Annotated in this window: 197 protein-coding genes, 1 other RNA gene, 8 pseudogenes and 2 riboswitches (2 of these 208 only partly in view); of the genes and pseudogenes, 115 read left to right on the top strand and 91 right to left on the bottom strand. The window is 47.0% G+C overall.

Features of this window, described 5'->3' with window-relative positions:
- The 4 genes from katG to FJD32_RS19425 all read left to right on the top strand — a co-directional run.
- Nucleotides 1-599, top strand: the end of a protein-coding gene (gene katG, locus FJD32_RS19440; protein ID WP_037429981.1) for a catalase/peroxidase HPI. It extends 1624 nt beyond the left edge of the window; the window shows 599 of its 2223 coding nt (coding positions 1625-2223); its start codon lies beyond the left edge, outside the window; it ends in the stop codon at nucleotides 597-599.
- A gap of 197 nt (nucleotides 600-796) precedes the next feature.
- Nucleotides 797-2290: an ATP-binding cassette domain-containing protein gene (locus FJD32_RS19435; RefSeq protein WP_140907369.1), complete on the top strand. Its 1494-nt coding sequence runs from the start codon at nucleotides 797-799 to the stop codon at nucleotides 2288-2290.
- A gap of 175 nt (nucleotides 2291-2465) precedes the next feature.
- Nucleotides 2466-2762 carry a DUF134 domain-containing protein gene (locus tag FJD32_RS19430; RefSeq protein WP_037429976.1) on the top strand — a complete coding sequence of 99 codons (297 nt, stop codon included), beginning with the start codon at nucleotides 2466-2468 and terminating at the stop codon, nucleotides 2760-2762.
- Nucleotides 2759-3262 (top strand): NifB/NifX family molybdenum-iron cluster-binding protein, encoded by a 504-nt coding sequence (locus FJD32_RS19425; protein WP_037429974.1) that lies wholly within the window; start codon nucleotides 2759-2761, stop codon nucleotides 3260-3262. Before FJD32_RS19430 ends, FJD32_RS19425 begins: the two co-directional genes overlap by 4 nt.
- A gap of 446 nt (nucleotides 3263-3708) precedes the next feature.
- On the opposite strand, the gene FJD32_RS19420 is transcribed toward FJD32_RS19425, so the two are convergent.
- From FJD32_RS19420 to FJD32_RS19405, 4 genes are all read right to left on the bottom strand, one after another.
- Nucleotides 3709-4371, bottom strand: coding sequence for a hypothetical protein (locus FJD32_RS19420; RefSeq protein ID WP_037429972.1), 663 nt, complete (start codon nucleotides 4369-4371; stop codon nucleotides 3709-3711).
- Nucleotides 4372-4673: 302 nt separating this feature from the next.
- Nucleotides 4674-5651, bottom strand: a complete 978-nt coding sequence (locus FJD32_RS19415; protein WP_088586145.1) for a transposase — start codon at nucleotides 5649-5651, stop codon at nucleotides 4674-4676.
- A 188-nt stretch (nucleotides 5652-5839) separates the two neighbouring features.
- Entirely contained in the window at nucleotides 5840-6187 is a 348-nt protein-coding gene (locus tag FJD32_RS19410) for a thioredoxin family protein (protein WP_037431766.1), read from the bottom strand.
- Between the two features lie 207 nt (nucleotides 6188-6394).
- Nucleotides 6395-7003, bottom strand: coding sequence for an excalibur calcium-binding domain-containing protein (locus tag FJD32_RS19405; RefSeq protein WP_109277530.1), 609 nt, complete (start codon nucleotides 7001-7003; stop codon nucleotides 6395-6397).
- A gap of 304 nt (nucleotides 7004-7307) precedes the next feature.
- Between FJD32_RS19405 and FJD32_RS19400 the strand changes: the two genes are divergently transcribed.
- Both FJD32_RS19400 and FJD32_RS19395 read left to right on the top strand, forming a co-directional pair.
- Nucleotides 7308-7664, top strand: a complete 357-nt coding sequence (locus FJD32_RS19400; protein WP_037414271.1) for a helix-turn-helix transcriptional regulator — start codon at nucleotides 7308-7310, stop codon at nucleotides 7662-7664.
- A gap of 1 nt (nucleotide 7665) precedes the next feature.
- On the top strand, nucleotides 7666-8616 hold the full coding sequence (locus tag FJD32_RS19395) for a hypothetical protein (RefSeq protein WP_140907368.1): 951 nt from the start codon (nucleotides 7666-7668) through the stop codon (nucleotides 8614-8616).
- A gap of 34 nt (nucleotides 8617-8650) precedes the next feature.
- Here FJD32_RS19395 and FJD32_RS19390 read toward each other — a convergent pair whose 3' ends face one another.
- Nucleotides 8651-9451, bottom strand: coding sequence for a hypothetical protein (locus FJD32_RS19390; RefSeq protein ID WP_140907367.1), 801 nt, complete (start codon nucleotides 9449-9451; stop codon nucleotides 8651-8653).
- Between the two features lie 455 nt (nucleotides 9452-9906).
- Between FJD32_RS19390 and FJD32_RS19385 the strand changes: the two genes are divergently transcribed.
- The 6 genes from FJD32_RS19385 (at nucleotide 9907) to FJD32_RS19360 (ending at nucleotide 16278) form a co-directional block, all read left to right on the top strand.
- Complete coding sequence (locus FJD32_RS19385; protein WP_140907366.1) at nucleotides 9907-11988, top strand: TonB-dependent receptor; 2082 nt, start codon at nucleotides 9907-9909, stop codon at nucleotides 11986-11988.
- A gap of 268 nt (nucleotides 11989-12256) precedes the next feature.
- Nucleotides 12257-12409 (top strand): hypothetical protein, encoded by a 153-nt coding sequence (locus FJD32_RS19380; protein ID WP_156143201.1) that lies wholly within the window; start codon nucleotides 12257-12259, stop codon nucleotides 12407-12409.
- Between the two features lie 445 nt (nucleotides 12410-12854).
- Nucleotides 12855-13685, top strand: a complete 831-nt coding sequence (locus FJD32_RS19375; protein ID WP_140907365.1) for an AraC family transcriptional regulator — start codon at nucleotides 12855-12857, stop codon at nucleotides 13683-13685.
- A gap of 112 nt (nucleotides 13686-13797) precedes the next feature.
- The gene (locus FJD32_RS19370; RefSeq protein ID WP_055647985.1) at nucleotides 13798-14502 is read left to right on the top strand and encodes a LysE family transporter; all 705 of its coding nucleotides are present in this window, start codon (nucleotides 13798-13800) and stop codon (nucleotides 14500-14502) included.
- A gap of 134 nt (nucleotides 14503-14636) precedes the next feature.
- Nucleotides 14637-15446: a hypothetical protein gene (locus tag FJD32_RS19365; RefSeq protein WP_055647984.1), complete on the top strand. Its 810-nt coding sequence runs from the start codon at nucleotides 14637-14639 to the stop codon at nucleotides 15444-15446.
- 97 nt (nucleotides 15447-15543) lie between these two features.
- Nucleotides 15544-16278 (top strand): DUF1566 domain-containing protein, encoded by a 735-nt coding sequence (locus FJD32_RS19360; protein ID WP_055647983.1) that lies wholly within the window; start codon nucleotides 15544-15546, stop codon nucleotides 16276-16278.
- A gap of 37 nt (nucleotides 16279-16315) precedes the next feature.
- Here FJD32_RS19360 and FJD32_RS19355 read toward each other — a convergent pair whose 3' ends face one another.
- On the bottom strand, nucleotides 16316-16858 hold the full coding sequence (locus tag FJD32_RS19355; RefSeq protein WP_099457013.1) for a hydrolase: 543 nt from the start codon (nucleotides 16856-16858) through the stop codon (nucleotides 16316-16318).
- Nucleotides 16859-17183: 325 nt separating this feature from the next.
- Between FJD32_RS19355 and FJD32_RS19350 the strand changes: the two genes are divergently transcribed.
- The 5 genes from FJD32_RS19350 (at nucleotide 17184) to aroG (ending at nucleotide 21918) form a co-directional block, all read left to right on the top strand.
- Nucleotides 17184-17522: a P-II family nitrogen regulator gene (locus FJD32_RS19350; protein WP_140907364.1), complete on the top strand. Its 339-nt coding sequence runs from the start codon at nucleotides 17184-17186 to the stop codon at nucleotides 17520-17522.
- 10 nt (nucleotides 17523-17532) lie between these two features.
- Nucleotides 17533-18783 carry an ammonium transporter gene (locus FJD32_RS19345; RefSeq protein ID WP_037414289.1) on the top strand — a complete coding sequence of 417 codons (1251 nt, stop codon included), beginning with the start codon at nucleotides 17533-17535 and terminating at the stop codon, nucleotides 18781-18783.
- A gap of 115 nt (nucleotides 18784-18898) precedes the next feature.
- Nucleotides 18899-19246 (top strand): hypothetical protein, encoded by a 348-nt coding sequence (locus FJD32_RS19340; RefSeq protein ID WP_037428501.1) that lies wholly within the window; start codon nucleotides 18899-18901, stop codon nucleotides 19244-19246.
- Between the two features lie 118 nt (nucleotides 19247-19364).
- On the top strand, nucleotides 19365-20552 hold the full coding sequence (locus FJD32_RS19335) for a hypothetical protein (RefSeq protein WP_037428499.1): 1188 nt from the start codon (nucleotides 19365-19367) through the stop codon (nucleotides 20550-20552).
- A 307-nt stretch (nucleotides 20553-20859) separates the two neighbouring features.
- Nucleotides 20860-21918 carry a 3-deoxy-7-phosphoheptulonate synthase AroG gene (gene aroG, locus FJD32_RS19330; protein ID WP_037414295.1) on the top strand — a complete coding sequence of 353 codons (1059 nt, stop codon included), beginning with the start codon at nucleotides 20860-20862 and terminating at the stop codon, nucleotides 21916-21918.
- Between the two features lie 50 nt (nucleotides 21919-21968).
- Here the strand turns inward: aroG and FJD32_RS19325 are convergent, their stop codons facing one another.
- A complete protein-coding gene (locus FJD32_RS19325; RefSeq protein ID WP_011624090.1) occupies nucleotides 21969-22145 on the bottom strand; it encodes a hypothetical protein in 177 nt (58 codons plus the stop codon).
- A gap of 503 nt (nucleotides 22146-22648) precedes the next feature.
- On the opposite strand from FJD32_RS19325, the gene FJD32_RS19320 reads away from it, so the two are divergent.
- A complete protein-coding gene (locus tag FJD32_RS19320) occupies nucleotides 22649-24439 on the top strand; it encodes an ABC transporter ATP-binding protein/permease (RefSeq protein ID WP_140907363.1) in 1791 nt (596 codons plus the stop codon).
- Nucleotides 24440-24549: 110 nt separating this feature from the next.
- Nucleotides 24550-24807, top strand: a complete 258-nt coding sequence (locus tag FJD32_RS19315; protein ID WP_037414299.1) for a hypothetical protein — start codon at nucleotides 24550-24552, stop codon at nucleotides 24805-24807.
- A gap of 23 nt (nucleotides 24808-24830) precedes the next feature.
- Here FJD32_RS19315 and FJD32_RS19310 read toward each other — a convergent pair whose 3' ends face one another.
- From FJD32_RS19310 to FJD32_RS19300, 3 genes are all read right to left on the bottom strand, one after another.
- Nucleotides 24831-25037, bottom strand: coding sequence for a hypothetical protein (locus FJD32_RS19310; RefSeq protein WP_037414301.1), 207 nt, complete (start codon nucleotides 25035-25037; stop codon nucleotides 24831-24833).
- A gap of 145 nt (nucleotides 25038-25182) precedes the next feature.
- Nucleotides 25183-26673: an FMN-binding glutamate synthase family protein gene (locus FJD32_RS19305; RefSeq protein WP_037428495.1), complete on the bottom strand. Its 1491-nt coding sequence runs from the start codon at nucleotides 26671-26673 to the stop codon at nucleotides 25183-25185.
- Between the two features lie 11 nt (nucleotides 26674-26684).
- The gene (locus tag FJD32_RS19300) at nucleotides 26685-27278 is read right to left on the bottom strand and encodes a phosphoglycerate mutase family protein (RefSeq protein ID WP_088586140.1); all 594 of its coding nucleotides are present in this window, start codon (nucleotides 27276-27278) and stop codon (nucleotides 26685-26687) included.
- A 184-nt stretch (nucleotides 27279-27462) separates the two neighbouring features.
- On the opposite strand from FJD32_RS19300, the gene FJD32_RS19295 reads away from it, so the two are divergent.
- The 3 genes from FJD32_RS19295 to FJD32_RS19285 all read left to right on the top strand — a co-directional run bounded on the left by FJD32_RS19295 (nucleotide 27463) and on the right by FJD32_RS19285 (nucleotide 29595).
- Nucleotides 27463-28068, top strand: a complete 606-nt coding sequence (locus tag FJD32_RS19295; protein ID WP_037414307.1) for a DUF5610 domain-containing protein — start codon at nucleotides 27463-27465, stop codon at nucleotides 28066-28068.
- A 109-nt stretch (nucleotides 28069-28177) separates the two neighbouring features.
- Nucleotides 28178-28927 carry a ferredoxin--NADP reductase gene (locus tag FJD32_RS19290; RefSeq protein WP_037428492.1) on the top strand — a complete coding sequence of 250 codons (750 nt, stop codon included), beginning with the start codon at nucleotides 28178-28180 and terminating at the stop codon, nucleotides 28925-28927.
- Nucleotides 28928-28998: 71 nt separating this feature from the next.
- Nucleotides 28999-29595 (top strand): glutathione S-transferase N-terminal domain-containing protein, encoded by a 597-nt coding sequence (locus FJD32_RS19285; RefSeq protein ID WP_037428490.1) that lies wholly within the window; start codon nucleotides 28999-29001, stop codon nucleotides 29593-29595.
- A gap of 6 nt (nucleotides 29596-29601) precedes the next feature.
- Here FJD32_RS19285 and FJD32_RS19280 read toward each other — a convergent pair whose 3' ends face one another.
- Nucleotides 29602-30021, bottom strand: a complete 420-nt coding sequence (locus FJD32_RS19280) for a hypothetical protein (protein WP_037428488.1) — start codon at nucleotides 30019-30021, stop codon at nucleotides 29602-29604.
- A 215-nt stretch (nucleotides 30022-30236) separates the two neighbouring features.
- Here FJD32_RS19280 and FJD32_RS19275 point away from each other — a divergent pair, with 215 nt between their 5' ends.
- The 5 genes from FJD32_RS19275 to FJD32_RS19255 all read left to right on the top strand — a co-directional run bounded on the left by FJD32_RS19275 (nucleotide 30237) and on the right by FJD32_RS19255 (nucleotide 36983).
- Nucleotides 30237-31244 carry a Fe(3+) ABC transporter substrate-binding protein gene (locus FJD32_RS19275; protein ID WP_088586139.1) on the top strand — a complete coding sequence of 336 codons (1008 nt, stop codon included), beginning with the start codon at nucleotides 30237-30239 and terminating at the stop codon, nucleotides 31242-31244.
- A gap of 58 nt (nucleotides 31245-31302) precedes the next feature.
- Complete coding sequence (locus FJD32_RS19270; protein ID WP_037428484.1) at nucleotides 31303-32937, top strand: iron ABC transporter permease; 1635 nt, start codon at nucleotides 31303-31305, stop codon at nucleotides 32935-32937.
- Nucleotides 32934-33983: an ABC transporter ATP-binding protein gene (locus FJD32_RS19265; RefSeq protein ID WP_037428482.1), complete on the top strand. Its 1050-nt coding sequence runs from the start codon at nucleotides 32934-32936 to the stop codon at nucleotides 33981-33983. Before FJD32_RS19270 ends, FJD32_RS19265 begins: the two co-directional genes overlap by 4 nt.
- Before the next feature lie 142 nt (nucleotides 33984-34125).
- The gene (ggt, locus tag FJD32_RS19260) at nucleotides 34126-35838 is read left to right on the top strand and encodes a gamma-glutamyltransferase (RefSeq protein WP_037428480.1); all 1713 of its coding nucleotides are present in this window, start codon (nucleotides 34126-34128) and stop codon (nucleotides 35836-35838) included.
- A gap of 203 nt (nucleotides 35839-36041) precedes the next feature.
- On the top strand, nucleotides 36042-36983 hold the full coding sequence (locus tag FJD32_RS19255; RefSeq protein ID WP_037414323.1) for a Dyp-type peroxidase: 942 nt from the start codon (nucleotides 36042-36044) through the stop codon (nucleotides 36981-36983).
- Nucleotides 36984-37047: 64 nt separating this feature from the next.
- On the opposite strand, the gene FJD32_RS19250 is transcribed toward FJD32_RS19255, so the two are convergent.
- Nucleotides 37048-37950 (bottom strand): LysR family transcriptional regulator, encoded by a 903-nt coding sequence (locus FJD32_RS19250; protein ID WP_088586138.1) that lies wholly within the window; start codon nucleotides 37948-37950, stop codon nucleotides 37048-37050.
- Nucleotides 37951-38069: 119 nt separating this feature from the next.
- Here FJD32_RS19250 and FJD32_RS19245 point away from each other — a divergent pair, with 119 nt between their 5' ends.
- Nucleotides 38070-38702, top strand: coding sequence for an NAD(P)-dependent oxidoreductase (locus FJD32_RS19245; RefSeq protein ID WP_037428474.1), 633 nt, complete (start codon nucleotides 38070-38072; stop codon nucleotides 38700-38702).
- Nucleotides 38703-38823: 121 nt separating this feature from the next.
- Here FJD32_RS19245 and argR read toward each other — a convergent pair whose 3' ends face one another.
- Nucleotides 38824-39294, bottom strand: a complete 471-nt coding sequence (gene argR, locus FJD32_RS19240; RefSeq protein ID WP_011071072.1) for a transcriptional regulator ArgR — start codon at nucleotides 39292-39294, stop codon at nucleotides 38824-38826.
- A gap of 289 nt (nucleotides 39295-39583) precedes the next feature.
- On the opposite strand from argR, the gene mdh reads away from it, so the two are divergent.
- Nucleotides 39584-40519 carry a malate dehydrogenase gene (gene mdh / locus FJD32_RS19235; RefSeq protein WP_037414331.1) on the top strand — a complete coding sequence of 312 codons (936 nt, stop codon included), beginning with the start codon at nucleotides 39584-39586 and terminating at the stop codon, nucleotides 40517-40519.
- A 95-nt stretch (nucleotides 40520-40614) separates the two neighbouring features.
- On the opposite strand, the gene FJD32_RS19230 is transcribed toward mdh, so the two are convergent.
- Nucleotides 40615-41004 carry a DUF393 domain-containing protein gene (locus FJD32_RS19230; RefSeq protein WP_037428472.1) on the bottom strand — a complete coding sequence of 130 codons (390 nt, stop codon included), beginning with the start codon at nucleotides 41002-41004 and terminating at the stop codon, nucleotides 40615-40617.
- Between the two features lie 211 nt (nucleotides 41005-41215).
- Here FJD32_RS19230 and folM point away from each other — a divergent pair, with 211 nt between their 5' ends.
- On the top strand, nucleotides 41216-41935 hold the full coding sequence (folM, locus tag FJD32_RS19225; protein ID WP_088586991.1) for a dihydromonapterin reductase: 720 nt from the start codon (nucleotides 41216-41218) through the stop codon (nucleotides 41933-41935).
- A gap of 139 nt (nucleotides 41936-42074) precedes the next feature.
- Here folM and FJD32_RS19220 read toward each other — a convergent pair whose 3' ends face one another.
- From FJD32_RS19220 to zapA, 3 genes are all read right to left on the bottom strand, one after another.
- Complete coding sequence (locus tag FJD32_RS19220; RefSeq protein WP_088586137.1) at nucleotides 42075-42761, bottom strand: 5-formyltetrahydrofolate cyclo-ligase; 687 nt, start codon at nucleotides 42759-42761, stop codon at nucleotides 42075-42077.
- A 7-nt stretch (nucleotides 42762-42768) separates the two neighbouring features.
- Nucleotides 42769-42949: non-coding RNA, 6S RNA (gene ssrS, locus FJD32_RS19215), on the bottom strand.
- Between the two features lie 114 nt (nucleotides 42950-43063).
- Nucleotides 43064-43366 carry a cell division protein ZapA gene (zapA, locus tag FJD32_RS19210; RefSeq protein ID WP_037414335.1) on the bottom strand — a complete coding sequence of 101 codons (303 nt, stop codon included), beginning with the start codon at nucleotides 43364-43366 and terminating at the stop codon, nucleotides 43064-43066.
- Nucleotides 43367-43591: 225 nt separating this feature from the next.
- Between zapA and FJD32_RS19205 the strand changes: the two genes are divergently transcribed.
- The 8 genes and pseudogenes from FJD32_RS19205 to FJD32_RS19170 all read left to right on the top strand — a co-directional run.
- Nucleotides 43592-44167 carry a UPF0149 family protein gene (locus tag FJD32_RS19205; protein WP_037414338.1) on the top strand — a complete coding sequence of 192 codons (576 nt, stop codon included), beginning with the start codon at nucleotides 43592-43594 and terminating at the stop codon, nucleotides 44165-44167.
- Nucleotides 44168-44273: 106 nt separating this feature from the next.
- Nucleotides 44274-45497, top strand: coding sequence for a 2-octaprenyl-6-methoxyphenyl hydroxylase (ubiH, locus tag FJD32_RS19200; RefSeq protein ID WP_088586136.1), 1224 nt, complete (start codon nucleotides 44274-44276; stop codon nucleotides 45495-45497).
- Between the two features lie 33 nt (nucleotides 45498-45530).
- Nucleotides 45531-46748, top strand: coding sequence for an FAD-dependent oxidoreductase (locus FJD32_RS19195; RefSeq protein ID WP_088586135.1), 1218 nt, complete (start codon nucleotides 45531-45533; stop codon nucleotides 46746-46748).
- A 398-nt stretch (nucleotides 46749-47146) separates the two neighbouring features.
- Complete coding sequence (gene gcvT, locus FJD32_RS19190; protein ID WP_037428462.1) at nucleotides 47147-48241, top strand: glycine cleavage system aminomethyltransferase GcvT; 1095 nt, start codon at nucleotides 47147-47149, stop codon at nucleotides 48239-48241.
- 25 nt (nucleotides 48242-48266) lie between these two features.
- Complete coding sequence (gcvH, locus tag FJD32_RS19185; RefSeq protein WP_140907362.1) at nucleotides 48267-48656, top strand: glycine cleavage system protein GcvH; 390 nt, start codon at nucleotides 48267-48269, stop codon at nucleotides 48654-48656.
- A 122-nt stretch (nucleotides 48657-48778) separates the two neighbouring features.
- A complete protein-coding gene (gene gcvP / locus FJD32_RS19180) occupies nucleotides 48779-51667 on the top strand; it encodes an aminomethyl-transferring glycine dehydrogenase (protein WP_088586134.1) in 2889 nt (962 codons plus the stop codon).
- 335 nt (nucleotides 51668-52002) lie between these two features.
- A pseudogene (locus FJD32_RS19175) lies at nucleotides 52003-53220 on the top strand (IS1634-like element ISSpu7 family transposase); the annotation flags it as partial.
- A gap of 83 nt (nucleotides 53221-53303) precedes the next feature.
- Nucleotides 53304-54611: pseudogene (locus tag FJD32_RS19170) on the top strand (IS1634-like element ISShes12 family transposase); the annotation flags it as partial.
- Nucleotides 54612-54629: 18 nt separating this feature from the next.
- Here the strand turns inward: FJD32_RS19170 and FJD32_RS19165 are convergent.
- Nucleotides 54630-56240, bottom strand: coding sequence for an IS1634-like element ISSpu7 family transposase (locus FJD32_RS19165; RefSeq protein WP_011787758.1), 1611 nt, complete (start codon nucleotides 56238-56240; stop codon nucleotides 54630-54632).
- 176 nt (nucleotides 56241-56416) lie between these two features.
- On the opposite strand from FJD32_RS19165, the gene FJD32_RS19160 reads away from it, so the two are divergent.
- From FJD32_RS19160 to FJD32_RS19140, 5 genes are all read left to right on the top strand, one after another.
- Nucleotides 56417-56716, top strand: a complete 300-nt coding sequence (locus FJD32_RS19160) for a hypothetical protein (protein WP_088585869.1) — start codon at nucleotides 56417-56419, stop codon at nucleotides 56714-56716.
- Nucleotides 56713-57057 carry an IS66 family insertion sequence element accessory protein TnpB gene (gene tnpB, locus FJD32_RS19155; RefSeq protein ID WP_088585868.1) on the top strand — a complete coding sequence of 115 codons (345 nt, stop codon included), beginning with the start codon at nucleotides 56713-56715 and terminating at the stop codon, nucleotides 57055-57057. The genes FJD32_RS19160 and tnpB overlap by 4 nt, the downstream gene beginning before the upstream one ends.
- Nucleotides 57058-57143: 86 nt before the next feature.
- Entirely contained in the window at nucleotides 57144-58646 is a 1503-nt protein-coding gene (locus FJD32_RS19150) for an IS66 family transposase (RefSeq protein WP_088585867.1), read from the top strand.
- Between the two features lie 57 nt (nucleotides 58647-58703).
- Nucleotides 58704-58946, top strand: coding sequence for a hypothetical protein (locus FJD32_RS19145; protein ID WP_088586131.1), 243 nt, complete (start codon nucleotides 58704-58706; stop codon nucleotides 58944-58946).
- Nucleotides 58947-59163: 217 nt separating this feature from the next.
- Complete coding sequence (locus FJD32_RS19140) at nucleotides 59164-61350, top strand: OsmC domain/YcaO domain-containing protein (protein ID WP_088586130.1); 2187 nt, start codon at nucleotides 59164-59166, stop codon at nucleotides 61348-61350.
- Between the two features lie 83 nt (nucleotides 61351-61433).
- Here the strand turns inward: FJD32_RS19140 and FJD32_RS19135 are convergent, their stop codons facing one another.
- A complete protein-coding gene (locus FJD32_RS19135) occupies nucleotides 61434-62342 on the bottom strand; it encodes a GGDEF domain-containing protein (protein WP_069453549.1) in 909 nt (302 codons plus the stop codon).
- Between the two features lie 277 nt (nucleotides 62343-62619).
- On the opposite strand from FJD32_RS19135, the gene FJD32_RS19130 reads away from it, so the two are divergent.
- Entirely contained in the window at nucleotides 62620-63102 is a 483-nt protein-coding gene (locus FJD32_RS19130; RefSeq protein WP_088586129.1) for a cupin domain-containing protein, read from the top strand.
- 95 nt (nucleotides 63103-63197) lie between these two features.
- Here the strand turns inward: FJD32_RS19130 and FJD32_RS19125 are convergent, their stop codons facing one another.
- Complete coding sequence (locus FJD32_RS19125) at nucleotides 63198-64112, bottom strand: alpha/beta hydrolase (protein ID WP_088586128.1); 915 nt, start codon at nucleotides 64110-64112, stop codon at nucleotides 63198-63200.
- A gap of 340 nt (nucleotides 64113-64452) precedes the next feature.
- Between FJD32_RS19125 and FJD32_RS19120 the strand changes: the two genes are divergently transcribed.
- Entirely contained in the window at nucleotides 64453-65814 is a 1362-nt protein-coding gene (locus tag FJD32_RS19120; protein WP_088586127.1) for an MATE family efflux transporter, read from the top strand.
- Nucleotides 65815-65831: 17 nt separating this feature from the next.
- Here FJD32_RS19120 and FJD32_RS19115 read toward each other — a convergent pair whose 3' ends face one another.
- Nucleotides 65832-66437: a DUF4274 domain-containing protein gene (locus FJD32_RS19115; RefSeq protein WP_088586126.1), complete on the bottom strand. Its 606-nt coding sequence runs from the start codon at nucleotides 66435-66437 to the stop codon at nucleotides 65832-65834.
- A 79-nt stretch (nucleotides 66438-66516) separates the two neighbouring features.
- A complete protein-coding gene (locus tag FJD32_RS19110) occupies nucleotides 66517-66942 on the bottom strand; it encodes a CBS domain-containing protein (RefSeq protein WP_069453544.1) in 426 nt (141 codons plus the stop codon).
- Nucleotides 66943-67210: 268 nt separating this feature from the next.
- Between FJD32_RS19110 and FJD32_RS19105 the strand changes: the two genes are divergently transcribed.
- Together FJD32_RS19105 and FJD32_RS19100 are read left to right on the top strand one after the other, a co-directional pair.
- Nucleotides 67211-68977: an alkaline phosphatase D family protein gene (locus tag FJD32_RS19105; protein WP_140907305.1), complete on the top strand. Its 1767-nt coding sequence runs from the start codon at nucleotides 67211-67213 to the stop codon at nucleotides 68975-68977.
- A 333-nt stretch (nucleotides 68978-69310) separates the two neighbouring features.
- Nucleotides 69311-69877, top strand: a complete 567-nt coding sequence (locus tag FJD32_RS19100; protein ID WP_011624046.1) for a phosphoribosyltransferase family protein — start codon at nucleotides 69311-69313, stop codon at nucleotides 69875-69877.
- Nucleotides 69878-69962: 85 nt separating this feature from the next.
- On the opposite strand, the gene FJD32_RS19095 is transcribed toward FJD32_RS19100, so the two are convergent.
- Nucleotides 69963-71231, bottom strand: coding sequence for a glycerophosphodiester phosphodiesterase family protein (locus FJD32_RS19095; protein ID WP_088586124.1), 1269 nt, complete (start codon nucleotides 71229-71231; stop codon nucleotides 69963-69965).
- Between the two features lie 352 nt (nucleotides 71232-71583).
- Between FJD32_RS19095 and FJD32_RS19090 the strand changes: the two genes are divergently transcribed.
- On the top strand, nucleotides 71584-71889 hold the full coding sequence (locus FJD32_RS19090; RefSeq protein ID WP_037414426.1) for a DUF3622 domain-containing protein: 306 nt from the start codon (nucleotides 71584-71586) through the stop codon (nucleotides 71887-71889).
- A 143-nt stretch (nucleotides 71890-72032) separates the two neighbouring features.
- On the opposite strand, the gene azu is transcribed toward FJD32_RS19090, so the two are convergent.
- The 3 genes from azu to rihA form a co-directional block, all read right to left on the bottom strand.
- A complete protein-coding gene (azu, locus tag FJD32_RS19085; protein ID WP_055648145.1) occupies nucleotides 72033-72509 on the bottom strand; it encodes an azurin in 477 nt (158 codons plus the stop codon).
- 170 nt (nucleotides 72510-72679) lie between these two features.
- Nucleotides 72680-73591, bottom strand: a complete 912-nt coding sequence (gene rbsK, locus FJD32_RS19080; protein WP_088586123.1) for a ribokinase — start codon at nucleotides 73589-73591, stop codon at nucleotides 72680-72682.
- Nucleotides 73592-73609: 18 nt separating this feature from the next.
- A complete protein-coding gene (rihA, locus tag FJD32_RS19075; protein ID WP_037414420.1) occupies nucleotides 73610-74566 on the bottom strand; it encodes a pyrimidine-specific ribonucleoside hydrolase RihA in 957 nt (318 codons plus the stop codon).
- Between the two features lie 204 nt (nucleotides 74567-74770).
- On the opposite strand from rihA, the gene FJD32_RS19070 reads away from it, so the two are divergent.
- From FJD32_RS19070 to FJD32_RS19055, 4 genes are all read left to right on the top strand, one after another.
- Entirely contained in the window at nucleotides 74771-76102 is a 1332-nt protein-coding gene (locus FJD32_RS19070; protein WP_088586122.1) for a DUF3592 domain-containing protein, read from the top strand.
- Nucleotides 76103-76105: 3 nt separating this feature from the next.
- Nucleotides 76106-77548, top strand: a complete 1443-nt coding sequence (locus FJD32_RS19065; RefSeq protein WP_088586121.1) for a hypothetical protein — start codon at nucleotides 76106-76108, stop codon at nucleotides 77546-77548.
- Nucleotides 77549-77682: 134 nt separating this feature from the next.
- Nucleotides 77683-77912, top strand: a riboswitch (cobalamin riboswitch).
- A gap of 108 nt (nucleotides 77913-78020) precedes the next feature.
- Nucleotides 78021-79982: a TonB-dependent receptor gene (locus FJD32_RS19060; protein ID WP_088586120.1), complete on the top strand. Its 1962-nt coding sequence runs from the start codon at nucleotides 78021-78023 to the stop codon at nucleotides 79980-79982.
- Between the two features lie 261 nt (nucleotides 79983-80243).
- Nucleotides 80244-80972: an HDOD domain-containing protein gene (locus FJD32_RS19055; protein WP_037414412.1), complete on the top strand. Its 729-nt coding sequence runs from the start codon at nucleotides 80244-80246 to the stop codon at nucleotides 80970-80972.
- Between the two features lie 59 nt (nucleotides 80973-81031).
- Here the strand turns inward: FJD32_RS19055 and FJD32_RS19050 are convergent, their stop codons facing one another.
- A complete protein-coding gene (locus FJD32_RS19050) occupies nucleotides 81032-81937 on the bottom strand; it encodes a LysR family transcriptional regulator (protein ID WP_088586119.1) in 906 nt (301 codons plus the stop codon).
- 200 nt (nucleotides 81938-82137) lie between these two features.
- Between FJD32_RS19050 and metE the strand changes: the two genes are divergently transcribed.
- The 4 genes from metE (at nucleotide 82138) to FJD32_RS19030 (ending at nucleotide 89414) form a co-directional block, all read left to right on the top strand.
- Nucleotides 82138-84408, top strand: a complete 2271-nt coding sequence (gene metE / locus FJD32_RS19045; RefSeq protein ID WP_088586118.1) for a 5-methyltetrahydropteroyltriglutamate--homocysteine S-methyltransferase — start codon at nucleotides 82138-82140, stop codon at nucleotides 84406-84408.
- Between the two features lie 371 nt (nucleotides 84409-84779).
- Nucleotides 84780-85991, top strand: coding sequence for an efflux RND transporter periplasmic adaptor subunit (locus tag FJD32_RS19040; protein ID WP_088586117.1), 1212 nt, complete (start codon nucleotides 84780-84782; stop codon nucleotides 85989-85991).
- A gap of 2 nt (nucleotides 85992-85993) precedes the next feature.
- Entirely contained in the window at nucleotides 85994-87964 is a 1971-nt protein-coding gene (locus FJD32_RS19035; protein WP_088586116.1) for a MacB family efflux pump subunit, read from the top strand.
- Nucleotides 87965-87968: 4 nt separating this feature from the next.
- The gene (locus FJD32_RS19030; RefSeq protein WP_088586115.1) at nucleotides 87969-89414 is read left to right on the top strand and encodes an efflux transporter outer membrane subunit; all 1446 of its coding nucleotides are present in this window, start codon (nucleotides 87969-87971) and stop codon (nucleotides 89412-89414) included.
- 78 nt (nucleotides 89415-89492) lie between these two features.
- Here FJD32_RS19030 and FJD32_RS19025 read toward each other — a convergent pair whose 3' ends face one another.
- The 3 genes from FJD32_RS19025 to FJD32_RS19015 all read right to left on the bottom strand — a co-directional run bounded on the left by FJD32_RS19025 (nucleotide 89493) and on the right by FJD32_RS19015 (nucleotide 93140).
- A complete protein-coding gene (locus tag FJD32_RS19025) occupies nucleotides 89493-90617 on the bottom strand; it encodes a site-2 protease family protein (protein ID WP_047534546.1) in 1125 nt (374 codons plus the stop codon).
- A 205-nt stretch (nucleotides 90618-90822) separates the two neighbouring features.
- The gene (locus FJD32_RS19020) at nucleotides 90823-91200 is read right to left on the bottom strand and encodes a DUF4144 domain-containing protein (protein WP_037414404.1); all 378 of its coding nucleotides are present in this window, start codon (nucleotides 91198-91200) and stop codon (nucleotides 90823-90825) included.
- 248 nt (nucleotides 91201-91448) lie between these two features.
- Nucleotides 91449-93140 (bottom strand): FapA family protein, encoded by a 1692-nt coding sequence (locus FJD32_RS19015; protein ID WP_088586114.1) that lies wholly within the window; start codon nucleotides 93138-93140, stop codon nucleotides 91449-91451.
- A gap of 1088 nt (nucleotides 93141-94228) precedes the next feature.
- On the opposite strand from FJD32_RS19015, the gene FJD32_RS19010 reads away from it, so the two are divergent.
- Both FJD32_RS19010 and FJD32_RS19005 read left to right on the top strand, forming a co-directional pair.
- Nucleotides 94229-94855, top strand: coding sequence for a hypothetical protein (locus FJD32_RS19010; protein ID WP_088586113.1), 627 nt, complete (start codon nucleotides 94229-94231; stop codon nucleotides 94853-94855).
- 432 nt (nucleotides 94856-95287) lie between these two features.
- Complete coding sequence (locus tag FJD32_RS19005) at nucleotides 95288-95632, top strand: hypothetical protein (protein ID WP_140916682.1); 345 nt, start codon at nucleotides 95288-95290, stop codon at nucleotides 95630-95632.
- A 465-nt stretch (nucleotides 95633-96097) separates the two neighbouring features.
- On the opposite strand, the gene FJD32_RS19000 is transcribed toward FJD32_RS19005, so the two are convergent.
- The 9 genes from FJD32_RS19000 to FJD32_RS18960 form a co-directional block, all read right to left on the bottom strand.
- Nucleotides 96098-96496: a hypothetical protein gene (locus FJD32_RS19000; protein WP_088586111.1), complete on the bottom strand. Its 399-nt coding sequence runs from the start codon at nucleotides 96494-96496 to the stop codon at nucleotides 96098-96100.
- Between the two features lie 81 nt (nucleotides 96497-96577).
- On the bottom strand, nucleotides 96578-97312 hold the full coding sequence (locus tag FJD32_RS18995; RefSeq protein WP_140907304.1) for a hypothetical protein: 735 nt from the start codon (nucleotides 97310-97312) through the stop codon (nucleotides 96578-96580).
- A 622-nt stretch (nucleotides 97313-97934) separates the two neighbouring features.
- On the bottom strand, nucleotides 97935-98963 hold the full coding sequence (locus FJD32_RS18990; RefSeq protein ID WP_088586990.1) for a methyltransferase: 1029 nt from the start codon (nucleotides 98961-98963) through the stop codon (nucleotides 97935-97937).
- Between the two features lie 218 nt (nucleotides 98964-99181).
- A complete protein-coding gene (locus FJD32_RS18985; protein WP_088586108.1) occupies nucleotides 99182-100564 on the bottom strand; it encodes an alkaline phosphatase in 1383 nt (460 codons plus the stop codon).
- Nucleotides 100565-100637: 73 nt separating this feature from the next.
- Nucleotides 100638-101585, bottom strand: coding sequence for a glutathione synthase (gene gshB, locus FJD32_RS18980; protein WP_088586107.1), 948 nt, complete (start codon nucleotides 101583-101585; stop codon nucleotides 100638-100640).
- 92 nt (nucleotides 101586-101677) lie between these two features.
- A complete protein-coding gene (gene rsmE / locus FJD32_RS18975) occupies nucleotides 101678-102409 on the bottom strand; it encodes a 16S rRNA (uracil(1498)-N(3))-methyltransferase (protein WP_088586106.1) in 732 nt (243 codons plus the stop codon).
- Nucleotides 102410-102417: 8 nt separating this feature from the next.
- Entirely contained in the window at nucleotides 102418-103194 is a 777-nt protein-coding gene (gene endA, locus FJD32_RS18970; protein ID WP_088586105.1) for an endonuclease EndA, read from the bottom strand.
- A gap of 126 nt (nucleotides 103195-103320) precedes the next feature.
- The gene (locus FJD32_RS18965; protein ID WP_088586104.1) at nucleotides 103321-103935 is read right to left on the bottom strand and encodes a SprT family zinc-dependent metalloprotease; all 615 of its coding nucleotides are present in this window, start codon (nucleotides 103933-103935) and stop codon (nucleotides 103321-103323) included.
- A 145-nt stretch (nucleotides 103936-104080) separates the two neighbouring features.
- Nucleotides 104081-105238, bottom strand: a complete 1158-nt coding sequence (locus FJD32_RS18960; protein ID WP_088586103.1) for a hypothetical protein — start codon at nucleotides 105236-105238, stop codon at nucleotides 104081-104083.
- A gap of 369 nt (nucleotides 105239-105607) precedes the next feature.
- Between FJD32_RS18960 and FJD32_RS18955 the strand changes: the two genes are divergently transcribed.
- The gene (locus FJD32_RS18955) at nucleotides 105608-106405 is read left to right on the top strand and encodes an OXA-48 family carbapenem-hydrolyzing class D beta-lactamase OXA-252 (RefSeq protein ID WP_037428895.1); all 798 of its coding nucleotides are present in this window, start codon (nucleotides 105608-105610) and stop codon (nucleotides 106403-106405) included.
- Nucleotides 106406-106706: 301 nt separating this feature from the next.
- On the opposite strand, the gene FJD32_RS18950 is transcribed toward FJD32_RS18955, so the two are convergent.
- On the bottom strand, nucleotides 106707-107618 hold the full coding sequence (locus tag FJD32_RS18950) for a LysR family transcriptional regulator (protein ID WP_015586033.1): 912 nt from the start codon (nucleotides 107616-107618) through the stop codon (nucleotides 106707-106709).
- 122 nt (nucleotides 107619-107740) lie between these two features.
- Between FJD32_RS18950 and FJD32_RS18945 the strand changes: the two genes are divergently transcribed.
- The 3 genes from FJD32_RS18945 to fusA all read left to right on the top strand — a co-directional run bounded on the left by FJD32_RS18945 (nucleotide 107741) and on the right by fusA (nucleotide 116467).
- A complete protein-coding gene (locus FJD32_RS18945; protein ID WP_047535014.1) occupies nucleotides 107741-112294 on the top strand; it encodes a biotin carboxylase N-terminal domain-containing protein in 4554 nt (1517 codons plus the stop codon).
- A gap of 189 nt (nucleotides 112295-112483) precedes the next feature.
- Nucleotides 112484-113935 (top strand): diguanylate cyclase, encoded by a 1452-nt coding sequence (locus tag FJD32_RS18940; RefSeq protein WP_181159849.1) that lies wholly within the window; start codon nucleotides 112484-112486, stop codon nucleotides 113933-113935.
- Between the two features lie 438 nt (nucleotides 113936-114373).
- Complete coding sequence (fusA, locus tag FJD32_RS18935; RefSeq protein ID WP_037414509.1) at nucleotides 114374-116467, top strand: elongation factor G; 2094 nt, start codon at nucleotides 114374-114376, stop codon at nucleotides 116465-116467.
- Between the two features lie 100 nt (nucleotides 116468-116567).
- Here fusA and FJD32_RS18930 read toward each other — a convergent pair whose 3' ends face one another.
- Nucleotides 116568-117449 (bottom strand): LysR family transcriptional regulator, encoded by an 882-nt coding sequence (locus tag FJD32_RS18930; RefSeq protein ID WP_037414510.1) that lies wholly within the window; start codon nucleotides 117447-117449, stop codon nucleotides 116568-116570.
- A 94-nt stretch (nucleotides 117450-117543) separates the two neighbouring features.
- Between FJD32_RS18930 and FJD32_RS18925 the strand changes: the two genes are divergently transcribed.
- A complete protein-coding gene (locus FJD32_RS18925; RefSeq protein WP_037414512.1) occupies nucleotides 117544-117696 on the top strand; it encodes a hypothetical protein in 153 nt (50 codons plus the stop codon).
- 164 nt (nucleotides 117697-117860) lie between these two features.
- On the opposite strand, the gene napB is transcribed toward FJD32_RS18925, so the two are convergent.
- From napB to FJD32_RS18885, 8 genes are all read right to left on the bottom strand, one after another.
- Nucleotides 117861-118292 carry a nitrate reductase cytochrome c-type subunit NapB gene (gene napB / locus FJD32_RS18920; RefSeq protein ID WP_088586102.1) on the bottom strand — a complete coding sequence of 144 codons (432 nt, stop codon included), beginning with the start codon at nucleotides 118290-118292 and terminating at the stop codon, nucleotides 117861-117863.
- A complete protein-coding gene (napH, locus tag FJD32_RS18915) occupies nucleotides 118289-119272 on the bottom strand; it encodes a quinol dehydrogenase ferredoxin subunit NapH (protein WP_088586101.1) in 984 nt (327 codons plus the stop codon). Before napH ends, napB begins: the two co-directional genes overlap by 4 nt.
- Nucleotides 119269-120003, bottom strand: coding sequence for a ferredoxin-type protein NapG (gene napG, locus FJD32_RS18910; RefSeq protein ID WP_037414518.1), 735 nt, complete (start codon nucleotides 120001-120003; stop codon nucleotides 119269-119271). The genes napH and napG overlap by 4 nt, the downstream gene beginning before the upstream one ends.
- Before the next feature lie 51 nt (nucleotides 120004-120054).
- Entirely contained in the window at nucleotides 120055-122535 is a 2481-nt protein-coding gene (gene napA, locus FJD32_RS18905; RefSeq protein ID WP_088586100.1) for a nitrate reductase catalytic subunit NapA, read from the bottom strand.
- Nucleotides 122532-122816, bottom strand: a complete 285-nt coding sequence (locus tag FJD32_RS18900) for a chaperone NapD (RefSeq protein ID WP_037414522.1) — start codon at nucleotides 122814-122816, stop codon at nucleotides 122532-122534. Before FJD32_RS18900 ends, napA begins: the two co-directional genes overlap by 4 nt.
- A gap of 268 nt (nucleotides 122817-123084) precedes the next feature.
- Nucleotides 123085-124308 (bottom strand): lipocalin-like domain-containing protein, encoded by a 1224-nt coding sequence (locus FJD32_RS18895; RefSeq protein ID WP_181159848.1) that lies wholly within the window; start codon nucleotides 124306-124308, stop codon nucleotides 123085-123087.
- Between the two features lie 50 nt (nucleotides 124309-124358).
- Nucleotides 124359-127049, bottom strand: coding sequence for an ABC transporter permease (locus FJD32_RS18890; RefSeq protein ID WP_181159846.1), 2691 nt, complete (start codon nucleotides 127047-127049; stop codon nucleotides 124359-124361).
- 4 nt (nucleotides 127050-127053) lie between these two features.
- Nucleotides 127054-127725, bottom strand: a complete 672-nt coding sequence (locus tag FJD32_RS18885; RefSeq protein ID WP_088586097.1) for an ABC transporter ATP-binding protein — start codon at nucleotides 127723-127725, stop codon at nucleotides 127054-127056.
- Nucleotides 127726-128103: 378 nt separating this feature from the next.
- A riboswitch (glycine riboswitch) is annotated at nucleotides 128104-128226 on the top strand.
- Nucleotides 128227-128379: 153 nt separating this feature from the next.
- On the opposite strand from FJD32_RS18885, the gene FJD32_RS18880 reads away from it, so the two are divergent.
- Nucleotides 128380-129738 (top strand): sodium:alanine symporter family protein, encoded by a 1359-nt coding sequence (locus FJD32_RS18880; protein ID WP_122040763.1) that lies wholly within the window; start codon nucleotides 128380-128382, stop codon nucleotides 129736-129738.
- A gap of 129 nt (nucleotides 129739-129867) precedes the next feature.
- Nucleotides 129868-132840, top strand: a pseudogene (locus FJD32_RS18875) (PAS domain S-box protein); the annotation flags it as partial.
- Between the two features lie 9 nt (nucleotides 132841-132849).
- Here FJD32_RS18875 and FJD32_RS18870 read toward each other — a convergent pair.
- A complete protein-coding gene (locus FJD32_RS18870) occupies nucleotides 132850-133971 on the bottom strand; it encodes an ISAs1 family transposase (RefSeq protein WP_088585462.1) in 1122 nt (373 codons plus the stop codon).
- Nucleotides 133972-134067: 96 nt separating this feature from the next.
- Between FJD32_RS18870 and FJD32_RS18865 the strand changes: the two are divergent.
- A pseudogene (locus tag FJD32_RS18865) lies at nucleotides 134068-136401 on the top strand (response regulator); the annotation flags it as partial.
- 60 nt (nucleotides 136402-136461) lie between these two features.
- Nucleotides 136462-137478 carry a two-component system response regulator gene (locus FJD32_RS18860; RefSeq protein ID WP_037414530.1) on the top strand — a complete coding sequence of 339 codons (1017 nt, stop codon included), beginning with the start codon at nucleotides 136462-136464 and terminating at the stop codon, nucleotides 137476-137478.
- Nucleotides 137479-137533: 55 nt separating this feature from the next.
- Here the strand turns inward: FJD32_RS18860 and ygfZ are convergent, their stop codons facing one another.
- Entirely contained in the window at nucleotides 137534-138487 is a 954-nt protein-coding gene (gene ygfZ, locus FJD32_RS18855) for a tRNA-modifying protein YgfZ (RefSeq protein WP_088586096.1), read from the bottom strand.
- Between the two features lie 135 nt (nucleotides 138488-138622).
- Complete coding sequence (gene serA, locus FJD32_RS18850; RefSeq protein ID WP_037414534.1) at nucleotides 138623-139852, bottom strand: phosphoglycerate dehydrogenase; 1230 nt, start codon at nucleotides 139850-139852, stop codon at nucleotides 138623-138625.
- 156 nt (nucleotides 139853-140008) lie between these two features.
- Here serA and FJD32_RS18845 point away from each other — a divergent pair, with 156 nt between their 5' ends.
- Nucleotides 140009-140617 carry a DUF2238 domain-containing protein gene (locus FJD32_RS18845; RefSeq protein ID WP_055648172.1) on the top strand — a complete coding sequence of 203 codons (609 nt, stop codon included), beginning with the start codon at nucleotides 140009-140011 and terminating at the stop codon, nucleotides 140615-140617.
- Nucleotides 140618-140981: 364 nt separating this feature from the next.
- On the top strand, nucleotides 140982-141602 hold the full coding sequence (locus tag FJD32_RS18840) for a LuxR C-terminal-related transcriptional regulator (protein ID WP_055648173.1): 621 nt from the start codon (nucleotides 140982-140984) through the stop codon (nucleotides 141600-141602).
- Here FJD32_RS18840 and FJD32_RS18835 read toward each other — a convergent pair.
- Nucleotides 141599-143212 (bottom strand): IS1634-like element ISShes12 family transposase, encoded by a 1614-nt coding sequence (locus tag FJD32_RS18835; protein WP_011715680.1) that lies wholly within the window; start codon nucleotides 143210-143212, stop codon nucleotides 141599-141601. The two genes, FJD32_RS18840 and FJD32_RS18835, sit on opposite strands and share 4 nt — an antisense overlap.
- A gap of 90 nt (nucleotides 143213-143302) precedes the next feature.
- Between FJD32_RS18835 and FJD32_RS18830 the strand changes: the two are divergent.
- Nucleotides 143303-143380, top strand: a pseudogene (locus tag FJD32_RS18830) (DNA-binding response regulator); the annotation flags it as partial.
- A gap of 176 nt (nucleotides 143381-143556) precedes the next feature.
- Here FJD32_RS18830 and FJD32_RS18825 read toward each other — a convergent pair.
- Nucleotides 143557-145062, bottom strand: a complete 1506-nt coding sequence (locus FJD32_RS18825) for a curlin (RefSeq protein ID WP_055648263.1) — start codon at nucleotides 145060-145062, stop codon at nucleotides 143557-143559.
- Nucleotides 145063-145076: 14 nt separating this feature from the next.
- Nucleotides 145077-145496 carry a curlin gene (locus tag FJD32_RS18820; RefSeq protein ID WP_037414543.1) on the bottom strand — a complete coding sequence of 140 codons (420 nt, stop codon included), beginning with the start codon at nucleotides 145494-145496 and terminating at the stop codon, nucleotides 145077-145079.
- Nucleotides 145497-145895: 399 nt separating this feature from the next.
- On the opposite strand from FJD32_RS18820, the gene FJD32_RS18815 reads away from it, so the two are divergent.
- Nucleotides 145896-148403, top strand: a complete 2508-nt coding sequence (locus FJD32_RS18815) for a S8 family serine peptidase (protein ID WP_205403013.1) — start codon at nucleotides 145896-145898, stop codon at nucleotides 148401-148403.
- 111 nt (nucleotides 148404-148514) lie between these two features.
- Here the strand turns inward: FJD32_RS18815 and FJD32_RS18810 are convergent, their stop codons facing one another.
- The 8 genes from FJD32_RS18810 to sfsA all read right to left on the bottom strand — a co-directional run bounded on the left by FJD32_RS18810 (nucleotide 148515) and on the right by sfsA (nucleotide 155526).
- The gene (locus FJD32_RS18810) at nucleotides 148515-149033 is read right to left on the bottom strand and encodes a hypothetical protein (protein WP_055648265.1); all 519 of its coding nucleotides are present in this window, start codon (nucleotides 149031-149033) and stop codon (nucleotides 148515-148517) included.
- A 299-nt stretch (nucleotides 149034-149332) separates the two neighbouring features.
- The gene (gene panC, locus FJD32_RS18805) at nucleotides 149333-150178 is read right to left on the bottom strand and encodes a pantoate--beta-alanine ligase (RefSeq protein WP_055648266.1); all 846 of its coding nucleotides are present in this window, start codon (nucleotides 150176-150178) and stop codon (nucleotides 149333-149335) included.
- A 77-nt stretch (nucleotides 150179-150255) separates the two neighbouring features.
- On the bottom strand, nucleotides 150256-151050 hold the full coding sequence (panB, locus tag FJD32_RS18800) for a 3-methyl-2-oxobutanoate hydroxymethyltransferase (protein WP_037429053.1): 795 nt from the start codon (nucleotides 151048-151050) through the stop codon (nucleotides 150256-150258).
- Nucleotides 151051-151106: 56 nt separating this feature from the next.
- On the bottom strand, nucleotides 151107-151595 hold the full coding sequence (gene folK, locus FJD32_RS18795) for a 2-amino-4-hydroxy-6-hydroxymethyldihydropteridine diphosphokinase (protein WP_088586095.1): 489 nt from the start codon (nucleotides 151593-151595) through the stop codon (nucleotides 151107-151109).
- Nucleotides 151595-152896 carry a polynucleotide adenylyltransferase PcnB gene (locus tag FJD32_RS18790; protein ID WP_037414638.1) on the bottom strand — a complete coding sequence of 434 codons (1302 nt, stop codon included), beginning with the start codon at nucleotides 152894-152896 and terminating at the stop codon, nucleotides 151595-151597. The genes folK and FJD32_RS18790 overlap by 1 nt, the downstream gene beginning before the upstream one ends.
- A gap of 282 nt (nucleotides 152897-153178) precedes the next feature.
- Nucleotides 153179-154075: a tRNA glutamyl-Q(34) synthetase GluQRS gene (gluQRS, locus tag FJD32_RS18785; protein WP_088586988.1), complete on the bottom strand. Its 897-nt coding sequence runs from the start codon at nucleotides 154073-154075 to the stop codon at nucleotides 153179-153181.
- A gap of 139 nt (nucleotides 154076-154214) precedes the next feature.
- Nucleotides 154215-154658 carry an RNA polymerase-binding protein DksA gene (gene dksA, locus FJD32_RS18780; RefSeq protein ID WP_037414555.1) on the bottom strand — a complete coding sequence of 148 codons (444 nt, stop codon included), beginning with the start codon at nucleotides 154656-154658 and terminating at the stop codon, nucleotides 154215-154217.
- A gap of 163 nt (nucleotides 154659-154821) precedes the next feature.
- Nucleotides 154822-155526, bottom strand: a complete 705-nt coding sequence (sfsA, locus tag FJD32_RS18775) for a DNA/RNA nuclease SfsA (RefSeq protein ID WP_088586094.1) — start codon at nucleotides 155524-155526, stop codon at nucleotides 154822-154824.
- 230 nt (nucleotides 155527-155756) lie between these two features.
- Here sfsA and pepB point away from each other — a divergent pair, with 230 nt between their 5' ends.
- From pepB to FJD32_RS18760, 3 genes and pseudogenes are all read left to right on the top strand, one after another.
- On the top strand, nucleotides 155757-157049 hold the full coding sequence (gene pepB, locus FJD32_RS18770; RefSeq protein ID WP_088586093.1) for an aminopeptidase PepB: 1293 nt from the start codon (nucleotides 155757-155759) through the stop codon (nucleotides 157047-157049).
- Between the two features lie 190 nt (nucleotides 157050-157239).
- A pseudogene (locus FJD32_RS18765) lies at nucleotides 157240-157527 on the top strand (N-acetyltransferase); the annotation flags it as partial.
- Nucleotides 157528-157790: 263 nt separating this feature from the next.
- A pseudogene (locus FJD32_RS18760) lies at nucleotides 157791-158003 on the top strand (GNAT family N-acetyltransferase); the annotation flags it as partial.
- A gap of 374 nt (nucleotides 158004-158377) precedes the next feature.
- Here FJD32_RS18760 and FJD32_RS18755 read toward each other — a convergent pair.
- The 3 genes from FJD32_RS18755 to FJD32_RS18745 form a co-directional block, all read right to left on the bottom strand.
- A complete protein-coding gene (locus FJD32_RS18755) occupies nucleotides 158378-159265 on the bottom strand; it encodes a phosphoribulokinase (RefSeq protein ID WP_011071167.1) in 888 nt (295 codons plus the stop codon).
- A gap of 85 nt (nucleotides 159266-159350) precedes the next feature.
- On the bottom strand, nucleotides 159351-159596 hold the full coding sequence (locus FJD32_RS18750; RefSeq protein WP_037429042.1) for a YheU family protein: 246 nt from the start codon (nucleotides 159594-159596) through the stop codon (nucleotides 159351-159353).
- Nucleotides 159597-159605: 9 nt separating this feature from the next.
- Nucleotides 159606-160589 carry a hydrolase gene (locus tag FJD32_RS18745; protein ID WP_088586091.1) on the bottom strand — a complete coding sequence of 328 codons (984 nt, stop codon included), beginning with the start codon at nucleotides 160587-160589 and terminating at the stop codon, nucleotides 159606-159608.
- Between the two features lie 111 nt (nucleotides 160590-160700).
- Between FJD32_RS18745 and FJD32_RS18740 the strand changes: the two genes are divergently transcribed.
- Together FJD32_RS18740 and FJD32_RS18735 are read left to right on the top strand one after the other, a co-directional pair.
- Entirely contained in the window at nucleotides 160701-161207 is a 507-nt protein-coding gene (locus tag FJD32_RS18740; RefSeq protein WP_047539290.1) for a hypothetical protein, read from the top strand.
- 46 nt (nucleotides 161208-161253) lie between these two features.
- Nucleotides 161254-162849 (top strand): GMC family oxidoreductase, encoded by a 1596-nt coding sequence (locus FJD32_RS18735; RefSeq protein ID WP_055648273.1) that lies wholly within the window; start codon nucleotides 161254-161256, stop codon nucleotides 162847-162849.
- A 70-nt stretch (nucleotides 162850-162919) separates the two neighbouring features.
- On the opposite strand, the gene FJD32_RS18730 is transcribed toward FJD32_RS18735, so the two are convergent.
- Nucleotides 162920-163579, bottom strand: a complete 660-nt coding sequence (locus FJD32_RS18730) for a cupin domain-containing protein (RefSeq protein ID WP_088586090.1) — start codon at nucleotides 163577-163579, stop codon at nucleotides 162920-162922.
- Between the two features lie 70 nt (nucleotides 163580-163649).
- Complete coding sequence (locus FJD32_RS18725; RefSeq protein WP_088586089.1) at nucleotides 163650-164432, bottom strand: SDR family oxidoreductase; 783 nt, start codon at nucleotides 164430-164432, stop codon at nucleotides 163650-163652.
- 102 nt (nucleotides 164433-164534) lie between these two features.
- Here FJD32_RS18725 and FJD32_RS18720 point away from each other — a divergent pair, with 102 nt between their 5' ends.
- Nucleotides 164535-164870: a helix-turn-helix domain-containing protein gene (locus tag FJD32_RS18720; protein WP_088586088.1), complete on the top strand. Its 336-nt coding sequence runs from the start codon at nucleotides 164535-164537 to the stop codon at nucleotides 164868-164870.
- 88 nt (nucleotides 164871-164958) lie between these two features.
- Nucleotides 164959-165366 carry a GFA family protein gene (locus FJD32_RS18715; protein WP_088586987.1) on the top strand — a complete coding sequence of 136 codons (408 nt, stop codon included), beginning with the start codon at nucleotides 164959-164961 and terminating at the stop codon, nucleotides 165364-165366.
- 253 nt (nucleotides 165367-165619) lie between these two features.
- Here the strand turns inward: FJD32_RS18715 and FJD32_RS18710 are convergent, their stop codons facing one another.
- Nucleotides 165620-166081 carry a DUF2390 domain-containing protein gene (locus FJD32_RS18710; RefSeq protein WP_055648275.1) on the bottom strand — a complete coding sequence of 154 codons (462 nt, stop codon included), beginning with the start codon at nucleotides 166079-166081 and terminating at the stop codon, nucleotides 165620-165622.
- 35 nt (nucleotides 166082-166116) lie between these two features.
- Nucleotides 166117-168030, bottom strand: coding sequence for an ABC transporter ATP-binding protein (locus FJD32_RS18705; RefSeq protein WP_088586087.1), 1914 nt, complete (start codon nucleotides 168028-168030; stop codon nucleotides 166117-166119).
- A gap of 276 nt (nucleotides 168031-168306) precedes the next feature.
- On the opposite strand from FJD32_RS18705, the gene FJD32_RS18700 reads away from it, so the two are divergent.
- The 4 genes and pseudogenes from FJD32_RS18700 to FJD32_RS18685 all read left to right on the top strand — a co-directional run bounded on the left by FJD32_RS18700 (nucleotide 168307) and on the right by FJD32_RS18685 (nucleotide 173011).
- Complete coding sequence (locus FJD32_RS18700) at nucleotides 168307-168507, top strand: YheV family putative zinc ribbon protein (protein WP_011071175.1); 201 nt, start codon at nucleotides 168307-168309, stop codon at nucleotides 168505-168507.
- Between the two features lie 168 nt (nucleotides 168508-168675).
- Entirely contained in the window at nucleotides 168676-169788 is a 1113-nt protein-coding gene (aguA, locus tag FJD32_RS18695; RefSeq protein ID WP_055648277.1) for an agmatine deiminase, read from the top strand.
- A gap of 73 nt (nucleotides 169789-169861) precedes the next feature.
- Nucleotides 169862-171568, top strand: coding sequence for an amidase (locus FJD32_RS18690; RefSeq protein ID WP_088586086.1), 1707 nt, complete (start codon nucleotides 169862-169864; stop codon nucleotides 171566-171568).
- Between the two features lie 515 nt (nucleotides 171569-172083).
- Nucleotides 172084-173011: pseudogene (locus FJD32_RS18685) on the top strand (transposase).
- 34 nt (nucleotides 173012-173045) lie between these two features.
- On the opposite strand, the gene FJD32_RS18680 reads toward FJD32_RS18685, so the two are convergent.
- The gene (locus FJD32_RS18680) at nucleotides 173046-174659 is read right to left on the bottom strand and encodes an IS1634 family transposase (RefSeq protein WP_037431746.1); all 1614 of its coding nucleotides are present in this window, start codon (nucleotides 174657-174659) and stop codon (nucleotides 173046-173048) included.
- Nucleotides 174660-174821: 162 nt separating this feature from the next.
- On the opposite strand from FJD32_RS18680, the gene FJD32_RS18675 reads away from it, so the two are divergent.
- The gene (locus FJD32_RS18675; protein ID WP_011787758.1) at nucleotides 174822-176432 is read left to right on the top strand and encodes an IS1634-like element ISSpu7 family transposase; all 1611 of its coding nucleotides are present in this window, start codon (nucleotides 174822-174824) and stop codon (nucleotides 176430-176432) included.
- Between the two features lie 807 nt (nucleotides 176433-177239).
- Here the strand turns inward: FJD32_RS18675 and FJD32_RS18670 are convergent.
- Nucleotides 177240-177401 carry a hypothetical protein gene (locus tag FJD32_RS18670; protein ID WP_181159860.1) on the bottom strand — a complete coding sequence of 54 codons (162 nt, stop codon included), beginning with the start codon at nucleotides 177399-177401 and terminating at the stop codon, nucleotides 177240-177242.
- 418 nt (nucleotides 177402-177819) lie between these two features.
- On the opposite strand from FJD32_RS18670, the gene FJD32_RS18665 reads away from it, so the two are divergent.
- Both FJD32_RS18665 and dbpA read left to right on the top strand, forming a co-directional pair.
- Nucleotides 177820-178677 carry a pirin family protein gene (locus tag FJD32_RS18665; protein WP_088586085.1) on the top strand — a complete coding sequence of 286 codons (858 nt, stop codon included), beginning with the start codon at nucleotides 177820-177822 and terminating at the stop codon, nucleotides 178675-178677.
- 285 nt (nucleotides 178678-178962) lie between these two features.
- A complete protein-coding gene (dbpA, locus tag FJD32_RS18660; RefSeq protein ID WP_169547368.1) occupies nucleotides 178963-180372 on the top strand; it encodes an ATP-dependent RNA helicase DbpA in 1410 nt (469 codons plus the stop codon).
- A gap of 199 nt (nucleotides 180373-180571) precedes the next feature.
- Here the strand turns inward: dbpA and FJD32_RS18655 are convergent, their stop codons facing one another.
- Nucleotides 180572-180982 carry a VOC family protein gene (locus tag FJD32_RS18655; RefSeq protein WP_088586985.1) on the bottom strand — a complete coding sequence of 137 codons (411 nt, stop codon included), beginning with the start codon at nucleotides 180980-180982 and terminating at the stop codon, nucleotides 180572-180574.
- 157 nt (nucleotides 180983-181139) lie between these two features.
- Nucleotides 181140-182180, bottom strand: coding sequence for an NADP(H)-dependent aldo-keto reductase (locus FJD32_RS18650; protein WP_069453455.1), 1041 nt, complete (start codon nucleotides 182178-182180; stop codon nucleotides 181140-181142).
- 453 nt (nucleotides 182181-182633) lie between these two features.
- Here FJD32_RS18650 and FJD32_RS18645 point away from each other — a divergent pair, with 453 nt between their 5' ends.
- The 6 genes from FJD32_RS18645 to nqrF are packed head-to-tail and all read left to right on the top strand — an operon-like array spanning nucleotide 182634 to nucleotide 188524.
- On the top strand, nucleotides 182634-184004 hold the full coding sequence (locus tag FJD32_RS18645; protein WP_088586083.1) for a Na(+)-translocating NADH-quinone reductase subunit A: 1371 nt from the start codon (nucleotides 182634-182636) through the stop codon (nucleotides 184002-184004).
- Nucleotides 184004-185236, top strand: a complete 1233-nt coding sequence (locus FJD32_RS18640; RefSeq protein WP_088586082.1) for an NADH:ubiquinone reductase (Na(+)-transporting) subunit B — start codon at nucleotides 184004-184006, stop codon at nucleotides 185234-185236. Before FJD32_RS18645 ends, FJD32_RS18640 begins: the two co-directional genes overlap by 1 nt.
- Nucleotides 185226-186020: a Na(+)-translocating NADH-quinone reductase subunit C gene (locus tag FJD32_RS18635; RefSeq protein ID WP_037414594.1), complete on the top strand. Its 795-nt coding sequence runs from the start codon at nucleotides 185226-185228 to the stop codon at nucleotides 186018-186020. The genes FJD32_RS18640 and FJD32_RS18635 overlap by 11 nt, the downstream gene beginning before the upstream one ends.
- The gene (locus tag FJD32_RS18630) at nucleotides 186017-186637 is read left to right on the top strand and encodes an NADH:ubiquinone reductase (Na(+)-transporting) subunit D (protein WP_011621547.1); all 621 of its coding nucleotides are present in this window, start codon (nucleotides 186017-186019) and stop codon (nucleotides 186635-186637) included. Before FJD32_RS18635 ends, FJD32_RS18630 begins: the two co-directional genes overlap by 4 nt.
- A 9-nt stretch (nucleotides 186638-186646) precedes the next feature.
- The gene (gene nqrE, locus FJD32_RS18625) at nucleotides 186647-187255 is read left to right on the top strand and encodes an NADH:ubiquinone reductase (Na(+)-transporting) subunit E (protein ID WP_037429000.1); all 609 of its coding nucleotides are present in this window, start codon (nucleotides 186647-186649) and stop codon (nucleotides 187253-187255) included.
- A gap of 51 nt (nucleotides 187256-187306) precedes the next feature.
- Nucleotides 187307-188524, top strand: a complete 1218-nt coding sequence (nqrF, locus tag FJD32_RS18620; RefSeq protein ID WP_037429485.1) for an NADH:ubiquinone reductase (Na(+)-transporting) subunit F — start codon at nucleotides 187307-187309, stop codon at nucleotides 188522-188524.
- A gap of 101 nt (nucleotides 188525-188625) precedes the next feature.
- Here the strand turns inward: nqrF and FJD32_RS18615 are convergent, their stop codons facing one another.
- Genes FJD32_RS18615 through FJD32_RS18605 form a run of 3 tightly spaced genes read right to left on the bottom strand, consistent with a single transcriptional unit; the run spans nucleotide 188626 to nucleotide 189715 of the window.
- Complete coding sequence (locus tag FJD32_RS18615; RefSeq protein WP_086024056.1) at nucleotides 188626-188943, bottom strand: ankyrin repeat domain-containing protein; 318 nt, start codon at nucleotides 188941-188943, stop codon at nucleotides 188626-188628.
- Nucleotides 188944-188964: 21 nt separating this feature from the next.
- A complete protein-coding gene (locus FJD32_RS18610; protein ID WP_037429481.1) occupies nucleotides 188965-189315 on the bottom strand; it encodes a hypothetical protein in 351 nt (116 codons plus the stop codon).
- Nucleotide 189316: 1 nt separating this feature from the next.
- Nucleotides 189317-189715 carry a hypothetical protein gene (locus FJD32_RS18605; protein WP_037429479.1) on the bottom strand — a complete coding sequence of 133 codons (399 nt, stop codon included), beginning with the start codon at nucleotides 189713-189715 and terminating at the stop codon, nucleotides 189317-189319.
- Between the two features lie 235 nt (nucleotides 189716-189950).
- Here FJD32_RS18605 and FJD32_RS18600 point away from each other — a divergent pair, with 235 nt between their 5' ends.
- Together FJD32_RS18600 and FJD32_RS18595 are read left to right on the top strand one after the other, a co-directional pair.
- Nucleotides 189951-191159, top strand: a complete 1209-nt coding sequence (locus FJD32_RS18600) for an IS4-like element IS10A family transposase (RefSeq protein ID WP_001206290.1) — start codon at nucleotides 189951-189953, stop codon at nucleotides 191157-191159.
- Nucleotides 191160-191328: 169 nt separating this feature from the next.
- A complete protein-coding gene (locus FJD32_RS18595) occupies nucleotides 191329-192522 on the top strand; it encodes a serine hydrolase domain-containing protein (RefSeq protein WP_037429477.1) in 1194 nt (397 codons plus the stop codon).
- Between the two features lie 139 nt (nucleotides 192523-192661).
- On the opposite strand, the gene FJD32_RS18590 is transcribed toward FJD32_RS18595, so the two are convergent.
- Entirely contained in the window at nucleotides 192662-193834 is a 1173-nt protein-coding gene (locus FJD32_RS18590; protein WP_226871823.1) for an ankyrin repeat domain-containing protein, read from the bottom strand.
- Between FJD32_RS18590 and FJD32_RS18585 the strand changes: the two genes are divergently transcribed.
- Complete coding sequence (locus tag FJD32_RS18585) at nucleotides 193833-194732, top strand: IS982 family transposase (RefSeq protein WP_088585327.1); 900 nt, start codon at nucleotides 193833-193835, stop codon at nucleotides 194730-194732. The two genes, FJD32_RS18590 and FJD32_RS18585, sit on opposite strands and share 2 nt — an antisense overlap.
- On the opposite strand, the gene FJD32_RS18580 is transcribed toward FJD32_RS18585, so the two are convergent.
- The 3 genes from FJD32_RS18580 to yjjX all read right to left on the bottom strand — a co-directional run bounded on the left by FJD32_RS18580 (nucleotide 194729) and on the right by yjjX (nucleotide 198018).
- Nucleotides 194729-196129, bottom strand: coding sequence for an ankyrin repeat domain-containing protein (locus FJD32_RS18580; RefSeq protein WP_240199972.1), 1401 nt, complete (start codon nucleotides 196127-196129; stop codon nucleotides 194729-194731). The two genes, FJD32_RS18585 and FJD32_RS18580, sit on opposite strands and share 4 nt — an antisense overlap.
- Before the next feature lie 268 nt (nucleotides 196130-196397).
- The gene (locus FJD32_RS18575; RefSeq protein ID WP_037429474.1) at nucleotides 196398-197327 is read right to left on the bottom strand and encodes a bifunctional helix-turn-helix transcriptional regulator/GNAT family N-acetyltransferase; all 930 of its coding nucleotides are present in this window, start codon (nucleotides 197325-197327) and stop codon (nucleotides 196398-196400) included.
- Between the two features lie 151 nt (nucleotides 197328-197478).
- The gene (gene yjjX / locus FJD32_RS18570; RefSeq protein ID WP_037414615.1) at nucleotides 197479-198018 is read right to left on the bottom strand and encodes an inosine/xanthosine triphosphatase; all 540 of its coding nucleotides are present in this window, start codon (nucleotides 198016-198018) and stop codon (nucleotides 197479-197481) included.
- Nucleotides 198019-198286: 268 nt separating this feature from the next.
- Here yjjX and FJD32_RS18565 point away from each other — a divergent pair, with 268 nt between their 5' ends.
- Together FJD32_RS18565 and FJD32_RS18560 are read left to right on the top strand one after the other, a co-directional pair.
- Nucleotides 198287-200854 carry an acylase gene (locus FJD32_RS18565; protein ID WP_088586080.1) on the top strand — a complete coding sequence of 856 codons (2568 nt, stop codon included), beginning with the start codon at nucleotides 198287-198289 and terminating at the stop codon, nucleotides 200852-200854.
- Between the two features lie 448 nt (nucleotides 200855-201302).
- Nucleotides 201303-202595, top strand: coding sequence for an HAAAP family serine/threonine permease (locus tag FJD32_RS18560; RefSeq protein ID WP_037414617.1), 1293 nt, complete (start codon nucleotides 201303-201305; stop codon nucleotides 202593-202595).
- 58 nt (nucleotides 202596-202653) lie between these two features.
- On the opposite strand, the gene FJD32_RS18555 is transcribed toward FJD32_RS18560, so the two are convergent.
- Entirely contained in the window at nucleotides 202654-203097 is a 444-nt protein-coding gene (locus tag FJD32_RS18555) for a GNAT family N-acetyltransferase (protein ID WP_037414619.1), read from the bottom strand.
- Nucleotides 203098-203315: 218 nt separating this feature from the next.
- Between FJD32_RS18555 and FJD32_RS18550 the strand changes: the two genes are divergently transcribed.
- The gene (locus FJD32_RS18550) at nucleotides 203316-203612 is read left to right on the top strand and encodes a DUF4234 domain-containing protein (protein ID WP_037429472.1); all 297 of its coding nucleotides are present in this window, start codon (nucleotides 203316-203318) and stop codon (nucleotides 203610-203612) included.
- 162 nt (nucleotides 203613-203774) lie between these two features.
- On the top strand, nucleotides 203775-205097 hold the full coding sequence (locus FJD32_RS18545; RefSeq protein WP_037429470.1) for a dicarboxylate/amino acid:cation symporter: 1323 nt from the start codon (nucleotides 203775-203777) through the stop codon (nucleotides 205095-205097).
- A gap of 68 nt (nucleotides 205098-205165) precedes the next feature.
- Here the strand turns inward: FJD32_RS18545 and FJD32_RS18540 are convergent, their stop codons facing one another.
- Nucleotides 205166-205582, bottom strand: coding sequence for an META domain-containing protein (locus FJD32_RS18540; protein ID WP_037429466.1), 417 nt, complete (start codon nucleotides 205580-205582; stop codon nucleotides 205166-205168).
- 70 nt (nucleotides 205583-205652) lie between these two features.
- Between FJD32_RS18540 and FJD32_RS18535 the strand changes: the two genes are divergently transcribed.
- The gene (locus tag FJD32_RS18535; RefSeq protein ID WP_037414628.1) at nucleotides 205653-205883 is read left to right on the top strand and encodes a hypothetical protein; all 231 of its coding nucleotides are present in this window, start codon (nucleotides 205653-205655) and stop codon (nucleotides 205881-205883) included.
- Between the two features lie 15 nt (nucleotides 205884-205898).
- Here the strand turns inward: FJD32_RS18535 and FJD32_RS18530 are convergent, their stop codons facing one another.
- Complete coding sequence (locus tag FJD32_RS18530; protein WP_037429465.1) at nucleotides 205899-206912, bottom strand: deoxycytidine triphosphate deaminase; 1014 nt, start codon at nucleotides 206910-206912, stop codon at nucleotides 205899-205901.
- Between the two features lie 153 nt (nucleotides 206913-207065).
- On the opposite strand from FJD32_RS18530, the gene FJD32_RS18525 reads away from it, so the two are divergent.
- The 3 genes from FJD32_RS18525 (at nucleotide 207066) to FJD32_RS18520 (ending at nucleotide 209532) form a co-directional block, all read left to right on the top strand.
- Nucleotides 207066-207626 (top strand): GNAT family N-acetyltransferase, encoded by a 561-nt coding sequence (locus FJD32_RS18525; RefSeq protein WP_109277532.1) that lies wholly within the window; start codon nucleotides 207066-207068, stop codon nucleotides 207624-207626.
- 125 nt (nucleotides 207627-207751) lie between these two features.
- Complete coding sequence (locus tag FJD32_RS25155) at nucleotides 207752-208324, top strand: hypothetical protein (RefSeq protein WP_226871821.1); 573 nt, start codon at nucleotides 207752-207754, stop codon at nucleotides 208322-208324.
- Between the two features lie 35 nt (nucleotides 208325-208359).
- A complete protein-coding gene (locus FJD32_RS18520; RefSeq protein ID WP_240199971.1) occupies nucleotides 208360-209532 on the top strand; it encodes an EAL domain-containing protein in 1173 nt (390 codons plus the stop codon).
- Nucleotides 209533-209573: 41 nt separating this feature from the next.
- Here FJD32_RS18520 and FJD32_RS18515 read toward each other — a convergent pair whose 3' ends face one another.
- Both FJD32_RS18515 and FJD32_RS18510 read right to left on the bottom strand, forming a co-directional pair.
- Nucleotides 209574-210782: an IS4-like element IS10A family transposase gene (locus tag FJD32_RS18515; protein ID WP_001206290.1), complete on the bottom strand. Its 1209-nt coding sequence runs from the start codon at nucleotides 210780-210782 to the stop codon at nucleotides 209574-209576.
- A gap of 102 nt (nucleotides 210783-210884) precedes the next feature.
- Complete coding sequence (locus tag FJD32_RS18510; protein WP_205403012.1) at nucleotides 210885-212087, bottom strand: IS4-like element IS10A family transposase; 1203 nt, start codon at nucleotides 212085-212087, stop codon at nucleotides 210885-210887.
- Between the two features lie 86 nt (nucleotides 212088-212173).
- Between FJD32_RS18510 and FJD32_RS18505 the strand changes: the two genes are divergently transcribed.
- Both FJD32_RS18505 and FJD32_RS18500 read left to right on the top strand, forming a co-directional pair.
- Nucleotides 212174-212437: an EAL domain-containing protein gene (locus tag FJD32_RS18505; protein WP_088586079.1), complete on the top strand. Its 264-nt coding sequence runs from the start codon at nucleotides 212174-212176 to the stop codon at nucleotides 212435-212437.
- Nucleotides 212427-212771 (top strand): hypothetical protein, encoded by a 345-nt coding sequence (locus FJD32_RS18500; RefSeq protein WP_037429464.1) that lies wholly within the window; start codon nucleotides 212427-212429, stop codon nucleotides 212769-212771. Before FJD32_RS18505 ends, FJD32_RS18500 begins: the two co-directional genes overlap by 11 nt.
- 6 nt (nucleotides 212772-212777) lie before the next feature.
- On the opposite strand, the gene FJD32_RS18495 is transcribed toward FJD32_RS18500, so the two are convergent.
- Both FJD32_RS18495 and metK read right to left on the bottom strand, forming a co-directional pair.
- The gene (locus FJD32_RS18495; RefSeq protein WP_140907418.1) at nucleotides 212778-213227 is read right to left on the bottom strand and encodes a hypothetical protein; all 450 of its coding nucleotides are present in this window, start codon (nucleotides 213225-213227) and stop codon (nucleotides 212778-212780) included.
- Between the two features lie 129 nt (nucleotides 213228-213356).
- Complete coding sequence (gene metK / locus FJD32_RS18490; RefSeq protein WP_037414745.1) at nucleotides 213357-214508, bottom strand: methionine adenosyltransferase; 1152 nt, start codon at nucleotides 214506-214508, stop codon at nucleotides 213357-213359.
- Nucleotides 214509-214984: 476 nt separating this feature from the next.
- Here metK and tkt point away from each other — a divergent pair, with 476 nt between their 5' ends.
- The 8 genes from tkt (at nucleotide 214985) to FJD32_RS18450 (ending at nucleotide 224736) form a co-directional block, all read left to right on the top strand.
- On the top strand, nucleotides 214985-216979 hold the full coding sequence (tkt, locus tag FJD32_RS18485; protein WP_037429460.1) for a transketolase: 1995 nt from the start codon (nucleotides 214985-214987) through the stop codon (nucleotides 216977-216979).
- A 128-nt stretch (nucleotides 216980-217107) separates the two neighbouring features.
- Nucleotides 217108-218124, top strand: coding sequence for an erythrose-4-phosphate dehydrogenase (epd, locus tag FJD32_RS18480; protein WP_037429458.1), 1017 nt, complete (start codon nucleotides 217108-217110; stop codon nucleotides 218122-218124).
- 132 nt (nucleotides 218125-218256) lie between these two features.
- Nucleotides 218257-219432: a phosphoglycerate kinase gene (locus FJD32_RS18475; protein WP_037429457.1), complete on the top strand. Its 1176-nt coding sequence runs from the start codon at nucleotides 218257-218259 to the stop codon at nucleotides 219430-219432.
- A gap of 199 nt (nucleotides 219433-219631) precedes the next feature.
- Nucleotides 219632-220699, top strand: a complete 1068-nt coding sequence (fba, locus tag FJD32_RS18470) for a class II fructose-bisphosphate aldolase (RefSeq protein ID WP_011071213.1) — start codon at nucleotides 219632-219634, stop codon at nucleotides 220697-220699.
- A 136-nt stretch (nucleotides 220700-220835) separates the two neighbouring features.
- On the top strand, nucleotides 220836-221573 hold the full coding sequence (locus tag FJD32_RS18465) for a DUF481 domain-containing protein (protein ID WP_037414718.1): 738 nt from the start codon (nucleotides 220836-220838) through the stop codon (nucleotides 221571-221573).
- Nucleotides 221574-221813: 240 nt separating this feature from the next.
- Nucleotides 221814-223283 (top strand): sodium:proton antiporter NhaD, encoded by a 1470-nt coding sequence (nhaD, locus tag FJD32_RS18460; protein WP_047539845.1) that lies wholly within the window; start codon nucleotides 221814-221816, stop codon nucleotides 223281-223283.
- Between the two features lie 165 nt (nucleotides 223284-223448).
- The gene (locus FJD32_RS18455) at nucleotides 223449-224195 is read left to right on the top strand and encodes a winged helix-turn-helix domain-containing protein (protein ID WP_037430314.1); all 747 of its coding nucleotides are present in this window, start codon (nucleotides 223449-223451) and stop codon (nucleotides 224193-224195) included.
- 1 nt (nucleotide 224196) lies between these two features.
- Nucleotides 224197-224736 carry a hypothetical protein gene (locus FJD32_RS18450; RefSeq protein WP_037430316.1) on the top strand — a complete coding sequence of 180 codons (540 nt, stop codon included), beginning with the start codon at nucleotides 224197-224199 and terminating at the stop codon, nucleotides 224734-224736.
- Nucleotides 224737-224799: 63 nt separating this feature from the next.
- On the opposite strand, the gene FJD32_RS18445 is transcribed toward FJD32_RS18450, so the two are convergent.
- Nucleotides 224800-225324: a hypothetical protein gene (locus FJD32_RS18445; protein WP_088586078.1), complete on the bottom strand. Its 525-nt coding sequence runs from the start codon at nucleotides 225322-225324 to the stop codon at nucleotides 224800-224802.
- Between the two features lie 10 nt (nucleotides 225325-225334).
- Nucleotides 225335-226156 (bottom strand): cytochrome C, encoded by an 822-nt coding sequence (locus tag FJD32_RS18440; protein ID WP_181159861.1) that lies wholly within the window; start codon nucleotides 226154-226156, stop codon nucleotides 225335-225337.
- Between the two features lie 443 nt (nucleotides 226157-226599).
- Here FJD32_RS18440 and FJD32_RS18435 point away from each other — a divergent pair, with 443 nt between their 5' ends.
- The 3 genes from FJD32_RS18435 to FJD32_RS18425 all read left to right on the top strand — a co-directional run bounded on the left by FJD32_RS18435 (nucleotide 226600) and on the right by FJD32_RS18425 (nucleotide 229352).
- A complete protein-coding gene (locus FJD32_RS18435; protein WP_088586076.1) occupies nucleotides 226600-227343 on the top strand; it encodes a helix-turn-helix domain-containing protein in 744 nt (247 codons plus the stop codon).
- On the top strand, nucleotides 227336-227866 hold the full coding sequence (locus FJD32_RS18430; protein ID WP_037414709.1) for a hypothetical protein: 531 nt from the start codon (nucleotides 227336-227338) through the stop codon (nucleotides 227864-227866). Before FJD32_RS18435 ends, FJD32_RS18430 begins: the two co-directional genes overlap by 8 nt.
- Nucleotides 227867-227951: 85 nt before the next feature.
- Nucleotides 227952-229352: a hypothetical protein gene (locus FJD32_RS18425; protein WP_037414753.1), complete on the top strand. Its 1401-nt coding sequence runs from the start codon at nucleotides 227952-227954 to the stop codon at nucleotides 229350-229352.
- Here the strand turns inward: FJD32_RS18425 and FJD32_RS18420 are convergent.
- Nucleotides 229333-230686, bottom strand: the 3' portion of a protein-coding gene (locus tag FJD32_RS18420; RefSeq protein WP_088586075.1) for a PAS domain-containing protein. Its footprint extends 884 nt past the window's final position; the window shows 1354 of its 2238 coding nt (coding positions 885-2238); its start codon lies off the right edge, out of view; the stop codon is at nucleotides 229333-229335. The two genes, FJD32_RS18425 and FJD32_RS18420, sit on opposite strands and share 20 nt — an antisense overlap.

The following is a 230686-nucleotide window of genomic DNA, read 5'->3' as shown; positions in this document are numbered from 1 at the left end:
ATGTGATTGTGCTTGGCGGTAGCGTCGCGGTTGAGAAAGCCGCCAAAGAGGCGGGAGTGATGATTTCGGTGCCATTTACCCCAGGTCGAATGGACGCCACACAGGCGCAAACTGATGTGAACTCCTTTGCGGTGCTTGAACCTGCGGCTGATGGTTTCCGTAACTATTACTCAAAAGACAACAGCTTGTCTCCCGCTGAGATGCTGATTGAGCGGGCCAATATGCTCAACCTGACCGTGCCCGAAATGACGGTGCTGGTGGGTGGTTTGCGTGCGTTGGATGCCAATAGTGCTGGCGTTAAGCACGGTGTATTTACCGATAAGCCAGGTGTGCTGAGCAATGACTTCTTCGTTAACTTACTCGATATGTCGACTAAGTGGAGCAAGTCGGCCAAGCAAGAGGGCATCTACGAGGGGCAAGACCGTAAGAGCGGTAAGCTTAAGTGGACAGCAACCCCAGTCGATCTTATCTTCGGCTCTCACTCTGAATTGCGCGCCGTGGCTGAAGTGTATGGCGCACAGGATGGTCAAGACAGATTCGTGCAAGACTTTGTTAAAGCGTGGAATAAAGTCATGAATGCCGATCGCTTCGACATCTAAAGTGAGCGGTTAACCTCAAGCCCATCCGCGCGTTTTCGTCGGGTGGGCTTTTTTATTTTTGTGGGTAATCAGTGTTTGAGCGATTGCTGGCTGGCATTCCATTCTGCTTATTTACTCAGTAGTATCAATGCCATGACAAATTTTACGCATATTCAGTCGAGTCAATGTTAATCGGGTTGAATACCTAAGGAAGTGGGATGGGTAATAGTGCTACGTACGGGGATAAAACGCTTGTTGTAAAAGGGTTGCGCTACGGTCGTGGCAATGAGCTGCTAGTCGTTGAAGATTGGCAGTTAATGCCGATGCAACATTGGGCCATTTTTGCGACCGACAGCTATAGCGGCTCACTCCTTGGGCGAATATTAGCGGGTGATATACAGCCTGATGAAGGCGAGATATCTGGATTACCGTCGCGAATTGGTTGGGTGTCACTCGGTTTACAGCAGGCATTACTTGAACGTGAGCTAGCAAAGGATGAACTCGACTATGGTTCAACGGTTGAATCATTAGTGCTGGAATCTTGTCTGCATACTGAACGTTTGAGCACCTTTTTACAAAAAGTGGAACTCGAACACTTAGCGCAAAGAGGATTTAGACAGTTATCGACTGGTGAAACCCGGCGGGTGATGTTAGCGAGGGCACTGGCAACTGAACCTGAGTTATTGATTTTAGATGACCCTTACGCTGGGTTGGATAGCGAGCATCAACTCAGCCTATCACGGCTGTTAGTTGAAATTGCCGAATATACTCAGTTGCTTATTATCACCTCCCGCCAAGAAGAGTTACCACCCTGTGTTAGCCATGTGGCACTGTTTAATAGCGATATGCTCAAATCGGGTCAGCATGTGCATCAACTCAGTGCACCTATGTCGATTGAGCAGTGGCATAGTCACCCTGTGATGGCGCATCTAAATGCACTTTCGGCCAGCCGCAGTGCCGAGCTTTTAGCGCTGATGGAGCGTCAACGTCACAATGCTGAAGCCTTTGATCCCTTAGTTGAGATTAAAAATGGCAAGGTGGAATATGTTAGCGGCTTGATTTTTAAAGGTGTGAATTGGCGGATTAATGCGGGCCAACATTGGCAAGTGCGCGGGCCAAATGGTTGCGGTAAGAGTACCTTACTCGGGCTGATTTTGGGCGATCATCCCCAATGCTACAGTAACGATATCACCCTCTTTGGGCGTCCACGAGGCAGTGGTGAGAGTATTTGGCAAATAAAACAACGGATTGGCATAGTGTCATCGGCCTTGCATTTGCAATACCGAGTGAGTTGTTCGGCGCTCGATGTCTTGTTATCGGGTTTTTACGATTCTATCGGCCTGTACCATAAGCCCACTAAACCTCAGGTCGATTTGGCGAAGGAATGGCTAGCGATACTGCATATGAGTGAGTTTGCCAGCACGGGTTTTAAGCAATTGGATTACGGCCAGCAGCGGCTATTGCTTATAGGCAGGGCCTTGATTAAACAGCCGTTATTGTTGATTTTGGATGAACCCTACCAAGGGCTCGACTTTATCAATCGCACTTTGGTAATGCGGGCGCTGAATATGATTGCCGAGCACCATCTTAGCCAATTGCTTTATGTCTCCCACCATAGGGAAGATGCCTTGCCAGCCATTAAAAACTTTGTCGATTTTATCAAACAGGAAGAAGGTTATTCGGTCGAGATTAGTGAGGGTGCCGATGTGTAACTCGAATTAGCTATCGAGCCGAACCTTATCATCATGGTGAGTAAAACTGTGATAACAACCTCGGTTTAAAAGTGATAAATGACCATAATAGTTTTTGGCGTACGCCAAAAACTATTCAAAGGGAGCGTCAATACTCGATTGCTTTCTAACATTTGCCCCTGAGGTGCAATTACAAATGCCCAGACCCAAAAAGTGCCGTCAATTATCGAGTTGTGTGCCCTGTAGTCTGTTTAAACCTAATGGCATACCAGCGGCTAACTTATCCCAAATCCTTTTAGCTGCCGACGAGTTTGAAGCCTTGGAGCTTGGTGATGTGCAGCGCTTAAGCCAGCTTGAGGCCGCAGCGCAAATGGGGATCTCGCGGCAAACCTTTGGTTATCTGCTCGCCAGTGCTCGCCAAAAAGTGGCGACCGCCATCACCCAAGGGCTGGTGCTGAAATTACCTATTTCAAACGATAAGGACCCAATATGATTATCGCCCTGCCTATTAGCCGTGGACGGCTTGCCAGCCATTTTACTAAGGCGCAGCAAGTCCATTTTTATGATGAAAATCATCAGCTTTTACTTTCTATCCCGAACCCCGCCCTTGGCGGCAATTGCCAAGATAAAAAAGCCTTGTTAGATGCCATTCGCGCCCAGCACACCAGCATTGTGGTGGTGCAACATATTGGTGAGCGTATGCTTGGTAAGTTACTCGATGCAGGGATCAGTGTGAGCCGAGGGGATAATCAACTATCGATTGCCACGCTGCTTGCTCAGAGTAAAGAGGTGAATTTGCGCTTAACCGAGGCATCACAGGGGCGTGCATCCCTAAAACATTTAGCCAAGGGCGGATGCTGTGGTGCTAAAGGAAGTTGTGGCTGCGGCGGTAAGGCAAAGACAACTCAAACCTTGTTGAGCATGACTCAAGCGCAGCCAAGCTTAACCTTAGCTAAACCCATCGCATACAGTGGTTTTAGATTATCAAAATAGTCATGGCGTTATTGTAGGTGCGGAATAAAATTTGATACTAAACAATCAATTACCCCTGTGAGTACCGTTTAGATTAAACATGACCCAAAATAAAGATTTATACTAATTGCTACTACTCAGTCCGAATCGAGCTACAACCGAGTATTAAAGTATCATACTCGTTGTAGCTCACTTCGGGACAAAAGCGAAATAGCCTTTTATCTACTCAGGAAGTTTATTGCCATTGTTTCCAAAGTGACACGCCGCCTCTTTATTTAACATGAAGTATCCCTATAGGCTCGACGGCGACATCTGCGGTACAGGATGTACTAATGCAGCGATCACATGGATGTGAATGAGCTGCCATGTCGCCGACGGTCACTGTAGACCCAATGCTAATTTTAACTATCCATTTGCTATATGTACGTAAAAAGCACCAGCTGTATGCCTGCAAGTGATTGTTATACCTATATTTGCTTAAGATCATTACGCATTTGTTCTCGCAGTTCTTTCGCCTTGCTTTTGGCTAGCTCACCAACTCTCATAAGCTCAGCTTGATTCTCCGCCGCCAAGTCTTGGTTATTCTCTATCGTTATTTTGACCAAATCTGACATCATCTTTCCAGATATCGAAAAAAGCTGATCGTATAACTCCTTGATTTCGTCAAGCAACACTGCCACTTCGTCACTTGCCGTTAAACGAAGGCTATTAGTCTCGGACTCAATAACTCGAAGCTCTAGGAATCCGTCTCGAGTTATTTTTGATATTTCCTCAGAAAATCTAATAGTTGCAGTTGTTGCCTCAGCTTCATCGTTACGATCACAAGCATGCAAATACGATGACATAAACTGATTCATTATCGGGAGGAATACATTTTGATAATCAGTTTGGTGCCTATTGTGTATGGCATCAATGTGTCTGAAATATGATTCATATTGCGCTGCCTTCATTTCGAAGACTTTTTTTCTCCGTTCTAGATCAAGATCAAACGATTGCTTAACTGCAATAAGCTCTCGTTCGTGACGCTTCTTATTAAAATATAGAAAAGCTAACCAGAGTGCATTTACTACCCCAAATGCCCACGCAGCATATTCAGGTTTCTCTGAAATTATTTTGAATAATTCTTCCATTCTCGAAAATCTACTTTAGGTATAACGTCTTAGTATTTATGCGCTGCGCTGTTCCAAATAAATCGAGCAAATAAATCGAGCCACCCATTTTAAATCAATAACATAATGCACTTTCCGTTTACCTACAACTTGTAAAGTTAATATTGTTCAAAAAAGAACCATCAAAAGTCACAGGGATAGCATCTGAGGTAATAAATTGAGCTAATTCCTTAAAAAATAGTGTATTTCAGACGAGGTAAGTCATCCCATAGTGCTTGGGAAGTTTTAGGCAATGATTGTTGTCGAAGGGATATAAGCAGTTGTCAGTCACTGTAAAAGTGCTGGCAGCTTGCGACAAAGTGCCGTCGTCGCTTTTCTAAGTGTTCGCAGTAATGAGTCAGTTCTTGTAATGTGCCTACTGGACCATGAAATAGCTTACCAAACTCGGTAGTCAATTTGAGCCAATTGTCATGGGGGATATTTAATCTGGTCAGTAACTTACCACTATTTTCACTGATGCTTCCACGTTTATCATTGCGAATGATTCGGCCTGTATCTTCCACCAATTGAAGGTAATCGGTTAAGGAAAACGCAATGCCATTGGGTTGGTTGTCACACTCGTTACCAATAAACGGTAATAGATTACTCGGCTGCTCACCTTTTAATGCGGCCCGAATACGTAGTTGGATACTGGTATGGTCGGATTGTTCTAGTGTATCAGCAAGTTGCGCTCGAATCGGATTCAAATCAACATAGGTCATACAGGCTAATACCGCAGCTTCATCGAGTAGGGCTTGCGATTTAAATCGCCCCTCCCAGAAACGACCTGTACAGTTATCCTCTTGATTTGCTTGCCTTGCTATTGGTTCGTTAAGGCAGCGCATAAACCATGAGATATCACACAAACGACTACGATAAAGGGCGATTGAGTGCTTTAATCGGTTGACCTGATGGGCTTCGACTAACTCACCTTTAGCGAATTTTTGCGTTAACTCATCGCCTTTAAACAACTTATGCCACTGCTCAAGCACTTCGCGGTCAGTCCAACGATTTGCCGTCTCGATATCGACTCGCAACACCAGATGCAGATGATTAGACATCACGGCAAAGGCTGCGATATCAATAGCAAAAACAGCTTCAAGTTCAAACATTAGCGATTCTACCCAACCTCGACGATGGTCATAATTTTTACCCGAGTAACTGTCATCACCACATAAAAATGCCCGCCGCACCACGCGGCTACAGCAATGGTAATAGGGCGTGTCTTCAAGACTTATCTGAGTTCTGCGAGGGCGCGGCATACAAACCTCCATGTTTAATGCTTAACCAAAGCATAGTCGGAGGTTAGCTACCTCGCTATTAAGGTTGGGTGTCCATGTTTTGATGTTTTGCATGTTTTGATGTTTTGGGGGCATAAATGCTTTAGAAAAGGCTGTACACCGATGTGTTAGCTGCCTTTTCAGTATGATTCTTTATTACTTGGTGACAGTTATTCTGCATTCAGTAATTTATAGGGGCGGGCAATCGCTCCTTTGAGATCGCCGAGGGAAAACACCTTCGAAAAGCGCGCAAAGCTTTTGCCATAAAATATTGTTTCTACCACGGGCAGGCTAAAAACCTGGTATCTCGCGGCAAGCTCAAGGTGAGCTTCACAGTCGATATAGACTAGCTGCATTTTGGGAAAATCTTTGGCTAGCATAGCGGCGATTTGTGGTTTAAGCGCTTGGCACACGCCACAGCTTGGTGCACCAAATAGCAGTAATACCGCTGGATATTGCTTTAGTATGGCATCCAGTTGCTCGGGTGTTTCAAGGGTGTGGATAACGGCAGTCGGCATGGACAATCCTATCGAATTTGGGGTTTTACAGGCAGAGTATCACGGAATTAATCCCCTTTTTACGGCACTGCTGCCGATAAATGAGCCTACGAAAAATAGACCCACCGTCAGTATGATAATGCCGAATACTATTAGTCCTGCTATTTGTGCTCCGCTGAGCTTATCGATCCAATGCGAAAGCGTATTTATCATTTTTGTTTTACCTCGTTACAACATGGATGAGCTGCACCATTGGCTTTCACAGGGAATACCATCGCCATCACCATCCATTTGCGTGTTGGGACAATTTTGAATGTAAAAGGTCGCTTCAGCACAGGAGCGCATATGGCTGCAATGGGTTTTACCTGCTTCACAGTGAAATTGAGGTTCGACTGTTCTTTGTGGCTGTTCGGAATAAGTGGCTGGTTTTTCCTCAATAATAGTTTCTTGCCTTTGTTGAAATGCCTTATAGCCAATTCCCGCTATGGCAACAAGTAATAATATTGAAATCAAACGGTTGAGTGAGGTCTGGGGTCTCTTGGTATTGGCGCTTTTGTTGCCTCGATTGACCTGCGGCGTTCGGCTTGCGGCTGTTGATGTGGGGGTTGCTGCCAGTACCGCAACGCCCTCTATTGAAGCGATTACAGCTTTAATTTTGCCGTCATTCTGGACTTCTGTTTGGTATAAAATGCTATCGCCGACTTTCGGTTTTCGCGCCATCTTCTTAAGTACTGAGATATGGATAAACACATCGCGATCACCACTTTTATCGGGCTGAATAAAACCAAATCCCTTTTCATCGTTCCAGCGTACTAAAACGCCTCTCTCCATGAGCATTGATAGTTTCCTTATGAGTTGATTCTGCGCCTAATTGGATTTACTTGCATAAAAGGCTGCCAGCTAAGTTACTCAAGTTACAGCCTTTTGGCAATTTGTATCTGGGTTGCATCGCGATTGATGCACTTTGCTTTGTGCGGGCGATGGCCTCAGTACCTTGTGGTTTATTTGATTTGAAAAACAACTCACCAAACCGTTTTGACTAAATTTTGCGCTAAAAACTTGCCATATTACTGTGTGTCGCATAGTATTTGCTGTGTGCCACATAGTATGTACGGCACAGTGTTAATTATAGGAATTGAGTATGACAAGTTCACAGCTAGTCAAAATGCGGCTCGAGTTACGCCGTGGCGTATTAGTGTTGGCGGTATTGGGATTGTTAAAACAACCCCATTATGGTTATTCGCTTCGCAAACAGTTGCAGGACGGCGGTATCGATATCGACGAGGGAACGCTGTATCCCTTAGTGCGCCGTTTAGCCGAGCAGGGATTGTTAGAAAGTGAGTGGCGACAGGCCGAAGGGCGCGAACGCCGTTACTATCAATTGTCATCATCGGGGGCTGAGCTACTTAGCCAACTAACCGAGGAATGGCAGCAACTTAATGGTGCCTTGGCATTTTTGCTAGGGCAGGTTACCGATGAGAATACAGAGGAAAACTGATATGGAATTAGTTGACCGTTATATTGCCGCTGTGCAACGGGAATTGCCCGAAGATAAACGTCAGGAAATTAGTCGTGAACTCAAAGCCAATATCTGTGATCAATTGGATGCCCTTGCTGAACAAGGTGAGCTGTCGGAATCACAAATCGCCGCAGTGTTAAAGCAAATGGGACATCCGGCACAGGTCGCCTGGCAATTTGTGCCACCAAGCCCCATAGTGGCTAATGAAGATATCTCTTTGTTTAAGTACACCTTGTATATGGTGCTGGGCGTCTTATTTGTATTGCAGGTGATTGGCGGTGCGACCCAATGGCTTGGTGCGACTGAAGGGAGTTTATTAGGATTTCTGCTGCATATTGTCCACGGCTTTATCGGTGATGCTTGCTTTGCATTTACCGTAATTGTGTTGTCATTTTGGAGTTTTTCAATTCAGGGAAAATCATTTTCCGCTGGCTGTAATAAAGACTGGCAACCGCAACAACTGCCCAAAGTGGTGCCTTCTTGGCAGCAAATCCGCTTTAGTGATGTGTTTTTCGATCTAGCGACTTATCTTTTTTTACTCATGGTAATTTGGAGTAGTGTCTGGATGAGTGCCGAGCAACTAGCGGCACGTTCAGTTATCTTCAGTGTTAATGTGCAGCAATTGCTGCAATGGTTTAGCCCCATTATCTTGCTGTCTATTTTCAATAGTCTTTGGCAACTGCGCCGTCAGGTGTGGACGGCAACATTATTGCTAACGAATATGGGGATGAATCTAGCCTATGCGTTATTGCTTGTCTTTCTGGCGTTTAACTCGCCATTGTTACAGGTTCAAGGATCTGACTTAAATGGTCTTTTTACAGTAGAACAGTTAGATAAATGGTTAAGCCATGTCCTGTTGATTACCGCATTATTCCCCAGTTATGAATGTATCCGTGATCTGTTGAGGTGGCGAAAGTTAACTGCAAGCTAGAGGCTTAAATCGTGGCGTGATTCGTGGTGAGGGATTATTTGTTTTGCTTACTGCTAATACTTGCTTGCGCTTGTTGCTTGTACAGTTCAAATAAACCCTGCTGCTTCATTTTTTTGAGTTGTGCAGCAAGGTTTATGGCCAGTTGGCTATGGCGCTCGTTTAAATACCCATAGCTTGTGATTGCCTCTAATGTCGCTATCGGTTTTATTAGGCCGTCTTTAAACTCAGGAGTTTGCTGAAGGAGTTGTGAACTTATTTCTGAATCGATGTAGATATCAATCCGGCCATGAAGTAATTTTCGAAATGAGTTAATGGGTGAAGATGATTCACTAAGCCGTGCTTCTGGTATAAGCGCTGTAAGGATTTGTTCAACCCGCAATATGCCTCGATAATATTCAACCTTATAGTCTGCTGTGGTTAGTGATTGCCAATCAGCAAGCTTGATATTCGGATTATTACTAAAGGCGATTAAATGTGTTTCGATAATGGGTTCTTCAACCCTAATCACATGTTGTACTTTATCGCCATAGGTGAACACTCTACCGGGTTCGCCATCGACTTTACCTGACTCCAGCATTTTGCTGGCTCGAATTGCGGGTACGAGTTCATAACTAAATTGATAACCCAGTTGGTCTAAGGCGTGGCTGTAAATGAGTTCGGCCCATTTAAAGTAAAAGCTATGCTCAGGATCCTCATAAAACGCCATAGTAAATATGGGCTTATCCGTTACAGTCGCCGCTGTTGGCGAAGGTGTGGTTTCACTCGCTTGGGCGCTTAAGCAAAAGACGATTCCAATTAATATATTGGATATACCCGCAAGGTTCCTAAACGGCATACTCACTCCCTTTAATATTGACTATATAACCTGAACTCGGGGTAACGAGTGTCGAAAAATCTAAACTCAACAAACTAAATCAATGCTATAAATGATTATTTTTAAAAGAAAAGTTTTTCTGACTGAATGCGCAGATTTTTGCGCATATCAAGGCGCTCTGTCGTACGCATAGTGAGCTCAGGTTATATAGAGTATAGCCATCCTAATTCACTGGCTTAGCTTTATTCTCCCTTGTTCTTCGAACGGTGAAAAACCTCAATATCGGCAATAAAATGTGATCTGGTTGCGGACAAATTGTCCTTTTGTCAGTAAAAATGTGCGACTTAGCACATAAATTTGACAGATAAATGTTGTTGGCGATTTTTCTCTCACTGGAGTTTGAGCTAGATCCGCTTTTGTGCTGTGAAGACAGTGTTAAATCCGCGTCATCAACTCGTTGACTCGGGAAACACTCAATGAAACTAAAACAACACGTTTTAAAAACACGGTCAGCTAAAGCCTATTTAACTGGCCTATGTTTATTGCCACTTAGCGGCTTATCGGCCACAGCACTTGCTGATGATCTGGATAAAATCGAGCGTTTAGAAGTGCGTGGCAGGCAAATTAATACCTTAGGCCATAGTACTTCGGCGTCTGAAGGGATTGTGGGGGCGGCGGAGATCGAGAGTCGCCCGCTGCTGCGCACGGGGGAGATCCTTGAGTTTGTCCCCGGGATGATAGTCACTCAGCACAGTGGTTCGGGTAAGGCGAATCAGTATTTTCTACGAGGTTTTAACTTAGACCATGGCACAGATTTTAATACTCGCGTCGAAGGTATGCCGGTCAATATGCGGACTCACGGGCATGGGCAAGGGTATACGGATCTTAACTTTTTAATCCCCGAGCTGTTAGGGGAAATACGTTATGCCAAAGGAGCTTATTATCCTGAAGTGGCAGACTTTTCTGGCGCGGGTGCGGCGCAAATTCTGCTCGCCGATGAACTCGCTTATCGCCAAGTTGGGGTGACCTTAGGGGAATACGGTTATCAACGGCTGGTGGCGACTCAGGATATGAAGACCGAGGCCGGTCGATTTATTTTAGGAACAGAATTACAGGCTTACGATGGTCCTTGGAGTGATATTAAGGAGGATGTCAGCAAGATCAATGTGGTAGGTCGCTATCTTACCAAGCTTAATGGCGGGGACTTTAGCCTCACTATGATGGCCTACGACAATAGCTGGAATTCGGCGGATCAAATTCCGGCGCGGGCGGTGGAGTCTGGGCTGATTGATTTTTACGGTTCACTCGATACCGATGTGGGCGGTGAGGCCAGTCGTTACAGCATTTCGGCGAATTATGACGCTGGCAACTGGCAGGCCAATGCCTATGCCATCCGCTCAACCATGGATCTGTTTTCAAACTTTACTTACTTCTTAAACGATCCCATCAATGGCGATGAATTTGAGCAGGTCGATGAGCGCACCATTTGGGGCGGCGATATTAAACGCGACTGGCAAATGAGTCTGGCGGGGACACAAATCAATTACAGTCTAGGTGCCGATGTGCGCTACGACGATATTGGTGCCGTGGGTTTATATAACACCAAAGCACGGGAACGCCTCAGCACTGTGAGACTCGATGAAGTGCAGGAACTCTCTACGGGATTGTTTGGCAAGCTGGAGTGGTTGCCTGCTGACCAATGGCGTTTGAATTTAGGCTTGAGATACGACTATTTCGATGTGCAGGTCGATAGTGATAATCCCCTCAACAGCGGCGATGCTTCCGATGGTATGTTGAGCTTAAAGGCGGGCGCTTCCTACCTAGTAAACGATAATCTGGAACTCTATATGAATGCGGGGCAAGGATTGCATTCTAACGATGCCCGCGGCGCAACCATTAAGGTCGACCCAGTCACGGGCGATCCGGTTGAAAAGGTCGATTTGTTAGTGCGCTCCAATGGTGGCGAGTTTGGGGTCAAATACTATGATCGCGACTTTATTAACTTCTCGGCGGCGCTTTGGTATTTGGAACTCGACTCTGAACTACTCTTCGTTGGCGATGCGGGCAATACCGAACCAAGCCGCGCCTCTGAGCGTTACGGCGCTGAAATCACGGCCTATTATTGGCTTAACGATGATGTGAGCTTAGATATGGAACTGGCCTGGACCCGTGCCCGTTTTACCGAAAATGAACTCGATGAAGGCAAATATGTCGATGGTGCCGTGCCCTTTGTTGGCAGTGCGGGCATTACCTATCGTCCCGATGGCGATGGTTGGTATACCAGTGTCAGGCTGAGATATTTAGGTGAGCGGATCCTCGATAGTTTTGATGAGCATAAAGCCGATGACACGACTTTAGTTAACCTTGCCTTGGGTTATCAGTTATCGGGCTTCGATACTAAGCTGGAGCTATTGAATATATTTGATAGCAAAGACCACGATATCGATTATTTCTACGAGTCTCGTCTAGCGGGTGAGCCAGCTGAAGGCGTGGAAGACTTGCATTATCATCCCGTTGAGCCGCGTATGGTGCGGGTGAGTGTCAGTTATCGTTTCTAACTTGAGTGACCATTCTTGAGTGACCATTGCTAGCGCCAACCGATACGCTAAGTTTGTTCCGCACCTAGGATAAACTTAGCGTTTCTATTCTGTTTAACATCATCATTTCGATATTTAGCTCAAATAAAATATTTTTAAATCAAGATATTTAGTCATGTTAGGCATTGAGGCTGTCGGTGCCTCTTAAGGGAATACCCTCAAACACTCAATACTAAAATTGGTGATGAATATTAAACGGATCGCTGCCGTTATCTCCTGAAGTTTAATCATGGCATTAGCCACTCCCGTTACCGCTTCTTCTACCAACGAGGTGAATGCCCAATGTGCAACCTTTAAGGCAAGCCACTTAACAGCCCAATACCAAGTGAACAATGCTAATAAGGGGCAACGTTGGCAGATGACGCGACTCAGAGTTATTTAAAGGGATAACACCACCTTTGAACAATAGGCTCCCAATGGCGAGTATTTGCATTATTTCTCCGTTGAAAGTGCTCTGTCACTTAGCGCAAGGGTGACTTTCGGGCGTTAAACATCAAGCACGATCGTGAACCCTTATACCATGTGATCTCACTGGCATTGCCCGCTGATATAACTAACATTGGCCTAAAACAACTACTTTATTGAACTAACACAATTACTTTGCTTTGTGGTTTAAAGCGTTATCGAACACGGTCGCAGTGGCTTCTATAAATAGCGAAGGCCATGCCATTGAGGCGTAAGACGGCCACGGCAGTTATTCGCACTCATCCGCCATTTGGCATTTTTTGGGAGGGCGCTGCAATAATTTACTATTCCGACCAAGAGCTCGGCGGCTAGAATGGGTAGTATCTAAAGTTATGTTTGCCCTGTGAGATTAAGCTTGCCCTATGAGCCGTGTGACTCCCGTTGAAAATATCAATTACTGGCGCCATCCCAGTCTCTCGGGCATTGAACTGAGTCAGGCGGAATTTACCCATTTCAGTTTTGATAAACACGTGCATCTGGATTATCACTTAGGTGTGGTGACTCAAGGGGCACAGCAATTTATCAATAAGGGCTGTCATTATCAGCTAGGACAACATGGGCTATCGACCCTCAATCCCGATGAAACCCATGATGGACAAAGCCGCGACGCCGAAGGTTATCGGGTTAAGGTGATGTCGATCCCCGTGGAATATATGAATGATATCAGCCTAGAGTTAGGGCTGAAGGCACATTTTTTTAATGCGCCTATGGTGGATGACCCCGCGTTATATCAGTACTTTATCCAGTTGCATGATTTGCTTATCCAAGGTCAATGTTCTGAGCTTGCGGCCGAGTCCCATCTGCTGAATTTTATGCAGCTGTTATTAACGCGCCATCCGGCAGGAGTGCTTAAACTTGAGCAGGATAGGGGGCTATCATGGCAGCAGTTAAATCGAATCAAACAGAAAATCCACGATGAACCTTGGCAAAACACTCAGCTTGAAGGTCTAGCCAATGAGGTCAACCTGAGTAAGTTTCAATTTTTAAGGCAGTTTAAACAGGCAACGGGGATGACGCCCCATGCCTACGTTAAGCGGGTGCGATTAGAGTTAGCGAAAAAGTCCTTAACCGATGGCGCACTGGTGGTAGATGTGGCACAGCAGTTAGGCTTTTTCGACCAGAGTCATCTAAATAAGGCGTTTAAGCAGGCTTTTTTACTCTCTCCCGTCCAATTCCAGCGACGCATGCTTTAATACGATTGGTATAATTTGTCTCGGTAAATTAACCGCGTGCAATTTCTTACAATGCAGGTGCTACAGGCTTGGGCATACTGACGTTCTTATCTGTTTTTGCGGAGCCCTATTGATGGATGTATCCCTGTTAGTCACTTTAGCCGTTATTCATTGTGTTGCCTTAGTCAGCCCCGGGCCGGACTTTGCCATTATGGTGAAGATTGCCACCTCACAGCCGCGAAACACCGCAATCGCAACGGCGGTCGGGATATCGGCGGCGATTTTAGCCCATACCATTTTGAGTTTAACCGGCGTTAGTTTAGTGATTAAAAGCTCTCATACCTTGTATCTCTTAGTGCAATTGCTGGGCGCTTCGTATTTGGCGTGGATGGGATTTGGCGCACTAAAGGCCGCGGTGGCTTTTTTCAGTAAACCCAAAACCGTATTGAACGGTGAGGGCGCCGATCCTTCTGGATTCACTACGACATCAGAAAACAGCCTTGATATGCCCACGGCGGGTGCGGTCAACGCTTTGTCAGCTAAACAGGGTTTTATGAGAGGGCTTTATACCAATTTATTGAATCCTAAAGCCTTAGTGTTTTTCATAACCTTATTCTCCGCACTGATCACTCCCAGCGTGACGCCCGTGACTAAAGTCGCCGCCGCGCTGTTGTTATTTGTGTTGTCACTGCTGTGGTTTGGCTTTTTGGCGCTGATGCTCTCTAAGGCCAAGGTGCAGCAAAAGCTGCAACGACTGACGCCTATCATCGATGCGGTGATTGGGGTGATCTTTATGTCGGTCGCAGTGGCGATAGTGTCTAGTTTGCTGTTGGCTTAATGAGAACTGAGCGAGGCTGTGATTCGGCTTTTAACACATAGTCTTGGATGGGATTGTTTATGTTTATCCCATCTTAGCTATGCTATCCTTGCCAAGTCTTAATTTGGATGTTTTTGACTTTAAAGGAATAAGCCATGCCTCATGCTCTGTCTTCTCGAACATATTCAGCTATTCATCGACTTTCGCGCTTAGGGCTTTTTGCAGGCTTGCTGCTGGGGAGTCTAAGCCTTGCGCCACAGGCTTTGGCTGCACTAGAAGCGGAATATGTGCCGCAGGTGCAAGCTTTGATTGATGCGGCCAAGGCGGGTGATCCTCAGGCGATTGCTAAGCAGATTGCTTATCCTCTCAAGCGGGAATATCCGCTCCCCGATATACAAAATCCACAGCAAATGCTGACGAGATTCCAGCAAGTCTTTGATAGCAAGTTGCTGAGTCAAATCGCCCATTCGACCACAGAGAACAACTGGGAGACTATGGGCTGGCGCGGCATTATGCTCGATCACGGCAGTGTCTGGTTGGACTTTGATGGCAAAATCTCGGGCATTAATTATCAAAGCCCAGAGGAAGCCAAATTAAGAGACGAGCTAATCGCGCAGCAAAAATTGATGCTACACGAGAGTGTGCGCGAATTTGCTAGCCCAGTACTCGCGTGGGAAACCGCGCGATTTACCATACGTGTCGATGCCATCGATAATAACCAATACCGTTATGCTGCTTGGGCAAAGGGTAAATCCCTGAGCGAGAAACCTGATTTAGTCCTCAAAAAGGGTCAATTGGTGCGTGAGGGGACTGGTGGTAATCATTCTTTCCAGTTTAAAAGCGGTCCCTATCGCTATGTTTGCGATGTGATAGTGCTCAGCGCCGAAGAGAGTCCTGTGGGTAGACTTTATGTCTACAAAAACGATCAATTGCTGGTGCAGGAGCCTGTGATTAAGGCGCTATAGCTTAATTGGTCATTCACTTAAGGCAATTCCCTGATGCGAATGCCATCGAGGTTGCCTGTAGCTGTCTTTTATCAACACCGGATTTAGGTTTGTTGTGATGATTAATCCCGCCAAAATCGCCGTTTTCGGCACTGCCATAGTGCTGTTGTTTTTACTAACTGAATGTCGCCAAAAAGAGCAAATTCCCCTGTGCGGCCATGTCGAAGGTACGCCAATCGATACTAGCTTTGATGGCGGCCTAGACAATAACGACCGCACTCTGGCATCAACCAACTGCTTAAAAATCAAAGCACTTTACGATAAAAGTGATCGCCAAACTAAATGGTTTAGCAGTTCGCCTTCTATCGCTGTGATGAACGCCTTGGGTTACTTAAAACAAGATGATGCCGACAACAGTGGCGATTCCTATGCGATGACATTTAATGTACAGGAGGAATTTGTGTTTGGACCAAGCCGAGGAGAATATGCGCAGTTTCGTCAGGACGGTAAGGGCGTTATCTTACCCGGCACCGAAGCGGCCAAGGGCAATGAGGCCAAGGTTGGTGTTAACGGTCAGTTTGACCGCTGGTGCCAAAAATTGGCCTCAATCGAGTTTGCTGGTAAAGACAATTGGCGCAGGCCAACGGAGCTGGAGTTAAATACCCTCTATGGGGATGGCGAGAGTCGCGCAGCCTACCAACGTGCGCAGTGGAGCTCAACAATCCCTTCTTGGTCTAGCACAGTGTATGAGACCGAATTCGAGGTCGGCATTATCTCGGTCGCCTCCAGCGGTTATAGCTTTCGCAGTTATGCCAATAGTGCCAAATTTGCTGTTTGTGTCGCCGCGTTTTGACCCGCTAAAGAGAGCTTGAACAAGCTCTTTTTTCGCCTTATTTAATCAACTTAATCAGCGCTTTAAATCGATCGCCTTGGGCCTCGTGTTGCAGTTCAAATAACAGTGACTCCACATTGGTCAACGTGGCTCCCTTGGCGGTCATCATTTGAATGCCCAGTTGTTTATTGTCAACGCTGCGGGAAGAAACGGCATCGGCGACGACATGCACTGAGTAGTGCTGATCGAGCAGATCACGGCAAGTCTGGTATACGCAAACATGGGTTTCTATCCCCGCGAGCAACACCTGTTTCCGCCGAGTTTGGGTTAACGCATTAGCAAATTCATCACAATACCAACCACTAAAGTGTTGCTTGGCAATGGGTGAGTCGGTTTTTTCGAGTAAGGTTTTTAACTCTTCAGTGGTCGAGCCTAGTTTGGCGGGTAATTGTTCGAGCCAAAGGATAGGAATTTCAAACAGCTGCGCGCCTTGGATGAGTGTACTCAACTGCTGATGAAGCTTGGCTGAGTTATCCATGATCTGAGCGAGCTTTCCCTGCACATCGACGATAACGAGTACACATTCTTCGGGTTTTAACATCGGGTATTCCTTCTGCGCGGGTGGAATAAAGGCATCGTTTAGCGATTGCTCTGCTTATTTTGTGAATTGTGTGTTTTTACACTGTTAGTAAACCCTAATTGAGCAGCCTCACCAATAGGGCAAAAGTCGAATATGCCGTGCACTTAAATTGCTCACTAAAAGAGTGCGCTGCCCCAACGCTTGCACAAGTCTGGTGCATTTTTAATCGGTTAATTCAAGTGTATTCTTTATTATTTCTTTTAAATCAATTGATTAAAATTCTGGCCTAATGATTGAATTATCTTAGCTACAAGTTAATAACAATCGCGTTTTTTTGGAGGTCAGGATGAAACTAGTCAGCGCTATCATCAAGCCATTTAAATTGGATGATGTCCGTGAAGCTATCGCCGGAATTGGTATTGAGGGGATGACGGTGACCGAGGTTAAAGGTTTTGGCCGTCAAAAGGGGCACACAGAGTTGTACCGTGGCGCTGAGTATCAGGTGGATTTTTTGCCAAAAGTAAAACTAGAAATTGCCACTAAAGCAGAAAATCTCGACGTGCTGATTGAGGCGATTACCACTGCGGCTCATACGGGAAAAATTGGTGACGGCAAGATTTTCGTTATCGACTTAGAACATGCCATCCGTATTCGTACGGGTGAACTCGACACTGAAGCGCTATAGGGGGCGGAAGATGGAAGAACTAACAAAATTAGGCGTGACAGTCTCTGAACTGCGCTTTGCACTCGACACCTTTTATTTTTTGATTTCTGGCGCCTTAGTTATGTGGATGGCAGCGGGTTTTGCCATGCTCGAAGCCGGCCTAGTACGCTCTAAAAATACCACCGAAATTTTAACTAAAAACGTGGTGTTATATGCGATTGCCTGTGTGATGTACCTATTGGTTGGCTACAACATTATGTATGTCGACAATGCTGAAGGTGGCTGGTTGCCTTCACTCGGTACGCTGATTGGCTCACAAGCTAGTGATGCAAACCATGCCTTAGAATCAGACTTCTTCTTCCAAGTGGTGTTTGTGGCAACGGCGATGTCGATTGTCTCTGGCGCCGTCGCTGAACGGATGAAGTTATGGGCTTTCCTGTTCTTCTCCGTGGTGATGACAGGCATTATCTACCCTGTAGAAGGCTACTGGACTTGGGGTAAAGGCTTTATCTCTAGCTTAGGCTTTGTGGACTTTGCGGGTAGCGGGATTGTGCACATGACAGGTGCTGCGGCGGCTATCGCTGGGGTGTTACTGCTCGGTGCTCGTAAGGGCAAATATGGCCCTAACGGCCAAGTCAACCCAATCCCAGGCTCTAACCTGCCAATGGCGACCTTAGGGATGTTTATTCTATGGATGGGCTGGTTTGGTTTCAACGGTGGCTCACAGTTGATGGTTTCAGATGCGGCTAACGCTAGCTCTGTCGCTAAAGTCTTTGTGAACACCAACACTGCGGCCGCTTTTGGTGCTATTTCTGCCCTCGTTGTGTGCAAAATGATTTGGGGTAAAGCTGATTTGACCATGATCCTCAACGGTATTCTGGCGGGCTTAGTGGCAATTACCGCCGATCCGCTGTCGCCTTCACTGCTGATGGCGGGTGTGATTGGCCTTGTTGCCGGTGGCTTAGTGGTGTTCTCTATCGTGGGTTTGGACAGAATTAAGATTGATGACCCAGTCGGCGCAATCTCTGTACACGGCGTAGCGGGTTTCCTCGGTTTAATGTGTGTGCCGTTATCAAATGCCGACGCTACTATCACGGCGCAATTAACGGGTGCAGCGATTATCTTCGCATGGGTATTTAGCGCGTCGTTTGCGGTGTGGTTTGTACTGAAGATGACCATGGGTATCCGTGTTTCTGAGGAAGAAGAATATAACGGTATGGATGCATCTGACTGTGGTATCGATGCTTACCCAGAGTTTGTAACTGTAAAAAGTGCGGGCTAACTCGCGCTGATACACTTGATGCCTCTAAGGGATAAGAGGATAGTAAAGCAGAGCCAAGTGCTCTGCTTTTTTTATGGGTCTTCGACTGTCATGCTGATACCACAAGGAGCGAATGATGCGCTTAATCTTTGATTCCACTGGACAACTCAGACGCACCTGTTTGTTTGGGGGTATTCTGAGTGCTCTCTTAGCCTTGCCCACTTTTGCGGGGCAAGTTGTGGTGACTCGCTCGGATAAGCCTTTCGATGCTTTTGCTGTTCGCGACCAAGTGCTGAAAGATAATGAATGGCAGGAGTCTTTGAGAAGACAGGAGCAAATTCAAATTCTGCAAGCCTTGCCCCTTGGGTGTATCGTGCAGATGCAGCCATACCGTTACTTTCGCTGTGGCCAAGATAACTATCGTCCTTACCGTTATCAGCAGCAGGATGTGTATATCAAGGTTGACCCTCCGGCGCAGCGTTAACTCTCAAACTGCCGCAATCCTATGCGACAGGTCGTTATTTTTTGTAACCATTTAATGACGTCTTTTTGGCCAAGTGTAATAAGCTCAAATAGGAGCCTTATGGTCTGGGGGACGTATCATGATACAACTGCGCACCATCTCTAGCGGTATATTCTACTCATTATTACTTTTACTATTATTGGGTTGCAGCTCGACAGCTCCCAAACCTAGTGATAATGAGATAGATGCCCTGTTTGCCGATTCGTTGTTTACACCGGTTAATAATATTCCTCGCGTCGAGGATATTTTTAGTCTTCCGCCCTCTGTGATAGCCGATGTCCGGCGTGCCTACGATCGCTATAGCTTCTCGACGAAAAATCCCGTCGCGGTGCACGAATGGTTAGCCAGTTATATCAATGCTAACCAAGATGGTGGCCACAGCGACTTTCACTATCAAGATAATCTGACTCAAACAGCCAGCGAAACCTTCGCCCAGCGTGCGGGAAATTGTATGTCGTTGGTGGTCATGACATCGGCGCTAGCGGATATTTTTAAGATTGGCACTGAGTTTCAGGATATTGCGATTGAACCCGTTTGGGATAAACAGGGAGAGTTTTATCTGATCAATGGCCATGTCAATCTACGCTTGCTACCCGCTTCAAGCGTGCATGCAGTTTATGTGTCGACCCATGCCATTTTGGTCGACTTTATGCCCGAGCGCGCCCTGCGAGGCTACAACAAAGTGCAAATCAATCGCCAGACCTTAACGACTATGTTTTACAACAATATGGCCGCCGAATCTTTAGTCGAAGGCGATTTAGACCGCGCCTATGCGCTGATTAAAGCGGGTTTAAAATCTGGACACTTTATCCCTGCACTCAACACTTTAGCCGTGATTTATCGCCACAAGGGCGATGAGCAACGTGCAGAGCAAGTTTATCGCTACGCCCTTAAGTTTGATGCTAGCGATATGACGACCCTCTATAACTTAGCGGTGATCTTAGGTGAACAGGGGCGTTTAGATGAGTGGGCACAGATCCATAAAGTGCTTGAATTAGCGCGCATTCGTAACCCTTATTACTACTATGATATGGGCGAGCAGGCCTACGATGAGCATCAATACCGTGAGGCGCTCGCTTGGTATCAAAGGGCGGTCGATAAGGCCGATTATCGCCATGAGTTTTTCTTTGGTCTGTCACGCACCTATTGGGCGCTGGGTGATGAAAAACGCGCTAAACAGAATATGGAAAAGGCGGTGGCATTGAGCCGCGAAGCCACAGATAAGCATCGTTATCAGGCCAAGTTACAGGCCATGCAGCAACACTAAATTCTTAACTCAACCTCCTTTGTTTGTGCTTAATACCTGATAAAGGAGGTTTTTTATTTCCGCTTTCATCACCGCTTGCTTCCAACCCCAACACTTGCTTGGCTTTAGTTTGCATATCACATTGAAATATTTGGATTTGTACTTTTTAAAAATATGTTAAAACAAGATGTTATAGCTGATTTTTTGAAATGGAGACAACTTGGTTGCATTAGCGGCTCAGACTGGATAAATTGAATTCAGTATTGCAGTCGAGATCCCTATTGCAGCGATAAAAATAGCCTAAACACGAGAGTTGGAGCAGTAAATTATGTATTACCAAAATGATGACGTTCGCATTAATGAAGTCAAAGAGTTACTTCCACCGATTGCGATTCTTGAACGATTTCCTGCTTCCGAAAACGCTGCTGCAACTGTGTTTAACGCCCGCCAAAGCATCCATAACATTCTTGCTCGTCAAGATGATCGTTTGTTAGTCGTTATTGGCCCTTGCTCTATTCATGATCCTAAAGCCGCATTGGAATATGGCCAGCGACTGGTTGCGCTAAGAGAACGTTATCAAGATCAGCTCGAAGTGGTGATGCGTGTGTATTTTGAAAAACCGCGTACCACAGTGGGTTGGAAGGGCCTCATTAACGATCCTTATATGGATAACAGCTTCAAACTGAACGATGGTTTGCGTACTGCGCGTAAACTTTTAGTCGATTTGAATGACTCTGGCATGCCGACCGCGGGTGAGTTTCTCGATATGATTACCCCGCAGTATGTGGCGGATATGATGTGTTGGGGCGCCATTGGTGCACGCACTACGGAATCACAAGTACATCGCGAGTTGGCCTCGGGGTTATCTTGTCCAGTAGGCTTTAAAAATGGTACCGACGGCACGATTAAGGTGGCGATTGATGCCATTGGCGCCGCGAATGCGCCGCACCACTTTTTATCAGTAACTAAATTTGGCCATTCGGCGATTGTGTCGACCAAAGGTAATCCTGATTGTCATATCATTTTGCGTGGCGGCCGTGAGCCAAATTATAGCGCAGGCCATGTGGCGCAAATCAGCGAGCAGTTGAAAAAGGCTAAGCTAGTCGACAACATCATGATCGACTTTAGCCACGCCAACAGCAGTAAACAATATCAACGTCAAATGCAGGTTGCGAACGAGGTTGCTGAGCAAATAGCGGCGGGTAATAAGGCAATTTTCGGTGTGATGGTTGAAAGTCACTTAGTCGAGGGACGCCAAGATCTGATCGAAGGTCAAGCCTTATGTTATGGTCAGAGTGTCACCGATGCTTGTATTGGCTGGGAAGATACGGAACGTTTGTTAGCGGTGTTAAATCAGAGTGTAATTGAGCGTCGTCAGCGCGATTAATACGCATAAAGATCAAAAACAAAGGCGCTATCCCAGCGCCTTTATTTTTATTATTTTTTGCTCATTTCGGCTAAATATTCGTTCGCTTTGGCTAAGCTACCAAAAGCGGCAATCAGGTTATTTCGGCCTTTGTCCTGAATTTCTGGATTCCCTGACTCGATCATCATCCACACCCAAGTTTGGATCAGTGGTAACGGCGGGTATTGAACTTTGGCTGAATCCAACATAAAGCATCCTTCGATCTTGATTTATTTGAGTTATCTTAGTGTTATCGCAAAACGAGTACAGAGCATATTGCTTCGCTCGCTGCTGCGGCCAGAGGTTTGCAAATCCTGCTGCTAGTGAACTTAAGTCCATGGGGCATTTTGGGTAAAACCGACAAAATAATCAACACTCCAATCCATGTTATCGCAGCCTATTTTAGCGTTCATTATTCGGATAAAACCTTGCAACTATGGCATTTCTTATCGTTAATAAGCCCTTAGTGATTTCTCCTAGGGTAAGTCGTTAGTGTGACATTTTTATATCGAGGCACTTCTATGCGGATATCTAATTAAAGACGTCTCATTACTTCAGTACTGGCAGCTGGTATAAGTGGTAATTGTGCCAAGTGATAAGTGGTTTGTCTGTCAGAAAAATCTGATTGATTTTATTAAAACTTTATCCTTTGATTCACTTTATTATTCGCCATGCTGTTACAATTGACCGACTTAGGCAAAGGTTTAGATATATGCGTCCAACACTGTACTTTGAAGGTCCCATCGATAAGCTCAATTGGCATGTGATTAAATTGCTCTGGCCCTATTTGCTTGAATATAAGGGGCGTGTGGCATTGGCGATGTCTTGCCTTATTGTTGCTAAGCTTGCTAGTGTCGGTTTGCCGTTTATTCTCAAAGATATAGTCGATACTTTAGATGTTAATAAAACAGCGCAGGCCTTGAGTGTGCCTATCGGCTTAGTATTGGCCTATGGCGCAGTACGACTGTTAACTGCCATTACGGGGGAAATCCGCGATACCTTATTTGGTCGAGTAACAGAGCGGGCTATTCGGCGTTTAGGCCTTGCGGTGTTTGTTCACCTACATCGACTCGATTTGGATTTTCACCTAGAGCGACGCACGGGCGGTTTATCGCGAGACATTGAACGTGGCACCAGTGGTGTGAGCTTTTTGATGCGTTTTATGGTGTTTAACATAGTGCCGACGCTGTTAGAAATTGCCATGGTCATTGGCATTTTCTTTTTTAATTATGGACTTGCCTTTGCAGCTATCACTTTTACCTCCGTGATGGCCTACATTTGGTTTTCGGTCATTGCTACCGAGTGGCGTACCGAATATGTGCGCGATGCCGCCAAGGCCGACTCCCTCTCGAATACCCGCGCTATCGACAGTCTGCTGAATTATGAAACCGTGAAGTATTTTAATAACGAGAAATATGAATCGGATAGATACGATCAGGCCCTAGAACAATGGGAAGTCGCTAAGCGTAAGAATCGTTTATCGCTTTTTGCCCTCAACGGCGGGCAGGCGCTGATTATTGCCTTAGCGATGACGGCGATGATGGCGTTAGCGGCTTATAAAGTGACCAACAATGAAATGACCATAGGTGACTTTGTGCTGATCAATGCTTTTATGATGCAGCTCTTTATGCCGCTAAACTTCTTGGGATTTGTCTACCGTGAAATCCGTGGCGCTTTAGCCAATATCGAGCGGATGTTCAGTTTGCTGGATAAACACCCTAGTATTATAGATAAACCTGATGCATTAGATTTTCACCCTTCCCGTGGCGAGCTCAGTTTTGAGCAGGTCAGTTTTAACTATGATGACAGACCCATACTGCGTAATGTTAGTTTTAAAGTTGCAGCGGGTAAAAAGGTCGCTGTGGTTGGGGATAGCGGTGCGGGAAAATCCACATTAATCAAACTATTGTTCCGCTTTTACGATGTAGAGCAAGGACGTATTTTGATTGATGGACACGACATTCGCCAGTTAACACAAGATGCGCTTCGCAGAGCGATTGCGATAGTGCCACAAGATACAGTGTTATTTAATGATTCTTTAGTTGAGAACATTCGTTATGGTCGCCCTGATGCGAGTGATGACGAAGTGCGCGATGCTATTAAACTCGCTCATTTAGAAGATTTTATTGCTTCACTTTCACAGGGTTGGGATACCAAAGTGGGTGAGCGGGGATTAAAACTTTCAGGTGGCGAGAAACAACGAGTTGCGATTGCTCGCGCGATCTTAAAAGGATCGCCAGTGTTAGTATTTGATGAGGCGACTTCATCCCTCGATAGTCGCTCCGAGCAGGCTATTTTAACGGCCCTTCGCGAGGTGGCCAAAGGACACACCAGCTTAGTGGTTGCACATCGATTATCGACTATTGTTGATGCTGATCAGATTGTTGTTTTAAGCAAAGGCGAAATTGTTGAGCAGGGACATCATACAGCATTATTAGCCCAGGACGGCCTTTACGCTAAGTTGTGGCGGATACAAAATGAACAACAACAGCTCTTGGTGTAATTATCAAAAGCGTTTGCTGTAAGTCTAATAGCGTTGCGACAATTCAGTTTTTATTCAGCTAAGGCTCTCTATACTCGAATCCAAGCAAATAATCATAAGAGGTGCTTGGCATGGAAAATATGGCATTAAGAGTCAATATTGAAGGCAGAGAAGAGAAAGTCAGCACAGACTGGTTTGCGATTATGGCAACGCTTCAAAAGCGCGGTGTAGATTATGATTCGCTACAACGAATTCATGCTGAGCTCAATGCAGGTCTGAAAGTGACAACAAGACGGTTAACGCTGGCCAAACTGAATCTAGATATGGGACTGGCTGGGATTATTCGTGGAACGAATGAATATAACGCTGATATTCATGGTGTTTGTTAAGCAGAATAATAGGATATATAAAATTATATCCCCTTGGGTTTTCCAGCCTTCCAACCTTCACACAGCAGATTGAATTTATTGGTCGAGTCGTCAATTCGTTTCAGACGAATGACTTGACCTTCACGAAAACACAACAGCTCGCCTTCGATCTCTGTTAAGCGATTACAGCTCTTACAGCTTGTGCTGGCAGTTTTGCTGTCAGACATTTGGCTTACAAAGCTAGATTTCACAGTGTTTCCTTAACAATAAATATGAAATGGTTTAATTCAATGCGTGTATCACGGATTTTACTCCTTTTGTGATACACATTCAAATTAGTTATTGCTGAATTAACTTTAGATGAAAGTCGTATGTTATGCGCTGGAAATTTATTAATTATTGATTGATATGGGAATAATATTTATCCAGTGAAACCGACAAGCCACTTTCAAGTACAATCCGCACATGGGAAGGTTTGAGCTGCCTTGGTTCTGTTACCCCACATGCATGGGCTATTAGCGCCAAGTCGTGGTGTAGATTATGGTTATAATTGGCAACTCGGTTAGATTTATCTTTTGGATCAAGTCCTTGCTGAAGTTTTTTATTGTGTGTGGTAATTCCAGTGGGACAAGTGTCCTTGTTGCATTGCAATGCTTGAATACAGCCTAAGGCGAACATATTCCCACGGGCTGAGGCGATAAAGTCGGCGCCTAAGGCGAGTGCCCAAGCAACCCGTGAAGGGACGATGAGTTTACCAGAGGCGATCACTTTGATACGTTTACGCAGTCCACGTTGAATCAATATATTGACCAAAATAGGTAGACTTTCTTTTAGCGGTAGGCCAACACAATCCATTAAAGGTTGCGGCGCGGCACCTGTTCCACCATCGGCGCTATCTAAGGTGAAAAAGTCTGGAGCAGATGCTTCTCCACGACGTTCAATTTCATCGCAAAAATCTTCAAGCCATGTTATGTCGCCGAGTACGGCTTTTATTCCTGTGGGTTTACCCGTTACTTCGCGCACTCTGGCAATCATATCCAGAATATCGCCAACATTTTTAAACTCGATATGACCGTTGGGACTGATGGAATCTTGTCCCTGTGGAATACCGCGAATATGGGCGATTTCCTCTGTCACTTTTACGCCAGGTAGGATGCCACCTTTACCGGGTTTTGCACCTTGACTCATTTTGATTTCAAACATTTTGACTTGAGGGTGCGCTGCAATTGTTTTGAGTTTGTTATCGTCTAAATGGCCGTGCTCGTTACGAACGCCATATTTGGCGGTGCCGATTTGAAAGACTAAATCACAGCCGCCCTTTAAATGATAAGGGCTTAAACCGCCTTCACCTGTATTTAACCAACAACCTGCCTGCGCCGCACCATGGGATAAGGCGGTGATAGCGGGGCGGGACAGAGCGCCAAAGCTCATGGCAGAGATGTGGCAAATGGTATTTGTGGTGTAAGGTTCGCGGCAATCGGCGCCAATAGTTAGCGGATGAATGGGTGTAATGTCCTCATCTTGGGTCGGAAAGGCGGTATTCATAAACATAATCGTACCTGTCGTGTCCAAGGGCCGGGTCGAGCCAAATGCTATCGTTCTATCGACATTTTTAGCCGCTCTATATACCCAGCTTCGTTCTGCGCGGTTAAAGGGGAGTTCTTCCCTGTCCTGGGCAAAAAAGTATTGTCTGAAAAATTCACCTTGTTTCTCAAATAAATATCTAAAACGACCAATCACAGGATAGTTATGGCGTACTGCCTGTTTGGTTTGCAATTTGTCAGCAAAGTACATGTAGACAATGGCTAGAGCGCCAAAACCGATAATGATTAAAAACAGCCCAGATAAGAGATCTAGTCCCCACATAAACCAATTCAATTCGTGCATCTTGTTATCCTCTATTCATTGCCGTAGCGGGTGGAGATCAAGCTGGCAGCTTGTCCATCATTAATAGAAAGTAAAAACAACTGGCTGTAATCATCTTCACTGATGTTGGGAATGTCTGGTCCACCGAGAGCCTTGATGATAAGTGGCACGGTGTTGGAGTGCCCTGCAATTAAGCTGTTACCTTTAACCGCATGTACTTGTTCAACAATATGTTGGATATGGGTTTCGAGAGGTTTTTTTGCCTCGAGCACAGTAATCGGTAAATGCCGTTCCGTTGAAATCGGTAATAAGGTTTGCTGAGTTCTTTGATATTGAGTCGCAATCAGCTGTGAAATGGGGGTACGTTTTAAGGCGCTGATAAGCGCCTGAGCACGTATATTGCCACTGGCTGAAAGGGGAGGATCGCCTGCGGGCTCATCAGCTTTTTCTGCATGTCTTACGATAATGATTAATCGATTATCGGCAATAGCTTGATTGATCGGACTAAGTCCAATGCTGGCGAAGAATAGCAGACTTATCAGTAATGATTGTATTAGCGTTCCTGAATTGAAACCGATTCTTCGATTATGCCGCAAAAAACCATGTACATACTGGGCGATTGCCATGCCTTATATCCTTATTTTATGGGCGTGTGCAAGAGTGGGGTTAGGATGGTATTGAATAAACAAACCTATTCTCTATTTGTATCATCGCATTAAGTATGAATGGTACTGCAATTTATAAAATTGCTAAAGTTGCTCAAATTTTGGTCGATAATTAAGTCTCCCCCAAGTTGAGTGGACTAGCATCATGGAAATCAATAACCCTGCACAGGTACAGAGCACTTCTTCGACCCACAGTAAATATGCTGAAAACGCGGCAAATAGTGATAAGACGAAAAATGTGGATGCCACCTCTAAACAGACGGCGCAGCAAACTAGTAAGCAGTTAATGAATCAAGCAATTCTATCGGCGCAGGAAGATGTAAGCCTAAAGTCGGGTGATCAATCTATGACCTTGCTTTATCGCGCAGCAATCGAAGCGATAAACAAAGAGTTAGCTCCTTCTATGGGCGAGAACGCGATTCAAACCGCCTATGATAACGGTGTCGATACGTCCCCCGAGGCCACTGCCGATCGTATTGTGAGTTTCGCGACGCAATTTTTTAGTGTTCATCAGCAGCAAAATTCGAATATGAGTTTTGACGAACAGCTCGACAGCTTTATGACCATCATTGGTGGCGCTATCGATAATGGCTTTAAAGAGGCGAGGGATATTTTATCTGGTCTTAAAGTGTTGCAGGGCGATATTGCCGATGGTGTGGATAAAACCTATGGGCTCGTTCAAGAAGGATTACAGGCCTTTAGGGACAGTTTTAATAAAAAATCAAATGAGACTCAAGCGACTAACACTTAATTTAATCCTGCATATCTTAACTCTTAAGCCCCTTACAATAAGGGGTTTTTGTTGTGTGAATAACCGTCTATGCTAGGAGCCTATTTAACGTTTTGCTTGAGGGCGAGTTATGTGGACTAGGGGACGCGTTATTGAACGTATTGATTGGAACGACAAGTTATTTTCACTGCGGATAGCGGTCGAGTTAGCTCCCTTTATTCCCGGTCAATTTATTAAACTCAGTCAACTGCAAGATGATAAGCGTATCGCTAGAGCTTATTCCCTTGTTAATTCTCCCGATAAACCCTATGCCGAGATTTTGGCTGTTGCTGTAGAGGATGGCCAGTTATCCCCACAATTACAGAATCTTACCATCGGTGATGAAATAGAAATCACTCCAACGGCAACGGGTTTTATGACCTTAGATGAGATCCCAAAGGGAGAATTACAAGGTCGGCATTTATGGTTTTTAGCCACAGGTACGGCCATCGGGCCATTCTTATCCATGCTGGATACCGCCGAACCTTGGCAGCGTTTTGAGAAAATTGTGCTTGTCTATGGTGTGCGCGAAGCTAAAGATTTAGCCTACCTCGATAAACTAAAGGCTTATTCGATGCAATATCCAGATCAGTTTATCCTGTGTTTAACTGTGACCCGTGAAAAGCTTGATGACGCATTGCAATGTCGTATCCCCGATGGCTTAGTCTCGGGTGAAATCGAGCGGAAAGTCGGATTAACCTTAAGTGCTGCGGATTCCCAGGTGATGATTTGCGGTAATCCTGGGATGATTAGCGGCGCCCAAGCGGCATTGCTTGATAAGGGGCTCTCGAAAAATTTACGCCGTGCTCCTGGGCAAATTACCGTAGAAAAATATTGGTAATAATGAGAGTGTTTAGCATCCGTTACCAACGTATTCGTTGCTTTATAGTTGTCGTTTAGAAGGATTTTTTGATGAAGTTGCTCTGCTCCCTTGCGTCACCCTATGCTCGCTGTGTTCGTAGCTTAATCCGTTATTTAGGGATTAAAGATATTGAAGAAGTTCTCGTTAATCCAATGGAAAATACGGCACAGTTGCTTGATGTTAATCCGTTAGGTCAGATTCCTTGCCTGATCACGAATGATGGCGTGCCTATTTTCGATAGCGAAGTGATTATGCGTTATCTGGACGCAGAATTAGGTTCACAGGAAATGTTTGGCGGTCAACCTTATAACTGGGTATTGCAGTGCCAGTACTCGATGATCAAGGGATTAATTGATAGCGCGGTGAAGTTGCGCCAAGAGCAAATGCGTGAAGATGAGGGGGTGAGATCAGCTTTTTGGACATCACGTTTTGAGCAGGCTCTGCTGCGTGGGTTGATGCAGATGGAGCATCAGAGCGTGATTACTCAAGCAACCATACAAGCACCACAGTTAGCGTTAATCTGTTTGTTGGATTATATGGATTTCAGACACCCTGAACTCGATTGGCGTAAAGTTGCTCCAGCGACTGCGATCTGGTTTAGCGAAATGCGTGATTTACCTGCGTTTGTAGATACTCGCCCACAATAAATATTGTCAATGGTCGGTTAAGCGCCGGCCTTTAGGCTTATCTCGGCGATTATGTTCACCAAATGCGCCGAAGAGCTCTTTAGTCATGCCGTAGTCAACTCGGCGATCGTTACCAGCTTGGCGCCTATCGTCATAGTGTTTATAGTGGCACTGACATTGGCTTTGGGTGCAGCCTTTGATTGGAATTTCAGGCGCTTCTTTTGACAGGAAGCGTTTTCCTTTAATTGCATCGACCTGTTTGCAGCAATTTGCTTCATTTTCAATACTCACGCAGTGGAAGGCATTCAATATCGTCGTTCCGTGCTTTGCTCGTTTTGCCAAACTCGTGGTTTTGGCAAACGACTTGTGCTGCTTTTGACTATTTTGGTAGGTCATAAATATCACTAGTCCAAGAATAGTAATGAAGAGTAGTAGCATGCTAAACATAATACCTCCCAACTATTTTTAAAAATTAAGATTCAGTTTAGTTTGGTTTGAGATAATTTGCCTTTTTATATCTTAAATTCATTAAAAACAAAAAGTTATACTAACTATTGCTCTCCTCAAGTCGATCAATTACTCTTGCGAAACTGATAACTATTATCATTTTTAATCTAAGAACGACTCACGTTTGACGTCATCATTTTGAGGAGAAATCGCGAATGAAATGGGTAACTTGTGCCGCTTTAATTGGGTTAATATCGGTTGCACAGTCTGCACATGCGGATGAAAAATTAACGGTTTATTCCTATCGTCAAGCATTTTTGGTTGAGCCCATCTTGAAGCGCTTTACTGAAGAAACAGGCATTGGCGTGAATGTGGTGTTTGCCAAAGACGGGATTGCCGAACGTATCGCCCGTGAAGGTCGCTTATCGCCCGCCGATCTAGTGTTAACTTCAGATTTTTCTCGTTTGGTCGAATTAGTCGAAAAAGATCTGACTTCTCCCGTGAAAAGTGAGCAGCTCAATAGCAATATTCCTGCGCAATACCGCGATCCGGATGGGCAATGGTATGCCTTGACGATGCGTGTTCGTAACCTCTATACGGCAAAAGATCGCTTAGGCCCACAAGCGATTAGTTATGAAGAACTCGCCGATCCTAAATACAAAGGTAAGATTTGTACTCGCAGCGGTAAGCATCCTTACAACATCGCCTTGGTGGCTTCGATGATTGCTCATCACGGTGAGGCGGACACGAAAACGTGGCTACAGGGCGTGAAAACTAACTTAGCCCGCAAGCCTCAAGGTAACGATCGCGGACAGGTTCAAGCGGTAAAAGAAGGCCTATGTGATATCGCGATTGGTAACAGCTACTACTATGGCAATATGCTGCAAGATCCGGAGCAAAAGAGCTGGGCTGAAGCCGTGGTGATTAATTTCCCGAATCAGGCTGACCGCGGTGCCCATGTCAATGTTTCAGGTATGGTGCTTACTCGCCACGCGCCGAATAAAGACAATGCTATCAAGTTGATGGAATTCCTCTCTGGCGATGTGGCGCAAAAAGCCTATGCCGAAGTGAATATGGAATATCCAGTAAAAGCCGATGTTGCACCTTCAACCTTAGTGGCCTCTTGGGGCGAGTTTAAATCTGATAAGTTGCCGATTTTCAAGCTGGCCGAATATCACCAAGCAGCAGTGAAATTGTTAGATGAAGTGCAGTTTGACCTCTAGTTAGGCAGTTAAATCGATAAGTGCGCCATTAATTGGCGCACTTGTTTAAAGGAGCCACATGATTTTAGGATTAGCCAGAAGCTGGTCGCTTACTGGTTATGCCATAGCTGTGCTACTGGTGTTACCCCTCGTTGCGTTACTTCTTCAAGCGGCTCAGCCCGATGAGGCCGTTTTTGGTCATCTACTTTCTACTGTATTACCGACATACATCACTAATAGCTTATGGTTGATCCTGTGGGTGAGTACTGGCTCACTCTTGCTAGCGTTGCCCTGCGCTTGGTTAATGGCGCGCTGTGAATTTGTCGGTAGACGGTATTTGCAATGGGCTTTGTTATTGCCCTTGGCCATGCCAGCCTACATTGTTGCCTACGTGTATACGGATTTATTTGATTACGCCGGCCCAGTACAAAGGAGTTTGCGCGCGCTCTTTGGTTGGAGCTCACCGCAGGATTACTTTTTCCCTGATATTCGCACCTTAGGTGGTGCAGCGTGTGTGTTATCGCTGGTGTTATTTCCCTATATTTATCTGTTAGCGCGTACCGCGTTTATGGAGCAATCCTTAAGTTTGGCGCATGCATCAAGGATCATGGGCTGCTCGCCTTGGCAGAGTTTTTGGCGTTTATCTTTGCCAATGGCAAGGCCCGCCTTGGCCGTGGGTGTGGCATTAGTGGCGATGGAAACCGCAGCGGATTTTGCCACAGTTAACTACTTTGCCGTGCCAACCTTAACGACAGCCGTATATGACACTTGGTTGGGCTATGGCAATTTAACCGCCGCGGCAAAGCTCTCGGCCATTATCCTGCTGGTGGTGTTTAGCTTGATTGGCGTTGAGCGTTTTGCCCGCCGTAAGCAGCAGTTATTCCAAAAACAGTCCCGCATTCAAGCGAGCGATTTATATCGGCTCTCACCAATGCAAACCCTGTTTGCCCTCGGTTATTGCATCACCTTGTTACTGCTGGCCTTTGTGCTGCCAAGCGGAATTTTACTCTCCTACGCTATCGGTTATTTTGAGCAGAGCTGGGATTCGATTTTCTGGCAATTGAGCGTGAATAGCTTGAGCCTCGCGCTCATTACTAGCCTAGTGTGCTGCGCGATTGCATTGATATTGATGTTTATTCGCCGTGTGAGCCCAAGGACGAGTGATGCATTGCCATCGCGCTTGGCTTCAACTGGCTATGCTTTACCCGGAACGGTACTTGCCATTGGTGTATTGGTGCCATTAACCCTGCTCGATTTTGCGATTAACGACGTCGCCGATTGGTTGGGGATGGCAGGCCCTGGGCTCTTGCTCACTGGCAGTACGGCTGCGCTGGTTTTTGCTTTTTGTGTGCGCTTTGTGGCCATTGCGATTGGCAGTGTTGAGACTAGCTATAAACGCATCTCGCCCTCATTAGACATGGTGAGTCTAACACTTGGGCAAAGCCCTCGACGTTTGCTCCAAAGAGTGCATCTGCCGCTGCTCACTAAGGGATTATTTGCCGGGGCGCTGCTGGTGTTTATCGAAAGTATGAAAGAATTACCGGCGGCATTGTTGCTGCGTCCCATAGGTTTTGAGAATCTTGCGACCTATGTCTTCCAGTTTGTCTCAGACGAAAAGCTTGAATATGGCGCCTTGCCCGCCATTGTGATTGTGCTCGTGGGTTTAGTCCCGCTGATTTATTTAAACCGTTCTTTGGAGCAAGATAGCCGATGACCAGTACGCTCAATCTTCATCAAGTTCATAGCGATTATCAGGGCCAACAGGTACTCAAAGGCTTAGATTTAACCCTGGCACAAGGGGAAATCCTTGCGCTGCTCGGCCCAAGTGGCTGCGGCAAAACCACCTTGCTGAGGGCGGTGGCAGGATTGCAGGCGATTAGCCAAGGTGAGATCCAAATCAATGGCAAGACGGTCAGCGGCGCAGGGCAATTTGTGCCGAGTGAGCAACGGGGCATAGGGATGATTTTCCAAGACTATGCTTTGTTCCCCCATTTGACCGTCGCCGAGAATATTCTCTTTGGTGTGGCAAAATTAACGCCAGCGCAGCGCAAGGCGCGGTTAGATGACATGCTCGCCCTAGTAAAACTTGAAGGCTTAGCCAAGCGTTATCCCCATGAGTTGTCAGGTGGTCAGCAGCAGCGGGTGTCGATTGCCCGCGCATTAGCCTATGAGCCGCAATTACTGTTACTCGACGAGCCTTTTTCGAATATCGATGCACAGGTGCGCCACAGTATGATGGCGGAGATCCGCAGCATTCTAAAGCAGCGTAATGTTAGTGCGGTTTTTGTTACCCATAGCAAAGATGAGGCCTTTGTGTTTGCCGATACCTTGGCCATTTTTAATCAAGGTGTGATAGTACAACATGGCCGAGCGGAAGACTTATATGCCGCACCAAATAGCCGCTATGTGGCTGATTTTCTGGGAAGTGGCAACTATTTACCCGCCGAGGTCGTTGATGGCCACCGTGTTGTCACTCCTATTGGTGAGCTGCGAAGCCTCACGCCCTTGTCAAAGTCTAATGCATTTAATGGCCAAGTGTTTTTGCGGCCACAGCAATTGGCGCTCAGTGCCGATGATGCGGGCGTAGGGACAATTACCGAGCGGCGCTTCCTCGGCGCATTTTGCCATTATTGGGTAAAAGTCGAGGCGGCATCCCACGCCCATTATGTTGAAGTGCGTAGCCAAATTATGCAGTTCAATGTTGGTCAGCGAGTGGGCTTAAATACTGAGCCACATTCCCTAGTGCTATTTGAGTCTTAATGCCTAGGCCGAACTCGATATGCCAGTGTCTCAGCAGAAAGCATGACATTTTTGCTTACGTTTAACTTGGGTAAAAAACACCTAGATTGCTGATATTTTCAGCCTTCCTTGTTACCTTAATTCCTCCAGAGTGGGAGGAATTATGATAAAAACAATAAAATCAATTTGTACCTTAGTCACAGTGGCGACAGCAATGTCGTCATCGGGAGTGTTAGCCATGGATAGGATCACGGGTAAAGCCTTTGCGACGCGCTCAGAAGTGTATGCCACCCACGGAATGGCGGCGACCAGTCAACCGCTGGCGACACAGGTCGCGATTGATGTATTAAAACAGGGCGGCAGCGCTGTGGATGCAGCCATTGCAGCGAATGCCATGCTGGGCTTAGTCGAGCCGACTGGCTCGGGTGTTGGTGGTGATTTATTTGCCATCGTCTGGAGTGCTAAAGATAAAAAGCTCTATGGCCTTAATGCCTCTGGTCGCAGCCCCAAATCCTTAACGCTAGAGAAGCTAAAATCCCTCGGATTAGATTACTTGCCTCCTTTGGGGCCGCTACCCGTATCCGTTCCTGGTGCGGTGGATGGATGGTTCGAACTGCACGATAAGTTCGGCAAGTTACCAATGGCCGATAATTTAGCCCCAGCGATTCGTTATGCCCGCGAAGGTTTCCCTGTCTCCGAGTTGATTGCCTATTACCTTGAGGGCAGCGGTAAAAAGCTCGCTCAATTCCCCGGTTTTAAAGAAACCTATATGCCCAATGGCAAGATGCCTGCGGTGGGCGAAATCTTCAAAAATCCTGCACTGGCAAACACCTATGAGAAAATTGCTAAAGGCGGCCGCGATGCCTTTTACAAGGGGGACATTGCCAAAAGTATTGATAAGTACATCAAGGCTCAAGGGGGCTATTTAAGTTATGAAGACTTAGCCAGCCATACCAGTGACTGGATTGAACCCGTATCGGTCAATTACCGTGGTTACGATGTGTGGGAGCTACCGCCAAATGGTCAGGGGATTGCCGCGCTACAGATCTTAAAAACTATGGAACCCTTCGATGTCGCCGCCATGGGCTTTAATAGTCCCGAATATGTGCACTTATTTGTAGAGGCCAAAAAACTCGCCTTTGCCGATCGCGCGAAATTCTATGCCGATATGGCCTTTAACAAAGTGCCTGTAAAAGAGTTGATCTCGCAGCAATATAATTACGATCGCGCCAAGTTAATTGATTTAAACAAGGCGGCTAAGAGTGTCGATGCGGGCAATCCTGCGCTGCAACATGGGGATACTGTGTACCTCACTACCGCGGATAAAGACGGCAACATGGTGTCGCTGATCCAGAGTAACTACCGCGGCATGGGCTCAGGTATGACGCCGCCGGATCTCGGCTTTGTGCTGCAAGATCGCGGGCAGATGTTCGATCTCACCGAAGGTCGATTTAACACCTATGCGCCGGGTAAGCGGCCCTTCCATACCATTATTCCCGCCTTTGTGACCAAAGACGGTAAACCTTGGCTCAGTTTTGGGGTGATGGGCGGAGCGACGCAGCCGCAAATGCATGCGCAGATTATTATCAATCTGATTGATTTTAAAATGAACTTGCAAGAAGCGGGTGATGCCCCCAGAATTTTACACTCAGGTTCGACTGAGCCTACGGGGGAGATAATGAATGACGGTGGCTATGTGAGCCTTGAATCAGGCTTCCCCGTCGAAACTCGCCGTGAGCTGATGAAGAAAGGCCATGTGCTTCGCGATGTTCTCGGTGATTTCGGTGGCTATCAAGCCATTGGCTTTAATGCTGAAACTGGCGTTTACCGCGGTGCATCCGAAAGTCGAAAGGATGGTTATGCCGCAGGATATTAACGCATCACTCGTTTTGCTCTACTGAAGCGAATGCAGGATAGTCAACATTGACGAGGCGTAATGGCCTCGTCAATTTTTATATTTCAGCCTCAAAAGGCCTTTACATCACAAAGACGGACAAACTGTGCGTTACTTAATGTCATTTCCAGGTAAAGTTGCGGATAATATTGCCGAAAATGAATCGACAACAGGGTGATAACCAGATGGATATTCAAAATATGCCGCGTGAACAGTTAGGTGTGTGTGCAGAGGGAAACTTACATAGCGTCTATTTGATGTTTAATGCGAGCGACAACGATAACGTTGAATCGCAATTGCGTCCCTGTATTGCCAACGTTGCGCAGTATATTTATGAGTTGACGGATCAGTATTCCGACAGTGCATTCAATGGTTTTGTGGCCATAGGCGCCAACTATTGGGACAGTCTCTATCCCGATGCTCGCCCCGAAATGCTTAAGCCTTTCCCGGCGATGCAGGCGGGTAACCGCGAGGCGCCTGCGATCGAATACGATCTGTTTGTGCATCTTCGTTGCGATCGTTACGACATTTTGCATTTAGTCGCCAACGAAATCAGCCAAATGTTCGAAGACTTAGTCGAGCTAGTGGAAGAAGAGCGCGGCTTTAGATTTATGGATAGTCGCGACTTAACGGGCTTTGTCGATGGCACCGAAAACCCGAAAGGGCGTCATCGCCAAGAGGTTGCCTTGGTTGGGGATGAAGACCCTGAATTTAAGGGCGGCAGCTATATTCACGTACAAAAGTACGCCCACAACTTGAGTAAGTGGCATAGATTACCGCTTAAAAAGCAAGAAGATATTATCGGTCGTACCAAGCAAGACAACATCGAATACGAGTCGGAAGATAAGCCATTAACCAGCCATATCAAGCGGGTAAACCTCAAGGATGAAAACGGCAAGTCCATCGAGATTTTGCGCCAGAGCATGCCTTACGGCTCGCTCAAAGAACAAGGCTTGATGTTTATTTCAACCTGCCGCACGCCGGATCACTTCGAGAAGATGCTCCATAGCATGGTGTTTGGTGATGGTGCGGGTAATCATGATCACTTGATGCACTTCACCAGTGCGTTAACTGGCTCGTCGTTTTTCGCCCCAAGCTTAGATTTTTTGATGCAATTCGATAATTAACCCTTCGCAAATCGCGACTAAACGCACTGAGCCTTAAAGCCTCAGTGCGTTTTTGTTTGTGGGCTTAACTCGCCGCTGTCCACTTATTGATATCGAGTTGCCATTGCTGAGCGGTAAAATCGATAAAGGCGCGTACTAGCGCTTGTTGGTAACTGCGAGATAAGTACACGGCCCACAGGGTTTGCCCAGGCGCCGTGTATTCTGGGAGCACTTCTTGCAGTTGACCGCTGGCCAGATATTGATTAGCTAAGTCACAGGGCAAGTAGGCAATGCCATGCCCACGCAATGCGGCGCTGACCAGCACTCCCATTTCATTGGCCATCAGATTCCCCATAGGTTTTATCAGCTCACTCTGTTGCTCCTTGAGTAGCTGCCAATGTTGCTGCGAACTATGGATAAGGCAATTATGGCTGAGCAGATCGTTAGGGACGGTTAACGGCTCGGCTTGAGACAAGTAACTGGGCGCGGCGCACAGCACAGCATCTATGCTCATCAATTTACGGGCAATCAAATTCTCATCGGGCTGCTCGGTATAGCGCAGTGCCACGTCCACCCGCTCATCCACTAATTGAGCAAAACTATCCGACATTAACAGCTGAATATTGACCTTAGGGTGCAATTTTATAAAGCGATCGACCACATCAAACAGACTGTGCTGCCCAAGTCCGACGGGTGTGGCAATACGAATACTGCCGACTAATTCAGTGTTATGACTATGGGCGCGGCTTTCCATTGCGGCGACTTCACTCAGCACCCGTTGACAATATTGCAGGGCTTCTTCACCCTGCAAGGTCAGGCTAACGCTGCGGGTGGTGCGGTGTAGCAGGCGTAAACTGAGCCACTGCTCAATTTCTTGAATATGGCGAGAAACCTGTAAACGACTGAGATCGAGGTGTTCTGCGGCCTTAGTAAAGCTGCCACAGTTGGCCACTTCGATAAAGCTACGCATGGCGGCGATTTTATCCATATATAATTACACCCATTAGTATCTCAATCTGAAACAATCCTGCTCATTTATCGATATTTATCACGCTAAGTATCGCAAGTAAACTGGTCTCAATTTAAATCAGCAGTGAGACTTATCAAATGAAAATTGCAGTATTAGGTGCATCGGGTTGGATTGGCGGAACCATTTTAAATGAAGCCTTAAGCCGTGGTCATGACGTCGTCGCCTTAGTGCGTGACCCAAGCAAGCTTGGTGAAACGGCGGCAGAAGTGCGTAGTGTTGACCTGACTCAGCCATTAACCGCTGAAACCTTTGCAGGCGTGGATGTGTTAATTGCTTCAGTGGGCGGCCGCGCCGAGCAGAATCACGGCTTAGTGGCGAAAACAGTTAATAATCTATTAGCCGTATTGCCACAGGCTAAAGTGCCACGTTTATTGTGGGTTGGTGGGGCAGGTAGTCTAGAAGTGGCACCGGGAGTAACTTTGGTTTCAAGCCCAGATTTCCCGCCTGCCTATAAGGATGAAGCTCTGGCTCAAGGTGAAGCATTAAAGGCATTTCGCGCCGCCAACACCACTGTTAACTGGACTTTTGTCAGCCCAGCGGCAGAGATCTACCCTGGTGCAAGCGAAGGCTCTTACCGTTTAGGTGGCGATAGCTTCTTTACCGATGCAAATGGCCGTAGCCGGATTTCGGTGAGTGATTACGCCAAAGCCATGCTCGATGAAGCAGAAAAAGCGGCGCATCCCAATCAAAGGATCAGTGTGGCTTACTAAAGCTGAGGAGATTCGGCTAAATACTGTAACGTAAGCGGGACACAAGCCCTGAAATTAGGGTAATGCTGGACTGAAAAGCGTACAGTGGAAATAGAACAGGTCAGCAAGCTGACCTGTTTTTTTATTCTGCGTAGTTGAATAAAGATTTGATGGTTTCCAAGGTATCGGCGATATCTTGAATGCTAGATGGACAAATAAAGATCGTATCGTCACCCGCAATGGTTCCCAAAATCCCTTCAGGTTTACCGATGGAGTCTAACAAACGAGCAATTAATTGTGCGGCGCCTGGGCTAGTGCGGACAACAATCATCGCTTGGTTATGGTCAACATCGAGTACTAAATTCTTTAACGGGCTGCCCGCAGTGGGCACGCCTAATTCGGCAGGTAAGCAATAAACCATCTCCTGCTTAGCGTTGCGAGTGCGCACGGCACCGAACTTGCTGAGCATACGAGACACTTTAGATTGGTTTATATTAGTAAAGCCTTCTGCTTGTAAGGCGGTGACGATTTCACTCTGGGAGCCAAAGCGCTCCTCTTTTAAAATCGCCTTAAAAATTCTAACAAGGTCATCCTGATTCTTGGTCGTTTGCATAGTCTTATTCTTTATTCAAAAAAACAGGCTTATTCTGAATAGTTTTGGTTAAACTGTCAACAAATAACCATAATGACTGAATAAAAATGCAATTAACTCACTTCGTGCTAATTCATTTATAAATGTATTTGTTGAACTAGAGTAAATATTCAACATTGCAACGCGCTGTTTTAGTAAATCTTTGAATCAACGACTAAGGGATAATTGAAATTAGCGTGACATTCCAGTAATGTGACGCCAACGCAAAATAGATCCATGTCACAATATCCGAGAAATAACGGAGATAACTATGAAAGTTGCTGTACTTGGTGCTGCTGGTGGTATCGGCCAGGCTCTTGCCCTACTGTTAAAAACTCAATTACCTGCGGGTTCTCAACTGTCTCTATACGATATCGCACCGGTAACTCCGGGTGTTGCGGTTGACTTGAGCCATATCCCAACTGCGGTTGAAATCAAAGGTTTTGCTGGTGAAGATCCAACGCCTGCCCTCGTGGGTGCTGACGTTGTGCTTATCTCTGCTGGTGTTGCACGTAAGCCTGGTATGGATCGTTCAGATCTGTTCAATATCAACGCGGGTATCGTTCGCAACCTGATCGAGAAAGTGGCTGTTACTTGCCCTAAAGCGCTCGTGGGTATTATCACTAACCCAGTAAACACTACAGTTGCTATTGCTGCTGAAGTGCTGAAAAAAGCAGGTGTTTACGATAAGAACCGTTTATTCGGCGTGACCACTCTGGACGTTATCCGTTCTGAGACTTTCATCGCTGAATTAAAAGGCTTAAACGTTGCTGACGTTAAAATCAACGTGATCGGCGGCCACAGTGGCGTGACTATTCTGCCATTACTGTCTCAAGTTGAAGGCGTGACTTTCTCTGATGAAGAAGTGGCTTCTTTAACTAAACGTATCCAAAACGCGGGTACTGAAGTGGTTGAAGCTAAAGCCGGTGGCGGCAGCGCGACCCTGTCTATGGGTCAAGCGGCATGCCGTTTCGGTATGTCTCTGGTTCGTGGTCTGCAAGGCGAAGCTAACATCGTTGAATGTGCTTACGTTGACGGCGGCAGCGAACACGCTGAATTCTTCGCTCAACCAGTATTGTTAGGCAAAAACGGTATCGAAAAAGTACTGCCTTACGGTGAAGTGAGCGCATTCGAAGCTAACGCCCGTGATTCTATGTTAGATACGCTGAAAGGCGATATCAAACTAGGCGTTGATTTCGTTAAGTAATTCTTCTGAATTATGAGAAGACGGAGCCGAATGGCTCCGTTTTTTTATGCTTTAAACTTTGTTCTCTAAACAGGGGTTCTTAATCTTGAGTCTCGCTATTTGGGGAGTTGGCATTGGCTGTCACAGCGGGCTTTACCCGTCAGTAGATAGGAAATACGGTATCTGTGCTTGGCGAATCTCAGGTAGCACCAATCCGCGATAGGTTTGATAAGCGGTAAGCGTAGCGCTTGTACCCAAGGGCGAGTGCCTGTTAGCGCCCATGCTTTGCAGGTGACATCCAGCCCGAGCAGCACTTGGCCGGAGGCGGTTTCGCCATGGAGAATGGTATTGGCGTAGTCTTTATCGATATAGCTGAATCTTGAGCTGAAATTGTCAGCATTAAGATCCACCAGTTCAATTCTATCGTCGGGATCGCGCGCTTTGAGTTGGCGCATTTCGGCGCTACATAATGGGCAATTGCCATCGAAAAAAATCCGCAGTTCCATTAGGTCTACCTCTTACAGTGTGTCCCTGAGTATACGCAGTTGCCAGGCATTTAGATCGACATGTTTACGGTTTTAATTATTATACACTCTTGGCTAGAGGCATTAAGCAATTGCGATGAGTGACGTGATTGTGTGATTACGTGATTGTGCGATTAACAATCTGCCAAATGCGTTTGCTTTTAATCAGTGCTTGGCAAATAACAGGATGGATATGACAGCTCCCATTATTATCACTGGCGTGGGTAAACGTATTGGTTACGCCCTCGCGAAACACTTGCTCGCCCAAGGGCACAAGGTGATTGGCACCTATCGCAGCCATTATCCCAGCATCGATGAGTTGCAGTCTTTGGGCGCGACCTTAATGCAATGCGACTTTTACGATAATGCGCAGCTCCAAACCCTGATTGAGCAATTGAGCCAATACCCCAAAATCCGCGCTATTATCCATAATGCCTCTGACTGGTTGCCAGACAACAGCCCAAGCCTTGCCCCCCATGAGGTGATGCAGCGCATGATGCAGGTGCATGTGAGCGTACCCTATCAAATAAACCTAGCCTTAGCCTCGCAATTACGTGCGGGAGCCGAGGGTGAGATTGGCGCCAGCGATATTATCCATTTCACCGACTATGTGGCCGAAAAGGGCAGTGCCAAGCACATGGCTTATGCGGCCAGTAAAGCGGCGCTAGATAATTTAACCTTATCCTTTGCGGCTAAATTAGCGCCCGAGGTCAAAGTGAATGCGATTGCGCCGGCGATGATCCTTTTTAATCCAAGTGATGATGAAGCCTATCGACAAAAGACCTTAGCCAAGGCCATCTTGCCAAAAGAAGCTGGAAATCAGGAGATTATTGCCTTAGTGGATTATCTATTGGCGAGCCGCTATGTCACTGGGCGCAGCCACAATGTCGATGGTGGGCGGCATTTAAAATAAAGAAAATCTAGAACGGCCTATGACCTCTAGAACGCCATTGCATGGCTCTAGAATCTAGATTCAATCAAGAAGAAGTCGTTATGGAGCGATGCTCTGCTTTTTCTAGCAGCGAAGCGCTCTAGCTTCTAGCTCCTACTTTTCAAAACTCCCATACTCGACTTGGGGTGATGATAGCGGGTAAGGGCACATCCCAATGTTCGCATGGCAGGCTCGGTACTTGTTGGCAATCATGGGCATACCCCATAGGAAGTGGTCTGCCTTTGCTGTGCCAATTAGCTAGCGTTCTGTCGTAATAGCCGCCGCCCATGCCCATACGATTACCTTGGATATCAAAGGCAACCAACGGGGTGATCACCACATCGAGTCGCTCAATCGGCATAACGTTACGCACATCTAGCCGTGGCTCTAAAATACCGAATTGATTCGGCTGCATTGGCGAGTCGGCGTGGTAATGCAAAAACAATAATTGCCCAGCATTAAAGGGGTGCAGCCGTGGCAGATAGGTTTGAATCCCCTGTTGCCAAAGCGCTGCGATAAGCGGAGCAGTTGCCAGTTCGCCATCGTGGGTGAGGTAAAGTGCGACATGCATGGCCTTCAGCGCGCTGAGCTTTTCGAGCATTCGCTGACCTGCGGCAAGGCTTGCCTCGGTTTGCACCTCTGTCGAAAGCGAGCGGCGCGCTAAACGTATTTGTTTGCGTAACTCGGCGCGGCTTAGCGTTGGGCTTAGATTTGGGCTTAGCGACTTGGCGTCAATTTCAGGCTGAGTGCCGTGTGGCCCATTGACTGCTTGGGCCGAAGTGTTTGAGACAGGTGAAGTGATAGACATAAATAAGATGCTCCCCAGAATGCCGCTACCGGTGTAGCCCTTGAACCGTAGGTTCAAGGCGGGTAAATGATTACCTCCTAAGGCTTCTCGGTACGAGCCGAGCATGCTCAATGTCAGTAAAGCATTCACCCTGAGATCAAAATTATCGGCACAGGGACATTACCAGTTGGCCTGCATCCCAGGGAGCAAAAACGGTATTGAATCGCTAATCGTTTGGCTTAAAAAAGTATAGGCCAGTTAGCCATTCACTGTGCAACTCTTCTCAGATAGATGGTGCTTGGCACCGAGTGCACAGTCTAAAACTATTTGGTTGAACGCTCAACTAAGGCGTTTTCCAAGGTTGACTGCAACAGGCTGATGCGGTCATCCATTTGTTTCATATAATGCTTATTCTTTTGCTTTTCTTGGTACAACTCGTGGCCAATATTCAGCGCCGCCATAATGGCAATTTCTTCGCGGCTTAAGCTATTAGTGCGATTTTTTAGGGTGGTGAGTTGCTGCTCAACCCCTTGAGCCACAATACGTAGGGCATCTTCCTGACCTTTCGGACAGGCGATAGAGTAGGTGCGCCCCAGCAGGGTGATTTCAACTGCACTGTTACTCATTCGAAGATGATCCTTTCGTTGGCATCGATAGGGCGGACTATATAGGGCTGATATTAAAAGTGCAAGGTAAGCCGCTGATGGATTGCACATTCGCCGTTTTGTTTGCTGCTTGTGTGAGCAGTTGCCGGAATTTTTATCTTCAACCCTAAGAATGCCGGATCAGAGTTGGTTCAAGTCTTTAACTCTGCTAGCATTGCTGCTGGAAAATTCTGATTGGAATCTGATATGGCGACCCCTCCTTCGTTACGTATCGAAAGCTTAAAAATAGCCCTCGATGCGGCTGAAATTGGTCAGCATCCCGTGGAAGTTCACGGTGCTCTTGTGGGTTTAATCTGCGGTGGTGTAGATCAAACCGGTGATTTGTGGATTAAACCGTTATTTGACCTGATGAACGATGGTCAGCCTTTGCCCGCACCTTTACATCAATTGGTGTGTGAGTTGTTCCAAGACTCGGTTGCTCGTTTGAGTGACTTTGATTTTGGTTTTATGCCATTGCTTCCCGAAGAGGAAGAATCCCTCAGTCACCGAGTTGAGGCGCTATCGCTTTGGACGCAAAGCTTTTTAACGGGCATTGCGATTATCCAGCCTAAGCTCAATAAAGCCTCCGCCGAAGTGCGTGAAGTGATTAAAGATCTGGCCGATATCGCCCAAGTGGAATTCGATGTGACCGACGATGAAGAGTCGGAAACCGCCTATATTGAATTGCTGGAATTTGTGCGCATTGCTGCGATTTTGTGTTACTCCGAGTTTGGCCCAGAGCCGAGCCACGAAGAGAGTGACGATGCCGCGGTGATCCATTAATCCCTAAAAGAGAAAGGCGGAGCGATTCCGCCTTTTATTGTTTTTCAAATCTAACATCCTGATGGCGAAACGCTTTTAGCCATGCCATAGCTTGAATGAGAACCCCATGACGGTAGCAGAGCACATGGATAATTCAGTTCAAAATGTCGATATTGCCATTGTCGGTGGCGCCATGGCGGGTGCGACCCTCGCGTTAGCTTTGGCTCGTTTGTCTGGTACTGAAAAACCGTTATCAATTGCCTTAATCGAGGCGCATCTTCCCGATAACAATCACCCCGGTTTTGACGCCCGTTCTATCGCCATTGCCCATGGTTCTATCTTCGAGTTATCCCGTTTAGGTTTATGGCCAAAATTGGCGCATTTAGGCACAGCAATCAAAGATATCCATGTGTCCGATCGTGGTCATTTTGGCATGACGGAACTCAATGCTAGTCAGTTCCATTTAGATGCGCTGGGGCAAGTGGTCGAGCTGGAAAGGGTCGGCCAAGTGCTGTTTAGCGAGCTTAACAAAACTCAGGTTAAGCGCTATTGCCCTGCCAAACTGTCAGCGTTAATTCCCGATATCGACAGCCACACGCTGGTGCTGGATTCCGGCGAGCGGATTTGCGCCAAGCTGGTGGTCGCCGCCGATGGCTTGCAGTCTAAAGTGCGCAGCAGTTTTAATCTGCCCATTACCCAAGTGGCGTTTGAACAAACCGCGATTGTCGCCAATCTACAAACCGATAAGCCGCATCAACATTGGGCCTATGAACGATTTACCGAGACTGGCCCACTGGCGTTATTGCCGATGGCAGATAGCCAAGGTCAACCGCGTTTGTCCCTCGTCTGGGCGCTCGATAATCACCGCGCCCAAACGATGCTCAATGCCCCAAAAGCCGAGTTTTTAGCTGAGTTGCAGCAGGCCTTTGGTTATCGCGCCGGCCAGTTTATCGATGTCAGCGAGCGCCATGCTTATCCGCTAAATCTGTCCTACATGCCAAGGCCAATCCACCATAGATGCGTGTTTATCGGCAATGCGGCGCAGACGCTACACCCGATTGCGGGGCAGGGATTTAACTTAGGCCTTCGGGATGTGGTGAGCTTGCTTGAAGTGCTGCAACGCGCGCTGGCGCAGGGTGAGGATATCGGCGGTGTCGCCGTCACCCATGGCTATTTGCAGGCCCGTGAGGCGGATAGAAACAGCACTATTCGCAATATTGAATTTTTAGTCCGTGGCTTCTCTAACCAATATTGGCCCTTGGCCCTTGGGCGTAATCTAGGATTGCGGCTGTTGTCTTGGTTCCCGCCACTGAAAACCCCCGTCGCTCAAAAAGCGATGGGCTGGAAATAATTACTGGTATCGCAACGCGAAAAGGATGTATCCATGTTAAGTTCACAAGCCTATGACATTGCCATTGTGGGTGGCGGCATGGTGGGACTCGCCACCGCGATAGGATTGGCACAGGCCAACTTGAATGTCGTCGTGATCGATGCCCAAAGTACCCAAGCCGTGAGCGGCGAGCCAAGGCTTAGGGTCAGCGCCATCAACAAGGCGAGCCAACGTTTGCTGGAGCACCTCGGCGCTTGGCACTATGTCGATGCCAGCCGCGCGACGCCCTATCAAAAAATGGCGGTATGGGATAAAGACGGCTTTGGCAAAATCGCCTTCGATGCCAGTAGCATCAGTGAAACGAGCCTTGGTGCGATTATCGAAAACGACGCCATCAGCTATGCCCTCGCCAAGCGTGCCAGTGAATTTGACAATATCACCCATATCGAAAACCAACGCATAGAGCGTATCGCCTTTGGCGAGCGTGAAGCTTGGTTGACTCTCGCCAATGGTGCTGAAATAGAAAGTGTGAGCGCCGCACTTGTGATTGCCGCCGATGGCGCCAATTCTTGGGTGCGTGAACAATGTAAGATCCCGTTAACCTTCTGGGATTATGGTCACCATGCGATCGTGGCGACCATTCGTAGCGAGATGCCGCACCTTGCCACCGCTCGCCAAGTGTTTTTGCAGGACGGCCCGCTGGCCTTCTTGCCGTTATATGAAGAAAACCTCTGCTCCATCGTCTGGTCAGTGCCGCCCGAGCGCGCCACTGAATTACTGGCAATGGATAAAGTGCAATTTGAGCGTAATCTTACCGCCGCCTTCGACGGTCGCCTTGGCATTTGCAAGCTGGAGAGTGAACGCCAAGCCTTCCCGCTGCGGATGCGCTACGCCCGCCATTTTGCCCGCCACCGTTTAGTGCTCGCGGGGGACGCGGCCCATACCATTCATCCATTAGCGGGCCAAGGGGTTAACCTTGGCTTCCTCGATGCCGCCAGCATTATCGAAGTCATCGGCGAGTTACACGATGCGGGTAAGGATATCGGTGATTATGCCGAGCTGCGTGCGTTAGAGCGTTGGCGCAAGGCCGATGCGATGGAGATGATCGCGGCGATGGAAGGCTTTAAGCGCCTGTTCGAGGGTTCAAACCCAGTTAAAAAGGCCATTCGCGATCTGGGACTCAACCTCGTTGATAATATCGCTGGGCTGAAAACAGTGTTCATGCAACAGGCCATGGGTAATAAGTCGTCGCTGCCCAAGTTATGTCGCTAGCCTCGGTTGCGCTAATGTGATCAGAATTGCCGCAATTATCAGCGATTTGATTGCAAGCTGCGCAAATCTCGCTTTCGCATGTAAAAAAATTACATGTTGAAGATGAGAAAATCTAATGACACTGGCTTCGGATTAGAAAAATCTCCTGTATACAAATTTGTGACGCAAGGTATAATTTCGCCGCATTTTAGACCCTAGTACTTATACCAATCACGATAAATATCTGATTAATTCAGAGCGAATCAGGCGTTGCAGTGACAGACGCATTGAGACCGAAAGAACCCCTTTCAAATTGATGCATCGTGGAAGTGAAATGCCGATTAGCCAGATATTTAGCCGGATTTGTATCACCCTACGCTAGGCAGAGACCTGAAGAAGGCCGCAAAAAAGGGATAACAATGGCTAATAAAACTGTTCTGTTTAACAAGCACTTAGAATCAAACGCTAAGATGGTCGACTTCCACGGTTGGGATATGCCCCTCAACTATGGTTCACAAATCGAAGAACACCACGCCGTGCGTCAAGACGCAGGTATGTTCGACGTGTCCCACATGACTGTGGTTGATGTGACCGGAACCGACGCTTGTGCATTCCTCCGTAAGTTGCTCGCCAACGATGTGGCCAAACTTAAAGTTCCTGGTAAAGCCTTATACGGCGGCATGTTAGATGACAATGCCGGCATCATCGACGACCTAATCACTTACTACCTCACCGACACTTTCTACCGTGTTGTTGTTAACAGCGCGACCCGCGAAAAAGACTTAGCCTGGATCGCCAAACAATCCCAAGGTTTTGATGTCACAGTGACCGAGCGTCCTGAGCTGGCGATGATCGCCGTTCAAGGGCCTAACGCTAAGGCCAAAGCCGCCGCCGTATTCAGTAGCGAGCAAAATGCCGCCATCGAAGGCATGAAACCTTTCTTCGGTAAGCAAGCGGGTTCTCTGTTTATTGCGACCACAGGTTACACAGGTGAAGCGGGCTACGAGATCATCGTGCCAGAAGCGGAAGCCGAAGCCCTGTGGCAAGCTCTGTTAGATCAAGGCGTTAAGCCCTGTGGTTTAGGCGCCCGCGATACATTACGTCTCGAAGCCGGTATGAACCTCTACGGCTTAGATATGGACGAAACCATCAACCCGCTGGCCGCCAACATGGGCTGGACCATTGCATGGGAGCCAACCGACCGTGACTTTATCGGTCGTAAGGCGCTTGAAGCCCTGCGCGATGCGGGAACCGACAAATTAGTCGGTCTAGTGATGGAAGAAAAAGGCGTGTTACGCCATGATATGCCAGTATTTTTCACCGATGCAGCGGGTGTTGAGCAGCAAGGCGTGATCACTAGCGGTACTTTCTCACCTACATTGGGCTATTCTATTGCGATGGCGCGTGTTCCTAGTTCAATTGGGGATACGGCGGAAGTCGAGATGCGTAAAAAGCGCGTGGCTGTTAGAGTAGTAGCGCCAAACTTTGTGCGCAACGGTAAACAAGCATTTTAAAAAAACGGAACAAGGAACAAGAACAATGAGCAATATTCCGACAGAACTGAAATACGCCTCTTCACACGAATGGATCCGCAAGGAAGAAGACGGTAGCTACACTGTGGGTATCACTGAGCACGCTCAAGAGCTGTTAGGTGACATGGTTTTCGTTGAGCTGCCAGAAGTGGGTGACACTGTCACGGCGGGCGACGACTGTGCAGTGGCGGAATCAGTGAAAGCGGCTTCTGACATCTACGCGCCAATCTCTGGTGAAGTGATTGCCGTCAACGAAGCACTGGAAGATTCTCCAGAGCTGGTAAACAGCGACGCTTTCGGCGAAGGCTGGTTCTTCCGCGTTATGCCTTCTGATGAATCAGAAGTTGACGCTCTGCTCGATGCAGAAGGTTACCAAGCTGTAATCGACGAAGAATAATCGTCGACGCTAACGAAGCCCTCAGGGGCTTCGTTTGTTTTAGCGCAAGTTTGACATAACAATAGCCCGTTTATCAGTACCCTACAGTCCTGAGCGACGGCAAATCTGGAACAAGGTTTATCATGACCAAGCAAACCCTCACTCAGTTAGAACAGCACGATTTATTCTTACGTCGCCATATCGGCCCAGATAGCAGCCAACAACAAGAAATGTTGAACTACGTTGGTGCTGAGTCTTTGGACGATCTGACCGCGCAAATCGTGCCTGAGTCGATCCGTTTAAGCCAAGAGTTGAGCATTGGTGATTCCTGCGGCGAAGCCGAAGGTTTGGCCTACATTCGTGGTTTAGCCAAGCAAAACCAAGTCTTCAAAAGCTACATTGGTATGGGCTACTACGGTACCCAAGTGCCTAATGTGATTTTGCGTAACGTCTTAGAAAATCCAGGTTGGTACACGGCGTACACGCCATATCAGCCAGAGATCGCCCAAGGCCGTTTAGAAGCCATTCTAAACTTCCAACAAGTGTCTATGGATTTAACCGGTTTAGATTTAGCCTCTGCTTCGCTGCTGGACGAAGCGACTGCCGCTGCCGAAGCGATGGCGCTGGCTAAGCGTGTGTCTAAAGCTAAAAAAGCGAACATCTTCTTCGTAGCCGATGACGTATTCCCACAAACCTTAGACGTAGTGAAGACTCGCGCTGAGTGTTTTGGTTTTGAAGTGGTGGTAGGTCCTGCCCATGAAGCAGTAAACCACGAACTGTTTGGTGCCCTGTTCCAGTATTCAAACCGTTTCGGTCAAATCACTGACTTCACTGACTTATTCGCCGAATTACGTGCGAAAAACGTGATTGTGACTGTGGCTGCCGACATCATGGCATTAGTGTTACTCAAGTCACCGGGTGCCATGGGCGCCGACGTGGTCTTCGGTAGCGCGCAGCGTTTCGGTGTGCCGATGGGCTTTGGTGGTCCACACGCGGCCTTCTTCGTGGCCCGTGACGAGCACAAACGCTCTATGCCTGGCCGTATCATCGGTGTGTCAAAGGACACCCGTGGTAACCGCGCACTGCGTATGGCGATGCAAACTCGTGAGCAACATATCCGCCGCGAAAAAGCCAACTCAAACATTTGTACCGCGCAAATTCTGTTAGCGAACATGGCGTCTTTCTACGCCGTATTCCACGGCCCACAAGGCCTGAAAACCATCGCATCACGCATCAACCGCTTCACCGATATCTTAGCCGCTGGCTTACAAGCTAAAGGCGTGAACTTAGTGAACAACACTTGGTTCGATACCATCAGCATCAAAGGCTTAGACGTTGCAGCAGTCAATGCTCGCGCGCTGGCCGCTGAAATGAACCTGCGTTTCGATGCTGACGGCATCGTCGGCGTGAGCTTAGATGAAACCACTATCCGCACCGATATCGACGCCCTGTTCGATGTGATTTTAGGTGCTGGCCATGGCTTAGACGTTGCCGCATTAGATGCGCAAATCGTGGCGCAAGGTAGCCAATCGATTCCTGCTTCTTTAGTGCGTGAAGATGCCATCCTGAGCCACCCAACCTTCAATCGCTACCAAAGCGAAACCGAGATGATGCGTTATATCAAGCGTCTCGAAAGCAAAGACTTAGCACTGAACTACTCAATGATTTCATTGGGTTCATGTACCATGAAGTTAAACGCTGCGGTTGAAATGATCCCAGTCAGCTGGCCAGAATTTGCTAACATGCACCCATTCTGCCCACTGGATCAAGCCAAGGGTTACACTCAACTGATTGAAGAACTGTCTTCATGGTTAGTGAATGTCACAGGTTACGATGCCGTGTGTATCCAACCTAACTCTGGCGCACAGGGTGAATACGCGGGTCTGCTGGCGATTCGTAAATACCACGAGTCTCGTGGGCAGGCCCACAGAAACATCTGCTTAATCCCACAATCTGCCCACGGTACTAACCCCGCATCGGCGCAATTAGCCGGTATGCAAGTGGTTGTGACTGCCTGTGACAAGCAAGGTAACGTAGATTTAGAAGATCTGAAGGCCAAAGCGGCTGAAGTGGCAGAAAACCTGTCATGTATCATGATCACTTACCCATCGACCCACGGTGTGTACGAAGAATCTATCCGCGAAATCTGCAACATAGTGCATCAGCACGGTGGTCAAGTGTACTTGGACGGCGCCAACATGAACGCCCAAGTTGGCTTAACCTCACCAGGCTTTATCGGTGCCGACGTATCGCACCTTAACCTGCACAAAACCTTCGCCATTCCACACGGCGGCGGTGGTCCAGGTATGGGCCCAATCGGTGTGAAAGCGCACTTAGCGCCGTTCGTTGCGGGTCACGTAGTAGTGAAACCAGGCCGCGAAAGCGATAACAACGGTGCGGTATCAGCAGCGCCATACGGCAGTGCTGGCATTCTGCCAATCAGCTGGATGTACATTAAGCTGCTCGGTTCAAACGGCCTGAAAAAGTCGACTCAAACCGCACTGTTAAACGCTAACTACGTGATGAAGAAGCTGTCTGAACACTACCCAGTACTGTTCCGCGGCCGTAACGATCGCGTCGCGCACGAATGTATTATCGACCTGCGTCCAATTAAAGAAGCCTCTGGCGTGACCGAAATGGATATCGCTAAGCGTCTGAACGACTACGGTTTCCACGCACCAACCATGAGCTTCCCTGTTGCGGGCACGCTGATGATTGAGCCAACCGAATCTGAGTCTAAGGTTGAACTGGACCGCTTTATCGACGCTATGGTGTCAATCCGCGCCGAAATCGCGAAAGTTGAAGCGGGCGAGTGGCCAGCGGACAACAACCCGCTGCACAACGCACCACACACTATGGCCGATATTATGGACCCAGCGTTCGATTCACGCCCATACAGCCGTGAAGTGGCCGTGTTCCCAAGTGCCGCAGTGCGTACTAACAAGTTCTGGCCAACCGTGAATCGTATTGATGACGTGTACGGCGACCGTAATTTGTTCTGTGCTTGTGTGCCGATGGAAGACTACGAGTAATTGCTGAAATAGAGGCTGAATAGTACGTTATTCAGTTCTAACGTTTGATGAAAGCGAACCCTTAGCGGTTCGCTTTTTTATTGGTTAGTTATTCATTCTGCCGAGATTGAGCTGCTAATTAGCTTTATAAGTCGCTGATAATGCGGTGTTGCTAATTGCCTGCCGCAGGCTCTCGCACTGTTACACCAGTGACTCGCTGTAAATCCGTCATTCCGCAGCTAATTCCAGAATTTAAATAGTGTGATCTGGCGATCAGCTTTTCATAAAAACTACGACACCATCTTGACCGCGATCGACAGTTTTGATCTATTACTGCTATTTGACGGTCTCAAAATATGTCTACCCATCCTGTTATTAAACGCTTAGATCACCTTGGTCTCATTGCCGCCTTTTGTCACGAAATTGGCCTGCCACGGATGATAGATGCCGTTATCCCAAAATATTCTGACCACAATGTTTCTCATGGTGACGCGGTATTGGCCATGCTCCTAAATGGACTTGGCTTTCATAGCAGAACACTGCACATGTTCTCGGACTTTTTTAAGACCAAGCCTGTATCTAAGCTACTCGCCAAAGACATTGAAGCACACCACCTGACTGATGATGTACTAGGCCGCACATTAGATGCTCTATACGAAGCCGATGTCTCAGCGCTCTATCAGGTTATTGCTGAGCGTGTTGTTGATAAACTGGGCTTGACGACCGATTCTGTTCATCTTGATATCACTAGCTTCCACGTTGATGGTGAGTATGCACAAGATGAAAACACCAACGTGATTAAGCTTGTAAGAGGTTATAGTCGGGATCATAGGCCAGAGCTTAACCAAGTCGTGCTTGAACTCATCTGTGAAAACCAAGCAGGTATTCCTGTTTACATGCAAGCACTGAGTGGTAACACCAATGATGCCAAGGCATTCGCTGAAGTCACTAAAAGACACATACATTGCCTAAAAGCCGCGCAAAATAGTCGTTACTTTATCGCTGATGCCGCTTTGTACACCGAAGAAAGCATCTCCTCGCTAGATGAGCAAAATCAAAAATTCATTACCCGTGTCCCCATGACCATCAAGCTCGCAAAACAAGCACTACTTGCGCTAGAGCCAGAGCAATTAAGCACTATCGGTCATGGCTACTCAGGATGTTGGATAGACTCGGATTACGGAAAGGTCAATCAACGTTGGTTGCTCGTTCACAGTGAACAGGCCACCAAGCGGGAAGAAATCACTTTCTTCAAGAACTTAGAGAAAAACATAGCAAAAGAAATCAAAGCGTTGGAAAAGCTAAGTAAAAAACCATTCGCTTGTGAAGTTGACGCAGAATTAGCGTTTAACGATTTCAAGAAACAATGTGACTTACTTGGGTTTGAACAAGGCACTCTCATCAAACAGCCGACTTACTCTCATTCGGGCCGCCCAAAGACAGATGAAGCACCGACAGGATACCAATACTTTATCGAAGCCGCCCCCTTCACCGACCTAGAAAAAGTAAAACTGGCTAAGCTCAAAGTAGGCATGTTTATCCTCGCGACGAATGACACCGACAATGAAGCCGTCATTCCGCACCTAATTTTCGATTTAAAAAACTTGACGGCGATCGGTCATTCTGATCTATTACTCTCTTTTGCAGGTAATTCATCATGGCCGCTCCCGCTATCTCTATCCGTAACCTCGACCACCTTGGTTTGGTCGCTGCACTTTGCCAAGAACTCGGCATTGCTCGCATGATTGATGCGGTGCTACCCAAAACGCCGCCCTACAAAGTCTCACATGGTGAAGCGTTGGTGGCGATGATACTGAACGGTCTTGGCTTTCATAGTTCGACCTTGCACATGTTCCCGCAATTCTTTGCCAACAAGCCTGTAGAACGCCTGATTGGCCCGGGGATCTGTGCCGATGACCTCAATGATGATGTGCTCGGCCGCTGCCTTGATGCCCTCTTTGAGGCCGATGTCAGCACGCTTTATCAGGTGATGGCGGAGCAGGTCGTTGAACGATTGGGGCTCAAAAGTACTGCAGTACACCTCGATATCACCAGCTTCCACGTCGATGGCGCCTATGACCAAGCCGATGGCGAGCAGCTCGGTAAGTTGCAATTGGTACGGGGCTATAGCCGCGACCATCGGCCAGAGCTAAACCAGGTTATCCTGGAGCTTATCTGTGAAAATCAGGCCGGCCTGCCCATCTACATGCAAGCCTTGAGTGGTAATATTAATGATACCAAGGCCTTTGCCCAGACGGTACGGCGCCACTTGAGCAGTCTCAAGGCCGCGCAGGAGAGTCGTTATCTGGTCGGCGATGCGGCGCTGTATTGCGCCGACACCTTGCAACTACTGGCACAACAGCAACAGTTGTTCGTGACTCGTGTGCCTGTCACCCTCAATGAAGCCAAGCGAGCCGTGGCAACCATTGGCACCCAGTCGCTGGTTGCGCTGGGCAATGGCTATCATGGCTGTTGGCAAAGCGCCAATTATGCCGACGTCGCGCAGCGTTGGTTGCTGGTGCGCAGCGAACAGGCCAGCCACCGTGAGCAGCAAACATTAGCCAAAAACCTACTGAAAGACAGCACGCGTGAACTGAAAGCCTTCAACAAATTATGTGCCCAGCGTTTTGCCTGCGAGACCGATGCGCAGGCTGAATTAGCCCGTTTTGCTGTCAGCTTAAATCTGCTGCAACTAGAAGCAGAAGTCGTGAGTGAACCTATCTATGCAGGGCGCGGAAGGCCCCAAAAGGGTGAAATGCCGGTGAACTACCAATTTCACATCAAGGGGTTAGCCGCAAGTAGCTTGGCGCGGGTGGCTGAGGCGCGCAACCAGACAGGGGTGTTCATCCTCGCGACCAATGATCACAGTGAAACGCTCACCATGGCTGAGCTGTTGGCTACCTATAAAGCCCAGCAGAATGTCGAGCGTGGTTTTAGGTTTCTGAAAAGTCCCGAATTTTTAACCCGACATTCCGCAGCTAATTTAGGAATAAACTACCTCATAGAATCTACCGAGTAATTTGAGTAGTTGTGTTTGGTGATCTTGAAGTCCAGTGATGAACCTTTGGCCGTTAATCTCTAGCGTATCTATGCCTTCGAATTGCAAGAAGACCCAACGTGCCGTCGGTCTGGAGGTCGTCTTGTTCTTTACCATACTTGGGAAGAACGCTTCGGTTTGTGCGAGTTGTTCTCTGATTTTGTGTTCTAAACTAGCGTAAACAAGCAAGCTCAACGTCATTATCATTAGCAACGCTTCAATGCGCTCAGGCTTTTTCAAGAAGATGGAAGAGGTTAAAAACTCAGGGCTTTTTAGAAAACGGAAGCCGCGCTCGACTTTTTGTTGCGATTTGTAATGTGCTAGAAGAGCCGCCATGGTGAGTGCTTCATTGTCGGTGTCATTCGTCGCGAGGATAAACATGCCTACTTTGAGCTTAGCCAGTTTTACTTTTTCTAGGTCGGTGAAGGGGGCGGCTTCGATAAAGTATTGGTATCCTGTCGGTGCTTCATCTGTCTTTGGGCGGCCCGAATGAGAGTAAGTCGGCTGTTTGATGAGAGTGCCTTGTTCAAACCCAAGTAAGTCACATTGTTTCTTGAAATCGTTAAACGCTAATTCTGCGTCAACTTCACAAGCGAATGGTTTTTTACTTAGCTTTTCCAACGCTTTGATTTCTTTTGCTATGTTTTTCTCTAAGTTCTTGAAGAAAGTGATTTCTTCCCGCTTGGTGGCCTGTTCACTGTGAACGAGCAACCAACGTTGATTGACCTTTCCGTAATCCGAGTCTATCCAACATCCTGAGTAGCCATGACCGATAGTGCTTAATTGCTCTGGCTCTAGCGCAAGTAGTGCTTGTTTTGCGAGCTTGATGGTCATGGGGACACGGGTAATGAATTTTTGATTTTGCTCATCTAGCGAGGAGATGCTTTCTTCGGTGTACAAAGCGGCATCAGCGATAAAGTAACGACTATTTTGCGCGGCTTTTAGGCAATGTATGTGTCTTTTAGTGACTTCAGCGAATGCCTTGGCATCATTGGTGTTACCACTCAGTGCTTGCATGTAAACAGGAATACCTGCTTGGTTTTCACAGATGAGTTCAAGCACGACTTGGTTAAGCTCTGGCCTATGATCCCGACTATAACCTCTTACAAGCTTAATCACGTTGGTGTTTTCATCTTGTGCATACTCACCATCAACGTGGAAGCTAGTGATATCAAGATGAACAGAATCGGTCGTCAAGCCCAGTTTATCAACAACACGCTCAGCAATAACCTGATAGAGCGCTGAGACATCGGCTTCGTATAGAGCATCTAATGTGCGGCCTAGTACATCATCAGTCAGGTGGTGTGCTTCAATGTCTTTGGCGAGTAGCTTAGATACAGGCTTGGTCTTAAAAAAGTCCGAGAACATGTGCAGTGTTCTGCTATGAAAGCCAAGTCCATTTAGGAGCATGGCCAATACCGCGTCACCATGAGAAACATTGTGGTCAGAATATTTTGGGATAACGGCATCTATCATCCGTGGCAGGCCAATTTCGTGACAAAAGGCGGCAATGAGACCAAGGTGATCTAAGCGTTTAATAACAGGATGGGTAGACATATTTTGAGACCGTCAAATAGCAGTAATAGATCAAAACTGTCGATCGCGGTCAAGATGGTGTCGTAGTTTTTATGAAAAGCTGATCGCCAGATCACACTATTTAAATTCTGGAATTAGCTGCGGAATGACGGATAATACCAATACTTTGACATAGTGCCTTTTTCATCGGAGGCACTATGAACCAAGAGCAAAAGCGCGCCCATTGGGCAACAGTTGTTGAGCAACAAAAACAAAGCACGCTTTCCATCAAGCAATTCTGTGCAGACAGCGGCATCAGTTATCAAACCTTCTACTATTGGTCTAAGCGATTGCGTTCTCCTGACGCAACGCAAACACTTCAGCCTATTATTTTCAATGAATATGAAGAGACGAAGGCTGAGTCGGTGATCATTACTTTTGCCAATGGTATTCGCGCTGAATTACCAACAACACTGAGTACCGCTCAGATCAAACACTGGGTGGATGCCTTGCAATGACTCCCTCCGGCAAGGTCTTTCTGGTCTCCGGTGTCACCGACATGCGAAAGTCTATCGATGGTCTGTCGCTCATTGTCGCCGAACAACTCGACATGGACCCGTTCAGCGAGGCCTGGTTTATATTCTGTAATCGCGGACGCGATAAACTCAAAATCTTGTTTTGGGATACCAACGGGTTTTGGCTTTACTATCGCCGTTTGGAGAACGGTACCTTCAAATGGCCTCGCCCGAATTCCCAGGGCGTGATTGTCATCAGCAAACCGCAACTTCACTGGTTGCTCTCTGGGCTGTCACTCGAGAACAACAAAGCCCATCGGCCTTTAAATGGGCTAGAAGTGTGATGCTAGACACTGATCGTAATTTTGCACTTGAACGATCCTTTTTAACCGTCACACTGGGCACCATACAATGCTGTAGATGATGCCCAGTGACCGACTACCCCGATGATATAGAACAACTCAAGGCCATGCTTCTTGCCAAGGATGCATTGTTGCAGGCCAAAGAGGAGGAAGTCGCCGCCCTCAAAACGCAGGTGCAATTGCTCGTTGAGCAGCTCAACCTCAGCAAATCCAAACGCTTCGCTGCCCAAAGCGAAAAAGTCGCCAAAGGAACGTTCAACGAAGCTGAACAGCAAAACGCGTTGCCTTCCTCACCTAAAGAGCGCAGAAAAACGGGTCGTAAACCGCTGCCTGCTGACCTTGAACGCGAGGTGCAAACCCATACCTTAAATGCGCCGTATTGCGACTGCTGTGATGCGCCTTTACATGAATGCGGTAAGGAAATCAGCGAAACCCTGAAAATCCTACCTCAGCGAGTGAGTGTCATTCGCCATGAGCGCACCAAATATGCTTGTCGCCACTGCGAGCAAACAGCCGAAACCAGCAAAGTGGTCACAGCTCCAAAACCGGCGAGTATGCTCCCTAAAAGCCTTGGCAGTGCCGAGGCCTTCGCCGCCGTGGTCACCGCCAAATACGTCGATGCACTGCCGCTCTACCGTCAGGTAGATATCCTGAACCGCTCGGGTATAGATATTAGTCGCGCCACCTTGGCCAACTGGTGTGTGCAGCTTGGCAGTAAAGTGCAGGTCATTATCGATGCAATGAAAGCGCAGCTCCTAAAAGAATCCCTCATCTGCGCCGATGAAACCACGGTGCAAGTGCTCAGAGAAGAAGACAGACAGGCCCAGTCCAAATCCTATATGTGGGTTTATCGCAGCGGCGAGTTCACCCCCAATCCCGTCGTCATCTACGACTATCACCCCAGCCGAGCAGGCGCTTGTGTGCGCGAATTCCTTGGTGATTACCATGGTTATCTGTTGTCAGATGGTTACAGTGCGTATGACACGGTAGACGGTGTCACTCAAGCCGCGTGCATGGCGCATGTGCGCCGCAAGTTCACCGATGCTCAAAAGGCATCCCCTTCGAAAAAGGCAGGGAAACCCGAAAAGGCCCTGGCCTTTATCGCCAAACTGTATGGGATAGAAAAGCGAGCCAAAACGCTGTCGGCCGAAGCCCGCCAACAGCTGAGGATGCAAGAAAGCCTCCCCATATTGAATGACTTCAAAGCGTGGCTCGATAGCCTGAATGTGCTGCCCAAAGGAGCATTAGGCCAGGCCATCACCTACACCAAGAATCAGTGGCCTAAGCTGCTGACCTACCTGGAAGATGGACATATCAGCATCGACAACAATGTGACAGAGCGGGATATCCGGCCGTTCACGACGGGGCGAAAAAACTGGATGTTCTCAACGTCAGTCGGTGGTGCGAAAGCCAGTGCCAATCTGTATAGCTTGGTCATGACGTGTCGGGCGAATGACATCAACCCCTATTATTACTTCCGGCACCTGTTCACGGAGTTGCCAAAGCGTTCAATCGCCGATGATATGTCGGATCTGATGCCATGGAATGTTGATCTCAGTGGAATTGAGTAGGGCTTCACTGGTTCATTAACCGCTTACAGCCAAATTTTATAAATGGCGGCGTAAACCATGACGGATGCTAGGCTGATCACCCTCTTAAAAATCTGTATTAGCATAGGGCTGTGCCTGATTGCGCTCGGCATTTATCTGCATAACTTTAATGAAAGTGTCGAAGCCATGGGTGTTAAGGGGATTATTATCAGCGCCGTATGCGTTGCCGTTGGCATGGCGTTATCCCTGCCGACCAAGATGTATTTAACCTTTCTACTGGTTAAGCGCGAGGCGGATAAGCAAGGCGACGCTGAGCATTAATCCTTAGCCAAACCACAGTCAATGCCGCAATAAATCCCACTGTTCTACTTGCTGCTCACTGCATAAAACTCCCGCTGGTGTTTTTTTAACATAATTAACCCAAGACTAATGGTCGAAAAACACCGATAATTCCCCCCAGATGATAGCGCCCAAGGGCAATGCTGTGCGGTAACGGATGCGATTACCGCGTTTGAGCATATTGAGTGGAAAAATTCTAATGGAAATCAAAGTTAATTTTCTCGACAACCTGAGACTCGAAGCCAAGTTCGACGATTTTACGGTAACGGCCGATCAGCCCATTCGTTATAAGGGCGACGGCTCGGCGCCGAGTCCCTTCGACTACTTCTTAGCTTCTTCGGCGCTGTGTGCGGCCTACTTTGTGAAGGTATATTGTAAATCCCGCGATATTCCGACGGACAATATCCGCCTGTCGCAAAACAATATTGTCGACCCAGAAGATCGCTATAACCAGATTTTCCAGATCAATGTCGAATTGCCCGATGATATTTCGGATAAAGACCGCGAAGGTATTCTGCGCTCTATCGACCGCTGCACAGTGAAAAAAGTAGTGCAGACTGGCCCAGAATTTAGAATCGAAACCGTTGAAAACCTCGATGCCGATGCCAATGCCATGTTGATGGGTCATCCCGCGGGAGAGAGCAGCACCTATATTTTGGGCAAAGATTTACCGCTGGAGCAGACCATTGCCAATATGACGGCGATGCTCGCCGATTTGGGGATGAAGATTGAGATCTCCTCATGGCGCAATATTGTGCCCAATGTGTGGTCACTGCATATCCGTGATGCCGCATCGCCCATGTGTTTTACCAATGGTAAAGGCGCAACCAAAGAGAGCGCGCTGTGCTCGGCCCTCGGCGAGTTTATCGAGCGTTTAAACAATAACTTCTTCTATAACGATCAATTCTTTGGGGTTGAGATCGCGAGTAGCGAGTTTGTGCATTACCCGAATGAAAAATGGTTTGCTTTAGAAGAGGACGATTCGCTGCCAGCGGGATTGTTAGATGATTATTGCCTCGAGATTTACAATCCCGATGAGGAGCTGTGTGGCTCGCATCTTATCGACACTAACTCGGGCAATCGTGAACGTGGTATTTGTGCGATTCCTTATACCCGTAAATCCGATGGCGAGACTGTGTACTTTCCATCAAACCTGATTGAAAACCTGTTCTTAAGCAACGGCATGAGCGCGGGTAATAACCTGAAAGAAGCCGAAGTGCAGTGTCTCTCTGAGATATTCGAGCGCGCGGTGAAACGCCAAATCATCGAGCAGGAAATCGTCCTGCCAGACGTGCCTATGTCGGTGTTAGAAAAATACCCAAGCATTCTTGCGGGCATTAAGGGTTTAGAAGAACAAGGCTTCCAAGTGGTGGTGAAAGACGCCTCCTTAGGCGGCCAGTTCCCTGTGATGTGCGTGACGCTGATGAACCCGAAAACCGGCGGCGTATTTGCCTCCTTCGGCGCCCACCCAAGCTTTGAAGTGGCATTGGAGCGCAGCCTAACCGAATTACTTCAAGGTCGCAGCTTCGAAGGCTTAAACGATGTGCCAAAACCGACCTTTAACAGCATGGCGGTGAGCGAGCCAGAAAACTTTGTCGAGCACTTTATCGACTCAACAGGGGTGATCTCTTGGCGCTTCTTTAGCAGCAAGCATGACTATGAGTTCTGCGAATGGGATTTCTCCGGCACCAACGAAGAGGAAGCGGACCGCTTATTCGGCATTTTAGAAGAGCTGGGTAAAGAGGTGTATGTTGCCGAATTTACCCAGTTAGGCGCATCGGCTTGCCGTATTTTAGTCCCTGATTACTCTGAGGTTTATCCAGTTGAAGACCTGATTTGGGATAACACCAACAAAGCGCTGGATTACCGTGAAGATATTCTGAATCTGCATTCTCTAAGCACTAAGCAATTGGTTAACCTAGTCAATCGTTTAGAGGAAAGTCAGCTCGATAACTACACCGATATTCGTACCCTGATTGGTATCGTCTTCGATGAAAATACCGTCTGGGGCAAGTTAACGATTATCGAACTTAAGATCCTGATTTATCTAGCACTCGGCGCGCATGAAGAGGCGCTCGAATTAGTCGGTGAGTTCCTGCAATTTAACGACAATACTGTGAAGCGCAATCTGTTCTTCCAAGCAATGAGCGCGGTACTGGAAGTGACACTGGATGAAGACCTTGAACTCGAAGACTTTAGCCATAACTTTACCCGCATGTTTGGCGCGGAAGTGATGGAACAAGTGGTCGGCAGCGTTACTGGTAAAGTCCGTTTCAGCGGCTTGACTAAGACCAGCATGCAGCTCGAAGGGATTGAGCCACATTTACGCTTAATTGAAAGCTATAAGAAACTGCACGCCGCCCGCAAGGCCAAAGCAGCGAACTAATAGTAAATATTAAGTATTTGATATGATTAAAAAAGCGAACCTAGGTTCGCTTTTTTAATGGCCGTTGCCACGGATATACAGCCTTAAGCACTATTGGCGATAACGCGATTCTTACCATTCCGCTTGGCTTGATAGAGCGCGGCATCGGCGCGTTTTAAGGTGTCTTCATAGGATTTATCGCTCGCCTCTATGGTGGCGACACCAATACTGACGGTGGCGAAGAGCCCTTTTACGGCGTGTTTTTGTAGTGCTTTGAAGCAGCAATCGCAGAGAAATTCTGCAAACACTATGGCTTGATCGTATTCAACGCCGGGCAGGGCGACGACAAACTCATCCCCACCAAAACGGTAGGCACTGTCGGTTTTGCGAAATTGCTGCTTGCAAGTGTCGGCCACAGCCATGATGACGTTATCACCCGCATGGTGCCCAAGTTGATCGTTGATCAATTTTAGATTGTCCAGATCGAGCACTAAGATCGAGGCGGGAATGCGGTGCCTACTATAGGTATCGAACAGCAGGTTTAAGTCGCGCTCTAATCGGCGACGGTTAAATAGTCCTGTGAGTTGGTCTGTATCGCTTAATTGCCGAAGCTGGACTTCAAGCTGATGGCGTTTGGAGATATTGCTGGCGACCCATAGCACCACGGGTTCATTATCGACGAGAAAATCTAATGCCTGAATGCGCCCTTCAAACCAAATAGGTTCGGTGGGGCCTTGTTCAGGTAAGCCTTTGATATCTTTGTTACTGAGCTCATATTCTTCGATGAGCAATTTACGGCTTATTAAAGCTTGTTCAATAATGCTGAGGTAATAATTGGCTTTTTCTTCGTTTAATACGTCACTGATATATAGGCCGACTAATCCACTACCATCATGGTAATAACGATCATCTTTACCGCCAAACACCGCAATATAACGGCCACTTTGGGAAAGGATAAACGCTGGATCGGGTAGGGCGTCCAGCACTAAAGCGATTTGCTCAACATTGATCATCAAATCTACTCCCTGACACATTTTATGTGTTCATTATCCTTGCTACTGCAAATGTCATTATTGGCAGTCATTTGGTTTTGAATTTAGCTTTTTTTTGTGGATATTCAAACCTTAAACTTGGGTTCAGCATTGTTAACAATATGATGAATAGTCGACTAGCTTTATCAGTTTAGGTGGTTTTTGTGGTCAAATCCTCGATCTGCAAATAATTAGGGTTAATCCCATTTAGGTGAGAGTGTAAACTTTGGCGCATTAACATTTAAAACGAGGAAATGCCATGCACACGGCAGATGATTTTATTCAGTATTTAGCGCTTGAGCAGCATGTAGAAGGCGGATATTACCGTTCGTCTTATCGCTCCGATTCGGCCTTCGATTCGAGTCGTCAGCTGTGGAGCAGTATTTATTTCTTACTGCGAACGGGTGAAGTGTCGCATTTTCATCGACTTACGGCCGATGAGATGTGGTATTTCCATGCGGGGCAATCATTGACGATTTATATGATTTCCCCCGAAGGCGAGCTGACCACGGCGCAGTTAGGACTTGATTTAGCTGCGGGCGAAAGACCACAGTTTTTAGTGCCTAAGGGCTGCATTTTTGGCTCGGCGATGAATCAAGATGGATTCTCGCTGGTGGGCTGTATGGTATCACCCGGTTTTACCTTCGATGACTTTGAGTTGTTTAGCCAAGAAGCTTTGCTGGCGATGTATCCGCAGCATAAAGAAGTGATCTACAAGCTGAGTCGACCAGAGGCGAAATAGCGCCGTTAGATCATTGCGTTATCATGCAATAGGTTATTCGTTGAATGGATTCAATCGCCGCATGGCTTTTATCTAGACATGCGGCTTAGTGAGGATTAAGTGCGAATAATGTGGGTTACTTGCACCATGGCATCACGTGCCGATTGGCTGACGCCAGCGAGTTGGAAGAAGCCGTGGATCACCCCTAAATAGCGGCGGCAATGGGCATCGACGCCTGCATCTAATAGGTTACGGAATAGCTGTTCGCCCTCATCTAACAGGGGATCGAACTCGGCGGTAATAATGTGAGTTTCGGGTAAACCTGCTAAATCCTGGCTACGCAGTGGGCTGGCTTCAACGTCGGTTCTGGGATGCCAGTCGAGGTACATATCAAAGCCTGTGAGCAGTGTGTCGCGGGTGATAATGTACTTGTCGCCATTGTCGATATAACTCTGGCTTTTGGCGGTCGCATCCAACATCGGATAGATAAGCACTTGTTTTTTAGGCAACCATTGCCCTTTGGCTTTTAACCGCAGGCAAGTGACTAAGGCTAAATGGCCGCCGGCACTGTCGCCCATCAGAGTGATATTGGTGTTATCGCCGCCCCATTGCTGGCAATGTTGCTGTACGAGATTGGCAGCATTGAAGGCATCGTCATGGGCTGCTGGGTACACATGCTCAGGGGCGAGACGATAGCTAACCGCCACCACTAATGCGCCGGAATCATTGGCGATTTTACGCAGTTGCTGATTATGAGTAGCGATGCCGCCGCTAACAAAACAGCCGCCGTGATAGTAAATGACCACGGGTAAGTTGTTATCCGCCGAGGGCTTAAAAAGGGTTAATTCTATACCCTCAAGGGATAAGGTTTTGACCTCAAATACGGCTTCCGGCTCGCCAGCCAATACTGTGCTGGCGATATAGCCTTGGCGACGCTCCTCAAGGCTTTGCTCGCGCACCGAAGGGCAACCTGCGGCGATAAACTCGCTCACCAATTGTTTAATTCCGTCTTCTAAATAGCGTTGGCTCATGTGCAGTTTCCCTGAATATATTCGGTGAGCGTTTATCGCCCCTTGTGGTCGGCAAAGTGTATCGACTCAATCACGAAAAGGGTAGTGTGTCATGGGGGATTTGCAATTAACGCCATCTATTTCAGTTGATTAGCAGTTATTGATTAACGCTTATTGATTTGTCATTGCTGATGTATTGCGACTCCTATGTATTGAGCTTCGCCCAATGAATACGGTTGCAGGGGCAGGTTTTAGGTTTGATGAAGGATTGAGCACAATCTAAAAATGTAAGAAAATTACCGCTCGCCAGCCTTGGCGTGTTATTGCTATTTCACTTGTCTTCCAGCGGTAAGGATTGGACGTGGCCACATCAGCTAAAACCCTGCAACAACGCATGGGCATTGTCGCCCTCACTTGGCCGATTTTTATCGAAACCTTGCTGCAATCCTTACTCGGGATCAGCGATATTTTTATGCTGAGCCATTATTCCGATAATGCGGTTGCGGCGGTCGGACTCACCACCCAATTGATGTTTTTTATGATGGTGATGTCCATGATGGTCAGCACGGGTGCCAGTATTCTGATCAGCCAAAATAACGGTGCGGGGCGAACCCAACAGGCGACCGATATTGGTGTCGCCAGCGTGGCCTTAAGTTTAGGTTTAGCAGTGGTGATGGGCGCTGCGATGTTTTTCAGTGCCCACGGCATTATCGGTTTATTTGCGCTAGAGCCTAAGGTTGCGGGCTATGGTTACGATTATCTGCTGATCTGCGGCAGTTTAAGTATCGGACTGGTGATGAACATCGCCTTTGCTGCCATCTTACGTAGTTACGGTTTTACCCGCTCGGCTATGTTGGTCACATTGAGCACGGGATTGATGAACGTGCTCGGTAACTATATTGCCCTCTATTCTCCCTTTGGTTTGCCGGTTTATGGGGTAACTGGGGTGGCGATTTCGACTGTGACCAGCCAGATGATTGGTGCCTTGATTATGCTGGCGGTGATCCGCAGTAAGCATATTCCGCTGCCAATGCAACGACTTAAATTATTGCCGCGCAGCACCTATTGGAGCGTGATGCGCATAGGTTTGCTTAATGCGGGCGAAATGCTGTCCTACAATGTGGCGCAGATGACCATCATCTATTTTATCAGCCAGATGGGCACCTTATCGTTAACGGCTTATACCTATGGCTTGAATATCAGTCGCTTTATTTACTGTTTTTCGGTGGCATTGGGGCAGGCGGCGCAAATCCAAACCGGTTACTACGTCGGTAAACAATGGTTTGATGAGATCACTGTGCGGGTGCAAAAGTATTGCTTAGTAGGCTTTATAGTCTCCCTTGCCATAGTGTTAACCTTTTATTGGCAGCGTTTTACCATTGTGGGTTGGTTGAGTGAAAATCCTAAAGTGATTGAACTTACTGCACTTCTGCTATTGGGCTCTATCGCGCTGGAAACCGGCCGAGTCTTCAATCTGGTGATTATTTCGGCATTAAAAGGCGCGGGGGATGTGGCGTTTCCGGTGCGGGTTGGCCTGTTTAGCATGTGGGGAATTGGCGTGTTATTGGCTTGGTTCTTTGGGCTGCATTTAGGTTATGGCGTGCTGGCCGCTTGGCTTGCTGTTGCGGCCGATGAATGGGTGCGAGGCTTGATTATGGTGCACCGTTGGCGCTCGGGTCGCTGGCAGCGTTTTACCCGTATTCCGCCAGCAACCTCAGCTTAAACCTAAAAGGTCACCCCTTATTGGTTGCCCCATTTACCCGATTTCAGCAGTTCATTTTTAAATTGTAGATACCTTGGGTGCCCTGCATCGGTTTCGATTTCCATCGTGCTGTAGGGGGCAAAAAGCGCACCGGGAATTTGGTATCCTCGCGTCAATACATCCTCTAGTGAGGGCATAAAACATTCTTTAATCGGGTCAAAATGGATTTTATAACTGGCATAGCTGCGCTCAACAAATCTATTGGTTATGGTTTTGAATAGCTGTCCAAAAGGCGTGTCGAGCCTCTGTGGCGTGGAGTAATAAAAGCCTTGTCCGTACCAGTAGAGCAATAAGGCGGTACCCGCATCGCAGAGTGGATGTTCGATAATTGCCCTGACCATATCGGGATCATGGTCATCCCAATTCAGGTTGCCCGCGACAAAATGCAATTCCTCAATACTTTGTAAGTCACTGATACAGGTGATTTGTGTCGCCACTTTACCAAAGTAGACGCTGTATTCATGTAAAGCGTCATAATCGGGATCGGCGAGCAATTGGGCGAGGCGGTCATGGTTGGTGATACAGCCTAATTCGGCGCATTCATAGGCGCGGATAAATTGCTCTTGGGTTAATAACTTGGCCACAGGCGTCCTTGGGAGTGTTGAAATAAGCACACTCGCCAGCTCTGCGAGAGCTGGCGAGGAATTGGGCGAGTATTAGAGGTTAAGCTTGCTGTTGCAGCAGGGTACGACAGAGCTTGATAAAGTCGGACGAGGTGACTATTCCCAATACTTTCTTATTGTTATCCACTACGGGTAAACAGCCGAGTTTATTACCGATAAAGTATTCGACTACCACGGTTAAAGGTTCATCAGGGGTGAGAGATTGGCAATCTTTATCCATCACAGTGGCGATGGGGGTGTAACGTTCCTTGCGATCCAATGCGCCTTGGCCGTATTTATTCAACATAGATAATACGCTGGCGATCATCTTTTTGTGGGTAAGAATACCGACTAAGGTGCCGTCGGTTTCAGAAATAACAGGTAAATGGCGCACGCCGCGGGTTTGCATTAAATGGTGGGCATCTTTAAGGCTCGCACCATCGCTGATGCAGATGACCTCTGTGCTCATAATATCGCTGACTTTCATCCTAAATTCCTTTTTTAACAATGCTCTGGTTTGACTCAGCATGAGCCAAAATCTGAGCGATTTGCCTCTTATTCGATGTTAGCAGCTTCATTGCGCCTTATGCCAGTATTGTACAAATAAAGTACGCTATTCAGTATAAGGCTATGAATTAAAAGAAATCATAAAAGGCTGACAAAGATGTCACAAATGTGTAACAGTGATGTCTCACAATCGGGGCCTCATTAGACCTCATACCAGTGAACCCTCATCTTAGAAAGGAATAATAATAATGAAACGAACCGTGACTCGTCGTGATTTTTTAGCCATGTCAGCCAAAGGTATTGGTGCCGCAGTGATTTCCTACGGCCTAATGGGGTGTAGTGACAGTAATGATGATAACTCTGTGCCCGCACAGTTTTTACATGGGGTTGCCAGTGGTGACCCAGCGCAGGATGCGGTGATCCTTTGGACCCGTGTGACGCCGGATTCTGTGGGGGATGTAAAAGTCAGCTGGCAAGTCGCCAGTGATGCAGCGTTCTCCCAATTAGTGACCACGGGGGAGATGGTCACTAATGCTAATCGTGATTACACCGTTAAAGTTGATGCCCGCGGTTTACGTGCGGGACAAACCTATTTCTACCGCTTTATGACGGCGGATAAAACCTCTGTCGTGGGCAAAACGCGCACTTTACCCGAGGGAGAGGTGAGTTCAGTCAAGTTAGCCGTGATGTCCTGCGCTAACTTTCCTGCGGGTTATTTTAACGTGTATGAATTGGCAGCGGCACAGGATGATCTCGATGCCGTGGTGCATCTTGGGGATTATATTTACGAATATGCCCGTGGTGGTTATGCCAGCGAACATGCGGCAGAGCTTGGCCGAGAAGTGTTACCCGCCAATGAGCTACTAACACTTAGCGATTATCGTACCCGTTACGCCCAATACCATACCGATGCCAGCCTGCAAAAACTGCATGCTAAAGTGCCTTTTATTACGGTATGGGACGACCACGAAGTAGCAAACGATACTTGGCGTGATGGCGCTGAGAATCATAACGAAGGCGAAGGGACTTTTGCGGCACGCAAAGAAGCGGCGTTGCAAGCTTACTTCGAGTGGCTGCCAATCCGTCCATGGCGCGAGGGCAACCATGAGGAGATTTACCGTAGCTTTAGTTACGGTAATCTAGTCGACTTACATATGCTCGATACGCGTGTGTTAGCCCGTGATAAGCAGCTCGACTATGCCGACTATATGGATGCCAGCACGGGCGCCTTCGATGGCGAGCGTTTCCGCGCCGATGTGATATCGACCTCTCGCACCATGTTGGGTTTAACCCAGTTGCTCTGGTTACAGGGCACCTTATTGCAAGCCACGGGTACTTGGCAGGTGTTGGGTCAGCAGATCCTCATGGGCAAAATGTCTCTACCTGCCGCGATTGCCACCCAGCAAATGAGCATTCCACAATACGCCATGCTTGGTGCGCTGGCGAAGTTAGCGGCCCGCGCAGCGGCAAATGATCCAACCTTAACGGCGGCAGAATTACAGTATTTACAGGCCAACCAAGCCTTGTTAACGCCAGAGGTGATTGCCCTGCTGCAACTGCCATCTATTCCTTATAATTTGGATGCATGGGACGGTTATGCCTATGAAAGAGAAGTGATTTTAGGCACGGCTAAATCGAAAAATCACAACCTAGTGGTGATCGCGGGTGACACCCATAACGCCTGGGCGAATGAGCTTAAAGACGTCAACGGTAATAGTGTTGGGGTGGAGTTTGCCACAAGCTCAGTATCATCCCCTGGATTGGAATACTATTTAAATCTGCCTGTGGAGCAGATCCCCGCAACCGAGGCGGCAATTGTCGAGTTGGTGCCGGATCTTAAATACACCAACCTCAAAGATCGCGGTTTTATGACCTTAACCTTCACTAAGGAAGCGGTGCGTAGCGACTGGCATTATGTCAGCACGATTCTGGCGAAGGAGTTTGAAGAGTCGACCAGCCGTAGCTACAGCGCCATGACTAAGGTCGGTGAACATATTATCAACCCAGTGAGCTAACTTAAGCGCCAAACTTAAGCTCCATCCTTTGCGTTGAGCTTGTACTCGTTCCTTGTTGGCCACCTTTGGGTGGCCTTTTTTTGCGCGTTTTTGTTAGTTCTGTCCTAAAAATGCAAAATAAACCGCAGTTAATCTACAACTTATTACTATTACTGCAGCACGGTGGTTTTTTTTGGTATAAAATTCGCTCCCAAAATTCGGCGGCTGCCTACACTTGCTAGGACTCTTATAAAGAGAATGCTGTTCTCGTGTTTTGGACGCCGAACAGACCTTACTAGGTAAAAAGCTACGCTTTGTCGCCTAAAATCAATAATTAAGATGGGGATCGGTGTCATGTCAGAAAAATATTTCGTTACCGCACAGCAACTGCTCGAAGATTCATTTCTATTAGCTTCACAGGTTTATGAGAGTGGATTTCGTCCGCAGTTTATCGTGGGTATTTGGCGTGGCGGTGCTCCAATCGGGATCGCGGTACAAGAGTTTTTCGACTTTAAAAAGGTTGAAACCGACCATATCGCCGTGCGTACCTCGTCTTACTACGGTATTGGTACCGACAAGCAAAGCAAAGAAATCAAAGTACATGGTCTGCATTACATTGTTGAAAATGCCAATGCCAGCGATAGCTTACTGATTGTGGATGATGTGTTTGACTCTGGCCGCAGTATCCATGCGCTGAAGGAAAAGTTAAGCCAACTGATGCGCTTAAATATGCCGCAGGACATTCGTATCGCTTGCCCTTATTACAAGCCAAAGAATACCGCTGTGCCTTTAAAGCCTGATTACTATATCCATGCCTCTGAAGACTGGTTAGTGTTCCCACATGAAGTGACGGGTTTAACGCCGGAAGAAATTGCCGAAGGTAAGGGCGATTTAAAAAATATTCAGCATCTTTTTAAGTAAAAAGAATCTGTTAATAAAAAGCGTTAGCAGTTTTTGCTAACGCTTTTTTGTTTCTCGGTTTTGAAATAGCGCCTATTGTTTTGGCCTATAAATCCATGCAGTTGGCATAGTAAGTCACAGTCGCTGGCCAGTCCGAAAACACGCCAATCACGCCCACATCTTTAGCTAACACATCGAGTAGTTCGTAGGTATCGCCCTCATTATCAATGGCATCGGTAATACTTTGATAATAAAAGCCGCCACCATTTTTTAATAAACCAGAACGTTCCAGCGACCATGTGGTGATCTTAAGTCCCGAGGCTTTCGCAGCCTTAGCGTATTCCGATGGAATGATTTTTTTATCCGCATCTAAGGCGACTAAAACCCAGAGTGGCGGCGCGATAATTTCGACGCCTTGGGTCTTTAAATCCGCCATTGAGGGTGACCAAGTCGCTGGATTTTGCGGATCGAAGGCGTTGTTATAATCGTACCTGTCATCGAGAAATACTGCCTGTTTAGCAAATTCAGGCGCGTTGGCGACCCAATATTTAATGTCATCCAAAATAAAGGATTGAGGAAAAACCTGTGAGGCATCGACGCCTGCTGCTGTATATTCATCGAGCATTTTCTGGGCGTACTGCTGCTGAGTAAAACCATCGAAGGGCATAGCTACGCTCGCGGCTTTTAGCTCGGGCGTCATTTTTACACCAGCTTTTTTAAACATCTCAATGCTTTCGGCGTGGGTCATTAGGGTGCCATTGCCAGCATATAAATCCGTGCGCCACTTAGGCGTACCATTCATAAACTCCTCGACAGTGGTGGCCTTGGGATTCTCGCCCTCCATCTTACCCTTTAAGGTTTTAAACTCGGCAAGGGTGATATCACTGGTACAGCAGGTTGCTGTGGCGGCAATGCCATTGGACGGATCGGCGGGCGTAAAAGGCACAGAGCATTTATTGGCAAGTTCGGGAATGGCCAAAATATTGGTCGTGCTGGCGAGATCGCACTGAGAGTGGCGGCAGACTAAGGCTTTATCGGCGGTAAAGGTCACATCACACTCGACGATACCCGCGCCGGAATCAATAGCCGCTTGGTAGGATTCTTTGGTGTGTTCAGGAAACTGCATCGCCGCGCCGCGATGACCGATGGAAAAATCACTACGGTAGAAATGATCGGTTTCGCACTGGGCTAAGCGGGTTTTAAGTGTGCTGTCTTGCATCTGGCGCACCAGAAACAGCGGCCGCTCACCCACTTGGGCCGCAACCATTTGAGTGGTGGGTGCTGTGGTCTCGTTATCTTTAGTATCACTGTTGCAGCCAGCAAGCAGAGCTGTTGTGGCAAATAGCATGTAGCGTGTTATTGGAGAGGTTTTCATCATCTTTCCTAGATTGAGTTTTTGTGAATGGATTCACCTCACACTCTAAAATGGCTAGATGACTAAATATGTTCAGTTTTATGATCAAAACAAGAAAAGTTACCGTTTGCCCGCCGCTTTTACGCTAGCTTGATACTGAGCTTAGGACTAAGATTAGGGCGAAAAATCATCTAGCATGTCGCGTTACTTTTGGGATTATTACGGCTATTTGAAAGTGCTAAGCATGAAAATTTTCTCGCAAGCGATCTTTCTGTGCCGAAATCAAGTAAACTGCGCTCCTTTTGTTTTATGATGGCGTTTGTATCGCTTGATAAGACAAACGTGGCAAGCATCATTTAGGAAATAGAGCAGAATGAGCAAGGGTAAAAAATACGATTTTCGCGTCACTCAAGCTGAAAATGGTTGGAAGACGGAAATCACTCGTCGTATGACGTCGACTAAGACGGTTGTGTCGAAAAGCCATGATGGTTTTGCGACTGAGGCCGAGGCACAAGCTTGGGGTCAAGCCGAGCTGCAAGTGTTTTTAGGCACACTGGTTGAGCGTAATAAGCGTCGCTCAGAGAAACAAGCTAAGGCTAAATTAGCGGCTGCATTAGCAGCGGAAGCGGCAACTGACGCCGATGATTTTGATGATGAAGACGAGTTCGGCGAAGAATAAATCGCAGAAGAAATCTCGGAACAAAAGTCTCGAAGGCAAGCTGGCTTGTGAGCCAATCTGCATTCAACAAAAAGCGGACCCAAGGTCCGCTTTTTGTTATGCCATCTTAAGGTGTTCCCCTAAGTAGCTGTTAGGCAATGGAATTATCCTTGAATTTTAAAGCTACCTTGCATAATCGCCCAGTGACCTGGGAAGCTGCAAAAGAATTGGTAAGCTTCAGTTGGGCTCATGCCCGCAGTACTAAATTTTATCGAAGTAGATTCACCGCCACCCACTAACGCAGTGTGAGCAATAACACGGGTATCACCGGCTTTAACATAAGCTGCATCGGCACCAGCACTCATTCCATCGGTCGCAACGGCAGACATATCTGCGGCTTTAGTTAATACCCAGTTGTGGCCCATAGCGGCTTTGGGCAGGGTACCAGTGTGCGTTAGGGTCAGTGTGACTTCTTTACAGGTAGCAGGAACAGATAGCTCTTTAGTGTCAAATTGCATTGCGTCAGTCGCAGCAATCTTGAGTTCACATTCGTTAGCACTCGCTTGGCTGGCGACGAATAATCCTAGACCGAGTAGGCTTGCGCTAGTCATGTTACGGAAAGTGGTGCTTTTCGCTTTCATCTGGTACTTCCTTATTCTGAACAAGGTGGATCGAGCCGTTTGACTCGAGTATGCGCTGCTCAGCATAGGTTGAATTCATTAAATGGGAATGAATTCGGTATGTAAATTATGTATATACAACTTTTGATTGAAAGAGATTGAGTGCGACAATTTGCCGCACTCATCAGGCATTAACGCGGCACTTCGTTGCGGTAGGGAATGGCGCGTTGTGCGCCTTCACGGGTAACCGTAATCGCCGATGCCGCATTGGCAAAGCCGACGGCGGCGGCAATCGACATACCTTCACTTAAGCCGACAACCAGTGCACCGTTGAAGGTATCACCAGCGGCGACTGTATCTATGGCTTGTACTTCAAGTGCCGGAATTAGCCCGGTAAAGCCTGCGCTACTGATAAATGCACCTTTGCTGCCTAAGGTGATCACTACCGTCGCAATCCCCTGTTGATGTAGCCATTGGGCGGCGAGTTTGGCATCTTCCTCATGCTTGACCTCTATACCCGTTAAGGCTTCGGCCTCGGTTTCATTGGGAGTAATAATGTCGACCCATTTGAGGTAGTCCAGCTCCTGAGTGGCCGCTGGCGCAGGATTAAGCACAGTGGTGATACCAAGACGTTTGGCCATTTGCAGTGCATTACTCACCGTCTCAGTGGGTGTTTCGAGTTGGATCAGTAGGTATTGCGCATTGGCAAACAGGGCGTAATGTTTTTCTAACTCGGCAGGGCTGAGGTGGGCATTAGCCCCAGCGGCAATCCCAATAGTGTTTTCGCCATTTTCAGCGATAAAAATCATCGCTGTACCTGTACTCATATTGGCAACTTGAGTGATGCCATCAGCTTGTATACCGTCCTTGAGCCAACTATTGCGCATTTCATTACCGATACCGTCTTGGCCTACATAGCAAATAAAATCCACACGAGAATCGGGCAGACACAGGCGAGCGCAAGCGACGGCCTGATTTGCGCCCTTGCCACCATGTTCTAGCCGATAACTTCGGCTTTTTAGGGTTTGTCCGGGAGCGGGCAAATACTCAAAATTCATGACATGATCGGCGTTGGCACTGCCGATAACAAGAATATGGCTCATGGAAGGTTCACCTTAGTGTCATCTGCGGTTGAGATACGTTGGAGTGTAGGCCGCTAAGCTGTCAACTAACAAGTCAACAAAGCCTTGTCTGTCGAGTCCAAACAGTACTGTGGCATTCGCAGGTTTAGCCGTAAGCTGATAGCGGTCGACTACCGTCATCCCCAGCGTTAATTCGCTCTGGGTTTCAATCTCTACTCGACAGTCTTGGGCATCAAACAGTTCAGGTTTGAGTAGCCAAGCAATAGTGCAGGGATCGTGCAGCGGCGCACCCACAAATCCCCATTTTGGATCCCTATGATAAATCATAAAGAAATCCAGTAACTCGGCGACACATTTAGCCACAGGGTTGGGAATCGCACGAATACGTTCGATATCTTCATCCATGATCTGTGCTTGATGTGTTACATCGAGGCCGCACATGGTAATGGGAATGCCGGATTTAAACACGATATCGGCGGCTTCTGGGTCGACAAAAATATTAAACTCGGCGGCAGGTGTCCAATTGCCGACACCCGCTGCACCACCCATCAATACAATGCGTTCGATCTTGGCGTGTAACTCGGCGTGGCTTGCAAGTAATAGCGCGATATTGGTAAGTGGCCCTGTGGGAACCAATGTCACGGGCTTATCACTTTGACGCAGCTGCTGCGCCATCAACTCAACGGCATTGATGCTTTGTGGCGTAAAGCTGGGTTCTGGTAATACTGGGCCGTCAAGTCCGGTTTCGCCGTGGACATTATCGGCAATGATTAACTCACGGCTTAAGGGTTTAACCGCACCGCCCGCGACCGGAATATCACTGCGATTTAATAAGGTTAAGATCCGCAGGGCGTTATTAAGCGTTTTATCGGGGGTTTGGTTACCCGCGCTGGTGGTGACGGCGAGTGGAACGAGCTCTGGATGGGCGAGGGCTAAAATGAGCGCAATGGCGTCATCATGGCCAGGATCGCAATCCAGAATAATAGGACGAGTCATACTGTTACTCCTTTAAACAGCGCAATGGAGGCTTAGAATAGCACGCTAAAGCTTGAAGACAGTGAGTCTCATAGTGTCTTTACAATAAACTGTGAGCATTTTCTGATTTCTCTTCATAAGCTGCTACAATAGCGCCCGCTTTAGGCACAATAAAGATAGATATTCAATGCCTTAAATATCATGGAATGATAAGGACGTTCTGGCGTGTTGGTGAATCCTAGTCAATTAACCTCGAGTACCTCCACTCGTTTTTTGGGGTGGTTAGAAATACTCTTAATCTGTATCCCTCTGCTGCTTTTTAGTTTTGCCGCCTTATTTCTGTGGGAAGGCGTGCAAAAGTGGTCGTTGGTCAATCAACTTGAAGAACGTGGTGCTGTCGCCATTGGCCGAGTGATTGACACTGAGTATCGGAGTGAACGAGGTTCGAACGGCATGTCTCGCCAAAGATTGATGTGTTTGGTGGAGTATCACACCGCCGAGGGCGAGGAAATTCGTCAGTGGGATCTCGATGGTGTGGATTGCCGTGCAACTTATCAATTAGTCTCGCCGCAGGATGATACGCCGGGGGCATTAGTGCCCAACTATGCGCAAAGTGCTGTGAGCTACTTGCCTGATGCACCAACACGGGCGAGCGCCAATCTTGAATTAACCCGCGATCGCGCCAAACTGGACGTTGGCTTTGGCGTCGCAGGCTTATTATTTGGCTTGTTTGTCGGTTATTTCTGTTTGAACTTATTTAGAATTCGTTGGGCTGAGTGTCGTTATGTGCCAATGCTCAAGCGTTTAGGACAGCAGCAGGATTACGCTGGGATTATCAATCTGCTTGAAACCTACAGGTGTCACCCCGCCGCGAATATTCTGGTATGGGAAGCAGCCGATCATATCGGCCATTGCAGTGAGTTATACCCGCGTTTTGTTGCCTTATTTGCCCAAATGCAATCTGTGCCAAGCAAAAAACAGTTGGAACCGATAGATGAAACCATTGTGATGATTAGCTTTTATCGCTTGAGTTCCTTAGGGTTTCACGACTTGGCGCTCGCGATGTTAGCCCGTAGCAATCAAGCTTTGTCGGCAAGAACCTTGGCAACCTTTGTACTGATAACTCGCACTTATCAGCTCCCTTTGGCACTGACATTATCCACAGAAAAGCTCAAGGCATTGGAGGCACTTTGTTATGCCAAAGAGCTCAGTTTTGGTTTGGAGGATGAAAAACAATGCTGTGTCGACTTTGCTGCCCGCATCGAATATTTACTTTGGTTAGTTAGATGGGTACTCGATAATACGCATGGTGCGCCGGAGCAAATGGTTAGCCCCGTGCAAGCGCGGATCTTGGCGGCGTTTGGCCAGACAATGGCGCTGCAAACACTCAGCCTCGATAGCGCGCAGGTGATTGATAAAAATACACAAGTATTATTATCTCGGTTAGATACGAGTCATGGTTTTCAGTGCGCATTGAGGCCGATAATCGAGTCATTATCGGATAACGTAGCGCAACATATTCAACAACTCACGTTTTCAGCAACGACAAGGAAATAAGTTATGCAGTCTTATTCAATTCCTCGCCCTTTGGCATTGGTAGCAGCCTTAATCGCCCTACAATTAACGGCTTGTAGTCAGCCGAAACCCGTAACCGTATTCGAAAATGATAAGGAAGCCTTATTGCAGTTTGATAACGGCAAACTGCTCCAATTTAAGGAAAATCCGAGTCCACAGTACCGCCATATTCCCTGTGATTTACCCGCTGTCGAGACTGTGGTCACCAATAGTTCGGCCTTTGCGGCGTTAACACAATCCGGTGAGGTGATCACTTGGGGTGATAGCTATGCTGGTGGCGATAGCCGCGAGGTGACTGAGCAGCTTAAGCAAGTTAAGCAAATCGTCTCGATTAAAGATGGGTTTGCCGCGTTACGTCAAGATGGCACTGTGGTGTTCTGGGGCAATGTGGGTAAATATCGCCTCGACAAAGCCCTACAAAACCGCATGACTAATATTACTAAATTATTCGCCAACCAAGAGGCCATTGCCGCGCTAGATGCCACAGGCAAGGTACACACTTGGGGTTATGGCCCTTACGGTGGCAATAGCTTGCATGTGCAGGATCAATTAGTTGATGTCATTGATATCTTTGCTAAGGGACGCAGTTTTGTCGCCCTCAAAAAACAGGGTAGTGCAGTGATTTGGGGCCAGGTTGAAGAGTCGACCAATATGAAAAAGTTGCTCCCTCAGCTTACGGATGTGGCGAAGATCGAATATTTTCAACACACCTATGCCGCCTTGAAAAAGGACGGCTCAGTAGTGAGTTGGGGCTGGCGCAGTGATACTTATCCTATCCGCAGTGCCTTAAAAGACGTGGCGAGTATGACGGCAAACAATTGCGCATTTGCGGTGTTAAGTCCTACGGGGGATGCGCATTTTTGGGGCGATGGCATTAACTGTGGCGTCGATTGGATTAAAAAAACCGACATTACAGGCGTGAAGGAGATTATCAGCGTCGGCTCAGGTTTTTTATTACTGCGGGATAAGGCGGTGCCGCAAATTGTGGCCGACGACACTGACTACGCGTATATGTTTGGGTTTCACTATGCCCAAGAGATTCTTGATAAATATTGGCAGGAAGGCAGTGTTATTACGCAAGGACCATCTTCCTTTGTGTTTACTCGTCCCGATGGCAAAGTGGTGCCCGTTGGATATCGCGCTAACCGTGATAATGTGGAAAAGTTAATGGCACGTATTCCGCGCCTCACGTGGTTAGATGGCGCAAATGACGGTTATGTTGGCATTAGCGACAAGGGGGAGCTGGTCTCTTGGTCGATGAATTTGCCCATGTTCGACAAGTCGCCTGTGCAACCTGCTGACTCGTTAGTGATTAAGCCGCTGGATTTAAGCCCGGTTGCCCAATGCGAAACCCCTGAGCAACGTCAGGCGATTTTGAGCAAAGACAGACCCCAACCTGCGGCAAAAAACTGGGATGGCGTTTTCTAACTCATCTGAGCTTTCTCGCCAATCTGAGATTAATGGACTTTCATCCGTATAGACGTCTATAATGCGCGCGCTTAGGTCTTTAATATTCTGAGCCTTGTTGGGCGTTAACAGGTTTGACGCCCTTTGAACCTAATTTTGAGTCAACCTTCTGTGGTGCTTGCGATGATGAAGTCGCGAGATAATCGGGAAGCCAGTGAAATTCTGGCACTGCCCCCGCAACGGTAAAAGGTGAGAGACGACCGCATTTGATAGGCGTTCACGATGAGCCCTGTAATCGAGTGTGTAAAGGTCAGTTTCGCGTTCATCTCAAGTTGAGATGGATATAGCCTAAGTCCGGAGACCGGCCCTAAAGGTGTTTTTGAGATTTCGGTGGGCAGATCTCAAAATGCGATAGTGACTATCAGTGTTTTCTACTGAATCAACGGTATCGTGGCGCTAATGCCCCGTTTTCCTTGTAGGAGTTAAAGGTAAAATGGGAACACATCCAACCAAAATTGCGCTGCTGATTGGCAGCCTTTGCAGTGTATCAATTATCGCGCCCGCTGTGGCTGCCGATGAAACTCATGCCGCCAACGTCGATGAGCATATCGTGGTGATTGGCCGTGCTGATAAGACCCCGTTAAATATTGCCGCTAATGTGAATGTGATTGATGCTGCGGCGATTGAAATGAGTGGCGCAACCAGCTTGACCGAAGTGTTACGTGGTCAAAGTGGTATTCAACTGTCCGACAATAACATTGGCACTAGCTTTGCGATGCGTGGCTTTAGCGCCAGCTCTGCGGTTAACAACACGCTGATTTTGCTCGATGGTCGCCGCTTAAATAATATTGATATCGCCGCGCCTAGCCTGAATGCGATTCCACTCAATTTAATTGAGCGGGTCGAGATTTTATCGGGCAGTGCGGGCGTGCTCTATGGCGACCAAGCGGTAGGCGGGGTGATCAATATTGTGACTAAGTCGCCTGAGAATTCGGGCGGCAGCGTGCAATTATCCGGCGGCAGCTTTAATACCTACGAAGGTCGCGGCGATGTGTCGGGCGCCATCAATAAAGATTGGCACTATTTCCTGACTGGTAGCTACAACCAAGGCGATAACTATCGTAAGCATAATGCCAATGAAACGGGTTCTATCCTTGGCCGTATTCAATATAAAACCGCCACAGATTCTTTCTTCGTTGAAACCAGCTATTACGATGATGACCGCGAGAATCCTGGGGCGTTGACCCCTAAGCAGTTCAAAGAAAACCCACGTCAGTCTTCTAATAGCAGCGAATATGTTCATGAGATGACCACGGCGGCGCGCAGCGGTTATCAGCATCAGCTTAACCAAAACTGGGCCTTGGTGGCGGATCTGGATTACAGCGATACCTTAGTGAGCTCATTAAACTGGGGGGCGGGTAGCCAAAATACTCGCTCGTTGCTGATGTTTAGCCCTAAAGCGCTCGCCAACTACAGCACCCGTCAAGGTGAGCTCAACCTAGTCACAGGTTTGGATATCAGCCGCGGTAAAGCCGAGTTTGACTCTATGGCGCGCAGTAACGTGCAGGAAATGCAAAGTGCTTACCTGCAAGCCACTGTGCCGTTAAGTCACACCTTAAGCTATGTGGTGGGCGGACGTTACGCGCGGGTGACTGACGATCTGGTCGATGGCAATGTCTATCCAAACGGTATTGATTTAGATGAAGATGCCACTGCATTCGAGTTCGGTTTAAATTACCGCCCGAGCGCCGAGCACAGATTCTATCTACGTGGCGATGAAAACTTCCGTTTCGCTAAGGTGGATGAGCAAGCCTACACCCCGAAAGATGTGTATGGCTTAAAGCCGCAGACCGGCCGCTCCTATGAAGCGGGTTGGGATTGGGCTGTTGCCAGCCAAACTTTGCGAGTGAGCTTATACCGCCTCGATTTAGAAGATGAAATTGTCTTCGACCCGAGTGCGGAAAAACCTGTTGGTGGCAGCTTCCAAGGCGCTAACGTTAATGCCGATGCTTCACGCCGTTATGGCGCGAGTGCCGATTGGGATTGGCAGGTGACTAAAGCGTTGCAACTAGGTCTTGAGTACAACTATATCGATGCCGAATTTACCGACGGGGTGAATGATGGCAAGCAATTGTCTTGGGTGGCCGAGCATTCGGGACGCGGTTATGTCAGTATGGATTTTGCCGAACATTTTCAAGTCTTTGCCGAGGCCATTTATACGGGCGATCGCTTTATCGAAGGCGATAATGCTAACCAAGGCGATAAATTGGCTAGTTATGTCTTAGGTAACTTGGCACTTAACTATACCCGTGACGCCTGGTTAGCGAGCCTGCGTATCGATAACCTGTTCGATAAAGACTATGTCAGTGCTGGTTATTATGCTGGTGGAACCTATGACGGCTATTACTCAGGCCGAGGCCGTGATATTCGCTTTACTGTCGGCTACCGTTTCTAAGCTGAACCCTGATAATTAAGTGATTTAGTACCTTTTTAAGCCAGACTCTGTCTGGCTTTGTTATTTCTGCTGTTGGGTGCAGAGAAAAATAATCTCTACGGGTGTAATATAGGCTAAGTCGTTGCTTATACTATAAAGCACATCATCTTTACGGTTAACGCAATTATTCTACGACTTAGTGCTGAAATTCTTTGTAGTTTGGGTATGATGTGAGCGGTATTCGAATCATCTTATAGCTAATTAACAGGTGTAAAGTGTCCTATGACAGATCTTGAGCAACAGGTTTTTACTCAAGTGAGAGCCATCATAGCGAATGAAGAGCAAGTCATTGGCCGCCGTGGGATCTTAATTCCACTGAAAAAGGCCATTCTTGCCGAAGGCGATATTCGTAATGTGATCGATATTATTTCGAGTGATCCCGCGTTAGCGGCCCATATGTTGATGCGCAGTAATTCGGCGCAAGCTTCTGGTGTGGTTAGCCCTAAGTCTCGCTCTTTAAAAGATGCCTTAATTCGTTTGGGCCAAGTTAATATTTACCGTTATGCCTTTACATTTTATTTGAAAGAACGCCTCGATGAATTGCCTCAACCCTATAAGAAGTTGGTTCAAGGTTATTGGAAACTCACGGAAAATATAGCAACTGATGCGGTTGACAGCTTAGTTGATATGCCGGATGTCGATATCGACCCCGATGAGGTGCAAACTTTGGCGCTGTTTAGTGTGTTCGGCCAGATTATTGCTTTAACCGCATTTGCTTATTTGAATGCCAGCTCTGAGCAATCTTTCCCGCTAAGTGTGATTAAGTCTTTGATCGATAATCAGCAACAAACTTTAACCATCGAAGCCTTTGAAGCCTTAGATCTTGACCAAGATCTGCGCCAAGAGTTTATGATCGCCCACAATCTGCGCCAGACCCGTAATCAAAATTCCCCCGGGTTAATTCTGCGCCGAGTATTGTCAATGCGTGGTTTATTGCTTAATCCGCTCTAAGCACCGCTCATAAAAACAAAGCCTGCAATAGCAGGCTTTTTTGTTAAACATTTCAACGCTTAATTGGTTTTTTGCTGGCGGGCTAAGCCTTCGCTTGCTACTAGTTGCAGCCAGTTTTGCACTAAGGCCGAGTTCGCGCTGTGGCGGCGATAAGCCCCAAATAGCGGGCGTTTTAAGCCTTCTTGACCCAGTTTGACTGAAGCTAAACTCAAACCATGTCCCTCATTGATAGACCAATTTGGTAAGGCGGCGATACCGTCCTTACAGGCGATGCGCTGCAATAACATCATGGTCAAATCGCAGGTCTTTTGCTCGCCGGCTTCTATACCCGCGGGTTCTAAAAAGTGACGGTAAATATCTAAACGCGCCAGTGGCACCGGATAACTGATTATCGGCAAGCGCGCCAATTGCTTGGGCGTAACATAGGCTTCTTTCGCTAAGGGATGATCCTTAGAAACCACTAACTTCACTTCAAAATCAAACAAATGCTGATAGGCGAGCGAGTGACCTGGCACGGGATCTGAGGTCAGCACTATATCCAGTTCGCCCATTTCTAGGGCATTGAGCGAGTCGAATAGATGACGGCTGGAAAGATCTAACTCGGCTTGGGGATGATCTTGCCTAAACTGCTCCATCACCGGCATTAGCCAGCGAAAACAGCTGTGGCATTCAATGCCGACTCTGAGCTGATTGGTTTCAGTTTCCAGCCCATTTTTGAGATCGGTTTCCGTCTCCAATACCTTAGGCAGGATCTCTTCGGCGAGGTGCAACAGGCGTGCACCTTCCTGAGTAAAGGAGAGCGGTTTGCTCTTACGCACAAAAATGGGCGAGTTAATTCGTTGCTCTAACTCCTTAATTTGATGGGAGAGAGCCGATTGAGTGACAAAACGTTTTTTGGCTGCGCCCGCCAAGCTGCCACTTTCCTTCAGGGCCATTAAGGTTCGCAGATGTCTTAGTTCGATCATGATCACTCCAAGTGAATTTCGCTCATGTTGTGCTTGAAATCAATTCGGTTGCTGGCATAGAGACTATCACAATAAACTTCTAGACGTCCAGACGCCCATTGTGATTTATCTTGGCTTAAGTGCGAAAAGTTGCCAAGAAAACACCATCAGCTGGGTGCAAGTGCCGAATATGGCTTATCTCAAATAAAGGAAGATATGGTATGCAATTAAACAGTCTAGGTTTTCCCCGTATCGGGCGTCGTCGTGAATTAAAGTTTGCCCTTGAAAAATACTGGCGTGGTGAGAGCACTCAAGCCGAGCTGCATGAGGTGGCTAGGGAGTTACGCCGCACCCATTGGCAATGGCAAGTGGCCGCAGGGATAGAGCAAGTACCTGTAGGGGATTTTGCCTTTTACGATCAAGTGTTAACCCTGAGTGCGACCTTAAACGCTATCCCCGATCGCCACCGTGGTGAGGGTGCTATCGATCTTGATACCTTATTCCGCGTTGCCCGTGGCCGTGCGCCAACTGGCACCGATGCGCCAGCCTCGGAAATGACTAAGTATTTCAACACTAACTATCACTACTTAGTGCCAGAGCTTAAGCAAGACCAAGAGTTCTCTATCGCCTATGAGCAGTTTTTTGATGAAGTGGCCGAGGCGCAGTCCTTAGGTTATCAAGCCAAGCCGGTGCTGTTAGGCCCCGTGAGTTACTTGTATCTGGCAAAAACTGTGGGTCAGGATTTCGATAAACTCAGCCTATTGCCAAATCTGTTAAAGGCCTATGCCGACATTCTTGCGCGTTTTGCTGCGCAGGGCGTGACTTGGGTGCAACTTGAAGAGCCGATTCTAGCACTCGAATTAACTCATGATTGGCAAGCAGCGATTAGCCAAGCTTATCAAGCGCTTAAAACGGCTCAAGTGAAGATTTTACTCACCAGCTACTATGGCAGTATCAGTCATCATCAGACGCTGGTTTCCGCGCTGCCAGTGGCGGGTTTGCACTTCGATTTAGTGACTGCCCCTGAACAATTGGCCTTGTTTGCCAATGCCTTAAGACCAGATCAAATTCTGTCAGCTGGCGTAGTTAATGGCCGTAACGTGTGGGCGGCAGAGGTTGACCTGATTGTTGAGCGTATCGGCGGTGTTGCCCGAGACTTAGGCCAGCGTTTATGGATTGGCACCTCCTGTTCACTGCTGCACAGCCCTGTGGATTTAGAGGTAGAGACAACGCTCACGCCGGCGCTACGTCAGCAGCTCGCATTTGCTAAGCAAAAGCTGTTGGAACTGGCTAATGTGCGCCAATTGTTGCAGGCCCCTGAGTCTGTCGCGGCCAAAGAGATAGTTAACACCTGTTTGGCACGCCGTGAGGCTAAAGCACAGGCGGCGGATGCTAAAGTGATCGCCCGTGTTGCTGCGCTGACCCCAGCCGACTATGAACGTGTGAGCGAATTTACTGAGCGCCAAGCGGTGCAGCAGCGTAAGTACCGTTTGCCATTGTTGCCAACGACCACGATTGGCTCGTTCCCACAAACACCAGCAATCCGCGGACTACGTAGTCGCTGGCGCAAGGGTGAGCTAAGCGATGCCCAATATACTGAGCAGTTGCAGCAAGTAACCCGCGATACCATCGACCGCCAGCTTAAACTCGGTATCGATGTGCTGGTACACGGTGAGGCCGAGCGTAACGACATGGTCGAATACTTCGGTGAGCAGCTCGAAGGTGTGGGCTTTACCAAAAATGGTTGGGTACAGAGTTATGGTTCTCGCTGCGTTAAGCCGCCATTGATTTATGGTGATGTGAGTCGCCCGAAAGCCATGACGGTTGATTGGGCTGTATTTGCCCAAAGCCTGACGGACAAACCCGTCAAAGGCATGCTAACGGGCCCGGTGACGATTCTACATTGGTCGTTTGCCCGTGAAGATATCAGCCGCGATACCATTGCCACCCAATTGGCGCTGGCAATTCGTGATGAAGTGGTGGATTTACAAAATGCAGGTATTGGCATTATTCAAATTGATGAGCCAGCCTTCCGCGAAGGTCTGCCATTAAAGCAAAGCGAGTGGCAGGCTTACTTAGATTGGGCGGTGAATGCCTTTAAACTAAGTGCGGCGGGTGTGGTGGATGAAACCCAAATCCACACCCATATGTGCTACAGCGAGTTTAATGACACGATTGCGGCCATTGCCGCCATGGATGCGGACGTCATCACCATCGAGACCTCGCGTTCACGCATGGAGCTGCTCAACGCCTTTGAAGATTTTGAATATCCAAATGAAATTGGCCCAGGCGTTTACGATATCCACTCGCCAAATACGCCAAGTGTTGAGGCCATGGTGCACCTTATCGAAAAAGCGGCGCAAAAAGTGCCAGTGCGCCAACTCTGGGTTAACCCCGACTGCGGCCTTAAGACACGCACTTGGGCTGAAGTAGAACCCGCGCTGAAAAACATGGTCGATGCGACCCGTGAACTACGTCGCCGCCTTGGCTAAGCACTGTAAAATCTGCAATGAATGCCTCTTTGGCATAGCGTAAACAACAGGGATACCTAAGGTATCCCTGTTTTGCTATTGGTTGTTTGAACAGACCTTCGCTTATAAAAATCAGCGTTTCACGCCATGACCCTTTAGTTTGAGGTATGCAGATAATCTCAAGTAACATGGATTTATATGGTTCAACGTTTTATCCGTATATTTAAAGGTCTAGGGCGCAAACTTCTACACAGATATTTGCAAATCTTTACCTGATATCGACACTTCCTTCGTCTACTGTGCTTAGCTAACTCTATATACTGACAGCACTATTTTTCTTCCCGCAAGATACACGCTTGCGCCCATTGGCATTGATGGACACCTAGATTCAGATGAAAAAATCCTCAAAGCGTAAATTGATATTGATCCTAAGCGGCCTCATCCTCCTTGGGGGCGGCGCTTATTTTCTGCTACATAAACCCGAGGCGGCTCCAAGCTATGTGACTGAACCCGTTAGACGCGGCGATATTGAAAACTCGGTGCTCGCCAACGGCATGTTGCAGGCCTCCAAGCTGGTGAGTGTGGGCGCGCAGGTCTCAGGGCAAATTCTGAGTTTGCCTGTGGAGCTAGGCCAAGAGGTGAAAAAGGGCGATCTTATCGCGCAAATCGACAGTCTTGCCCAGCAAAACAACCTGCAAAATGCGCTGGCATCCCTTAAAAACATCAATGCCCAGTATCGTGCTAAGCAGGCGCAAATTCGTCAGGCAAAACTCGAATATACCCGTCAGCAGCAAATGCTCGCCGATAAGGCCAGCTCCCGCGCAGACTTTGAAGCCGCCGAAGCCACGCTCACGGTGTATCAAGCCGAGCTTGAGCAGTTAGAAGCGCAAAAACAACAGGCTGAGATTAATGTCGACAGTGCCAGAATCGATTTAGGTTATACCAAGATCACTGCGCCTATGGATGGCACCGTCGTTTACTCTGCGGTCGAAGTGGGTCAAACCGTTAACGCCAATCAAACCACACCAACCATAGTCGAGATGGCGCAGCTCGATACCATGACGGTCAAGGCGCAGATCTCCGAAGCCGATATCGTCAATGTGCGCCCCGGACAGCCAGTGTATTTCACTATTCTTGGCAGACCTAACCATCCCTATCGCGGCACCTTAAGGGCGATTGAGCCTGGCCCGACCTCAATGGATGGTGACGATAGCAATATGAGCTCGAGCGATTCAGACGCCATTTATTACCATGGCCTGTTCGATGTCGAAAACCCCGACCGTACCCTACGCATTGGCATGACGGCGCAGATTTCGATTGTGCTTGCCAAGTCTGATGATGCGCTGTTAGTACCATCGCAAGTGCTGAGGGTAAAACCAAGGGATAAAGCGGCTCCGCCAGCGGAAGGCAAGTCCCGTGGGCCGCAATATCAAGTGCCTGTATTGGTGAATAACCAAGTGCAATATGTGGATGTAACTGTTGGTATTAATAACAAAATCAATGCCGAAATCCTGTCTGGCCTGAACGAAGGCGACCAAGTGGTGCTCGGAATGCCCGCCGATGGTTCGACCATGAAGTTCCGTGGCCCACCAATGAGGTTTTAAGCGTGACTAAGCCATTACTGGAAGTGTCAGCTTGCTACCGCAGTTTTCAGGCGGGTGAGCAACAACTGACTGTACTCAAAGATGTTAATCTTTCCATCGCCCGGGGTGAGATGGTGGCGATTGTCGGCGCCTCGGGTTCGGGTAAGTCGACCTTGATGAATATCTTGGGCTGTTTAGATAAACCCTCAAAGGGCGCGTACTTTATCGATGGCCAAGATACCTCGCAGATGGATGTGGATGAACTCGCAAAGCTGAGACGTGAGCATTTTGGCTTTATTTTTCAGCGATATCATTTGCTTGGCGATCTTAATGCCGTCGGTAACGTCGAAGTGCCCGCCGTGTATGCGGGTAAAGATCGCCTTGAACGTAGACAGCGCGCTGAGCACTTATTGTCGCGCTTGGGTTTAGGTGAGCGTCTCGATCATAAGCCGAATCAGCTCAGTGGTGGCCAACAGCAGAGGGTGAGTGTTGCGCGGGCGCTGATGAATGGCGGTGATGTGATCCTTGCCGACGAACCGACGGGCGCTTTAGATAGTCACAGCGGCGAAGAAATGATGCGGTTATTACAGGAACTGCACCGCGAAGGACACACTATTATCATCGTCACCCACGATATGCATGTGGCGCAGCATGCCGACCGTATTATTGAGATTAAGGACGGGGTGATTATCAGCGATGAGCCTAATCCCGCCTCAAACGTTGCTGCTGCGCCTAAGACTGAAGTGATCCCCGCCAAGACGAAGGTGCGCGCCCGCGTGGCGGCATGGGACAGATATGCCGAAGCCCTGAAAATGGCGCTGCTGGCGATGTCGACCCATAGATTGCGCACCTTTTTAACTATGCTCGGCATTATTATCGGTATCGCTTCAGTCGTGTCTGTGGTGGCGCTGGGTGAAGGCTCGCAGCGGGAAATCTTAAAGAGCATTAGTTCGATGGGCACCAATACCATAGACATTCGCCCCGGCTCAGGCTTTGGTGATAGGCGCTCGGCAAAGGTACGAACTTTGACTGCAAGCGATGCTAATGCACTGAAAAACTTACCCTATGTCGATAGCGTCACCCCGAGCATTGGTTCGAGTGCGACGGTGCGTTATGGCAATAAGGCGGTGACGGCGACTGTGAATGGTGTGGGTCCAGAGTTCTTCCGGGTTAGAGGCTATGAGCTCGCCCAAGGGCAGTTTTGGGATGATGACAGTGTTAATGCGTTAGCGCAGGATGCGGTGATCGACGAGAACACCCGTAAACAGCTGTTCCCTAACAGTAGCGGCGTCATGGGCTCTGCCATCGGGGAAGTCATCTTCCTCGGGGATTTGCCGGTGCGGATTATTGGTGTCACTCAGCCTAAGGAAAGCGCCTTTGGTAACAGTGATGCCCTCAATGTGTGGGTGCCTTATACCACGGTATCAGGCCGGATGGTGGGCAAGAAATACCTTGATGGCATTACTGTTAGGCTCGATGAATCCGTACCGAGCAATGCGGCGGAGCAGGGCATTATTAGCCTGCTGAAGATGCGCCACGGCACCCAAGATTTCTTTACCATTAACACGGATACCATTCGCCAGAATATCGAGAAAACCACCGCGACCATGACGCTATTAATCTCGGCCATTGCGGTGATTTCCCTCGTGGTGGGTGGTATTGGGGTGATGAATATCATGTTGGTGTCGGTGACCGAACGTACCCGCGAGATTGGCGTGCGCATGGCGGTTGGGGCGCGCCAGAGCGATATTCTGCGGCAGTTTTTAATTGAGGCCGTGTTGGTTTGTCTGTGCGGCGGCGCGCTTGGGGTGGCCTTGGCCTATTTGATTGGCGTGGTGTTTGCCCAAGCGGGAGGCAGTTTCCAGATGATTTATTCGACGACTTCTATTGTTGCCGCCTTCGCCTGCTCCACCTTAATCGGGGTGTTGTTTGGCTTCCTCCCCGCTCGCAATGCGGCGCGTTTAGACCCAGTTGATGCACTAGCAAGAGAGTAACGCAATGAATGATCAAGTTTTAACGCATCAAAACAAATTAAACTGCCGTGTCGGTTTATCGCTCAAGGTCAGTGTGATTGCCATCAGCATCGCACTGCTGTCAGGCTGTGGCGCGCTGATGCGCTCCGACTTTGAGCCGCCTGCTTTGCAGGTGCCAGAGCAGTGGCAGCATACCCAAGTGAATGACCCTGTGAATGGCCAAGTGAGTCTCGACCCTTGGTGGCATAAGTTTAATCAACCCGAATTAAATCAGTTGATTAGCCAAGTGCTTAGCAGCAATAATGATTTGACTCTTGCGACTTTGACCTTGCAAAAGGCGCGTTTACAGGCGGGGTTAGCGCGGGATGATTTGTATCCACAGCTCAGCTCCAATAATACGGCGTCTGTGAATAAACCACTGGATGGCGGTAGTTCGAGCAAGGCATTTCAGGCGAACCTGTCGGTAAGCTATGAGGTGGATCTCTGGGGCAAAGTGTCGGCCAATATCGACCAAGCCCAATGGACGGCGCTGGCAAGTCTCGAAGATAGGGAGAGCACGGCGCAGAGTCTCGTCGCGACGACGGCTTCGCTCTATTGGCAGATTGGTTATCTGCATCAACGGATTGAACTGAGCAATAAGAGTATTGAACACAGTCGGCAAACGTTGGCGTTAACCCAGCGCCAATATGCCTCGGGTGCCGTCACAGAGCTGAATGTGCTCGAATCCCAACGCAGTTTAGCGGGGCAAGAGGCCTCCCACAGTCAACTGCTGCAACAGTTGGTTGAAGCTGAAAATGCTCTGGCAATCTTACTCAATCGCGCCCCGGGGCAAGTGGCGGTTGAGATCAAGCAATTGCCGGACAATGCGGTGCCTGAGGTTGGTGTCGGTATTCCCGCCGACTTGGTTGGCCGTCGTCCCGATGTGAAGGCGGCCCTGTATCAATTGCGCTCGGCGCTGGCCAGTAAGGATGCGACCTACGCCAGTTACTTCCCAAGCTTGAGTTTGACTGGCAGCGTAGGGGAGTCGACCTCAGAGCTAAAAGAGCTATTGCGTAATCCCGTGGGGAGTTTAGGTGCGGGCTTAGTGCTGCCTTTTTTGCAATGGAATCAAATGCAAATCAACAATGATATTGCCGATATCGACTATCAATCTGCCATCGTCAGCTATCGTAAAACCCTCTACAGCGCCTTCGAGGATGTGGATAACGCCATCTCGGCCAAGCAGCAATACGCTTACCAAGGTGAGAAGCTTGAGCTGCAATTTAGCGCCGCCGCCCAGGCCGAAGCCATTTATGAGAGCCAATATCGCCATGGTGCTATCGGCATTCAAAATTGGATCGATGCGCAGGAGAATCGCCGCAGCGCCGAGGCCGCATTGCTGGAGAATCGCTATAACCAATTAACGGCCCAAGCGACACTCTACCAAGCCTTAGGTGGGAGCGATATCGCGCCGCCATTAGCGGATAACTAATTGAATCATTCATAAATAAAAAAACCGCGATGCCTTAAGCAATCGCGGTTTTTTATTATGTGGATCAGACGATTGCGTTTAGCTGCGCAGGATCTGGAGTGGCAGGCTTAACATATCATCGCCCGTGCCTGCTAAGTGCCAGATAATCCCAACGAGGGCGGCAACGGTCACTAAGTACCAAATGGTTGAGAATATCTGCCCATATCTGTCTAGCGGCAACAGGTGGCTTTGATGACGAGTACGCCACTCGAACACTATCTCTAAGCTACCGATAAGCAATAGGAAACCGAGCAGGGCAAGGCCCAAGGTGTAGCTGATATACACCCCAAAGGCGGCGCCAATCACACAGGCAATTAACCCCATAATGCTGTTCATCGAGAAGCTAATGCTTTTTAAAATATGGCCACCATCGAGGGGTAAAATTGGCAATAAATTAAACAGGTTAAGTAGCGCGTTAAAGGCCGCAAGCCCTGCAAAGAAGACATTGTCCGTCATGTGGTAAGCGATAAGTGAGCCTACCGACATCAATAGGCCGAAGGTTGGCCCCATAATCGAGATGACCACATCCTGCCAGCGGGTGTTAATCTTTTCATCGCTGAGGGCGAGTCCCCCCATAAAGGGGATGAGGTAAATTCCTTTGGTTTTCATCCCAAAATACTTCATCGCGCGAATATGGCCGTACTCGTGGAATACCAAACAGGCGATAAGTGCCAAGGCAAATTGGAATGAAAACAACCAAGAGTAGGCCGCCACACTCGCGCCCGCGAGTACCACTTTGATGACCTTAGCGCTTTTGAGTAGCTTAAATCCAAGGGACGCTAAACCAACAAAGCTAAATTTTTGTGGTGTAGTCACTGGGATTTCAGGGGTTTGGCGTTCGATATCTTTTTCGGTACGAGTGCCTTGGGCAATCACTTCTTCATCAATAAGCAGTCGATAGTCGAATCTAAAGGGCTGCCAAACCACATCAGTTTCAAGTCGCACAAGGATTTTATGCTCAAGAACTTGCGCTTCGCCATGCTCGCTGGCCAATTGGCTATGCTGTTGAGTGAGTTCAAATTCATGGACTTTAAGGCCGCCATTATCCACTGAAGCGGCTTTTTGTGAGACTAAGGTATTGTCCCAAAAGAGTTGTTGCCAACCTGCGAGGGAGCCTTCCAAACGCAGTGATTTGCCTAAGCAGTCAATCTTAAGTAGTTCCAATTTAGGTTCCGTTTGTTGGTGTATCCGAATGATGTCCAGCGTTGATTTGGCACTTTAAGGCAAAGTATGCAGACCAATCGCTTTGGACATAACGGGCTGGGCCGTTCGTGATAAATTATGCCTGCTAAATGTGGTTGAGGATATTAGCTTTTTGGATCATCTCGTTGAAGACTGTGAATCCTATCAGATTTTACTTTGCTTCTGCTTAGTCATCTAAGCTATGGACGATTTCCATCCCTTGGGCGAATGTTGTAAACGCTAATTTGGCCACACAGCATTGGCCTACGGCATTGGCATGTTTTTGTACCCATTTAATAAAATCGGTGAGGGGCAATTTGTGCTCTTGTTTTAGCAGGTTAGGTAGCTCACCAATAGGATCTTCATGAATAGTGGTTGGGGTGGCGCGGATCAAATATTGGTTACCTAAGCTGTCGAGTAACAGGTCCGTATCGATAAATTGATGCTGGTAAAGGCAGGCGAGTTCTAACCAATCACGTTGATGGCCAAGATAAAGGAGTTCATCATTTTGAGTCAGCTTAACTACTGCAGGCCATTGAATATCAGCCATTTTTACTTGAGTCATGTGTATTCCTGGGGCCATGTTCTACTTCAACCTATCACATTTATCCTTATCCCCCAACGCTGGCGTTTACATGGGGAATCGTAGGCAGTATGCCACCGACTAGGTCAAAGAAGAAAGCCATTGAAATGTTCTTGGGTGAGGATTCACTCGTGGATAACAATGAGGGGGCTATGATTGAGGCAGTAGCCCTAAGGGGCGCGCCACGTTGAATGACATGTGCGCCCTTAGTAAAACGCTTTGAACGTTATTTAACTGGCTGCCGCTTGTGCTTTAGGTTTGGCATTGTAATCAAAGTTAATCTCTTGATTAAGATTGGTGATGGAGCAAGTGCCATGTTCGCGGGTCGTTCTATGATTAGCTTGGCCAATATGAAATTCGACATTGAGGAATACATGCTTAATCACATCGATGTGATACTTATCGAAATAACTTTCCACTTCCTGTTTTAGGCTATCAAATTCGAGCTCTTCACGGGTGCGCTCGTTTAAAATTCGGTTCTTCTCATCGAGCATCATCTTAATCTGCTCAATCATCACGGGATCATTTTGCCATTCGGATTTTGGGGGAAGTCTTTTTAGGCGAGCTTCAATATCGAGGGTGGCTATTACCATTGATTGGACACTTTCCTCCAGCTGTTTGAGGTTTTGCTTGAGCTCGCCTTGCTCCATTGCACAAAAGACTTCTGTTTTTGTCCCCGCAGTGGCACCAATGGCAACGGCAATGAGTCCTTTTTCAGCATGGGCGACGCCACCAGTTAAATCGCCGCGGCGACCGCTAGTGTCACTTATTGTCAGGGTTCCTGCTGTTTTGGTATGACTATGAAGTAATTGCTTAGTGATCAGAATATTCCCCTTTGCAGTTAATTGGGAATATTGCACAAACTGGGCGCTGATTTGCCCTTGAGCAGTGAGGTTAGTCGAAAACTCATTGACGCGAATTTGCCGACCAATGACGCCTTTACTAACGGTAATATCGCCTTCTGCCTCAAGGGTCGCTGAATCGACAAAGCCCATCACAGTAATATCACCGGAGCTTTTCACTATCATGCCTTCGTGTACATCACCTGTGATTAAAATACTGCCTTTAAAGGTGACATGGCCCGTGCTGATATCGACATCTTTTAGCTGTAAAACATCATCAACATTCATGCCTGTGCGGGTTTCAACGGGTTGCCCTGCTACAGTGGCGATGAGTTTGTTGGGATCATTCGGATGGATGCTGGTACCTGTTCCTGCGAGTAAAGGCAGATCCTTGCCAGGCTTTTGCTTAAGGACTTCTCCTTTAATGTTATAACCGGGAGAGCCTTCGGTCCCTGGGTGTTTGATCATCAAAATATCGTTAGGCTTGACCATTATCATGGAGCCAAGATTACGCATATCCACAGTACCATCTTCGCGCTCCTGCGGCTGGAGTAAGCGCTCACGGGCCAGCGAAACCTTACGCTCTAGCACGGCATTTTGGCCGTTTACTGGGTGCTTGCCTTGGGCGATTTCACTTTGACAGCTATCGCCGGGTTTGAGCTTGGTGATTTTTTGCAGCAAGGTTTGGATTTTAAGTTTGCTTAAGCCCATGCAAACATTATTTTTTTTAAGTTCAGTAAGAATTTCAGGTAAGTCGACCGCTTTACCTCCACAAGGGGCGGTTAGGGTCATGGTGGCGAGCATTTTATCTGGGCTGATTTCAATCTTAACGCTACCATCTCGGCGTTCAGCCAGTACGGAAAACAGTTCAAATTTACCATCTTCTTGATGGTACAGAGAGTTAGTTTGCGCCACCACTTTATCGATGGCCTGATCAAGTGGATACAGTGAGCAAAACTCTGGGAGCGATAACAGGCGCATCACATCATCACGGGTGATGGGGCCATGCTCTTTGGGGATCAGGCGTAATTCCGCCTTGCTTTTGTCACTGCTTAACTCGAGGAGTTCAGGGGCCAACATAGAGCGCTTCCTTACTCGTTTGTTTTATTATTGTTTTATCGGCTAACGCGAGTATAACAGTAGAAACTTTGCGCAAAGAAGCCTTTTCGGCGCGAAAAAATGTAAATGTTGTGTTTTTGTTGTCATGGTCTATTGGTTGATTTATCAATAGATTTTTTATTTGATTAACGATAGTTAATCTAGTGTAATCTCTGGTTTTTTAGCCAAAGAATAGCACGAGTATTAATCGGCTTGGTTATGATGTTAACAAAAAAATAAACTTTACAACGCCCTAGGATATGTTAGGGATGAAGCCGATGTAGCAAAACCCTTAATAATTTAGCGCTTACTGCATTTGATAGCGTTCACAAAACGATGAAATTGTTCTTTGAAAGCTAAGCAAATTAAGTGACTGCAGAACTTGTTCACCGCCCTATTTGTCTCTGTTAACAGATACTCCCCTATATGGCTGTATGCAAAAGGTGTTCAGAGAGTTGAGCCTTTTTGATGTTTGCAATATTTTGATTAAATTTATTTTTTTGTGTGGATAAATAAGATGTGGCTTGTTGTTACTTCTTACTGTATTTCTCCAGTAAGAAGATTGAAACCGTAAAATAATGATGTTAATGTTTTGTGATTGCTGAATTACTTATCCGCAACACACTCATAAATACGAGCAAGACGGTGCTTTACTGAGGGTGACTTGTACGCGAAAAGATAGAGAGTATTGCTCTCATATCGAATATCTCGCACTAACTTACGATTTTTTCTGCTTGGAGTTGCGATTAATCGACAGTAACTTACAAATTAAGAACGAATTTAAAGCTTTCCCTGTATTTAGTGCAGGCTCCACGAATTAATGTGACATAGTTGAAGTCTGATGACTTTGGGATTTTGGATGTAAAAAGAAGAACTAATTGGAAACTATAGGTAAAAAATGCAGTGTCCAATTCGAAGTGTAATTAATAAATTTATACTTATTGAAGATATATGCGCAGGTTAACAGATAGCTGACTAGGAATAAATTGAATAATTTAGTTGCATTTTTAGAGTTTAGTTTATTCAATTTTTCTTATTAGCTTAGTATTTCATCTATTGGGAGAGTTCAATTGAATTTTAAAGTTATTGTACCGTTGATTGTTCTGATCGTTACAGGTTGCTCGTCAGTGCCAACTGTAAAGTTAAAGCCAGAAGTGTTTAATAGTCTTAAGACTGTAAACCTGGAGTCTTATCCAGATAATAATTTGATGTTGTATTCTGTTAGTACTGTTGATGTGCAGTTTGTTGGAGTTGGTATTGCAACTTCGGCTGGGGATGGGAAAGGTGTTAAAGAGTTCGCTCTTGAATACATGGAACGGAATAATATTAGTCTTAATGAGTTGGTTCGCAGCCAGTTCAAAAGTAAAGTTCAATCGGATAAATTACCAATAGTTTTCAAACAAGACTCACCTAATAAGCTTGTGCTTACACTTAATGTAGTTGTTCTAGGTATGAAGCACGGATTTTCTGATGAGTTCAACGCTTTATTCAACATTTCCGGCCAATTATTAAACGAAAAAGGTGAAATTGTTTGGTCTTATAACGCAATACCTATGCCTCCCGCGCCCGGTTACTCAGCAACCTTGGACGAAATGTTTTCCTCACCCGAGGCTTTTATTAAATATTTATCAGCAGCCTCTGATCCAATGGTGCAAAAGCTATATAATCACTTTAAAAGTGGGTTAAAGGAGATATAACCACCATCGTTATTGGGGATTGGTGGAGTGTACCCATTGACGCTATTTCAAATTTTCATTGGGCATCATTTTAAGGTGGGTTTTAGCTACTTTGGTAATGTTTAGTTTTGATTTTTTACTTGTATTCAAGGCCCGAAGCGATTCGGAAGATAAAGTGTAAAATCAAAGGGGTTTTTATTAACAAGTTTTATTCTGAATGTTAAAATTTGAAAGAGCTAAACCACAATCTATGGATTGGTAAAGTTTATAATTTTAAGGTATTGATATATGGATGATTTTTTCAAGTTTCATCGTGTAATGAGTCTGCCTTTGTCGAATCTGTTCTATTATATCAGGCACACTACGAAGTGTCGTACTTCAAGGGCGATTAGTTGTTTTTTGCTATTGTTTTTATTAGCATTTACTTTCAAAGCTCTGGCTAATGATACACATATGCAGCTTGCATTAAAGTTTGAAGATCTTAGCAGTTCTTCAGATAAAGAGGCCTTAGTGGATAGTATGATACCCTATTTTCAGATGCAAACTGATGGAGGTGAAGCAGAGATGAAAAAAATTCGTAGCTTCCTTATCCAATCTCTTCAATCTGAAGATTACAGAATCATGAAAGCAAACATATATAAAAGGCAGTTTTCCAAAGAGGAACTTGAATTGCTTATTGAGTTAGTAAGTAGCCCAGCTTATAAGTTATTGAACTCTAAGCGTTACGATATAGCAATTGATACCCAACAATCGATGCTAATCTTTCTACAAAAATCAATGGAAAATATGGGGGAATAAATCAGGTCACCCATTTTAAATCAAAAATATAATGTACTTACATTTGTCTACAACTTGTAAAAGTTAACATTGTTTAAAAATAACCATCAAAAGTCGCAGGGACAGAATCTGAGGCAATAAATTGCGCTAATCACTTAAAAATGGAGCATTTCAGACGAGACCACATCCCATAGTGCTTGGGAAGTGTTTGTTATTAGCGCGATTAATGCTGTGTCTTCAATTTTTTGTGCGATTAAGCATGAGACTGTCCAAATTTTACACCATTCGGAGGTTAACTGCAGCGCCATTAAGGCTGGGTGTCCAAATTTGTCATAAGGGGATAAGGTTTCTATCCAGATGTGGGCTTAAAAGCTTAGAGTCATCTAACTTTGGGCAAAGTAAGCTAGGTGCTTTGCTTCAATTTGTGGGGTTAGGATTAAATCGTGGGATTAAAAATTCTATGGTTAGCATTTGATTACCCCTTCGCTATTCTTGTATTACACCCCCATGAGTCAGCTCAAATCTGGGTTCTTTATTGCTTGGCCATGTCGGCTTTTCTATGGGGGACTCAAAAGTTGTCAGCCAAACTTCAAGCTCACCGGAGTCTGATAAACATCCCATGTAGGAAAAACACATACCGCTATCTATCATGTTATTGGCAAATTGAATTGCCTCTTCAAGAGAGCCTTCTTCCTTGTTATGGCTGAAGGTTTCATCGTCCCACACCCAGTTGATAGGTGCTCCATCTTCATCACAAGCAAGGTATCTTACGTTCTTATAACCGTCACTTGCTGCTGTTAATGAATCCAGAAAGGTTTCTCTGATTTCTGAGAATCTCTTTTTGAATGCTTCAATGCCTAAATCTTTACTAATAATGTGCTTCATACTTGCTCTAGAGGTTAACACCCCAATAACCGGCGCAGCTTTGCTGCGTCCGGACCCTAAGGGGCGAAGTTGATTGATTTGTTAGAAGGTGTTTTTGATTAGCCAATTTGCGCCCTCAATCAACTCGTTAATCTGTTCTTTTGTAGGCTCAATATCTTTTTTGTGAGAACAAATATTTCTAATGTCTGCAAGATAAGTAACCTTTCTCCATGTTGGAGTATCAAATACCCCTTCATTTTTTAATGGGTCGTTTAAGTCACTTATCGTTGGGTGCTTTTTGCGAGACTTAATGCCATGGTTATTAGCCAATTTTTGAAGGTGATTTTCGATAACTACGCCAACCAGAGAACCAGCTGCCCTTAAGCTTATCTTGGATAGTTGCCTTGCTGTTTCAAGCTCTGCATCTTGGATTTCAGAAAGAAGCTCTGTATCAATGTTTGCCAGGACGGAGTCAATTCTTCCTAGCAAAGAATGGAGGATTGTCAGCTGGTTAACTGAATTTTGAACAGTCTGAGCACGTGTATCGAAGTTTTGCAATTGATATGATCCAGGAGCGACGCCTTTTAGATAATCCTGAATTACATAGGTACCGTAACCAAGGCTCTTACGTTTTGGATCTATTTCATAATAAGATTTGAATTCTGGATATCGATCTGGCGCTAGCACCTCAACTACTCGAAGTGATTTTGTATACCAAGACTGATATTCATATCGGAAGTTCTGATTTTTATCTTTATCCTGAAGACGTTTTATAAGATTTACGCCTTCATCATAAAGATCTGATATTTCCTTCGATATTGATTCTTTAGTATCCATGCAAACCTCCTAACATTTTATTCATGCGCATGTGCGTTTACCTCGTTGGACCAGTGAAAACGCGCACAGTTAACTATCTGTATAAAAAGAACTTATCAGCTTTCTGCCGCTTTTCATATAAGTAATCCATCTGGAAAAACGCGCATGTGCGTTTTTCAAACCTATTAACTAAAAGCCAACTACTATAGTCAATTGATTTTATAGCGTTTTATTTGTTGAAAATGGAGTTAATGCGCACTGATATTGTCTTCAAATCATTCAAAAATACCTAAATTTAAATATGACTGTAACTCATATATTGTTAGTCAATTTATGGCAGGGCCAAACATAGGCAAATAGATAAGAATTTGTATCGCAGCAGGAGTGGGAATTTTCGATTGAGCTAACAAGCCGAAGCACGGAATGGAGCATTAGCTTTTTAGTCAGATGAAAAGTTCAATGGCAAAAAATGCTATTTAAGAGATGGCAGCGTTAACTTGTTTGTTGGGGGATTTTTTATTTCAAAATGCGCGTATTTGATAGGGGCGGCGTTATCTTCGTAATTCTTAATGAGTCTTTATTCCTTAGTGCAGCATAGAGTCAAATTAAGTTTGCCCCACTCACAATCGAGCGGGGCGAAAGATTAGGCCTGTTGGAAGGAATAGAGTTTGTACTTGTTGTTCTCTGCCGGCACGGTTAATTGGCCGAACTCGGCGGCGATGGTGTCCGAATAGGGTAGGTGGCGGTTAGCGACGATTTGCCAAATCCCTTTAGATTGTAATTGCTTGGCGCTATCGGCGACAAAGCGTTGTGCAATGCTGGTCGTGCTGGCAAGGCCATCGTGGAACGGGGGGTTGGAGATAATACCGTCGAATTTTCCACTGGTTTGCGCCAGTCCATCGGAGGGATAGACCTTGCCCGTCATGCCGTTTGCTGCCAACGTAAGTTCGCAGGAGGCTAGCGCCATAGCATTGATATCAATACATTCTAGCGACAGTGTCGGCTGCGCCTTTAGCAGCGCCGCGGCAATCACACCAGCGCCGCAGCCAAAATCCAGTACTCGACCTGAAAGCGTTGGCAGATGCGACAGCAATAGCTCTGTGCCTTGGTCTAAATGCTTTTCACTGAACACACCGACTAAGTTACAGATGGTGATATTGCCCTGCGGGGTGGCGAGTTGATACTGGCTAGTCCAATTGCTGAGTTTAATCTCGGGCGCGGTATCGATTAGGCTGCTGCCAAAGAGTAGGCAATGGCGCGCGTTATCGAGTTTGACGCCTGTGGCAAAGTATTTCGGCAACAGTTTGACTAAGGATTTAACCCCGCCTTTGTTTTCTCCTACGACTAAGAGCTGGCCATCGGCCACTAAATGCTGAGCGGCCAGATTAAACAAATAGGGCGCTAACGGCTTAGCCTTAGGAAAGTACACAATCACAGTGTCGTACTTATCATGGTGGGGCAATTGATGGCCAAAATAGCAACGCAGTTTGGCATTAGCCTGCGGCGCTAAATGCAGATAATGATGGTAATCCAAGGCGAGGGCATCGACGGACTGGGCGACATCGAGCAGTGCTTTGGGCAGTGAATCTGCCTCATGGTTTAGCACTAAGACTTTATGTTGGCTCAGGGTTTCCTGATTGCGGATAATGACTTGCGATGGATTCGTTAACACTGCATGGCTACCGTAAAAAATAAGTGCGGGCATTATACCCCTTATTCGGCTGCGAGCCAGCCTGCATGCCGCCGACTTAAGGGGTGCAGCAAAACAGCGCTCACTCGAACGGTGCGAACTGAAAGCCAATAAAAAAGGCAACTGTGTTAATACGGTTGCCTTTTATCTGTTAGCTGGCGCGATATTCGCTTGGCTTATTTTTAGCTAATCGCAGCAAATCAACCCTGTGGCTGCACTGGTGCTGGGGCTGGAGTTGATACCTGTACCGGGGCTTTTGGCTTTTTAGGCTTAGGTAGCAGGCTAAAAATCTTATTGGCGATATCAGTATTGTCCTGATGACCGTTAAACAGCCCTGCTGCGGGACCTGCGGCAAACACTTGCACATCGGTGCCTGTGTGTCCGTCCGTTGTCCAACCCGTATCGGTACGTTTATCAATCACATGACGAATAGCCATTGCCATGGTTTCTAAGCCCTGCATTCTGGCTACATTGAGTTTAGCCAGTTCTTCTTCCGTTAATTCAAAGCCTAAACCACGGGATAAGTCGGCTTGCCAGGTTTCGCCACCGATAGCGGCTTGCGCTAAGGTATCTGAACTGGCGGAAATATTGCGCAGGATCTCAGGATTCCAGTTGTAGTTTCCATCGACACCAATCGATAAACCGCCGGTATTATGGTCGGCGGTGATCACCATTAAGGTATCGGGATTTTGCCGCACAAATTGTTCAACGACTTCAATGGTGTTTGCAAACTCATCCATTTCGCCCATAGCGGCGGCGATATCATTGTTATGTCCCGCCCAGTCGATAAGGCTACCTTCGACCAGCAGTACAAAGCCTTGATCATTTTGCGACAGTAAACTGAGGGCTTTTTGGGTCAAGGTGCTAAGTTTTTTAGCATCTTTTTCATCTATGGCCCAAGGCAGTTGTACTTCGGCAAACAAACCTAAGACCTTAGGCTGGGTAATGCTGGCCAGATCATCAAAGCGGGTAATATGTTGATAGCCCTTGGCGGTAAATTGGGCCAACAGCTCGGGTGGAAAGTACTTTTGTCCGCCACCTAAAAACACATCGGCGTTGGTGTCAAGATAACTTAATGCCAGTGCATCGTAATTTTTACGGCTTTCGTTATGGGATAAAAATGCTGCTGGCGTGGCATGGTTAATTTGTGAGGTAACGGCAACCCCGGTACTTAAGCCTAAGGATTTGGCTTTTTCAAGAATGGTGGGCAGTGGCTGTTTTTGGGTATCAACCGAGATGGCGCCGTTATAGGATTTGACTCCTGTCGCGAGGGCGGTTGCGGCGGCGGCCGAGTCGGTCACATAACCACTGACACTGGCGGGATACGTGCTTGCCATGCCAACCAATAAACGGTCAAAGACGGTTTGTTCGACTTCTTCGGTATCTGGATTGTCCTTGTAATAGCGATAGGCACTGGTATAGGAAGGCCCCATGCCGTCGCCAATCATAATCACAATATTTTTGGGGCGTGATGGCGCCTTGGCTGGGCCCGTCTCATTCGCCCCAGCTTCCGCTGCAAATACGGGGCTTGAGAGCCATAAACTCATACCAAGCAGTAACAGTGGCGCTTTGGTGAAACTCATATCAGATCCCTAGAAGTCGTAGGCGCTCTTAAGGCGCCTTCAATGAATATTATTATCTTGTAGGTGTACAAGCTTACTGGGCGAGACGGGCTTCGATGGCATCGAACAGCATGCCAGTAATGTCCACATCAAATGCCGCTTGGATTTCGCGGATACAAGTCGGGCTAGTGACGTTAATTTCGGTCAGCTTGTCACCAATCACATCCAGACCCACAAAAATCAGCCCGCGTTTTTTAAGCTCTGGGCCAATGGCGCGCGCGATTTTCCAATCTGAGTCCGATAGCGGTTGGGCAACACCGCTGCCGCCTGCGGCCAAGTTACCGCGGGTTTCGCCTTTTTTCGGAATCCGCGCCAAGGCGTAGGGCACGGGCTCGCCATCCACCACCAGAATGCGCTTGTCGCCCTTGGTGATTTCAGGAATAAAGGCCTGCGCCATTGCGTATTGGTTGCCATATTGGGTTAAGGTTTCGATGATCACCCCAAGGTTAGGGTCGTCCTGCTTGACGCGGAAAATCGAGGTGCCGCCCATGCCATCTAGTGGCTTGAGGATAATATCGCCCTTGGCTTGGTGGAACGCGCGGATCCGGTTGGCATCGCGAGTCACAATGGTCTCTGGAGTAAATTCGCTAAACCATGCGGTGAATAGTTTTTCGTTGGCATCGCGCAAGCTTTGTGGCTTGTTGACGATTAATACACCTTGTTCTTCGGCGCGCTCTAACATGTAAGTGGCGTAGATATATTCGGTATCGAACGGCGGGTCTTTACGCATTAACACCACGTTCAGATCGCTCAGCGGCGTGTCTTGGGCATCGCCCAGTTCAAACCATTTATTGGCATCGTTGATGACTTTTAATGGACGCATATTGCCCATGGCTACGCCATTGACCATAGCAAGGTCGGCCATTTCCATATAAAACAGCTGGTAACCCTTTTCCTGCGCCGCCATCAGCATGGCAAAACTGGAGTCTTTCTTAATGTTGATCTCACTGATGGGGTCCATCACTATGCCGAGTTTTATCATTAATCTGTTCCTTATTGGTTGCCGTCGCAGGCAAAAAGCATTTATGGATTAGCCAGTAACCGATTCGCTAGTTAGCGGTTAACCTTTAACCTTTAACCTAAATCACCGAATCGAAGTTGCAGCGCGGTAATCGCCGTGAGTGAGGCGGTTTCAGTGCGCAGCACTCGGGGGCCGAGTAACACGTCGGTAAACTGATAGGTTTCCGTCATCGCGATTTCTTCCGCCGATAATCCCCCTTCGGGACCGATCAGTAGGCGTACGCGGGTATGGGATAAATCTAAGCCATTGATACCGTGCGCTGCCCTTGGATGCAAGTTGAGTTTGAGTGCGCTGGTCGGTTCGCTGCACCATTGCTGTAATTCCATGGCGGGGCGAACGATGGGCACTTGGCTACGGCCCGATTGCTCACAGGCGCTGATCACTATCTTTTGCCATTGCTGGATTTTCTTTTCGAGACGCTCACCAGTGAGCTTGACGCCGCAGCGGTCAGAAAATAGCGGCGTAATGGTATTTACCCCTAGCTCAACGGATTTTTGAATGGTGAACTCCATCCGATCGCCGCGGGAAATCACTTGGCCTAAATGCAGGTTGAGGGGCGACTCCGATGGATTGGCCTCACAGGACAGCACTTTTACCGTGACCGATTTTTTACCCGCATCGACAATTTCGGCAAGATAATCATGACCATCGCCATTAAACAGGCTAATTTGCTCGCCACTGCCCATACGCAGCACTTTGCCGATATGGGCTGCGCCATCTTCGTCTAGATTCAGCTGTTGGTTTACGGCTAATGGCTGAGGTTGATAAATTCTTGGAACTCTCATTGTCGACCTTATTCGGCTAATTGTTGGCGCAGTGGTGGTGCATTGCAGGCATTCTGCACAAAGGGATTATGATTACCTTGGATCTGCGCTATGGCGTTATCGCGTTTGCATTCAATAGTATCAACTGGATAGCTTTTATCCCATGCTTTGAACAATTTTAATTGCTGTGAGGCGATTTTAAGGCCATAGGTCTGCTGCATATACAGGTAAGTGCGTGCAATTTTGCCACGGGCGTGAGCGGGCGGCTGGGCTTGGCGATTCCTAAAGTCGATGACCATAGCACATTGACCATATTGGTCTGCCTTACCATTCCATTGGCTAAAACGGAAGTTGCTGCGATCACCGTTCACTTCACCAATGGCGGGCACCAGATTGTGCATGTCCGCTTCCATCTTATTGAATTCTTGGCTGTTATCGGCGCAGTTTTTACGGCCACCCTTTTGCCAGCATTGTAATTGGTGACCAAACTCCCATGCAGGGACGATATGCTCCCACTCGATACGGTTGGCGCGGGTTTCTTGTTTACGCACTTGATAACCGCAGCTATTGAGATCGGGCTTCCAGGATTTGCCCTTAATTTGGATAGTGCAGCCACAGTAAAAACTGACTGCGGGCAAGGTGCCTTGGCGACTGCCTTGGTATAAGGATTGAGACAAGACCTTGGCTTGGCTAAAACTATTGGGGTGCGAAGGAGAGGCATTGGCTGAGGCCAACACCGCCAGCCAACTGAATAGGCACAGCAAGGTTTGCCGAGACCTTAAGGCTATCTTGGAGTTGTTCAATATTTATCCCAAAAATAATCAATACTACGCGAGCCTGTGGCTCGTCTTTTATGTCTGAATGGTAAGGGAAATACCGCGTCCTATGCAAATCGCTCGTACTTTTGGCAGAGGATTTTTACGCTATGTGGGTTATTTGGCTGCTTCGGTAAAGGTGAGGTGGGTATGGCAGCGTTTACACAGATAACGGGTTTCACCACGCAGTACTTTATTATGGCGACGGATGCTCAGCCTAACCGGACCGCAGGCACAGCGGTACTCAAAGTCTTTCCCTTTAACCGACTGAGTATCGAAACTGTGGGTGGTATTGGGGCTCACCTTAAACAGCTTGAGCATGATGGATTGCCACTCGCGGCCATGGGGTTTGGTTTTGCCAAAGAGTTGGAAGCAGAGTAAGTGGCTTATTTCGTGGGGCACTACTTCGGATAAGAAGGCTTCGCTATTTTCCCTGAGTAATACGGGGTTAAAGCGCAGGCGATTCTGCTGCAAATGCGCTGTGCCCGCACTCCGTCCCCGCAGGGTAAATTGGGTCAACGGCCGCGCAAATGGACGCTTAAAGTAGATTTCTGCCTGCTGATAACAGTCTTCGATACGCGTAAGGATTTGCTGCTGCACTGGTGTCAGTGGCTTTGGCTGGTGTTGTGGCGTGTTGGTTTTCGCCATCTTGGTCGCAGTCGGCGTGGTGATACTCGCGGATGAGATAGCTTTACGGCGCAGGCTATTGAGTAGGGATCTCGGGTTAAACATAGACTTAGGCGTTAACTCTTATTTTGCAAAGCATCAAATGTGGCTAGGTGTGTCAGATGGATACCATGATGCGACCCGATAAGGCGCATAAAGCAAGCGTTCGCATCATAACCAACGCTTGCTGACAATGCCAGTATTGCAGCGGTTACAGGCTTGCCGCGGCCTGCATCACCATAGTACGCACTTGCTCGACAATGGCTTGTTCGGTGGCATTGTCGTAGCCCTTCACCCTCGGGGTGTGGATATGGCCCACCTTAGCGCGGCTATTGAACTTTTGCTGTAACACAATGGCGCGATAAGAAATCTCGTTTGAGAGATACCCACCGCCAGAGCCTTCGACCGAGGTTTCATTTTGCAGCTCGCTTAGGGAACTGGCATTAAATTCACCGCGCGCAAGGGTGGTCACAGTATGGTTATCGTTGACTTTCCACTGACCATCTTGCACTTGCATCGCTGCGACGGGTAATGAAAATTCAACAAATTCAGGGCCGATAAAGTTTTTACCGTTGAGTTTGGGGGCGATAGGCGCGGTTTTGCTTGCGCCTGTGTATAGATTTTGGTTATCGGGCGCTGCTGCACTACGGTTACGGCCTGGGAAGCGTTCAATATCAAAGTCGCTGCGCCCCATGCTGACGGTAAAGATAAACTGGGTTTTAGGGTCGCGATAAATGGGGCTGAGTAAGGATTCGATAATACCTTGGTCGAAATCCTCGAAGCGTACTGGGATCATGGCGGTTTCGATTTGGGCCTTTTTGCCATTGATATCAAATTTAAAACCATCGAGGGCGAGGGCGACTAAGCCCGAAGGATTGCTCTGACTGATGTCTTTGTCGAGGAAGAAGGGGTCGAATCCCGTCAGGAAGATTTTTATCTGCACATCATCATCGTATTGGATATCACTGAATCCTCGCGATGCCTTTTCTACGGCGCTGGCTAAAATCTGTTGCTGCCAATCAGCCATTTTAAAGTTAGCACTGTTGTTTTTAAGGCTATTTAACATTGAGAGTCGCGCCCAATACAGGGATCTGTCATCAAAGTGTCCAGACTGCACATCACGCACAGCCTGTTGCCATAATCTATGTCCTTGGCGCGCGGCAAGTTGGGTAGCGTCGCGTTCATTTTTCTGTGCGGATAATTGATTCGCTAAGCCTTCATCCAATGCTTGATAACGGTTTACCACTTCAGCCATGACTTTTTCAGCGGTAGGAATGCGAGACACTTCCACATCGCCGAGGAGTTGTACGGCACCAGCGGTTTGCGCCACTGTGCTAGCGAGGATAAAAGCGAGGCAGGGCTTTAACATTGGCGTTTCCTTTTTATTTTAATCACTTATTTTGCTGGAAATAGACGATGTTTCTAGGGCGTTCGGGCTTACTTCATCTTAGAAATAATGAAACTTATGCCAAAAAGCCACAATGATTGTTTTGAGTATAAGAGTTTACCTATAGTGATTCGAGGATCTTATTCCTATTTTGCATATCAGATCGATACTGACGAGTTGCTATGATTTTGGACTGGCGTTTAGTTGGGATAGCTAATAGTTAAATCTTGTAAAGCTTGTGCCTGATTGTTGCCACAATTGGTCAGCAGTTTGCTAGGGAATGAGAGGGCAGAGAATGATAAGCTTAGCACTTAATTTGTATGGATATATTGCATTAAGCAAGGGGACGTTATGCGTGTATTAGCCTTATCGGCTGTGTTTTTGGTGGCATCGATTATCGGAATGCCTGCGGTAGCAAAGGAATGGCAAGAAAACAAAAGTTGGAATGCTCACTTTACTGAACATAAATCACAGGGCGTAGTTGCGCTCTGGAATGAGAATAAGCAGCAAGGATTTACCAATAATCTTAAACGGGCGAACCAAGCATTTTTACCCGCATCTACCTTTAAAATTCCCAATAGCTTGATCGCCCTCGATTTGGGCGTGGTTAAGGATGAACACCAAGTCTTTAAGTGGGATGGACAGACGCGCGATATCGCCACTTGGAATCGCGATCATAATCTAATCACCGCGATGAAATATTCAGTTGTGCCTGTTTATCAAGAATTTGCCCGCCAAATTGGCGAGGCACGTATGAGCAAGATGCTACATGCTTTCGATTATGGTAATGAGGACATTTCGGGCAATGTAGACAGTTTCTGGCTCGACGGTGGTATTCGAATTTCGGCCACTGAGCAAATCAGCTTTTTAAGAAAGCTGTATCACAATAAGTTACACGTATCGGAGCGCAGCCAGCGTATTGTCAAACAAGCCATGCTGACCGAAGCCAATGGCGACTATATTATTCGGGCTAAAACTGGATACTCGACTAGAATCGAACCTAAGATTGGCTGGTGGGTCGGTTGGGTTGAACTGGATGATAATGTGTGGTTTTTTGCGATGAATATGGATATGCCCACATCGGATGGTTTAGGGCTGCGCCAAGCCATCACAAAAGAAGTGCTCAAACAGGAAAAAATTATTCCCTAGAAGTGGTTAGCGCGTATTTGTGTGAAATAGCCGTCATATAAGCTGTAAAGATATATGGACAAAATGCAGATGCTCGATGCACTTGTAGTTAATGGCTCATACTTAATCGGTCAGGCCTAATCGACTTAAGCTCCGCGCGTTAACTTTCAGCCTGAGCATTAGTATCACATTCCTAAACGTAAAAAGCCTAGCCAATTTGCTAGGCTTTTTTGTTATCTCAATGGCCATGGTCACTCAACATGGTGGTGTGAATAAAGGAATGGCGATGTCAGTAAAGGTGAATGCCGCTGCGATAAAGTGCCTAGCCCATCAAGGATTGTAGGCTTTCTTGGCTGCTAAAGCGTTTGACGAAAAAGTCCAAGAAAGCGCTGATATTGGTGGCTAATTGTCTGCGGCTCGAATACACCCCGTAGACCTTAAAGGGTTCAATCGGCCATTCCTGTAAGATTGGCACTAGCTGGCCGTTGGCGAGTTCGGTTTTGCAGGCGGAGTTTGATAGCATTGCAATCCCAAAGTCATCGAGGGCTAACTGCTTAACCATTATCGGGCTATTGACCCTGACTTTACGCTGAAAGTTTACCATGGTTTTGCGAGCACCTTTGCCTAAGGGCCATATGGGTGCTGAGCGGGATGTCCCTAGCAGAATACCACTATGGTCGCTCAGCTCCTTAGGTGTTGCGGGGGTGCCGCGTGCTTTTAAATAGCCAGGGCTTGCTACCAGAATTGGTTGACGCTCGAACAGTAATCTTGCAACAAGATCAGAGGATTGCAGTGGTCCATATTTGATAGCTATGTCATATCCTTCACCCACCAAACCGATATCGTTGTCGGTAAACTGGACATCTAATTCCACATTGGGATATAAACGCATGAATCCGCTACAGAGGTTAGCAATTAATTCTTGGCTAAAAGAGACCGGAATGGCTATCCGTAATGATCCTGATACATCATCATGGGTACTCTCGATAACAGCCTTGGCCGCTTCCACCTCATTGCGAATGGAATCACAGTGTTGATAAAAGAGTGCCCCGACTTGGGTAAGACTCAGGTTACGGGTGTCGCGTTGTAACAATCGCACGCCTAGTTGTTCTTCAAGCTGCGCGATTTTGCGACTTATGGTGGATTTTGGGTGGCCGGTTTCACGTGCAGCTTGGGAGAATCCCTTTGCTCTCACTACGGCTGCAAATAGCATCATACCGTTTAAATCTGGCATGTTTTTCCCACTGTCTCATATTTGGAACATAGCGTCTTATGCAGTTTAATGGCATTTGGCGGGATAACAAAGTTATATTTATTGGCTAAAAATTTTCAGAGGCTAAAGCAGAGGATCTTTTGATGACCAGCAATAATCAGCCCAAACACATGACTCAAGCCCAAACGCCCGATCCGCTTTTTTTACAGGCCGAGCATTTGGCAAAGGATTTTTCTCTGTTTCCTAAACACAGTAAACAGAGCTTATCAGAAGAAATTAAAGGTCTTTTAAATGAAGATGCCATTCAGGCAAATTTAAAAGACTTGGCATCGTTAGATGTTGACGGTTACGTCGCAAAAGTGATCCAGCCGACCCAAGACAAAGGTCGTCCTGGTGCTAAACGTATCATTGCGGACCTAAAGGGGCGCTTGATTACCGAAACTCACTTGGGCTCTTTCTACAGTGCTGAGGTCGAGTTGAATTTCGGTTCACGCACTCGTCGTATCGGCTTTATTGCTCAAGAGCGCACAACGGCTAACGGTGCATGGATGCCTGAGCATCACTATGCCGCCTGTAAAGCGATTCGTCATTTTGCCGAATTGTCTATGCCTATCGTCTATTTAATCGATACCCCAGGGGCCGATGCAGGCGAAGTGGCCAACAGCCAAAACCAAGCACATTCTATTTCTAAGGCGATTGCCGAGAGTGCCAACGTTGACGTACCGACAGTCGGTATCGTTATCGGTGCGGGTTACTCGGGCGGCGCGATTCCATTAGCGGCGGCCAACATCCTGTTATCGCTGCGCGATGGTATTTTCAACACGATTCAGCCACAAGGTCTGCAAAGTATTGCGCGTAAGTACAACCTGTCATGGCAGGAATGTGCTAAGTCTGTGGGCGTATCTCCAGAAGAGCTTTACACCGCCGGTTGTATCGATGGCATTATCGATTTTTCTCCAGGTGACCGTGACGAGCGTCAGCACAATTTACGCCGCGCGATTATCAGTAGTATCGAAGCGGTTGAGCGCGCAGCAGTGAACTTTGTACGTGAATCTAAAGATTTACGTGAGCACTATGATCGCAGTTTAGCGCGTTTCCTTAACCCATCTAAAAACTTGATGGCATTAGAGTTAAACGCTGAATTGGCTGTGGCAACGAGCCCAACCAACCACCACAACTTGTTTGGTAGCGCTTACCGTTACCTGCGTTATTTAACGCTGCGTAGCCGTATTCATTCGATCTCTCAGGAGCAATACGGACGTTTGTCACGTGTTAGTGTGCCTGAAGGTGACTTGTTAGCTCGTATCCAACAAGAGCAAGATCGTGTATTCCAAGCTTGGCTATCTAGCCCTGATAAGCTGGTTTACGATGAAGATCTGAACAAATTGTGGGCGAACTTTATTGCTAAGCGCGATGAAATTTCAACCGAACGTAATATGCTGACACGTTTTATTTTGGGTGAACCAAAAGAAAACTATAAAAAAGCTCGTAAGGCACTGTTATTTAACATCGGTTGGTCTTTATATCACCGTTGGAAGAGCAACGCGGCAAACAACTTTAAGGGCTTAATTCAGCATCTTGAAAATCTGCCTAAGTCTGTAACTCAAGCAAAATGGCCTGAGCTTAATCAATTGACTGTGCTCGATGTCGTTGTAAACGATGAGCTGCGTGAAGACTTTATTTGGCAATGCCATAACATCCTGATTTTTAACTCACTTTACGACAACGTTGTGGGTAGCTTAGCGTCTATCGCGAAAGAAGCCATGATGTCTAAGAGTCTGTCACGCAACTCTGTGAACAATCTACTGCACAAGTCGATTGACCATGCGCTGTCTACTCAGGATACCGCAAACGACAAGGCTAAATTCTACAAGTGGCTTAAGTACTTTATGAGCCAATCTAACCGTGCCGATCTCTTGGTGCGGGTAGAGCAGTGGAAGAGTGTGGGCTTCCCACAACTTAACGACAGTTTATTCGTTATCCTGACTTACTTCTTCGAACGTTTATTGCCTGAATACTTCGACAGTGAAAGCGACCACAGCAAATACACTGGTGCGATTAACCCTGTGCGTATCGGTCGTCGTAAGGACTTCTGGAACCGCTTGACCATGGGTTATCAGGACTTACTGATCCAAAAAGTATTACGTGACGAAAAACGTACCGGCAAGATGACGTGGGAAAATGTGATTAAGCAATTTTTCACTAATTTCGACGAAATCAATGGCGACAAAATGTCGGCTAACTTGCTCAACTTCCCTGGTTTCCGTTTATCCATTGAAGATGCGTTAGATAAAGGTATTCGTCCTTGCGGCCTGATCACTGGTATTGCTGACTTTAAAGAAAAGGGACAAAAAGTCCGTGTGGGTCTGGCGGTATCTAACACTGCATTCCAAGCGGGTGCCTTCGATATGGCGAGTGCCGAGAAATTCTCTGCGCTGCTGATCGAATGTGCTAAGCGTAAATTGCCAGTAGTTTGTTTTATCAGCTCAGGCGGTATGCAGACTAAAGAAGGTGCTGCGGCTCTGTTCTCAATGGCTGTTGTGAACGACCGTATCACACGCTTTATCCGTGATAACGAATTGCCAGTATTGATGTTTGGTTTTGGTGACTGTACCGGTGGTGCGCAAGCGAGTTTCGTGACTCACCCATTAGTGCAAACCTACTACCTGTCTGGTACTAACATGCCATTCGCGGGTCAAATGGTGGTTCCAGCTTACTTGCCTTCGACTTCTACACTGTCTAACTACTTGTCGAAAGTACCAGGTGCAATGGCGGGCTTAGTCCACAACCCATTCAGCGAAACCTTAGATAACCAATTGGCGAGCATCGATCCTCTGATGCCAATGCCAACGGCGAAGATTAATGACGTAATCATCAATGCTCTGTCGACTCTGGTTGTTGAAGCGCCTGTTGAAGAAGAAGTGATTGTTCAAAACGATCCTCGTAAGTTAATGAAACCAATTAACAAAGTTTTGGTTCATGCCCGTGGTTGTACCGCTGTTAAGTTGATCCGTAAGGCTCACGATAACGATATCAACGTGGTATTAGTGGCGTCAGATCCTGACATGACTGCCGTACCTGCGGATATGCTGAAAGATTCTGACAAGTTAGTCTGTTTAGGGGGTAACACCTCTGACGAAAGTTACCTGAATGCTTACTCAGTGTTGAAAGTTGCCGAATACGAGCAAGTTGATGCACTGCACCCAGGTATCGGCTTCCTGTCTGAAAGTCCACAATTTGCGGCATTGTGTGTGAATAATGGGGTTAACTTTGTGGGTCCTAGCGTGCATTCAATGACGACTATGGGTAACAAGTCGAACGCGATTAAGACGTCACAAAGCCAAAACGTACCAGTGGTACCAGGTTCACACGGTATTCTGACTAACGCTGAGCAAGCGGTAAACGTGGCCAATGAAATTGGTTACCCAGTGCTGCTCAAAGCGGTACAAGGCGGCGGTGGTAAAGGTATTCAGGTCGTTAAACGTCCTGAGGATATGATTGGTTTATTCCAAAAAACCGCTACCGAAGCGGCAGCCGCCTTCGGTAACGGCGACCTGTACTTAGAGAAATATGTTACGTCACTACGTCATATCGAAGTGCAATTACTGCGCGACCAATTTGGTCACGCTAAAGTATTGGGTTTACGTGACTGTTCAGTACAACGTAACAACCAGAAAGTGGTTGAAGAGTCTGGCTCAACCATGTTGCCAGATGAACTGAAAAAACAAGTGCTGGATTACACCCGTGCCTTAGGTGATGCGACCGATTATATGGGTGCTGGTACTGTAGAGTTTATCTACAACTTAGACGCAAACGAAGTGTATTTCATGGAGATGAACACTCGTCTGCAAGTAGAGCATCCAGTAACCGAAGCGACTTCTGGTATCGATATCGTGAGCGCGCAGTTTGATATTGCTGCGGGTCGTTCAATCGAGCATTTAGAGCCGAAAGAAATCGGTTATGCGATGGAAGTGCGTGTCACGGCTGAGAAAGCCGCACTCGACAGCCACGGCATCCTGCAACTGGTTCCAAACCCTGGCAAGATCACCGAATGTGTATTCCCTGATCATCCAGATGTAGAAATCATCTCGATTGCTGCACCGGGCAAAGAAGTTTCGCCTTATTACGATAGCTTAATCGCCCAGGTGATTATGCGCGGTGAAAACCGTGAAGACGTTATTGCGAAGCTACATGCTTACCTCGACAGCGTAGTGCTCAAAGGTATCGCGACTAACATTCCATTGCTGAAGTTAATCCTAAGCGATGGCACCTTCAAAGAAGGTGTATACGACACTAACTATCTGCCACGCTTTATGGCTGAGCTAGATATTCCAGCACTGATTGCTGAAATGGAAGCCGCTGCTGAAACTGTAGGTGTGGATACTGAGTCGCTGCGTGTGGGTGAAAGTAACGAGCTTAAAGTATTAGCCCAAGGCGCAGGTATCTTCTATACCTCTCCAGCGCCAGGCGAACCTGATTTCGTTAAAGAAGGTGATATTGTAACCGTTGAGCAAACCCTTGCCTTGACTGAAGCAATGAAGATGTTCTCGCAGGTTAACTTGGCTGGCTTTAACCGCCAAGGCGCAGTGCTCTATCCTGAGGATAAGAAGTACCGCATCGAGCGTATTCTGAACAGCAATGGTCAGCAAGTATCGCAAGGTGACCTACTCTTTGTTGTGTCACCAGTTGAAGATTAATCTTGTAAAAATAGATTAAGTAAACGAAATACCCGTCAATTTGGCGGGTATTTTTTTATTGCTAACAAGATTACGTTTCTCAGGTTCGGTGCATTTTTCTGCTTAGGATGAGCGAATTGGTATTATCTTAATATCATGTATACACTTTTTATCTACGTCAGCGAATTACGAATGTATTTGAGAAGCGACATGGGTTGTCGATTTTGGTTTTTATTGTTCTGTTTATGCTCACCCTTAACTGTGAGTGCAGAGCGTTTGGCTTCGCGCTATCTCAAAACCGCTGATGACGGTGCTAGCAGTAGGCAGTTAGTCCGTTACTGTGTTGATCCCGACTGGTTGCCCTATGAAGCGATTCGAGAGGGAAAACATGTAGGGGTCTCATCGGACTATATTCGTTACATTGAGTCCCATTCTCCCCTTAAATTCATTCTTGTTCCCACAACATCTTGGTCTGAAACTCTTAATTTTTTACAAGCTGGGCGCTGTGATTTAACTCCAATGTTGAACAAAACCGCTACCCGAGAGCAATTTTTACATTTTAGCCATGTGTATTTTCACTCGCCAAATGTGTTGGTTTCGCTAAAAGAACAGCCATTTTTACAAGGATTTGAAAACATAGGCTCACGAACATTAGCCGTGCCTAAAGGTTATCGTCTCGCTGAGTATATTCAGCAATATTACCCTAGAGTCAAAATCATCGAAGTGGCCAGTGAACCAGCGGGACTCGAGGCTGTGCTCGATAAGCGCGCTGATTTATTTGTTGGGTCAATGTTTTCGGTGAATGCTTATATTCAGCAGACAGGTTTTAACCATCTTAAAATTGCGGGGTGGGGCGGGCCAGAAGATGAACTACGCATGGGAGTGAGTTTAGGCCATGAAGCACTGCTGCCGATACTTAATCAAGTACTTGATGATGTTGATGAGCTTGAGCGAATTAGGATTTACCAGAAATGGAACAATATTACTGTTATCGATGAGACTAACTATTGGCTTATCTATCAAGTGATTGCAGGTACTCTGCTGGTGATATTCTTACTTGCGACTCGGACTTATTTTATCAGTCGCTATAATCGACGCTTAACCGATAAAAATACACAGCTTGAAGCCCTTCGTCGGCAATTAGAACAAACCAATACTGAACTCGAGTTTTTATCTACCCATGATCCGCTCACCAAACTCTATAATCGCCATTACTTTAACCGCCAGTTTGTGCATGAGCATCGTTCTGAGACCGCAACAGAAAGTAGCATCTGCCTTGTCATGTTAGATATCGATTTCTTTAAAGAGATTAATGACACCTTAGGTCATGCCGTCGGAGATAATATTTTGATGGAGCTGTCTACAGTGTTGCAGCATTGTGTGCGTGAATCAGATGTTGTTGCCCGTTGGGGAGGTGAAGAGTTCGTGATCCTTTGCCATCAGACTTCAATTACTTTAGTTAACTCATTGTGCCAGCGGATTGCTGCGGCGATTAAGGATTATCGCTTTAGTGGTGATGTGCGGCTCACCTGTAGTTTTGGGATTGCCAAATTAGCGAGTAATGAACCAATGCAGTCCTGCTTTGAACGAGCAGATAAAGCACTGTATCAAGCGAAAGCCTTGGGCAGAAATCAGATTTGTATTGATGAATCCAATGCTTAGTTTGCGAAATTAGATGCATTGCTAAGCCCATTGCCACTTTACTCGATCAATTTCACATTTATGCTAATCAACTTTTAGGTTAAACCGAGTTTTAACCTGAGTTGAAGTTTGTATTGAGGTTGCATTGGGCTGGTCTTTTGCCATTTGTGAGTCCTTAAAGTATGAGAAATCTGCAATATCGGTAAAAAAACGCTTATTTTTAGGCTTTTTACTAATTGTTTGAAAACTGAGCTAAATTTTTTTATTTAATTGTTTTAATGCATTTTTCTTATTTTTTTTTAATTTTTTCCGCGACTTTATCGTGAAAAATTGCAAGAGCCATTTGCGCATAGCGGGGTTCCAATTTACAATATGCGCCTAAAATAATCTGATGTGCGGTGTGTCGGTGGTTTGTCGCATACTCCGTCTACTTCTTAAACTAATCATTAAAGTTGAATCATGACCGAATTATCCAAATACAGAAACATTGGTATCTTCGCTCACGTTGACGCGGGTAAAACCACGACCACCGAGCGTATTCTTAAGCTAACCGGTAAAATCCATAAAATCGGTGAAGTTCACGATGGTGAATCAACAACTGACTTCATGGTTCAGGAAGCTGAGCGCGGTATTACCATTCAGTCAGCGGCAGTAAGCTGCTTCTGGAAAGATCACCGTTTCAACGTTATTGACACCCCTGGGCACGTTGACTTCACTGTTGAAGTTTACCGTTCTCTGAAGGTTCTTGACGGCGGTATCGCTGTATTCTGTGGTTCTGGTGGTGTTGAGCCTCAATCAGAAACTAACTGGCGCTATGCGAACGAATCTGAAGTTGCTCGTATCATCTTCGTAAACAAGTTAGACCGTATGGGTGCTGACTTCTTACGTGTTGTTAAGCAAACTAAAGACGTTTTAGCTGCTAACCCACTGGTTATGGTTCTGCCAATCGGTATTGAAGATGAGTTCTGTGGTGTTGTTGACCTGCTAACTCGTAAAGCCTACGTATGGGACGATTCTGGTATTCCAGAAAACTTCGAAGTTAAAGATGTTCCAGCGGACATGGTTGACTTAGTTGAAGAATACCGTGAAATGCTGATCGAAACTGCTGTTGAGCAAGATGACGATCTGCTAGAAGCTTACATGGAAGGCGAAGAGCCATCTGTTGAAGACCTGAAACGTTGTATCCGTAAGGGTACTCGTACTATGGCATTCTTCCCAACATTCTGTGGTTCAGCCTTCAAAAACAAAGGTATGCAACTGGTTCTGGATGCTGTTGTTGATTATCTGCCAGCGCCAGATGAAGTTGATCCACAACCTTTAACTGACGAAGAAGGTAACGAAACTGGCGAATACGCTATCGTTTCTGCTGATGAGTCATTAAAAGCATTAGCGTTCAAGATCATGGATGACCGTTTCGGTGCCCTGACTTTCGTACGTATTTATGCTGGCCGTCTGAAGAAAGGCGATACCATTCTTAACAGTGCAACTGGTAAGACTGAGCGTATCGGCCGTATGTGCGAAATGTATGCTAACGATCGTATCGAAATTGAATCAGCTGAAGCTGGTGACATTATCGCAATCGTGGGTATGAAGAACGTACAAACTGGTCACACTCTGTGTGATGTTAAGCACCCATGTACTCTGGAAGCCATGGTGTTCCCAGAGCCAGTTATCTCTATCGCAGTAGCGCCAAAAGATAAAGGCGGCAGCGAGAAGATGGCTATCGCTATCGGTAAGATGATCGCAGAAGATCCATCATTCCGCGTAGAAACTGATGAAGATTCAGGTGAAACCATCCTTAAAGGTATGGGTGAACTGCACTTAGATATTAAAGTGGACATCCTGAAGCGTACTTATGGTGTTGAGCTGATCGTAGGTGAGCCACAAGTGGCCTACCGTGAAACTATTACTCAAATGGTTGAAGACCAATACACCCACAAGAAACAATCTGGTGGTTCTGGTCAATTCGGTAAGATCGAATACATCATTCGCCCAGGTGAGCCAAACTCTGGCTTCGTGTTCAAGTCTTCAGTTGTTGGTGGTAACGTTCCTAAGGAATACTGGCCAGCAGTTGAAAAAGGCTTCGCGAGCATGATGAACACCGGTACTATCGCTGGCTTCCCAGTGTTAGACGTTGAGTTTGAACTGACTGACGGTGCTTACCACGCAGTTGACTCTTCAGCTATCGCGTTCGAAATCGCTGCTAAAGCGGCATTCCGTCAATCTATGGCTAAAGCTAAACCACAACTACTTGAGCCAATCATGAAAGTTGACGTGTTCAGCCCAGAAGACAACGTGGGTGACGTGATCGGTGACTTAAACCGTCGCCGCGGTATGATCAAAGACCAAGTTGCTGGTGTAACTGGTGTTCGCGTTAAGGCTGACGTACCGTTATCAGAAATGTTCGGTTACATCGGTACTCTGCGTACAATGACTTCAGGCCGTGGTCAGTTCTCTATGGAGTTCTCACACTACAGCCCATGTCCAAACAGTGTTGCGGAAAAAGTTGTTGAGCAAGTTAAAGAGCGTAAAGCTGCTGAAGCTAAGAAGTAATTCTTAACTTCCTCTAAATAGAAACCGCTGCTAAGCCTAGGCTAGCAGCGGTTTTTTTATGGGCGATGCACTGGTTGACGATAGGTTGACGAGTCAGCATTCACGCTTTTTGTTTACTTAATTCCAGTAGAGCATTTGCCGCGGGAGTTAACGGTAAGTTCTGCCGCCAAATCAGGGCTAAATCCCAAGTTAATGCCGGTTGCATCGGTCTAAAGACTAGTTTGCTGTGACTGAGTTTTTGGCAAATAGGTTCGGGTAATATGGCCAGTCCCATGTCGGCTTCAACCATGGTTGCAAGAAAGTCCCATTGACCACTGCGAAAGGCGATATTTAATTGCACGCCAGCCTTACGGCTGAGGCGAGTTATCAATTTGGCAAGTGAGAAGTCCTCGTTATAGAGAATAAACGGATAAGCTTCAAAATCTTGCCAGTTGAGATATGACTTAGCCGCAAGCGGGTGCCCATCAGGCAGGCAAGCTAACAGAGGATATTTTGTCAGCGGTTGGTTGACTAGCTCAGTCTCATGGGTTGTGGGTAACGCAGTAAAGGCAATATCTAAACTGTTATTTAGCAGTGCCTGCTCGCAGCCAAACCCCCCGTATTCATACATTTGTAGTTCAACCCCAGGATAACGCTTACGATAGCTCGTCAGTAATCCAATAATTAAGCTACTCATCATGGGGCAGACACCGAGTCTAAGCCGCCCCGATTTTAGGCCGCTTAAGTTACTCATATCCTCCTGCAATCTATGCCATTGTCCGAGGATCTCCCGCGCACTGTGTTCAAACAGCTGCCCTGCTTGGGTTAGCTCCACCTTTTGATTGTTACGGATCAGCAGGGTTTCTCCTACGCTTTCTTCAAGCCTTTGGATGATTTTGCTAAGCGTTGGTTGAGTGATAAAGCATTTTTGTGCTGCACGGGTGAAGTTTTCCGTTTCAACTAAGATCAGAAAACATTGTAAGGTCTTGATTGGAATGTTCATGCTCAAATGGAATCCATTGTATGGCGTTAATTCATTTTACTGATGATGGTCTAAGTATTACTTTGAACTTGTTAACAGAACAGGAGATTTGGTCATGAAGTCAACGTCAAGTTTATGGGTAGGTGCTTTGTGGCAGGCGGCGATGCCTGAAACAAAGAATGTGCAAACAGCAAAGGCAGCGCAAACAAGAGTAACGGCTCCGGCGGGTGATTTGCATAAAGCAAAACAACAAGTTAACCCAGCCTAGGCTGGGTTTTTACTTTTCCATTTTATCTATTGCCCCGTCTGCTTATTTTTCAGTTCGTCCAACATCTCCCCCACTGAGTTTTTAAGTTTATCTCTAATTTTGTTATGGATAATAAAAAGCCACTGGATGATCAGTGGCTTTGGTGCGGGCAGGGGAGGATTGTTTTACTGAGTTGAGAACTTATTATCAACTAAAGGCGCTTTGTTTTCTGCTTGTGCAACATGGCACTGGGTGCAGAAATAATTATGGCCATTGAGCGTGCCCTTATCGTCGATAACGTGGGATTTCGCCACTGGTGTGGCTTTCATCCGTGGGGCTTTATCCCAGCTATGGCAAGTTAAACAGCCATTTTTATCTAAGGTTATTTTGTAATCATCCTTATGGGGGATGAGTGGCGGTTGGTCAGTAAAACTGCGTTCCAACGCCTTACCGCGAGCTGGGTAAACGGGCATAGCATCAGCGGGGCGAATATCGGTCACCGCGCTATCGCCAGCGAGGGATTTGATATTGACAGGTGTTGCTTGAGTGTCTGCTTGTTGGCCTGAGCAGCCGCCGATGGCTAATACAATCGCGGCTAAGGTGAGTATTTTTTTCATTGGTCATTCTCCGCCTTGGGGGCAATGTGTTGACGAATTGGTGAAGTGGTTGATGGCGAGTGACAATCGGTCGAATCGCCTGAACTAAGTTGAGCCTGAGTGGCCGTAAAACGTGTTTGATAGCGAAATACGCGCTTTGCGCAGACATCGATACAGCGGCCGCATTGGGTGCAGTCTGGGCTAGTGATCACCGGGTTTTGCCCTTTTAACGCGGGCTTTAATACTTGGCGCTCGGGGCAAACAGCAAAGCAATCCATGCAGTTATCACAGGCGCTAGCTTTGCTGGCGACGATCTTAATGGGGCTCCATTTGCCGATTAAGCCAAATAGGGCGCCCGTTGGGCACAGATGACCACACCAAGCGCGCTCGGCGATAAATAGATCCAGCAGAAATATTGCCGCTAAGATCCATAAACCACTGAGACTGCCAAATAGCACGGCGCGATAGACTAAGGGGACGGGATTAATCCATTCCCAAATCAAGTTGCCCGTGAGCAGTGGCAATAACAGCACGAGTGCCAGCAGGTAATAACGTAAATTACGCGGTAACTCGCTGGTGCGAGGGAGGTTTAGTTTACGTCTGAGCCAGCTTGCGGTATCGGTGGCCAGATTGACGGGACACACCCAACTGCAAAACACCCGGCCACCGGCGAGGGCATAAAACAGTATGACCAAGGTTGCACCTATCAATAGGCTAAGCTCGGGAATATGCCCGCTAATGAGCATTTGTAAGCTCACTAGCGGATCGGCAAAGGGAATGGTATCGAGCAGTAAACTGGCCGATAAATTACCCTTAAATAACCAAATCCCTAGTAGCGGCCCCAGTGCAAATAGCCCTAACAAGCCGCATTGCACTGCGCGGCGTAGTAGCAAATATTTGTGTGCGCCAAACCAACCGAGTTCTGCAATGGCTGCGGCATGCTCGCCTTGCATGCGGGCTTTTGAGTTCATGGTCCGGTTATTCATAGACTTGTTACTCATAGCGTTAGCCCCTTATTCAACATCTCTAAGGTGGTTTCCTCAGTGTTGAGATAAGTGTCATGCTCCGCTGCCTTACCGAGTGCTAATGCCGTCGGTAAGACTTTTATGGCGGCGGTATCGAGCACGCAGGCGTGCTCGCATTTGCCACAACCCGTACAGGTATCGCTGTTGACTGTGGGTAAAAACATGGCGTGGTGATCGCTATGTTGATTGCGTTGGCGTTCTAAGGTGATGGCGTTGTCGATTAACGGACAAACCCGATAACAGACATCACAGCGTAATCCCTTAAAGTTAAGGCAATTTTTCTCATCGATCAGTACCGCAACACCCATTTTGGCATCGCTAATGTGCTCAAGTTGAGGATCAAGCGCGCCCGATGGGCAGGCTTTGATGCAGGGAATATCCTCACACATTTCGCAGGGAATGCGTCTTGCGGTAAAGAATGGCGTGCCAGTGGCGGCGCCATCGAACCAACGTGCCAGTGTTAGCGTGTCGTAAGGGCAAGCCTCAACACACAAGCCGCAGCGCACGCAGGCCGAGAGAAAATCGCTTTCTTCAAGGGCGCCCGGCGGTCTGCAAGCTTGGGAGGCGAGTTGACCTTGGCTTTTTGCCGTGGCCGTCAAGCCTAATCCCACAAGCCCCATCACACAGCCAGCCTTAGCCGTCGTGGCCAAAAACTGGCGACGGTTGACTTGTTTGACTGTGAATGGACTCTTCACTTGCTGACTCACCTTAGACTCCTTAATCGCTTTCAAATACGCTTATCGCTATCAAATGAGGGCTTAGGCCTTCATCACTTTTACTGGGCACTTCTTAAAATCAGTTTCTTTTGACAGTGGATCGGTCGCATCCAGAATCAACTTGTTAACTAACTGACGCGCATCGAAGAAGGGCATAAACACCACGCCGCGTGGCGGTTTGTTACGGCCTTTGGTTTCGACACGGGTTTTGACCTCACCACGGGGAGATGCCACGATCACTTCATCACCACGTTGCAGACCTCGGGCCTTAGCGTCTTCAGGATGCATAAAGATTTGTGCATCAGGATAGGCGCGATAGAGCTCAGGTACACGGGCGGTCATCGAACCTGTATGCCAGTGTTCGAGCACGCGGCCGGTAGACATCCACAGATCGTATTCTGAGTTAGGCTCTTCCGCTGCTGGTTCGTAAGGCAGGGCGAAAATTACCGCTTTACCATCGGGTTTACCGTAGAACTTAAAGCCTTCACCTGCCTTAACATAAGGATCGCTGCCTTCAACGAAGCGGCGCAGGGTTTCTTTCCCCTCAACCACTGGCCAGCGTAGGCCGCGGGTTTCGTGGTAACGGTCAAAGTCGGCTAAGTCATGGCCATGGCCGCGACCGAAGGCGGCGTATTCTTCGAAGATGCCTTTTTGTAGATAGAAGCCAAAGTGTTCACTTTCGTCGTTTAGGTCGCCCTTACAATCGGTAGTCGGGAACTTGTTGATGACACCATTGGCAAACAGTACTTCATAAAGGGTCTTGTCAGCGTATTCAGGCTTTTTAGCGATAAGCTCTGCTGGCCAGACTTCAGACACTTTAAAGCGTTTTGAAAACTCGACTAATTGCCACAGATCCGATTTAGCTCCCTCAGGCGCTTTAACCTGTTGATGCCACATATGGGTGCGGCGCTCGGCGTTACCGTAGGCGCCTTCTTTCTCGACCCACATGGCGGTCGGTAGAATAAGGTCTGCTGCCATGGCGGTGACGGTTGGGTAAGGATCGGATACCACGATAAAGTTCTCTGGATTACGGAATCCCGGGTAAATTTCATCGTTGATATTCGGGCCGGCTTGCATGTTATTGGTACACATAGTCCAATAACAGTTTAGCTTACCGTCTTTGAGCATCCGGCTTTGCAGCACTGCATGGTAGCCAGGTTTAGGTGGTATCGTGCCTTCAGGCACTTGCCACATTTTTTCGGTAATCGCGCGATGCTTATCGTTATCCACCACCATATCAGCAGGTAAGCGGTGGGCGAAGGTGCCGACTTCACGGGCGGTGCCACAGGCTGAAGGTTGACCTGTCAGTGAGAATGGGCTGTTGCCAGGTGTGGCGATTTTGCCCGTCAGTAAGTGAATGTTATAGAGCATGTTGTTTGCCCACACTCCACGAACGTGTTGGTTAATCCCCATGGTCCACAGGCTCATAACCTTCACTTTAGGATCGGCATAGGCTTTGGCTAAGGTTTCTAATTTTTCAGGCTCTACACCACTCATTTTTGCTGCGTATTCCAGCGTATAAGTGCTGACGAACTTAGCGTATTCTTCGAAGCTAATAGGGCTAGATTTACCATTGCCAGGGTTTTTGGCTTTCTTCTCTAACGGATGATCTGGACGCAGACCATAACCGATATCATCTACACCGAGGGCAAACTTAGTGTGTTTAGTCACAAAGTTGGTATTTACCGCTTTGTTTTGAATGATGTAGTTGGCGATATAGTTGAGGATCACCAGATCTGATTGCGGATGGAAAACCATCGGGTTATCCGCAAGATCGAAGCTACGGTTCTCGAAGGTGGATAGTACATGCACGCGACAGTCTTTACTGCTTAAACGGCGATCAGATAAACGTGCCCACAGGATCGGATGCATCTCGGCCATGTTGGCGCCCCAGAGCACAAAGTGATCGGCGGCTTCTAAGTCGTCGTAACAGCCCATCGGTTCATCAATACCGAAGGTACGCATAAACCCAACGACCGCTGAGGCCATACAGTGGCGGGCGTTAGGGTCGATGTTGTTGGTTAAGAATCCAGCTTTATGCAGTTTAGATGCAGCGTAACCTTCCCAAATCGTCCACTGACCAGAACCGAACATACCGACTGAGGTTGGGCCTTTAGTGGCGATGCTGTGTTTCCACTTAGCGGCCATAGTATCGAAGGCAACATCCCAACTTACTGGGGTAAACTCGCCTTCTTTGTGGTATTTGCCGTCTTTCATGCGTAGTAATGGCGTGGTTAATCTGTCCTTGCCGTACATGATTTTCGACAGGAAGTAGCCTTTAATACAGTTCAAACCACGGTTAACTGGGCTTTCTGGATCGCCTTTGGTGGCAACCACTTTACCCGCTTTAGTACCGACTAATACGCTACAACCCACACCGCAAAAACGGCAGGGGGCTTTGTCCCACTTGATGTTATCTGACTCGGCGGCTTCAACCATTTTCACGGGAAGCGTGACGCCAACGGCCGTCGCAGCGGCAACCGCTGCGTTAGCCTTGAGAAACTCGCGGCGGCTAATGCTCATAGTGTTTCCTCACTCTCTTTTTCTAACAGTTCTTGTTCTAGGGGTTCTACTTGGTGGTAAATCAAACTGGCGGATAACACACCGGACAGGCCATTGATGGCTTCAACATTGTCGAGAATGGCTTTTTGGGTATTCCCTTCGAGGGTAATAACCAACTTGCCTTCGGGTGAAATGGCGTGGATATCGCAGCCTTTTAGCGCGGCAATATCGGCTTCAACCTGTTGCAAGGCATTAGGGGCTGCATGTACCACGAGGCTGGTGACATGGTATTCCTGACTCATAGCGGTGACCTTTATCTTGAGATGCACTCAGCTGCTTTGCATAAACATCTGTACAACTGAATGTGGATAACTGCGAGTCTAGACCTGATAAAAAATGTGGGTATACCTCACAAGAGGTATTGCAGGGGATAGTCGATCGGGATCAAAGTTTTGCGCGTGATCTAACTCTCAGTTTGAAATTTAAACAATCGCTATCTCTTTGGAGAGGGAATGGCGAGATTGGTTAGATTAGCGAAAGATCCGGCAGTCAAACATCACTATAAGTGGATTAATATCCCGTCAGCTCCATATAACCCATGCCAGTGTGGCTACCGCTAAGTTTGATTGGGCCTTCCCAATAGGAGGTGGATAACGCCATGGCGCTATTGGGATTTAACGGCGAGATACGGATATCGATTTGCTCACTCGGGATTTGGACTTGCCAGCTTACAGGGTATTTGCCGGTGCGGGTGGTTTGCCATTCAAGCGGCGTCATTTTTATTCCATCTGGCGTGTCTCGGGAGTTGATATTACGGCCTGTGCCATCGGCAAACATTCGTCTGGCGCTGTAAAAGGCTAATGGAGTTTGAGATTTATCGGTGGATTGCTCCCTTAACTGAAAGAGCATTAGCGCCGAACCATCATTGAGGCGCAGGGCAAACCAATCCCAACCCTGCTGGCTTTTAGTTAAAAATTGTGAGCTCCATTCTCTGTCTAGCCAGCCTTTGCCTGTGACTTTCTCTACCCGACTCTCGGCTTGGCCATTGATGTTGATATATCGGGTGATCTCACCGCTAATAGTGATAAAAGGTTGACTGTAATAGTAGGAGGCGACGTTACCCTCGCGGTTTTTAATGCTATAGCCATTATCACCTTGATATTGCAGCGGTGCTTGGCTAGTCAGCGTTAGCGCGTAACTAAAGTCTGCGGTCTCAACCCTTAAGATTGCCGGAAATAACGCGCTCGATTCACTCTGCCATTGCCAGTTATCGAGATGAATTTGATAGGGATTGGCATTGACGCCGGCAAGCTTTGGATGACCGCGAGACCATTTCTCATGGGCCAGATGTGCCGCGCTAGAGGTCAGTGCGCTATGGGCAAAATAGAGTTGTTCAGTTGCCCAAGCGGAGTTAAGGGTAGTCGGTTGCGCATTTTGCGGTTCTGTATATTGAGGTTTTAGTGCCACCCTAAATTGGGTCCATTGCGCGCCAAGTTGCTCACCTTTTTCGGTGGTTAAGTTAGCAGTGAGATACCACCATTCTTGCCGAAAGCCGTTGTGGGCAAGATGATCTTGAGGAAAGTGAAACTGATGCTCAGGTGTCACCTTGGCAAAGGCTTGTTGCGTTGAGGTTGTTTCGCCTTCTTTTGTTTGCCCTAGCAAAGCTCCCATGGATTTGGATTCTGAAACGCTCGCGGGCGCATTATCGCAGCCGCTTATCGTGAAAAAGAGTAATCCACCGATGATGAGTTGACTGATTAAGCGTGCGTTTGTACGGCACTTAAGCCAGTTCATTGTGAGTAAACCATTCACTTTCAATTGGGTAATGGTATATGGACGACTGTTCATAGGGTTTCCTGCTGCAAACTGGCGATTAGCGGCCTGCGGGTTTGCCAGTAAAGCGGTAAGAGCACGGCTAAGGTACAAGTCACCAGTGCGATGAGGATGGCTTTGGCATAAGCAAACCAGTCCCAGATCATTTGGATGGTCCAACCAAAGGCTTGCAGGGTGATTTTATTGATTAATAAATACCCCAGCAGAGCGCCCGTAGGCATCGCAATCAGGCAAGTGATTACCACAACCAGCAGCATTTGGCTAAATACCATAGTACGCAGTTTGCTGCGACTCACCCCAAGGGAATAAAGCCGTGCCAGTGGTGCTTGCCGTGCTTGGGTTAACATTAAGCAGGCGCTAAATAGCCCAATGGCGGCCACCAGCAAGGTTAAACTATTGAGCACTAACGTGATTGAAAAAGTGCGTTTAAACATGGCAATGGCTTGGGCCTTTATGTTGGCTTGGCTATAAATTTGTGCCTGAGCCAACTCTAGCGCTGTGGCGAGCTGCATTTGCAGTTCATCCAGTTCGGCCTCGCTGCGCTTGCCGTTCGTGGGTATTGGTTGCGTTAGCACTGATGAGGATGATTTATCAGCTTGTTCCAGAGGATGAAAACTGGCCGCAAGGCTGATGGGTAACAGTGGCAGTTGTGCCTGTTGCCACAGTTGATGGCTAATAATGAGCTCATTGCGGGTATTACCATGGTCGTAATAAATTCCTGCGATAACCACTTGGTTATTGGTGGTTTTATCGAGCACGTTTAAAGTGACTTTATCGCCCAGCATCAACTGATACTTAATCGCCATTGGCTCACTCACCAAGACAAATTGTCCGCCAAAATAGTGTTGCCATAGGTCAGGTAAACTGTCTTTGAGTGTACTTGTGTACTTTATCGATTCATCATCACGGCTGATAATATTCACAGGGATCGTTTGAGCTGTTGGACCTTGGGTCGATATCTCGCCATCGACTTGCCATTGTTGATATAAGCCGCTGACACGAGGATCTTGGCTTAATTTATCCCGTACATCAGCCATACGGTTAGCACTGGGGCGTAGGTATAAATCGGCATGTAAGCGGGTTTCTAACCAACTTCTTAGGGTTTGCTCAAAGCTGCCCACTAGGGTATTCATCGCCACATTTGCGCTTAATGCCAGCAAAATGGCCATCATCGCAAGGGAAAGTGGCGCGATAAGCTCGCGGGTTTCGGCGAGCAAATAGTGCTTAAGCCCTGGGCGAGTGAAGGGGAGCAGTAAGCTTACTCCCCAATGCAATACTTGGGGCAACAGCAGAGGAATCGCGACCGTCACTATGCCTAGTAATATCAAACTGGTGTTGTAACTTTGGCTGAAGGGAAACAGTATCGCCGCGAGTACGAGTAACCCACAGGCTAAGATAAATTGCCGCTGGTGGGTTTGGTTGTGGGCCTTAGTTTGCTGATAACGGTTAGCGCCTTGGGCAAGGGATTGGCGCGTAAGATCAAAATACAAGGGCATGCAAGCAGCAAGCGCTGCCACTAAGGTGAGCGCGATCGCCTGTGCTAACCAATGCCATTGCCAAATGCCCGGCAGCAAGTGAGCACCATAGAGTTGCTCTAGCGTCATAGCAACCATAGGTTGTAGCCAATGGCTGAGTTGTAAACCTAAGATAAACCCGATTACCGAGCCTAAGATAACCAAAAATAGTAATTCGGCGAGCAGGGCAAGCATCACGTCGAGTCGTTCTAGCCCCTGTTGCAGCAGTTGAATCAGCAGACGTTGGCGTTTCATCAGGCTGTAACGCACGCCGTTATAGGCAATAAATAGCCCAACTACAAAGGCTAACATACTCATTGCATTGAGATTTAAATGAAAACTGCGGGTAAGCGCCATTAAGGCTTGCCCTTGATCTTGCTGACTGTAGCTGGCGAGATCTGGGGTGATACCTAAGGTGTCGAGCCGTTGTTTTAACGCGACTAGTTTATCCCTATCGCTAAATAGGGCGATATAACTGAGTTTGCCCTGCATGCCAAGTAAGTTTTGGGCGAGGGAAATATCGGTCAAGATGGCGCTGCCAAGTCCCCAACTATCATCGACACGGATCACTTTTAGGGTCGATGGTGTTATGGATTGGGCTAGGCTGAGCTGGCCATTGGGCGCGATTTTGCTGGCTAGACTGTCACTCATCACCACCACGGGCTCACCGCTTATTAGGTCGGCAAGGGGCAGATCTCCCATTGAGACAGTAGAATTAGCCGTTGCCTTGTTATTTGAGGACGGTGAAGCGTTTTTTGAGGTTAACGTGGCAGTCAATGCCGCGACAATATCGCTGCCTTCAATTTGCCAATACTGGCCGTTTTGGCCAGCAACTCTGCCACTGACTACCGCAAGACTTTGGCTAATCCCAGCCTGCCTTAAACTGAAATACACCGATTCATCGAGATTATCTTGGCCAACGGGTGAGGTCAGCAGTACATCGGCTCGCTGACTTAAGAGCTCAGTGGCTTCGCTATAGCTACGAATCGCATTATCGTTGGTGGCTTTTACCCCGATGAGCAGCGTCACGGCGAGGGCGATTCCGAGTAAAATCGCCCCAGCCTGCAATGGCGCGTGGCGATAATGGGCTAAAAATACCTTGAGTACCCAGGTGATACGCAGCCATTGCCCACTCTTGTTTAAGTTATTGTATGGATTGGCTTTATTTTCTGGTTGTGTGTTATTCATCATGCTAGCCGGAGATCGACACTGCGGTGTAGGACAGATGCCAGCGTTTGTTCATAAAGGCGGCGCACTCTTCGCTGTGGGTGACCATCAAAATGCTGGTTTGGCTCTCTTTGGCGAGTTCGCATAGCAGTGACATCACCTGTTTACCAGATTCGTCATCTAAGTTACCCGTGGGTTCATCGGCCAGCAGTAAACTCGGATTGTGGGCTAATGCCCTAGCTATCGCGACCCGCTGTTGTTGTCCGCCGGAAAGCGCTTCAACCTGCCGGTTTAATAATGCCGCTAACCCGAGCTTTTCCACCAAATAATCGCACCAAGGATTCCAGCTATCACCGTTAAGGTGCAGGGAAAAGCCGATATTATTTTTAACATTCAGCGGAGTGAGTAAATTAAATTGCTGGAATACCACGCCTAAATGGGTACGCCTAAACTCACTCCATTGCTTATCTTGCCACTTGGTGGTGGATTGATGATTCAGCACTATCTGGCCACTGTCTGCCGATTCAAAGCCCGCAATCAGATTCAGTAAAGTGCTTTTGCCGCTGCCACTTGGGCCGGTGAGTGCGATAGTCTCCCCTTGATGCAAAGTTAAATCGACCGCTTGCAGCACTGTGTGGCGCTGCTCGCCGTCGCGAAAACTTTTACTTACTTGGATAAGCTTGGCGACTTCTTTCATCTATCTCTTCCAATTGGGATTTTACCAACTTAGGCGTTAGGCTAAAGATAAAGCATTTTACAATCCTATAGATACCGATATTTGGGCAAGTTAGATCAATTCACATTGATTAAGACTTAGGATTGAGTCTGTTTGAATTTTCTGCGATTAACGGCTTGTCTCTCATTTCTGTGAGCAAATGGGCTTGAGCTATTGTGGTGTTTGTTGCATGCTGTGCGCCCTGTTAAAACGATAGCTGGCTATCGTTTTAACAATCCGTTCGGATGAAGGTAGCAGGAGAGTGGGGAATTAACCCCACACCGACGAGGCAACTTTGTTGTTGGAAGCATTCCATAAACAAAGCACTCTTTCAGGTGCCGCAAGGCGTGGACTGTTACTGGACGAGCCTCTGGAGAGACTACCGATTGCATTAACTTGCAATAATAGGTGGCGCCGAAGGCGAAAGTGTCGCAGTGTTTTAAGCGACGCGAAACGCTCAGGCAAAAGGACAGAGGAGAGGATGACTGCACAGTCCCTGTCGTTTGTCTTTGTGGACTATTTTCCTGCCGTTATTGGCTGGGAAGATGGTATTTCTTTAGGCTGGCAGCGATGTGTCACAGCCATTTCTTTTCCTCCTCCTTTATTAATTTAGTTGTTTAATAATTGAGGAATATCATGAGTTTTGAAGCCTTGCTCAGCAGCCTAAATGGTATTGTCTGGGGTCCTATCACACTTTGTTTGTTAGTTGGCACAGGGATTTATCTCACTGCGCGACTAAAGCTTATCCAAGTATTTCGTCTGCCAATGGCGCTTAGCCTATTGTTCAAACCCGCTAAGGGGCATGGTGATCTATCGTCCTTCGCCGCGCTTTGTACTGCATTGTCTGCAACCATAGGTACGGGCAATATTGTTGGAGTCGCAACGGCGATTAAGATGGGCGGCCCTGGTGCGTTATTTTGGATGTGGCTTGCTGCCTTTTTTGGCATGGCGACTAAGTATGCCGAGTGTATGTTGGCGGTAAAATACCGCACCACCGATGCACGTGGACAGATTGCCGGTGGCCCGATGTATTACATCGAGCGAGGCCTCGGTTTGCGTTGGATGGCGAAGTTATTTGCGCTGTTTGGCGTGGGGGTAGCGTTTTTCGGCATTGGGACTTTTGCTCAAGTGAATGCGATAAGTGATGCCTTAACTATCGCCTTTGATGTACCAACATGGGTGACTGCGCTGGTGCTAACCCTGCTGGTGGCTGCTGTCACCTTAGGTGGCGTCAAACGTATCTCCAACGTGGCGCAAAAGCTTGTGCCTGCAATGTCGATTGGTTACGTGTTGGCCTGTGTGTGGATTTTAGTGGTTTTTGCCGATGCCATTCTACCCGCGTTGCAATTAGTGGTGGAGTCGGCTTTTACGCCAGTATCGGCTGCGGGGGGATTTTTAGGGGCCACCGTGGCGCAAGCGATTCAAATGGGGATTGCCCGCGGGGTATTTTCTAATGAGTCAGGCTTAGGTAGTGCGCCCATTGCTGCGGCTGCGGCAAAAACCAATGAGCCCGTCGAGCAGGGCTTAGTGAGTATGACTGGCACCTTTTTCGATACTATTATCATCTGCACTATGACGGGATTAGTGCTTATCATCACTGGGGTATGGAGCGGTGACACTGCGGGCGCGGCCATGACCAGTGCGGCGTTTAGCTTAGGCGGATCGGCTGCCATCGGCCAGTATTTAGTCACTATCGCCTTGGTCTGCTTTGCGTTTACGACCATTTTAGGCTGGCATTACTATGGTGAACGTTGCTGGTACTACTTAGTGGGCGAGCGCGGGCTGCGTGCCTATCAAATCTTGTTTTTAGGCCTGATTGCTGGTGGGGCTTTTATCAAGTTGGATGTGATTTGGTTACTGGCTGATACGGTAAATGGCTTAATGGCCATACCTAATTTGATTGCGATTATTGGATTGCGGCACATTATCATTGCTGAAACTCAAAGCTATTTTGTTCGAACATTCGCTAACCGTACGCTAAACCCTGTTTATTAATGTTGTGAAAACAATATATTAGTTCACATTATTTTAACTTTGAGATTGTCGCCACAGCGTTCTTCGTTTACTTTATAAGAGCTACCCCAAAAAGGGGGGGACTTAAAACGGGGGCTTTGAGGCGACGCCATGGATAAAAGTAAACTTCGTACTTTCCGCAGCAAAATTTTATCCCATATTGCGCTGCCTTTGATTCTTATCATGGCGGCCGTTTATGGGATTACTTCATGGTTTAATTATCTTTCCCTTGAAAAGCGGCTTTACGATCATTTAGCTCAACAGTCGGCACATTCAGCCTCTCGATTGCAATTATTACTCGAACACGCTCAAACAAATACTCAAGGGCTTGCTGATTTTATTGGTTTTTTGGCTGACAAGAATGATATTAACGATTCTGATAAGCTGCAAAAAGTCTTAACTAATCGCCTCGAGCGTAACCCCGATTTTTATGGTTCTGCCGTTGCCTTTAAACCGGGCACTTTTCTCAATAAAAAACTTTTCTCTCCCTATGTATACCGCAGTGGTAATAGTTTCCATTATTTAGATATTGGCGCCGAGGGGTACGATTATACCGATGGGACTTGGGATTGGTGGACGCAAGCCATCAATAAGGTCGAAGGTTATTGGTCAAAAGCCTATTTCGACGAGGGTGCTGGTAATACTTTAATGATTACTTATGCGGTTCCTTTTGGAGTGCAGCCGAATTATTTTGGGGTTACAACCGTTGATTTGGCTTTAGATAGATTACCTGAGCAACTAGGGATAGCCCCTAATCGGCTGATGATATTAGATGAGCAAGGTCGGCTTATCTTTCATGGGGATAAAGAAAAGGTTTTAGCCACATCAGTTTCGGAATGGCTGGATAAAGGAAATCACAAAAATAATGCATTTGGCGCTTTGCTGGAAGATGGGCTGACTGGGCAAGCCAGTTTTGTTGATGATACTGGTACAGTTTATCTTGCCAGCATTGCAGAAGTGGCAAAGTTAAAATGGCACGTGGTTGTTATGGTGCCACAGCAGGAGTTATTTACCTCGCTACTGGACGATATTTCCTCAGTTGTCCTCAACTTAAGTTTATTAACCTTACTGCTGTTATTGACCTGCTATATCGCCGCTAAACGGTTAACTCGTCCACTGGAATCCCTTGAATCCGGTATTTTGGCTTTCGGTCAAGGTAAAACACAGCAGTTGGTTATCCCTAAAGGGGCGATTAGCGAGATAGTGACCTTAAGTGAAACCTTTAACAAAATGGCAGATCTGCTTGCTCAGCGTGAGCAAGCTATTTTAGATTCCCGCGGTAACCGCTTCGCTCGCTTGATCGACGGTATGAGCGATAAATCCTTTTACTGCTCACTTGATCCTGACGGACAACTTGCACAGGTCAGTGAAGGGGTGACCAAAGTATTGGGCATACCGCCCGAATTACTTAAGCGCAAATATCAAAGATTGTTTTCGGCCAACCCCCTTAATGAGAAAAACTGGGAATACACCGATCTGGCACTCAAAGGGCAGAACGTCCCTTCACATCAAGTTGAACTCATCGATTCAAAAGGCCAGTCAAGGCGGCTCGATGTTTTTATGCAGCCTTTAGTGTCAGATACTGGCGAGTTAATGTCGGTGGAGATGCTATTTACCGATGTGACAGAGCAATTTTCCGCCGCAGCTTGGTCTAGCGCGGTACTTGAGGCCGCACCTGAGGCCATGCTGATTGTCGATCAAAGTGGCCAAATAGTATTTAGCAATAGTCGCTGTCAGCAGCTGTTTGGTTATGACGCAAAAGCTATGTTGGGATTACAAATTGAAGCTTTGCTACCCGAAGATTTAAGGAGTCCCCATGCCAAAGAAAGATTACAGTTTCTACGTGAGGGGCGTGATAGGCCGATGGCAAATGCACGCCATGTGCGGGCGCTTAAGTCTGATGGGGATGAGTTTGTTGCCGAAATCGCCTTAAGTATTTTACCGAGTGATTTCGATGGTCGTCGCCAAGTGGCCGCATCGATCCGTGATATGACCCAAAAAATAGCGGTTGAACAAAAAATCCGTGATAGTGAAGTTCGCTTCCGTGGTTTGGTGACTAATATTCCTGGGGCTGTCTACCGCACTCGCATCGGCGAGGAGTGGGTGATGGAATATGTCAGTGACAATATTGCCGATATTACCGGTTATGCCGCGAGCCAGTTTATTGAGAATCGTCAACGCAGCTTTGCTTCATTGATTTTGGAAGAAGATCGCGAGCTGTGTCATCAGCATATTGATAGAGCCCTCGCGCAGCAGGAAACCTTTGAGGTGGAATATCGTATTCGCCACCGTGACGGTAGCATCCGTTGGGTGCATGAAAAGGGCAAGGCGAGTTATACCGAAGAGGGTTTTCCCCTATGGTTTGACGGCAGTATTGACGATATAACCAAGAGTAAGTTAGCCATCGTCGAGCTTGAAGCCTCAAGGCTGCAATTAACTAATATCACTGAGTCTATTCCTTGTACTGTGTATCAATTGCGCTGGGTTTCTCCTAGCGATCGCCGTTTTACCTTCCTTTCTGGCGCAGCATTTCACATGTTGGGCTTACACCGCGAAGATTTACTCAGTAACTTTAATATTATTGCTGAGCGGATTTTTGATGAGGAACGACCAGAAGTTATACGCGCGCTTGAGGGAATGAGTGACGATAAATTAAGCTGGATCCGCGAGTTCCGCTATCGTCATCCTAATGGTGGCATTCGCTGGATGGAAGCCGGAGCCAGTGGTCATTATGCCGATGATGGCGCCATTATCTGGAATGGCTATGTGATGGATGTGACTGAACGCAAGTCTATTGAAGAAGAACTTGCGGTCAGTGAGGCGCACTTTAAGGCCTTATTTGATGGAGCAACCATTGGTATCGTGAATGTCGATATCAAAGGACTTATCCTCGATTGTAATGATCAATTCTGTGAGGATATGGGGCTGAGCCGTAATGAATTACGTAGTACGCCGATTTTTGATGTCTTGAGTGCACAGGATAAAGAAGTTGCAAAAGCGCAGTTTAAGGAACTTGTAGAAGGTAAAGTTGATCACTATCGAGGGGAAAGAAGCTTTATTCGTCCCTCCGGTGCAGGGCGACCGCATGAGTGTCTACATTTTAACCACATGACTAAAACCAGCGCTTAATACCTCCTCTAGCATGGTTGTGCTCATCATGCATCGCTTTTGTTTACCAACAATGCTTAGCTTGGTTGGCTCTGCTCGAAGCATATTCAAACTCATATGGCGTAAGCAAGACAGATTTTCTGCACCATGACCTTTATATATCTGGCACGCATCTTCATTCATGGTGACATCAAGCACCCAGTGCATTGACTCTATGCCCCAGTGGTCTCTGACTGCTACCGCAGCTTGCTCTGCACTAAGCGCTTTGGAACTGATGTAATAACGGTACTCTAGCTCGACAGATTTGCCTTTCTCAAAGCGGAAGTTTTCAACCATGATAATGTTCTTCAACCCTTTCCAGCGAGAAAAGTCACCATCAAGGTTGGTACTGGCCAAAACATAGCATTGGCGAGACTCTATACGTCCATGCCCCTGTTCAAGGTTGACAGTGTCTGCCACATTGGCTCGCTGAGATGAGAATGCTTTTTCCATCGCTTGTCGGAGTTTTCCTTGATTGCTCTTTACTGCAAGCAAGTAATCACCACCTTGCTCTACAATGGCTTTGGCTATACTAGTCTGACAAGCCATTGCATCAATGGTGACTAGGGCTCCCCTGATATCAAGCATCTTTATCAGCTCAGGAATGGCCGTTATTTCATTACTCTTTTGCTCAGTTTTTAACTGTCCCAACACAAGTTTGTTTGATGATGCATAAGCACTGATCATATGGATAGTGCTCGACCTATCTTCGCGATTGTATGAGCCTCGAAGTGTTTTGCCGTCGATCGCAACGACTTGACCTTGGGTAAGAGTATGTACTGACGACATCCAGTTGATGAAGCACTCATGAAACGACTCTGGTTCAATCGTCGATATTATGCGAGCAATAGTGTCATCAACAGGAATGCCGTTCACAAAGAGGCCATTACGCTTAAACCAATCATGATGACCGAGAATGTATTCACGAATATCAAACCAGCCTTTCGCGCCTGCAATCACCGCACATAGCGAGCCAAAAAGGACTTCAAACAGGCAATATGTGACCTTTGCACCTTGGCGTTGGTCGATAATCGTTTGAAAATGTTCTTTGAAGTGGTCAATGTGCATGGTGCTCTCCCTAAAAAGGGAGTATATGATCACAGCTAAATGTGATCGTCAAATCGATCATGAATTTGGTTGAAAAGTGTTCGCGATCTCACCCTGCCCTCCGGTGAGCATTTATGGATGACAGTCAACGTTTCAAGCTTATTGGACAGCCAGAACCAATTTGAGTCAGCTGTGGTAAGCATGGTCGATATGACTGAGTTAAAACTGCTTTCAGAACAATTGCTTGTTGCCAAGGAAGAGGCTGATGCCGCCAGTAAGGCAAAAGGCGACTTCCTCGCGAATATGTCCCATGAAATCCGCACGCCAATGAATGCCATTATCGGGATGTCGCAACTTTGCTTACAGACTGATCTAGACAAAAAACAGAAAAATTATCTCGAAAAAATTGAGCGCGCATCGCAATCTTTATTATCAATCATTAACGATATCCTTGATTTTTCTAAGATTGAAGCTGGCAAGCTTGATATCGAAAATGTGCCTTTTCAACTCGATACCATGCTTGAAGATTTGAGCGATATCTTCTCCGAAAGGGCGGCTCAAAAGCAGATTGAATTGCTGTTTGCTGTCGCACCCAATGTTCCACGTTATCTGCTTGGCGATCCGTTGCGGTTGGGGCAAGTGCTGATCAACCTAATGAATAATGCGATCAAATTTACCGAAAGAGGAGAGGTATTACTGTCCCTCAGCTTGGTCGAGCAGCAAAACGATGATGTCATATTACGTTGTAGTGTGCGTGACAGTGGCATTGGGTTAACCCATGAACAACAAGCCAAACTGTTTAAGTCGTTTACGCAAGCAGACACGTCTACTACCCGTAAATATGGTGGTACAGGATTAGGGCTGGCGATTTGTAAACAACTGGTTGAATTAATGGGGGGAAGTATCGGGGTCGAAAGCCAGCAAGGCCATGGCAGTACTTTCTTTTTTACCGTTAAATTGCGCATCTCCAGTGGACAAAAGCTCATCGTAGGTCAAGAGCTTGAAGGTATGCCAGTATTAGTTGCCGACGACAATGCCACCGCAAGGGACATTATGCGAACCACTCTAGAGAGCATGGGCTTTCAAGTGGATACCGTGCGTTCTGGCGACGAGGCGGTGATGCGGTGCAGTCAGCAGGATTATGCTGTGGCATTGATTGATTGGAAAATGCCACATCTTGATGGGCTCGAAACCGCAAAACAAATCCTGCAACGGGCAAAAAAAGCGCCGCGGATCTTGATGGTATCAGCCCATGCGAATCAAGATTTCTTGACCCAAATCGAGCAACTTGGGTTAGCGGGCTACATCAGTAAACCTATCAGCGCATCAAGATTGCTTGATGGCATTATGAACGCACTTGGTCGCGCAGGGTTCCTACCCGTCAGGCGCCATCAAGACAGTATTGCGCCTGAGTTATTATTGCCCCTTAAAGGTAAGCGTATTCTGTTAGTCGAAGATAACGAAATGAACCTTGAGGTGGCGACCGAATTTTTAGAGCAAGTGGGGATTATTTTATCCATTGCCACCAACGGCCAAATTGCGTTGGATAAGTTAGCTCAACAGAGTTTTGATTTGGTATTGATGGATTGTCAAATGCCAGTGATGGATGGTTATCAGGCAACAAAAGCACTGAGACAAAGGCCCGAGTTAGCACAGTTACCTGTGATAGCAATGACCGCCAATGCCATGGCTGGCGACAAGGAAATGTGTTTAAGAGCGGGAATGAATGATCATATCGCCAAGCCGATAGAGGTTAACTTACTGTATCAAACCCTCCTAAAATATTTAGGTGCACCGTTACCGCCTCTAGAGCTTATTAATGATTCACCCAAGCCTGTGAATATTGATGTTGATTCTGTCGTGAAATGGCCTGAACACCCAGAGCTTGATATTGATAGAGGCTTGCAGTTAGTGCAAAACTCCACGCGCCTTTACCAAAGGATCTTTGATCGTTTTGTTACTAGCCAACGTAATGTTGTCGAGCAAATCAACAAGGCCGTTGCCAGCAATAAACGTGAGGATGCGGTGCGAATGGCCCATACGCTTAAGGGACTTGCGGGCAATTTAAGTTCCACAACGCTTGCGGAATTGGCTCGGCAATTGGAACTTCACTTAAGTGAAAATACTGAGTTCCAAGCGGAGTTGGACCAAATCCAAACGTTAGTGGCATCGATTTGCCAAGCAATTGAAAAAGTTAAACCTGAGTTTGAAGAATCTAGTGGGCCGACGGCGGAGCATTTACCACCAGAAGCCCTCATTGAGGCCTTAACGCGATTACGCCAAAGTTTAGAAGAAGCGGATTCCGATGCAGTCGCCCAAATGGATGCACTTAAACCGCAAGTGAGTGCGCAGTTATGGCAGCAGTTGAGTCCAGCGCTAACAATGATTAATCAATATCAATTCGATGAGGCCGTCGAGTTGATTGATGAAGTACTTGTAGACTTAACGTAAAACGGTCAATTATGCGCAGTATTGATCATTGATAAAGCCACTGGAAAGGTGAATGTGTTGATGGATAAGGCAACAATATTAGTCGTCGATGATACTCCAGAAAATATCGATATTTTGGTGGGCATACTCGGTGATGACTATAAGGTCAAAGTCGCGATTGATGGACCAAGGGCGCTAGCCCTTGTAGCCAAAACACTACCTGATTTAATTTTACTCGATGTCATGATGCCCGGCATGAATGGTTATGAAGTCTGTAAGCAGCTTAAACAGGAGCCCTTAACTTGCCACATCCCTGTGATTTTTGTGACGGCATTATCTGAGGTTGCCGATGAAGCACAGGGCTTTGCCTTAGGTGCGGTTGACTACATTACCAAACCAGTCAGCGCTCCCGTGGTGAAGGCGCGAGTCAAAACTCATCTCGCGCTGTACGATCAAAAACGCTTGCTAGAGCAACAAGTTAAAGAACGTACCCAAGAGTTAGAAGAAACCCGCTTTGAAATCATTCGCCGTTTAGGTCGCGCCGCCGAATACAAAGACAACGAAACGGGTCTGCACGTTGTGCGTATGAGCCATTATGCGCGGCTGCTCGCTATCAAACTAGGTTTACCGAGCACCTTCTGTGAGTTGTTGTATAACGCGGCGCCTATGCATGACATTGGCAAAATCGGCACGCCCGATGCGGTACTGAAAAAGCCGGGTAAGCTCGATGCCGAAGAGTGGAAAATCATGCAGCAACATGCCGCCATTGGTGCTGAGATCATTGGTGAGCATGGCGACCCACTGCTGCAAATGGCGCGGCGTATCGCCTTAACCCACCATGAGAAATGGGATGGTTCGGGTTATCCTAATGGCTTGTCTGGGGAAAATATTCCGATCGAAGGTCGGATTGTGGCGATAGCGGACGTCTTTGACGCGCTGACTTCGCGCCGTCCTTACAAGGAGCCTTGGACAATAGAGGCCACGCTCGAGTTACTCGAAAGCCAAGCAGGGCAACACTTTGACCCTAAGCTGGTGGCCGAATTTAAGCAAATCTTGCCCGAGGTGGTGGCGATTCGAGATACTTATTTCGAGCATTAAAAGCAAAAGGCGCCTAGGGCGCCTTTTTCAATACGATTCGCTTATCAGCGAGAAACTAGTCTTCGAGCGAGTAGGGCAATGCTTGAATACGTAAGCTAGATTGCTCGTCATCAGCGAAACGCAGTTTGGCGTCACTCTCGGTATCGTTGGCGAGCACGGCGCTGAGCAGCACTTGATTACCACGTTGAACAAATTCAATGATTTGTCCACCCTTGCGATAACCGTCTTCCAATTCTATCTCGATACCAGTTTCCAAATTGATATTTAAGGAAGTGGTGCCTTGAAGAATATAGAGCGCACGCTTGTTACCACCACGGTATTTCATCCGAGCCACAGTTTCTTGACCCATGTAGCAGCCTTTGTTAAAGCTGATCCCGTTGATAGCCTGTAGGTTACACATCTGCGGTACGTACTGATTAGCATGGCTTGGCGCTAGATTGGGATAACCCGCAGCAATTTCTAATGCTTGCCAAGCGCTGGCATCAAATACTGTATGCTCGGCAATGAGGGCACTTGCGGCTTGTGGTTGTAGAACCAATATAAATCGATCCGCATCTTTTAAAATGGCGCCATGCTCGATGAGAGTGAGTTCCTGAGTGACTTCACCGTAGTGTTGGCTGACAAATTGTTTAGCCTGTTCACCCGCCACACCGAGTAATGTCCACTCATCAGAGGCATTGGTCAGGGTCGCTTTACTAAATACCGCATATTTTTGCAGTTGTGGCAGATCCACTGCAATAGTGTCCTTTGGCATCAACATCAACAGCGCATCTTGGATGGCAAAGGTGCGGAAGCTAGCCAGCATCTTTCCCTTAGGATCACAATGTGCGCCCCAGCGCCATTGGTTGGCTTCAAGTGAGCTGATATCTGTGGTCACTTGGCCATGGATAAAACTGCGGCCCTGTTCGCCAACCACTTTGATAAGGCCTAGGTGGGATAAGTTGGCGAGCATAAGTGGAGGCGTGGAGGCGTCCAGATCCCAATTGGGTGTCGAAACTGCAATAGTCATAGCGAGATCCTGAAAATGAAGGCGATGCAAGAGGCTTGATTGTAGCGGAATTCCTCTGGCCTCAAAAGCATAAGGCGCACATATCTTAAATGAAATGTGCGCCTTAGATGGGGGCAAACCTAAGCGGTTTAGGCGTTAGAACAACACGCGAGTACGCAGTGTGCCTTCAATGGCTTTAAGCTCAACCAAGGCTTCTTCTGCTTGGTGGGTGTCGACTTCCATTACCACATAACCGATTTCTGCCGTGGTTTGCAGATACTGAGCGGCAATGTTAATGCCTTTTTCAGAGAAGGCTTTGTTGATTTTGATCAGCACGCCTGGACGGTTTTGGTGGATATGCAGTAGGCGAGAGGTACCTTTATGCATTGGCAGAGACACTTCAGGGAAGTTAACCGCCGATACGGTTGAACCGTTATCTGAGTATTTGGCTAATTTGCCTGCCACTTCGATACCGATATTTTCCTGTGCTTCGGCGGTGCTACCACCCACATGTGGCGTGAGTAGCACATTATCTAAACCGCGTAATGGGCTGATAAATTCATCATCATTCGATTGTGGCTCAATGGGGAAAACGTCAATCGCCGCGCCCGCAAGGTGACGCTCTTTGAGTGCAACCGTAAGCGCATCGATATCGACCACAGTACCGCGGGAAGCGTTGATAAAGATGCTGCCTTTACGCATAGCGGCGAATTCGGCAGTACTTATCATGTCTTTGGTTTGCGGCGTTTCAGGCACGTGCAAGCTTACTACATCGGACTGTGCCAGCAATTGCTCCATTGAATGGATTTGCTGGGCATTACCCAATGGCAATTTGTCTTCGATATCGAAGAACACCACACGCATGCCTAAGGTTTCTGCCAGGATCCCCAGCTGAGTTCCAATATGGCCATAGCCTATCACGCCTAAAGTTTTGCCACGGACTTCGTAACTGCCTGCGGCAGTTTTCATCCAACCACCACGATGGGCGATAGCGTTACGTTCAGGAATACCGCGCATCAGCATAATAATTTCGCCTAATACCAGTTCAGCTACGCTGCGGGTATTAGAGAATGGTGCGTTAAAAACGGGGATACCGAGGGATTCGGCGGTCGCTAGATCCACTTGGTTAGTGCCGATACAGAAACAACCAATCGCAATTAATTTTTCGGCACGTTTTAATACATCGGCGGTGAGTTGGGTACGGGAACGAATACCAACAAAATGAGCATCTTTGATGGATTCGTGCAGGGCTTCATCACCTAACGAGGCTTTGTGATACTCAATATTGGTGTATCCCGCGCGTTCAAACACATCTACCGCAGATTGGTGGACGCCTTCCAACAACAGGATTTTGATCTTATCCTTGTCAAGCGAATGTTTCGCCATGATATGGGTACCCTCTAATTAATTGAAGTGGTTCTTGTATGTTATGCTGACAACCTTGGCTCATCAAAGTAGCACTTTTTTTGCTCACTGTGGAGGGCTAGATGGCTAAAGTTAATATTCTAAAATTAGAACAATATCGCATAAGAGGAAGAAACATTGAATAATAAAATCGCTTGGTGCGGTATTTACCTCTCAGTATTAGTCTGGTCGGCGATAAAACCTGCTGATACTTTCACTTGGTGGCTTGAAGCTTTACCTGCATTAGTGGCGGTTCCGCTATTATTTTTTACCCGCAAACGCTTTGAGCTAACCCCAATAGTGTATTTTTTAGTACTTGTACATTGCTGTGTGCTGTTTGTCGGTGCGCACTATACCTATGCTGAAGTGCCATTATTTGACACCATTGCCCAATGGATGGGTAGTGAACGTAACAATTACGACAAGGTCGGGCATTTCGCTCAAGGCTTTATTCCTGCCATGTTGGCCCGTGAGATTATGTTACGCAATCAAGCCGTCAAACCCGGCGCTTGGTGCGCTTTTTTGGTCACTTGTTTTGTGCTCGCGTTTAGTGCCTTTTATGAGCTTATTGAGTGGTGGGTGGCCGCTGCAACGGGCGAAGGTGCTGAGGCATTCTTAGGCACACAAGGTTACGTGTGGGATACCCAATCGGATATGTTTTTAGCCTTAATTGGGGCCATCGTGGCGCTACTCAGTTTATCCCGTGTGCAGGATAAGCAAATCACTAAACTCCTGACTCAAGCCTAATCGTAGTCTGAGAACATCCAATCCCCTTTGAATTAGATTCAAAGGGGATTGTTATTCCCAAAAATGTCATCTTAAGGTGTTAATTTTTTGTTTAAACTTTCGATTGATGTTTTCATAGACTAAGGTATAAAGATGAATGTGATCTCCATCTCATTTAGTATTAATTGCTAGCAATTAAATACTATTTAGGAACTTAGTCGAATTTACTACATATAAATAGAGGTTATTAGTACATTTGGGTGATGGCATTCATACGGTAACTAGTCAAAATGGGCTATGTTAATGAGATGTACGCTGAGATTTAGGCAGATTTCATTAAGCCGGATAAAAAGATAATGAAATACTTTTCAGGGAGAAGAGTAAATTGGGTACTATCAATGAGTTAGTATTTTTACATCAAGTGGCGGCGCCTTGCCATTTAGCGATACTTGCTGAATCTATCGGATTGAAAACACGGATCGTTAAACATGCCTCAGCGTTAGAGTTAGATTTAGAAAAAGGGCATCGCAGCTTTTGTTTAATCGCCCAGAAAGGTGCGGCCTTAGATAATAAAGGGATCCCTTTGCTGGCATCTCGTCTTGTCCCCCATATTCCTGTGGCTCTGTATCAAGTTGAGCGCAATTCCTTAGATCAAGAGTCAGCTATGCTGCTTGGCATACGCGGACTACTGTTTACTGACCAGCGTATGGATTTGATGTTGACCGGATTGCGTAAAATGGTTGCCGATGAGCTTTGGTACGATAGAACTTTGCTCAGTAAGATGTTTCGTCGCGTGGTGCAAAAGTTGGATGGACAACATGATATGCCTGCCGACACTGTGGCCATGCTGCAAGCTCTTACCTCTAGAGAAAGAACCATCATTCAATTCGTTTCCAGCGGCGCGAGAAATAAGGAAATTGCCCATCGTCTTTGCATCAGTGAGCACACGGTAAAGGCGCATATTTCATCGATTTTCCGTAAAACCGACTTTCCGCACCTGATTTAGGAATAAATTTGCCGATACCGTTCGCCTAACACGTCGAGAATGATCTGCTGGTCCACTGTGAGTCCTGTGACTTGAGGTGGCGCCTCTCCCAACTGGTACTCGTGCACCCCGCCAAAGCGTAAAAAAATCCACCGCGCAGTCGGTTTTTGCGTGGGTTTCTTTTTCATGTCCGCCACACTCCGGTTCTGCTCTACTAAGCCCTGCCGGATCCGGTGCTCCAGCGCCGCATAAATCATCAGGCTACAGGTCATCACCATCAGCAACGCTTCGATACGTTCCGGTTTTTTAAGATATAACGAGGAGGTTAAAAATTCGGGACTTTTCAGAAACCTAAAACCACGCTCGACATTCTGCTGGGCTTTATAGGTAGCCAACAGCTCAGCCATGGTGAGCGTTTCACTGTGATCATTGGTCGCGAGGATGAACACCCCTGTCTGGTTGCGCGCCTCAGCCACCCGCGCCAAGCTACTTGCGGCTAACCCCTTGATGTGAAATTGGTAGTTCACCGGCATTTCACCCTTTTGGGGCCTTCCGCGCCCTGCATAGATAGGTTCACTCACGACTTCTGCTTCTAGTTGCAGCAGATTTAAGCTGACAGCAAAACGGGCTAATTCAGCCTGCGCATCGGTCTCGCAGGCAAAACGCTGGGCACATAATTTGTTGAAGGCTTTCAGTTCACGCGTGCTGTCTTTCAGTAGGTTTTTGGCTAATGTTTGCTGCTCACGGTGGCTGGCCTGTTCGCTGCGCACCAGCAACCAACGCTGCGCGACGTCGGCATAATTGGCGCTTTGCCAACAGCCATGATAGCCATTGCCCAGCGCAACCAGCGACTGGGTGCCAATGGTTGCCACGGCTCGCTTGGCTTCATTGAGGGTGACAGGCACACGAGTCACGAACAACTGTTGCTGTTGTGCCAGTAGTTGCAAGGTGTCGGCGCAATACAGCGCCGCATCGCCGACCAGATAACGACTCTCCTGCGCGGCCTTGAGACTGCTCAAGTGGCGCCGTACCGTCTGGGCAAAGGCCTTGGTATCATTAATATTACCACTCAAGGCTTGCATGTAGATGGGCAGGCCGGCCTGATTTTCACAGATAAGCTCCAGGATAACCTGGTTTAGCTCTGGCCGATGGTCGCGGCTATAGCCCCGTACCAATTGCAACTTACCGAGCTGCTCGCCATCGGCTTGGTCATAGGCGCCATCGACGTGGAAGCTGGTGATATCGAGGTGTACTGCAGTACTTTTGAGCCCCAATCGTTCAACGACCTGCTCCGCCATCACCTGATAAAGCGTGCTGACATCGGCCTCAAAGAGGGCATCAAGGCAGCGGCCGAGCACATCATCATTGAGGTCATCGGCACAGATCCCCGGGCCAATCAGGCGTTCTACAGGCTTGTTGGCAAAGAATTGCGGGAACATGTGCAAGGTCGAACTATGAAAGCCAAGACCGTTCAGTATCATCGCCACCAACGCTTCACCATGTGAGACTTTGTAGGGCGGCGTTTTGGGTAGCACCGCATCAATCATGCGAGCAATGCCGAGTTCTTGGCAAAGTGCAGCGACCAAACCAAGGTGGTCGAGGTTACGGATAGAGATAGCGGGAGCGGCCATGATGAATTACCTGCAAAAGAGAGTAATAGATCAGAATGACCGATCGCCGTCAAGTTTTTTAAATCGAAAATTAGGTGCGGAATGACGGGTAAAACCCAGTCACGAAATCGTGTCGAGTTATTAAGATGGGCTCAGACCTATCAAACCCATTTTGAGTTTTGTAGTTAAGCCTTTGTTGATTGGTATCTTGTTTGAAAGCGAGCGGGTGCGTGGTGTGATACCCAAACGATAAGACGAATAACGATGTACTTTTGCGTGTGATAGGCAAATAAAAACGGGAACATTATCAATGTTCCCGTTTTTATTTAGTCGCCTTCAACTTGAAGGCGACTCATATTTAAAGATTAGTACTGCACAACAGTCGCAACGTTCATATCACCATTTTGGGTTACGCTGATGCTGTTGTTGTTACCCGCTTGTGAGCCTAATACTAAGTTGTCATTACCTGTTTGGGAGATCATTAGGCTGTTGTTGTCACCACTCACGCCAAATGAGTTGGCAGCAAATGAACTACCGCTATCACCACCGACCCAGTTGCCGTTACCCGCTTGAGTGATTTCTGCTGAGTTTCCATCACCTTCGATGATTAAATCGATAAGGTTCAGATCGCCACGGTGTTGCAGTGCAGTTACATCGGCGTTGTTACCTGTTACGCTAATGATGGTCTCGTTTTGATCACCATCTTGCTCAACATCCACTTCGTTGTCGCTACCCACGGCATCCACATAAGCGAAGTTCGCATCACCTTCTTGACTGATTTCGATGCTGTTGTCTTCACCTGTTGCGAAGGCAACCAGCTCGTTGTTATCACCTTTAGAGGATAAGTCGAAGTCGTTGTCAGTACCGTAAGCGCCAAAGGTTGCGAAGTTAGCATCACCACGTTGTTTTAAATCAACGTCGTTGCTATCGCCCCATACTTGGAACTCTGCACCGTTGCTATCGCCTTTTTGCTTGATGGCGATATCATTATCATCACCTTGAATATCAGCAATTAAAGAATCACCAACTGTATTGCTATCACCATCTTGAGCGATGTCGATAGTGTTATCATCACCCGTAGTCATAGAGAGGTAAGCAATGTTATTGCTGCCTTCTTGCTTCATGCTGATATCGTTTTCGCTACCGGCTAAGGCGTAAACAAAGCCAGTGTGGTTATCACCTTTTTGGTAGATATCAACACTGTTGTCGTTACCAGCGATGCCTTTGGCTGCACCAAAGTTATTGTTACCAATTTGTTCAACTGATACGTCGTTGTTATTACCCACGTTGGCAGTCAGATCGAGTGCAATAAGACCCGCTTGGTTGCTGTTACCGTATTGTTTGATATCACCGTCGTTGTTGTCGCCTTGAACACGGAATACGGCAAGGTTTTCATCACCTTCTTGCTCAACAAATGCACTGTTTTCTGTGCCAGTGATTTCAACATAGCTTTCGTTCAGCTCGCCTAATTGGCTAACTGAAACAAGGTTGTCGTTGCCCACGACATCGTTGCTGCTTTGGTTGAAGAAGCCGTCTTGAGTCACTTCAACTTCGTTATTATTGCCTTCCACATCAACAGAGGCTACGTGCCAATCTGTTTGTTGGCTAACAGTCACTTTGTTAGCATCGCCAGTTGAGTTGACTTGTGCTTCATGCCACACACCGTCTTGTAATACGGTGGCAACTTGGTCGTTACCCGTTTGGGTTACTGCTGCTGCGTTAATGACACCAGTTTGAGCGACTAAGGTATCTTGACCTTGGCCTGTTTGCTCAACGCTGATTTCGTTGACTGTGCTTGCTGCTAGCGCATTACCACTTAATCCCGCAGTAATGGCTAATGCAATCAATGACATTTTTGCTTGTGATTTCATGTGACTCTCCCTGTTTAATACTGAGTTATTGAGATTGCGGCACCGTCCGCAATCTGTTGAATCGAAAAATTGCCGCTTCCTAGCTGGTTCAATTGCACCAGGTTGTCATTACCAATCTGGGTAATCGAAGCCATATTTTTAGTGCCGACTTGTCGTAGTTGGACTTCATTATTGGTTCCAATCTGTGTCACAAGCGATACGTTATCGTTACCCGCTTGCGTCACATAGGCGCTGTTATCGTTCCCTGATTGAAACACTATCCCTTGGTTTGCCGTGCCTTGCTGCACTAGGTCGATAAGATTATCGCGCCCTGAACGCTCAATTAGCGCCTGCAGTGTGACGGGCAATTCACTGACATCTGCCGCATGGGATGATGTCAGGCAACTACATATCAAGAGCAGCAGTACCAAAAAGCGTGTTAATGGATTTGGCACAAGTGACTCCTTGCATGTATTGGTGTTTTGGTCAGAGCACAGACTCTTTCCAACTCAGGCATCAAGGTACGAGCCATAGTGCTTAGAGACAATTGGCCAAAAGGGTATTTATTTTTGAGGTGTAATTTAAATGCTAACCAGATTAACTTTTGTTAATTCCATGAATATCTTGTTTTTTGTCGATAAAACCCTGCGTTTAGGCGGTATTTACCTCACCGAGTTGGTCTAGTAGTTAAGTTGTATTTAGCGTGCAGCGTCTTTTTTAAATTGAAACATTATGGCAACAATTTGCAGGCAAACATGCTGGAAATTCGTCGTTTTTATCCATCTCACTTTGAATGGTGGCTGCGTAATTGCCGTTCCAGAATTTCAACGTAAAGGACTATAGGAAGCTTAAGTATGTCAATAAAACTCTCACCATTGGCGTTAGCAATTGCAGGGGCGATGACGTTGTCAGCGGTGCCTGCAATGGCAAAAGATGCACCAGTCTATGAAAAAGACGCCATCCTTGTGGTGTACAAAGATAATGTGACTAAAGCCGAACGTGCAGCAGCACAGCGTTTAGTTCGCGGCACCTTAACCGATGCAAATGCTGATGGCGTAGACGATAAATTCCAGCATTTACTCAATGGTAAACTTACCCGTTTAGCCCTGCGTAAAGGCGCTAATATTGAAGATGCGATTAAGGTGATTAGTCGTCATCCAGCGGTAAAATATGCAGAACCCAACTACATTCTTAAGGCGATAGGTACGCCCGATGATCCAAGCTTTGCTAGCCTGTGGGGCATGAACAACACTGGCCAAAATGGCGGTAGTGCCGATGCAGATATCGACGCGCCAGAGGCTTGGGAAATAACCACGGGTAGCTCGGATGTGGTGATTGGGGTTATCGATACTGGGGTTGATTACAATCACCCAGATTTGCAAGCCAACATGTGGGTTAACGCTGGCGAAATTCCAGGTAATGGTATCGATGACGATGGTAACGGCGTGATCGATGATATTCACGGTTACAGTGCGGTAAATGATAACGGTAACCCAATGGATGGTAATGGTCACGGTACTCACGTATCTGGCACTATTGGTGCTAAAGGCAACAATGGTGTGGGTGTCGTTGGGGTGAACTGGGACGTTAAAATTGCCGCCTGTCAGTTCCTTGATGCCGATGGTTATGGTTCTACAGCTGGCGCTATTGCATGTTTAGATTACTTTACGGATCTGAAGGTTAACCATGGCGTGGATATCAAAGCCACCAACAACTCTTGGGGCGGCGGTAGCTTTAGCCAAGCCTTAAAAGATGCGATTGAAGCGGGTGGTGAAGCAGGCATTTTATTCGTTGCAGCAGCGGGTAATGACGCGGTCGATAACGATGCGAGCCCACATTATCCCTCAAGCTACGATTCTGACGTTGTCCTCTCGATTGCAAGTACGGATCGTAATGACCGTATGTCAGACTTCTCACAATGGGGTTTAACTAGCGTCGATATGGGAGCACCAGGCTCCGCGATTCTCTCTACTGTTCCAGGTGGTGGTTACGCGACGTATTCTGGTACCTCTATGGCTACTCCACATGTCACCGGCGCCGCGGCTCTGGTGTGGTCATTAAATCCAGATCTCTCACCAGTAGAAATGAAATCCTTACTGATGGCATCAGGTGATGCTAATGCAGATTTAACGGGTAAAACCGTGGCTGGTACTCGCCTCAATGTGGCTAACGCACTCGAGCAGGCTAACCCATCTCCTAGCTACAAGTTTACCGTATCGCCAGTATCACAATCTGTCGAAGCGGGTAGCACTGCAAGCTATAACTTTAGTGTTGGTAGCGTTGCAGGATGGGAAGGCGATGTAGCTCTTTCTGTCTCGGTTTCTCCAGCGCTAGAAGGTGTGTCCTTATCAGCCTCAACTGTTTCAGCTGGTGGTTCATTTACCTTAGATGTTGCGACAACGGCGCAAACAGCTTGGGGTGATTACAGCATTACAGTAACAGGTACCGATGGCACTATTGAAAAGGCTAAAGTCGTTTCACTGAATGTGTTCCCTCAAGGATTAAATGACTTTACCTATGGCAATGAGAATGCTGTTGCTATGCCTGATAACAATGCTAGTGGTATTGTGAGCACGATTGAAGTTACTGATGATGTGCAGATTTTTGGCGTGACCGCCGATGTCAATATCAGCCACACTTGGATTGGTGACTTACGCGTTGTGTTAACTTCTCCAGCAGGTACTGAAGTGGTTCTACATAACCGTGATGGCGGCAGCGCTGACAACATTGTTAAGAGCTGGGACTTAAGCGCGTTTGATGGTGAAAACGCACGGGGTACTTGGTCATTATCAGTAGATGACAATGCAGCGGCTGACACTGGTACTCTTAATAACTGGGGCTTAGTGATCAGCGGCTTAGGCGAAGCATCTCCAGCGGCACCAGTGGCGGGCTTCGAGTATGCAGTTGAAGGTTTAAGTGTCGCCTTTACTAACACTAGTACCGATGCGAACGATGATATCGTGAGCTACAGCTGGGATTTTGGTGATGGTTCAACTTCAACTGAAATGAACCCTAGCCATGTATTTGCTGCGGCAGGTACTTACACTGTGGCCCTCACTGTGACTGACTCAATGGAACACAGCAATACTGTGACCATGGAAGTTCAAGTTTATGAGCATAGTATCAACGCATCCGTCACTCGCGCATTGGTATCACGCCGTGGTAGCGCTATGGTAGATATTGAATGGGATAGTGCATTAGGCGAAAGTGTTGCTCTATACCGTGACGGTCAGTTAGTGGTGACAACAGAGAACGATGGCAACTATCGTGCTCGCTTCACTACATCTGCATCAAGTGTGACTTATCAAGTATGTGAAACCACTGGAACCTTATGTTCTGCACCAGTAGTAGCACAATTCTAATGTAGTCCTTAAAAATGAAGGCGACCGAAAGGTCGCCTTTTTGCTTTCAACCCCTAAACTAGCTGTTTAGTCGGTAGTTACCATTTACGTTTAATGCTCAACTAATGCGTGTCATTTTTTTTGGGGTTCTTCGTGTTCTACATCGGCATTTATTTGGGTTTTTCTATCCGATAATTGCTGTATAAGTTGGCTATTGATTGTGGTGAGTTTATCAAAATGATCATTAATCTTACTCAGTTGCTTTAAATAATCGGGATCACTTTTGTCTTTATTTTGCCAATATCGCTGCCGTTCTAGTTTCTGTAATTCACTGGCCCTTAGGATTTCAAAATAGCTATTCTCTTGTTTTAGGCTATAGATTTCACCGTCGAGTAATTGCAGCAGTTTCTTTGGGGGTAAGGAGTGATTATTTAACAAAGCTTGCAATGGGTCTACTTTGGTTTCACGTTTATCCGAATCAATTTCGTTGCTAATACCCAACTGATATTCAATTTTATGCTGACTGTATTCCTGCGGACAGGCGATTTGGCTAAAGATGACTTTATCGCCTTTGCGACATTTATAGACGGTATTTGCGAGCGCCGTGAGAGGCAAAAGCATACAAATAAGAGTCACTATGAGTCTTGCCATTCGACGACAAATCCTTTGTATACGCAATGAATGAAATTATCACAATGGGTATTAAGCTAGAGTTAAATGGAGTTGTCTCACTTATCTCCCTTTAAACTTTAGCAGTTATAAATCCATGTAGTATAAACATATGTTACTTAACGTTAACATTGGTGAGTACTATGGCGTAAGTGAAAGAATAAAACCAGTTTTTTGACACTGGAATTTATTTGACGCTTCACTGGAACGCCAGCAATACCAGCGTTCTGAGGTAATAAAAAAGGAGCCTAAGCTCCTTTTCTCAAATCTTAAATAGATGTTTAGCGATCAAAGCGCAGATTATCAATAAGACGCGCTTTACCTAAGTAAGCGGCCGCCAAAATCACCAGGGCTTGGTCCGTAGCTTCCGCATGGGCCAGCGTGGTGGCATGGCGAACTTCTAAATAATCCGGTGTAAAGCCTGCGGCGATAAGGCTCGCTTTGGCTTCTGCGGTGACTTGTTTGATACTCACGCCTTGCTTGATCCCTTGTGCCATGGCATCAATCGCTTTTTTCAGCGCGGGCGCTGCGGCTTTTTCTTCCGCCGTCAGGTAGCCATTGCGTGAACTCATGGCTAAACCCGAGGCTTCACGAATGGTATCAATGCCAATTATTTCAATCGGCAGCGACAAATCCTCAACCATAGTGCGGATCACTAACAGTTGTTGATAATCCTTGTTGCCAAAAAACGCGACATCGGGCTGCACTATGTTGAACAGTTTACAAACGATGGTCGCGACGCCACGGAAGTGGCCGGGACGACTGGCACCGCAGAGCACATCGGAGATCCCTGGGACTTCAACATAGGTTTGCTGCGCTAACCCTTTGGGATAAATAATCGCCGGTGTTGGGGTAAACAACAGCTCGGCGCCCGCCGCGGTTAAGGCTTGGCTATCGGCCTCTAAGGTGCGCGGGTAGGCATCGAGATCTTCATTTTGCCCAAACTGCATGGGATTGACGAAGATAGACACGACTACATGATCGCACTTCTTCGCCGCTTCTTTCACTAAGGTGATGTGTCCCTGATGGAGATTGCCCATGGTCGGCACAAAGGCGACAGTCTCGCCCTTGGCACGCCATGCTCGCACTTGAGTACGAATATCATCGATATGGGCGCTAGTGATCATTAACTCTTACCTTGCTAAAACCTAAAATGAGTAGTCTGTGTGCTTAGCACTATTTAGCTTAATGAGTGCTAGCACGCTTAGTTGAACGTGTGATCTGCACTCGGGAAGGTGCCATTGGCCACTTCTTCAATATAAGCGCGAACCGCCGAGCGGATTTCGCCCGTTTGCTTGAGGTAGTTCTTTGAAAAACGTGGAATATAACCACTCGAAATACCGAGCACGTCGTGCATCACCAGAATCTGACCATCGGTGCTGGCGCCCGCGCCAATGCCAATTACAGGGATAGTTAATGCTTGAGTAATGGCGGTAGCAAGCGATGCTGGAATACATTCAACCACTAACAGCTGCGCGCCTGCCGCCTCTAAGGCTTTGGCTTCATCGAGAATGCGCTGGGCATTTTCAGCATCGCGGCCCTGCACTTTAAAACCGCCAAAAACGTGTACCGATTGCGGGGTGAGGCCCAAGTGGGCGCAGACAGGAATACCGCGCTCGGTCAGTTTAGTAACCGTTTCGAGTAACCAGTGACCGCCTTCCAGCTTGACCATATTGGCACCCGCCTGCATGAGTGCGGTGGCGTTTTCCATGGCTTGTTCTGGCGTGGCGTAACTCATAAACGGCATGTCTGCGATCAGCAGTGATCGCTCGATACCGCGACGCACACAACGAGTGTGATAGGCGATTTCGGCTGTCGTGACGGGCAGCGTATCATCGTGGCCTTGCAGAACCATTCCCAAAGAATCGCCGACCAGTAGCACATCGATGCCTTCGCCGTCGAACGCGCTGGCAAAGCTGGCATCATAGGCTGTCAGAGCGGTGAATTTTCTACCTTCCTGTTTGTATTTCAACAGGGTTGAGCTAGTAACTTTAGACATATGGGTGATCTTCAAACCAAATGGAAGTGGTGTTATAAGCTAACTGGGGGCTGACTTCAATGATCATTGCCCAGTAGTTGTAACTCGGCCAAGAATTTTTCACTGATAAGGCTGTGTAGCGGCGTTTTACAGGGCAACACGAGATCGGGCGCAATGGCAGCTAAAGGAACTAGCACAAAGCTACGTTCTTTCATGCCGTAGTGCGGCACTTTGAGTCTGGGCTCATCGATAATGGCGTCGCCATACAAGAGTAAGTCTAGATCTAATGTTCTGGGCCCCCAACGCTCTTGGCGTACACGGCCTTGGGTATTTTCAATGTGTTGCAGTGCATCTAATAAGGCCAGCGGGGCCAGCTGAGTTTCAAAGCCTGCGACAGCATTGATATAGTCAGGTTGCACAACCTCACCCATTGGCGTTGAACGGTAATAGGGAGATACCCTAAGACTTTGATTTTCAGCCAAGGTGGACAAGGCCGCTACGGCATTGTCCAGCTGTGCTTGGGGATCTTCAAGATTCGCTCCAAGGGCGACAAAGACTTGAGTCATTATTCTTCGGCTTTGGCTGCACTTGGGCGGCGACGGCGACGCTGAGGTGAATTGCGATTACGGCTGCTCGAGGCTTTATTACCGCTGCGGGCAATCGCCAAACGCTCGGTTTCATCCGCTTCAACAAACTGTTGCCACCAGGCTGCACTCTTGGCCAGATTGCCCCCTTCGACTTCGCCACGCAGTAACAGTAAGTCGTATGCCGCTCTAAACTTCGGATGCTCTAACAGTTTAAAGGCGCGCGTGCCTTGGCTGCGCTCAAAGCGAAGTTGTAGTTGCCAGATATCCTTGGCTGGTGTGCTAAAGCGGCGCGGAATGCTAATGGTTTGGCATTGTTGTTCCATCACATCGCCCATTGCGGCGAAAAAGGCATCGTATAAAGTAAGGCCACTTTCAACGGCAATATCTTCGGCGCGTTGGCGCAGTGGATACCAGAGAATCGCCGCATAGAAAAACGATGGCGTGACGGGCTTATCTTCATTAACGCGATCATCCGTACTCTTCATGATGGCTTGCACCATCTTCATTGCCGGACCTTTAGGCGCTTCTTTTAATAGGGCGTCAACCTGAGGAAATAGGGGCGCAAACAGTTTATATTCCTGCATCATCTCAAAGTTTGCCATGGCTTTGCCGGCGAAGAAGAGTTTGAGCACTTCTTCATACATGCGGGCGGCAGGAATATCTTTGAGCAGTGGTGCTAACTGTTTGATTGGTTTAGCAGTTACTTCATCAATTGTCATGCTGAGCTTAGTGGCAAAACGCACGGCTCTGAGCATACGCACTGGATCTTCGCGGTAACGGGTTTCGGGATCGCCAATCAGCCTTAAGGTGCCGGCTTTAAGATCTTCCATGCCACCGCCATAGCTGCGGATAGAGTAGTCGCTAATATCGTAGTAAAGGGCGTTGACGGTAAAATCGCGGCGCTCGGCGTCTTCATCGATTTCTCCATATACGTTATCCCTAAGTAAACGTCCTTCGGCATTAGCTTTAGATATTTTTTCGTTGCTTTCACCGTGGTGGCCACGGAAAGTTGCCACTTCAATGACATCGCGGCCAAATACAATATGGGCGAGGCGGAATCGACGACCAACAACACGGCAATTGCGGAACAGTTTTTTGATTTCTTCCGGCGTTGCATTGGTAACTACGTCAAAATCTTTCGGTTCAAGCCCAAGGAGCAAATCCCGTACACCCCCACCGACTAAATAGGCTTGGAAACCAGCTTTATTCAGTCGATATAGTACCTTAAGCGCATTTTCACTGATTTGCTTTCGGGAAATGGTGTGCGCATCCCGAGGCACGATCGCCAAGCTTAAGCCGCCAGATGTGAGTTCGGGCGTTTGGGGTTCAATCTGAGCTGGAGTTGGAGCGGTCGTTTTAGGCGCGTCTTCAAATAGCTGCTTGCAGAATTGGCTAATACGGCGAAAAATGGGACACCTCGGAATGTATCTGTTATGTGATTAAAAATCTGGCGGCTATGATATACCAATTGCGCACCGATGGGTATATCGCGATTTTTGAGCTATGCCACGACTTAGCACAGCTAAAACGATGCTTTTGGGGCGCAACTCGCCCCACGGGGATTAAGGTGCTATCAAGATTTCCCGCTGCTTAGGAATGGCCGACAGTTGAAACTGCGCCACCGCTTGGGCCAGCATTTGCGGCGCCGTTGTCGGCTCCACTGGCGCTTGGCCTAAAAAGGTGAGGGCGGCATTAAGGCTCGCCTGCGGATGCTGTTTATCGATAGCCTGCGCATGGTTTTGTTTTGACAGCTTAAATCCTGGCATCAAACAGGCGAGGGGTAAGTGCAGCCACTGCGGCGCGCTTAGGCCAAAGGTTTGATACAGGCTTAATTGGCGACAACTGGCTTCGATTAAATCGTAGCCCCGCACCACCTCGGTAATGCCTTGGTAGGCGTCATCCAGCACTACGGCGAGTTGATAGGCATAAAGTCCATCACTACGTTTGATAATAAAATCTTCAGCAGCAAAGGCCCGATCTACAATCACTTTTCCCATCAGGTTATCGGTAAACTCGGCCACTTGAGCGCGATTAACTAGCCGAACCGCACCACTGTGATGTGGCGTGGCTAGCCGATGGCAGCGGCCATCGTAAATCCCACCTATGGCTTGAATTTGTTTGCGGCTGCATTGGCAGAAGTAGGCGTTATCCTCAGCGAGTAACTCATCGAGTTTGGCCTGATAGGCCTCGGTGCGCGCACTCTGGTACAGCACTGTATGATCCCATTCGAAACCATAAGCCTCTAAGGTGCGTAAAATATCATCGGCGGCGCCTGCAACTTCCCTAGGTGGATCAATATCCTCAACGCGTATTAACCACTTTCCTCCCTCTGAGCGCGCCCGCAGATAACTGCCAAGGGCGGCGATTAGCGAGCCAAAATGCAATGCTCCTGAGGGCGAAGGCGCAAAACGGCCAACATAAGGATGTAAAGCGGAAGTGTTGCAAGAGTGAGTCGCCATCATAGGAATTTGCAGGAATAACCAGTCAAAGTGGCTGTATTTTAGGGGGATACTAACAAAAAAGCGAAGTGAAACGAGAGGATGTTTATGCAAGATGCACAAACAAGTAGGCGGGGAACTCCCCGCCTAGGATGGCCGATTAACCCGCCATTTGCTTCTCTTTGATCTCTGCAAGCGTTTTACAGTCGATACACTGATCGGCTGTTGGACGCGCTTCGAGACGGCGAATGCCGATTTCGATACCGCAAGAATCGCAGAAGCCAAAATCGTCTTCTTCGATTTTCTGGAGAGTTTTTTCGATCTTCTTGATCAGTTTACGTTCTCTGTCACGCGCACGTAATTCGAGACTGAACTCTTCTTCCTGCGCTGCACGGTCTACAGGATCGGGAAAGTTTGCTGCTTCATCCTGCATATGACTCAGAGTACGGTCGACCTCCTCACGCAACTGATTGCGCCAAGCTTCAAGAATGATCTTGAAGTGACCCAGTTGCTTAGCGTTCATATACTCCTCACCGGGTTTTTCCTGGTAGGGACTTACACCTGCGATAGCGAGTACGCCAAGTTTTTTGGTGCCTTCAGGCATAACGCATCTCCTGTCATCATTTGCGTTTGTAGGGCGTCCTTAAGAACGGCCGCTATCTATATCAGAATCTTTACAACGAGGCAAATTTTTCGTTTCACCTTGACAGAATTTTTTGACTGCCTTCGCTAATTGAAATGAAAAAGTATTTTACTCAATCTTAACATCATACTCGGACTGGGCATGATTGGGCCAGATGTATCTCATCGGGGGATATTTCGCAGCGATACGCTAGCACTTCTACACCTGATAAAATAGCTTTTTTCAATAGGTTAGAATACTCAGGGTCAATGTGTGCCGCTGGTGCCACACTCATAATGTCAGTATGTTGCACCACAAATAGCAATACGGCTCTGTGCCCAAGGCTGGCCATGTGCATTAATTCCCGTAGATGTTTTTGGCCGCGAAGACTCACTGCATCGGGGAAATAACCTTGTCCATCTTCAAGCAAAGTACAACTTTTGACTTCTATATAGCAGGCGGGTTTTTGAGCCGCTTCCAGCAAGATATCGATACGGCTATTTTCATCTCCGTACTTCACTTCGCGACTTAAGCTGTCGTAACCTTTAAGTTCAGTAATAATACCTTTATTAAGAGCTTCCTCTACTAGGGCGTTGGCATTGCCCGAATGAATACCAATAAGGCCACCCGTTGGTGTAGTCATTAACTCCCATGTGTTGGCATATTTGCGCTTAGGGTTGCTTGAGGTGGAAAACCACACAGTTTCACCGGGGAACAGGCAGTTACGCATTGAACCGGTATTGGGGCAATGCAGGGTGATTTCACTGCCGTCTTCGAGTTGAATATCGGCGAGAAAGCGTTTGTAGCGCTTAAGTAGCTTTCCCGATTTCAGTGCTGGAGTAAAGTGCATGTGATCCCTGTAGCTAGTTGATTCTGGCGCCAAAGACTAACAAATTTCGCAAATGTTTACAGATTTTACCTCGGTAACTTAGGCCGATGGCTTTCAGTCCTAGGCCACTGGCAGTAAACTGCCGCCAACCCCGTTGTATTGTGTGTACCCCAAAAGCCTGAGGATGCAGGACGTCTCACCTCAACTTGTATGGGTATAAGAGCAAGAACAAATTAAAATAAGGACCCCTCATGAGTGAACTTAAAGTGACTGAAGTGATGAGAGTTGAGTTAACCAAAGATGCCCCCGCAGCCCATTGGGGCAAAGCCGATGTGACCTTCAATGGCGAAGGCGCATTAGTCCACTTAGGTGGCGGCGATGAGTTACGCCAAATTCAAATGGCGGCGCGTAAATTACGTAATCAAGGGATTAATACCGTTGCATTGGTGGGTTCTCTTTGGGATCTAAATAGCCAATGGGTCTTCGCCCAAGGGTTTGCCACCGCTAAACCGGGTTACAAAATCCAATGGTGTGGTGATGCCGAAGTACAAGCCGAATTACAACGTCGATTAGAAGTGGCGACATTTGCCCGTCAACTGATCAACGATACCCCTGAAAATCTGTCTCCGGTGAAACTGGCGCAGCAAGCGGCCAAATGGTTAGCCGAACTCGGTGGTGCCAAGGTCAGCTACCGTATTATTGAAGGTGAAGCATTATTAGCAGAGCAGTGGATTGGTATTCATGCTGTAGGTCGCGGCAGTGAGCGCCCACCTGCAATGTTAGAGCTAGACTTTAACCCGCTGTCAGCCGATGCCCCAGTATCTGTTGCCTTGGTCGGTAAAGGGATTACCTTCGACTCCGGCGGTTACAGCATTAAAGCTTCTGAAGGCATGCTGGGCATGAAATGTGATATGGGCGGCGCCGCCACTGTTACTGCCGCTTTAGGTTTAGCGATTAAATCGGGCCTGAACAAACGCGTTAAATTATTCCTGTGCTGTGCTGAAAACCTGATCAGCGGCCGTGCCTACAAACTGGGCGATATCCTCACCTACAAAAATGGCGTGACAGTTGAAGTAGTTAACACCGATGCCGAAGGGCGCTTAGTGCTGGCCGATGGTCTGCAAGCGGCTTCTGCGACGGGTGCTCCTTTTATTATCGATGCGGCAACCTTAACTGGCGCAGCTGTGATGGCGGTGGGCTCTAACTACAACGCGATTTTCTCGCCACAGACAGAAGTGTTACGACTGGCGCAACAAAAAGCTTCGACAGTAGCTGAGCGTGTATGGCCATTGCCACTGGATCCTTGGCATAAAGACATGTGTCCATCGGCTTATGCTGACACGGCAAACAGCCGCCCAGTGAAAGGTGGTGGTGCGGGCGGTGCCTCGAATGCGGCCGGCTTCCTGTGGCGTTTTGTTTCGCCAGAAGCCAAGTGGTTACACGTGGATTTAGCGGCCGCCTTCGAAGATTCTGCTTCTGCACTATGGGGCGCTGGCGCGACCACCCACGGCGTGCTGACCATCAGCGAGCTGATTAAAGGCTAAGTTTGCTTTCGCGACTGAGTTTGCTTTTGCGGCTAAGCTTGCAAGTAAAGCTTCTTATTGTATTAAAACCGCCTTCGGGCGGTTTTTTATTGCATACTTTAGGAATTGGATGTACTTGCTTCTTAAGTTTTATTTGTAATTCAATATTTTATTTCATGATTCTGGCAAAGATGATTGCTTGGGGAAAATGATGCTAAGGATACGTAAAGCGACGCAATTGGATGCAAAGGCCTGCTGGGATATCCGCAATGCAGCCATTAATAAAGGCTGCGCCGGATTTTATGCTCAAGATGACTTAGAGATTTGGACCCAGGGCGAATTGACTGAATCATTTCGCCGTATGGTGGGGGCGCATTTTTATGTGGCTGAAATCCTCAATGAAACAACCCAAGAATCGACGGTTGTGGGCACCATCATGCTGGATGAACCCTATGCTCAGGTCGAGGCACTGTTTGTCTCCCCCGAGGTGATGGGCTTATACCAATCGTATTAAATATCTGTTCATTCAGCGGGAGTTAAACGGGCTTTAGACAAGGCGAAGGCTTGAAGGCATAGTGGCGCTCTGTCGAAAGCCTTAAACGCAGTATAAAGCACGTTCAACCCCGCCCTGCGGGAGCCTCACAGGCATCTCACTCCCGTGTTACATTGACTTAAAAGGGAATAACCATTTCTGCGTCAATGCGCCTTGGATTGAGATGCCTGTGAGGCTCTGAACTGATTAGATATTTAATGTGATTGGTATTAGGTGTTGGCAAGTCGTTATTGCAATTTATTGAAACAAAAGCCTTTAATTTAGGCCTCGCCCAGTTGCGATTAGAGTCGACCTTAAATGCGGTCGAATTTTATCGCCACTGCGGTTTCGGTGGTGAAAGTCTAGAGGAAGAGTCGATTTATTGCTCACCCCGCGGTATCGCCTTGGAATGTATGGTGATGTATAAAAATTTAGCTTGCTAGGGCGCAGAAAAAAAAGCTTCTGCTAGAACCTAGAACCTAGAACCTAGAACCTAGAACCTAGAACCTAGAACCTAGAACCTAGAACCTAGAACCTAGAACCTAGAACCTAGAACCTATTTGGTTCAGCTATGCTAACATACCTAAGGGAATCAACAGAGCAAGCATAGATGTGGAATTAACAGCAAGATGAGGTTGCTGGCATACCCAAGGGAATCAACAGATCAAGATGGGGGAATTAACTCCCAAGAGTATGCCAACTATCGTTCTTTCGCCTGAAATCCCGATGCCAATAAGATTAACTTCAATGGCTTAAATCAAGCTTAATCTATTGCTCAAAAAGGCTTTATTTGATTAAGGCACATCTTAACTCTGTCTTAGTTCGCCTGCGGACTATTAAGCTGTTGGCGTTTTTCCATCAAATCTTTAATCAGTGGTGTAAGGATCAACTCCATTGCGAGGGACATTTTACCACCCGGCACCACCAAGGTGTTAACCCGTGACATAAAGGAGCCTTGGATCATGCTCAAATAATAGGGGAAGTCGACGTTGTTGATGCCGCGAAAACGGATCACCACAAAGCTTTCATCTAGGCTTGGAATATCTTTGGCGCTAAAGGGGTTAGAGGTATCTACCGTCGGCACCCGTTGGAAGTTGATATGGGTGCGCGAAAATTGCGGCGTCATATGCTTAATATAATCGTCCATACTGCGGACAATCGAGCCCATGACTTTTTCGCGGCTATGGCCACGCTCCGATGTATCGCGAATGATCTTTTGGATCCACTCTAAGTTGACGATAGGCACCATGCCGATCAGCAAATCCACATGCTGGGCCACATTGGCATCGCCCGTGACTACGCCACCATGTAAGCCTTCGTAATACAACATATCGGTGTTTTCAGGCAGTGGACGCCATTGGGTGAAGGTGCCAGGCATTTGGTTAAATGGCACAGCTTCGTCAAAGGTGTGTAAGTAGCTGCGGGTTTCACCTTGGCCAGTGGCGCCATAATCGCGAAAGCATTGTTCTAGGCGGGCAAAGTTATTGGCCTCGGGGCCAAAATAGCTCAGGTTACGATTCTCGGCTTGGGATTTACGGATCATCACTTCCATCTCTGCACGGGTATAGTGATGAAAACTATCCCCTTCTACAAAGGCGGCATTGATTCCAAGTTGGCGAAAAATATGACTAAAGGCGGTGGTGGTTGTGGTGGTTCCTGCCCCAGATGAGCCTGTAACTGCAATAATTGGATGTTTTGCTGACATGTTTTCTACCTAGGCACCATAAAGAGCCGCTCAGTGGGAGCGATAAACCGTATAAGCTATTTATACGGCACAGGGATACTAATGGTCAATCTTGCCGTTTGGCCACTTGGTCAGCGTGACGAATGGCAAAGGACTCATCCTCTTCACTGTATTCTAAGACAAGTTTACCTTGTTTAAGTGCTTGTTGGCATTGCACTATTGCGCCTGATAGTTCTTGCTCATCTAGGCTAGTAAAACTTCCATCTTCCACTTGGCCTAACAAATATTCGCGGATCAAATTGACTAAGGTCTCTTTGGGAAGTTGGAGTAAGGCATCATAGGGGATAAGCATTCGGGTTCCTTAAGGTGCCGATGACGCATCATTGGCGAGTAAAAAGTCTAAAATGCGTCGCTCTAAATAATAGCGTGGCTTCCATGGTGTGCCGCCTTCGATAAAACCAACATGGCCGCCATGGGCATGTAACTCATATTCCACATGTTCGGAAAGCTGGCTGGGATGCGGGATGACCTCATCCGTCATAAAGGGATCGTCCTTGGCATGCATAATTAGCGTAGGCTTAGTGATTCGGCTAACAAAGGGTAAGCCGCTGGCGCGGGTATAGTAATCTTCTACACCTAAAAATCCATGGAGCGGGGCGGTGACTTTATCGTCAAAGTCATAAAAAGTATTGAGATTAGCAACTTGGATTGGGGTCAAGGTCATAGTGCCAGCAAGCTCTGGATCATTAAGCTTTTGATTGATCTTATATTGTAACTGCTTGATTAAATGGCTTTGATACACCTTTGAAAAACCACTCTCTAAGCGTTTTGCACATGCCGATAATTGCAGCGGCGCCGACACGACTACAGCGCGACTCAACAGGCTGTGCTCTTGATATTCTCCTTGATATTTGGTTAATACATTGCCGCCTAAGCTGTAACCTACTGCCAATAAAGGTGATTGCGGATAGGTTTGTTGCAGCTGGCTTAGGCTAAACTGCAAATCGTCGGTGTCGCCACTGTGGTAACTGCGGGCGAGACGATTGGCTTCACCTGAGCAGCTTCTATGATGGTGAACCACGGCCGCTAACTCTTGTTCTTTACAGGCTTGCAGAATGCGTCTGGCATAATGGGACTGGGCACTGCCCTCTAATCCATGAATGATAACCACAATGGCTTTACCGATTTCTGGCCTAGCTTGCCAATCTAAATCGATAAAATCGCCATCGGGAAGCTCGAGTCGCTGTCGCTTAAGCACAGGTTTGGCCACTTTAGTGAATACGGGCAAAATGGTTTGTACATGGGGACTTTTGGCCCACCAAGGCGGTGTAAAAGCGTTTGGCATGGGATCTTATCTTGGCATCAACTATTGCTGAAAATTAAAACGTGTGTTTAATTTAGGTTCGCGGTCATTGTAGCACAGTAATTTAACACTAAGCGTCTTGGGGAGACATTGATGAATAGACGAACCTTTTTACTGGGCGCGTTTGCTGGTACAGCGGCGATAGCCCTAGGGGTGAATCTTTATTCTCCCGAATTTAGTCTACCCGATGAAGGCGAGGGGAAAGACTACCGCTTATTATTCAGTGTGCTGTTGCCTGTGATGCTTGATGGGGCTTTGCCTGATGTGGCAACCCATAAGGTGGCGGCGCAAAATCGCACCTTAGATGCCATTAAACAATCGATCGCTGTGTTGCCAGATGAACAGCAGTCCGAGTTATTTGAACTACTCGATATGCTCGAGAATCGCCTTGGATTATTGCTACTGACCTCAAGCATGACGCCACTGTTAATGCGCTCTCCCGCCGAGTTGACCCAAATGCTCGAGACTTGGCGTCACAGCTACTTTGCGTTATTGCAAACGGCTTATTTAGGCCTGCGAGAATTAGTGATGGCCAGTTATTACGCTTGTCCTGAGCATTGGAGCCGACTCCACTACGCCAAGCCTGAGTTGTTCAAATAGGCCTAATTTCTAATAATAACAATAATGTGAAGATGGAGTATTCCAAGTGGCAATCATAGATCCCATAGTGACAGGCTTAAATTCCGGTTGGTTACATACCGATGCCAGTCAGCTGCAAGAAAACCAACAATTTGAAGCCGATGTGGTGATTGTGGGCACGGGCGCAGGTGGCGGCGTTGCGGCGGAGATCCTCACCCAAGCAGGGCTAAGTGTGATTATGATAGAAGCGGGGCCGCTTAAATCCTCCAGCGATTTTAATATGGAGGAGCGGGTCGCGTATCCGAATTTGTATCAACAGGCGGCGGCGATGAAAACCGCCGATAAAGCGATTGGTATTTTCCAAGGTCGCGCCGTGGGCGGCTCGACGACCATCAATTGGACCACCTCCATTCGTACACCAAAGGAAGCCTTAGCCTTTTGGGCACAGCATAAATCGGTAGCCGGACTCGATCCTGAAACCCTCGCGCCTTGGTTCGAGCAGATGGAGCAGCGGCTCAATATCCACGAATGGAATTATGAACCTAACCGTAATAACGGCGCACTCAAGCAAGGCTGTATCAATCTAGGTTGGGATTATACCGTCATTAAACGCAATGTGGCGGGCTGCTGGAATACTGGCTATTGCGGGATGGGCTGCCCAGTCAATGCCAAACAGTCGATGCTAGTCACGACAATTCCGAGTGCATTAGAGAAAGGCGCACAGCTGATTAGTCGCGCCAAAGTCGTTAAAATTGAACACCATAATGGCCAAGTCTTTGCCCTCAAGGCACAGGCGCTCGACGTTAATTTAAGGCCGACTGCGGTTGAGCTGCTGTTTAAAGCCAAACATTATATTTTAAGCGCTGGCGCTATCCACACGCCGACATTAATGATGCGCTCTGAGGTGCCCGATCCCTACCAGTTATTGGGCAAACGAACCTTTTTACATCCCACTGTGCTTTCTGGCGGCGTATTTGCCGATGCGATTAATGCCCACAGCGGCGCACCTCAATCTATCTATTCCGATGAGTTTGTTTGGAAAAATGGCGCAGATGGCGAGTTAGGTTACAAGCTCGAAGTGCCGCCAGTGCATCCGATTTTGATCGCCTCTAAGACCATAGGTTATGGATTAAGCCATGCTGAGTTGATGGCGCAGTTTAATCAGTTGCAGGTGACTATCGCCTTGGTTCGCGACGGTTATCATCCCGACAGCCAAGGTGGACAAGTGCATTTAACCCCAACGGGCTTTAGTTTGGACTATCCACTAACCGACGCCTTTTGGCGGGCTGTGCGGCGAGCCTATGCCAGCATGGCCGAATTGCAATTCTCTGCGGGTGCATTAAAAGTGCTGCCTATCAGCGATGGTATGCCCTATTTGTCGTCATGGAAGGAGGCGAAAGAGAGCATAGCCCAAATGGACTTAGCGCCGCTAAAGACGGTGGTGGCCTCGGCCCATGTGATGGGTGGCTGTCCATTCGGCGAAGATGAAAAGCTCTCTATGGTCAATAGCTATGGGCAGTCACATTATTTGGATAATCTGTCGGTGATGGACGGTTCTATCTTCCCGACTAGTCTAGGGGCCAATCCGCAGCTATCGATTTATGGTATTACCGCGCGCAATGCCACCGCATTGGCGCAAAAGCTCACCGATGGTAAAGGCTGATATTTCCTCGGCCGCATAAGTCAGTCGCTAACACTTATGCGGTCTAAGCCTAATGAGTCGTCTGCTAGCGTTACATGGCGCTAATGGGTAAATGGCCTGTTTTTACTAAGATAATGGTTTCCTCTTCGACAAAAGGAAAATGGCCGCTCATATGGGGGCTGCGTATCCATGTGTGGCGCGGATATTCACCTAGCTCATCTTGAAACTTGCCCGATAACACTAAGATTTCTTCGCCACCAAAATGCCGATGGGGTTGAAATTTTTCTCCCTTAGGCCATTTCACTAATGCGGTATGTTGGTGCTCGAACTCGTGTAACGGCATGACTTGTAAGCCACCAATACCCGGTAACCATGGTGTCTGCTGAGTATTCATTCTGATCAGTTCGAGATCCCGCGGATCGAATTGGTTAAGTTTTACGAAAATCACGCAACCTGTTTGGCTAAAAGGAGCATGTTGGCTCCCGGGGGGATGGCGAAGATAACTGCCCGCGGGATAATCACCGTTTTCATCGGAAAATACCCCTTCGAGCACAAGGATTTCTTCGCCCAGCGGATGCTTATGAGTCGTAAACTGCGAGCCCGCGTCATATTTCACTATGCTGGTGGTGTGCCCTGATTCCTTAGCCTCCCGCTCCAGTGGTTTACGCCACACCCCTTGAGCAGGGCTTGGCAACCAAGGTTGCTGCTCAGTATCAATAACGATACGTTCACTAAAGTTCATATTAAGCATAGTGTTAGACCCGATTTAACCTTTTCTAATGATTAGTTATGTGTCGCTCGTAGTGCATTAACTCGCGAATTTAGTTGCGTCCTGCCATCACGCCGCCATCAACATCCCAAATTGCACCTGTTACCCAGCTGGTGTCATTGGATAACAAAAAGCACACGCTATTTGCCACATCGGCAGGAGTGCCGACTCGTCCAATTGGATGAAAAGCATCAAAGCTTGCAAGCACTTGGTCTCGCTCTTCCTTTGGAATAAAAGCGTTATAGATTGGCGTATTGACCACCGCAGGTGAAACCGCATTGACGCGAATATGCTTGTCCGCCAGTTCCATCGCTAAGTGTTGGGTTAATGCGTGTAACCCGGCTTTTGCCATCGAATACGCCGACGAAGGCGTGGCTTTAACCGCTTGTTTTGCCCACATCGACCCTATGTTCACTATACTACCACCGCCCGCATCGATCATCTTGTGGGTCACGGCTTGGGTAATCCTGAACAGCGCTTTATTTAACCCCATATACAGTTCGTAATCGGCTTCAGTGTGGTCAATAAAGGATTTGGGATTGAAATACCCCGCCGCATTGACGAGATAGCCGACCTTATGCTCGAGTTGGTTGATGTGTGTAATGAGTCGATTAAGATCCGCAGCTTGGTAAAGGTTGGCTTGAAACCCCTCGACCTGTAACTCAGGGGTTGTATTTTCCTGTTTGAGCGCAGCGACGGCATCAGTGAGTTTTTCTTGCTGATTACCCACTATAAGCACTGATACGCCTTGCTTGGCCAGTTGTTTTGCGGTTTCAAAACCGATGCCGCTGCTACCACCGATAATAATGGCGAGATTTGAGGTATTAAATTGCATTTGCTACTCCTAAGTATTATCAAGGTGGTAATCTTAGGGATTCAATAACTATATGAACAGTAAGTACAAATTGGTTAGGCAGGTACTTTTGGGTACATCTTTATGAATAACAATGAAAAAATAATTTCACGCAAATCGCCCCCAGAGCGCTCAGCCCGAATGGTCGAGACGATTTATGGCTGTAAATGGTCATTAACGGTTTATCAGTTGTTGGCAAATGGGATCCAAAGGCCTGGAGAAATGGTGCGTTCGGTTGAGGGACTCTCCACTAAGGTATTGAATCAATGTTTAAAAAAGAACATTGAATTTGGCATCTTAGATAAAATTATTTATAACGAATTACCACCGCGGGTCGAATATCAAGTGACGGAGTTTGGCCAAAAATTTCTGCATATTTTGGATGAGCTGGAAAAATTGCAGCAAGAAATTGATGCGTAATGAGCCGTCTTGACTGGCCAGTTACACAAGATCATCAAGGTAACTTAATGTATTAGGTTTTTGCTCTGTTTGATGAGGGTTAATGGGTATGTCTAAGATCTTACAAGAGGGCGGCTGTTTATGCGGAGCGATTCGTTATCGGATTGAGGGCATGCCCTTCGATGCGGATTATTGTCACTGCCGCATGTGCCAAAAGAGTATTGGGGCAGCCTTTGGTGCTTGGATGGATTTTAACGTGTCGCAGGTGACATGGCTTAAGGGCAACATCACTGAGTTTGCCTCATCAGAATATGTAAGACGCGGATTTTGCGCCCAATGTGGCTGCTCACTGACCTTTCGGCACACTGAGTATCCCGATTATCTCACCCTAACGATCGCCAGCTTGGATGATCCAAATTCAGTGCAGCCTAATTACCATATTTATACTGAGCAGCAGCTGAGCTGGCTTAACATTGAGGATAACTGCCAGCGTTATCCTCAAGCTCGCACTAAGTAAACCTGAGCTCGGGATAAGTAGAGCCGCTGAATAGGCATCTTTTCGGGCCTCTCTGCGTTGCTCTGTCTAACCATAGCTCGCTATGACATACGACAGGGCGCCTTGATATGCGCAAAAATCTGCGCATTCAGTCAGAAAAAAGATTCTTCTTTTCAAAAAAATCATTTATAGCATTGATTTTGATTGTTAAATTTAGATTTTTCCGACACTCGTTATCCCGAGTTCAGGTTAAGTAAGCTGTGCGTGAGGCCAGTTAAGGTGCGATAAGATCTAGCGCAGTAACATCCGCAGCGGATAAACCAAATAGCGCGAGGTAACTCACGAGATTGGTTTGTTGACCGCTAGGCGATAAATCATTGACGGCATGTAAAATGGTGCGCTGCGCCTTGCGTTCCATCATCAACTCAACATCGAGCATTTGCTGATATTCTGCTGCATTCAGGCTGGCTTTGGCGAGACGACGCAAACGGCGATAGGGGGTGAGAAACTTTTCATCCCATTCCCATACTGCATTGACGAGTTGTTGCCATTGCTCGGTTGAATATTCCCGCGGCCCCGCCACATCACTGGTGAGATCTAAATACTGCGCTAGCAGTAATAGATTCACATTTACCTGACAATTATCCTGAAGCTCAAGGCAAAGCACTTTGTTTTGCCCATAGCTCATATCACACCAATGCCAAATTTGGCTGTCTAGCGGGGTTACATTCGACATACGGCTTCCTTGTCAATTAGGCGCCAGCAGACCGGTTATTGGCCCATTAACTCAAGTTCTATTGCATCAATTTCTTCTTGTAGCTCAAGCCATTGCATTTCACTTTCTTCTAGCGTTTGTGTCAAGCTGGTGCGCTCACTGAGTACCGAGGTTAGTTTGGCTTTATTGTCTTGATCATATAATTCGCTATCGGCCAGCAAATGCTCCAGTTCGGCGAGCCGCTCACTGAGCTTTTGCTGATCGGTTTCAAGCTTCGCCTGTTTGCGTTTAAGTGGTGACACCTTTTGGCGTAGCTCTGCTTCTAAGCGCTTTTGCTGCTTCTTATCGACAGCGGGTTTGGTGTCATCGCTGTTGGCCGTTTGGTTGGCACTGGCGGCTTTTGCGGCATCGAGTAACCATTGGTGGTAATCGTCAAGATCGCCATCAAAGGCTTGTACTTCACCTTGGTCAACCAAATAGTAGTCGCTACAGGTTAAGCGCAATAAATGGCGGTCGTGCGATACAATCACCATTGCACCTTCAAAGGTTTGCAATGCCATAGTGAGCGCATGGCGCATCTCTAAATCTAAATGGTTGGTTGGTTCGTCAAGCAGCAACAGATTGGGCCGTTGCCATACCAATAATGCCAACACTAAACGGGCTTTTTCACCACCAGAGAAGGGGCGCACTGGCGAGAGTGCCATATCGCCATTAAAGCCAAAACCACCGAGGAAGTTACGCAATTCCTGCTCGCGGGCATTGGGCGCAAGGCGCACTAAATGTTGCAGCGGCGTATCGTCTAAGCGTAAAAATTCAATTTGATGCTGGGCAAAGTAACCGATATTCAGGCCGGGATTGGGCTCATACAATCCGGTCATCGGTGATAACTGGCCTGATAACAGCTTGATTAGGGTTGATTTACCCGCACCGTTACGGCCGAGCAACCCAATGCGCGCTCCAGGCACTAAGTTTAAATGCACTTTGCTGAGGATTTGCTTATCGCCATAGCCAACAGCCACTTGCTCCATCTTAATCAGCGGATTAGGCAGGGCCTCAGGCGGGCGAAACTCCATATAAAACGGGCTATCTGCTTGAGATGGTAACAGCTCAGTCATCCGCTCCAGCGCCTTTAAGCGGCTCTGCGCTTGTTTGGCTTTACTGGCCTTATAGCGGAAGCGGTCAACAAAAGACTGCATATGCGCCCGTTCTTTTTGTTGGCGCTCAAAGGCGACTTGTTGCTGTGCCATACGTTCAGCACGGATGCGTTCAAAGGCACTGTAGTTGCCTTTGTAAAAATTGAGTTTTTGATTTTCGACATGGACGATTTCATCAACGATTTCATCGATAAAATCCCTATCGTGGCTGATTAAAATCAGCGTGCCTTGATAGGACTTAATCCAACCTTCGAGCCAGTACATGGTATCTAAGTCTAAGTGGTTGGTCGGTTCGTCGAGCAGCAGTAAGTCGGAGCGGCACAGTAGTGCTTGGGCTAGGTTGAGGCGCATCCGCCAACCGCCCGAAAAGCTTTTCACTGGGTTATTTTGCTCTGCTTCGCTAAAGCCTAAACCTGCAAGCAGGGCTCCGGCGCGGGCGCGAATAGCATAACCGCCAATGGCATCGATTTTACCGTGCAAGGTGGCGATCGCATGGCCATCATTATGTTCCTGTGCAATATGCAGATCAGCCTCAAGCTGGCGATATTCTTTATCGCCATCAAGCACATATTCAAGTGCAGACATTTCGAGTGCAGGGGTTTCCTGGGCGACGCTGGCAATCTGCCAACCCGAAGGCATACTAAACTCGCCTTTATCTAAGCTCAGGTGACCCATAATTAATGCGAGCAGTGAGGATTTACCCGTGCCGTTGGCGCCCACTAGGCCGACCTTATGGCCGGGATAAATGGTCAGAGAGGCTTCGTCGAGCAGGGTTTTGCTACCACGGATTAATTGTGCTTGGTTGATGCTGATCATTAACTACAACTTGGTCATATCATGAATGAGTAAGGGTTGTGATGATAACGTACAAGCTCATGGCAAACCACAACTTAGGCCGAGTTGCTGCGTATTTCTTCGACTTTTTATGGCCTAGTGCGATAGCGCTCGACCGCGTGGTCAGGGAGTATGGCAGCACAAGTTTATTCAAGGACTGGCAATAGCTGGGCAGTATGGCAAAATAGCGCCACATTTTCGCCTTAACGCCGATGATTCGCTTATCGCTGGGCGCGTAGCCATTTATAGGTTTGTATCATGACCACTAAAATAAAAAAACGCTTTGTTGCTGGCGCAAAATGCCCTAAGTGCGGCGCGAAAGACAGCATTTTGCTGTTTAAAGAAAACGGTATCGAAACCGTAGAATGTACTGACTGTGATTATCGTGAGCAGCAAACCGATATCAAAGTGACCGAAAAAGCCACGGGCGCCGTCATTGGGGTGTTTAAACCCGACTAGGCTCATCTTTATGAAGCGCCAAACACGTGCTGGCAAAGTATGTAAGAGATTTTATTAACCGCTGCCAATGACCCTCGCATCGTTGTGGGGCTGATATAACTGTATTCTGTCGTCCTATTTTAGGGGCGTACACCCTTATCGATTTCAGCATTACTGGAGACAAAACTCATGACAAACGTGAATGTGGATGTCACGCCGTTAACGACTAAGCCATCACAAGATGGTTTTTATATGCCCGCCGAATGGGCGGCGCAGCAAGCTGTGTGGATGATTTGGCCCTATCGTCCTGATAACTGGCGCGCTGCGGGGGCGTATGCTCAGGCGACTTTCGCTAAGGTGGCCGATGCGATTGGCGCGGCAACGCCAGTGTATATGGGTGTCCCTAAAGCCTTTTTAGCCGAAGCTAAAACGGTAATGCCATCCCACGTTACCTTGGTTGAAATGGACAGTAACGATTGCTGGGCTCGCGATACAGGGCCAACTGTGGTCGTTAATGCTGAGGGCGAATGCCGCGGTGTTGACTGGGGCTTTAATGCTTGGGGCGGCCATAACGGTGGTTTGTACTTTCCATGGGATAAGGACGAGCAAGTCGCGCAGCAAATGCTTGCACAGCATGGTTTTGCCCGTTATCGCGCGCCGCTGATCCTCGAAGGTGGCTCCATCCATGTCGATGGTGAAGGCACCTGTATGACGAGTGCCGAATGTTTACTCAACGCCAACCGTAACCCTGAGCTGACAAAAGAACAGATTGAAGACTTACTGCGTGACTATTTGAATGTTAAGCAGTTTATCTGGTTACAAGATGGCGTTTATATGGATGAGACCGATGGCCATATCGATAATATGTGCTGTTTTGCCCGTCCTGGTGAAGTCATTCTGCACTGGACCGACGATGAAACTGATCCACAATATCCACGTTCAAAAGCCGCGCTCGAAGTGCTGCAAAACACTGTGGATGCCCAAGGCCGTAAGTTAAAAATCCATCTGTTGCCACAACCAGGGCCGCTGTATTGCAGCGAAGAAGAATCAAAAGGTGTGACTGAAGGCACTGGTGTGCCACGTACGGCAGGTGAGCGTTTAGCGGGTTCTTACGTGAACTTTTTAATCACCAATCATCGCATCGTATTCCCGCTGCTTGACCCAGCAACCGATGATATCGCTGCTCAAAAACTGCAAGAAATTTTCCCTGAGCATGAGATTGTGGGGGTGCCAGCCCGTGAGATTTTATTAGGTGGCGGCAATATCCATTGTATTACTCAGCAAATCCCTGCTGGAAAGTAACCCGAGGAGAACAGCATGACGATTGATGTCACTGTTAATACACCACAATTGGCTTTCTGCGGGAGGGCGTAAGATGTTTGAAGTCACTGAAGTTTCTATTGCCGAGCTGCGTGCTGCGCTCGAATCTGGCCGAACTACCGCAGTGGAGTTGGTGAAATCGTATCTCGCGCGGGTTGATGCCTATGACGGCCCTGCGACAAAAACTAAGCTCAATGCGTTAGTGGTGCACAATCCCGATGCGCTGAAAGAAGCTGAAGCCTCAGATGCGCGCCGCGCTCGAGGTGAAACCTTAAGCCCGCTCGATGGTATTCCTTACACCGCTAAGGACAGCTATTTGGTGAAGGGACTGACGGCGGCGTCTGGCAGCCCAGCATTTAAAGATTTAGTGGCCCAGTACGATGCTTTTGCCGTCGAGCGCCTACGCGCCGCGGGTGCCATTTGCCTAGGCAAAACCAATATGCCACCTATGGCTAATGGCGGCATGCAGCGTGGTCACTATGGCCGCGCCGAAAGTCCATACAATGCTGATTATCTTACAGCACCCTTTGCTTCGGGCTCTTCTAATGGGGCGGGCACGGGCACGGCGGCGAGCTACTCATCATTTGGTCTTGCTGAAGAAACTTGGTCGAGTGGTCGAGGCCCTGCGTCCAATAATGGTTTATGCGCCTATACGCCGTCTCGCGGCGTGATTTCCGTGCGTGGTAACTGGCCGCTAACCCCGACCATGGATGTGGTTGTGCCCTATACCCGCACAATGGCGGATATGCTCGAAGTGCTCGATGTGATTGTGGCCGACGACCCAATCACCCGTGGCGATCTCTGGCGTCTACAACCTTGGGTTAAAATCCCTAAAGCATCGACAGTTCGCCCAGAATCCTATCTAGCGCTGGCGGCTAGCGCCGATACGCTTAAGGGTAAGCGTTTTGGTGTGCCGCGTATGTACATCAATAAAGATGAATTGGCTGGCACCAGCGAAAATCCGGGTATTGGCGGCCCAACGGGTCAACGGATCCATACCCGCCAATCGGTGATCGATCTGTGGGAAGCCGCGCGTAAAGCCTTAGAAGCCGCTGGCGCCGAAGTGGTTGAAGTGGATTTTCCGCTGGTTTCCAATTGCGAAGGCGACCGCCCTGGTGCGCCGACGGTGTTTAACCGTGGTATCGTTACACCTCAGTTCCTGCATGATGAGTTATGGGAACTCTCAGGTTGGGCGTTCGATGAATTCCTGCGTGCTAACAATGACCCTAAACTCAACAAGCTTGAAGATGTGGTGGGGCATTTGATATTCCCCCATGATCTTGGCACCTTGCCAAATCGTGAAGGTGACTTAGCGGCAGGCATGGAAGAGTACGTCAACATGGCTAAGCGTGGCCTTAAATCCTTCGAACAGATCGACAGTATTCCCGATGGTCTGCGTGGTTTAGAAAAGACCCGTAAGCTGGACCTTGAAGATTGGATGGACGGGCTAAAGCTTGATGCCGTGCTGTTCCCAACGGTGGCCGATGTGGGGCCTGCCGATGCCCATGTGAATCCAGCCTCTGCCGATATTGCGTGGAGTAACGGGGTTTGGGTGGCAAATGGTAACTTAGCGATTCGCCACTTAGGCGTACCAACTGTGACTGTGCCTATGGGCGTGATGGCTGATATTGGCATGCCAGTGGGTTTGACCTTTGCGGGCCGTGCCTACGACGATAATAATCTGCTTAAATTTGCCGGTGCATTTGAGTCAACAGGTAACAGGCGCATTATTCCGCCGCGTACACCAAAACTGAGTCAATAAGCGCTAAACTGACAAATATAGACTTAGCTTAATCTTAGGGATTTATCTTGCTAGAGATTTAGCCCCATATAACGGCAAAGTATAGAGTTATAAAAACGGGATGGGTCTTAATGTACCAATCCCGTTTTTTTATGCTAACAACAGCCAGATACGACATTTTGCCATTCGCTACTGTTTGCTGCTGTGAGAGAGTAATACAGTCTTATACCAAGCAATTAAGAATCACACTAAATGGCAGTAATCCCATCAATACGCAGCCTTTGATAAAATGTTTTTGCCCCATTCCTCATTAGCAAAGCGGCATCTAGCTAACTTCAACTTCAATATGTTGACCCAATTTTAGTAATGCTACAGAGCTCTGGCCTTATCAGTTTTACCCAACTGCAATAACGTTTGCCAATGCGAAAATGTGGTACGAGTATTAGCCTGAATATAAAACATGGACACCCAATCTTAATAGCGAGGTAGCTAACCTCCGACTATGCTTTGGTTAAGCATTGAACAAGGAGGTTTGTATGCCGCGCCCTCGCCGAACTCAGATAAGTCTTGAAGACACTCCCTTTTACCATTGCTGTAGCCGCGTGGTGCGGCGTGCATTTTTATGTAGCGATGATACCTATTCGGGTAAAAACTATGACCATCGCCGTGGTTGGGTAGAATCGCTACTGTTTGAACTTGAAGCTGTTTTTGCTATTGATGTGGCCGCGTTTGCGGTGATGTCGAATCATCTGCATGTGGTGTTGCGGGTCGATATCGACAGTGCAAATCGCTGGACTGACCGCGAAGTGCTTGAGCAGTGGCATAAGCTATTTAAAGGCAATGAATTAACGCAAAAGTTCGCCAGAGGTGAATTGGTTGAAGCTCATGAGGTTAACAGATTAAGGCATTCAATTGCCCTTTATCGCAGTCGATTATGCGACATTAGCTGGTTTATGCGCTGCCTCAATGAACCTATCGCAAGGCAAGCAAATCAAGAAGATAAGTGTACAGGTCGTTTCTGGGAAGGTCGGTTTACCCATTTATTTTATATAGAATCAAGCCCTACTCGATGAAGCCGTGGTATTAGCTTGTATGACTTATGTTGATTACTCTTTATTAAAAGAAAGTCCTATCAGAGCCCAACTGGCTGATACACCAGAACAATCCGACCATACCAGTATTCAACTACGCATTCGGGCGGCGTTTAAAGGTGAGCAGCCGAGCAATCTCCTGCCTTTTATTGGCAACGAGTACGACAACCAACCCAATGGCATTGCGTTTGTCTTAACCGATTACCTTCAATTGCTGGATGATACCGGCCGAATCATTCGCAATGATAAACGTGGATACATCAGTGAAAATAGCGCCAAGTTACTGACCAGATTAAATATCACCCATAAAAATTGGCTCAGGCTGACCACCGAGTTTGGAAAACTATTTCACGGTCCAGTAGGCACATTGTAAGAACTGAGCGATTACCCGACATTCCGCACCTAATTTAGGAATAAATTTGCCGATAGCGTTCACCCAATACCTCCAAAATGATCTGCTGGTCTCCTGTTAGCTCCGTTACTTGTGGCGGAGCGTCTCCCTGTCGATATTCATGGATGCCACCAAAGCGCAAAAAGATCCAACGGGCCGTCGGCTGCTGGGTCGGTTTCTTTTTCATATCCGCCACGCTGCGGTTTTGCTCCATTAATCCCTGCCGGATACGGTGCTCCAACGCGGCATAAATCATCAGGCTACAGGTCATCACCATCAGCAGCGCTTCAATCCGCTCCGGTTTTTTCAGGTACAGTGAGGAGGTTAAAAACTCCGGGCTCTTGAGAAAACGAAAGCCTCGTTCGACATTCTGCTGCGCTTTATAGGTGGCGAGTAGTTCGGCCATGGTCAGCGTATCGCTGTGGTCATTGGTCGCCAGGATGAACACACCGGTCTGGTTGCGAGCCTCTTCAACGCAAGCCAGGCTAGTTGCCGCCAACCCACGGATTTGAAACTGATGGCCAATTGGCTCTTCGCCACGCTTGGGTCTGCCACGCCCTGCATAAACGGGTTCACTCACCACCTCGGCATCCAGTTGCAGCAGCATCAAGCTGGCGGTAAAACGACTCAACTCAGCTTGGGCATCCGCCTCACAAGCAAAGCGTCGGGCACACAATTTGGCGAAGGCTTTGAGCTCGCGAGTACTGTCTTTGAGCAGGTTTTTGGCCAATGTCTGCTGCTCGCGATGGCTGGCCTGTTCGCTGCGCACCAGCAACCAGCGCTGCGCGACGCCGGCATAATTGGCACCTTGCCAACGGCCATGATAGCCATTGCCCAAGGCAGTCAGAGGTTGCGCGCCGATTGTTGCTACGGCCTGCTTGGCCTCGTTCAACGTGACAGGTACCCGGGTGACAAACAGTTGCTGCTGTTGCGCCAGCAGTTGCAAAGTATCGGCGCAGTACAGTGCGGCATCGCCGACCAGATAACGACTCTCCTGCGCAGCCTTGAGGCTGCTCAAATGGCGACGAACGGTCTGGGCAAAGGCTTTGGTGTCATTACTATTGCCGCTCAGGGCCTGCATATAGACAGGTAGCCCGGCCTGATTTTCACAGATGAGCTCAAGGATCACCTGGTTCAGCTCTGGCCGGTGATCGCGACTATAACCACGCACCAGTTGCAGCTTACCGAGCGGTTCCCCATCGTTGCAGTCATAGGCGCCATCGACGTGGAAGCTGGTGATATCGAGGTGCACTGCGGTGCTTTTGAGCCCCAGCCGCTCGACAACTTGCGCCGCCATCACCTGATACAAGGCGCTGACATCGGCCTCGAAGAGGGCATCGAGACAGCGACCGAGCACATCATCGTTGAGGTCATCAGCACAGATCCCGGGGCCAATCAGGCGCTCCACCGGCTTGTTAGCGAAGAATTGCGGGAACATGTGCAGGGTGCAGCTGTTAAAGCCGAGACCGTTCACTATCATGGCGACCAAGGCTTCACCATGCGAGACCTTAAAAGGCGGCGTTTTGGGGAGTACGGCATCGATCATGCGGGCAATCCCCAGTTCTTGGCAGAGTGCGGCGACCAAGCCAAGGTGATCGAGGTTACGGATAGAGATAGCGGGAGCGGCCATGATGAATTACCTGCAAAAGAGAGTAATAGATCCGTCATTCCGCAGCTAATTCCAGAATTTAAATAGTGTGATCTGGCGATCAGCTTTTCATAAAAACTACGACACCATCTTGACCGCGATCGACAGTTTTGATCTATTACTGCTATTTGACGGTCTCAAAATATGTCTACCCATCCTGTTATTAAACGCTTAGATCACCTTGGTCTCATTGCCGCCTTTTGTCACGAAATTGGCCTGCCACGGATGATAGATGCCGTTATCCCAAAATATTCTGACCACAATGTTTCTCATGGTGACGCGGTATTGGCCATGCTCCTAAATGGACTTGGCTTTCATAGCAGAACACTGCACATGTTCTCGGACTTTTTTAAGACCAAGCCTGTATCTAAGCTACTCGCCAAAGACATTGAAGCACACCACCTGACTGATGATGTACTAGGCCGCACATTAGATGCTCTATACGAAGCCGATGTCTCAGCGCTCTATCAGGTTATTGCTGAGCGTGTTGTTGATAAACTGGGCTTGACGACCGATTCTGTTCATCTTGATATCACTAGCTTCCACGTTGATGGTGAGTATGCACAAGATGAAAACACCAACGTGATTAAGCTTGTAAGAGGTTATAGTCGGGATCATAGGCCAGAGCTTAACCAAGTCGTGCTTGAACTCATCTGTGAAAACCAAGCAGGTATTCCTGTTTACATGCAAGCACTGAGTGGTAACACCAATGATGCCAAGGCATTCGCTGAAGTCACTAAAAGACACATACATTGCCTAAAAGCCGCGCAAAATAGTCGTTACTTTATCGCTGATGCCGCTTTGTACACCGAAGAAAGCATCTCCTCGCTAGATGAGCAAAATCAAAAATTCATTACCCGTGTCCCCATGACCATCAAGCTCGCAAAACAAGCACTACTTGCGCTAGAGCCAGAGCAATTAAGCACTATCGGTCATGGCTACTCAGGATGTTGGATAGACTCGGATTACGGAAAGGTCAATCAACGTTGGTTGCTCGTTCACAGTGAACAGGCCACCAAGCGGGAAGAAATCACTTTCTTCAAGAACTTAGAGAAAAACATAGCAAAAGAAATCAAAGCGTTGGAAAAGCTAAGTAAAAAACCATTCGCTTGTGAAGTTGACGCAGAATTAGCGTTTAACGATTTCAAGAAACAATGTGACTTACTTGGGTTTGAACAAGGCACTCTCATCAAACAGCCGACTTACTCTCATTCGGGCCGCCCAAAGACAGATGAAGCACCGACAGGATACCAATACTTTATCGAAGCCGCCCCCTTCACCGACCTAGAAAAAGTAAAACTGGCTAAGCTCAAAGTAGGCATGTTTATCCTCGCGACGAATGACACCGACAATGAAGCACTCACCATGGCGGCTCTTCTAGCACATTACAAATCGCAACAAAAAGTCGAGCGCGGCTTCCGTTTTCTAAAAAGCCCTGAGTTTTTAACCTCTTCCATCTTCTTGAAAAAGCCTGAGCGCATTGAAGCGTTGCTAATGATAATGACGTTGAGCTTGCTTGTTTACGCTAGTTTAGAACACAAAATCAGAGAACAACTCGCACAAACCGAAGCGTTCTTCCCAAGTATGGTAAAGAACAAGACGACCTCCAGACCGACGGCACGTTGGGTCTTCTTGCAATTCGAAGGCATAGATACGCTAGAGATTAACGGCCAAAGGTTCATCACTGGACTTCAAGATCACCAAACACAACTACTCAAATTACTCGGTAGATTCTATGAGGTAGTTTATTCCTAAATTAGCTGCGGAATGTCGGATAGATCAGAATGACCGATCGCTGTCAAGCACTGAAAATTGCAAAATTTAGGTGCGGAATGACGGATTACTGCGAACATCTCGAAAAGCGACTATGGCACTTTGCGGCAAGCTGCCAGCACTTGCGCTGCAACTGACAACGACTTATATAACTTCGAAAGTAACCCTTGCTGAGTATCCCCTAAGAACTGGGATGATTTACCTCGTCTGAAATACCCCATTTTTTAAGGGATTAGCGCAATTTATTGTCCCGATACTGTCCCTGCGACTTTTGATGGTTCTTTTTTTAACAATGTTAACTTTTACAAGTTGTAGGCAAACTGAAAGTGCATTATGTTATTGATTTATAATGGGTGGTTAGATTTATTTCTTTGATGTAACTCACTTCATTGATTTTAATATGAATATCATAATTCGCGCGCTAGAGGACTTTACTAAGTATATTCAAAATAAAATTGATGAAATTCAAAAAAACCGTTTGGATATACATAAGTCGCCTTACTTTAATGAGTTCAAACTTCCCCATATTACTATCATAAAAAAGCTCTAGAAGATGCAGGGCGAGAGTTTACTGTAAAGGAGTGTCTGGTAGAATTTAATGTATCATCGACAGCCGCCAGAGCGTATTTAGATAAGTTGTCGGATCTTGGGTTGCTGATTAAACATCCAATCAAAGGGCGTCAAATGGGATATATAGCTCCAAGAAACCTTAGGTCACGCCTCAAGATTGAATAGTATTGGTATCAGTGCAAAAACACTTAACAAGAAGGAGAGGTGTCGAGCAGATACCTAATCTAAATTGATCAGCATCTGCAATACTGGACACTTCACTAAGGTACTTTGCGATATTTGAACTAATTCAATGGCAACTAAATTAGCAAGGTTACTGACAAGGTTCTGTCCCATATATTCAGATGACGAAACGGTTGTATGTGGTGTGTGAATTGCCATTGAAGCACCAGTAACCGTTGGCAATATGGCAGCTCATTCACATCCATGTGATCGCTGCATTAGTACATCCTGTACAGCAGATGTCGCCGTCGAGCCTCTGGGCTTTTTGTCAAAGAATGGGATGGCGTGTTACTGGGGAGACAATGGCAATTTCCTTTGTCCTAGTGATAAACAGTTCACACACTTTTTCACAAACGTTTTATTTCGAGAAGTATTGTTCAAGCAAGTCATAACGCCGTTTACTCAATTCCAAACCATTCTACTTTTTCGAAAAATCTAAGCGTGATTTCGCGTTATTCATTTTCAAATTTCCTTGTTATTCTGCCACCATCAGCATTGCCACTGTTTCACGCTGTCATTTGGGGAGCCAAGAGATAGCGAGTGCACAGGCTAATGCTTTACGAGTTAGGAGCATAAAATGAAAGTCTTAGGCCAGTTTTCTGCTAAACCTGCGATGGATGGCGACGGGGTGAATATTCGCCGAGTGGCTGACTTTATCAGCACTCAGTTTGACCCATTCTTGATGATGGATGAGATCAAATCCGATGATAAACAGGATTTTATTGGTGGCTTTCCGCCGCATCCGCACCGTGGGATGGAGACCTTTACCTATATCCGTAAGGGCGGGTTTGAGCATAGAGATCAAATGGGTAACGTCAAAGCGATTCGTGCAGGCGATGTGCAGTGGATGAGCACGGGTTATGGCGTGGTGCATTCCGAAATGCCGCTGGCCGATGCACTCAATGGTCTGCATGGCTTCCAAATTTGGGTCAATATGCCCGCGAAAGATAAACTGCGCCCCGCGACGTATCAGGATACGGCTTCAATCCCAAGCGTTGAAACCACGAATGACACAGGCGCAACCCTTAAAGCCTTGGCGGGTGATTGGGCTTTTGCGGGTAAGAGCGCCATCAGTGCCACCATCCAAGGATTAGCGGGCGAAGCGGCGATTGCCGACTTGATGATTAACGCCAATGGTGAAGCGCTGCTCGATTTATCCAAGCATGAGTTTGCCGCCCTCTATATTTACCAAGGTGGCTTGAGTAAGGGCGAAGGCTCACTGTGGTCATTCAATGAAGGCGAGTTTTTAGTGCTCGATAGCCAAACGCCATTGCAGCTTAAGGCCGATGATCGCGGTGCGGGCATGTTACTGTTTGTGGGTAAACCGATTCGCGAAAAAATTGTGCAGATGGGTCCCTTTGTGATGAACACCCAAGCGGAAATTCAGCAGGCGATTCGCGATTATCAAGAAGGCCGTTTTGGCCAAATCGCTTAATCTGTTAAGTCTGCCGCGCTGAGCAAAACCAAAGCCTTGTATCCCAGCAGGGCTTTTTTATTGCTGTTTACGCCGACGATTTCGATTGTTTAAGGACTTGAGTTTAAGGATTTGAGGTAAAAGTTGCCCGTTGTTGCTACAATAGCGGTACTTTTGGGTTGAGCGAATGCAGAACTGAATTCTTGCCTTACGTAAACCTGAATCTTGATAAACCCGTTTAATCGATAAGTAACGCAATTTTAGTAACCTAGCAGCCGCTTCGTTACCCACCACAGGATATTCGCCTTGAGCAATTCAGATACTAAGCCTACTTCATCACTGGCTTTCTTGACCCTTAAGCTAAAAACCGAACTGCTTGAGAACCTTTCTTCTATGGGCTACAACGAGATGACGCCCATTCAGGCGCAAAGCTTGCCAGCCATTTTAGCGGGCGAGGATGTGATAGGTCAGGGTAAAACGGGGTCAGGTAAAACGGCGGCCTTTGGTCTAGGTTTACTAAATAAATTAGACGTTAAGCGTTTTCGCATTCAAACCTTAGTGCTGTGTCCAACCCGCGAGTTGGCCGACCAAGTGGCGCAGGAGATCCGTACTCTCGCCCGTGGTATACACAACGTGAAAGTATTAACCCTGTGTGGTGGTGTGCCAATGGGGCCGCAAATTGGCTCTTTAGAGCATGGTGCCCATATTATTGTGGGAACCCCGGGGCGGATTGTCGATCACTTAGACCGCAATCGTTTAGATTTAAGCAATCTAAGTATGTTAGTGCTTGATGAAGCTGACCGTATGCTCGAAATGGGGTTCCAACCTCAGCTCGATGCGATTATTGAACAGTCACCACGCGAGCGCCAAACGCTGCTGTTTAGTGCAACATTCCCTGAGCAAATTCAATCGATTGCTAAACAAATCATGTATAACCCTGTGATGGTTAAGGCCGCGGTTACCCATGAAAAAAATACCATCGAACAGCATTTTTATCAGTTAGATGACGATAAGTCGCGCATGCAAGCGCTGCAATTATTACTGTTAGAACATAAGCCAGAAAGTGCCGTGGTGTTTTGTAATACCAAGCGTGAAACGCAAAAAGTGGCCGACGAACTCGAGGGTTTAGGCTTTAGTGTCTTGGCCTTGCACGGCGATTTAGAACAGCGCGATAGGGACGAAACCCTGTTGCAATTTGCCAACAAGAGCGCCTGCGTGCTGGTGGCTACCGACGTGGCCGCCCGTGGTTTAGATATTGATGCGCTAGATGCCGTATTTAACTACCATGTGGCCTACGATACCGAAGTGCACATTCACCGTATCGGCCGTACTGGCCGTGCGGGCAGTAAAGGCGCTGCTTATACCTTTTACAACGATCAAGACGGTTACAAGATCGCCTTACTAGAAGAGTACTTAGATCGAGAAATTACCAGTGAATCACTGCCATCATTAAGCTTGCTTGGCAGTGCGCCTAATGCGCCAACCATGATCACTCTGCAAATCGATGGTGGTAAAAAAGAGAAACTTCGCCCTGGTGATATTCTTGGCGCCCTGACCGGTGATAATGGCATTGAAGGTACGCAGGTGGGCAAGATCCTCGTGACCGACTATCGTGCTTATGTGGCGGTAAACCGTAAAGTGGCTAAAAAGGCACTGAGCAAGATCACCAGCGGCCGCATTAAGGGTAAGTCTTACCGCGCGTGGTTGATGAAATAAACTGCTATTAAGTGAACAAAGAGCGAAGCCAAATGGCTTCGCTTTTTTGTTTTTAGCGCATCTAACTTGATAGTGCCTTGTCATAATCCGAGTGCTTGGTCGTAACTAGCGACACTTGCCATTACGGCATCGGTGTCGATGCAGAGTATGATTGCTAAATGAGGAAAAGGGTGATTTACTTTTTTATTCAATCACATAGTTACTGACATCTTTTTGCCATGGGGTGATGAGGGCTGAGCTGCAATAAATCCCAACGGTTGCCATAGAGATCTTCAAATACGGCAACAGTGCCGTAATCTTGCACTTGTGGCTCGCGAATAAAGTGAATGCCTATTGACCGCATATGCTCATAATCGCGCCAAAAATCATCGGTATTTAAGAATAAAAACACTCGTCCTCCGGCCTGATTACCGATAAATGATTCCTGCTCGGGTTTGGAGGCTTTGGCTAATAGTAGGGCCGTACCATGGGAATTAGGCGGCGCAACCACAACCCAGCGTTTATCTTGCTCGGGTTGATAACTGTCTTCAATCAATTCAAATTTGAGTTTATTAACATAAAAATCAATCGCCTCATCGTAGTCTCTTACTACGAGTGCGATATGGACAATAGTCTGTTCATCTCGGTATCTCGGTTTTTGATCGCGACTACAACCGCTATTGCAATCGCTATCGCAATGGTTAGCGCATTGCCGCGACAGCACAATCAACTCATGGCGAAAGTGAGTGGCTTGAAGTCACTCACTTATTAGCTGCTCATTGTAAAAGCTAAGGGCAAGGTAATCTAAATTGATCTGAGAGTTCATTTAGACGGCTGAGTAACTCAGGGGAGAGGCTGACTTTTAAGCTGTCGATATTCTCTTTTAGCTGGTATAAATCTGTGGCGCCAATAATGTTTGAGCCAACAAATTTACGTGAATTAACAAAGGCTAGCGCCATTTGCGCGGGGGATAGATTAAACTCGCGGGCTAAGTCTACGTAGGCCGCTGTGGCATCGAGTGCCATTTGCGAACCAGTATAACGGGCGAAGCGTTTAAACAGGGTTAAGCGCGCGCCTTCGGGCCATTGGTTGTTGCAATATTTGCCGCTCAGGGCGCCAAAGGCTAAGGGCGAGTAGGCTAGCAGCGGTAACTCTTCGCGGTGGCTGATTTCACTCATGCCCACCTCAAAGCTGCGGTTGAGCAGGTTATAGGGGTTTTGCACTGTGACAATGCGCGGCAGGCCGTGTTTTTCCGCCAGTTGCAGGTACTTCATCAGTCCCCAAGGGGTTTCGTTCGATACACCGATATAGCGCACTTTACCTTGGCGAATGACTTCGGCGAGGGCTTCGAGGGTTTCGAGGATCGGCGTTTGCTGCTCAATCTCTTGCTCGTCGTAAAATAATTCCCCGAAGAAGTTGGTATTGCGATCCGGCCAATGAACTTGATAGAGATCGATAGTATCGATTTGCAGGCGTTCGAGCGAGGCATCAACTGCTTGGTGAATGTTGTTCCAGTCTAGCGCCATGTTTTTGCGAATATAGTCACTCTTGCCACCTGGCGCGGCAATCTTAGTGGCGATAACTAAGTCATCACGGTTGCCACGGGCCTTGATATATTGGCCCAAAATGCGTTCGGTTTCCCCTTGGGTTTCCGGCTTTGGCGGCACAGGGTACATTTCCGCAGTATCAATAAAGTTGATGCCACTGCCTATGGCGTAGTCTAGCTGTGCAAAGGCTTCGGCTTGGGTATTTTGTTCGCCCCAAGTCATGGTGCCTAAACAGATTTTGCTCACCTCGAGATTAGAATGCGGTATGCGTCTGTATTCCATCTATTTCTCCTACGGAAACTATCTTAGTTCGAGGCTATCAAGCTTTTGCTGTAAAGCAAAGGTTAATGCGGCGCTAAGAATGTTAGTGGGTTAAAAATAACCAATGCCTTGTGGGGATTTTGCTAGGTTTATTGCGACATATTGTGCACTAACTCGCCACTGACTCTGGGTTTTGTGCCTTTGCCCCGATTCGGGGTCTAAGAGGGGGATTTTTGTCTGTTTTTATATAGTTAAGTTATTTCTAAAACAGTTATGACGTAATTATGAATTATTTGTTATAAAACTACATTTGAAGTTTTTGTTCAGAATCCGACTCGATCTTCATCACAAAATAATGCAATTTTACGTATATTACTTACGAAATTGCAGCGGAATGTGACGCCACTATCGGATTATCTGTTAACAAACATCTACCCTAAATTTATCTAAAAATTTTCATGGTTGATATTTGTGATGGCAGATTTTTCAAACCAAGTTATAACGATCAAAAAAGGCCTCGACTTGCCGATTTCGGGTGAGCCTAGGCCGATCATCGAACCCGGTAATAGGCCATCCCAAGTGGCCCTGTTGGGTGAGGAGTATGTTGGCTTAAAACCGACGATGTTGGTGGAAGTCGGCGATAAGGTCAAAAAAGGCCAACCTTTGTTTGAAGATAAAAAAACAAAGGGCGTACTGTTTACCGCTCCCGCCAGTGGCGAGATTGTGGCAATTAACCGTGGCGAGCGTCGAGTCTTACAATCCGTGGTGATCCGCTGCAATGGCTTAGACGCCGATGAGCAGATCCGTTTCGATATCCACACCGATTTACAGGCACTTTCTGCCGAGGTGGTTCAGGCGCAATTAGTTAACAGTGGTCTGTGGACTGCGCTGCGTACCCGTCCTTTCTCCCGTGTTCCCGCACTCGATGCCAAACCCGCAGGTATTTTCGTGACGGCGATGGATACCAATCCACTCGCCGCCGATCCTCGATTGATTATTGCCGAGCAGAGCGATGCCTTTAAGGCGGGCTTAGCGGTACTGAGTCATTTAACCGAAGGCAAGGTTTACCTCTGCCAAGATAAGGGTGAGACCTTAGTCGGCGCCGACTTACCTAAAGTGCAAGTGCGCCGTTTTACTGGGGTACATCCCGCCGGATTAGCCGGAACTCATATTCACTTTACCTTGCCCGTGAGCATTGAGCGTCAGGTATGGCACATCGGCTATCAAGATGTGATCGCCTACGGCAAGCTGTTCCAAACAGGTGAACTCTATACCGACCGCGTGGTGGCTTTAGGTGGTCCAAGTGTGCTTAATCCACGTTTACTGCGCACTCAGTTAGGGGCAGAGCTGAGCGCCTTAGTGGCCGATGAGATTAAACCCGGTAATAACCGTGTGGTGTCAGGCTCAGTGTTATCGGGCCATACCGCCCAAGGCGTACATGACTTTTTAGGCCGCTTCCACAACCAGGTATCGGTTCTCGCCGAAGATGCACAGCACCAAGTATTGCCTTGGGTGCGTGGCGGTTCGGACAAATTCTCTATCACCCGTGCGGTAACCTCCCGTTTATTTGGCCTGACTAAATCCTTCGAATTTACCACCCATCAGGGCGGCTCTCAGCGCGCCATGATGGCCTTTGGTCAGCTCGATCGCGTAATGCCGCTGGATATTTTACCCACTCTGCTAGTGCGTGACTTAGTGGTGCGAGATACCGATGAGGCGCAGGCGTTAGGCGCATTGGAGTTAGATGAAGAAGATTTGGCCCTGTGTACCTTTGTGTGCCCTGGCAAGTATGACTTCGGTAAAGAGCTACGTGCTTGTCTAGATGTTATCGAGAGGGAAGGTTAATGACGACACAACCTAAAAAACCTGATTTACAGGACGCCCCTGATTTGCAGCAAGAGTATTACGCCACGGGTAAATCGATGAAGGGCTTTGTGCGCTCATTGGTGATCGCCAGTGGTCGCAGCACTAAGGGACAAGTGCACGTACGTGACGCCATTGACGTAAAACGTACCATGACCTTAGTGGGCCTTTGTTTATTGCCTGCCATTTTATTTGGCTTATATAACGTAGGCTTACAGGCTCAGCTCGCACTAGCAAGCGGCTTAAGCACTCCAGATACCTGGAAACTCGTGCTGTTTAACGCTTTAAGCGGTGGCTTAAGTGCCGAGACAGGCGTGATTGGTTTATTCCTCTACGGCTTAAGTTTTTATCTGCCGATTTACTTAACGGCATTGCTGACAGGCCTGTTTTGGGAAGTGGTGTTTGCCAAGGTGCGTCGCCAAGAATTGCACGAAGGTTTCTTTGTCACAGCCTTGTTATTTACGCTGATTTTACCTGTTTCGATTCCGCTCTGGCTGGTGGTAATGGGGATTAGCTTTGGGGTAGTGATTGCCAAAGAGCTGTTTGGTGGTATGGGATATAACTTCCTTAACCCCGCATTAGCTGGCTTGGCCTTTATCTATTTTGCCTATCCATCTGAAGTCACAACCGTTAAGCAACTGGTTGCCGTGGATGGTTTTTCTGGCGCGACAGCCCTAGCGCAAGCCGCTGCCGGTAAGCTGCAATTTGCCGATTACGCTTGGTACAGTGCCTTTAGCGATCCTAACTGGTGGAATAATTTCTTCGGTTTTACCGTGGGCGCGATTGGTGAAACCAGCACTCTCGCTGTGTTGCTTGGTGGTTTATTGCTGCTGATCACCCGTTTAGCCGACTGGCGCATTGTGGTGGGTGTGATGCTGGGCATGATTGCCACTGCAACCTTGTTCAATGTTATTGGTTCAAGCACAAACCAGATGATGGCAATGCCTTGGACATGGCACTTAGTCACGGGCGGCTTTGCTATCGCGATGATGTTTATGGCGACCGATCCTGTCACGACCTCTTATACCCGCCAAGGCAAGTTCGCCTACGGCGCCTTGATTGGTTTTATGACAATCCTTATCCGTGTGGCTAACCCCAAAATGCCAGAAGGCGTGATGTTAGCCATCCTGTTCGCCAACCTGTGGGCACCGCTGTTCGATTATCTGGTGGCCCGTGCCAACATCAAACGGAGAGTAAAACGTCATGGTATTTAAGAAAGATACTGTGGTGGGGACCATGATCTTCACCATTACGCTCTGCCTTTTGTGCTCCTTTATGATCACCGGTACCGCAGGCGTATTAAAAGAACGCAAACTCGCGAAAAAACGCGATGAGTTACAACGTTATGTGTTGATGGCGGCCGATGTCAATTTAGGCCAAGGTAATGAGTTTAGAGAGATTTTTGCTAAATCCGTTAAGCCATTATTGATTAATCTCGACACAGGCAAAGTGGACTCTGATGCCAATGTACTCGACTTTGACGAGCGCATGGCGGCGATTAACCCTGAAACCTCAAGCGCCCCTAAAAAGGATATCGCCAAAATCAAGACCCGCGCCAACGATGCCCGCGTGTTTAAGGTGTTCGATGATAGCGGCAAATTAACCAGCGTCGTAGTGCCTTTCTACGGTAAAGGGCTATGGTCGATGATCTACGGTTACGTGGCCGTCGAGCCTGACTTTAATACTATTAAAGGCATGGTGGTTTACGAGCACGGTGAAACCCCAGGTATCGGTGACTTTGTGACTGACCCACATTGGTTATCCCTGTGGAAGGGTAAACAACTCTTTGATGAAAAAGGCAAGTTTGCGATGCGCCTCGTGAAAGGCGGTGCCAAAGAGGGTGATATCCACGGTGTTGATGCTGTGAGTGGCGCGACCATGACAGGCCGTGGCGTACAGCGCGCAATGGAGTTTTGGTTTGGCGTCGAGGGTTTCCAAACCTTCTTCAACCAATTAAAGGCATCGGCTGAGCAAGGTGAGTTGGGAGGTGCAAAATGAGCAACAGTTTATCCATGCGGGACATGCTAGCAGGCCCTGTATTTGCCAATAACCCAGTGGCGATGCAAGTGCTGGGGGTATGTTCGGCGCTGGCGGTGAGTAACTCCATGCAGACGGCCGTGGTGATGACACTGGCGGTGACCTTCGTACTGGTGTTTTCTAACCTGATTATCTCCGCCATTCGCAACTTTATCCCTAATAGTGTGCGGATTATTGCCCAGATGACGGTGATTGCCTCCTTGGTGATTATCGTCGACATGGTATTGCAGGATGTGGCTTACGAACTATCTAAGCAACTCTCTGTATTTGTTGGGTTAATTATCACTAACTGTATCATCATGGGCCGCGCCGAAGCCTTTGCGATGAAGTATCCACCGCACTTAGCTGTGGTCGATGCCGTGGGTAACGCGGCGGGTTATGGCTTGGTGCTGATCAGTGTGGCCTTTGTGCGTGAGCTGTTAGGCACGGGCAATCTATTTGGTCATAGCGTGTTGACTACGGTTGAAAACGGCGGCTGGTACTTACCTAACGAGATGTTTAAGTTGCCACCAAGCGCCTTCTTCCTGATTGGCCTGCTGATCTGGACCATTAACGTGATCCAGCGTAAACGCGGTTAAGGAGCGGATATGGAACACTATATTAATCTGTTTTTACAGGCCACATTCTTAGACAACATGGCGCTGTCGTTCTTCCTCGGTATGTGTACCTTTTTAGCCGTGTCTAAAAAGGTGTCGACCGCTTTCGGCTTAGGCGTTGCGGTTATCGTGGTGATGACCTTAGCTGTGCCCTTAAACCAACTGATCTATGCGAAGGTACTAGCACCGGGCGCATTGGCTTGGGCGGGCATGCCTGGCATCGACTTAAGTTACCTGCAACTGATCACCTTTATCGGTGTGATTGCGGCCTTAGTGCAAATCCTTGAAATGTTTTTAGATAAATACATTCCAAGCCTGTATGACTCCCTCGGGATCTTCCTGCCACTGCTCACCGTAAACTGCGCGATTTTTGCCGGGGTGATTTTTATGGCTAACCGTGATTACAACTTTGCCGAATCGGCGGTGTTTGCCATGGGTTCGGGCACGGGTTGGGCGCTGGCGATTGTGATGCTGGCAGGGCTGCGTGAGCGGATGAAGTTTCATGCGATTCCCGAAGGCTTACAGGGGATTGGTATCACCTTTATTACCACAGGGTTGATGGCACTTGGCTTTATGTCTTTCTCGGGGATCTCGCTGTAACGCGTGGCTGAGAAAGTGAAACCGCATTCTGTTTAGAAAAAGGGTTATCGAATGGAAATGGCAATAGGCATAGGCATGTTCACCCTAGTGGTGTGCCTACTGGTGATAGTAATCCTTATCGCCAAAAAGAAATTAGTGACTACCGGTGAGATCACTATCGGGATTAACGACGATGCCGAGAAAAGCATTAAAGTTGCCGCAGGCGACAAACTGCTTGGCGCCTTGGCGAGTAAGAATATTTTTATTCCCTCAGCCTGTGGCGGCGGCGGTACCTGCGGCCAGTGCCGGGTGAAAGTCAAATCGGGCGGTGGTGATATTCTGCCAACAGAACAAGGGCATATCACTAAAAAAGAAGCCAAAGAAGGCTGTCGTCTCGCCTGCCAAGTGGCGGTGAAGACCGATATGGAACTTGAGCTAGAAGAAGAAATCTTTGGCGTGAAGAAGTGGCAATGTGAGGTGATCTCAAACGATAACAAGGCCACCTTTATCAAAGAGTTACTGCTAAAACTGCCCGAAGGTGAAGACGTGCGCTTTAAGGCGGGTGGCTATATCCAAATTGAAGCGCCAGCCCATGTGGTGAAGTACGCCGATTTTGATATTCCGGCTAAGTACCGCGACGATTGGGAAAAATACGGTCTGTTCGACTTAGTCTCCACCGTTAATGAAGATGTGCTGCGCGCCTATTCAATGGCGAACTATCCCGATGAAAAGGGCCGCATTATGCTTAACGTGCGTATTGCCACGCCACCATCGGCCAATGTGCCACCGGGTAAGATGTCTTCTTACATCTTTAACCTCAAGGCGGGGGATAAGGTGACTATTTCTGGCCCATTCGGTGAGTTCTTTGTGAAGGATACCGATGCAGAAATGGTATTTATCGGCGGTGGTGCGGGCATGGCACCGATGCGCTCACATATTTTCGATCAGCTAAAGAGTAAAAAGACCAAGCGTAAGATGAGTTTTTGGTACGGTGCCCGTTCGACCCGTGAGGTGTTTTACCAACAGGATTTCGATGCATTAGCGGCTGAGAATGACAACTTTGTTTGGCATGTGGCGCTGTCGGAGCCGTTACCAGAGGATAACTGGACGGGTTACACTGGCTTTATCCATAATGTGATTTACGAAAATTACCTTAAACATCATAAGGCACCAGAGGATTGCGAGTACTACATGTGTGGTCCTCCAATTATGAACTCCTCGGTGATCCGTATGCTTGAAAGCCTAGGGGTCGAGCCTGAAAATATCCTGCTCGATGACTTTGGTGATTAAGCGGTAAGTGGTAAGTGGGATAGAAAATCGCGTTAGGCAAAGCTAGAACAGCGGAGCCTAACGCGATTTTTGTTTATAGGGCTTTTAGTTGGCTTTGATATCTAGCTAAAGGATTTACCGCCATGGTGGCTTAAATAGCTCACCATACGCTGACTTTCAGTGGTATAGCATCCCATGCGAAACTCTCCTTGCCAGTAAGCAATATCGAGCGGACGATACCCCAGCGCATTTGGATGATTCACATCGGCACCCGCATCCACTAATAGTTTGAGCAGTTCAAAAGACTGTAGATCACAGGCATGCAACAGTGCCGTCATCCCATTCTCGTCAACCCCTTGAATATCAGCGCCATTAGCAATAATGCGCTTAACCGCAAGTGTATCCTTGGCTTTAACTGCATGGATAAGTTCAGTGCTCATAGGGATATTTAACCTAATGATTTATTGGTTATTCGAGTCTTTGATGGTGCGATTTTTTGTAAAAAAAACAGCCAATAAGAATACACATAAAAGCAGAGTATAAAATGTGGTTGAATTGCCCCATATCGATTGAGTTAGAAAATCATAAGTTGGCATTGATATGTGTACCACTAGCCAAATCATGGCATCTTTATCTGCTAGATAGTCTGCCAATAGAAGTAATTCACCAAGTTTTGGGTGAAAAAAACTGATAGCACCGCGAACGATAAGAACATATGCCGTGACTATGAATATCACCGTAAACATTCTTTTTAATCGTGCAATATATAAATTTTTAATTTGCGATTGATTAATTTTCTGCTTGGTAGCCATGTCACACTTGCTTGTTAGTATTTTTATGTTCAAAGCCTCTAACAATGACATATGCGATAAGGGCAAATATAAATACGATAAGGTACATCCATGCAATACTTTGCAACGTTTCAATAATCGTCCGATAAATCTCAATAGTCCAACGTTCTAGTGTTAACTGAAGAATCTCTACATCTTTATGTCGAGCGGTAATGTAACGCTCTAAATCATAAATCCTAACGCCACCAGAGATGCCCACAACATATGTGGCAAAAATGATATATTTTTGCCAAGCGGCACTGATTGAATCTTGAATAATTCGAGAAAATATTTCGCCTAATGGTTTTTTAAAAATTGAAACAACCAGAAATGAAACAGTTATAGATAGTGCAAAGGTAATAAACAGTAATGTAAAAAACATGCTCTCTCCTTAGAACAAATATTCAAATTGAAATCTTTACCAGTCATTTAAAATCAACAACATAATCTGTTTTATGCTTACGTTCAAGCGAATAGTTATTGAGGTTGCTCTAAAGATAGGTGCCGAGTGCTGAAGAATCCCCTGATGATTTACAAATAAATCATCAAATTAGAGTGGAAGCGCATCTTGTTGCATGATCAAATGGTTTCGCTAAAAACTACACTTGGACAACAAGATGCGCGAAGCCAATATCCTACAACATTCTTTACACCAATACTGCCCAGAACTTCACCTAAAACGATTAAACAGCTTGATGCTGGCCTCTAAGGCACTGATTGAATGTAAGACACTGACCTTGACTGAGTTAGGTCGAAATTTACCAACCACGGCCCGAACCAAGCACAACATCAAGCGCATTGATCGTTTGCTCGGCAACACGCATCTGCATCAAGAACGGTTAGCTGTCTACCAATGGCATGCCAGCCTCATCTGTTCTGGTAACCCTATGCCGATTGTGCTCGTCGATTGGTCAGACATCCGAGAGCATAAACGCATCATGGCTCTGCGCGCCTCAATAGCCTTCAATGGCCGCTCTATTACCCTGTATGAGAAGTCCTATCCCCTATCAGAACAATGCTCTAAGGCCTCCCACAACGGTTTTTTAGCGGACTTAGCCAAGATTTTACCTTTGCATGTTACCCCTCTCATCGTGACTGACGCGGGGTTCAAAGTGCCTTGGTACAAAGAGGTTGAGGCGCATGGTTGGTTTTGGCTAAGCCGTATTCGCGGTACAGTTCAATTTGCAGATATTGGCGCTGAAAATTGGCGTGCAGTTCGCAGTACACATGACTTGGCCAACGGTCAAGCGAAGAGCCTGGGTTGTAAGACCTTGACCAAAACTAACCCTATCAATTGCCATCTCACGCTTTATCGTAGCAAACCTAAGGGGCGTACAAATCAGCGTTCAACGAGGACTAATTGCCACCATCCATCGGCAAAAACGTACTCAACATCGGCGAAAGAGCCTTGGGTGTTAGCCAGCAATTTACCACCAGAATCTCGGAGCCCAAAGCAGCTGGTAAACCTGTACGCCAAACGTATGCAAATAGAGGAAACCTTTCGTGACCTCAAAAGCCCGGCATACGGCTTTGGCTTACGCCAAAGTCGTACCAACAGTCCAGAGCGATTCGACATCATCCTACTGATAGCGTTGATGGTTCAATGCCTGTTGTGGCTAGTTGGTTTACACGCACAGCAACAGGGCTGGGATAAGCATTTTCAGGCCAATACCATTGGGCATCGAACGGTACTCTCAACGATTCGCTTGGGATTGGAGGTGCTCAGGCGGCCTGATTATCAAATCACGGAGAAAGAATTGCTGGCGGCCTGGGTATTATTCGCCAATCAGTTGCTCAAATATGGCTATGCTATGGCTGATTTATGAGGGGATCCTTCAGTGCCGAGTGGCAGTCAAGGTTTGTGAATGACTTTATATTAAAAACTCAATCCATACTTTGATTGCTCATCTCAAACGCCGCAACACTATGAAAACTTATGATAAGCTGGCCGCTTTCTAATCAGGCAGTATTTGCTAATTAAGTTAAGGATAACCCATGCGTTTGAGTGTTATCGGCTCCCTGCTATCGGGGTTGTTATTATTCCCAAGTGCCAATAGTGTTGGCGAGTCGCTTGAAGCTGCGATTGTGTCGGAAAGCGCGCAAGGCGGTCAGTCAGTTAAGCTTGAAAGCCAAACCGCATCTTCTGCCTCAAAGAGTGCGGAGATTAAGAGCTTAATCCAAGCCGCGATCAAGGATTCGCCGCAGCCATTGAGTGGCAGTGTTATCCTGCTTGAGCGGGGTAAGCCGCTGTTTGAATTGCAAAAGGGTGAAGGTATTAGTAAAGATTCGCGCTTTGTGATGGCATCGCTCTCTAAACAAATCACTGCAACCTTGATATTACAGGCGGTCGATGCGGGGAAACTCGATTTAACTCAAACGCTTAATCATTACCTTTTGGGTGATGCGAAGGGAGATAACAAGGCACTAAAAGCCGTTGTGGCGGGCACAAATTCAAGTGCAAACGCTTTAAATCCCGGTCGATATGATGAGCGGATTACGCTGCATCAACTGCTGACGCATACATCGGGGGTCGATAAGCTAGGTAAGGCCAATCGATTTGAGCCGGGTAGCCAATTTGAATATTCCAACTTTGGTTATTCACTGCTTGGGCAAGTGCTTGAAAAGGTCAATCACCAATCCTTTGCCGAGCAGGTGACGCAATTTGCTGCGCGATACCAGCTTAATGGCCTGAGTGCTGAGCAGGGTAGTCTTGAGGCGATTCATGCCAAAGTACCTAGCTTGGCGGTGGGATTACAGGAAAGTGAAGTGATTGCACCTGCTGAGCTGGTAATTGATGAAGCGTTATTGCCCGCTGGTGGATTAATTGCCTCGGCGGCCACTTATGCCGATTTTCAGCAGCAATTACATGCTGGCAAGTTGTTGAGTCCAGAGAGTTATCAAAGGATGACAACGGCGTATACCGAGATCCAATTTTTGTGGCCGAATATGCGTTATGGTTATGGAATAAGGATCAATAAGGACGATGGCCTCGTCGAATACAGTCATACGGGCTATTTAACTGGTTATATGTCGATGACCCTGCATTATCCCGAATTTAATTTGGACTTAGTCATGCTGGAAAATCTATCGCTAAATCTTAATGATCGCGCTCGAGTATTTGAACTGCATAATCAGATCCGCCAAATTATCCGTAGCCAGTTGCTGCTTGCTAAAGCCGCTAATGTTTAAGCCTTTGATGTTTAAGCTTTAGCTTTCGCCATTATGTTGGCTAATAGGCGGCCAATTGAGTTGATGTGAGTCTCGAAAGCATAAAGCCCCAGCGTTGGGGCTTTATGCTTGGTCTTTTTAGTTGCCAAGGTGCTAACTGCTACCAAAAGCGTTTTCTAAGTGCGGTTTCTATCTCAATATCAACCCTAAAGTATTGCAAAATCGTCCAAACGGAATCGACTAAGGCTTCGGTAAGCGCGGGGTAATCATCCTCGATAATCCCGTTAATTTCTTCGACGGTTTCATCGATATATTCCTGAACACCTTCCTCAAATTCGGCCTTTGTCGCTTGATTGCGGAAAAAGCTAAAGTTGTCGAGCTTTTCAATCAATCGTTCCACCTGCTCTTTAACCGAGTTTAACTGTTGAGCTGTGATGCTTGGATCGCTGGCTATCGGCTTAAAGAAATGCTGCACTCTGTTTTTGAGATCAAACAGCGTCGGGATTTGGCTTCTATCCACCGCCGCATCACTGACCTCTAGTCTAGTTTTTTGGGGTTGAGCGGTTTTTGGCGCCTCCACATGGGTTGTGCCACATTCAAGAGTAAGCGATGCGACTTCTGGCTTCGCTACCTTATGTTCGATAATTGTGGGGGCTGCTGGTATTTCACGCCCTAGCTTTTGTAATAGCCGACGTTGGAAATAACTTTGTGGCTGGGCTTTGCTCAGGGCTTGCTCAAGTTGTGACTCACTGTAGGGGACGATTTGCAGTAGTACTTCGAAAATCTCTTTATATTCCTGCTCCATAGTCACACTCAGCGGGCTATAACCTAAGCTGTTACTTACGGTTAAGTCGCCGCCATGTTGCTGCAACAGTCTTAAGATCCGCACCGCTGTTGATTCAAAGCGTGGAAACTCATTCGAGCTGCCGCCCATCACGGCGCAAAGGGCTGGGGTGGTGTCTTCGGCATTGATGGCATTGGGGTTAGCACCTTGCTCGAGTAACACTTCAACGCAGGACTGCGCGCCGTAATAGCAGGCGCACATCAGAGGCGTAAATTGTTCATCTACTGAGAATTCTTCAATTTTGGCTCCGTGGCGCAGTAATAGTTCCACAGTATTACGTCGCATCGGGCCTGTGATTTGATCCCACCAGTAGGTTGAAATTGCCTTGTGCAATATGGGCGAATTATCATGGCCGCAATGGGTGAAAATATCTCCGCCTTGGTTAATCAACCTGAGCTTCGGATAAGAATTTAGCTCCCAAAAGGAACTAAATGCTCGTTCCCTGATCCGATCATTCGACCAAGAGTGATTAGAAAAAGGAACGAGCATGAACAAACTAGTTGAAACTTACTGTGATGTCGATGATTTCTGTCAGTTATTTATCCCACATTGGCAACGCTTATTGCTTGATAATGGTGAAATGAAGCGTAATAGACCTTGTCGCCTTTCTCCCGCAGAAGTGATGACCATTATCATTCATTTCCATCAATCACATTACCGAGATTTCAAAAATTATTATCTGCACTATGTTTGTCGCCAGCTAAAACCCTATTTTCCAGAGTTGTTGAGCTACACTCGTTTCCTTGCATTAATGCCTAGCGTCGTTGTCCCTATGTGTAGCTATCTGACTTCAAAGCTTGGAAAGCCAACGGGAATTCAGTTTGTCGACTCCACTAAAATTGAAGTCTGTCATATTATTCGAGCGAAGCGAAATAAGGTTTTTGAAGGCATTGCCGAACATGGAAAGGGAACTATGGGCTGGTCGTTTGGATTTAAACTGCATCTTATTATCAATCACTTGGGTGAAATTGTAGCGTTAAAACTGACGAAAGGTAATGTCGATGACAGGCAACCTGTCAGTGAAATGGCTGAGTCTCTTTTTGGTAAGCTTTATGGTGATAAAGGCTATATTAGCCAAGCCCTAACAGGTGAGCTTTTGGAAAAGGGCGTTGAGTTAATCACCACAGTTCGTAAGAACATGAAGAAAAAGTTTATTTCTCTATGGGATAGAGCAATCTTAAAAAAGCGATTCATCATTGAAACAGTGAATGACCAATTGAAGAACATTTCCTATATTGAACACTCAAGACACCGCAGCGAGCATGGGTTCATGCTCAATCTACTTGGTGGATTGATTGCATATTGTTTAAAAGAAGAAAAGCCATCGTTAAATCTAACAGCTCAGGAGCTTGAACTGTTAGATAGCTCTAATTTAGTGCTGGCTTAACCAGATCTGAGGTTAATCAGCCATTCGAGAACTTGGGTTCGACAGGCGATGGCCGCAGCGGACACGTAGTTAGTGTTGTAAATATTGGTAAGGCTTAAATCGAGTCCCTTGGTGAGCAGATATTCCATCACTTGGATAAGTGTGGCTTGATCTTCCTTACCCGAACCACGTTGGCAGATAGTCAGCAAGCTTGGTTCATCCACCGCACCAAACTTTTTATTGATATCCATGCCATATTTTATGAAGAGGTCGAGAAACTCCGGTAGAAAGGTTTTCTTCTCGACCATCGGATAAACCAATAGTCTCAAGTTCGACCAGGCTAACATTTCATAGGGTTTACCCGCATTCATAAATACGGAATTTGGATCCGCGCCATATTTGAGCAACAGATCTAGAGCTTGATAGATATACTCCCGTTTATTCACATCGGTAAATTGGGCGTTATCAATAAATTGGTTGAGCACGGGGGAATGGTCGGCGTCAGGCGGTGTCATCCTATAGATGCGATTGATATCGACGGTCGCCTTAATCAATTTTTCGATAATTCTGAGGTCAAATTCTGAGGTCAATGCCGCGTAGAGCAAACTTTTCGCGTGGGAGTCGGCTTTGAGCTGCGGATAATGATCCAGCAGAAATTCAGTGTATTGCTGCGCTTTTGCGTAGACACAGAATTCGAGTAAATTGGCGTCATCCCAAAAGCTGCTATCGTTGGCCATAATATAACGAGGCTTTTTAAACTCAGGATAGCGTTTTACTAATGGCGCGAAAGCTTCTATTCCCCAAAAGTCACTGGAGAAAATAATCTCTTCTATCAGACTTAATTGACCAATATCTAAATAAAGGTCTTTGTTAATAATATGTAGGAATAGCTCTTTGCTGCGCTCTGCATAAAGGATTTCTAAGGGATGATTTAACTCGCCATTGGTCCAGAAACTCACCGAATGATTGATATCCAGCCCCTGTTCAAGCAGCAGATCTAGCATAGCGATGCGCTGATTATCTTGATAAATATACTGAGGGTTAGGGTGAAATAAGTAGTTTAACCAGCAGTTATTAAATTGATTTTGGTAGTAAAGATTTGCGCCAGCCTTGAGGTAGAGCTTTACCAACTCAGGATTATTAAATTCAAGCGCTGAGTGTAAGGCGCTAAAACCATTGCATTCAATTTTAGCGCCATTATCCAGCAGATATTGTATTAATTCGAGGTCGGATTCAGGGCTACGAGAAAGCGGGACTAACACATTACAGGGGGAAATATCGGGATCAATAAAATTAATATCACCGCCATTGGCGAGGTACTTATTAATTTTTTGAATTTTCTTGGCTGTAGACAGCTCGTTATTAACACATATTTCCCGCAGGGTGAGATTATTATCACCAAAAATCCAATTTAGCATGGGCTTCCCTATTTAATGCTTTAACAATAATGCAGCAAAATCATTTCAAATAAACATCATTTAACTGAATGATTTTATGTGTATTTTAATATGGTTAGCCACTAAAACTCTATGCTAATAAGGAGAATTAAAGACTGATTTTAGTTGAATAAGTGATTAACTGTGTTGGTTGGCATTGATTGCCGCTTATTATCAGGCAGGATGTTTAGCGAAGAATATAGCGGGGATTTACTCGGTTGGCAGACCATCCGTGGTCTGCTAAATGGAATTATTTAGGTTGCAATGGTAATAACATCGGGATCTCACAGGCATCGTGGCCGGTATTTCCTAGTGGTGCGCTCAGAGAGTAAAAACCTAAGTGTTCATAGAGCTTGAGTGCTTCTTTTAATATCGCAGTCGTTTCTAAGTAGCAGCTTTGGTAACCCGTTTGACGGGCAAAGTCGAGAGCGAGTAGTGCTAAACGCTTAGCTAAGCCTTTACCGCGGATTTCGGGCATAAAGTACATTTTTTGTAGTTCACAAATGCCTGCATTATTGGCAAGTGGGGCAATGCCTGCACCACCAACGACTCTACCTTCATATTCAACAACCCAATATTGAGCACCCGCTTGCGAATAAATCTGACTTAAACAATCTAAGGTCGGGTCGGCCACGCTATAGCCTTTATCTGCGGTTAAACCATATTCGGCAGATACATCGCGGATAACTTGGGCTATGGCGGCATCATCGGTGGCTGAGGCTGCACGAATTATGCAGCCTGACTGTTGTTTGGCTTTGTCTATTGCTTGGTTGTACTGCATGAGGGCTTGCTCAATATGGTGGATTTGATCAGAGGTGAGTTGCGCTAAGATTTCTTGAAAAAGCTGATTTTGTTGGCTATTGAGTTTTGCGAGTAACTTTTTACCTGTAGGCGTCAGTTGTACGACAAGGCAACGACTATCCTTAGGGTGCATTTGGCTCTGGGCGAGATGCTTATCGATTAAGTGCTTTATTGCTCGGCTAGCATTGGATTTATCAATGCTTAGTTTACTGGCGAGATCTTTAATGGTTTGCGGTTGATTACCGATCTCAAGCAAAGCATGGGCTTGCACGGGGGAGAGAGGTAAATCACCGACTGCTGCGTTAAGCATGCCTAGATGCCTCACCATATAGCGAGAGAGCTGCCGGAGTTGGCTAGATGAGTCTAAATCATTTGCCATAGTTTAATTAAACGCCTTTACGTTATGCAACGTTGAGCCTGACGAGTATTGCAAGCCGGTGGGCTAGCTAGGCTTATATCGCATAATTTAGTTGCAAGTTACAACTAAATTAGCGGGCTTTACGTTGTTTTGCAATATTTTATTAACAAATTTATGGGTAAATCTCGGGATTTAAAAACGGCGCCATCGCGAGGATGATCGCTTGGGTATAATTGCTTTCACGGGTGGCATGGCCGTGGGTGAGCAGGCCTATTGCGCCACCTTTTTGTTTGATATTGACAGTATTAAACAGTCTATCCATCACATGACCCAGCTCTTCACCCGCTTCAAGTGCCTGATAAACCTGCATCGGCAGCGGTAACAGTGCGCCACGGCCAATGCTTAAGCGTTGCTGGTGAGCAATCGCAATATAGGCAAAGGTTGCTGGGCCAAACTCGAAATGGTCGACGCCGCCTTCCATCGCAAAATAATAATCAGCTTCGGTATGCCGTTGGCAATAGTTAACGCGATTCACTGCACCTTGGCGGGTATCGCTATCTGTCATGGGTTGGGCGGGGACGCCAGAAGGTGCGTCCATGCTGAGGGTTTCAATCTGGGATTCAGGAAACAGCAGCTTCATCGCATTGGTCGCAGCATTCACTTTGACGGGGTTTTTCGACCCAACGATTACCTTGATAATATTTTGTTGCATATAAGTTATTTATTTTGATTTTTAAAGTGGACGCTCATATGGATCATTGCTTAAATGGTCGGAGGTGTCTCGCCTATGGGTTTTCTATTCTGCCATATTCATTGCTATGACTCAGTAAAAACAGCTCAGTAAAAGCAAATGTTTGGGAAGCAAATAGCCATAGCAGAGCATCAGGAAGCGACATGCCATTATTGCTCCTTCAGTAAGTTAGCTGATTTAAGCAGTAAAGCGATGTCATTAAAGGAACCAAAATTAAGAGATAATAATAATGAAATTCAACAAACTCATGATCGCGATGGGGATGGCCTGCGGGGTGATGCTCACAGGCTGTAACGATAGCGAAGATAGTACTCCACCAACCGAACCTGAAACCCAACTGCAAACCTTTGCCCCTAATGGCTTACTCAAAGCCAATATCCGACGAACCACCTACGGCGTACCCCATATCCAAGCCGACAATTTAGAAAGCCTAGGTTTTGGTAGCGGTTACGCACAAGCGCAGGACAACCTCTGCGTGCTCGCCGATGGTTTCATTAAGGCGAATTCCCAGCGCTCTATGTACTTTGGCCCCCATGCGTCGATAGATTTCACCACAGGGCTACCTACCGCCGAAGATAATGGCAACTTAATCTCCGATTTTGCCTACAAAGCCTTAAAAATCCGTGAGCAAGCCGAAGCTAAGTGGCCGCAGTTTAGTGAACGCTCTCGTGCATTGATCCAAGGTTTTACCGCGGGTTATAACCAGTATCTTGCGGATGTGGAGGCGGGCAAACAAACAGCAGAACCTTTCTGTGGCGGCCAACCTTGGGTAAAACCTATCGTGCCTGAAGATGTGGTCACTTATTTGTTTTCCATTGCATTGTTACCCGGAGCGGCTAACTTCCTCGATTTGATTTTCTACGCTAATCCCGGGGATGCACAGGAATATATGCCACGTATCGTGGGTCCAGCGCCGAGCCAAGAGCAGACCGCGTTTGTCAGCGATATGCAGTCTAAATTGATTGCCCGCGCAGCCCGTATTACCACGCCAGAAACCAATCCACGGGATTTAGGTTCTAACGGCTGGGGACTCGGTAAAGACAAGACCGAAAATGGCCGCGGTATGGTGCTCGGCAACCCGCATTTCCCGCACACGGGTAACCTGCGTTTCTGGCAATCCCATATCACTATTCCTGGGCATTTAGATATGATGGGTGGCTCGCTGGTGGGGATGCCTGGCCCGATCAATATAGGTTTTAACAAAGACTTAGCTTGGACTCATACCTTCTCAACTGCTGAGCATTTTGTGATGTACAACCTTGAGTTGGTCTCGGGCGATAGATTGCAATATCTGTTTGATGGTAAGCCCATGCCGATCAATAAAGAGACGGTTTCTATCATAGTGAACGCCGGTCCTGCGGGCATGTTAGTGGCTGAAAAGGATATTTACACCACGGCCAAAGGCCCTATGGTTGAGGCGCCACCTACGCTTGCGCCTTTTGGTTGGGATGATGGCAGTGCCTTTATGATCCAAGATGCCAATATGGCGACAATGGATCCTGTCGATCACTGGCTCGCCATGAACTTAGCGACCAATAAAGATGAATTTCAACAAGCCTTTAAAGATTACGACGGGGTTATTTTCAACAACACTATGTATGCCGATAAAGAGGGCAATGCCTTCTATATCGATGACTCGACAGTACCCGGTTTGTCCGAGTCTGCCGTTGTGCTGTTAAAGACTTCGCCCGATATTAAGGCGGCAAAAGAGAAAGCAGGCTTTACTATTTTGCCGGGTAATACTTCCTTGTTTAGCTTTAGTGGCCCCACGCCCTATGAACGTGCGCCTAAGCTGGAGCGTAGTGACTTTGTGCAAAACTCCAATGACTCCTTCTGGTCAACAAACTTGAATGAGCCCCTGACCTACTTCTCGCCTATGTATGGCCCAGAAGCAGGGCAATTATCACTGCGTACCCGTATGGGATTAACGCTAATGCAGGATGCGGCAGGCAGCGATGGTAAGTTCAATCTCCAAGAGTTGGAGGCTGCCGTATTATCAAATCGTAGTTACTTGGCTGAACTGGTCTTGCCGGCATTAATTGCCCAATGTGAGGCACAAGGCAGTACGCCTGTGGTAGTGTCTGCCAGTTTATCAAAAGATCTCACCTCAGCTTGTGCGGCGTTAAAAGCCTGGAATGGTAAGCAAGATAATGACAGCAAAGGCGGCGCCTTACTGCGCGAATTTGCCCATCAGTTTAATCAAAAGACGATGCTGACCAAGAGATTTGATCCCGCGAATGCGGCGACCACTCCGAATACACTGGCTACCGACGGCAGTGCATTAGTGGCGCTTGCCCATGCGGTGCTGAATTTAGAAGCCGCAGGTTTTGCTTTAGATGCACCGCTAGGTGATGTGCAGTTTGTCGAGAAGTCTCTTCCCGATGGCACTGCCAGCGGAGCGCGTCTACCTTGGCCAGGGAGTCACAACGCTGAGGGTGGTTTTAACGTGTTTTCAACTAGCTTATCAGGCGACGATACGTTAATTCCACAACATAAATATGCGCCTCTGATGGACGTCGTTACAGGCAAAGCCATGGGTTCTGGCTTAACGGCGAAGGGATATCAAATACGTTATGGTTCAAGTTGGATGATGGCGGTGAGCTTTACCGATGAGGGCCCTGTTGCGCGCGGCATACTCACTTATTCTGAGTCGAGCAATATACTGTCGCCTTCGTTTACCGACCAAAGCAATCTGTATTCCAGCAGTAAGAGTTTCCGTCCTTTACTGTTTAAGGAAGCTGATATTGCGCCAGCCGTAGTCTCAACCACTGAGTTGGTGCTGCAAAAAGCCCAATAATGCTGCGCTAGTCGGGTGGTGATTCATTGGCCCACTTAGGTGGGCCTTTTTATTGGGTGGGCTTTTTATAGGTTGTTCAACGTTACAAAATGTAAAAATTTAACAATGCCGCTAGTGATCTAGTTCAAGTTTTTATAGTGGTTGTTTGAGCTTTGTTGTATTTATCGGTTTTTTGCGACTTAACACGTTTTTGTGGCTTTTATCGACGACAGAGTAATGTCGCCATTTAGGCTTAAGGGTAAATTTACTGTACTTTCTTGGTGATTAATTGTGATCACTTTGATGCACCATTGAAAATTTATTACATAAATTCATAGATCTAGATCTCAATCCCAGCTTTATTTGAAATTCCATTACTTAAAATGGTTTTAGATCAACTTTTGCTTAAGCTTTTTCGCTATCCTTACGCCGAATTTTTTATGCGGTTTCACCGTAAGGTAATTTTACTATGCAAAAAGATGCGATCAGTGTTTTAGAAACACCTCAAAGCACGCAAGAAAGCACAACAAGACGCTTACCTTGGACGCGCCAAGATACTACTTGGATGCTGAGTTTATTTGGTACCGCTGTGGGGGCGGGCATTCTCTTTCTACCTATCAATGCGGGTATGGGTGGTTTTTGGCCCTTAGTCTTGATGGCCATCATCATCGGACCTATGACCTATTTGGCCCACCGTGGTCTTTCACGCTTTGTTTGTTCATCGAGCATTCCTGGCAGTGATATTACCCAAGTGGTTGAAGAACACTTTGGGATTGGCGCGGGCAAGGCGATTACGCTGCTCTATTTTTTAGCGATCTATCCGATTGTGCTGATCTATGGCGTGGGGATCACCAATACTGTTGATAGTTTTATCGTCAACCAATTGGGCATGGCATCACCGCCGCGTTTTCTGCTTTCTGGTATCTTGATTTTCGGCATGATGGCCGTGATGGTTGCCGGTGAGCAATTTATGTTGAAGGTGACTCAACTGCTGGTGTATCCGCTGGTAGGGATTTTGGCCTTTATGTCTTTGTATCTTATTCCTGAATGGAAAATGGATGCACTGCAAGTTGTGCCTGAAACCGGCGCCTTTTTAGGCACAGTATGGCTAACCATCCCTGTACTGGTGTTTGCCTTTAACCATTCTCCGGCGATTTCGCAATTTTCGGTTTCCCTTAAGCGCGACCATGGCGGCAATGCCGCACGTAAGGCCGATGTGATCCTGCGTAATACGTCAATGATGTTAGTCGGCTTTGTGATGCTATTTGTGTTCTCCTGCGTGTTGTCATTGTCGCCTGAACAATTGGCCGAAGCGAAGGCAAAGAACCTGCCGATTTTGTCCTATTTAGCAAACGTGCATGATAGCGGTTTTGTCAGTTATTTCGGGCCTTTCATTGCCTTTATCGCGATTGTTTCTTCCTTCTTTGGTCACTATATGGGCGCGACTGAAGGTATGAAGGGCATTATTGTTAAGCAATTACGCTCAAGCAATAAGCAAGTCTGTGACAATAAGCTGAACAAGTTTATCCTCGTGTTTATGTTTGCCACCATTTGGGGCGTTGCGATTAAAAACCCAAGTATTCTGGGAATGATTGAGGCGCTAGGCGGCCCAGTGATTGCGGCGATTTTGTACTTAATGCCAATGTATGCTGTGTATAAAGTGCCGGCACTAAAAGCTTATCGTCACCGTATCAGCAATGTGTTTGTGGTGATTGCGGGTTTACTGGCGATGACGGCGATTCTATTTGGTCTACTCAGTTAAGACTGAGATATATAAGCGGTTTAAATGAAAGGATCGAGCATTGCTCGATCCTTTTTTATTACTTTTCTTCGTACATTAGATAGTAACTTTGCTTCATCCCTAAGGCTTGGTAGGTTTGCTGGGCTGCGAGGTTTTCCTGCTCGACATATAAACGGAAGCTGGCGGCGCCACCATTGGCCTCGGCCAATTGTTTTACTTCAGCATAGAGTCTGCCATAAATCCCCTGACGGCGATTTTGCGGGCGAATATATACGCTCTGGATCCAGTAGTAATCTTTGGCGCGCCAGTCGCTCCACTCGAAGGTAACCATCAGCGAGCCGACAATTTCTCCTTCGATTTCAGCTACCAGATAAAAGCCTTTTTCGGGATGATTAAGTAGGGTATTGACGCCTTTGATAAGCGTGGTTTCATCTAAGGCAAGACCTTCAGTCTCTTGCGCCATTGCCTGATTAAATTGGACTAGGGCGCTAAGATCTTGCACTTTAGCTTTACGGATCAACATTTAACAACTCCTCGGCGGTTAATGGCATTTACCGCTCTTGTGTTTGGGATGACGCTGATGTATCGGGATGAGTTAGGCATACACTGTAGCACGGAACCCCCCATCAGAACGAGTGAGCACAGATCCCTATCGCCCTTTAATTGCGGTTAAATTTTGTACGGCTAAAGTCTAATCTGCTAGGCTTGAATAAGGTTTTCACTAGCAGAAGTGGCGCGATTATGGGATTCGTTAAATCAACTCGTCGGTTTAAACCAATATTCTTACAACCTTATGATGCTCATAAAGATTTTCAAGTTAACCATGGGATGCACTTTATGCTAACTTTAGTTACCTTTGGCTTATGGGGGTTGGTTTGGTGGTATTTGATCCTCAAATCTCAGGGGGAAAATCAGTCACTCTTTAGCGGTTTCGATGATGACTACTGGAGCTACCTTATTGAGCGCGAGCAGCCGCCTGCATCGTTGTATCGTCAACGTTTTGCTCCGTCAGACAATACGGCGCAATTCGAGGCCTAAGCGATGCTTTAGCTGGATTTTGCCGCGGTTGATATCAACGTGATATAGATCATCCTTAAAGTTTTATTGCTTATGGTAGACTCGGCGGCTGGCTAATTGAAGGTTAGTCCCGCCAAGGATAAGGCTTTGCCCTATCATCATTTCAAATTCAAGGTTATAAACATGTCAAAACAAAGGTCATCAGCCTTAGGCCGGATCTGGTCTTCTTGGATGTCAGTGCCCCTGTGGCTACAAATTTTCGTTGGTATGGTGCTCGGGATTCTGGTGGGGGTCACTTTAGGCGAGCAGGCTTCCTACCTAAAACCTATTGGCACGCTGTTTGTGAATACCATCAAAATGCTGATTGTGCCTTTAGTCTTTTGTTCCTTGATTGTTGGTGTCACCTCAATGGAAGATACCGCCAAAATGGGCCGGATTGGTTTTAAATCCTTTGCGTTTTATCTCTGTACGACGGCGATTGCGATAAGCCTAGGCTTAGTGGTGGGCTATGTGATTCAGCCTGGTGCGGGTGTTCCTTTGTTGCAACACGAGGCGGTAAGTACGGCCAAAGAAGTACCCTCGGTGATGCAAACGCTTATTGATATAGTGCCCACCAACCCCGTAGCTGCATTGGCGAGTGGCCAGATCCTACAAGTCATTGTGTTTGCCGTGGCACTTGGGATTGCATTGGTATTGATTGGCGACCATGGCAAACCTGCGATTAAGGTGTTTGAGAGCCTTGCTGAGGCCATGTACAAGTTGACCGATATGGTGATGAAGCTTGCGCCCTATGGTGTGTTTGGTCTAATGGCATGGGTTGCGGGTGAGTATGGCATCGATATGCTATGGCCACTGATTAAAGTCATTATTGCCGTTTATATTGGCTGTATTATCCATGTGTTAGGTTTCTACAGCATAGTGCTGCGCCTATTTGCCAAGCTTAATCCGTTGCATTTTTTTAAGGGGATCAGCAATGCGATGGCGGTGGCATTTACCACCTCAAGTTCGGCAGGCACTTTACCTGCAAGTATGAAATGTGCGAGCGAATATCTTGGGGTAAACAAGAAGATCTCCAGTTTTGTATTGCCCTTAGGCACCACCATCAATATGGATGGTACAGCCCTATACCAAGGCGTGACCGCGCTGTTTGTGGCGCAGGCCTTTGGGATTGATTTAACGTGGGTCGACTATCTAACGATTATTTTAACCGCGACGTTAGCCTCAATCGGCACCGCGGGGGTACCGGGCGCAGGCTTAGTGATGTTGACTCTAGTGCTCTCGACTGTGGGCTTACCCTTAGAAGGTGTAGCCTTGATTGCGGGGATTGACCGCATTTTGGATATGGCGCGAACTGTTGTGAACGTCTCTGGTGACTTAGTGGCGACGACTGTAATTGCCAAATCGGAAGATGAACTCGACGTTGAGCATTACAATGCTGATATGGTGCAGAGCGCCGTGATTGCAGAGCAAAATGCCGCAAACGAAAGTGCTGCGACTAAGAGTTAATCGATCGAGTTAAGATTTGATTCGAATAAAAAACCGCCAATCGGCGGTTTTTTATTATCGATACACTTTTATTTCAGTTGGGTTAACACTAAAACAGGTTTATCGTCGCTGCTGAGTAATGTCAGACGTCCTTGCACTAATTTGGCTTTAGCGACCAGTGGTAGTGCTTGCATGACTTTATGCTCTTGCTGCATCAATGAATCGACACAGGCTTTCATGGTGCTGCCACCAGGGATGATTTTCAGCTCTTGCCCTTGCTGGTTATATTGGCCAAAAAAGTTATTGCAGCTGTTATTGCCAGAAAGCTTACCTTCTGCATCGAAGGTGATTTGAGCTGAGCTGTAATCAACAGTCGGTTGTCCTTGGACTGCTTCAATATGCCAGCTTCCCTGTAATGACACAGTGTCTTGATGGGCGACGTCAGTACTCTGACAAGCCGTTAAGCCAAAAAGTAATGCGCTTAATAGAAATGTTTGTTTTAACATTGTCTCAGTTCCTTTTTCGATATTCATGGCAATAGTGTACAAGTTTAGCGAGAGATAAAAAGAGGTTTATATGCAAGATAGTATTAAAAGCACTATGAATTTGTTGAAGTTTTTACATTGGTTAGGGGTTTTGATGTTAGTTTGTGGACTTGGGTTTTATATGTTGACTCAATGGAGTCTAGAAATCAGTGGGATGTTATTGATCGCAAGCTTAATTGGCTTAGGCTTAGTGTTGATGTCACCTTATCCTGTGGTGTTATTTATCCAATGGGCGAAGCGTCAGGATGAGTTGCCAAAATAATAGCGTTTGCGACTTTTACAACTCGGCCGAGTCTGCAGCGGGGTTGTTATAAAGCTCGGCATTGATCCCTTTTGCCTGATTACTGCTCGATTGTGTTGGCTCTTGCAACATAGATTTTAGTTTACAGCGAGCATCTTCCATCATGGGCGCTAACTTAGCCGTCGATTCAGGGGTAAAGAAACTGTAACTGGAATCGAGTTTAAGGTGATGATTTTGCTGTTCTAATTGTTTTTCGACCCGCTTTATAATGTGCAATATATCGCGTTCGCTATCGACAAAGGCTAACACCACAAACTGAGTCGCGCTGAAATGGGCTGCAACATCGGCTGTGCGAATGGTATCTTGAACCAAATTACCGAGGAGCCTGTGATGTTTCTCTTCTAAGCGTTTTTCCGGCGAGTCAGCTTCAATCAATTCGAAGAAAAGAATCCCCGCATGGGCGCCAAAGCGTCGTCCAAGATTGAGTTGCCTAGGAGCCATCATCATAAAGCCGTAATGGTTGAGCATGCCGGTCTCTTGATCGCGCATTGATAGCGATTCGATTCTATGGTTTTGACATAACAGGGATAATTCCTGCTGAAGCAGGATTTGGAAAGGTTCAAGCATGGCGCTGTTGCTTAAAGGATCGGCCATATGGGGGTTTAACACGCATAGTGAACCAAATTGACTGCCATCTGGCCATGCAATAGGGCGGGACAGAATGTATTGAATTCCGTCAAAATCTCTTGGAAGTTCATCGAGCATAAAGCGGCTTAAATTGAGATAATCTCCGTCTATGTTGCTATTTTTTAATGCTTCAAAGAGCGGGAAGTTATTTGGAAAAAGCGTGCCAGAAGTAAAAAGCGGCGTTTCGCTGACAGAACTGACGATCACTTCAAAACCCGATTGCGTTATCTGTAATACAAACACGTGGGTAGCGCTGTAGTAACTTTTTATTAATTCGCATTGTTGCATCCAACGACCTAAATTGACTTGAAGTAGATCGTTGTCAAGCACACTGATTTGGGGATTGATAGTCTCTGGCAGCATAAAATGGCGAGTGAATGACCTACAATTCAATAAGTGTGGGAAACAATAGCGTTATTAGCAAATTTTTTCCTAAAAGATAAAGTCTTTAGTATTTATTTAAGTATACTGACGCGCTTAAAATCTAGCGATAAGCTCAACTTGGACATACCTCTGATGCAAACGCGATTAGCAACTAAACAAGATGTTGATATATTGGCCGCGTTAGAGCGCCAGCATCTCAATGATGAGTTAATGTCTAATGGTGTCAATTTGGAAGGGCAAGCATTTAATCGTAATGAATTAACTCAGCTAATTGATAAGCATTGGATTGTGGTCGCTGAAATTAACGGACGCATTATAGGTTATGTGATTGCGGGACGTTGGTCGTTTTTTGAGACCTGGCCAATTTATCGCAATTTGTTGAAAAGATTGAATCGAATCAATGGCGATGGTCCTCAATTAACGGTGCAAAACAGCTGCCAATACGGTCCTATCTGGGTTGATAAAGCATATCGTGGCCAAGGCGTTTTTGAGGCACTTGTTACTCGCATTTACCGAGAAGCTGCGCCTAGTTTTACTTATCTGGTGACGTTTATAGCTGATGAAAATGAGCGTTCTTTGGCGGCGCATACTCGTAAAGCTAAAATGCAAGTTGCAGATTTTTTTACTTTTTCTGATAGGGATTATTATATTATGAGTGTTGATATTCGCTCATATGCACTCGCTCATCGTTAACTCGTTTTCCCGCCATATTTTACGTTGTTCTGCTTTCAAAAATCAGTATTTTTTAGGTTGATTGTGTCCTAAAAGATTGATCGACTATGTTTTATTAAATAGTTGTCAATAATAACCCTGATATCATGTTTGAACTTCGAAATTTTCTGGACAGAAGTTTTCTTATCTCTGTACGTGAGTCCTTTATCGCGTTACTGCCATTTATTCTTGTTAACTCACTACTATCACTGGTTATAGCGTTATTAAGTAGTTGGATCCCGGAATGGCAAACAACGGCATTTTTTTATGGCTTAACATTTTTTTCTGTGCAGCTTGCAAAGATATTTCCGTTGCTTGCGCTTATTTCTCTTTCCTTCCATTTTGCCAAATATCTTCAGCTTTCAGCGATTGTTGTGTGCTCAATCTCCTTTAGCATCATACTGGCTTTGCATGTGCCAACCACAGAGGAAGTACTTAGCATTGATTATGTTGATGTGGTTTTAGGTGATCCTCGGGTGGTTTTATTACCGATTTTAACGGCATATCTATTGCGCATATTGGTTACTTGGCGATGGCTAGACTTAGTAAAAGGAAAAGCATTGAGTCGATACTTAAAACAGCATCTGAATATTTTTTTGCCAGTAGTTATTTGTTTTATGGTTATATTGATGCTTGTTACCGAAGCATCTGCCTTACTTAGTTGGTTTTTTCGCCACTAATTGATACTTTGCAAACCGCTAGTATTGGGATCCAATTGTTTATCCGTATTTTATTAACCCATGTGCTCTGGAGCTTCGGTGTGCACGGTGATAATGCATATCTACTATTAATTGGTGTCGATAATGGCTTGACTGAGGTTGTACCTAATCTAACCGCGAGTCAATTTATGGATTTGTTTATTCTTTACGGTGGCAGCGGGGCGACGTTATCGCTCATTATTGCTATTTTCATTAGTTCTAAAGACAGTGCAACACGCCATATTGTTAAGATTGCAACGCCCTTTGCATTTTTCAATATCAATGAAATATTGATTTATGGTTTACCTATTATTTTTAACCCTAGATTATTATTGCCATTTATACTCTCGCCCATAGTGAATTTTATATTAGCCTATAGCGCCATCAGTATAGGTATTCTAGAATTTGATGCTCATAGCTTTCCTTGGATAACACCTCCATTTATTAATGCTTATATGGCGAGTGGGCATTTTAGTTCTGTGTTATTTCAATGTTTTTTGATAGCTATCGGTGTGTTGATTTATCTACCATTTGTACAGCGATTTTCTTTAATGAGTGAACACTATGAGTTCGATCGTGAGCTTATAAAAAGGATTCAATTTCAAGCAGATATTGAGCTGATGAATGAAACACATTATCTAAAAAAACAGTCAGAGTCTTTAAAGGCTGAAATTAATTTAGAGAAAACCATCAAAGAGGTGTTAGCCGGTGAATTGCAGCTTCACTATCAACCTAAGATTGCTTTAATTGATGGTAAAGTGGTTGGATTTGAGGCGCTAATTCGTCTTCGGGATGAGTATGGGGCCTTAAAAGGCCCTTATTTTATTGATGCGTTTCAACGTGCGGGCTATTCCCACATTATTGATCGTTTTGTAATTAATACCGTTGCAGAAGATCTTGCTCGTTGGGCATTAGAGGGCTTTTTTCCTAAGGTCAGTATCAATATTGACCCAAATAACATCACCGATAGTCAATTATTAGCGATTATGAATGATAGATTAGGTAGTGTTGCTCATCAGGTCGAAATTGAGATGTTAGAATCGGCATTCATGTTGGATATAAGCCGCATTGATAGCAGTATCAAACAGCTTAAGCAGTGTGGTTTCCGTTTTTGGTTGGATGATTTTGGTACTGGGTTTTCGAGTTTAAGTCTACTGAGTCGAATCAATGTCGATGGTATTAAGCTCTGAAGGATCCCCTCATAAATCAGCCATAGCACTGAAGGATCCCCTCATAAATCAGCCATAGCATAGCCATATTTGAGCAACTGATTGGCGAATAATACCCAGGCCGCCAGCAATTCTTTCTCCGTGATTTGATAATCAGGCCGCCTGAGTACCTCCAATCCCAAGCGAATCGTTGAGAGTACCGTTCGATGCCCAATGGTATTGGCCTGAAAATGCTTATCCCAGCCCTGTTGCTGTGCGTGTAAACCAACTAGCCACAACAGGCATTGAACCATCAACGCTATCAGTAGGATGATGTCGAATCGCTCTGGACTGTTGGTACGACTTTGGCGTAAGCCAAAGCCGTATGCCGGGCTTTTGAGGTCACGAAAGGTTTCCTCTATTTGCATACGTTTGGCGTACAGGTTTACCAGCTGCTTTGGGCTCCGAGATTCTGGTGGTAAATTGCTGGCTAACACCCAAGGCTCTTTCGCCGATGTTGAGTACGTTTTTGCCGATGGATGGTGGCAATTAGTCCTCGTTGAACGCTGATTTGTACGCCCCTTAGGTTTGCTACGATAAAGCGTGAGATGGCAATTGATAGGGTTAGTTTTGGTCAAGGTCTTACAACCCAGGCTCTTCGCTTGACCGTTGGCCAAGTCATGTGTACTGCGAACTGCACGCCAATTTTCAGCGCCAATATCTGCAAATTGAACTGTACCGCGAATACGGCTTAGCCAAAACCAACCATGCGCCTCAACCTCTTTGTACCAAGGCACTTTGAACCCCGCGTCAGTCACGATGAGAGGGGTAACATGCAAAGGTAAAATCTTGGCTAAGTCCGCTAAAAAACCGTTGTGGGAGGCCTTAGAGCATTGTTCTGATAGGGGATAGGACTTCTCATACAGGGTAATAGAGCGGCCATTGAAGGCTATTGAGGCGCGCAGAGCCATGATGCGTTTATGCTCTCGGATGTCTGACCAATCGACGAGCACAATCGGCATAGGGTTACCAGAACAGATGAGGCTGGCATGCCATTGGTAGACAGCTAACCGTTCTTGATGCAGATGCGTGTTGCCGAGCAAACGATCAATGCGCTTGATGTTGTGCTTGGTTCGGGCCGTGGTTGGTAAATTTCGACCTAACTCAGTCAAGGTCAGTGTCTTACATTCAATCAGTGCCTTAGAGGCCAGCATCAAGCTGTTTAATCGTTTTAGGTGAAGTTCTGGGCAGTATTGGTGTAAAGAATGTTGTAGGATATTGGCTTCGCGCATCTTGTTGTCCAAGTGTAGTTTTTGGAGAAACCATTTGATCATGCAACAAGATGCGCTTCCACCCTAATTTGATGATTTATTTGTAAATCATCAGGGGATTCTTCAGGCCATAGCATAGCCATATTTGAGCAACTGATTGGCGAATAATACCCAGGCCGCCAGCAATTCTTTCTCCGTGATTTGATAATCAGGCCGCCTGAGCACCTCCAATCCCAAGCGAATCGTTGAGAGTACCGTTCGATGCCCAATGGTATTGGCCTGAAAATGCTTATCCCAGCCCTGTTGCTGTGCGTGTAAACCAACTAGCCACAACAGGCATTGAACCATCAACGCTATCAGTAGGATGATGTCGAATCGCTCTGGACTGTTGGTACGACTTTGGCGTAAGCCAAAGCCGTATGCCGGGCTTTTGAGGTCACGAAAGGTTTCCTCTATTTGCATACGTTTGGCGTACAGGTTTACCAGCTGCTTTGGGCTCCGAGATTCTGGTGGTAAATTGCTGGCTAACACCCAAGGCTCTTTCGCCGATGTTGAGTACGTTTTTGCCGATGGATGGTGGCAATTAGTCCTCGTTGAACGCTGATTTGTACGCCCCTTAGGTTTGCTACGATAAAGCGTGAGATGGCAATTGATAGGGTTAGTTTTGGTCAAGGTCTTACAACCCAGGCTCTTCGCTTGACCGTTGGCCAAGTCATGTGTACTGCGAACTGCACGCCAATTTTCAGCGCCAATATCTGCAAATTGAACTGTACCGCGAATACGGCTTAGCCAAAACCAACCATGCGCCTCAACCTCTTTGTACCAAGGCACTTTGAACCCCGCGTCAGTCACGATGAGAGGGGTAACATGCAAAGGTAAAATCTTGGCTAAGTCCGCTAAAAAACCGTTGTGGGAGGCCTTAGAGCATTGTTCTGATAGGGGATAGGACTTCTCATACAGGGTAATAGAGCGGCCATTGAAGGCTATTGAGGCGCGCAGAGCCATGATGCGTTTATGCTCTCGGATGTCTGACCAATCGACGAGCACAATCGGCATAGGGTTACCAGAACAGATGAGGCTGGCATGCCATTGGTAGACAGCTAACCGTTCTTGATGCAGATGCGTGTTGCCGAGCAAACGATCAATGCGCTTGATGTTGTGCTTGGTTCGGGCCGTGGTTGGTAAATTTCGACCTAACTCAGTCAAGGTCAGTGTCTTACATTCAATCAGTGCCTTAGAGGCCAGCATCAAGCTGTTTAATCGTTTTAGGTGAAGTTCTGGGCAGTATTGGTGTAAAGAATGTTGTAGGATATTGGCTTCGCGCATCTTGTTGTCCAAGTGTAGTTTTTAGCGAAACCATTTGATCATGCAACAAGATGCGCTTCCACTCTAATTTGATGATTTATTTGTAAATCATCAGGGGATTCTTCAGTATTAAGCTAGATCGCAGTATTCTCGCCAATGCCAGTGAGCCTAAAGGTCGTACTTTATATCTGCAAATTTGCAAGCTTTGTAGTAGTTTAGGTTTTAGCTTGACAGCTGAGGGGGTTGAAACCCGTGTTGAAGCCGAGTTTGTAAAAGAAGCTGGTGTTGCTTATGTGCAAGGTTGGTTATATGCCAAGGCAATGCCAGGACCCGATGCTAAAGCCTTTTGGTTGGAGATAAATGGTGAGTAAATCCTTGGTCAATATCTTGTTGGCTAACTATGCCCAGACTAGTTTATCGGCGTGGGACAACCTGCGCGTATTATTATCCGAGTGTGCCTTGCTGCAATGTGAGGCCCGAGGATTTGAAGTCGATTGCGACGATAGTCGCCCCCATTATTGGTTACAGATTGAAGATTGTTGGCTCGATTGCGGCCGCACCAATGCTTACAGTGCGGCTATAGTATGTTTAACGCCCGAGGTCGTTCAAGGTGCAAGGATAATTGGCGAACAAGAGTGTGCACTGTTATCCGCCGCGCAGATAAATCTGCTGTGTATGCAAAACGCCCATTTTGACCATTGTTAATCTGGATCACAGGATTAACCATTTCCCCATCGGGTAATTTCCTTGATAGCCAAAAGGAAGCCGTCCCTGCAAGTACCAGGCTAAACGTTCTTGTGTGAAGTCGCATAGCGTGACTTCGGCTAACAATAAGGTGGCTAAGGTTTCGGCATCATCTGCGACTAGTGCGCAAATCTCGGCAACGGGCATTATTTTCCACGTTTCCAGATAGGCGGTTTTCGCTATTTGAGCGACGATTTCGCTAGAGACTTGGGGCTTTAATCTGTCGGCTTGTTGATGGTCGCTAACACATAAGCTTTCATAGGGTTCAGTGTAGGGCGGTTCGAAAAAACGGTCGGGATCCCTTTCAAGGCAAGTGGCTATGTCTTCTAGGCTACCTAAGGTGTTGGCCATGGGCTCGTAATGGCCCACTTTGTTCGCCCAAGAACAGGATTGGAGTTGTGCGATTAACGGCTTCATTGAGTCTCTGTCTTTTGCATAGAGTAAAAGCCATCTTGCTGAGAGGAATGGAGTTAGGCAATACATCCTAAGCATAAAAAAACCGCCATTAGGCGGTTTTTTCTTGTAAAAGCATGAGCTTAATGTAGATTACAGACCTGCATCGGCGCGCAGTGCGTCAGCTTTATCCGTCGCTTCCCATGGGAACTCGCTGCGGCCAAAGTGACCATAAGCGGCTGTCGCTTGGTAAATTGGACGAGCTAAGTTCAACATCTCAGTCAGGCCGTATGGACGCAGGTCGAAGTGTTGACGGACTAACTTGATTAAGACTTCTTCAGATACTTTACCCGTACCGAAAGTCTCAACACTGATAGAAGTCGGTTCAGCTACACCGATAGCGTAAGACACTTGGATCTCACAACGGTCTGCCAGACCCGCTGCTACGATGTTTTTCGCAACGTAACGGGCAGCGTAAGCAGCACTACGGTCAACTTTTGATGGGTCTTTACCAGAGAATGCACCACCACCGTGACGCGCCATACCACCGTAGGTATCCACGATGATCTTACGACCGGTTAAACCACAGTCACCCATAGGACCACCGATCACGAAACGGCCAGTTGGGTTAATGAAGTATTTAGTGTCCTTGCTCAGCCATTGTGCTGGCAGAACTGGTTTGATGATGGTTTCCATCACGCCTTCAATCAAATCCGCTTGAGCGATATCAGGGCTGTGTTGGGTAGACAATACGATCGCATCAATACCAACAATCTTGTTGTCTTCGTAGGCGAAGGTCACTTGGCTTTTCGCATCTGGGCGTAACCATGGCAGGGTGCCATTTTTACGCACTTCTGATTGACGCTTCACTAATGCGTGGGCATAAGTAATAGGTGCTGGCATCAGAATGTCAGTCTCGTTGCTGGCATAACCAAACATTAAACCTTGGTCGCCGGCACCTTGCTCTTTTGGATCTGCGCGGTCAACACCCTGGTTGATGTCCGGTGACTGTTTACCAATCGCGTTTAATACGGCGCAAGAATCGGCATCGAAGCCCATATCTGAATGGATATAACCAATTTCACGAACCGTTTTTCGGGTAAGCTCTTCAATATCAACCCAGGCAGAGGTGGTCACTTCGCCACCTACTAATACCATGCCAGTTTTGACATATGTTTCGCACGCAACGCGCGCTTTAGGATCTTGGGCCAGAATCGCGTCTAGCACAGCATCAGAAATCTGATCTGCAATCTTATCGGGATGACCTTCTGAGACCGACTCAGAAGTAAACAAGTGCTTTGCCATAGTAGGAAAATCTCGTCGTTAGCAATCAAACGTGTAGAAGCATCTACATCTAGACGGCTATTTTAGTGGAAATTCATCGCCATGACACCCCCAAAGCTAAATATTTCTGTACTTAGTGAGGTAAATCTCAGCTTTAAAATTTGAACTAAAAAGCGTTTAAGTTAATTAACTTTTTGAAAATTATAATTAAAAACTATAATCACTCTCTGCAAACCGTTGGGTAAACTTGGAATCGTTGCTGTTTTCCCATCACGGACTCTTTAAGGTTAATGACACTGAGTGATTGTCATTGCGAGTTTAGTACGATGTTTTGGCTTGAATAGTTCATCTTTAAGCTATTTTTTTATCGTAAAAAGTCCCATTGGGAGTGCGAAGACAAGATTGTGGTGAATTTTCGTTTGCGTCGCTTCGCTATGTAGGGGAAAATATGCATCCAAATTGCCCGCTAGACCCCCACAAATTAAGCAGGAGAGAGCATGCCTTCCCGTAAAGTACTCGCCAACGCAATCCGTGCGTTAAGTATGGATGCAGTTCAAAAAGCAAACTCAGGCCACCCTGGCGCCCCAATGGGCATGGCAGATATTGCGCAAGTGCTGTGGAATGATTTCCTTAAGCACAATCCGAACAATCCGAAATGGGTAGATAGAGATCGTTTTATCCTCTCTAACGGTCATGGCTCTATGCTGATCTACTCTTTATTACACCTCACGGGCTACGATCTGCCAATGGATGAGCTGAAGCAATTCCGCCAGTTACATTCTAAAACCCCAGGTCACCCAGAATATGGTTACACCCCAGGTGTTGAAACCACCACGGGTCCATTAGGTGCGGGGATCAGCAACGCTGTGGGTATGGCGATTGCAGAAAAAACCTTAGCGGCACAGTTTAACCGTGAAGGTCACGAGATTGTTGACCACTACACATACTGCTTCCTCGGCGATGGCTGCTTGATGGAAGGTATTTCCCACGAAGCGTGTTCTCTGGCTGGTACCTTAGGCCTAGGCAAACTGATCGCATTTTGGGATGACAACGGCATCTCTATCGACGGTCATGTTGAAGGCTGGTTTACCGATGACACGCCAAAACGTTTCGAATCATACGGCTGGCATGTGATTGCTAACGTAGATGGTCACGATAGCGATGCGATTCGCGCGGCTATCGAAGCGGCTAAAGCGGTCACCGACAAACCAACCATGATCTGCTGCAAAACCATTATCGGTTTTGGTTCGCCAAACAAATCTGGCAGCCACGATTGCCACGGCGCGCCATTAGGTGATGCGGAAATCGCCGCGGCCCGTGAATTCTTAGGCTGGCCACATGCGCCATTCGAAATTCCTGCCGACGTATACGCTGGTTGGGATGCTAAAGAAGTGGGAGCAGCCCGTGAAGCGGCATGGAACGATAAGTTTGCCGCTTACGCGAAAGCTTACCCAGAACTGGCTGCTGAATACGAGCGCCGTGTACTGAAAGGTGAATTACCAGCCGATTTCGAAGCCAAAGCACAAGCCTTTATCCAAGAATGCCAAGCCAAAGGCGAAGGTATTGCGAGCCGTAAAGCGTCACAAAACGCGATTGCAGCCTTTGGCGCTATGCTGCCTGAACTGTTAGGCGGCTCAGCAGACTTAGCGGGTTCTAACCTCACCTTGTGGGCAGGTTCTAAAGGGATTCAAGACGATCCAGCGGGTAACTACGTGTACTACGGTGTGCGTGAATTCGGTATGAGCGGCATCATGAACGGTGTGTCTCTGCACGGTGGTTTCATCAACTACGGCGCGACTTTCATGATGTTCATGGAATACGCACGCAACGCTGTACGTATGTCTGCACTGATGGGAATTCAAAACATCTTCGTTTACACCCATGACTCTATCGGTCAAGGTGAAGACGGCCCAACTCACCAACCCGTTGAGCAATTAGCTAACCTGCGTATGACGCCAAACATGGCGGTATGGCGCCCATGTGACGCGGCTGAAACCGCAGTAGCGTGGAAAGCGGCTATCGAACGTCGCCATGCTCCAACATCACTGATCTTCAGCCGTCAAAACCTGAAGGCTCAAGCACGTACTGCTGAGCAATTAGCCAATGTGGCAAAAGGCGCTTACGTACTGCAAGACTGCGCGGGTACACCTGAGTACATTCTGATCGCTACTGGTAGTGAAGTGCAATTGGCGGTAGAAGCTGCTGCGGCCCTGACTGAACAAGGCAAACAAGTTCGCGTGGTATCTATGCCATCAAACACTGAGTTTGATAAGCAAGATGCTGCTTACAAAGAATCTGTACTGCCAAAAGCCGTAACTAAACGTATTGCTATCGAAGCGGCCCATACTGACTTCTGGTACAAGTATGTTGGTTTCGAAGGCACAGTTGTGGGCATGACTACTTTTGGTGAGTCTGCGCCAGGCAACGTGCTGCTGAAGCACTTCGGTTTCACCGTTGAAAATGTGCTGAACGCTGCAAAATCACTAGGCTAATTGTTTAGGTGATGGGATTACCGACAAAAGGTTAAACTTTTGAAAGGTTAATCTGTATAATGCGGCCTGCAATTGTTTGCAGGCCGTTTTTGTATATGCAGTATTGTTAAGAGGAAATAAAGACCTCAATGATCCGAGTCGCAATCAATGGTTATGGTCGTATTGGCCGCTCAATCCTTCGTGCTTTATATGAGTCCGGAAAACGCCAGCAAATCCAAATTGTCGCAATCAATGAGTTGGCTAAGCCTGAAGCCATTGTCCATTTGACCCAGTACGATACTACCCACGGTCGATTTCAGCCCAGAGTCAAATTAGTCGATGATCAGATGCTGATCGGCGATGACGCCATCAAAATTCTCCATGAACCTGATCCAGCCAAGCTACCTTGGCGCGAGATGGACATCGATATCGTCTATGAAGCGACAGGTGCCATTTTAGATCGACAAAGCTGCGAGGCCCATATCCACGCGGGTGCCAAACAAGTCTTAATCAGTCATCCTTCATCGGCCGATGTCGACGGCACAATCGTTTACGGTGTGAATCAAGAATTACTGCGCGCCGAGCATACAGTGGTCTCCAATGCCTCTTGTACCACCAACTGTATCGTGCCTGTGATTGATGTACTGGATAAACACTTTGGTGTGAAAAGCGGCGCGATTACCACCATTCATTCGGCGATGAACGATCAGCAAGTGATTGATGCCTATCATGATGACTTACGCCGCACCCGAGCTGCGGGTCAGTCAATTATCCCTGTTGATACTAAACTTGCCCGTGGTATTGAGCGGATTTTGCCGCACATGAAGGACAAATTTGAGGCGATTTCGGTGCGAGTGCCGACGATTAACGTTACCGCTATCGATCTTTCGGTAACATTAGATAAAACAGTGGATATTGCGACCGTCAATCAAGTGTTAGAATTGGCCGCCAATGGACGATTTAACGGCATCTTAGGCTATACTGACGAGCCGCTGGTATCCTGTGATTTTAACCATGATCCGCGCTCCAGTATTGTCGATGGCACCCAGACTCGGGTGAGCGCAGGGCAGTTGGTTAAACTGTTGCTGTGGTGCGATAACGAGTGGGGCTTTGCCAATCGCATGTTAGATACCAGTTTAGCGATGATTGCAGCTAAACAAAGCTGAAGATAAGAATTGATACCAATGGGTTAAAGCGTAGTGGCCAATTCGACGGGATGTCGAGTGCCGAATCGCCATCTACACTAACCGATTGATGAAAAACCAGTTTGTTTTTTGATTATAAAAGGAAGCGTTACCATGGCAATTATCAATATGTCAGATTTAGATCTCCAAGGTAAGCGAGTGCTTATTCGTGAAGATCTCAATGTGCCTGTCAGCAACGGCGTCGTCACCAGTGATGCACGTCTGCGTGCCTCACTCCCCACTATCGAGTTAGCCCTTGCCAAAGGTGCAGCGGTGATGGTGATGTCTCACTTAGGTCGTCCAACCGAAGGTGAGTACAACAGTGAATTCTCCATGCAACCTGTAGTCGATTACTTGGCCAAAGCCCTGTCTTGCACCGTCCGTTTAGCGACCGACTATTTAGACGGCGTTGAAGTTGCGGTAGGCGAAGTGGTTGTGTTTGAAAACGTTCGCTTTAACAAAGGCGAGAAGAAAAACGATGAAGCGCTGTCAAAGAAAATGGCAGCCTTATGTGATGTGTATGTGATGGATGCTTTTGGCACGGCTCACCGCGCAGAAGCCTCAACGAATGGTGTTGGTTTACACGCCCCTATCGCCTGTGCTGGTCCATTACTGGCCCAAGAGTTAGATGCTTTAGGTAAGGCGTTAGATAATCCTGCTCGTCCATTAGTTGCGATTGTTGGTGGCTCTAAAGTGTCAACTAAGCTGACCGTATTAGAAAGTTTATCCGGCATTGTGGATCAATTAGTGGTTGGCGGTGGTATCGCCAACACCTTTATCGCTGCGGCGGGCCACAACGTGGGTAAATCCTTATACGAAGCGGATTTAATTGATGAAGCTAAGCGCTTAGTGGCGAACGCCCAAAGCCGCGGTGGCGATATTCCTGTGCCTACCGATGTGGTTGTGGCGGGTGAGTTTAGTCCAACGGCTGCTGCGACCTTAAAAGCAGTGAGTGAGGTTGGCGATAGCGACATGATTTTCGACATCGGTCCCGACAGCGCCGAAGCGTTAGCGAAAATCATTGAGTCTGCTGGCACTATCGTATGGAACGGTCCTGTGGGCGTGTTCGAATTCGACCAATTCGGTGAAGGCACTAAGCGTATCGCGCAAGCTATCGCTGATTCTAAAGCCTTCTCTATCGCTGGCGGTGGTGACACCTTAGCGGCGGTCGATAAATACGGTATCGCCGATAAAGTCTCTTACATCTCTACTGGTGGTGGTGCTTTCCTCGAGTTCCTCGAAGGTAAAGAGTTACCCGCTGTAGCTATGTTGAAAAAACGCGGTGCCTAACATTGAGTTAGGTATTGCGCTGTCGCGGCACTGCGCCGCGACAGCACAAAAAATGATAAAAAATTATAAAAAAAACCGCTCCTTCTCTAAAGGGATTTACACATCACTAGAGCGATTGAGCATAAAAATCCATCCAAACGATAGCGACCTCGGTGACCCAGCGTTAATGTGAAGTCACCCTATTATTGGAGTTAAAAAAATGGCGTTAATTTCCCTACGACAACTACTCGATCACGCGGCAGAACATGGATACGGTGTGCCAGCGTTCAACGTAAACAACCTTGAGCAAATGCGCGCCATCATGCAGGCCGCAGAAGCCACCGACAGCCCTGTTATCGTGCAAGCCTCTGCGGGTGCGCGTAAATATGCGCGTCCACAATTCTTAAAATACCTGATGACGGCTGCACTTGAGCAGTATCCCGATATCCCAGTTTGTATCCACCAAGACCATGGTACTGACCCTGATATTTGTCAGCGTTCTATCCAATTAGGTATGTCATCAGTAATGATGGACGGCTCATTAATGGCCGACGGTAAAACCCCAGCGTCTTACGAGTACAACGTTGATGTGACTCGCAGAACTGTTGCATTCGCCCACGCGTGTGGTGTGTCTGTCGAGGGCGAAATCGGTTGTTTAGGCAGCTTAGAAACCGGTACTGCCGGTGAAGAAGACGGTGTGGGCGCTGAAGGCGTATTAAGCCACGACCAACTGCTGACCAGCCCAGAAGAAGCGGCACGCTTCGTTGCTGATACCCATGTTGACGCGCTAGCGATTGCAATTGGTACCAGCCACGGCGCATACAAGTTCAGCCGTAAACCAACGGGTGATGTACTGCGTATCGACCGCATCAAAGAAATCCATGCCCGCATTCCTAACACTCACTTAGTGATGCATGGATCTTCTTCTGTGCCGCAAGAATGGCTTAAGATCATCAACCAATACGGTGGTCAAATTCCTGAAACTTACGGCGTGCCATTAGAAGAAATCGTTGAAGGTATCAAACACGGCGTGCGTAAAGTGAACATCGATACCGACTTGCGCTTAGCGTCTACTGGTGCGGTACGTAAATACTTGGCCGAACACCCAAGCGAGTTCGACCCACGTAAGTTCCTGAAAGCCTCTATGGAAGCGATGGCAGACATCTGTACCGTTCGCTACGAGGCCTTTGGTTGTGCGGGTCAAGCCTCTAAGATTAAGCCTTTGTCTTTACAAGCAATGTACAAAGCGTATCAATCAGGTGCTTTAGACCCTAAGATCAACCTGTAAGCCTTAAATCACTTTTCAAAGCCCGCTGATTAGCGGGCTTTTTTATGCAAAAAATCGATGAATTTTTATTTTTCAATCGTAAATGTTAGTATTACGCAGATTTTTAGGGGATTAAACGGAACAGGAACGGATAAACATGAAGAAAGTACTGACCGCTGCACTATTGATGACGGCGCCATTTATGGCGAATGCGGGAGCCGATTTTGTTAAAGGCGATAAAACATTCGCGGGCGAAGCCGAGCTAGGTGCAACCTTAACCACAGGCAACACAGATACCTCATCTTACAAAGGTCGCTTAAACTTCAAACACGAATTAGGTGATTGGGAAAACCAATATCTTTTAGAAGGTTTATATAAAGAGGATACTGGCGAGGTTACGGCTAAGCGCTATTTAGCGGGGGCACAAGGCAACTATAAGATGACTGACCGCAGCTATCTATTTGCTAACGCTAACTACGAAGTTGACCCTTTTACCGGTTATGACTACACAGTATCTGGCGCGACGGGTTATGGTCATAGGCTCTATGACACCAGCAAGACTTTCTTAGATGTTGAAATCGGTCCCGGTTATATCTATCAACGCCTCGATTCAGAGCAAGCTCTGTTAGAGGGCACAGATTCCAATGACAGTGTGGTTGCCCACGGTGTGATTAACTTCGAAACTGAAATCACAGAAACCTCAAAATTCCAACAGCGTTTTGTCGCCGACTATGGTGATAAATTAGATGCGCGTTCGGAAACCTCACTCACTGCGAATATTATTGGCGCCTTGGCAATGAAGTTTGCCATTATCGTGCGTTATAACAGCGAGCCGCTGGACAATAAAAAGAGCACCGATACCGAAACCAATATGACCTTGCTCTATTCGTTCTAATCAATGTGATTGATATCAACATAAAAGCACCGAGAGGTGCTTTTTTATTGGCTGTTTTTAGACTAACTTGAAACAAAGTTAGTTAAATCTTTATTAGTTTCGCCTGTAGTTATACAAAAATTAATGTTGTAAGTGCCTTTGGTTATCGGGAAATACATAGAAAGTTGCGTTTTATCAAAATTTACAGAACCCGAGCTATGGTAATTTGCGAACTGATTTCCCTTGCAGAGATGAATTTAGATGAAATTACAGCGGTGGTTTAGAAACAGTGGAATGGCATTATTTAGCCTATTCTGTGTTGCAATATTGAGCGGATTCTCACCAGCAGTTTGGGCAATGACCGAAGGAACAGAACGGCTCGATTTAACCGCTGCATCAGTGGGGTATATTGCCGTATGCGTCTTCGTGCTTGCCTATATTTTGGTGATGGCCGAAGAGGCGCTGCACCTGCGTAAATCCAAACCCGTATTGGTCGCAGCTGGCATTATTTGGGGCATGATAGGTTTTGTGTATGTGCAAAATGGTATGTCAGAGGTCTCTGAAGCAGCCTTTAAGCATAATTTATTGGAATATGCCGAGTTATTACTCTTCCTATTGGTGGCGATGACCTATATCAATGCCATGGAAGAACGAAATTTATTCGATGCCATTCGCGGTTGGTTAGTGGGACGTGGTTTTAGCTTACGAACCGTTTTCTGGTTGACAGGCTTTATGGCTTTCTTTATTTCGCCCGTGGCTGATAATTTAACTACCGCATTATTAATGTGCGCTGTGGTCATGAAAGTTGGCGCTGGACAGCGAAAATTTATTACCCTCGCTTGTATCAATATCGTGGTGGCGGCCAATGCGGGCGGCGCATTTAGTCCCTTTGGTGATATCACGACCCTGATGGTATGGCAAAAAGGGTTAGTGCACTTTGCCGATTTTTTCCATCTATTTATTCCTGCATTAGTCAACTTTGTCGTGCCAGCGGCAATTATGAGTATATTTATTCCGCATTATATCCCTGAGCCTGAAAAAGAGCAGGTTTACACTAAACCTGGCGCTAAACGTATTGTGGCGCTCTTTCTGCTGACGATTGCTACTGCAGTATGTGCTCACTCTTTCCTTGGTATGCCACCGGTGCTGGGGATGATGACAGGTCTTGGCTTCTTGCAATTCTTTGGTTATTACCTGCGTAAAACCTTTGATCGCTCCGTTGCTCGTGAACGGGCAAAGGCGGAGTTACGTCAGGATAAACAGCGTCTTCAACAGTTAGGTAGTGTCGTACCGTTCGATGTGTTTAATCGGATCTCCCGTGCTGAGTGGGATACATTGCTGTTTTTCTACGGGGTAGTGTTATGCGTAGGTGGTCTTGGTTTTATGGGGTATTTAAGTCTCGTTTCTGAGGCCTTGTATTCCCATTGGGATGCGACCTTTGCCAACGTAGCCATCGGTTTGTTGTCTTCAGTCGTGGATAATATTCCGGTGATGTTTGCGGTGTTGACTATGAATCCAGATATGGCCTTAGGTCAGTGGTTACTGGTGACGTTAACCGCAGGGGTGGGTGGCAGTTTATTGTCCATCGGCAGTGCGGCAGGGGTAGCATTAATGGGTCAGGCGAGGGGGATTTATACCTTCGGATCACATTTACGTTGGACTCCTGTCATTGCGTTGGGATATGTGGCGAGTATTTTAGTACATATGTGGCTCAATGCTGCAATGTTCTAAAAACAAATGAAACATAATGTATCCTTGTTTGTTTTTAGCATTAAATTTTTTATTGATGTAATTCACAGATTATTCATCTGATGCGGGGAGATGTCCTCGGATTACTGCGTTATTAAAGTTCAAATTGTATACTCGGCTTCAAGTTAGGTAATGCTAGGAGCCGAGATGCAAATTGGTGATTGTTGGTTTGATGCCCAAGAACATTTGTTAGTCGATGCCTCTGGCTGTCGCTGGATACTGAGTAGCGATGAATATCAAGTACTGAGCGTATTGGCTAAGCATCGAGGTAAGGTGGTTTCCCGCTTTGAATTAACGCAGTTATTGTCATCCTATGTTAAGGGTGCCCGTCGGTGTGATGATACTCTCGATGATGTTATCAAGCGGTTGCGTTCTATATTAGGAAAAAAGCCATATTCTTTACTCGATACGGTACGGGGTGAGGGGTTTATTTTATATCCTTCATCAGTGTCGATTAATCATAAGCTACTTGACTCCCCAACATATCAAATCAATCCGTTACAGTTCGCATTGATCATACTTGTTACCCTGATAGCTCTATGTGGGATTGGGGCGCATATTAGCCATCCAACGCAAATTGCACCGAATTATAGCCAGCAGATCCAGAAGCCAAATGGTTTGGCGTCAGAGGTTAAGTTCTACACTGGGCAATACTACTGTGCGGAGATGAAGTCCCTCGTTGAACAAATGATGGGGCAAATTGAAGCGTGTGCCGTGTTTCCTTGGCAATCTGTGGCGGCGAATATTTCTATTGATCGCAAGTTAATCAGCTTTATTTTACGGGATAACCGTGAGAATGGGCTTAAGTTTCAGACGATAAAATTAATGTCTGACAATTTTATGAGTGATACATCGCAACCTGATTGGTTAACACTTGCGGGGATATGTAGCTAAGATGGTATCCAGCATTTTCTCGTTAAGCCGTTTAAAACCATGGCAACTCCTGTTAATCATTATGCTCGGATTGGGGGGGCTGCTATATGGATATGGGCAGAGTGTTAGCCATAAAAGTTTACACTTAGATTGTCATGCTCAGTTATTCCAGCCACCATTTTCCGATGCATCTTCGTCATTATTGCGCCATTCTTTATCGCTTTCGGTCCAAGTGCAGGGGCAAAAGGCAACTTTAGATTATAGTTATGGCATTGATAATAAGGATCTTGCGTCCATCAACTATTCTGGTGAGGTTAAACATTTTGACATTGGCACTATGACCTATCAATTTGATTTAGCTCAAGCGAATATCAAAATGGATCTGCTGCAAACAGAGCTCCCTGAGCCGATTCGAGAGGATGTGCAACGCTCAAGGGCTGCATTAATCGCGCTGGGAACCATGAGCTTTAATATGCAGATTGTGGATATTAATCGTATTGATGACTATACCCTGATTAAATTTATGCCCAGTGGTAATTTATGGGCGTGTAGTAGTCGCTAATAACAAAATAGGCATCCAAACCTAGAAGTGGATGCCTATTTGATTAGGAGTCGATGAAAAGGATTACAACGGAACGACTGGAACTAAGGTCAGTTCATTATTGGCTTTGGTACCATAAATTTGAATCGCGACTTTAATTTGCGCCACGGCGCCACTTGGGTCCTGTTGCTGCCAATCAAGTCCTGCTATTTCAAACTGATATTGACCATTTTTTACCTCGGTTAATTTACCGCTGCATTCACCTTTGCTTTGGCAACGATAGCTTTGAGTGACATGCCAACGTTTCCATGCTTTAGCATTTGACGACGATTTATTCTTGTCAGGAAAGCCAAAATAGTAAATATCGTAGTTTTTAGCCGCAGTGATTGCCGCTTGTGACGCATCAGCCAATGTAAATAACAACGTGCCGGTATTGGGATCAAATTGCTTTACTGCCAGATTAATTTGCGTCGCCTCGTCAATACTCACGGTTTTTTCGACGGGCGGAGGAGGTGGTGGAGGTGTAATTTCCTCTGACTTGTTATCGTCACTACCACAGCCAGCAAGGGCAAACGAAGCTAGGGTTAACGCAAGTAATGGGTATTTCATCACTGCCTCCTTAATTAAAATGTCCAGTGTGGCAAGTGGTACATTCCATATCCGTTTTAACGCTTGCTGCCGAGCCTAATGTTCCAGTGCTGCCATGACAAACTTGGCAATCCTGAGCCTCAAGTGAAGGTTTGCTACCTGGTAAGGCACCGATATTCTCTCCTTGATGGGCACGGTTTAGCAGTTCGACCAGGTAATACGCCATGGAAGCTGATAGGCGATAACAGCGTTCACCTTTTTTAGCAAAGGGTAGGCCTGATGCCCTAGACCAGTTACTAATAGAAGAGTGGCACAATACGCTCATGGCTTTTGATGAACTACCAACCAGAGCCGTTTTTTCTGCGGTTGAGCCTATGCCTGCAATAAATTCAGGGGAAGATAAAGGTAGCGTTGTATTTTCATAATAACGGAATGTGTTAGCAATCACGGCGCTGTTCTGACCATTAATATCATCTAAGATATTGACTAACATACCGATAGCGTTGAGGTTACCACATAAGGTGCCTTGGCCTGTGACCCCTGCAAAACCATAACCGGCAAGCGCGGTTGGGATAGTTTTAAACTTATCAGCATCGGCACTATTAGATTGCGCTAGCATAGTGACGACAGAGTGAAATACTTGGTGCATACAGCCACCACCTGTCTCGTAGGTGAGTTTAGCGGTTGCCATGGGGTCTAGTGGTGCGTATTTGAGTTTTTCGCCGAGTGCTAATTGATATTGACCGTCGGCATTGGTCGCCGCAAAGGCTGACGTACCCATTAATGTTGCGCCCGCTGCCGCTGTGCTGATACCGATAATACGAGTTAATGCTTGGCGTCGATTAATGCTCATCATAAATTCCTCTTTAGTAATTGCTTTTATTTATCAATCAGAAAACTGGGTTGATGAAAGCCATTCTAGGGAGCTAAAAGATAAATAATGTGATTTGCCAGAGAGGATATTTCCCTTATTAGTGAAGAAGATGTCGTTGAATTTTTAATTGCTTTATAAGGTTGAATTTTGGGTAATAATTCGCTTTTTTAGATTGAAATTTGTGCTGACACACATTATTTGTGATATTTATGTAAATTTGTAAGCATTTATCAGCCAACGCTATTGTTTGCAAATACCATTTACATCTGTGAACTAAATCAGATTTTTATTTTATACACCCAACCTGCGGCTTATCTCACGAAATGTAATTATTTGCCGCCTTGGGTTAACAGGATCACAGTAATCATTAGAAGCCTTGCATAGACTTAATTCCATGATTTTATAGGCTTGGGATTTTCTTTATGCAAGTGGGGAGCTGTTGGTTTGACAAAGAGCGTGGTTTGCTCGTCGAACAAGCTCGGAATGAATCTTGGCACCTTCCCCGTGCTGAGTTACAGGTGTTGACCTTATTGGTTGAACATCAAGGTAAACTGGTCTCAAAGCATGAGCTTAAGACTGGTGATGGTGAGCACCCACCGCTAACAGATACTTCACTCGCTCGCGCAGTATTTATGATCCGCTCTTTTCTTGGTCCGCAGTATGAAGGGCTGATTGAAACCGTCAAAGGTCAAGGTTATTTGCTACACAATACCCAAGGGCAGCGGTTAAAAAGCTTTCATTATCCTCGATTACAGTCACTACCTTGGTGGAGTGCGCTACTGGTTTTTGGTTTTATGCTGGCGATTTCGGGTTTTTATCTTAGCCGAATTGATCATAGTGTGCCGACTGAATCCTTGTTATCGACGGAACTTCCTTTGGCATCAGGACAACATATTCGCTTGCACCTTTACGCTAATTCTAAAACGAACAATACCATATTGTTTGAGTTAGGCGATCGATTGGGCCAGGGACTAAGCCGCTGCGGACAGAGTGATTGGTCCGAGGTTTATTCTTCTCTTTCACATGATAAACAAGTACTTAACATTACTTTGCGCGGCCATAAGCTCGGGCAGTCCGTTATTCGAAACTTAAAGATAAGTGATTTTAGACGCCCTAAAGAGTTTATTGATGCACAGTGGCTACAGGAGATTGGGATCTGTGGCTAAGTGGCTAAAGTGGACGATAAATCTCACGATTCTCACTGCGCTGATTGTGGCTTGCGGGGTGATTTATCTGCAATCAGTCTCAAATAAGGCGGTGATCCTCAATTGCAGCTCCGAACTTTTTGACCGTCATGCTCAACGGGTTGAAGATGGTAAATACTATCTTTTAGTCGATGTACTGATCTCCGCAGGCAATGCACAGATTAATTATCGATATTTTAACCTCGATGGCTCCAGTGCAGGCACCATTCTGATGCAGGGCGAAGTGCAAAATATGGAGCTCAATCGTATGGCCTACAACGTGTCGGTTAAGACCAAGACAGAATCTGAGGAGGTCGATAAAAAACATTGGCCAGAGCATATGAAGTATCTGTCTTATATTAGTAGCTTACATTTTAGTGAGTCAGGCAGACATAACCTTAGCATTGAGGTGCTTGATAGTGACCCAGACCAAGACTACGCCGTGGTATTGTTTCAGCCCAGTAATACGGTTTGTGGTTGTCGAATCGTCAATAGCCGAATTTAATCAGTGAATTTAGCGCGCTTTCGGTTTAGATTGTATTTTCGATGGTGTTAATGCTGACTCTTTGGCTCCAATCATTAAGGTTTTTGTGTTTAAGATACGTGTCAAACAAGAAGAATCCCTGTCGATTAAGTTCAGCCACCAGATGGAAAAGGGCGATAATCGTCAGCTTGACCTCTATTTCTTTTTACCTAAGGAAATGGGCATAGGTGCGCACACCTTAAACGAAGAAGAATATTATCATAGCGCCATTGTTGGCCGCCGTTCTTACTATTCCGAAGGTTTGCATTTACCGCTCGTACAAGGCCGTTTTGCCAGTATGAATCGCCGCACTGTGGAAGAGTTTAGGCTGTACTTAAACTTGTTTGCCTACCAATTTGCGGTAGCGGTTGAAAACGATGTCAAAGAACTCAATCGGATTGCTGATGTTGAGCATTTTTATCTCGCACTCGATGAGTTGTGTGAACAGATAACCCAATTGCTGAAAAAGTTTCGCCGTAATGAACCAGGCGATGCTAAATGGAAATCCTATTTTGAAAATGCGGATAACTATCTGTCTTGGTTTTGTGAGCAGCAACTGCTAAAAGTATTAGCCCACGCTACCCGTACCAGTGACTTTTCCGACATTCAAGAGCGAGTGCTAACTCTTTGTCGAAATGAATCAGCCTATCGTGATGCCAATAACTATAACTCGGCACAGACAAAACAAGATCCTAATCGAATTTCGAATAAGATGCTGTTATTACGGCGTTTGATTCAGCAAGGGGTCGTACTTAAAGAAGAGTTAAAACCGCTGGGGATCGGCCTTAAAAAGTTCACAACGGGGCTTGCCACGGCATTAGTGATGTTGGTGGTGTCGGCGCTGATTATTGAGGCACAGGGCGTTTTTAGCGGTTTTACTATTGCCCTCGTATTGACCTTAGCGGTGATATACGGATTTAGGGAAATCTTTAAGGACGATGTGCGTAATGCTCTTTGGCGCTTTATCCAGCGTGGTCGGCCGCGGTGGAGCCGTATCTTAAGGGATACCACTAGCCAGGCTGTTATTGCTAAACAATTGGTGTGGTTGGAGTTTATGCGGCCACAGGATTTACCCGAAAAGGTAAACGAAATCCTAAAACACCGACATAGCCAGAACAAAGTCGATGCCGAGATCCTCCATTACAAAATTGCGACTCGGGTAAACCAAGGCGAGTTTCAGGCCGGCTATTCAACAATTCAAGAGCAAGTCAACTTTAGTTTTGTGCCATTTGCCCGCTACTTAGAGCGGGGCAAAGCGAAGATTTACAAGGAGCTTGAGGGCAAAATCAGCCATGAGTCGGTCGAGCGTCGTTACCAGGTTAATCTGATTTTAGTGCTACGTGATGGCCGTGAAGAACCGGAATATGCTCGCTATAAAATCACGATGAACCGCTCTGCGATTATCGAAATAACCCAAAGCCAACTGCCAGACTCTTTTAATCCGCCCGTTAAGACGGCTGGCGAGTAAAAGCCTGGCCGATATTCTGGTCGTTATTCTGTTTTGCCCGTTTGAGTGCTACCTCGGCATTGCTGAGGTATTGCTCCAGACTTTGTCCTTCTTGATAGCTAGCTATGCCGATGCTGATCCCTTCACCTAAACCGTTGCTGTTAAGCTTTTCTATGGTATTAAGGGCAAAGTGATGTGCCGCTGTTGCATCGGTATCTGGAAGTAATAACAACAGCTTACCCAGTTGCCAATGGAGTATTTGATAGTGGGTTGGTATCTCAAGTAATAGCTGAATTTCCACTTCTTGCTGGCGATTTTCGAGTTGATCGATATCGCTCATGTGGCTCAGTAATCCCTCCGGATTAATGTCCATCACGAGTAGACTCGAGTGGTTGCGGCTTTGGGGCGAAAGTGAAGCAAAATAGCGTTCTAAATCTGACAGGTGCTGCAAAATCGTGCTGCGATGTGGCACAAAACTGCGGGGTTCTGCGCCACGTTGGCCATCGATAGCTTGTTCTAAGGTACAGATGATGTAATCAATCTCACCGTCAGTCGCGACATGTCCCTTGAGGGTGGCCTGTAAACAATTTGAGTGACGTAGATTGGGTGAGCAAAGGATCTGGCCTTGCCATTGGCCTTGCATGCTGATTTGGGCAGTGATCCGTTGCCATTGATTACCTAAATCGTTAGACAGCAATGACGCTAAATCATGATTCAGATCGCCGTTGAGTTGCATGAGCTGATCAAATACGGGGTTAATTTTTATCAACTTACCATTGGCATCCGTCAGTGCGGTCGCCACCGTAGTATCACACAGCAGCTCACTTAAGAATGCTTGGTTCTGACTGTTTATAATGGCGCTGATATCTTCAAGCGTGATCAACATATGGGGTAAACCTCGCCCTAATCGTGGGGCTTGTCGTACGTTGACTCTTAGTGTTGAACCCGTTTCATTGTCGAGCGACAAGTGACCAGACCATTCACCCAATCGGTGCACTTGTTCAAGGATTTGCGTGTGCGTTAGATCATCGAGATTTAAGGCTCGTTGCAGACTTCGATCGGTTAGTTCATCTTGGGGAACTCGAGTCGCTTCTGCCGCTTTAGGGTTGGCACTGATAATGCGCGCCTGTTCATTGGCTAATATAAAGCCTATTTCACTGTTAAACAGTGAGTTTGCAACGTCAATGCTGTATTGGCGCGAGCGATACTGTAACCGATACATGTGGCTAAGTAGAATGACCCAAGCGGCCAGTAACGTCAGAACTAAAGAAGCGACGATAACGATGTTCTGCCACTGCGAAAACTTTGAGGCAATATCGTCGTTACGGATATAAGAGAGTAAAAAATATTCCCGT

Source organism: Shewanella sp. LC6 (assembly GCF_006385735.2).
GTDB lineage: Bacteria > Pseudomonadota > Gammaproteobacteria > Enterobacterales > Shewanellaceae > Shewanella > Shewanella xiamenensis.
The sequence above is the reverse complement of the archived record's forward strand: the minus strand, read 5'-3'. Positions and strand labels throughout refer to the sequence as shown.

Excerpts from the sequence above, each read along its gene's own strand:
- FJD32_RS19435 (WP_140907369.1), top strand. The coding sequence starts at position 797 with ATGGGTAATAGTGCTACGTACGGGGATAAAACGCTTGTTGTAAAAGGG.
- FJD32_RS19430 (WP_037429976.1), top strand. The coding sequence starts at position 2,466 with ATGCCCAGACCCAAAAAGTGCCGTCAATTATCGAGTTGTGTGCCCTGT.
- FJD32_RS19425 (WP_037429974.1), top strand. The coding sequence starts at position 2,759 with ATGATTATCGCCCTGCCTATTAGCCGTGGACGGCTTGCCAGCCATTTT.
- FJD32_RS19420 (WP_037429972.1), bottom strand. The coding sequence starts at position 4,371 with ATGGAAGAATTATTCAAAATAATTTCAGAGAAACCTGAATATGCTGCG.
- FJD32_RS19415 (WP_088586145.1), bottom strand. The coding sequence starts at position 5,651 with ATGCCGCGCCCTCGCAGAACTCAGATAAGTCTTGAAGACACGCCCTAT.
- FJD32_RS19410 (WP_037431766.1), bottom strand. The coding sequence starts at position 6,187 with ATGCCGACTGCCGTTATCCACACCCTTGAAACACCCGAGCAACTGGAT.
- FJD32_RS19405 (WP_109277530.1), bottom strand. The coding sequence starts at position 7,003 with ATGCTCATGGAGAGAGGCGTTTTAGTACGCTGGAACGATGAAAAGGGA.
- FJD32_RS19400 (WP_037414271.1), top strand. The coding sequence starts at position 7,308 with ATGACAAGTTCACAGCTAGTCAAAATGCGGCTCGAGTTACGCCGTGGC.
- FJD32_RS19395 (WP_140907368.1), top strand. The coding sequence starts at position 7,666 with ATGGAATTAGTTGACCGTTATATTGCCGCTGTGCAACGGGAATTGCCC.
- FJD32_RS19390 (WP_140907367.1), bottom strand. The coding sequence starts at position 9,451 with ATGCCGTTTAGGAACCTTGCGGGTATATCCAATATATTAATTGGAATC.
- FJD32_RS19385 (WP_140907366.1), top strand. The coding sequence starts at position 9,907 with ATGAAACTAAAACAACACGTTTTAAAAACACGGTCAGCTAAAGCCTAT.
- FJD32_RS19380 (WP_156143201.1), top strand. The coding sequence starts at position 12,257 with ATGGCATTAGCCACTCCCGTTACCGCTTCTTCTACCAACGAGGTGAAT.
- FJD32_RS19375 (WP_140907365.1), top strand. The coding sequence starts at position 12,855 with ATGAGCCGTGTGACTCCCGTTGAAAATATCAATTACTGGCGCCATCCC.
- FJD32_RS19370 (WP_055647985.1), top strand. The coding sequence starts at position 13,798 with ATGGATGTATCCCTGTTAGTCACTTTAGCCGTTATTCATTGTGTTGCC.
- FJD32_RS19365 (WP_055647984.1), top strand. The coding sequence starts at position 14,637 with ATGCCTCATGCTCTGTCTTCTCGAACATATTCAGCTATTCATCGACTT.
- FJD32_RS19360 (WP_055647983.1), top strand. The coding sequence starts at position 15,544 with ATGATTAATCCCGCCAAAATCGCCGTTTTCGGCACTGCCATAGTGCTG.
- FJD32_RS19355 (WP_099457013.1), bottom strand. The coding sequence starts at position 16,858 with ATGTTAAAACCCGAAGAATGTGTACTCGTTATCGTCGATGTGCAGGGA.
- FJD32_RS19350 (WP_140907364.1), top strand. The coding sequence starts at position 17,184 with ATGAAACTAGTCAGCGCTATCATCAAGCCATTTAAATTGGATGATGTC.
- FJD32_RS19345 (WP_037414289.1), top strand. The coding sequence starts at position 17,533 with ATGGAAGAACTAACAAAATTAGGCGTGACAGTCTCTGAACTGCGCTTT.
- FJD32_RS19340 (WP_037428501.1), top strand. The coding sequence starts at position 18,899 with ATGCGCTTAATCTTTGATTCCACTGGACAACTCAGACGCACCTGTTTG.
- FJD32_RS19335 (WP_037428499.1), top strand. The coding sequence starts at position 19,365 with ATGATACAACTGCGCACCATCTCTAGCGGTATATTCTACTCATTATTA.
- aroG (WP_037414295.1), top strand. The coding sequence starts at position 20,860 with ATGTATTACCAAAATGATGACGTTCGCATTAATGAAGTCAAAGAGTTA.
- FJD32_RS19325 (WP_011624090.1), bottom strand. The coding sequence starts at position 22,145 with ATGTTGGATTCAGCCAAAGTTCAATACCCGCCGTTACCACTGATCCAA.
- FJD32_RS19320 (WP_140907363.1), top strand. The coding sequence starts at position 22,649 with ATGCGTCCAACACTGTACTTTGAAGGTCCCATCGATAAGCTCAATTGG.
- FJD32_RS19315 (WP_037414299.1), top strand. The coding sequence starts at position 24,550 with ATGGAAAATATGGCATTAAGAGTCAATATTGAAGGCAGAGAAGAGAAA.
- FJD32_RS19305 (WP_037428495.1), bottom strand. The coding sequence starts at position 26,673 with ATGCACGAATTGAATTGGTTTATGTGGGGACTAGATCTCTTATCTGGG.
- FJD32_RS19300 (WP_088586140.1), bottom strand. The coding sequence starts at position 27,278 with ATGGCAATCGCCCAGTATGTACATGGTTTTTTGCGGCATAATCGAAGA.
- FJD32_RS19295 (WP_037414307.1), top strand. The coding sequence starts at position 27,463 with ATGGAAATCAATAACCCTGCACAGGTACAGAGCACTTCTTCGACCCAC.
- FJD32_RS19290 (WP_037428492.1), top strand. The coding sequence starts at position 28,178 with ATGTGGACTAGGGGACGCGTTATTGAACGTATTGATTGGAACGACAAG.
- FJD32_RS19285 (WP_037428490.1), top strand. The coding sequence starts at position 28,999 with ATGAAGTTGCTCTGCTCCCTTGCGTCACCCTATGCTCGCTGTGTTCGT.
- FJD32_RS19280 (WP_037428488.1), bottom strand. The coding sequence starts at position 30,021 with ATGTTTAGCATGCTACTACTCTTCATTACTATTCTTGGACTAGTGATA.
- FJD32_RS19275 (WP_088586139.1), top strand. The coding sequence starts at position 30,237 with ATGAAATGGGTAACTTGTGCCGCTTTAATTGGGTTAATATCGGTTGCA.
- FJD32_RS19270 (WP_037428484.1), top strand. The coding sequence starts at position 31,303 with ATGATTTTAGGATTAGCCAGAAGCTGGTCGCTTACTGGTTATGCCATA.
- FJD32_RS19265 (WP_037428482.1), top strand. The coding sequence starts at position 32,934 with ATGACCAGTACGCTCAATCTTCATCAAGTTCATAGCGATTATCAGGGC.
- ggt (WP_037428480.1), top strand. The coding sequence starts at position 34,126 with ATGATAAAAACAATAAAATCAATTTGTACCTTAGTCACAGTGGCGACA.
- FJD32_RS19255 (WP_037414323.1), top strand. The coding sequence starts at position 36,042 with ATGGATATTCAAAATATGCCGCGTGAACAGTTAGGTGTGTGTGCAGAG.
- FJD32_RS19250 (WP_088586138.1), bottom strand. The coding sequence starts at position 37,950 with ATGGATAAAATCGCCGCCATGCGTAGCTTTATCGAAGTGGCCAACTGT.
- FJD32_RS19245 (WP_037428474.1), top strand. The coding sequence starts at position 38,070 with ATGAAAATTGCAGTATTAGGTGCATCGGGTTGGATTGGCGGAACCATT.
- argR (WP_011071072.1), bottom strand. The coding sequence starts at position 39,294 with ATGCAAACGACCAAGAATCAGGATGACCTTGTTAGAATTTTTAAGGCG.
- mdh (WP_037414331.1), top strand. The coding sequence starts at position 39,584 with ATGAAAGTTGCTGTACTTGGTGCTGCTGGTGGTATCGGCCAGGCTCTT.
- FJD32_RS19230 (WP_037428472.1), bottom strand. The coding sequence starts at position 41,004 with ATGGAACTGCGGATTTTTTTCGATGGCAATTGCCCATTATGTAGCGCC.
- folM (WP_088586991.1), top strand. The coding sequence starts at position 41,216 with ATGACAGCTCCCATTATTATCACTGGCGTGGGTAAACGTATTGGTTAC.
- FJD32_RS19220 (WP_088586137.1), bottom strand. The coding sequence starts at position 42,761 with ATGTCTATCACTTCACCTGTCTCAAACACTTCGGCCCAAGCAGTCAAT.
- zapA (WP_037414335.1), bottom strand. The coding sequence starts at position 43,366 with ATGAGTAACAGTGCAGTTGAAATCACCCTGCTGGGGCGCACCTACTCT.
- FJD32_RS19205 (WP_037414338.1), top strand. The coding sequence starts at position 43,592 with ATGGCGACCCCTCCTTCGTTACGTATCGAAAGCTTAAAAATAGCCCTC.
- ubiH (WP_088586136.1), top strand. The coding sequence starts at position 44,274 with ATGACGGTAGCAGAGCACATGGATAATTCAGTTCAAAATGTCGATATT.
- FJD32_RS19195 (WP_088586135.1), top strand. The coding sequence starts at position 45,531 with ATGTTAAGTTCACAAGCCTATGACATTGCCATTGTGGGTGGCGGCATG.
- gcvT (WP_037428462.1), top strand. The coding sequence starts at position 47,147 with ATGGCTAATAAAACTGTTCTGTTTAACAAGCACTTAGAATCAAACGCT.
- gcvH (WP_140907362.1), top strand. The coding sequence starts at position 48,267 with ATGAGCAATATTCCGACAGAACTGAAATACGCCTCTTCACACGAATGG.
- gcvP (WP_088586134.1), top strand. The coding sequence starts at position 48,779 with ATGACCAAGCAAACCCTCACTCAGTTAGAACAGCACGATTTATTCTTA.
- FJD32_RS19165 (WP_011787758.1), bottom strand. The coding sequence starts at position 56,240 with ATGTCTACCCATCCTGTTATTAAACGCTTAGATCACCTTGGTCTCATT.
- FJD32_RS19160 (WP_088585869.1), top strand. The coding sequence starts at position 56,417 with ATGAACCAAGAGCAAAAGCGCGCCCATTGGGCAACAGTTGTTGAGCAA.
- tnpB (WP_088585868.1), top strand. The coding sequence starts at position 56,713 with ATGACTCCCTCCGGCAAGGTCTTTCTGGTCTCCGGTGTCACCGACATG.
- FJD32_RS19145 (WP_088586131.1), top strand. The coding sequence starts at position 58,704 with ATGACGGATGCTAGGCTGATCACCCTCTTAAAAATCTGTATTAGCATA.
- FJD32_RS19140 (WP_088586130.1), top strand. The coding sequence starts at position 59,164 with ATGGAAATCAAAGTTAATTTTCTCGACAACCTGAGACTCGAAGCCAAG.
- FJD32_RS19135 (WP_069453549.1), bottom strand. The coding sequence starts at position 62,342 with ATGATCAATGTTGAGCAAATCGCTTTAGTGCTGGACGCCCTACCCGAT.
- FJD32_RS19130 (WP_088586129.1), top strand. The coding sequence starts at position 62,620 with ATGCACACGGCAGATGATTTTATTCAGTATTTAGCGCTTGAGCAGCAT.
- FJD32_RS19125 (WP_088586128.1), bottom strand. The coding sequence starts at position 64,112 with ATGAGCCAACGCTATTTAGAAGACGGAATTAAACAATTGGTGAGCGAG.
- FJD32_RS19110 (WP_069453544.1), bottom strand. The coding sequence starts at position 66,942 with ATGAAAGTCAGCGATATTATGAGCACAGAGGTCATCTGCATCAGCGAT.
- FJD32_RS19105 (WP_140907305.1), top strand. The coding sequence starts at position 67,211 with ATGAAACGAACCGTGACTCGTCGTGATTTTTTAGCCATGTCAGCCAAA.
- FJD32_RS19100 (WP_011624046.1), top strand. The coding sequence starts at position 69,311 with ATGTCAGAAAAATATTTCGTTACCGCACAGCAACTGCTCGAAGATTCA.
- FJD32_RS19095 (WP_088586124.1), bottom strand. The coding sequence starts at position 71,231 with ATGAAAACCTCTCCAATAACACGCTACATGCTATTTGCCACAACAGCT.
- FJD32_RS19090 (WP_037414426.1), top strand. The coding sequence starts at position 71,584 with ATGAGCAAGGGTAAAAAATACGATTTTCGCGTCACTCAAGCTGAAAAT.
- azu (WP_055648145.1), bottom strand. The coding sequence starts at position 72,509 with ATGAAAGCGAAAAGCACCACTTTCCGTAACATGACTAGCGCAAGCCTA.
- rbsK (WP_088586123.1), bottom strand. The coding sequence starts at position 73,591 with ATGAGCCATATTCTTGTTATCGGCAGTGCCAACGCCGATCATGTCATG.
- rihA (WP_037414420.1), bottom strand. The coding sequence starts at position 74,566 with ATGACTCGTCCTATTATTCTGGATTGCGATCCTGGCCATGATGACGCC.
- FJD32_RS19065 (WP_088586121.1), top strand. The coding sequence starts at position 76,106 with ATGCAGTCTTATTCAATTCCTCGCCCTTTGGCATTGGTAGCAGCCTTA.
- FJD32_RS19060 (WP_088586120.1), top strand. The coding sequence starts at position 78,021 with ATGGGAACACATCCAACCAAAATTGCGCTGCTGATTGGCAGCCTTTGC.
- FJD32_RS19055 (WP_037414412.1), top strand. The coding sequence starts at position 80,244 with ATGACAGATCTTGAGCAACAGGTTTTTACTCAAGTGAGAGCCATCATA.
- FJD32_RS19050 (WP_088586119.1), bottom strand. The coding sequence starts at position 81,937 with ATGATCGAACTAAGACATCTGCGAACCTTAATGGCCCTGAAGGAAAGT.
- metE (WP_088586118.1), top strand. The coding sequence starts at position 82,138 with ATGCAATTAAACAGTCTAGGTTTTCCCCGTATCGGGCGTCGTCGTGAA.
- FJD32_RS19040 (WP_088586117.1), top strand. The coding sequence starts at position 84,780 with ATGAAAAAATCCTCAAAGCGTAAATTGATATTGATCCTAAGCGGCCTC.
- FJD32_RS19030 (WP_088586115.1), top strand. The coding sequence starts at position 87,969 with ATGAATGATCAAGTTTTAACGCATCAAAACAAATTAAACTGCCGTGTC.
- FJD32_RS19020 (WP_037414404.1), bottom strand. The coding sequence starts at position 91,200 with ATGACTCAAGTAAAAATGGCTGATATTCAATGGCCTGCAGTAGTTAAG.
- FJD32_RS19015 (WP_088586114.1), bottom strand. The coding sequence starts at position 93,140 with ATGTTGGCCCCTGAACTCCTCGAGTTAAGCAGTGACAAAAGCAAGGCG.
- FJD32_RS19005 (WP_140916682.1), top strand. The coding sequence starts at position 95,288 with ATGCAGCTTGCATTAAAGTTTGAAGATCTTAGCAGTTCTTCAGATAAA.
- FJD32_RS19000 (WP_088586111.1), bottom strand. The coding sequence starts at position 96,496 with ATGAAGCACATTATTAGTAAAGATTTAGGCATTGAAGCATTCAAAAAG.
- FJD32_RS18995 (WP_140907304.1), bottom strand. The coding sequence starts at position 97,312 with ATGGATACTAAAGAATCAATATCGAAGGAAATATCAGATCTTTATGAT.
- FJD32_RS18985 (WP_088586108.1), bottom strand. The coding sequence starts at position 100,564 with ATGAGTTTCACCAAAGCGCCACTGTTACTGCTTGGTATGAGTTTATGG.
- gshB (WP_088586107.1), bottom strand. The coding sequence starts at position 101,585 with ATGATAAAACTCGGCATAGTGATGGACCCCATCAGTGAGATCAACATT.
- rsmE (WP_088586106.1), bottom strand. The coding sequence starts at position 102,409 with ATGAGAGTTCCAAGAATTTATCAACCTCAGCCATTAGCCGTAAACCAA.
- FJD32_RS18965 (WP_088586104.1), bottom strand. The coding sequence starts at position 103,935 with ATGTTTAACCCGAGATCCCTACTCAATAGCCTGCGCCGTAAAGCTATC.
- FJD32_RS18960 (WP_088586103.1), bottom strand. The coding sequence starts at position 105,238 with ATGTTAAAGCCCTGCCTCGCTTTTATCCTCGCTAGCACAGTGGCGCAA.
- FJD32_RS18955 (WP_037428895.1), top strand. The coding sequence starts at position 105,608 with ATGCGTGTATTAGCCTTATCGGCTGTGTTTTTGGTGGCATCGATTATC.
- FJD32_RS18950 (WP_015586033.1), bottom strand. The coding sequence starts at position 107,618 with ATGCCAGATTTAAACGGTATGATGCTATTTGCAGCCGTAGTGAGAGCA.
- FJD32_RS18945 (WP_047535014.1), top strand. The coding sequence starts at position 107,741 with ATGACCAGCAATAATCAGCCCAAACACATGACTCAAGCCCAAACGCCC.
- FJD32_RS18940 (WP_181159849.1), top strand. The coding sequence starts at position 112,484 with ATGGGTTGTCGATTTTGGTTTTTATTGTTCTGTTTATGCTCACCCTTA.
- fusA (WP_037414509.1), top strand. The coding sequence starts at position 114,374 with ATGACCGAATTATCCAAATACAGAAACATTGGTATCTTCGCTCACGTT.
- FJD32_RS18930 (WP_037414510.1), bottom strand. The coding sequence starts at position 117,449 with ATGAACATTCCAATCAAGACCTTACAATGTTTTCTGATCTTAGTTGAA.
- FJD32_RS18925 (WP_037414512.1), top strand. The coding sequence starts at position 117,544 with ATGAAGTCAACGTCAAGTTTATGGGTAGGTGCTTTGTGGCAGGCGGCG.
- napB (WP_088586102.1), bottom strand. The coding sequence starts at position 118,292 with ATGAAAAAAATACTCACCTTAGCCGCGATTGTATTAGCCATCGGCGGC.
- napH (WP_088586101.1), bottom strand. The coding sequence starts at position 119,272 with ATGAGTAACAAGTCTATGAATAACCGGACCATGAACTCAAAAGCCCGC.
- napA (WP_088586100.1), bottom strand. The coding sequence starts at position 122,535 with ATGAGCATTAGCCGCCGCGAGTTTCTCAAGGCTAACGCAGCGGTTGCC.
- FJD32_RS18900 (WP_037414522.1), bottom strand. The coding sequence starts at position 122,816 with ATGAGTCAGGAATACCATGTCACCAGCCTCGTGGTACATGCAGCCCCT.
- FJD32_RS18895 (WP_181159848.1), bottom strand. The coding sequence starts at position 124,308 with ATGAACTGGCTTAAGTGCCGTACAAACGCACGCTTAATCAGTCAACTC.
- FJD32_RS18890 (WP_181159846.1), bottom strand. The coding sequence starts at position 127,049 with ATGAATAACACACAACCAGAAAATAAAGCCAATCCATACAATAACTTA.
- FJD32_RS18885 (WP_088586097.1), bottom strand. The coding sequence starts at position 127,725 with ATGAAAGAAGTCGCCAAGCTTATCCAAGTAAGTAAAAGTTTTCGCGAC.
- FJD32_RS18880 (WP_122040763.1), top strand. The coding sequence starts at position 128,380 with ATGAGTTTTGAAGCCTTGCTCAGCAGCCTAAATGGTATTGTCTGGGGT.
- FJD32_RS18870 (WP_088585462.1), bottom strand. The coding sequence starts at position 133,971 with ATGCACATTGACCACTTCAAAGAACATTTTCAAACGATTATCGACCAA.
- FJD32_RS18860 (WP_037414530.1), top strand. The coding sequence starts at position 136,462 with ATGGATAAGGCAACAATATTAGTCGTCGATGATACTCCAGAAAATATC.
- ygfZ (WP_088586096.1), bottom strand. The coding sequence starts at position 138,487 with ATGACTATTGCAGTTTCGACACCCAATTGGGATCTGGACGCCTCCACG.
- serA (WP_037414534.1), bottom strand. The coding sequence starts at position 139,852 with ATGGCGAAACATTCGCTTGACAAGGATAAGATCAAAATCCTGTTGTTG.
- FJD32_RS18835 (WP_011715680.1), bottom strand. The coding sequence starts at position 143,212 with ATGGCCGCTCCCGCTATCTCTATCCGTAACCTCGACCACCTTGGTTTG.
- FJD32_RS18825 (WP_055648263.1), bottom strand. The coding sequence starts at position 145,062 with ATGAAATCACAAGCAAAAATGTCATTGATTGCATTAGCCATTACTGCG.
- FJD32_RS18815 (WP_205403013.1), top strand. The coding sequence starts at position 145,896 with ATGTCAATAAAACTCTCACCATTGGCGTTAGCAATTGCAGGGGCGATG.
- FJD32_RS18810 (WP_055648265.1), bottom strand. The coding sequence starts at position 149,033 with ATGGCAAGACTCATAGTGACTCTTATTTGTATGCTTTTGCCTCTCACG.
- panC (WP_055648266.1), bottom strand. The coding sequence starts at position 150,178 with ATGATCACTAGCGCCCATATCGATGATATTCGTACTCAAGTGCGAGCA.
- panB (WP_037429053.1), bottom strand. The coding sequence starts at position 151,050 with ATGTCTAAAGTTACTAGCTCAACCCTGTTGAAATACAAACAGGAAGGT.
- folK (WP_088586095.1), bottom strand. The coding sequence starts at position 151,595 with ATGACTCAAGTCTTTGTCGCCCTTGGAGCGAATCTTGAAGATCCCCAA.
- gluQRS (WP_088586988.1), bottom strand. The coding sequence starts at position 154,075 with ATGGCGACTCACTCTTGCAACACTTCCGCTTTACATCCTTATGTTGGC.
- dksA (WP_037414555.1), bottom strand. The coding sequence starts at position 154,658 with ATGCCTGAAGGCACCAAAAAACTTGGCGTACTCGCTATCGCAGGTGTA.
- sfsA (WP_088586094.1), bottom strand. The coding sequence starts at position 155,526 with ATGCACTTTACTCCAGCACTGAAATCGGGAAAGCTACTTAAGCGCTAC.
- pepB (WP_088586093.1), top strand. The coding sequence starts at position 155,757 with ATGAGTGAACTTAAAGTGACTGAAGTGATGAGAGTTGAGTTAACCAAA.
- FJD32_RS18755 (WP_011071167.1), bottom strand. The coding sequence starts at position 159,265 with ATGTCAGCAAAACATCCAATTATTGCAGTTACAGGCTCATCTGGGGCA.
- FJD32_RS18750 (WP_037429042.1), bottom strand. The coding sequence starts at position 159,596 with ATGCTTATCCCCTATGATGCCTTACTCCAACTTCCCAAAGAGACCTTA.
- FJD32_RS18745 (WP_088586091.1), bottom strand. The coding sequence starts at position 160,589 with ATGCCAAACGCTTTTACACCGCCTTGGTGGGCCAAAAGTCCCCATGTA.
- FJD32_RS18740 (WP_047539290.1), top strand. The coding sequence starts at position 160,701 with ATGAATAGACGAACCTTTTTACTGGGCGCGTTTGCTGGTACAGCGGCG.
- FJD32_RS18730 (WP_088586090.1), bottom strand. The coding sequence starts at position 163,579 with ATGCTTAATATGAACTTTAGTGAACGTATCGTTATTGATACTGAGCAG.
- FJD32_RS18725 (WP_088586089.1), bottom strand. The coding sequence starts at position 164,432 with ATGCAATTTAATACCTCAAATCTCGCCATTATTATCGGTGGTAGCAGC.
- FJD32_RS18720 (WP_088586088.1), top strand. The coding sequence starts at position 164,535 with ATGAATAACAATGAAAAAATAATTTCACGCAAATCGCCCCCAGAGCGC.
- FJD32_RS18715 (WP_088586987.1), top strand. The coding sequence starts at position 164,959 with ATGTCTAAGATCTTACAAGAGGGCGGCTGTTTATGCGGAGCGATTCGT.
- FJD32_RS18710 (WP_055648275.1), bottom strand. The coding sequence starts at position 166,081 with ATGTCGAATGTAACCCCGCTAGACAGCCAAATTTGGCATTGGTGTGAT.
- FJD32_RS18705 (WP_088586087.1), bottom strand. The coding sequence starts at position 168,030 with ATGATCAGCATCAACCAAGCACAATTAATCCGTGGTAGCAAAACCCTG.
- FJD32_RS18700 (WP_011071175.1), top strand. The coding sequence starts at position 168,307 with ATGACCACTAAAATAAAAAAACGCTTTGTTGCTGGCGCAAAATGCCCT.
- aguA (WP_055648277.1), top strand. The coding sequence starts at position 168,676 with ATGACAAACGTGAATGTGGATGTCACGCCGTTAACGACTAAGCCATCA.
- FJD32_RS18690 (WP_088586086.1), top strand. The coding sequence starts at position 169,862 with ATGTTTGAAGTCACTGAAGTTTCTATTGCCGAGCTGCGTGCTGCGCTC.
- FJD32_RS18680 (WP_037431746.1), bottom strand. The coding sequence starts at position 174,659 with ATGGCCGCTCCCGCTATCTCTATCCGTAACCTCGATCACCTTGGCTTG.
- FJD32_RS18675 (WP_011787758.1), top strand. The coding sequence starts at position 174,822 with ATGTCTACCCATCCTGTTATTAAACGCTTAGATCACCTTGGTCTCATT.
- FJD32_RS18670 (WP_181159860.1), bottom strand. The coding sequence starts at position 177,401 with ATGGCAATTCACACACCACATACAACCGTTTCGTCATCTGAATATATG.
- FJD32_RS18665 (WP_088586085.1), top strand. The coding sequence starts at position 177,820 with ATGAAAGTCTTAGGCCAGTTTTCTGCTAAACCTGCGATGGATGGCGAC.
- FJD32_RS18650 (WP_069453455.1), bottom strand. The coding sequence starts at position 182,180 with ATGGAATACAGACGCATACCGCATTCTAATCTCGAGGTGAGCAAAATC.
- FJD32_RS18645 (WP_088586083.1), top strand. The coding sequence starts at position 182,634 with ATGGCAGATTTTTCAAACCAAGTTATAACGATCAAAAAAGGCCTCGAC.
- FJD32_RS18640 (WP_088586082.1), top strand. The coding sequence starts at position 184,004 with ATGACGACACAACCTAAAAAACCTGATTTACAGGACGCCCCTGATTTG.
- FJD32_RS18635 (WP_037414594.1), top strand. The coding sequence starts at position 185,226 with ATGGTATTTAAGAAAGATACTGTGGTGGGGACCATGATCTTCACCATT.
- FJD32_RS18630 (WP_011621547.1), top strand. The coding sequence starts at position 186,017 with ATGAGCAACAGTTTATCCATGCGGGACATGCTAGCAGGCCCTGTATTT.
- nqrE (WP_037429000.1), top strand. The coding sequence starts at position 186,647 with ATGGAACACTATATTAATCTGTTTTTACAGGCCACATTCTTAGACAAC.
- nqrF (WP_037429485.1), top strand. The coding sequence starts at position 187,307 with ATGGAAATGGCAATAGGCATAGGCATGTTCACCCTAGTGGTGTGCCTA.
- FJD32_RS18615 (WP_086024056.1), bottom strand. The coding sequence starts at position 188,943 with ATGAGCACTGAACTTATCCATGCAGTTAAAGCCAAGGATACACTTGCG.
- FJD32_RS18610 (WP_037429481.1), bottom strand. The coding sequence starts at position 189,315 with ATGGCTACCAAGCAGAAAATTAATCAATCGCAAATTAAAAATTTATAT.
- FJD32_RS18605 (WP_037429479.1), bottom strand. The coding sequence starts at position 189,715 with ATGTTTTTTACATTACTGTTTATTACCTTTGCACTATCTATAACTGTT.
- FJD32_RS18600 (WP_001206290.1), top strand. The coding sequence starts at position 189,951 with ATGCGCGAAGCCAATATCCTACAACATTCTTTACACCAATACTGCCCA.
- FJD32_RS18595 (WP_037429477.1), top strand. The coding sequence starts at position 191,329 with ATGCGTTTGAGTGTTATCGGCTCCCTGCTATCGGGGTTGTTATTATTC.
- FJD32_RS18585 (WP_088585327.1), top strand. The coding sequence starts at position 193,833 with ATGAACAAACTAGTTGAAACTTACTGTGATGTCGATGATTTCTGTCAG.
- FJD32_RS18590 (WP_226871823.1), bottom strand. The coding sequence starts at position 193,834 with ATGCTCGTTCCTTTTTCTAATCACTCTTGGTCGAATGATCGGATCAGG.
- FJD32_RS18580 (WP_240199972.1), bottom strand. The coding sequence starts at position 196,129 with ATGCTAAATTGGATTTTTGGTGATAATAATCTCACCCTGCGGGAAATA.
- FJD32_RS18575 (WP_037429474.1), bottom strand. The coding sequence starts at position 197,327 with ATGGCAAATGATTTAGACTCATCTAGCCAACTCCGGCAGCTCTCTCGC.
- yjjX (WP_037414615.1), bottom strand. The coding sequence starts at position 198,018 with ATGCAACAAAATATTATCAAGGTAATCGTTGGGTCGAAAAACCCCGTC.
- FJD32_RS18565 (WP_088586080.1), top strand. The coding sequence starts at position 198,287 with ATGAAATTCAACAAACTCATGATCGCGATGGGGATGGCCTGCGGGGTG.
- FJD32_RS18560 (WP_037414617.1), top strand. The coding sequence starts at position 201,303 with ATGCAAAAAGATGCGATCAGTGTTTTAGAAACACCTCAAAGCACGCAA.
- FJD32_RS18555 (WP_037414619.1), bottom strand. The coding sequence starts at position 203,097 with ATGTTGATCCGTAAAGCTAAAGTGCAAGATCTTAGCGCCCTAGTCCAA.
- FJD32_RS18550 (WP_037429472.1), top strand. The coding sequence starts at position 203,316 with ATGGGATTCGTTAAATCAACTCGTCGGTTTAAACCAATATTCTTACAA.
- FJD32_RS18545 (WP_037429470.1), top strand. The coding sequence starts at position 203,775 with ATGTCAAAACAAAGGTCATCAGCCTTAGGCCGGATCTGGTCTTCTTGG.
- FJD32_RS18540 (WP_037429466.1), bottom strand. The coding sequence starts at position 205,582 with ATGTTAAAACAAACATTTCTATTAAGCGCATTACTTTTTGGCTTAACG.
- FJD32_RS18535 (WP_037414628.1), top strand. The coding sequence starts at position 205,653 with ATGCAAGATAGTATTAAAAGCACTATGAATTTGTTGAAGTTTTTACAT.
- FJD32_RS18530 (WP_037429465.1), bottom strand. The coding sequence starts at position 206,912 with ATGCTGCCAGAGACTATCAATCCCCAAATCAGTGTGCTTGACAACGAT.
- FJD32_RS18525 (WP_109277532.1), top strand. The coding sequence starts at position 207,066 with ATGCAAACGCGATTAGCAACTAAACAAGATGTTGATATATTGGCCGCG.
- FJD32_RS25155 (WP_226871821.1), top strand. The coding sequence starts at position 207,752 with ATGTTTGAACTTCGAAATTTTCTGGACAGAAGTTTTCTTATCTCTGTA.
- FJD32_RS18515 (WP_001206290.1), bottom strand. The coding sequence starts at position 210,782 with ATGCGCGAAGCCAATATCCTACAACATTCTTTACACCAATACTGCCCA.
- FJD32_RS18510 (WP_205403012.1), bottom strand. The coding sequence starts at position 212,087 with ATGCGCGAAGCCAATATCCTACAACATTCTTTACACCAATACTGCCCA.
- FJD32_RS18500 (WP_037429464.1), top strand. The coding sequence starts at position 212,427 with ATGGTGAGTAAATCCTTGGTCAATATCTTGTTGGCTAACTATGCCCAG.
- FJD32_RS18495 (WP_140907418.1), bottom strand. The coding sequence starts at position 213,227 with ATGAAGCCGTTAATCGCACAACTCCAATCCTGTTCTTGGGCGAACAAA.
- metK (WP_037414745.1), bottom strand. The coding sequence starts at position 214,508 with ATGGCAAAGCACTTGTTTACTTCTGAGTCGGTCTCAGAAGGTCATCCC.
- tkt (WP_037429460.1), top strand. The coding sequence starts at position 214,985 with ATGCCTTCCCGTAAAGTACTCGCCAACGCAATCCGTGCGTTAAGTATG.
- epd (WP_037429458.1), top strand. The coding sequence starts at position 217,108 with ATGATCCGAGTCGCAATCAATGGTTATGGTCGTATTGGCCGCTCAATC.
- FJD32_RS18475 (WP_037429457.1), top strand. The coding sequence starts at position 218,257 with ATGGCAATTATCAATATGTCAGATTTAGATCTCCAAGGTAAGCGAGTG.
- fba (WP_011071213.1), top strand. The coding sequence starts at position 219,632 with ATGGCGTTAATTTCCCTACGACAACTACTCGATCACGCGGCAGAACAT.
- FJD32_RS18465 (WP_037414718.1), top strand. The coding sequence starts at position 220,836 with ATGAAGAAAGTACTGACCGCTGCACTATTGATGACGGCGCCATTTATG.
- nhaD (WP_047539845.1), top strand. The coding sequence starts at position 221,814 with ATGAAATTACAGCGGTGGTTTAGAAACAGTGGAATGGCATTATTTAGC.
- FJD32_RS18455 (WP_037430314.1), top strand. The coding sequence starts at position 223,449 with ATGCAAATTGGTGATTGTTGGTTTGATGCCCAAGAACATTTGTTAGTC.
- FJD32_RS18450 (WP_037430316.1), top strand. The coding sequence starts at position 224,197 with ATGGTATCCAGCATTTTCTCGTTAAGCCGTTTAAAACCATGGCAACTC.
- FJD32_RS18445 (WP_088586078.1), bottom strand. The coding sequence starts at position 225,324 with ATGAAATACCCATTACTTGCGTTAACCCTAGCTTCGTTTGCCCTTGCT.
- FJD32_RS18440 (WP_181159861.1), bottom strand. The coding sequence starts at position 226,156 with ATGAGCATTAATCGACGCCAAGCATTAACTCGTATTATCGGTATCAGC.
- FJD32_RS18435 (WP_088586076.1), top strand. The coding sequence starts at position 226,600 with ATGCAAGTGGGGAGCTGTTGGTTTGACAAAGAGCGTGGTTTGCTCGTC.